This is a genomic window from Pseudomonas sp. TZ252, assembly GCF_056110345.1.
Map to the genome: position 1 here is coordinate 2,019,010 of NZ_CM148566.1, position 205,991 is coordinate 2,225,000.

The 205,991-nt window shown below is 66.4% G+C and carries 192 protein-coding genes, 2 rRNA genes and 1 other RNA gene (2 of these 195 only partly in view); 81 read left to right on the plus strand and 114 right to left on the minus strand.

The window, feature by feature from the left end:
• Both ACYAF3_RS09270 and ACYAF3_RS09275 read left to right on the plus strand, forming a co-directional pair.
• Nucleotides 1-250, plus strand: partial view of a hypothetical protein gene (locus ACYAF3_RS09270; RefSeq protein WP_003100049.1) — the final stretch only. 266 nt of this gene lie to the left of the window's left edge; only the last 250 of its 516 coding nucleotides appear in the window; the start codon falls outside the window, past its left edge; its stop codon occupies nt 248-250.
• A gap of 98 nt (nt 251-348) precedes the next feature.
• On the plus strand, nt 349-756 hold the full coding sequence (locus ACYAF3_RS09275; RefSeq protein WP_003100051.1) for a glycine zipper domain-containing protein: 408 nt from the start codon (nt 349-351) through the stop codon (nt 754-756).
• A 68-nt stretch (nt 757-824) separates the two neighbouring features.
• Here ACYAF3_RS09275 and ACYAF3_RS09280 read toward each other — a convergent pair whose 3' ends face one another.
• Nucleotides 825-1,040: a carbon storage regulator gene (locus ACYAF3_RS09280; protein WP_003096222.1), complete on the minus strand. Its 216-nt coding sequence runs from the start codon at nt 1,038-1,040 to the stop codon at nt 825-827.
• 224 nt (nt 1,041-1,264) lie between these two features.
• On the opposite strand from ACYAF3_RS09280, the gene ACYAF3_RS09285 reads away from it, so the two are divergent.
• Nucleotides 1,265-1,822 (plus strand): chorismate mutase, encoded by a 558-nt coding sequence (locus tag ACYAF3_RS09285; RefSeq protein WP_016254018.1) that lies wholly within the window; start codon nt 1,265-1,267, stop codon nt 1,820-1,822.
• On the opposite strand, the gene ACYAF3_RS09290 is transcribed toward ACYAF3_RS09285, so the two are convergent.
• The 4 genes from ACYAF3_RS09290 to ACYAF3_RS09305 are packed head-to-tail and all read right to left on the minus strand — an operon-like array spanning nt 1,804 to nt 6,487.
• Complete coding sequence (locus ACYAF3_RS09290; protein WP_009877226.1) at nt 1,804-2,247, minus strand: acyl-CoA thioesterase; 444 nt, start codon at nt 2,245-2,247, stop codon at nt 1,804-1,806. The two genes, ACYAF3_RS09285 and ACYAF3_RS09290, sit on opposite strands and share 19 nt — an antisense overlap.
• A 22-nt stretch (nt 2,248-2,269) precedes the next feature.
• On the minus strand, nt 2,270-3,433 hold the full coding sequence (locus ACYAF3_RS09295) for an iron-containing alcohol dehydrogenase (protein ID WP_017148664.1): 1,164 nt from the start codon (nt 3,431-3,433) through the stop codon (nt 2,270-2,272).
• Nucleotides 3,434-3,459: 26 nt separating this feature from the next.
• Complete coding sequence (locus ACYAF3_RS09300) at nt 3,460-5,250, minus strand: acyl-CoA dehydrogenase C-terminal domain-containing protein (protein ID WP_003118026.1); 1,791 nt, start codon at nt 5,248-5,250, stop codon at nt 3,460-3,462.
• A 1-nt stretch (nt 5,251) separates the two neighbouring features.
• Complete coding sequence (locus tag ACYAF3_RS09305; RefSeq protein ID WP_019682062.1) at nt 5,252-6,487, minus strand: 3-hydroxyacyl-CoA dehydrogenase; 1,236 nt, start codon at nt 6,485-6,487, stop codon at nt 5,252-5,254.
• Nucleotides 6,488-6,629: 142 nt separating this feature from the next.
• Between ACYAF3_RS09305 and ACYAF3_RS09310 the strand changes: the two genes are divergently transcribed.
• Nucleotides 6,630-7,538: a LysR family transcriptional regulator gene (locus tag ACYAF3_RS09310; RefSeq protein WP_003096239.1), complete on the plus strand. Its 909-nt coding sequence runs from the start codon at nt 6,630-6,632 to the stop codon at nt 7,536-7,538.
• 14 nt (nt 7,539-7,552) lie between these two features.
• On the opposite strand, the gene ACYAF3_RS09315 is transcribed toward ACYAF3_RS09310, so the two are convergent.
• Nucleotides 7,553-8,155 carry a nitroreductase family protein gene (locus tag ACYAF3_RS09315; protein ID WP_003100063.1) on the minus strand — a complete coding sequence of 201 codons (603 nt, stop codon included), beginning with the start codon at nt 8,153-8,155 and terminating at the stop codon, nt 7,553-7,555.
• Between the two features lie 253 nt (nt 8,156-8,408).
• Here ACYAF3_RS09315 and ACYAF3_RS09320 point away from each other — a divergent pair, with 253 nt between their 5' ends.
• Nucleotides 8,409-8,765 carry a fimbrial protein gene (locus ACYAF3_RS09320; protein ID WP_042929761.1) on the plus strand — a complete coding sequence of 119 codons (357 nt, stop codon included), beginning with the start codon at nt 8,409-8,411 and terminating at the stop codon, nt 8,763-8,765.
• A 57-nt stretch (nt 8,766-8,822) separates the two neighbouring features.
• Here the strand turns inward: ACYAF3_RS09320 and ACYAF3_RS09325 are convergent, their stop codons facing one another.
• Together ACYAF3_RS09325 and hslO are read right to left on the minus strand one after the other, a co-directional pair.
• Nucleotides 8,823-10,364: a phosphoenolpyruvate carboxykinase gene (locus tag ACYAF3_RS09325; RefSeq protein WP_003100068.1), complete on the minus strand. Its 1,542-nt coding sequence runs from the start codon at nt 10,362-10,364 to the stop codon at nt 8,823-8,825.
• A 115-nt stretch (nt 10,365-10,479) separates the two neighbouring features.
• Nucleotides 10,480-11,373: an Hsp33 family molecular chaperone HslO gene (gene hslO / locus ACYAF3_RS09330; protein ID WP_003096245.1), complete on the minus strand. Its 894-nt coding sequence runs from the start codon at nt 11,371-11,373 to the stop codon at nt 10,480-10,482.
• Between the two features lie 112 nt (nt 11,374-11,485).
• On the opposite strand from hslO, the gene ACYAF3_RS09335 reads away from it, so the two are divergent.
• Entirely contained in the window at nt 11,486-12,289 is an 804-nt protein-coding gene (locus tag ACYAF3_RS09335) for a phosphatase PAP2 family protein (protein ID WP_003096247.1), read from the plus strand.
• A 37-nt stretch (nt 12,290-12,326) separates the two neighbouring features.
• On the opposite strand, the gene ACYAF3_RS09340 is transcribed toward ACYAF3_RS09335, so the two are convergent.
• Nucleotides 12,327-12,722: an RNA-binding S4 domain-containing protein gene (locus ACYAF3_RS09340; RefSeq protein ID WP_003120401.1), complete on the minus strand. Its 396-nt coding sequence runs from the start codon at nt 12,720-12,722 to the stop codon at nt 12,327-12,329.
• Nucleotides 12,723-12,865: 143 nt separating this feature from the next.
• Between ACYAF3_RS09340 and rimB the strand changes: the two genes are divergently transcribed.
• The 3 genes from rimB (at nt 12,866) to ACYAF3_RS09355 (ending at nt 15,517) form a co-directional block, all read left to right on the plus strand.
• Nucleotides 12,866-13,366, plus strand: a complete 501-nt coding sequence (gene rimB / locus ACYAF3_RS09345) for a retropepsin-like aspartic endopeptidase RimB (RefSeq protein WP_023119137.1) — start codon at nt 12,866-12,868, stop codon at nt 13,364-13,366.
• 131 nt (nt 13,367-13,497) lie between these two features.
• The gene (gene rimK, locus ACYAF3_RS09350; RefSeq protein ID WP_003096254.1) at nt 13,498-14,403 is read left to right on the plus strand and encodes a 30S ribosomal protein S6--L-glutamate ligase; all 906 of its coding nucleotides are present in this window, start codon (nt 13,498-13,500) and stop codon (nt 14,401-14,403) included.
• Between the two features lie 190 nt (nt 14,404-14,593).
• Nucleotides 14,594-15,517: an LD-carboxypeptidase gene (locus ACYAF3_RS09355; RefSeq protein ID WP_003100070.1), complete on the plus strand. Its 924-nt coding sequence runs from the start codon at nt 14,594-14,596 to the stop codon at nt 15,515-15,517.
• Nucleotides 15,518-15,593: 76 nt separating this feature from the next.
• Here ACYAF3_RS09355 and amgS read toward each other — a convergent pair whose 3' ends face one another.
• Nucleotides 15,594-16,913, minus strand: coding sequence for a two-component system sensor histidine kinase AmgS (gene amgS / locus ACYAF3_RS09360; RefSeq protein ID WP_003096258.1), 1,320 nt, complete (start codon nt 16,911-16,913; stop codon nt 15,594-15,596).
• Between the two features lie 94 nt (nt 16,914-17,007).
• On the minus strand, nt 17,008-17,751 hold the full coding sequence (gene amgR / locus ACYAF3_RS09365; protein WP_003096259.1) for a two-component system response regulator AmgR: 744 nt from the start codon (nt 17,749-17,751) through the stop codon (nt 17,008-17,010).
• A 188-nt stretch (nt 17,752-17,939) separates the two neighbouring features.
• Here amgR and ACYAF3_RS09370 point away from each other — a divergent pair, with 188 nt between their 5' ends.
• The 3 genes from ACYAF3_RS09370 to gshA all read left to right on the plus strand — a co-directional run bounded on the left by ACYAF3_RS09370 (nt 17,940) and on the right by gshA (nt 22,470).
• The gene (locus ACYAF3_RS09370) at nt 17,940-20,279 is read left to right on the plus strand and encodes a Tex family protein (protein ID WP_474727839.1); all 2,340 of its coding nucleotides are present in this window, start codon (nt 17,940-17,942) and stop codon (nt 20,277-20,279) included.
• Nucleotides 20,280-20,317: 38 nt separating this feature from the next.
• On the plus strand, nt 20,318-20,680 hold the full coding sequence (locus ACYAF3_RS09375) for a PaaI family thioesterase (protein ID WP_042115369.1): 363 nt from the start codon (nt 20,318-20,320) through the stop codon (nt 20,678-20,680).
• Nucleotides 20,681-20,886: 206 nt separating this feature from the next.
• Entirely contained in the window at nt 20,887-22,470 is a 1,584-nt protein-coding gene (gene gshA / locus ACYAF3_RS09380) for a glutamate--cysteine ligase (RefSeq protein ID WP_003109990.1), read from the plus strand.
• Nucleotides 22,471-22,512: 42 nt separating this feature from the next.
• Here the strand turns inward: gshA and argA are convergent, their stop codons facing one another.
• Entirely contained in the window at nt 22,513-23,811 is a 1,299-nt protein-coding gene (gene argA / locus ACYAF3_RS09385) for an amino-acid N-acetyltransferase (RefSeq protein ID WP_003096265.1), read from the minus strand.
• A 336-nt stretch (nt 23,812-24,147) separates the two neighbouring features.
• On the opposite strand from argA, the gene ACYAF3_RS09390 reads away from it, so the two are divergent.
• Complete coding sequence (locus tag ACYAF3_RS09390) at nt 24,148-24,849, plus strand: MarC family NAAT transporter (RefSeq protein WP_003114055.1); 702 nt, start codon at nt 24,148-24,150, stop codon at nt 24,847-24,849.
• Here the strand turns inward: ACYAF3_RS09390 and argE are convergent.
• The 3 genes from argE to ACYAF3_RS09405 form a co-directional block, all read right to left on the minus strand.
• Complete coding sequence (argE, locus tag ACYAF3_RS09395) at nt 24,822-25,976, minus strand: acetylornithine deacetylase (protein WP_003100077.1); 1,155 nt, start codon at nt 25,974-25,976, stop codon at nt 24,822-24,824. The genes ACYAF3_RS09390 and argE overlap by 28 nt on opposite strands.
• Nucleotides 25,977-26,075: 99 nt before the next feature.
• Entirely contained in the window at nt 26,076-27,344 is a 1,269-nt protein-coding gene (locus ACYAF3_RS09400; protein WP_003100079.1) for an inorganic phosphate transporter, read from the minus strand.
• 46 nt (nt 27,345-27,390) lie between these two features.
• The gene (locus tag ACYAF3_RS09405) at nt 27,391-28,068 is read right to left on the minus strand and encodes a TIGR00153 family protein (protein ID WP_128669366.1); all 678 of its coding nucleotides are present in this window, start codon (nt 28,066-28,068) and stop codon (nt 27,391-27,393) included.
• Between the two features lie 113 nt (nt 28,069-28,181).
• On the opposite strand from ACYAF3_RS09405, the gene ACYAF3_RS09410 reads away from it, so the two are divergent.
• The 4 genes from ACYAF3_RS09410 to ACYAF3_RS09425 all read left to right on the plus strand — a co-directional run bounded on the left by ACYAF3_RS09410 (nt 28,182) and on the right by ACYAF3_RS09425 (nt 32,503).
• On the plus strand, nt 28,182-29,546 hold the full coding sequence (locus ACYAF3_RS09410) for a CYTH domain-containing protein (RefSeq protein ID WP_003100082.1): 1,365 nt from the start codon (nt 28,182-28,184) through the stop codon (nt 29,544-29,546).
• Between the two features lie 37 nt (nt 29,547-29,583).
• Nucleotides 29,584-31,368, plus strand: a complete 1,785-nt coding sequence (gene tfpB / locus ACYAF3_RS09415) for a type IV pilus assembly ATPase TfpB (RefSeq protein WP_003096276.1) — start codon at nt 29,584-29,586, stop codon at nt 31,366-31,368.
• Nucleotides 31,369-31,589: 221 nt separating this feature from the next.
• Nucleotides 31,590-32,042 (plus strand): NfeD family protein, encoded by a 453-nt coding sequence (locus ACYAF3_RS09420; protein ID WP_009314473.1) that lies wholly within the window; start codon nt 31,590-31,592, stop codon nt 32,040-32,042.
• A gap of 131 nt (nt 32,043-32,173) precedes the next feature.
• Nucleotides 32,174-32,503, plus strand: a complete 330-nt coding sequence (locus tag ACYAF3_RS09425; protein WP_003096280.1) for a DUF2388 domain-containing protein — start codon at nt 32,174-32,176, stop codon at nt 32,501-32,503.
• A 34-nt stretch (nt 32,504-32,537) separates the two neighbouring features.
• Here the strand turns inward: ACYAF3_RS09425 and gcvP are convergent, their stop codons facing one another.
• The 6 genes from gcvP to ACYAF3_RS09455 all read right to left on the minus strand — a co-directional run bounded on the left by gcvP (nt 32,538) and on the right by ACYAF3_RS09455 (nt 40,924).
• Nucleotides 32,538-35,414, minus strand: coding sequence for an aminomethyl-transferring glycine dehydrogenase (gene gcvP / locus ACYAF3_RS09430; protein ID WP_003123683.1), 2,877 nt, complete (start codon nt 35,412-35,414; stop codon nt 32,538-32,540).
• A 173-nt stretch (nt 35,415-35,587) separates the two neighbouring features.
• Nucleotides 35,588-35,977 (minus strand): glycine cleavage system protein GcvH, encoded by a 390-nt coding sequence (gene gcvH / locus ACYAF3_RS09435; RefSeq protein ID WP_003107397.1) that lies wholly within the window; start codon nt 35,975-35,977, stop codon nt 35,588-35,590.
• Nucleotides 35,978-36,023: 46 nt separating this feature from the next.
• Nucleotides 36,024-37,106, minus strand: a complete 1,083-nt coding sequence (gcvT, locus tag ACYAF3_RS09440; protein WP_023089728.1) for a glycine cleavage system aminomethyltransferase GcvT — start codon at nt 37,104-37,106, stop codon at nt 36,024-36,026.
• 150 nt (nt 37,107-37,256) lie between these two features.
• Entirely contained in the window at nt 37,257-38,876 is a 1,620-nt protein-coding gene (locus ACYAF3_RS09445) for an ABC transporter permease (protein WP_003099178.1), read from the minus strand.
• A gap of 67 nt (nt 38,877-38,943) precedes the next feature.
• A complete protein-coding gene (locus tag ACYAF3_RS09450) occupies nt 38,944-39,942 on the minus strand; it encodes an extracellular solute-binding protein (RefSeq protein ID WP_003096289.1) in 999 nt (332 codons plus the stop codon).
• A 67-nt stretch (nt 39,943-40,009) separates the two neighbouring features.
• Nucleotides 40,010-40,924, minus strand: coding sequence for a LysR family transcriptional regulator (locus tag ACYAF3_RS09455; protein WP_003099180.1), 915 nt, complete (start codon nt 40,922-40,924; stop codon nt 40,010-40,012).
• Between the two features lie 96 nt (nt 40,925-41,020).
• On the opposite strand from ACYAF3_RS09455, the gene ACYAF3_RS09460 reads away from it, so the two are divergent.
• Both ACYAF3_RS09460 and ACYAF3_RS09465 read left to right on the plus strand, forming a co-directional pair.
• On the plus strand, nt 41,021-42,214 hold the full coding sequence (locus tag ACYAF3_RS09460) for an MFS transporter (RefSeq protein ID WP_042929759.1): 1,194 nt from the start codon (nt 41,021-41,023) through the stop codon (nt 42,212-42,214).
• 38 nt (nt 42,215-42,252) lie between these two features.
• Nucleotides 42,253-43,074: a hypothetical protein gene (locus ACYAF3_RS09465; RefSeq protein WP_003118038.1), complete on the plus strand. Its 822-nt coding sequence runs from the start codon at nt 42,253-42,255 to the stop codon at nt 43,072-43,074.
• A 36-nt stretch (nt 43,075-43,110) separates the two neighbouring features.
• Here the strand turns inward: ACYAF3_RS09465 and ACYAF3_RS09470 are convergent, their stop codons facing one another.
• Genes ACYAF3_RS09470 through ACYAF3_RS09490 form a run of 5 tightly spaced genes read right to left on the minus strand, consistent with a single transcriptional unit; the run spans nt 43,111 to nt 47,934 of the window.
• Nucleotides 43,111-44,328, minus strand: a complete 1,218-nt coding sequence (locus tag ACYAF3_RS09470) for a 2-octaprenyl-3-methyl-6-methoxy-1,4-benzoquinol hydroxylase (RefSeq protein WP_003120388.1) — start codon at nt 44,326-44,328, stop codon at nt 43,111-43,113.
• A 28-nt stretch (nt 44,329-44,356) separates the two neighbouring features.
• Entirely contained in the window at nt 44,357-44,839 is a 483-nt protein-coding gene (locus ACYAF3_RS09475) for a hotdog fold domain-containing protein (protein ID WP_003099189.1), read from the minus strand.
• 4 nt (nt 44,840-44,843) lie between these two features.
• Nucleotides 44,844-46,028, minus strand: a complete 1,185-nt coding sequence (gene ubiH / locus ACYAF3_RS09480; RefSeq protein WP_003099190.1) for a 2-octaprenyl-6-methoxyphenyl hydroxylase — start codon at nt 46,026-46,028, stop codon at nt 44,844-44,846.
• Nucleotides 46,029-46,035: 7 nt separating this feature from the next.
• Nucleotides 46,036-47,370 carry a Xaa-Pro aminopeptidase gene (pepP, locus tag ACYAF3_RS09485; RefSeq protein WP_023120961.1) on the minus strand — a complete coding sequence of 445 codons (1,335 nt, stop codon included), beginning with the start codon at nt 47,368-47,370 and terminating at the stop codon, nt 46,036-46,038.
• 9 nt (nt 47,371-47,379) lie between these two features.
• Nucleotides 47,380-47,934, minus strand: a complete 555-nt coding sequence (locus tag ACYAF3_RS09490) for a YecA/YgfB family protein (protein WP_003099193.1) — start codon at nt 47,932-47,934, stop codon at nt 47,380-47,382.
• A 188-nt stretch (nt 47,935-48,122) separates the two neighbouring features.
• Between ACYAF3_RS09490 and ACYAF3_RS09495 the strand changes: the two genes are divergently transcribed.
• The 5 genes from ACYAF3_RS09495 to ACYAF3_RS09515 all read left to right on the plus strand — a co-directional run bounded on the left by ACYAF3_RS09495 (nt 48,123) and on the right by ACYAF3_RS09515 (nt 50,301).
• Nucleotides 48,123-48,332, plus strand: a complete 210-nt coding sequence (locus tag ACYAF3_RS09495) for a TIGR02449 family protein (protein ID WP_003096314.1) — start codon at nt 48,123-48,125, stop codon at nt 48,330-48,332.
• On the plus strand, nt 48,329-48,643 hold the full coding sequence (locus ACYAF3_RS09500) for a cell division protein ZapA (protein ID WP_003096316.1): 315 nt from the start codon (nt 48,329-48,331) through the stop codon (nt 48,641-48,643). Before ACYAF3_RS09495 ends, ACYAF3_RS09500 begins: the two co-directional genes overlap by 4 nt.
• A gap of 33 nt (nt 48,644-48,676) precedes the next feature.
• Nucleotides 48,677-48,855: non-coding RNA, 6S RNA (gene ssrS / locus ACYAF3_RS09505), on the plus strand.
• A gap of 9 nt (nt 48,856-48,864) precedes the next feature.
• Complete coding sequence (locus tag ACYAF3_RS09510; protein WP_003096321.1) at nt 48,865-49,476, plus strand: 5-formyltetrahydrofolate cyclo-ligase; 612 nt, start codon at nt 48,865-48,867, stop codon at nt 49,474-49,476.
• Between the two features lie 366 nt (nt 49,477-49,842).
• Nucleotides 49,843-50,301 (plus strand): EVE domain-containing protein, encoded by a 459-nt coding sequence (locus ACYAF3_RS09515; RefSeq protein WP_003099195.1) that lies wholly within the window; start codon nt 49,843-49,845, stop codon nt 50,299-50,301.
• A gap of 9 nt (nt 50,302-50,310) precedes the next feature.
• On the opposite strand, the gene ACYAF3_RS09520 is transcribed toward ACYAF3_RS09515, so the two are convergent.
• The 4 genes from ACYAF3_RS09520 to ACYAF3_RS09535 all read right to left on the minus strand — a co-directional run bounded on the left by ACYAF3_RS09520 (nt 50,311) and on the right by ACYAF3_RS09535 (nt 55,885).
• Nucleotides 50,311-51,435 (minus strand): ABC transporter permease, encoded by a 1,125-nt coding sequence (locus ACYAF3_RS09520; protein ID WP_003099197.1) that lies wholly within the window; start codon nt 51,433-51,435, stop codon nt 50,311-50,313.
• Nucleotides 51,436-51,438: 3 nt separating this feature from the next.
• Nucleotides 51,439-54,189 carry a ribosome-associated ATPase/putative transporter RbbA gene (gene rbbA, locus ACYAF3_RS09525; protein ID WP_016254026.1) on the minus strand — a complete coding sequence of 917 codons (2,751 nt, stop codon included), beginning with the start codon at nt 54,187-54,189 and terminating at the stop codon, nt 51,439-51,441.
• Entirely contained in the window at nt 54,186-55,259 is a 1,074-nt protein-coding gene (locus ACYAF3_RS09530) for an HlyD family secretion protein (protein ID WP_003136086.1), read from the minus strand. Before ACYAF3_RS09530 ends, rbbA begins: the two co-directional genes overlap by 4 nt.
• Before the next feature lie 206 nt (nt 55,260-55,465).
• Nucleotides 55,466-55,885, minus strand: a complete 420-nt coding sequence (locus ACYAF3_RS09535) for a flagellar basal body-associated protein FliL (RefSeq protein ID WP_003096328.1) — start codon at nt 55,883-55,885, stop codon at nt 55,466-55,468.
• 154 nt (nt 55,886-56,039) lie between these two features.
• Here ACYAF3_RS09535 and ACYAF3_RS09540 point away from each other — a divergent pair, with 154 nt between their 5' ends.
• A complete protein-coding gene (locus ACYAF3_RS09540; protein ID WP_003114042.1) occupies nt 56,040-57,017 on the plus strand; it encodes an NADPH:quinone oxidoreductase family protein in 978 nt (325 codons plus the stop codon).
• A gap of 249 nt (nt 57,018-57,266) precedes the next feature.
• Entirely contained in the window at nt 57,267-58,616 is a 1,350-nt protein-coding gene (glpT, locus tag ACYAF3_RS09545; protein WP_034053695.1) for a glycerol-3-phosphate transporter, read from the plus strand.
• Between the two features lie 33 nt (nt 58,617-58,649).
• Here the strand turns inward: glpT and ACYAF3_RS09550 are convergent, their stop codons facing one another.
• The 5 genes from ACYAF3_RS09550 to trxA form a co-directional block, all read right to left on the minus strand.
• Nucleotides 58,650-59,618: a CDP-6-deoxy-delta-3,4-glucoseen reductase gene (locus ACYAF3_RS09550; RefSeq protein WP_003096331.1), complete on the minus strand. Its 969-nt coding sequence runs from the start codon at nt 59,616-59,618 to the stop codon at nt 58,650-58,652.
• Complete coding sequence (gene ubiD, locus ACYAF3_RS09555; protein WP_003096332.1) at nt 59,618-61,084, minus strand: 4-hydroxy-3-polyprenylbenzoate decarboxylase; 1,467 nt, start codon at nt 61,082-61,084, stop codon at nt 59,618-59,620. The genes ACYAF3_RS09550 and ubiD overlap by 1 nt, the downstream gene beginning before the upstream one ends.
• A gap of 78 nt (nt 61,085-61,162) precedes the next feature.
• Nucleotides 61,163-63,151 (minus strand): acyltransferase family protein, encoded by a 1,989-nt coding sequence (locus ACYAF3_RS09560; protein ID WP_105579265.1) that lies wholly within the window; start codon nt 63,149-63,151, stop codon nt 61,163-61,165.
• Nucleotides 63,152-63,221: 70 nt separating this feature from the next.
• Nucleotides 63,222-64,481, minus strand: a complete 1,260-nt coding sequence (gene rho, locus ACYAF3_RS09565) for a transcription termination factor Rho (protein WP_003096334.1) — start codon at nt 64,479-64,481, stop codon at nt 63,222-63,224.
• Between the two features lie 244 nt (nt 64,482-64,725).
• A complete protein-coding gene (trxA, locus tag ACYAF3_RS09570; RefSeq protein WP_003096336.1) occupies nt 64,726-65,052 on the minus strand; it encodes a thioredoxin TrxA in 327 nt (108 codons plus the stop codon).
• Between the two features lie 198 nt (nt 65,053-65,250).
• Here trxA and ppx point away from each other — a divergent pair, with 198 nt between their 5' ends.
• Nucleotides 65,251-66,756, plus strand: a complete 1,506-nt coding sequence (ppx, locus tag ACYAF3_RS09575) for an exopolyphosphatase (RefSeq protein ID WP_003114040.1) — start codon at nt 65,251-65,253, stop codon at nt 66,754-66,756.
• Here ppx and ppk1 read toward each other — a convergent pair.
• Both ppk1 and hemB read right to left on the minus strand, forming a co-directional pair.
• Entirely contained in the window at nt 66,743-68,953 is a 2,211-nt protein-coding gene (ppk1, locus tag ACYAF3_RS09580; protein WP_003099209.1) for a polyphosphate kinase 1, read from the minus strand. The genes ppx and ppk1 overlap by 14 nt on opposite strands.
• 17 nt (nt 68,954-68,970) lie before the next feature.
• The gene (hemB, locus tag ACYAF3_RS09585) at nt 68,971-69,984 is read right to left on the minus strand and encodes a porphobilinogen synthase (protein WP_003096352.1); all 1,014 of its coding nucleotides are present in this window, start codon (nt 69,982-69,984) and stop codon (nt 68,971-68,973) included.
• A gap of 244 nt (nt 69,985-70,228) precedes the next feature.
• Between hemB and ACYAF3_RS09590 the strand changes: the two genes are divergently transcribed.
• The 3 genes from ACYAF3_RS09590 to ACYAF3_RS09600 all read left to right on the plus strand — a co-directional run bounded on the left by ACYAF3_RS09590 (nt 70,229) and on the right by ACYAF3_RS09600 (nt 72,220).
• Nucleotides 70,229-70,819: a DedA family protein gene (locus ACYAF3_RS09590; protein ID WP_003096354.1), complete on the plus strand. Its 591-nt coding sequence runs from the start codon at nt 70,229-70,231 to the stop codon at nt 70,817-70,819.
• Between the two features lie 163 nt (nt 70,820-70,982).
• Nucleotides 70,983-71,651, plus strand: a complete 669-nt coding sequence (gene elbB, locus ACYAF3_RS09595; RefSeq protein ID WP_003099212.1) for an isoprenoid biosynthesis glyoxalase ElbB — start codon at nt 70,983-70,985, stop codon at nt 71,649-71,651.
• A gap of 95 nt (nt 71,652-71,746) precedes the next feature.
• Nucleotides 71,747-72,220, plus strand: a complete 474-nt coding sequence (locus ACYAF3_RS09600; RefSeq protein ID WP_003118044.1) for a thioesterase family protein — start codon at nt 71,747-71,749, stop codon at nt 72,218-72,220.
• On the opposite strand, the gene ACYAF3_RS09605 is transcribed toward ACYAF3_RS09600, so the two are convergent.
• From ACYAF3_RS09605 to ACYAF3_RS09630, 6 genes are all read right to left on the minus strand, one after another.
• Complete coding sequence (locus tag ACYAF3_RS09605; protein ID WP_031640893.1) at nt 72,205-72,687, minus strand: YaiI/YqxD family protein; 483 nt, start codon at nt 72,685-72,687, stop codon at nt 72,205-72,207. The two genes, ACYAF3_RS09600 and ACYAF3_RS09605, sit on opposite strands and share 16 nt — an antisense overlap.
• Before the next feature lie 66 nt (nt 72,688-72,753).
• A complete protein-coding gene (locus ACYAF3_RS09610) occupies nt 72,754-74,655 on the minus strand; it encodes a cytochrome c/FTR1 family iron permease (RefSeq protein ID WP_031640262.1) in 1,902 nt (633 codons plus the stop codon).
• Between the two features lie 104 nt (nt 74,656-74,759).
• On the minus strand, nt 74,760-75,389 hold the full coding sequence (locus ACYAF3_RS09615; protein ID WP_003096365.1) for a LysE family transporter: 630 nt from the start codon (nt 75,387-75,389) through the stop codon (nt 74,760-74,762).
• Nucleotides 75,390-75,618: 229 nt separating this feature from the next.
• A complete protein-coding gene (locus ACYAF3_RS09620; RefSeq protein ID WP_003099222.1) occupies nt 75,619-76,377 on the minus strand; it encodes a TerC family protein in 759 nt (252 codons plus the stop codon).
• 6 nt (nt 76,378-76,383) lie between these two features.
• The gene (locus ACYAF3_RS09625) at nt 76,384-76,962 is read right to left on the minus strand and encodes a mechanosensitive ion channel family protein (protein WP_003111256.1); all 579 of its coding nucleotides are present in this window, start codon (nt 76,960-76,962) and stop codon (nt 76,384-76,386) included.
• Nucleotides 76,962-78,878, minus strand: coding sequence for an ATP-binding cassette domain-containing protein (locus ACYAF3_RS09630; protein ID WP_031640894.1), 1,917 nt, complete (start codon nt 78,876-78,878; stop codon nt 76,962-76,964). Before ACYAF3_RS09630 ends, ACYAF3_RS09625 begins: the two co-directional genes overlap by 1 nt.
• Before the next feature lie 72 nt (nt 78,879-78,950).
• Here ACYAF3_RS09630 and ACYAF3_RS09635 point away from each other — a divergent pair, with 72 nt between their 5' ends.
• A complete protein-coding gene (locus ACYAF3_RS09635; protein ID WP_003114036.1) occupies nt 78,951-79,403 on the plus strand; it encodes a TIGR02444 family protein in 453 nt (150 codons plus the stop codon).
• On the opposite strand, the gene ACYAF3_RS09640 is transcribed toward ACYAF3_RS09635, so the two are convergent.
• Nucleotides 79,400-80,473 (minus strand): AlgP family protein, encoded by a 1,074-nt coding sequence (locus ACYAF3_RS09640; protein ID WP_034022345.1) that lies wholly within the window; start codon nt 80,471-80,473, stop codon nt 79,400-79,402. The genes ACYAF3_RS09635 and ACYAF3_RS09640 overlap by 4 nt on opposite strands.
• 125 nt (nt 80,474-80,598) lie before the next feature.
• Here ACYAF3_RS09640 and ACYAF3_RS09645 point away from each other — a divergent pair, with 125 nt between their 5' ends.
• Nucleotides 80,599-81,228, plus strand: coding sequence for an FKBP-type peptidyl-prolyl cis-trans isomerase (locus ACYAF3_RS09645; RefSeq protein ID WP_004347374.1), 630 nt, complete (start codon nt 80,599-80,601; stop codon nt 81,226-81,228).
• 61 nt (nt 81,229-81,289) lie between these two features.
• Here ACYAF3_RS09645 and rsd read toward each other — a convergent pair whose 3' ends face one another.
• From rsd to algZ, 8 genes are all read right to left on the minus strand, one after another.
• Nucleotides 81,290-81,772, minus strand: coding sequence for a sigma D regulator (rsd, locus tag ACYAF3_RS09650; protein WP_003120370.1), 483 nt, complete (start codon nt 81,770-81,772; stop codon nt 81,290-81,292).
• Between the two features lie 279 nt (nt 81,773-82,051).
• Nucleotides 82,052-82,543, minus strand: coding sequence for a disulfide bond formation protein B (locus ACYAF3_RS09655; RefSeq protein ID WP_023122875.1), 492 nt, complete (start codon nt 82,541-82,543; stop codon nt 82,052-82,054).
• Between the two features lie 178 nt (nt 82,544-82,721).
• Nucleotides 82,722-83,960 (minus strand): heme biosynthesis protein HemY, encoded by a 1,239-nt coding sequence (locus ACYAF3_RS09660; RefSeq protein WP_128669368.1) that lies wholly within the window; start codon nt 83,958-83,960, stop codon nt 82,722-82,724.
• Nucleotides 83,957-85,087: a uroporphyrinogen-III C-methyltransferase gene (locus ACYAF3_RS09665; protein WP_003123705.1), complete on the minus strand. Its 1,131-nt coding sequence runs from the start codon at nt 85,085-85,087 to the stop codon at nt 83,957-83,959. Before ACYAF3_RS09665 ends, ACYAF3_RS09660 begins: the two co-directional genes overlap by 4 nt.
• A gap of 26 nt (nt 85,088-85,113) precedes the next feature.
• Nucleotides 85,114-85,869 carry a uroporphyrinogen-III synthase gene (locus ACYAF3_RS09670; protein WP_031755295.1) on the minus strand — a complete coding sequence of 252 codons (756 nt, stop codon included), beginning with the start codon at nt 85,867-85,869 and terminating at the stop codon, nt 85,114-85,116.
• Nucleotides 85,866-86,807, minus strand: coding sequence for a hydroxymethylbilane synthase (gene hemC, locus ACYAF3_RS09675; RefSeq protein ID WP_003114031.1), 942 nt, complete (start codon nt 86,805-86,807; stop codon nt 85,866-85,868). The genes ACYAF3_RS09670 and hemC overlap by 4 nt, the downstream gene beginning before the upstream one ends.
• Before the next feature lie 108 nt (nt 86,808-86,915).
• Nucleotides 86,916-87,662, minus strand: coding sequence for an alginate biosynthesis regulator AlgR (gene algR, locus ACYAF3_RS09680; RefSeq protein WP_003096397.1), 747 nt, complete (start codon nt 87,660-87,662; stop codon nt 86,916-86,918).
• A gap of 4 nt (nt 87,663-87,666) precedes the next feature.
• On the minus strand, nt 87,667-88,743 hold the full coding sequence (algZ, locus tag ACYAF3_RS09685; RefSeq protein WP_003096404.1) for an alginate biosynthesis two-component system sensor histidine kinase AlgZ: 1,077 nt from the start codon (nt 88,741-88,743) through the stop codon (nt 87,667-87,669).
• Between the two features lie 224 nt (nt 88,744-88,967).
• Here algZ and argH point away from each other — a divergent pair, with 224 nt between their 5' ends.
• Nucleotides 88,968-90,362, plus strand: a complete 1,395-nt coding sequence (gene argH / locus ACYAF3_RS09690; protein ID WP_003099239.1) for an argininosuccinate lyase — start codon at nt 88,968-88,970, stop codon at nt 90,360-90,362.
• Between the two features lie 143 nt (nt 90,363-90,505).
• Here argH and ACYAF3_RS09695 read toward each other — a convergent pair whose 3' ends face one another.
• The 6 genes from ACYAF3_RS09695 to ACYAF3_RS09720 form a co-directional block, all read right to left on the minus strand.
• Nucleotides 90,506-91,129: a hypothetical protein gene (locus ACYAF3_RS09695; RefSeq protein ID WP_003099240.1), complete on the minus strand. Its 624-nt coding sequence runs from the start codon at nt 91,127-91,129 to the stop codon at nt 90,506-90,508.
• Nucleotides 91,130-91,707: 578 nt separating this feature from the next.
• Nucleotides 91,708-94,977: a hypothetical protein gene (locus ACYAF3_RS09700; RefSeq protein WP_003099242.1), complete on the minus strand. Its 3,270-nt coding sequence runs from the start codon at nt 94,975-94,977 to the stop codon at nt 91,708-91,710.
• Nucleotides 94,974-97,049 (minus strand): type VI secretion system Vgr family protein, encoded by a 2,076-nt coding sequence (locus ACYAF3_RS09705; protein ID WP_003104860.1) that lies wholly within the window; start codon nt 97,047-97,049, stop codon nt 94,974-94,976. Before ACYAF3_RS09705 ends, ACYAF3_RS09700 begins: the two co-directional genes overlap by 4 nt.
• Nucleotides 97,050-97,248: 199 nt before the next feature.
• Nucleotides 97,249-97,767 carry an Hcp family type VI secretion system effector gene (locus ACYAF3_RS09710; protein WP_003083317.1) on the minus strand — a complete coding sequence of 173 codons (519 nt, stop codon included), beginning with the start codon at nt 97,765-97,767 and terminating at the stop codon, nt 97,249-97,251.
• Nucleotides 97,768-97,818: 51 nt separating this feature from the next.
• Nucleotides 97,819-98,010 (minus strand): hypothetical protein, encoded by a 192-nt coding sequence (locus ACYAF3_RS09715; protein ID WP_123788632.1) that lies wholly within the window; start codon nt 98,008-98,010, stop codon nt 97,819-97,821.
• A gap of 49 nt (nt 98,011-98,059) precedes the next feature.
• Nucleotides 98,060-99,040, minus strand: coding sequence for a magnesium transporter CorA family protein (locus ACYAF3_RS09720; protein ID WP_003123712.1), 981 nt, complete (start codon nt 99,038-99,040; stop codon nt 98,060-98,062).
• A 101-nt stretch (nt 99,041-99,141) separates the two neighbouring features.
• On the opposite strand from ACYAF3_RS09720, the gene ACYAF3_RS09725 reads away from it, so the two are divergent.
• From ACYAF3_RS09725 to ACYAF3_RS09745, 5 genes are all read left to right on the plus strand, one after another.
• Nucleotides 99,142-99,417 carry a hypothetical protein gene (locus ACYAF3_RS09725; RefSeq protein WP_003114340.1) on the plus strand — a complete coding sequence of 92 codons (276 nt, stop codon included), beginning with the start codon at nt 99,142-99,144 and terminating at the stop codon, nt 99,415-99,417.
• A 132-nt stretch (nt 99,418-99,549) separates the two neighbouring features.
• Entirely contained in the window at nt 99,550-100,317 is a 768-nt protein-coding gene (locus ACYAF3_RS09730; protein ID WP_003096415.1) for a substrate-binding periplasmic protein, read from the plus strand.
• 42 nt (nt 100,318-100,359) lie between these two features.
• A complete protein-coding gene (locus ACYAF3_RS09735; protein ID WP_003096418.1) occupies nt 100,360-100,593 on the plus strand; it encodes a TIGR02647 family protein in 234 nt (77 codons plus the stop codon).
• 148 nt (nt 100,594-100,741) lie between these two features.
• Nucleotides 100,742-103,594, plus strand: coding sequence for a class I adenylate cyclase (locus ACYAF3_RS09740; RefSeq protein WP_003146599.1), 2,853 nt, complete (start codon nt 100,742-100,744; stop codon nt 103,592-103,594).
• Between the two features lie 40 nt (nt 103,595-103,634).
• Nucleotides 103,635-104,348 carry a glycine-rich domain-containing protein gene (locus ACYAF3_RS09745; RefSeq protein WP_014603416.1) on the plus strand — a complete coding sequence of 238 codons (714 nt, stop codon included), beginning with the start codon at nt 103,635-103,637 and terminating at the stop codon, nt 104,346-104,348.
• A gap of 43 nt (nt 104,349-104,391) precedes the next feature.
• On the opposite strand, the gene rnk is transcribed toward ACYAF3_RS09745, so the two are convergent.
• The 3 genes from rnk to cyaY all read right to left on the minus strand — a co-directional run bounded on the left by rnk (nt 104,392) and on the right by cyaY (nt 105,454).
• The gene (gene rnk / locus ACYAF3_RS09750; protein WP_003096424.1) at nt 104,392-104,796 is read right to left on the minus strand and encodes a nucleoside diphosphate kinase regulator; all 405 of its coding nucleotides are present in this window, start codon (nt 104,794-104,796) and stop codon (nt 104,392-104,394) included.
• 135 nt (nt 104,797-104,931) lie between these two features.
• Nucleotides 104,932-105,141, minus strand: coding sequence for a DUF1289 domain-containing protein (locus ACYAF3_RS09755; RefSeq protein WP_003161172.1), 210 nt, complete (start codon nt 105,139-105,141; stop codon nt 104,932-104,934).
• Nucleotides 105,119-105,454, minus strand: coding sequence for an iron donor protein CyaY (gene cyaY, locus ACYAF3_RS09760; RefSeq protein WP_003121284.1), 336 nt, complete (start codon nt 105,452-105,454; stop codon nt 105,119-105,121). The genes ACYAF3_RS09755 and cyaY overlap by 23 nt, the downstream gene beginning before the upstream one ends.
• Nucleotides 105,455-105,707: 253 nt before the next feature.
• On the opposite strand from cyaY, the gene lptM reads away from it, so the two are divergent.
• The 6 genes from lptM to ACYAF3_RS09790 are packed head-to-tail and all read left to right on the plus strand — an operon-like array spanning nt 105,708 to nt 110,305.
• A complete protein-coding gene (gene lptM, locus ACYAF3_RS09765; protein WP_003096430.1) occupies nt 105,708-105,848 on the plus strand; it encodes an LPS translocon maturation chaperone LptM in 141 nt (46 codons plus the stop codon).
• Nucleotides 105,849-105,858: 10 nt separating this feature from the next.
• A complete protein-coding gene (gene lysA / locus ACYAF3_RS09770; protein ID WP_105579334.1) occupies nt 105,859-107,106 on the plus strand; it encodes a diaminopimelate decarboxylase in 1,248 nt (415 codons plus the stop codon).
• Between the two features lie 10 nt (nt 107,107-107,116).
• Nucleotides 107,117-107,947 carry a diaminopimelate epimerase gene (gene dapF, locus ACYAF3_RS09775; protein WP_003114344.1) on the plus strand — a complete coding sequence of 277 codons (831 nt, stop codon included), beginning with the start codon at nt 107,117-107,119 and terminating at the stop codon, nt 107,945-107,947.
• A 30-nt stretch (nt 107,948-107,977) separates the two neighbouring features.
• A complete protein-coding gene (locus tag ACYAF3_RS09780; protein ID WP_003096433.1) occupies nt 107,978-108,679 on the plus strand; it encodes a DUF484 family protein in 702 nt (233 codons plus the stop codon).
• A 19-nt stretch (nt 108,680-108,698) separates the two neighbouring features.
• Nucleotides 108,699-109,610, plus strand: a complete 912-nt coding sequence (gene xerC, locus ACYAF3_RS09785) for a tyrosine recombinase XerC (RefSeq protein ID WP_031685132.1) — start codon at nt 108,699-108,701, stop codon at nt 109,608-109,610.
• Entirely contained in the window at nt 109,607-110,305 is a 699-nt protein-coding gene (locus ACYAF3_RS09790; RefSeq protein WP_003118056.1) for an HAD family hydrolase, read from the plus strand. Before xerC ends, ACYAF3_RS09790 begins: the two co-directional genes overlap by 4 nt.
• A gap of 30 nt (nt 110,306-110,335) precedes the next feature.
• Here the strand turns inward: ACYAF3_RS09790 and ACYAF3_RS09795 are convergent, their stop codons facing one another.
• Entirely contained in the window at nt 110,336-111,505 is a 1,170-nt protein-coding gene (locus ACYAF3_RS09795; RefSeq protein ID WP_003098229.1) for an MFS transporter, read from the minus strand.
• Nucleotides 111,506-111,667: 162 nt separating this feature from the next.
• Here ACYAF3_RS09795 and ACYAF3_RS09800 point away from each other — a divergent pair, with 162 nt between their 5' ends.
• Nucleotides 111,668-113,044, plus strand: coding sequence for an aminotransferase-like domain-containing protein (locus ACYAF3_RS09800; protein WP_003098233.1), 1,377 nt, complete (start codon nt 111,668-111,670; stop codon nt 113,042-113,044).
• A gap of 24 nt (nt 113,045-113,068) precedes the next feature.
• Here the strand turns inward: ACYAF3_RS09800 and ACYAF3_RS09805 are convergent, their stop codons facing one another.
• The 5 genes from ACYAF3_RS09805 to glnK all read right to left on the minus strand — a co-directional run bounded on the left by ACYAF3_RS09805 (nt 113,069) and on the right by glnK (nt 117,194).
• On the minus strand, nt 113,069-113,983 hold the full coding sequence (locus tag ACYAF3_RS09805) for a fimbrial protein (RefSeq protein ID WP_003098236.1): 915 nt from the start codon (nt 113,981-113,983) through the stop codon (nt 113,069-113,071).
• 423 nt (nt 113,984-114,406) lie between these two features.
• The gene (gene sutA / locus ACYAF3_RS09810; RefSeq protein WP_003098240.1) at nt 114,407-114,724 is read right to left on the minus strand and encodes a transcriptional regulator SutA; all 318 of its coding nucleotides are present in this window, start codon (nt 114,722-114,724) and stop codon (nt 114,407-114,409) included.
• 77 nt (nt 114,725-114,801) lie between these two features.
• A complete protein-coding gene (locus ACYAF3_RS09815; RefSeq protein ID WP_003096441.1) occupies nt 114,802-115,227 on the minus strand; it encodes a secondary thiamine-phosphate synthase enzyme YjbQ in 426 nt (141 codons plus the stop codon).
• Nucleotides 115,228-115,487: 260 nt separating this feature from the next.
• Nucleotides 115,488-116,816 (minus strand): ammonium transporter, encoded by a 1,329-nt coding sequence (locus ACYAF3_RS09820; RefSeq protein WP_003098243.1) that lies wholly within the window; start codon nt 116,814-116,816, stop codon nt 115,488-115,490.
• 39 nt (nt 116,817-116,855) lie between these two features.
• Nucleotides 116,856-117,194, minus strand: a complete 339-nt coding sequence (gene glnK / locus ACYAF3_RS09825) for a P-II family nitrogen regulator (RefSeq protein ID WP_003096476.1) — start codon at nt 117,192-117,194, stop codon at nt 116,856-116,858.
• Between the two features lie 439 nt (nt 117,195-117,633).
• Between glnK and ACYAF3_RS09830 the strand changes: the two genes are divergently transcribed.
• The 3 genes from ACYAF3_RS09830 to betT all read left to right on the plus strand — a co-directional run bounded on the left by ACYAF3_RS09830 (nt 117,634) and on the right by betT (nt 121,538).
• On the plus strand, nt 117,634-117,894 hold the full coding sequence (locus ACYAF3_RS09830) for an accessory factor UbiK family protein (RefSeq protein ID WP_003096478.1): 261 nt from the start codon (nt 117,634-117,636) through the stop codon (nt 117,892-117,894).
• Between the two features lie 40 nt (nt 117,895-117,934).
• Complete coding sequence (locus ACYAF3_RS09835; RefSeq protein ID WP_049308005.1) at nt 117,935-119,428, plus strand: YifB family Mg chelatase-like AAA ATPase; 1,494 nt, start codon at nt 117,935-117,937, stop codon at nt 119,426-119,428.
• Between the two features lie 124 nt (nt 119,429-119,552).
• Nucleotides 119,553-121,538, plus strand: a complete 1,986-nt coding sequence (gene betT / locus ACYAF3_RS09840; RefSeq protein WP_003096496.1) for a choline BCCT transporter BetT — start codon at nt 119,553-119,555, stop codon at nt 121,536-121,538.
• A 42-nt stretch (nt 121,539-121,580) separates the two neighbouring features.
• On the opposite strand, the gene pchP is transcribed toward betT, so the two are convergent.
• Together pchP and ACYAF3_RS09850 are read right to left on the minus strand one after the other, a co-directional pair.
• Nucleotides 121,581-122,630 carry a phosphorylcholine phosphatase gene (gene pchP / locus ACYAF3_RS09845; protein WP_003110458.1) on the minus strand — a complete coding sequence of 350 codons (1,050 nt, stop codon included), beginning with the start codon at nt 122,628-122,630 and terminating at the stop codon, nt 121,581-121,583.
• A 150-nt stretch (nt 122,631-122,780) separates the two neighbouring features.
• The gene (locus tag ACYAF3_RS09850) at nt 122,781-123,698 is read right to left on the minus strand and encodes a LysR substrate-binding domain-containing protein (RefSeq protein WP_003098255.1); all 918 of its coding nucleotides are present in this window, start codon (nt 123,696-123,698) and stop codon (nt 122,781-122,783) included.
• 148 nt (nt 123,699-123,846) lie between these two features.
• Here ACYAF3_RS09850 and ACYAF3_RS09855 point away from each other — a divergent pair, with 148 nt between their 5' ends.
• On the plus strand, nt 123,847-125,313 hold the full coding sequence (locus ACYAF3_RS09855) for a NorM family multidrug efflux MATE transporter (RefSeq protein ID WP_043096182.1): 1,467 nt from the start codon (nt 123,847-123,849) through the stop codon (nt 125,311-125,313).
• On the opposite strand, the gene ACYAF3_RS09860 is transcribed toward ACYAF3_RS09855, so the two are convergent.
• Complete coding sequence (locus tag ACYAF3_RS09860; protein WP_043096183.1) at nt 125,225-126,901, minus strand: putative bifunctional diguanylate cyclase/phosphodiesterase; 1,677 nt, start codon at nt 126,899-126,901, stop codon at nt 125,225-125,227. The two genes, ACYAF3_RS09855 and ACYAF3_RS09860, sit on opposite strands and share 89 nt — an antisense overlap.
• 187 nt (nt 126,902-127,088) lie before the next feature.
• On the opposite strand from ACYAF3_RS09860, the gene rep reads away from it, so the two are divergent.
• The 3 genes from rep (at nt 127,089) to ACYAF3_RS09875 (ending at nt 131,686) form a co-directional block, all read left to right on the plus strand.
• Nucleotides 127,089-129,098, plus strand: coding sequence for a DNA helicase Rep (rep, locus tag ACYAF3_RS09865; RefSeq protein ID WP_003110454.1), 2,010 nt, complete (start codon nt 127,089-127,091; stop codon nt 129,096-129,098).
• A gap of 133 nt (nt 129,099-129,231) precedes the next feature.
• Nucleotides 129,232-130,950: a thiamine pyrophosphate-dependent enzyme gene (locus tag ACYAF3_RS09870; protein ID WP_033969841.1), complete on the plus strand. Its 1,719-nt coding sequence runs from the start codon at nt 129,232-129,234 to the stop codon at nt 130,948-130,950.
• 163 nt (nt 130,951-131,113) lie between these two features.
• Nucleotides 131,114-131,686, plus strand: a complete 573-nt coding sequence (locus ACYAF3_RS09875; RefSeq protein WP_003096508.1) for a xanthine phosphoribosyltransferase — start codon at nt 131,114-131,116, stop codon at nt 131,684-131,686.
• Nucleotides 131,687-131,693: 7 nt separating this feature from the next.
• Here the strand turns inward: ACYAF3_RS09875 and ACYAF3_RS09880 are convergent, their stop codons facing one another.
• The 9 genes from ACYAF3_RS09880 to ACYAF3_RS09920 all read right to left on the minus strand — a co-directional run bounded on the left by ACYAF3_RS09880 (nt 131,694) and on the right by ACYAF3_RS09920 (nt 141,377).
• Complete coding sequence (locus ACYAF3_RS09880) at nt 131,694-133,553, minus strand: acetyl-CoA hydrolase/transferase C-terminal domain-containing protein (protein ID WP_003123719.1); 1,860 nt, start codon at nt 133,551-133,553, stop codon at nt 131,694-131,696.
• Between the two features lie 209 nt (nt 133,554-133,762).
• Nucleotides 133,763-134,191 carry a c-type cytochrome gene (locus ACYAF3_RS09885; RefSeq protein WP_003096511.1) on the minus strand — a complete coding sequence of 143 codons (429 nt, stop codon included), beginning with the start codon at nt 134,189-134,191 and terminating at the stop codon, nt 133,763-133,765.
• 203 nt (nt 134,192-134,394) lie between these two features.
• On the minus strand, nt 134,395-134,943 hold the full coding sequence (locus tag ACYAF3_RS09890) for a cupin domain-containing protein (protein WP_003096513.1): 549 nt from the start codon (nt 134,941-134,943) through the stop codon (nt 134,395-134,397).
• Between the two features lie 150 nt (nt 134,944-135,093).
• Nucleotides 135,094-136,167, minus strand: coding sequence for an alanine racemase (gene alr / locus ACYAF3_RS09895; RefSeq protein WP_003114351.1), 1,074 nt, complete (start codon nt 136,165-136,167; stop codon nt 135,094-135,096).
• A gap of 90 nt (nt 136,168-136,257) precedes the next feature.
• Nucleotides 136,258-136,611 carry a RidA family protein gene (locus ACYAF3_RS09900; protein WP_003098273.1) on the minus strand — a complete coding sequence of 118 codons (354 nt, stop codon included), beginning with the start codon at nt 136,609-136,611 and terminating at the stop codon, nt 136,258-136,260.
• The gene (gene dadA / locus ACYAF3_RS09905) at nt 136,586-137,884 is read right to left on the minus strand and encodes a D-amino acid dehydrogenase (protein ID WP_003098274.1); all 1,299 of its coding nucleotides are present in this window, start codon (nt 137,882-137,884) and stop codon (nt 136,586-136,588) included. The genes ACYAF3_RS09900 and dadA overlap by 26 nt, the downstream gene beginning before the upstream one ends.
• A gap of 356 nt (nt 137,885-138,240) precedes the next feature.
• A complete protein-coding gene (locus ACYAF3_RS09910) occupies nt 138,241-138,585 on the minus strand; it encodes a YdbL family probable chaperone protein (RefSeq protein WP_003098276.1) in 345 nt (114 codons plus the stop codon).
• Nucleotides 138,586-138,597: 12 nt separating this feature from the next.
• A complete protein-coding gene (locus ACYAF3_RS09915; RefSeq protein WP_003096523.1) occupies nt 138,598-138,789 on the minus strand; it encodes a YnbE family lipoprotein in 192 nt (63 codons plus the stop codon).
• A 20-nt stretch (nt 138,790-138,809) separates the two neighbouring features.
• Complete coding sequence (locus tag ACYAF3_RS09920) at nt 138,810-141,377, minus strand: intermembrane phospholipid transport YdbH family protein (protein ID WP_023085871.1); 2,568 nt, start codon at nt 141,375-141,377, stop codon at nt 138,810-138,812.
• 153 nt (nt 141,378-141,530) lie between these two features.
• Between ACYAF3_RS09920 and dadR the strand changes: the two genes are divergently transcribed.
• From dadR to ACYAF3_RS09935, 3 genes are all read left to right on the plus strand, one after another.
• The gene (gene dadR, locus ACYAF3_RS09925) at nt 141,531-142,019 is read left to right on the plus strand and encodes a transcriptional regulator DadR (RefSeq protein WP_003096535.1); all 489 of its coding nucleotides are present in this window, start codon (nt 141,531-141,533) and stop codon (nt 142,017-142,019) included.
• Between the two features lie 177 nt (nt 142,020-142,196).
• On the plus strand, nt 142,197-143,516 hold the full coding sequence (locus tag ACYAF3_RS09930) for an NAD(P)/FAD-dependent oxidoreductase (protein WP_004364667.1): 1,320 nt from the start codon (nt 142,197-142,199) through the stop codon (nt 143,514-143,516).
• An 85-nt stretch (nt 143,517-143,601) separates the two neighbouring features.
• Nucleotides 143,602-145,191, plus strand: coding sequence for a phospholipase D family protein (locus ACYAF3_RS09935; protein WP_004347289.1), 1,590 nt, complete (start codon nt 143,602-143,604; stop codon nt 145,189-145,191).
• 3 nt (nt 145,192-145,194) lie between these two features.
• Here the strand turns inward: ACYAF3_RS09935 and ACYAF3_RS09940 are convergent, their stop codons facing one another.
• Nucleotides 145,195-146,358, minus strand: coding sequence for an MFS transporter (locus ACYAF3_RS09940; protein ID WP_016562487.1), 1,164 nt, complete (start codon nt 146,356-146,358; stop codon nt 145,195-145,197).
• 146 nt (nt 146,359-146,504) lie between these two features.
• Nucleotides 146,505-147,998, minus strand: a complete 1,494-nt coding sequence (locus ACYAF3_RS09945; protein ID WP_003098285.1) for an aldehyde dehydrogenase — start codon at nt 147,996-147,998, stop codon at nt 146,505-146,507.
• 229 nt (nt 147,999-148,227) lie between these two features.
• Between ACYAF3_RS09945 and aptA the strand changes: the two genes are divergently transcribed.
• The gene (aptA, locus tag ACYAF3_RS09950; protein ID WP_023090969.1) at nt 148,228-149,562 is read left to right on the plus strand and encodes an omega-aminotransferase AptA; all 1,335 of its coding nucleotides are present in this window, start codon (nt 148,228-148,230) and stop codon (nt 149,560-149,562) included.
• 65 nt (nt 149,563-149,627) lie between these two features.
• Nucleotides 149,628-149,990 carry a cupin domain-containing protein gene (locus ACYAF3_RS09955; protein WP_003096551.1) on the plus strand — a complete coding sequence of 121 codons (363 nt, stop codon included), beginning with the start codon at nt 149,628-149,630 and terminating at the stop codon, nt 149,988-149,990.
• A gap of 133 nt (nt 149,991-150,123) precedes the next feature.
• On the opposite strand, the gene rpmG is transcribed toward ACYAF3_RS09955, so the two are convergent.
• On the minus strand, nt 150,124-150,279 hold the full coding sequence (gene rpmG, locus ACYAF3_RS09960) for a 50S ribosomal protein L33 (RefSeq protein ID WP_003096555.1): 156 nt from the start codon (nt 150,277-150,279) through the stop codon (nt 150,124-150,126).
• Between the two features lie 11 nt (nt 150,280-150,290).
• Nucleotides 150,291-150,527, minus strand: a complete 237-nt coding sequence (gene rpmB, locus ACYAF3_RS09965; RefSeq protein WP_003096556.1) for a 50S ribosomal protein L28 — start codon at nt 150,525-150,527, stop codon at nt 150,291-150,293.
• Between the two features lie 354 nt (nt 150,528-150,881).
• Between rpmB and ACYAF3_RS09970 the strand changes: the two genes are divergently transcribed.
• Nucleotides 150,882-152,462: an ABC transporter substrate-binding protein gene (locus tag ACYAF3_RS09970; RefSeq protein WP_003098288.1), complete on the plus strand. Its 1,581-nt coding sequence runs from the start codon at nt 150,882-150,884 to the stop codon at nt 152,460-152,462.
• Nucleotides 152,463-152,487: 25 nt separating this feature from the next.
• Nucleotides 152,488-153,036: a hypothetical protein gene (locus ACYAF3_RS09975; protein ID WP_003098290.1), complete on the plus strand. Its 549-nt coding sequence runs from the start codon at nt 152,488-152,490 to the stop codon at nt 153,034-153,036.
• A 16-nt stretch (nt 153,037-153,052) separates the two neighbouring features.
• On the opposite strand, the gene radC is transcribed toward ACYAF3_RS09975, so the two are convergent.
• Nucleotides 153,053-153,727: a RadC family protein gene (gene radC, locus ACYAF3_RS09980; protein ID WP_003096559.1), complete on the minus strand. Its 675-nt coding sequence runs from the start codon at nt 153,725-153,727 to the stop codon at nt 153,053-153,055.
• 139 nt (nt 153,728-153,866) lie between these two features.
• On the opposite strand from radC, the gene coaBC reads away from it, so the two are divergent.
• From coaBC to argB, 4 genes are read left to right on the plus strand one after another with little or no spacing between them, the layout of a single operon-like run.
• On the plus strand, nt 153,867-155,075 hold the full coding sequence (coaBC, locus tag ACYAF3_RS09985; RefSeq protein WP_003114358.1) for a bifunctional phosphopantothenoylcysteine decarboxylase/phosphopantothenate--cysteine ligase CoaBC: 1,209 nt from the start codon (nt 153,867-153,869) through the stop codon (nt 155,073-155,075).
• A 7-nt stretch (nt 155,076-155,082) separates the two neighbouring features.
• The gene (gene dut / locus ACYAF3_RS09990; protein ID WP_003098293.1) at nt 155,083-155,538 is read left to right on the plus strand and encodes a dUTP diphosphatase; all 456 of its coding nucleotides are present in this window, start codon (nt 155,083-155,085) and stop codon (nt 155,536-155,538) included.
• Between the two features lie 36 nt (nt 155,539-155,574).
• Nucleotides 155,575-158,166, plus strand: coding sequence for a phosphomannomutase/phosphoglucomutase (locus ACYAF3_RS09995; protein ID WP_003098295.1), 2,592 nt, complete (start codon nt 155,575-155,577; stop codon nt 158,164-158,166).
• Nucleotides 158,167-158,182: 16 nt separating this feature from the next.
• Nucleotides 158,183-159,088 carry an acetylglutamate kinase gene (argB, locus tag ACYAF3_RS10000; protein WP_003096572.1) on the plus strand — a complete coding sequence of 302 codons (906 nt, stop codon included), beginning with the start codon at nt 158,183-158,185 and terminating at the stop codon, nt 159,086-159,088.
• A gap of 45 nt (nt 159,089-159,133) precedes the next feature.
• Here argB and sphR read toward each other — a convergent pair whose 3' ends face one another.
• The gene (gene sphR, locus ACYAF3_RS10005; RefSeq protein ID WP_003098298.1) at nt 159,134-160,204 is read right to left on the minus strand and encodes an AraC family transcriptional regulator SphR; all 1,071 of its coding nucleotides are present in this window, start codon (nt 160,202-160,204) and stop codon (nt 159,134-159,136) included.
• Between the two features lie 225 nt (nt 160,205-160,429).
• Here sphR and ACYAF3_RS10010 point away from each other — a divergent pair, with 225 nt between their 5' ends.
• The gene (locus ACYAF3_RS10010; RefSeq protein ID WP_003098300.1) at nt 160,430-161,380 is read left to right on the plus strand and encodes a SphA family protein; all 951 of its coding nucleotides are present in this window, start codon (nt 160,430-160,432) and stop codon (nt 161,378-161,380) included.
• Nucleotides 161,381-161,449: 69 nt separating this feature from the next.
• Here the strand turns inward: ACYAF3_RS10010 and ACYAF3_RS10015 are convergent, their stop codons facing one another.
• The 3 genes from ACYAF3_RS10015 to ACYAF3_RS10025 form a co-directional block, all read right to left on the minus strand.
• Nucleotides 161,450-162,658 (minus strand): DSD1 family PLP-dependent enzyme, encoded by a 1,209-nt coding sequence (locus ACYAF3_RS10015; protein WP_073658430.1) that lies wholly within the window; start codon nt 162,656-162,658, stop codon nt 161,450-161,452.
• 82 nt (nt 162,659-162,740) lie between these two features.
• The gene (locus ACYAF3_RS10020) at nt 162,741-164,069 is read right to left on the minus strand and encodes a D-arabinono-1,4-lactone oxidase (RefSeq protein WP_003098304.1); all 1,329 of its coding nucleotides are present in this window, start codon (nt 164,067-164,069) and stop codon (nt 162,741-162,743) included.
• 77 nt (nt 164,070-164,146) lie between these two features.
• A complete protein-coding gene (locus ACYAF3_RS10025) occupies nt 164,147-164,536 on the minus strand; it encodes a c-type cytochrome (RefSeq protein ID WP_003098306.1) in 390 nt (129 codons plus the stop codon).
• Between the two features lie 173 nt (nt 164,537-164,709).
• Between ACYAF3_RS10025 and ACYAF3_RS10030 the strand changes: the two genes are divergently transcribed.
• Nucleotides 164,710-165,174, plus strand: coding sequence for an acyl-CoA thioesterase (locus ACYAF3_RS10030; RefSeq protein ID WP_003098308.1), 465 nt, complete (start codon nt 164,710-164,712; stop codon nt 165,172-165,174).
• On the opposite strand, the gene ACYAF3_RS10035 is transcribed toward ACYAF3_RS10030, so the two are convergent.
• The gene (locus ACYAF3_RS10035) at nt 165,154-165,771 is read right to left on the minus strand and encodes a hypothetical protein (RefSeq protein WP_003161150.1); all 618 of its coding nucleotides are present in this window, start codon (nt 165,769-165,771) and stop codon (nt 165,154-165,156) included. The genes ACYAF3_RS10030 and ACYAF3_RS10035 overlap by 21 nt on opposite strands.
• Before the next feature lie 20 nt (nt 165,772-165,791).
• Nucleotides 165,792-166,433 (minus strand): orotate phosphoribosyltransferase, encoded by a 642-nt coding sequence (gene pyrE, locus ACYAF3_RS10040; protein WP_003096586.1) that lies wholly within the window; start codon nt 166,431-166,433, stop codon nt 165,792-165,794.
• A gap of 80 nt (nt 166,434-166,513) precedes the next feature.
• Here pyrE and ACYAF3_RS10045 point away from each other — a divergent pair, with 80 nt between their 5' ends.
• Complete coding sequence (locus ACYAF3_RS10045; protein WP_003098313.1) at nt 166,514-167,293, plus strand: exodeoxyribonuclease III; 780 nt, start codon at nt 166,514-166,516, stop codon at nt 167,291-167,293.
• A gap of 58 nt (nt 167,294-167,351) precedes the next feature.
• On the opposite strand, the gene ACYAF3_RS10050 is transcribed toward ACYAF3_RS10045, so the two are convergent.
• Entirely contained in the window at nt 167,352-167,723 is a 372-nt protein-coding gene (locus ACYAF3_RS10050; RefSeq protein ID WP_003096590.1) for a DUF4870 domain-containing protein, read from the minus strand.
• A gap of 46 nt (nt 167,724-167,769) precedes the next feature.
• On the minus strand, nt 167,770-168,489 hold the full coding sequence (gene rph / locus ACYAF3_RS10055; RefSeq protein ID WP_003096595.1) for a ribonuclease PH: 720 nt from the start codon (nt 168,487-168,489) through the stop codon (nt 167,770-167,772).
• A 180-nt stretch (nt 168,490-168,669) separates the two neighbouring features.
• Between rph and ACYAF3_RS10060 the strand changes: the two genes are divergently transcribed.
• The 6 genes from ACYAF3_RS10060 to ACYAF3_RS10085 all read left to right on the plus strand — a co-directional run bounded on the left by ACYAF3_RS10060 (nt 168,670) and on the right by ACYAF3_RS10085 (nt 173,957).
• Entirely contained in the window at nt 168,670-169,533 is an 864-nt protein-coding gene (locus tag ACYAF3_RS10060; RefSeq protein WP_003096599.1) for a YicC/YloC family endoribonuclease, read from the plus strand.
• A 58-nt stretch (nt 169,534-169,591) separates the two neighbouring features.
• Nucleotides 169,592-170,203 (plus strand): guanylate kinase, encoded by a 612-nt coding sequence (gene gmk, locus ACYAF3_RS10065; protein WP_003098317.1) that lies wholly within the window; start codon nt 169,592-169,594, stop codon nt 170,201-170,203.
• 88 nt (nt 170,204-170,291) lie between these two features.
• Nucleotides 170,292-170,558, plus strand: a complete 267-nt coding sequence (gene rpoZ / locus ACYAF3_RS10070; protein WP_003096602.1) for a DNA-directed RNA polymerase subunit omega — start codon at nt 170,292-170,294, stop codon at nt 170,556-170,558.
• A 65-nt stretch (nt 170,559-170,623) separates the two neighbouring features.
• On the plus strand, nt 170,624-172,729 hold the full coding sequence (gene spoT / locus ACYAF3_RS10075; RefSeq protein ID WP_003096603.1) for a bifunctional GTP diphosphokinase/guanosine-3',5'-bis pyrophosphate 3'-pyrophosphohydrolase: 2,106 nt from the start codon (nt 170,624-170,626) through the stop codon (nt 172,727-172,729).
• A gap of 61 nt (nt 172,730-172,790) precedes the next feature.
• Nucleotides 172,791-173,171 (plus strand): RidA family protein, encoded by a 381-nt coding sequence (locus tag ACYAF3_RS10080; RefSeq protein ID WP_003096609.1) that lies wholly within the window; start codon nt 172,791-172,793, stop codon nt 173,169-173,171.
• 54 nt (nt 173,172-173,225) lie between these two features.
• A complete protein-coding gene (locus ACYAF3_RS10085) occupies nt 173,226-173,957 on the plus strand; it encodes a hypothetical protein (protein ID WP_003096611.1) in 732 nt (243 codons plus the stop codon).
• Nucleotides 173,958-173,963: 6 nt separating this feature from the next.
• Here the strand turns inward: ACYAF3_RS10085 and ACYAF3_RS10090 are convergent, their stop codons facing one another.
• The 3 genes from ACYAF3_RS10090 to ACYAF3_RS10100 form a co-directional block, all read right to left on the minus strand.
• Nucleotides 173,964-174,584, minus strand: coding sequence for a LysE family translocator (locus ACYAF3_RS10090; RefSeq protein WP_003096613.1), 621 nt, complete (start codon nt 174,582-174,584; stop codon nt 173,964-173,966).
• Nucleotides 174,585-174,650: 66 nt separating this feature from the next.
• The gene (locus tag ACYAF3_RS10095; protein ID WP_003114367.1) at nt 174,651-175,451 is read right to left on the minus strand and encodes an AraC family transcriptional regulator; all 801 of its coding nucleotides are present in this window, start codon (nt 175,449-175,451) and stop codon (nt 174,651-174,653) included.
• On the minus strand, nt 175,451-176,302 hold the full coding sequence (locus ACYAF3_RS10100) for an SDR family oxidoreductase (RefSeq protein WP_003096618.1): 852 nt from the start codon (nt 176,300-176,302) through the stop codon (nt 175,451-175,453). Before ACYAF3_RS10100 ends, ACYAF3_RS10095 begins: the two co-directional genes overlap by 1 nt.
• Before the next feature lie 137 nt (nt 176,303-176,439).
• Between ACYAF3_RS10100 and oxyR the strand changes: the two genes are divergently transcribed.
• The 3 genes from oxyR to ACYAF3_RS10115 all read left to right on the plus strand — a co-directional run bounded on the left by oxyR (nt 176,440) and on the right by ACYAF3_RS10115 (nt 180,943).
• The gene (gene oxyR, locus ACYAF3_RS10105; protein ID WP_003096622.1) at nt 176,440-177,372 is read left to right on the plus strand and encodes an oxidative stress transcriptional regulator OxyR; all 933 of its coding nucleotides are present in this window, start codon (nt 176,440-176,442) and stop codon (nt 177,370-177,372) included.
• Nucleotides 177,369-179,444: an ATP-dependent DNA helicase RecG gene (gene recG / locus ACYAF3_RS10110; protein ID WP_003096624.1), complete on the plus strand. Its 2,076-nt coding sequence runs from the start codon at nt 177,369-177,371 to the stop codon at nt 179,442-179,444. Before oxyR ends, recG begins: the two co-directional genes overlap by 4 nt.
• Nucleotides 179,445-179,533: 89 nt before the next feature.
• Nucleotides 179,534-180,943 carry an HDOD domain-containing protein gene (locus tag ACYAF3_RS10115; protein ID WP_003098324.1) on the plus strand — a complete coding sequence of 470 codons (1,410 nt, stop codon included), beginning with the start codon at nt 179,534-179,536 and terminating at the stop codon, nt 180,941-180,943.
• Between the two features lie 71 nt (nt 180,944-181,014).
• On the opposite strand, the gene ACYAF3_RS10120 is transcribed toward ACYAF3_RS10115, so the two are convergent.
• The 9 genes from ACYAF3_RS10120 to glcD form a co-directional block, all read right to left on the minus strand.
• Nucleotides 181,015-181,407, minus strand: a complete 393-nt coding sequence (locus tag ACYAF3_RS10120; protein WP_003096629.1) for a hypothetical protein — start codon at nt 181,405-181,407, stop codon at nt 181,015-181,017.
• 135 nt (nt 181,408-181,542) lie between these two features.
• Nucleotides 181,543-181,815 carry an HU family DNA-binding protein gene (locus tag ACYAF3_RS10125; RefSeq protein WP_003096630.1) on the minus strand — a complete coding sequence of 91 codons (273 nt, stop codon included), beginning with the start codon at nt 181,813-181,815 and terminating at the stop codon, nt 181,543-181,545.
• A gap of 201 nt (nt 181,816-182,016) precedes the next feature.
• On the minus strand, nt 182,017-183,171 hold the full coding sequence (gene alkT, locus ACYAF3_RS10130; RefSeq protein WP_003098326.1) for a rubredoxin-NAD(+) reductase AlkT: 1,155 nt from the start codon (nt 183,169-183,171) through the stop codon (nt 182,017-182,019).
• A gap of 51 nt (nt 183,172-183,222) precedes the next feature.
• On the minus strand, nt 183,223-183,390 hold the full coding sequence (locus ACYAF3_RS10135) for a rubredoxin (protein WP_003098329.1): 168 nt from the start codon (nt 183,388-183,390) through the stop codon (nt 183,223-183,225).
• A gap of 183 nt (nt 183,391-183,573) precedes the next feature.
• A complete protein-coding gene (locus ACYAF3_RS10140) occupies nt 183,574-183,741 on the minus strand; it encodes a rubredoxin (protein ID WP_003098330.1) in 168 nt (55 codons plus the stop codon).
• Between the two features lie 133 nt (nt 183,742-183,874).
• The gene (locus tag ACYAF3_RS10145) at nt 183,875-184,276 is read right to left on the minus strand and encodes a heme-binding protein (RefSeq protein WP_003098332.1); all 402 of its coding nucleotides are present in this window, start codon (nt 184,274-184,276) and stop codon (nt 183,875-183,877) included.
• A gap of 4 nt (nt 184,277-184,280) precedes the next feature.
• The gene (glcF, locus tag ACYAF3_RS10150; protein WP_034082652.1) at nt 184,281-185,507 is read right to left on the minus strand and encodes a glycolate oxidase subunit GlcF; all 1,227 of its coding nucleotides are present in this window, start codon (nt 185,505-185,507) and stop codon (nt 184,281-184,283) included.
• Between the two features lie 9 nt (nt 185,508-185,516).
• Nucleotides 185,517-186,596 carry a glycolate oxidase subunit GlcE gene (gene glcE / locus ACYAF3_RS10155; protein ID WP_023086755.1) on the minus strand — a complete coding sequence of 360 codons (1,080 nt, stop codon included), beginning with the start codon at nt 186,594-186,596 and terminating at the stop codon, nt 185,517-185,519.
• The gene (gene glcD / locus ACYAF3_RS10160; RefSeq protein ID WP_003104603.1) at nt 186,596-188,095 is read right to left on the minus strand and encodes a glycolate oxidase subunit GlcD; all 1,500 of its coding nucleotides are present in this window, start codon (nt 188,093-188,095) and stop codon (nt 186,596-186,598) included. The genes glcE and glcD overlap by 1 nt, the downstream gene beginning before the upstream one ends.
• A 204-nt stretch (nt 188,096-188,299) precedes the next feature.
• Here glcD and glcC point away from each other — a divergent pair, with 204 nt between their 5' ends.
• From glcC to ubiA, 3 genes are all read left to right on the plus strand, one after another.
• Nucleotides 188,300-189,055: a transcriptional regulator GlcC gene (glcC, locus tag ACYAF3_RS10165; RefSeq protein WP_003115387.1), complete on the plus strand. Its 756-nt coding sequence runs from the start codon at nt 188,300-188,302 to the stop codon at nt 189,053-189,055.
• A 79-nt stretch (nt 189,056-189,134) separates the two neighbouring features.
• Nucleotides 189,135-189,671 carry a chorismate lyase gene (locus ACYAF3_RS10170; protein ID WP_003114374.1) on the plus strand — a complete coding sequence of 179 codons (537 nt, stop codon included), beginning with the start codon at nt 189,135-189,137 and terminating at the stop codon, nt 189,669-189,671.
• A gap of 26 nt (nt 189,672-189,697) precedes the next feature.
• Nucleotides 189,698-190,588 (plus strand): 4-hydroxybenzoate octaprenyltransferase, encoded by an 891-nt coding sequence (ubiA, locus tag ACYAF3_RS10175; RefSeq protein WP_034082649.1) that lies wholly within the window; start codon nt 189,698-189,700, stop codon nt 190,586-190,588.
• 23 nt (nt 190,589-190,611) lie between these two features.
• On the opposite strand, the gene ACYAF3_RS10180 is transcribed toward ubiA, so the two are convergent.
• Nucleotides 190,612-190,995: a COG4315 family predicted lipoprotein gene (locus ACYAF3_RS10180; protein WP_003096652.1), complete on the minus strand. Its 384-nt coding sequence runs from the start codon at nt 190,993-190,995 to the stop codon at nt 190,612-190,614.
• Nucleotides 190,996-191,171: 176 nt separating this feature from the next.
• Here ACYAF3_RS10180 and phoB point away from each other — a divergent pair, with 176 nt between their 5' ends.
• From phoB to ACYAF3_RS10195, 3 genes are all read left to right on the plus strand, one after another.
• Nucleotides 191,172-191,861 (plus strand): phosphate regulon transcriptional regulator PhoB, encoded by a 690-nt coding sequence (phoB, locus tag ACYAF3_RS10185; protein WP_003096653.1) that lies wholly within the window; start codon nt 191,172-191,174, stop codon nt 191,859-191,861.
• A gap of 72 nt (nt 191,862-191,933) precedes the next feature.
• On the plus strand, nt 191,934-193,265 hold the full coding sequence (gene phoR, locus ACYAF3_RS10190) for a phosphate regulon sensor histidine kinase PhoR (protein ID WP_017148679.1): 1,332 nt from the start codon (nt 191,934-191,936) through the stop codon (nt 193,263-193,265).
• Between the two features lie 102 nt (nt 193,266-193,367).
• The gene (locus ACYAF3_RS10195; RefSeq protein WP_003096655.1) at nt 193,368-194,708 is read left to right on the plus strand and encodes a hemolysin family protein; all 1,341 of its coding nucleotides are present in this window, start codon (nt 193,368-193,370) and stop codon (nt 194,706-194,708) included.
• Between the two features lie 34 nt (nt 194,709-194,742).
• On the opposite strand, the gene ACYAF3_RS10200 is transcribed toward ACYAF3_RS10195, so the two are convergent.
• The 9 genes from ACYAF3_RS10200 to ACYAF3_RS10240 all read right to left on the minus strand — a co-directional run.
• Nucleotides 194,743-195,642, minus strand: a complete 900-nt coding sequence (locus ACYAF3_RS10200; RefSeq protein ID WP_003121317.1) for a peptidoglycan DD-metalloendopeptidase family protein — start codon at nt 195,640-195,642, stop codon at nt 194,743-194,745.
• A gap of 115 nt (nt 195,643-195,757) precedes the next feature.
• Complete coding sequence (locus ACYAF3_RS10205; RefSeq protein ID WP_003096657.1) at nt 195,758-196,660, minus strand: response regulator; 903 nt, start codon at nt 196,658-196,660, stop codon at nt 195,758-195,760.
• Nucleotides 196,661-196,778: 118 nt separating this feature from the next.
• Complete coding sequence (gene phoU, locus ACYAF3_RS10210) at nt 196,779-197,507, minus strand: phosphate signaling complex protein PhoU (protein ID WP_003096661.1); 729 nt, start codon at nt 197,505-197,507, stop codon at nt 196,779-196,781.
• Between the two features lie 95 nt (nt 197,508-197,602).
• The gene (gene pstB / locus ACYAF3_RS10215; protein ID WP_003096663.1) at nt 197,603-198,436 is read right to left on the minus strand and encodes a phosphate ABC transporter ATP-binding protein PstB; all 834 of its coding nucleotides are present in this window, start codon (nt 198,434-198,436) and stop codon (nt 197,603-197,605) included.
• 15 nt (nt 198,437-198,451) lie between these two features.
• Complete coding sequence (gene pstA / locus ACYAF3_RS10220) at nt 198,452-200,128, minus strand: phosphate ABC transporter permease PstA (protein ID WP_003096667.1); 1,677 nt, start codon at nt 200,126-200,128, stop codon at nt 198,452-198,454.
• Between the two features lie 19 nt (nt 200,129-200,147).
• Nucleotides 200,148-202,181 carry an ABC transporter permease subunit gene (locus ACYAF3_RS10225; RefSeq protein ID WP_003121319.1) on the minus strand — a complete coding sequence of 678 codons (2,034 nt, stop codon included), beginning with the start codon at nt 202,179-202,181 and terminating at the stop codon, nt 200,148-200,150.
• A 422-nt stretch (nt 202,182-202,603) separates the two neighbouring features.
• The gene (pstS, locus tag ACYAF3_RS10230) at nt 202,604-203,575 is read right to left on the minus strand and encodes a phosphate ABC transporter substrate-binding protein PstS (protein ID WP_003096673.1); all 972 of its coding nucleotides are present in this window, start codon (nt 203,573-203,575) and stop codon (nt 202,604-202,606) included.
• A gap of 403 nt (nt 203,576-203,978) precedes the next feature.
• Nucleotides 203,979-204,094, minus strand: a 5S ribosomal RNA gene (gene rrf, locus ACYAF3_RS10235).
• A gap of 144 nt (nt 204,095-204,238) precedes the next feature.
• Nucleotides 204,239-205,991 (minus strand): 23S ribosomal RNA (locus ACYAF3_RS10240); it runs 1,138 nt beyond the window's last position.

Here is a 205,991-nt window from a genome sequence, read left to right on the forward strand (position 1 = left end):
CCGGCAGATCGGTGGCAGCACCGGTGGCCTGATCGGCGCGGCCCTCGGCGGCGCCGGCGGCGGCGCGCTGGGCAACCATTATGGCGACGGCAACCGCCGCTACGACGACGATGACGACTACCGCGACCGTCGCTACTACCGCCGCGCCGGCTATCGCGATGGCTATTACCGGCATGACAACGGCCATCACTATGGCCAGTACAAGAAGTGGAAGCGCCACAAGCATCATCGTCGCTACTACGACGACTGAACCCGCCGCTCCCTACGACGCAAAGGCCGGGCCGGATGGTCCGGCCTTTGTGCGAACGACCGTATTTCCCTCCCGATTGAAACGATGAGGCACGCACGATGCGTAAATCTCTCCTGGTAATCGCGTTCGGCCTGCTGAGCGCACAAGCCGCGCTCGCCGGCGATTCCACCAAGACCGCGGTGGGCGGCGGCGTAGGCGGTGCCCTGGGCAACGTCGTGGGCGGCGCCATCGGCGGTAGTACCGGTGCGGCCATAGGCGCCGGCCTGGGTGGCGCGGCCGGCGGCGCGATGACCGCCAAGGACGGGCGCAAGACCGAAGCCGCCCTGGGTGGCGGGCTCGGCGCGGCCGGCGGTTCGGTGATCGGCAACAAGCTGGGCGGCAGCACCGGCGCGACCATAGGTGCAGGCCTCGGCGGCGCAGCGGGTGGCGCGGTCGGTAACAACCTGGGCAAGGACAACGACAGCGGTCACCGCGGCAAGAAACACCGCAAGCACAAGCATCGTTGATCGGCATGCTTGCCGAAGCTGATGTGTAAAAGCCCCGCGAACGCGGGGCTTTTACTTTCTACCGTTCGTCAGCCTTTCGGTGCCGTTTTCAACTCGTCGCGAACGATCAGGACGCCACGCGGCGCCTCGATTCCGACCCGGGCCTGGTTGCCGATGATATCGGTGACCAGGATCCGGATGCCGCCTTCGCGCAATTGCCGAATCAGTTCCTCCGCCGGGTAGTCGGCCTTGAGGGACAGGGTGATGCCTTCGCCTTCTCGGCGGGAGAGTATCAGGAAACCCATGTTCCGCGTCCTTGCCAGTCATAGCAGGGGCAAACCGGCCCCTTTGGTGAATGAAATGGTGTGGAGGGATGGTCACAGAACATTGCTCCAGCGTCGAGACTGCAAACGTTCAATCAGAAATGTCCCATCCAGCGCTTCCTGTTCGCCTCACGCCATGTCATGGATTGTCGCACCGGGCTCGCTTTGCTAGCGTGCCGGACATCAATTCCATCCGAGATTTCCAGATGCGCCCGTCGTTCGCCAGTTGGGGCCTGCTTGCCCTCCTGCTCCTGCAAGGCCCGTTGCTCCAGGCCCAGCCGCTGTCACCGGCTCTCCAGCAACTGTTGAGCCTGAGCAGCCAGCGTTTGCAACTAGCCGATCAGGTAGCCCAGAGCAAGGCCCAGTCGGGCAAGGCGGTACAGGACAGCCCGCGGGAAGAACAACAGTTGCAGATGCTCGCCGGACAAGCCGGGAGCCACGGGGTCGGCGCCGAGCAGGTGCGCCTGCTGTTCGCCGCGCAGATCGAGGCGAACAAGCTGGTCCAGTACCGCCTGCTCAGCCGGCCGCTACCGGACGCTGGCCAGGCGGTCGACCTGGAGCGCATCCGCAGCCGCCTCAATCAGCTCAACCTGGAGCTGCTGCGCGGCTACGCCCCGGCGCTCGCCGAACTGCGCGTCGACGACTGCCGGCCGAGGCTCAACCAGGCGCTGCAACGGCAGGTACGCGTCGATCGCCTGGACGAGCTGCACGCCATCGCCCTGTCACGGGCGGCGGGCGATCTCTGTCACTGGGCCGCGCTCTGAAGCGCGGCCAGCGCATCGCGTAGTTCCTGCGGAATGGCCACCGGGCGGCTGCTTCGGCGCTCCACGAAGACATGCACGAAACGCCCGGCCGCGCAGGCCTCCCGCTGCCCTTCGAGGAACAAGGCCAGTTCGTACTGCACCGAGCTGTTGCCCAGGCGCGCCACCCGCAGGCCCATCTCGATCCGCTGGGGGAAGGCCACCGGCGCGAAATAGTCGCAGCTGGAGCTGACCACCAGGCCGATCACTTCGCCGCCCTGGATATCCAGGCCGCCGCGCTCGATCAGGTAGGTATTCACCGCCGTGTCGAAGAATGCATAGTAGGTCACGTTGTTCACGTGTCCGTAGATGTCGTTGTCGTGCCAGCGCGTGCTGATCGGCTGGAAATGAAGGTACTGCTCGCGCAGCGGTCGCGGGGCGGTCGCCATGCCCGGTCCTCGTAGAAGGGATTCAGTATGCCGCGCGATAGATCGCCAGGGCATCCGCCTCGCCGACCTCGCGCGGGTTGTTGACCAGCAGACGCTGCTGGAGCATCGCGTCGGCGGCCAGGCGCGGCAGCATCGCCTCGTCCACCCCGGCGTCGCGCAAGCGGCTCGGCAGGCCGTTGCGCGGACTGAGCTGGGCCAGTTCGTCGATCAGCTGCACGGTAAGCGCGTCGCGATCGCCCGGACGCAAGCGGTCGCCCAGCAGCAGCGGCGCCAGCTCGGCATAGAGTCCAGCGGCAGCGGGAGCGTTGAAACGGATCACCTCCGGTAGCACCAGCGCATTGCTCAGGCCGTGGGGAATGTGGAAATGCCCTCCCAGCGGATAGGCCAGGGCATGCACCGCCGCCACCGGCGCATTGGCGAAGGCCTGCCCGGCCAGGCAGGCGCCCAGCAGCATGGCCTGGCGCGCCTCGCGGTCGCCGCCGTCGCCTACCGCGCGTTCCAGGTTGGCCGCCAGCAGGCGCAACGCCTCCCGCGCCAGCAGGTCGGACAGCGGGTTCTTCTTCAGTTTGCTGGTATAGCTCTCGATCGCATGCACCATCGCGTCGATACCGGTCGCCGCGGTGACCGCCGGCGGCAAGCCGAGGGTCAGGTCGGCGTCGAGCAGCGCCAGGTCGGGCAGCAAGTGGGGCGAGACCACGCCCATCTTGGTGGTCTCGCCGGTGGTGACGATGGCGATCGGCGTCACCTCGGAGCCGGTCCCGGCGGTGGTCGGCACCTGGATCAGCGGCAGGCGCGGCCCGCGTGCGTTGCCGACCCCGAAGACCTCGCCGAGCCCCTGCCCTGCTTCTGGGTGGGCGAGCAGCGCGACCAGCTTGGCTACGTCCATGGAGCTGCCGCCGCCGAAACCGACCACCAGCTCGGCAGCCATGCCCCGCGCCCGCCCGAGCGCGGCCTCGACCACCGCCTCGGGCGGATCGGCGAGCACCTGGTCGTACACCTCGACGGCCAGGTCCAGGCGCGGGAAGCCGGGCAGGATCGCATCCAGCAAGCCGAGCCGGGTGATCCCCGGATCGGTCACGATCAACACGCGGCGCGCCCTTCGCTCGCGGCAGAGTTCCGCCAGGCGGATGGCGGAGCCGGCCTCGCAGAGGATCTGCGCGGTAGTGGCGAAACTGAAAGCTTGCATATCGGTCTCCTTGGGCGAGACGCCCGTCAGAACGAGAAATGCTCCTCGGGCAGGGCCATCAGGCAGTCGGCGCCACCGAGCAAGGCTTCGCGGTGCATGCTCGCCCGCGGCAGGATGCGCCGCAGGTAGAAATCGGCGCTGCGCAGCTTGGCCCGATAGAAATCGCCCTCGCCGGAGCCGCCGTCCAGCGCTTCCTGGGCTCGTGCCGCGGCTTGCAACCAGAGGGCCGCGAGCAATACGTAGGCGCTGTACTGGAGGAAGTCCACCGAAGTGGCGCCGATCTCCTGGGGATCGCGGGCGCAGGCCTCGAGTACCTGGCCGGTGAGCTGCCGCCACTCCTCCAGGCGTTGCAGCACCGGCTCAGCCAGTGGCGCCAGCGCAGCACGCCCTTGCAGCGCCTCGCTGGCCACCGCCAGTTCGCCTTGCAGCGCCAGCAGTTCGCCGCCCTGGTCGCCGAGCAGCTTGCGGCGGACCAGATCGAGCGCCTGGATGCCATTGGTGCCTTCGTATATCTGGGTGATGCGACTGTCGCGCATCAATTGCTCCATGCCCCATTCGCGGATGAAACCGTGACCGCCATAGACCTGTACGCCGAGGCTGGCGACTTCCTGGCCGACATCGGTAAGGAAGGCCTTGACGATGGGGATCAGCAGCGCTGCACGGCGCGTCGCCGCGCGCCGGCCGTCGGCATCCGGATGGCCGTGTTCCAGGTCGAGCTGGCGTGCGCAGCAGGCCGCCAGCATGCGGCAGCCTTCGACCAGGGTCTTCTGGGTCAGCAGCATGCGCCGCACGTCGGGGTGCACGATGATCGGGTCGGCGACCTTGTCCGGTGCCTGCGGGCCGACCAGGGCGCGCGACTGCAGGCGTTCGCGGGCGTAGCCGAGGGCGCCCTGGAAGGCCCGTTCGGCGATACCCAGGCCCTGCAGGCCGACCTGGAAGCGCGCGTCGTTCATCATCGTGAACATGCAGGCCAGGCCCTGGTTCGCCTGGCCCAGCAGCCAGCCCCTGGCGCCGTCGAAGTTCATCACGCAGGTGGAGGCGCCCTTGATCCCCATCTTGTGCTCGATGGCGCCGCACCCCAGGCTGTTGCGCTCGCCCAGGGAGCCATCGGGATTGGCGACGAACTTCGGCACCAGGAACAGACTGATGCCCTTCACCCCGGCCGGCGCGTCCGCCAGGCGCGCCAGCACCAGGTGGACGATGTTCTCGGTGAGGTCCTGCTCGCCACCGCTGATGAAGATCTTGCTGCCGCTGATCGCGTAGCTGCCGTCGGCCTGCGCCTCGGCGCGGGTGCGCAGGAGGGCGAGGTCGGTGCCGGCCTGGGGTTCGGTCAGGCACATGGTGCCGGCCCATTCGCCGCTCACCAGCTTGCCCAGGTAGTCGCGCCGCAACGCCTCGTCGCCATGCTTGTACAGGGCCAGCACGGCGCCCTCGGTCAGCCCCGAATAGACGCGGAAGGACAGGCTGGCGGCCATCAGCATCTCGTGGAAGCACGCGGAGACCATCTGCGGGAAGCCCTGGCCGCCGTACTCGGTGGGTCCGGTCATGCTCGCCCAGCCGTTCTCGCTGTACTGCCGGTAGGCTTCGCGAAAGCCGGTGGGGGTGGTCACCACGCCGTCCTTCAGCTTCGCGCCTTCCTCGTCGCTGTTGCGATTGAGCGGCGCCACCACCTGGCCGGTGTAGCGCGCGCCTTCCTCGAGCACGCCGTCGATCAGTTCGCGATCGATGCCGTTGCCCAGCAGTTCGCAATGCGCGCCGACATCGAACAGTTCATGGAGAACGAAGCGCATGTCGCGCAAGGGGGCCTGGTAATCCATCTCAGCGCGCCTCCTGCAGGTCGGCGAAGGCTCCGCCCTCGGCGGCCAGGCGCTCGACCAGGGACGCCGGCTTCCAGCGCGCGCCGTGGCGCTGTTCGAGGAAACGCAAGCGTTGCAGCAGCTCGGCCGCGCCGAGGCGATCGGCCCAGGCCATGGGACCGCCCTCCGCGGCGGGGAAGCCGTAGCCGTTCAGGTAGACAGTGTCGATGTCGGCACTACGGGCGGCGATACCCTCGTCGAGGATCTTCGCGCCCTCGTTGACCAGCGCCAGCAGGCAACGCTCGAGGATTTCCTCGTCGGCGAAATCGCGCCGCGGGTAGCCCAGCGTCTCGGCAACCCGGAGCACCAGGGCATCCACCTCGGTATCGTGCTCCGCCTGGCGGCTGCCCGGCGCGTAGCGGTAGTAGCCGGCACCGCTCTTCTGGCCGAAGCGGCCCATCTCGCAAAGGCGGTTGTCCACCTGCACGGCCGGCTGGTCCTGGCCGACCCCGGCCAACTCGCGGGCGCGCCACTCCAGGTCGATACCGACCACGTCGTACATGCGGAACGGCCCCATGGCGAAACCGAACGCCTGGAGAGCCCGGTCCACCTGGTACGGCAGGGCGCCTTCCAGCAGCATCAGGCGGGCCTCGGTGGCGTAGGGTTCGAGCATGCGGTTGCCGATGAAGCCGTGGCAGTTGCCGGCCACCACGCTGACCTTGCCCATCCGCTCGCCCAGCGCCAGGGCCGCCTCCAGCACCGCCGGCGCGGTCTGCGCGCCGCGCACGATCTCCAGCAGCCGCATGATGTGCGCCGGGCTGAAGAAGTGCAGGCCGAGCACCTGACGCGGACGCGCGGTGACCGCGGCGATGGCGTCGATGTCCAGGTAGGAGGTATTGCTGGCCAGCACCGCGGAGGGCTTCAGCGCCGCGTCCAGCTCGCGGAAGATCGATTGCTTGAGTTCCAGGTTCTCGTAGACCGCCTCGATCACCAGGTCCGCCTCGCGCATCGCGGCGAGGTGCTGGACCGGCGTGATGCGGGCGCGGCGCGCGGCCGCTTCCTCTTCGCCGATGCGCCCCTGGCGCACGTGGTGCGCGTAGGTGTCGGCCACGGCGCCGAGCGCCTGGTTGAGCATCTGCGGGTTGCTGTCCAGCCACTGCACGTCGAGACCGGCGTTGGCCAGGCACATGACGATACCGCGACCCATGGTGCCGGCGCCGATCACCGCAGCCTGGCGGAAGGAAAAGTTCTGGCTCATGGTCTTGTCCTCGTTGTAGCGAGCGCAGGAGGAACGGTGGACGAAACCTGGGGCAGTCCGACCGCACAAAAAGCGACCACTACCTTAGGGGAAGGTCGTACTATTTTTGAAATTTAGTCTTGTGATAGCTGGAATTCAGGCAGTGAATATCCAAACCTTCGACCTCAACCTGCTACGCGTCCTTGACGCGCTGCTGCGCGAACGCAACGTCTCGCGCGCGGCGGAGCGCCTGGCGCTGAGCCAGCCGGCAGTAAGCAATGCGCTGAACCGCCTGCGCGAGCTGCTCGACGACCCGCTGCTGGTCCGCGCCGGTCGTGCGATGCAGCCGACGCCCCGGGCGCTGGCGCTGGAAGCGCCGATCCGCGCGGCGCTGCGGCAGATCGAACAGAGCCTGGGCGACGGCGAGGGCTTCGATCCGGGGCGCAGCCGGCAGCGCTTCACCGTAGCGGTGACCGACTACGTCGAACTGATCTGCATGCCCGCCCTGATGCGCCGCCTGAGTGAGCGGGCGCCGGGAATCTCCATCGCCATCCAGCACCTGACCCCGACCTTGCCGGCCGAGGCGCTGGACAAAGGCGAACTGGACCTGGTGCTAGGCCGCTTCGAAAACGTCCCGGCGCGCTTCCAGCGCCGCCATTGGGCCAGCGAGACCCTGCAACTGGTCGCCCGGCGTCAGCACCCGCTGCTGGCGCAGGCTCCCGACCTGGCCACCTTCCTGGAGCTGCAGCACCTGTGGGTGCACGGCGGGCAGACCAAGGGGATGGTCGACCAGTGGCTGGGCAGCCAGGGGCTCAAGCGGCAAGTGGCCTACACCACGCCGAACTACCTGCAGGCAGCGCACATCGCCGCGTACAGCGACCTGGTCGGCGTCCTGCCGCGACAACTGGCGCACTACTTCGAACGATTGCTGCCCCTGCAATCGTTCGACCTGCCGTTCGACCTCGGCCCGTTCCACCTGGAACTGGTGTTTCTGGCCCAGCGCGAACGCGACATCGCCCTGCAATGGCTGGTCGAACAGATCCGCCAGGTCGGGGCCGCCGGACCGGACTAGGGGAATCCGGGCAGTCAGAAGCGGTCGCGAATGACCAGTTCTTCCCGCGGCAGCTTGCCGCTGCGCGGCCAGGGTTCAACGGCCTTTTTCCCGACCGCGACCATCAGGCCGATCACATGGTTGTCCGGCAGGTTGATCAGCCGGGCCACGGCATCGAAGTCGAAACCATCCATCGGACACGAATCCAGGCCCTGGCCGCGGGCGACCAGCATCAGGGTCTGCGCCAGCAGGCCGCAGCTGCGCATGGCTTCGTCGCGCTGTACCTGGGGCTTGCCGCGGTAGTAGGTGTCGATGGCGCCTGCCATGAACGCCTGTACCGCCTCGGGAGCACCGTCCCAGACCCGCTGCGCGTTGCGCTCCCAGCTGTCGAGCTGGGCGCACACCACCACCAGCATCGCCGCGTCGGTGACCTGCGCCTGGTCCCAGGCCACTTCACGCAACTGCACGCGCAATTGCGGATCGCTGACCTCGACCAGCCGCACGTGTTGCAGGTTGAAGGCGGAAGGCGCATGCAGCGCCAGGTCCAGGAGATGGTCCTTCTCTTCGCGAGTCAGGCTGAAGGATGAGTCGTAGCCCTTGATGGCACGGCGACTACGAACGGCGTCTTCGATATGCATGGGGGAAATCCACTGCGAGGGAACAAAGGGGCGCCCACTCTAGGGCATTGGCGAGAAGATAAACCAGACTTCAATAAATCCGACGCAGCCCCACAGCAGCTACTTACAGAATTAAGACTAGGACTATTCCTAGGAAGGAATTTTCCTAAGGAATTGTCCTATATTCCACTCCAATGCCAGCGCCTGGGAGAGGGCCCCTCCCGGGACGCACGAACGCAGAAAAATAAGGATGAACTCACGTAGGAGTAAGCTCATGAACAGGATGGGCCAACTGGCTTTGTTCGGTCTTCTTGTAGGAACTTCCAGCAACCTGTTCGCCGCCCCCGGCAGCATCAGCGGCGTCATCCGCTTCACCGGCGCCATTGTCGAGCCACCATGCTCGATGAGCGCTCCCCGCCAAGACGAAAGCAAGGGCAGTTTCCACCTCAGTGGCTGTCCCATGCAGGCGCGCACCGCGGATGTCAGCATCCGTTCGATGAAGACCGGCGAGGTGCGCCACTTGCAACCCAGCGATACGGTCATCGGTGAACGGGATTTCTCGGCGCTCTATGAGCTGGCCGGAAGCGGTCGCCGCTCCGGCAACTACCTGATCACCGTCACCTACCCCTGACGTTCGCCCATGAAAAAACCGCCCGAAGGCGGTTTTTTCATGGTGCCGAAACGTGGCTTACAGCTGCGGGCCGGCGGCCTTGATCGCATCGGAAACCTCGAATTTCTTGAAGTTTTCGATGAACTGCTTGGCCAGGCCCTTCGCTGCCTCGTCGTAGGCAGCCTTGTCAGCCCAGGTGTTGCGCGGGTTGAGCAGATTGGTCTCGACGCCCGGAACGGCCTTCGGCACGTCCAGGTTGATGATCTCCAGGTGCTCGGTTTCCGCGCCGATCAGCGCGCCGCTCTGGATCGCCGCGATCACGCCACGGGTGGTCGGGATGTTGAAGCGCTTGCCGACGCCGTAGCCACCGCCGGTCCAGCCAGTGTTGACCAGGTAGACCTTGGAGCCGAAGGCCTTGATGCGCTTGATCAACAGCTCGGCATAAACGCCGGCCGGACGCGGGAAGAAAGGAGCACCGAAGCAGGTGGAGAAGGTCGACTTGATACCGCCGCCGGAACCCATCTCGGTGGAGCCGACCAGCGCGGTGTAGCCGGACAGGAAGTGGTAGGCCGCCTGCTCATTGTTCAGGATCGATACCGGCGGCAGTACGCCGGTCAGGTCGCAGGTCAGGAAGATCACCGCGTTGGGCTCGCCGCCGAGGTTCTTCTCCGAACGCTTCTCGACGTGCTCCAGCGGGTAGGCGGCGCGGCTGTTCTGGGTCAGGCTGTCATCGGCGTAGTTGGGCACGCGCTCTTCGTCGAGAACCACGTTCTCCAGCACGGCGCCGAACTTGATGGCTTTCCAGATGACCGGCTCGTTCTTCTCGGACAGGTCGATGCACTTGGCATAGCAACCGCCTTCGACGTTGAACACCACGCCCTCGCCCCAGCCGTGCTCGTCGTCACCGATCAGGTAACGGCTTTCATCGGCGGACAGGGTGGTCTTGCCGGTGCCGGACAGGCCGAAGAACAGGGTCACATCGCCCGCTTCGCCGATGTTGGCAGCGCAGTGCATCGGCAGCACGTCGCGCTCGGGCAGCAGGAAGTTCTGCACGGAGAACATGGCTTTCTTCATCTCGCCGGCATAGCGCATGCCTGCGATCAGCACTTTCTTCTGGGCGAAATTGAGGATCACGCAACCGTCGGAGTTGGTGCCGTCGCGCTCGGGCACGCATTCGAAGTTGGCGACATTGAGGACCTGCCACTCGTCCTTGCCGGCCGGGTTGTACTGCTCCGGCTCGATGAACAGGCAACGGCCGAACAGATTCTGCCAGGCGGTAGCGGTGGTCATCTTCACCGGCAGGTAGTAAGCCTCGGCGGAACCTACATGAACATGGGAAACGAAATGGTCCTGGGCGTTGTTGAACGCTTCCACGCGGGCCCACAGCGCATCGAACTTGTCGGCCGGGAACGGACGGTTGATGTTGCCCCAGGCGATCGCGTCCTTGGTGCTCGGCTCTTCGACGATGAAACGGTCGACCGGCGAACGGCCGGTGCGATGGCCGGTGCGTACGACCAGCGAGCCGTTGGCGGCCAGTTCGCCCTCACCGCGGCGAATGGCTTCTTCTACCAGTTGGGCGGCGCTGATATCGGTGTACACGGCGTTGTTGGCTTGCGTCATGTGGTTCCCCGTCGGCCAGAGGCCGAGTCCTCCAAACTTCGTAGCGCTTCAAAAAACTCACTACAGGAAAAAAGTGGCGGGATTATGCCAGAAAAGCCCGCTGGATGAAAAATCGTCAGTGGCGGGTCTCGGAAGGCCCCTGGCTGCCAGCGCCAGCGAACAACTGGGCGACGTCGGAGGCGTCGAACAGGTAGCGCTGGTTGCAGAACTGGCAGTCGATGCTGATCGAGCCTTCTTCCTCCTCGAGCAGCCGCTCGCAGTCGGCCTGCCCGAGACTGACCAGGGCGTTGGCCGAACGTTCCCGCGAGCAACTGCAATGGAAGACCAGCGGTTGCGGCTCGAACAGGCGCACGGTTTCCTCGTGGTAGAGGCGGTGCAGGACGGTCTCGTTGTCCAGCGCCAGCAGCTCTTCGGCGGTCAGCGTGTCGGCCAGGGTGGTCAGGTGCTGCCAACTGGCCTCGCGGGCCTCGGGGTCCTTCAGGCGGTCGGCGGGAAGCTGCTGCAGCAGCAGGCCGCGGGCGCGGCGGCCGTTGGCGTTGAGCCAGAAACGGGTCGGCAGCTGTTCCGAGCTGGCGAAGTAGTTGGACAGGCATTCCGCCAGGTTCACCCCCTCCAGGGCGACGATCCCCTGGTAGCGCTGGCCCTTGACCGGGTCCACGGTGAGGGTCAGCACGCCTTCGGGCATCAGTTCCTGCATGCCGGCGTCGGCGCCGATGGACTCCGCCGAATAGCGGGCCAGGCCACGCACCTGGCGGTCGCTGGAACACTCCACCATCAACAGCGGCACCGCGCCGCTGGAGCGCGCCTGCAATACCAGCAGGCCGTCGAACTTGAGCGTGCCGCAGAGCAGCGAGGCCGCCGCGAGCATCTCCCCGAGCAGTTGCGCGACCGGTTCCGGATAGGGATGTTTGGCCAGCACTTCGCTGTAGCTACGCTCGAGATCGACCATCTCGCCGCGCACGTCGGTATCGTCGAAAAGGAAACGCTGGCTCTGATCTGAATGGGACATGCGGGACACAACGCTACGAATGAGGGAATGACAAGTGAGTGACAAAGGCCTATAAAAGCGCGCTTCGTGACAGTCGTACGCCGACCCGGCGCCGATAGGGGGAAACGATTTTATGGATAATGCCTCTCCGTTCCAAGCGGCCTGGCAATGGCGCAAGTTCGCCACCTGTCATCTTCTGGCGCTCCTGCTGCTGATCCTGTGGCTCTGGGGCCCCACCCGCGAGCTGATGAACGGCTTCGACTTCTGGCTCTTCGACAAGCTCAACGGCTCCCTCGCCCTCAACGAAACCTGGCTGAAACTCTGGGGCCTGCTCAGTACCCGACCGTTCGACGCGGTGGTCGGGGTGATCCTGCTCTGCCTGCTGATTCGCGGCGACTGGCTGCTGCCGGCGAACCAGGTACGGCGGCTGACCTTCGGCTTCATCGTGACCCTGCTGATCCTGGTGGTGATCCGCGTGCTCTACGCGAAGATCGCCCACCACCTGCACTGGCAGCACGCCAGCCTGTCGATGCTGATGGACAAGGCCATCCACCTCAGCGACCACTTCCCGGACTGGGAACGCGTGTGGGAAATCAAGGACCGCTCCAAGCGCAGCTTCCCCGGCGACCACGCCTCGGTGCTGCTGGTCTGGGCGCTGTTCATGTCGCTGTTCGCTCGCCGCGCCGGGCAGTTCCTGCTGATCTGGACCCTGGCCGTGCTGTTCATGATGCCGCGCCTGGTAGCCGGCGCGCACTGGGGCCAGGACGACTACATCGGCGGCCTGCAGATGGCCCTGCTGGCCCTCGCCTGGGGCTGCTACACACCGCTGGCGGCGAAGGCCAGCGGCTGGCTGGTGCAGGTGACCGAACCGCTGTTCCGCCTGCTGGCGAAATTGCCGCTGATCGGCCGCCTCGGCGTGGTCCGCGACTCGGCCTGAGGCCATCCCGGTCTCCCCTGCGGGAGACCGGCGCTTCTCAGTCCTGGCCGCCGCGCAACTGGTGGATCTGCCGCCGCTGCTTCTTGCTCGGCCGCCCCTCTGTCTGTACGCCCAGCGCCCCGGCCTTGCGCATGGCCGCCGCGCGCTCGCGGCTTGCCACGCTGTCCGCGGTTTCCTCGTAGAGAGCCTGGGCCTCCGGCGCGCCACGCCGGACTACGGAAAGCGCGCGAATGGTCACGGTTCGCTCGTCGAAGCCCGTACGAATGGTCAACTCCTCCCCTACCCTGGGTTCCTTGCTCGGCTTGCACCGCTCGCCCCGGCAATGCACCTTGCCGCCCTCTATCGCGGCCTTGGCCAGCGCCCGGGTCTTGAAGAAGCGCGCCGCCCAGAGCCACTTGTCCAGGCGCACCTTGTCGTCGTCTTTCTCGCTCACTGGCATTTCCCGTATTCGTTCCGCCGCTGTCTCGCGACTGTCATCGACAGCCGCTAGGTTCGTCTTCGGCATCCTCGGGCAGCCGTCTGGCGGCCGCCCATAGCCCTGCTAGAATGCCGGCAAAACGCCTGGAATGCCTACCCGTGAAGACATTCGACCAGCTTTCCGTCATCGGTCTGCGCGAGTGGATCGCCTTTCCCGAACTGGGCATGGTCGGGCTGCGCGCGAAGATCGACACCGGCGCCAGCACCTCCAGCCTGCATGCCTCGGACATCGTTCCCTTCGAGCGCGACGGCGAGAAGTGGGTGCGCTTCACCGCCCACCTCGGCACGCTGGTGCAGCGCCGGCACCGTTGCGAAGCGCCGATGGTCGCGCGCAAGAGCATTCGCAGCTCCAACGGCCAGGCCCAGACCCGCTACGTGATCCGCACCACCCTGGCGCTGGGCGATCGCATGTGGCCGGTAGAGTTCACCCTGGCCTGCCGCAAGTCCATGCGCTATCGCGTGCTGCTCGGCTCCAAGGCGCTGATCGCCGGGCAACTGGTGGTCAACCCGGCCCTGGCCTACGTCCAGGATCGTCCCGAGTCGCCGGCCGCCCTGCCCGCGGCGACGAACATCGACCTGCTCGACGGGAGCCCGGTTTGAGCCATTCGCCGGCAGCACCTGTCCAACCTCCATCCATTCCCGAAACGGCCGGTCCGATGCCTGCCGCGACGACAACCCACAGCCTCGCCGCCGCTGCCCGCCAGCCGGTCCAACCCATCCACAGGTGCTGAATGAAAATCGCCGTGCTGTCGCGCAATCCCCGGCTCTACTCGACCCGTCGCCTGGTGGAGGCCGGGCGGGAGCGCGGCCATGAAATGGTGGTCATCGATACGCTGCGCGCCTACATGAACATCGCCAGCCACAAGCCGCAGATCCACTACCGGGGACAACCGCTGGAGGGCTTCGACGCGGTGATCCCGCGCATCGGCGCCTCGGTGACCTTCTACGGCTGCGCGGTATTGCGCCAGTTCGAGATGATGGGCGTGTTCCCGCTCAACGAGTCGGTCGCCATCGCTCGCTCGCGGGACAAGCTGCGCTCGCTGCAACTGCTCTCGCGCAAGGGCATCGGCCTGCCGGTGACCGGCTTCGCTCATTCCCCGGACGACGTCCCGGACCTGATCGAGATGGTCGGAGGCGCACCGCTGGTGATCAAGCTGCTGGAGGGCACCCAGGGCATCGGCGTGGTCCTCTGCGAAACCGAGAAGGCCGCCGAATCGGTGCTCGAGGCTTTCATGGGGCTCAAGCACAACATCATGGTCCAGGAGTACATAAAGGAAGCCGGCGGCGCCGACATCCGCTGCTTCGTGGTCGGCGACAAGGTGATCGCCTCGATGAAGCGCCAGGCAGCGCCCGGCGAGTTCCGCTCCAACCTGCACCGAGGCGGCAGCGCCAGCCTGATCAAGATCACCCCGGAAGAACGCATGACCGCCATCCGCGCCGCCCGCGTGATGGGCCTGAACGTCGCCGGGGTGGACATCCTGCGCTCCAACCATGGTCCGCTGGTAATGGAGGTGAACTCCTCGCCGGGCCTGGAAGGTATCGAATCCACCACCGGCAAGGACATCGCCGGGATCATCATCCAGTACCTGGAAAAGAACGGCGGCCCCCACCTGGCCAGGACGAAGGGAAAGGGGTGAGCCGGACCAGACAACGCATGCGTTGTCCCGGCCCATCGGACGCACCGCATTACGCTGGCGATCCCGGCCTCGACAGAAGGTCCATGCCACGCTTGAATGAAGCATCGCCGCAACCGATGCCGGAAACCCCGCCGAACCCTGGGCTATTCCGGCACTCGAATCCTTTCCTGACGCTTCACGGAATCGCCGCATGACCTCTCGTCCCTCCTCCGACCAGACTTGGCAGCCCATCGACGGCCGGGTGGCGCTGATCGCGCCAGCCTCGGCCATCGCCACCGACGTGCTGGAGGCGACCCTGCGGCAACTGGAAGTGCACGGCGTGGACTACCATCTCGGCCGCCACGTCGAAGCCCGCTACCGCTACCTCGCCGGGACGGTCGAGCAGCGCCTGGAAGACCTGCACAACGCCTTCGACATGCCGGACATCACCGCGGTCTGGTGCCTGCGCGGCGGCTACGGCTGCGGCCAGTTGCTGCCGGGCCTGGACTGGGGGCGCCTGCAGGCGGCCTCTCCGCGGCCACTGATCGGTTTCTCCGACATCTCGGTGTTGCTCAGCGCTTTCCACCGCCACGGCCTGCCTGCGATCCACGGCCCGGTGGCCACCGGACTCGGTCTGTCGCCGCTGAGCGCCCCCCGCGAGCAGCAGGAGCGGCTAGCCTCTCTGGCCTCGGTCAGCCGCTTGCTGGCCGGAATCGACCATGAACTCCCGGTGCAGCACCTCGGCGGACACAAGCAACGCGTCGAAGGCGCGCTGATCGGCGGCAACCTCACCGCCCTGGCCTGCATGGCCGGCACACTCGGCGGCCTGCACGCCCCGGCGGGGTCGATCCTGGTCCTGGAGGACGTCGGCGAACCCTACTACCGCCTGGAGCGCAGCCTCTGGCAATTGCTCGAAAGCATCGACGCGCGCCAGCTCGGCGCGATCTGCCTGGGCTCGTTCACCGATTGCCCGCGCAAGGAAGTCGCCCACAGCCTGGAGCGGATCTTCGGCGAATACGCCGCCGCCATCGAGGTGCCGCTCTACCACCACCTGCCCAGCGGGCATGGTGCGCAGAACCGAGCCTGGCCTTACGGGAAGACCGCGGTGCTCGAGGGAAACCGGTTGCGCTGGTAGGGACGGGGCGCGCCCTTCTCCGTAAGCGCGAGAGGGGGCGGGAAGTGCCGCTGGAACGGCACAAACCCGTCGGGTATCAGGCCGCGCCGCGCGGCAGCAGCAACCCCAACGGCAGGCAGACCCGCGCTTCCAGGCCGCCGCCATCGCGGTTGCGCAGTTCGACGCTGCCGCCGTGCTGGGCGGCGATGCGCTTGACGATCGCCAGGCCGAGGCCGGTGCCCTTGCCGCCACGCGCCTTGTCGCCACGGATGAAGGGATTGAAGATGCTGTCCACTTCCGCGGGATCGATGCCCTGGCCGCGATCGAGCACGCTCAGCACCACGTAGGGCGCCGCGCTTTCGCCGGCCACGTAGCTGGCCACCTCCACCGAACCGCCGCCGTGGTTCAGGGCATTGTCGATCAGGTTGCCCAGCAGACGCTTCATCGACACACGCCGCAACGGCATCGCCGGTACCGGTTGCAAGGCCATGCGCACCTGCTCGCGAGTCTGGTTGAACGGCGCCACGACCTCGCGCACCAGGTCGGTCAGGTCGCCCTCCTCCACCGGCTCGTCGCGGCCGTCGCGGATGAAGGCGAGGAACTGGTCGAGGATCGCGTCCATGTCCTCGATGTCGCGGATCATGTCCTCGACCATCTCCCGTTCGCTCTCCGGCAGCAACTCCAGCGACAGGCGCAGGCGCGTCAGCGGGGTGCGCAGGTCGTGGGAGACACCGGCCAACATCAATTCGCGTTCGCGCCCGCCCTGCTCGATGTCCTCGGCCATCTGGTTGAAGGCGCGATACACCTCGGCCATTTCACTCGGCGTCTCCGGTCCCAGCGGCAGGCGCACGCTGCGCCCCTGGCCGAACTGGCGTGCGGCGACCACCAGGCGCTTGAGCGGCTGGCTGAGCTGGCGGACGAAGATCCAGGCGGCGGCGGTGGAGAGCAGGCCGATGCCGAGGAACCAGCCGAGCACGCTCCAGATCCGTTGGCCACGCAAGGGATGCGGATACAGCGGCACCGCCAGCCAGCCTTCGCCGAGGCTCGGTGCGCGCACCCAGAGCTGCGACGGCTGGTGGATACGCAGGCGGGTCTCGGTGTCCGGCCCCAGCTCCATCTGCATCTGCCGCTGGAAGATTTCCGTGTACGGCCAGTGCTGCTCGCCGGGCTGGTCGGCGCTGCTCGGCACCCAGCGCAGGCCGGAAGCCTTGGCGATGGCCGCGCGCGACTCCTCGTCGGCAGCCCAGAACGCGCGGATGGTCAGCGCCGCGCCGTGGCTGTACTGGCGGTCGACGATCACGTCCTCGTTCATCAGCAGGTAGACCAGGGTCAGCGCCTTGGAGAACAGCACGACGATCAGCACCAGCCAGAGGGTGCGGGCGAAGAAGCTTTGCGGGAACCAGAGCGGCGTTTTCATCGATCGGACCGGTTGCGCGCCGGCGGACGGGGCCGACGCCTGTTGCGGGTAAGACGACGCGGCCGGTGCATCGCTGCACCGGCCGCGCGGAGACTCAGGCCTTGCGCGCGTTGCCGTCCGGCACGAACACGTAGCCGACGCCCCAGACCGTCTGGATATAGCGCGGCTTGGACGGATCCGGCTCGATCAGCCGGCGCAGGCGCGAGATCTGCACGTCGATGGAACGCTCCAGGGCATCCCACTCGCGGCCACGGGCGAGGTTCATCAGCTTATCCCGGGTCAGCGGTTCGCGGGCGTGCTGCACCAGGGCCTTGAGCACGGCGAACTCGCCGGTGGTCAGCATGTGTACCTCGTCGCCCTTCTTCAGTTCGCGGGTGGCGAGGAACAGCTGGTAGTCGCCGAAGGTCACCACCTCGTCGGCACCGGCAGGCGCGCCGGGCACCAGCGGCGCCTGGCGGCGCAGCACGGCCTTGATCCGCGCCAGCAGTTCGCGCGGGTTGAACGGCTTGGCCAGGTAGTCGTCGGCGCCCAGTTCCAGGCCCTGGATGCGGCTGCCCTCGTCGCCCTTGGCGGTGAGCATGATGATCGGCACCTGGTTGTTCTGTTCGCGCAGGCGGCGGCAGGCAGTGAGGCCGTCCTCGCCGGGAAGCATCAGGTCGAGCACAACCAGCTGGAACAGTTCGCGGGATAGAAGGCGATCCATCTGCTCGGTGTTCTCCACCGCGCGGACGCGGTAGCCCTGCTCGTCGAGGAAACGTTCGAGCAGGCGGCGCAGGCGGGCGTCGTCGTCGACGACGAGGATCTTTTCACCTTCGGCCAGGGCGGCAGGGTTCGACATAGAAACTCCCAGAATGAGTCAGGCGGGCATTATCGCCCAGGTAGCGGCTGGGCCGGACTGTCCATTGTTAGCAGATTTTTCCCCGACCAGCCGCCCTCCAAGGCGAAACTTGGCAGGTATAATGCGGCGCTTTTGCGGCGGGGCGTTGTCTACACGGCCCGTTTTCGTTCGTTTTACCAGGTGGATCAATGGACAGCATCAACACCCGTATCGCCGAAGAGCTCTCCGCACTGCCCTCCGGCCGCGTTCAACCGCAGCAAGTCGCCGCTGCCGTCGCCCTGCTCGACGAAGGCTCCACCGTTCCCTTCATCGCCCGTTACCGCAAAGAGGTCACCGGCAGCCTCGACGATACCCAGTTGCGCATGCTGGAAGAGCGCCTGCGCTACCTGCGCGAACTGGAAGAACGCCGCGGCGCGATCCTCGCCAGCATCGAGGAACAGGGCAAGCTGACCCCCGAACTGGCCCGCGACATCAAGCTCGCCGACACCAAGACCCGTCTCGAAGACCTCTACCTGCCTTATAAGCAGAAGCGCCGCACCAAGGGCCAGATCGCCCTGGAAGCCGGCCTCGGCGCGCTGGCCGACGCACTGTTCGACGACCCGACCCTGGTCCCGGAAAGCGAGGCCGCGCGTTTCGTCGACGCCGAGAAAGGCTTCGCCGACGTCAAGGCGGTGCTGGAAGGCGCCAAGTACATCCTCATGGAGCGCTTCGCCGAAGACGCCACGCTGCTCGACAAGCTGCGCGTGTTCATGAAGAACGAAGCGACCCTGACCGCCCGCGTGGTCCCCGGCAAGGAACAGGAAGGCGCCAAGTTCAGCGACTACTTCGAACACGATGAGCCGCTGAAAAGCGCCCCGTCGCACCGCGCCCTGGCGATCTTCCGCGGACGCAACGAAGGCATCCTCAGCGCCTCGTTGAAGGTCGGCGAGGAAGCGCCGGGCACCCTGCACCCATGCGAGGTCATGATCGCCGAGCGCTTCGGCCTGTCCAACCAGGGCCGCGCCGCCGACAAGTGGCTGGCCGAGGTGGTGCGCTGGACCTGGAAGGTCAAGCTCTATACCCACCTGGAAACCGACCTGTTCGGCGAGCTCCGCGACGGCGCCGAGGACGAGGCGATCAGCGTGTTCGCGCGCAACCTGCACGACCTGCTGCTGGCCGCCCCGGCCGGCCCGCGCGCCACCCTCGGCCTCGACCCGGGCCTGCGCACCGGGGCCAAGGTCGCGGTGGTCGACGCCACCGGCAAGCTGCTGGACACCGCCACCGTCTACCCACATGCGCCGAAGAACCAGTGGGACCAGACCCTCGCCGTGCTCGCCGCGCTGTGCGCCAAGCACCAGGTCGAGCTGATCGCCATCGGCAACGGCACCGCCAGCCGCGAGACCGACAAGCTGGCCGGCGAACTGATCAAGAAGTATCCGGGCATGAAGCTGACCAAGATCATGGTCAGCGAAGCCGGCGCATCGGTGTATTCCGCCTCCGAACTGGCGGCGAAGGAGTTCCCCGAGCTGGACGTGTCCCTGCGCGGCGCCGTATCCATCGCCCGTCGCCTGCAGGACCCGCTGGCGGAGCTGGTGAAGATCGAGCCCAAGTCGATCGGCGTCGGCCAGTACCAGCACGACGTGTCCCAGCTGAAGCTGGCGCGTAGCCTGGACGCGGTGGTCGAGGATTGCGTGAACGCCGTCGGCGTCGACGTCAACACCGCCTCCGCCGCCCTGCTGGCACGCATCTCCGGCCTCAACTCGACGCTGGCGCAGAACATCGTCGCGCACCGCGACGCCAACGGAGCGTTCCGCACCCGCGACGAGCTGAAGAAAGTCAGCCGCCTGGGCGAAAAGACCTTCGAGCAAGCCGCCGGCTTCCTCCGCGTGATGAACGGCGACAACCCGCTGGACGCCTCGGCGGTGCACCCGGAGACCTATCCGCTGGTGCAGCGCATCGCCGCCGACACCGAGCGCGACATCCGCTCGCTGATCGGCGACTCGGCGTTCCTCAAGCGCCTCGACCCGAAGAAGTTCACCGACGAGACCTTCGGCCTGCCGACCGTCACCGACATCCTCAAGGAACTCGACAAGCCCGGCCGCGACCCGCGTCCGGAGTTCAAGACCGCAGAATTCCAGGAAGGCGTCGAGAGCCTCAAGGACCTCAAGCCGGGCATGGTCCTGGAGGGCGTGGTGACCAACGTCACCAACTTCGGCGCGTTCGTCGACATCGGCGTCCACCAGGACGGCCTGGTGCACATCTCGGCGCTGTCCGAGAAGTTCGTCAAGGATCCGTACGAAGTGGTCAAGGCCGGCGACATCGTCAAGGTCAAGGTCATGGAAGTGGACATCCCGCGCAACCGTGTCGGCCTGTCCATGCGCATGAGCGACACCCCCGGCGAGAAGGTCGAAGGCCAGCGCGGCGGGCGTCCCACCGGCAGCGGCCAGCCGCGCCAGGAGCGTGGCGCCCCGCGCGGACAGAGCGCGCCGCCGGCGAACAACGCCATGGCCGCGCTGTTCGCCAACGCCAAGCAACTGAAGAAGAAGTGACGGAGCCGTCCATGAGCGAGATGCCCGCCCGCGAGCAGATGATCAGCGCCTACAGCGAACTGGTCGGCCTGGACCCGGTCAGCCTCGGCGACGGCGTCGCCGAGGTACGCCTGCCGATGGCCGCGCACCTGCGCAACCGCGGCGGGGTCATGCACGGCGGCGCGCTGTTCTCGCTGATGGACGTGACCATGGGGCTGGCCTGCTCCAGTTCCCATGGTTTCGACCGCCAGAGCGTCACCCTGGAATGCAAGATCAACTACATCCGCGCCGTCGCCGACGGCGAGGTGCGCTGCGTCGCCCGCGTCCTCCATGCCGGGCGCCGCAGCCTGGTGGTGGAAGCCGAGGTGCGGCAAGGCGACAAACTGGTCGCGAAAGGACAAGGTACCTTCGCCCAGTTGTAAACCGGCGCGACCGCCATGCGGCAGAATGGCGCGCAACGGCGATCCCGATCCGTGCCGGGCGCCCGCCTCGACGGCTCCCGCCGAAGTCGCGGCGACCGGCCCCAGGACGAAGCGAAAACGCATTTACGTCCTCCCTCTTGTAGACCGCTCGGTCCACCCTCATATTGGGGCGACCGATCTGGGACGCGATCACAAGGAATCCCGACTTGAGCGATCTTCTCTCCCGCCGCCTGGCTCTGCTCGGCGCCGCAGCCAACCTGCCCCTGCTGACCGAGTGCCTGCATGGCATCGAGCGCGAATGCCTGCGAGTCGATAGCGACGGCAAGCTGGCGCTCACCCCCCACCCCCGGGCCCTGGGTTCGACCCTGACCCATCCGCAGATCACTACCGACTACTCCGAGGCCTTGCTGGAGTTCATCACGCCCACGGAAACCGACGTCGCCGACACTCTGGGCGATCTCGAGCGCATCCACCGCTTCGCCAGTTCGAAACTGGACGGCGAATACCTGTGGAGCCCATCGATGCCCTGCGAGCTGCCGGACGAGGAGAGCATCCCGATCGCCCGCTACGGCAGCTCGATGATCGGCCGCCTGAAGTACGTCTACCGCAAGGGCCTGGCGCTGCGCTACGGCAAGACCATGCAGTGCATCGCCGGCATCCACTACAACTTCTCCCTGCCGGAGAGGCTCTGGCCGCTGCTGCGCCAGGCCGAAGGCAGCGAGCTGTCGGAACGCGACTACCAGTCCGCCGCCTACATCGCCCTGATTCGCAATTTCCGCCGCTACAGCTGGCTGCTGATGTACCTGTTCGGCGCCTCGCCGGCCCTCGACGCCGGCTTCCTGCGTGGCCGCCCGAGCCAGTTGGAGCGCCTCGACGAACACACGCTCTACCTGCCCTACGCCACCAGCCTGCGGATGAGCGACCTGGGCTACCAGAACAACGCCCAGGCCGGCCTGACGCCCTGCTACAACGACCTGCAGAGCTACATCGACAGCCTGCGCCAGGCGGTCAGCACGCCCTACCCGCCCTACGAGAAGGTCGGCACCAAGCAGGATGGCGAATGGGTGCAGCTGAACACCAACATCCTGCAGATCGAGAACGAGTACTACTCGAGCATCCGGCCAAAGCGCGTCACCTACACCGGCGAGCGTCCGGTGCAGGCCCTGGCCGCTCGCGGCGTGCAGTACGTGGAAGTGCGCTGCCTGGACATCAACCCGTTCCTGCCGCTGGGCATCGACCTGGACGAGGCGCGCTTCCTCGACGCCTTCCTGCTGTTCTGCGCGTTCAGCGACAGCCCGCTGCTGAACGGCGAGTGCAGCGACGCCACCGACAACTTCCTCGCCGTGGTCAAGGAAGGCAGGCGGCCGGGCCTGCAATTGCAACGCCGCGGCCAGCCGGTGGAATTGCAGGTCTGGGCGAACGAGCTGCTCGAACGAATCGCCGACACCGCGGCACTGCTCGACCGCGCGCGCGGCGGCGAAGCCCACGCGGCGGCGCTGGCGGCGCAGCGGGCGAAGGTGGCCGATGCGGAACTGACGCCTTCGGCGCAGGTGCTGAAGGTCATGCGCGAGCGCGGCGAGAGCTTCGAAGCGTTCTCCCTGCGCCAGAGCCGCGAACACGCGGAGTATTTCCGCCAGCATCCGCTGGCCGCCGAAGAGCAGGCGCGCTTCGAGAAGATGGCCAGCGACTCCCTGGCCGAACAGACGGAGCTGGAACGCGACCAGGATGGCGACTTCGATACCTTCGTCGCCGCCTACCAGGCGAGCATCCTCGGCCTGATCAGCAACTGAGCCAAGCCGGCGCGCCCCTGCGCCCAGGGACGCGCCGGCGGATCACAGGCTCTTCTCGAATACCTGCGAATTGCGCTGGAAGTTGTACAGCGAGGCCCGCGCCGCCGGTAGCCGTTCGACGCTGCTGGGCTGGAAGCCGCGCTCGCGGAACCAGTGCGCGGTCCGCGTGGTGAGCACGAACAGGGTCTTCAGGCCGAGTCCGCGCGCGCGCTCCTCGATCCGCTCCAGCAGTTCGTCGCCACGCCCGCCGTGGCGGTACTCCGGGTTGACCGCCAGACAGGCCAGCTCGCCCGCCTCGGAATCGGCGATCGGGTAGAGCGCGGCGCAGGCGATGATCAGCCCTTCGCGCTCGACGATGCTGAACTGTTCGATCTCGCGTTCCAGCACCTCGCGGGAACGGCGTACCAGGATACCCTGCTCTTCCAGCGGGCGGATCAGCTCGATCAGCCCGCCAACGTCCTCGATGCCCGCCTCGCGCAACTGCTCGAACTGCTCCTGGGCGACCAGGGTGCCGTTGCCGGTGCGGGTGAATAGCTCGCTGAGCAGCGCGCCGTCCTCGGTGTAGCTGACGATATGGCTGCGCTTGACCCCGGCCCGGCAGGCCTGCGCCGCGGCGTCCAGCAGCTCGGCCTGGTAGCTGTTGCCCAGCCGTTGCAGGTGCGCGGGCACCTGCTGCGGGCGCAGTTCGCGGACCAGTTTGCCGGATGCGTCCAGCAAGCCCTGTTCGGCGCCGTAGAGAATCAGCTTTTCCGCTTCCAGGTCGATGGCGGCGCGCATGGCCACGTCTTCACAGGCCAGGTTGAAGATTTCCCCGGTCGGCGAGTAGCCCAGCGGCGAGAGCAGAACGATGCTGCGCTCGTCGAGAAGGCGGCCAATACCCTTGCGGTCGATGCGACGGACCTCACCGGTATGGTGATAGTCGACACCCTCGACCACGCCGATCGGCCGCGCGGTGACCAGGTTGCCGCCAGCGACCCGCAGGCGCGCGCCCTGCATCGGCGAGGCGGCCATGTCCATCGACAGCCGCGCCTCGATGGCGATGCGCAGGCTACCCACGGCGTCGATGACGCACTCCAGGGTCGGTGCATCGGTCACTCGCAGGTCGCGGTGATAGCGCGGAGCCAGGCCGCGCGCGGCCAGGCGCGCCTCGATCTGCGGACGCGAACCGTGCACCAGCACCAGGCGCGCACCGAGGCTGTGGAGAAGGACCAGGTCGTGGACGATATTGCCGAAATTGGGATGCTCCACCCCTTCGCCGGGGAGCATGACCACGAAGGTGCGGTCCCGGTGCGAGTTGATGTAGGGCGAAGCGTGACGTAACCAGTTGACGTAGTCGGGCATGGTGGGGAAAGCCTGTCGTTTCGTGAGCGAGAGCAAAGCGTGAGCGGCCGGGACGGCCCGAAGGGCGCCGTTATCGTCGTCGCAGCAACATCGACAGGCTTCTCCTCACTTTCTGGTTAACGAGACGGATGGATCACGCGCGAGTTTAAACCCTCGGCGGCCCCCCGGCCGCGGGATTCGACCATGGTACGGGGCCTGGGGCCGGAACCAACCGTTTTACCACTATTTTTGAAAAAAACTATCCGAAAACCCCGGTTAACTCGCACAGCGCTTTTTCGCTAGGCTGCCTCGTTCGCCGTGCCGTCCGGCGCGCAACCACGCGAACGAGGAAAATTCATGAGCGAATACTTCCATCACGTCCTGATCGGACTGCTCGCCGTGCTTCCGGTGGCCAACCCGCTGACCAGCGTCTCGCTACTGCTCGGCCTCGGCGGCAGCCTGCCGCCGGCGGAGCGCAACCGGCAGATATTCAAGGCCAGCCTCTACGTGGCGCTGATCATGCTGGTCAGCTTCTACGGCGGCAGCCTGGTGATGCAGGTGTTCGGCATCTCCATTCCCGGCCTGCGCATCGCCGGCGGGCTGATCGTCGCCTATATCGGTTTCACCATGCTGTTCCCCGCCACCACGCCGGACGAGACCGAAGTCCAGCACGACCTGCTGTCGGACGAGGAAAAGATCACCCCGCACTTCCGCGACCTGTCCTTCGTTCCGCTGGCCCTGCCGGGTACCGCGGGGCCGGGAACCATCGCCCTGGTGGTCAGCTCGGCGTCGACGCTGCAATCCACCTACGGAAGCATTCCGCTGTTCATCCACCTCGCGGCGATCACCGTCACCCTGCTCACCGCGCTGATCTTCTGGATCGCCCTGCAAAGCTCCGGGCGCATCATGAAGTTCCTCGGCGAATCCGGGATCGACGCCATCTCGCGAGTGGTCGGCTTCCTGCTGGTGGCGATGGGCGTGCAGTTCGTCATCAACGGCGGCTTCGAGCTGGTCGCCGGCCACGCCGCGCTTCAGTCGGCGGCGGGCGTCAGGCAGTAATGCTGGATCAGCCGGCGCAGCACGCCGACCATCGGTTCGATACGCGCCAGTTCGAGGTGCTCGTCGGGCTGGTGGGCACAGGCGATGTCGCCGGCACCGAGGACCAGGGTCTCGCTGCCCAGGCGCTGGAAGTACGGCGCCTCGGTACCGAACGCCACGGCCTCGGCGCGATGCCCGGTCAGGCGTTCGGCGACGCGTACCAGTTCGCTGTCCTGCGCCTGTTCGAACGGCGGCACGGCAGGGAACAGCGGCTGGTAGTCGATGCTCACCTGGTGCCGTTCGGCCAGCGGCCGCAGGCGCTGGCGGATCGCCTCGCGCAACTGCTCAGGCTGCATGCCGGGTAGCGGGCGCAGGTCGAATTCCAGCGAACACTGGCCGCAGATGCGGTTGGGATTGTCGCCACCGTGGATGCAACCGAAGTTCAGGGTCGGCTGGGGCACGCTGAACTGCGGGTTGTTCCAGGCCCGCTGCCATTCCCCGCGCAGCGCCATCAGCTCGCCGATGGTCGCGTGCATGGCCTCCAGGGCGCTACGGCCGAGGTTCGGATCGGACGAATGGCCGCTCTGCCCGAGAATCTCGATGCGCTCCATCATCACCCCCTTGTGCAGGCGGATCGGCCGCAGGTTGGTCGGCTCGCCGATCACCGTGGCGCGACCCAGCGGTCGCCCGCTTTCGGCGAGGGCACGGGCGCCGGCCATCGAGCTTTCCTCGTCGCAGGTGGCGAGGATCATCAGCGGCTGGCGGAACGGCTGGTCGAGCAGCGGCAGCAAGGCCTCGATGGCCAGCGGGAAGAAGCCCTTCATGTCGCAACTGCCGAGGCCGTACCAGCGGCCGTCGCGCTCGTCCAGGCGCAGCGGATCGCTGCTCCACAGCGCTTCGTCGTAGGGCACGGTATCGGTGTGGCCGGCCAGCACCAGCCCGCCGGGACCGCTGCCGTAGCTGGCCAGCAGGTTGAACTTGCCCGGCGAGACTTCCCGGATCTCGCAGCGGAAGCCTAGATCGCCCAGCCAGGAGGCCAGCAGGTCGACCACCGGGCGGTTGGTCTGGTCCAGCTCGGGCTGGGTGCAACTGACGGAAGACGCGGCGATCAGCGCGCCGAACTGGTCTTTCAGAGACGGCAACGGCATGGGACTCTCCACACGGATCGAGCCCCATCATGGCCTATCGCGACAGTGGATAAAACCGTCCGTTCCGGTTCCGCCTGCGCCAGCCGACGAAGATCGCGCTCAGGCGCCGAACAGCGCGCGCAGGACCAGGAAGAACAGGATCGCCAGCACCGCGCCGGCCGGCAGGGTCACTACCCAGGACAGGAAGATCGAGCCGATCACCCGCAGGTTGAGCGCGCCTATGCCGCGCGCCATGCCGATGCCGAGCACCGCGCCGACCAGGGTATGGGTGGTGGATACCGGCAGGCCGATGGCCGAGGCGCCAACCACCGTGGAGGCGGTCGCCAGCTCGGCGGCGAAGCCGCGGCTGGGGGTCAGCTCGGTGATCTCCCGGCCGATGGTGGCGATCACCCGGTAGCCATAGGTAGCCAGGCCGATGACGATGCCCACCGCGCCCAGCAGCAGTACCCAGGACGGCACCGGCGAACGGCTCACCAGATCCAGGTCGCCGCCGGCCTGGACCACCGCGACGACCGCCGCCACCGGGCCGATGGCGTTGGCCACGTCGTTGGCACCATGGGCGAAAGCCATGGAGCAGGCGGTGAAGATCATCAGCACCGCGAAGACCCGCTCGACGCTGGCGAAGCCGCCACGCGGATCGGCTCCGCCAGTGGGTCGGATGCGCAACAGCAGGACGATGCCCAGGCCCATCACCAGGCCGCCGGCGAGCAACGCCAGGCCCAGCGTCTGGAGGCCGGAAAGCTCCAGGCCGACATGCTTCAGGCCCTTGCCGACGGTCATCAGCGCGACCATGAAGCCCGCCAGGAACATGTACAGCGGCACGTAGCGGCGCGCGCTGCGGAACGGGTCCTCGGCATGCAGTACCAGCCACTGCACGCTCCTGAACAGGGCGAAGGCGAGCAGCCCGGACAGCACCGGCGTCACCACCCAACTGGCGACGATCGGGCCGATCGCGCCCCAGTGCACCGCGTGCACCGAGACACCGACCGAGGCGAAGCCGATGATCGCGCCGACGATGGAGTGGGTGGTCGACACCGGCCAGCCCTTGATCGTCGCCAGCAACAGCCAGACCCCGGCGGCCAGCAAGGCCGAGAGCATGCCGAAGACCAGCAGGTCGGGGGTCATGTACTGCGGGTCGACGATGCCGCTCCTGATCGTTTCGGTGACCTCGCCGCCGGCGAAGTAGGCACCGCAGAACTCGAAGACCATCGCCACCAGGATCGCCTGGCGGATGGTCAGCGCCCGTGAGCCCACCGAGGTGCCCATGGCGTTGGCGACGTCGTTGGCGCCGACGCCCCAGGCCATGAAGAAACCGAACAGGCAGGCGAGTACGAGGAAGGCGAAGCCGTGGTCGGCGATCAGGGACATGGGCGGGGATCCGTATGCGGGCAGAAGGCGGAAAGAAACCTGGCGCTCAACGCGCCAGCAATTGCTCCAGGCGGTTGCCGACCCGCTGGGCGCGGTCGGCGACATCGCCGATCCATTCGATGATCTGGTAGAGGAACATCACGTCCACCGGCGGCAGCTCGCTTTCCAGGCGGAACAGCTCGCGGCGCACCTCGACCTGGATGCGGTCGGTGTCGTTCTCGATCGCCTCGAGTTCCTCCACCATGCTCTCCACCAGACTGGTCTCGCGCCCGCCGAAGCCGGTCTCGAGCAGTTCGTTGAGTTCGTTGACTACCCGCAACGCCTGGGCGCTGGCGTCCACCGAGCGCTGCACGTAGGCGAGCATCTGGCCCTGCAGCGGCAGCGGGATGCGCATGCGCCGGCCCAGCATCAGCCCGGCGATGTCCTTGGCGCGATTGGCGACTTTGTCCTGTACACTGAGCAGCTCCAACAGATCGGAGCGCGGCACCGGAAGGAACAGGCTCTTGGGCAGGTGCATCCGGACGTTCTTCTTCAGCCGATCGGCTTCCTGCTCCAGTCGCACCATGTCCTGCTGAACCTGTTCGACCTGCGCCCAGTCCTCGGCGATCACCGCGCGGAAGAACGGCAACAGGCCGGCCGCGCATTCGTGGGCCTTGGCGATGTGCTGCTGCATCGACCCGATCGGCGAACGGCCGAACAGGCTGATGAACGGATTGGTCGGCATGGAACGCCTCCCTGGTGGAAATGCCGAAAAGTATAGGCCACCCACCCCGCGCGCCTTTGATCTGGAACACCTTCACCCGCGGACGCCTGGCGTCCCGAGCCGGACATCGCCCCATGCAGAAAGAAACCGAAATCAAACTCCGCGTCAGCCGCGCCACCCTGGAAGCCTTGCAGGAGCACCCGTTGCTGAAGAAGCGCAACAAATCGGGCTGGGAGCGCCGCGAACTGTACAACCAGTACTACGACACCCCCGGCCGCGAGCTGGCCCGGGCCAAGGTCGCGCTGCGCATGCGCCGCGACGGCGAGCAGTACATCCAGACGCTGAAAAGCCGCGGGCAGAGCGTGGCCGGGTTGTCCGAACGCAACGAGTGGGACTGGTACCTGGAAAAGAACAAGCTCGACCTGAAGAAACTCGACGACAAGTGCTGGCCGGCGGCCCTCAAGGATCTCGACAAGAAGCAGCTCAAGCCGATCTTCAGCACCGACTTCGTCCGCCAGCGCGCCGAGATCGCCTGGGGCCGCGGCAAGGCCAGGGTAGTCGTGGAGGCGGCGCTCGACCTGGGCAAGGTGGTCGCCGGCGACAACCAGGAGGAAATCTGCGAACTGGAGCTGGAACTGCGCCAGGGCGATGCCGCCGCGCTGCTGGAGCTGGCCGCGGAACTGGCCGCCGACCTGCCGCTGATGCCCTGCGACATCAGCAAGGCCGAGCGCGGCTACCGCCTGTTCGACCCGAACAGCTACGAGGTCGATCCCCCGGCCCAGAAACTGCTGGCGGAAACCCCGCTGGACGGTGCCTTCGCCGCCATCGCCTGGTACCTGCTCGGCAGCAGCCAGCGACTGGCCGAACAGTATCGCTTCAACGGCCACTGGCGCCTGCTGGAGGACTGGCTGCAACACCTGCAGGACCTGCGTACCCTGCTCGGCAGCCTCGGCCAGGCGGTGCCACGCGCCAGCAGTCGCGAGCTGCGCGAAGCGCTGGACGCTCTCCTCGCCGACTGGGCGCCGCGCATCGAGCGCGGCCGTGACGACGAGACGCTACGCCAGCAGGCGCCGCAACTGTTCCGCGGCGAACTCGACGAGACCCGCTGGGGCCTGTTCTCCCTGAATGCCTCGCGCTGGCTGCTGGCCAAGGCCTGGACCGAGTCGCGCAACGAGCGCGGCAACCGCCAGGGCTCTGCCGCGCTGGGCAAGTGGCTGCTGCGCAGCCTTGCCGAAGAAGCCCAGGCCACGCCGCTGGCGCGCGCCCACCAGCATCCCGAGCTGCTCCCCGACCAAGCGCCGCGCCTGCAGCGCATGCTTACCTGGTTGCGCCTGGCGCGCGGCGTGCTCGACCTGCCGGAAGCCGACCGCCTCTACGGCGAACTGGCCAAGTTGCTGGAGCTGCTGCGGCAACCTGTCGATGCCGAGCGCCTGGCTGCCCGCGCCACGCAGGCCCATACTGTGCTGACGCTCAAACCCTGGAAGGCGCTGATGAAATAAGCTTCGCCGCTACCGCCATCATCCGAAGGGAGTCTGCATGTCCGTGTTCGCCACCGCCGCCCAGGACCGCCTGCTGGACCTCGGCGACCTGCTCCGCGAGCTGGTCGCTCAGGGCCGGGTCGGGCAGGAGCAGGCCGAACAGTGCCTGGCGATCCGCCGCAGCGCGGTGCGCAACCAGCAGCATCCGCTGGAGTTCCTCGCCGCGCAGCAGGTCGAGGATCTCAAGCGCCCCGGACGCAAGCTCGACCTGGAGACCCTCACCCAGTGGCTGGCCGAGTACGCCGGCCAGCCCTACCTGCGCATCGACCCGCTGAAGATCGACGTCGCCGCGGTGACTCCGCTGATGTCCTACGCCTTCGCCCAGCGCCATGGCATCCTCGCCGTCGCGCTGAGTCCGGAGGAAGTCACCATCGCCAGCGCCCAGCCCTTCGTACAGGGCTGGGAAAGCAACCTGGTGCATGTGCTCAAGCGACCGATCAAGCGGGTGGTGGCGAACCCGGCGGACATCCAGCGCTACACCGTCGAGTTCTTCCGCCTGGCCCGCTCGGTCAGCGGCGCCACCTCGCCGGACCAGAAGATCAGCGGCGTCGGCAACTTCGAACAGTTGCTCAACCTCGGCGCCGCCGACCAGGAGCCGGACGCCAACGACGCGCACATCGTCACCATCGTCGACTGGCTGTTCCAGTACGCCTTCCAGCAGCGCGCCAGCGACATCCACATCGAGCCGCGCCGCGAGCAGGGCACCGTGCGCTTCCGTATCGACGGCGTGCTGCACAACGTCTACCAGTTCCCGCCGCAGGTGACCATGGCGGTGGTCAGCCGCCTGAAGTCGCTGGGACGGATGAACGTGGCGGAGAAACGCAAGCCGCAGGACGGCCGGGTCAAGACCAAGACCCCGGACGGCGCCGAGGTGGAGCTGCGCCTGTCGACCCTGCCCACCGCCTTCGGCGAGAAGATGGTGATGCGCATCTTCGACCCCGAGGTGCTGCTCAAGAGCTTCGACCAGCTCGGCTTCTCCGCCGACGACCTGCGCCGCTGGCAGAGCATGACCAGCCAGCCCAACGGCATCATCCTGGTCACCGGCCCCACCGGCTCGGGCAAGACCACCACGCTCTACACCACGCTCAAGCAACTGGCCACCGATGAGGTGAACGTCTGCACCATCGAGGACCCGATCGAGATGATCGAGCCCTCGTTCAACCAGATGCAGGTCCAGCACAACATCGACCTGACCTTCGCCAGCGGCGTACGCGCCCTGCTGCGGCAGGACCCGGACATCATCATGGTCGGCGAGATCCGCGACCTGGAGACCGCCGAGATGGCGATCCAGGCGGCGCTCACCGGGCACCTGGTGCTCTCCACCCTGCACACCAACGACTCCCCCACGGCGATCACCCGCCTGCTCGAACTGGGCGTACCCTACTACCTGATCCGCGCCACGGTGCTAGGGGTCATGGCCCAGCGCCTGGTGCGCACGCTCTGCCCGCACTGCAAGGCGCCGATGCAACTGGCGGACAGCGACTGGCACGAACTGACCCGCCCCTGGAGCGCCCCGCCGCCCAGCGGCGCGCACCAGGCCGTGGGTTGCCTGGAGTGCCGCGACACCGGCTATCGCGGGCGCGCCGGCGTCTATGAAATCATGCTGCTCAGCGATAGCCTGAAAGAACTGATCACCGCCGACACCGACCTGGTCGCCCTGCGCCGCCAGGCGTACAAGGAAGGCACCCGCAGCCTGCGCCTGTCCGGCGCGCAGAAGGTCGCCGCAGGTATCAGTACGCTGGAGGAAGTACTGCGGGTGACCCCGCAGAGCGAACAGAAGTAGCGGCACATCCCGTCGGCGGAGTTCCGACGGTTGCACGGCACAACGCCGGACGGGCCTGCCAGGCCCACAGACAAGGATGTAGACGATGACGAGCGTTCCCCCCGCCGTCCCCGCGCCGACGCTCCCCAGCCGCGGCGCACCGCACCTGCGGCGAGCCGCGAGCGGCGTCCCTGGCTCGATGTGGCTCGGCCGGCCGCCGAGCCGGCGCTGAGGGCCGGCCGATGGAAATCCTGCTGCTACGCCTGGACTTCTGGGACTGGCTGGCCTTCGGTACCGTCCTCCTGCTCCTGGAAATCTTCGGTGCCGGCGGCTATCTGCTGCGGGTCGGCCTCACCGCCGCTTGTGTCGGTGCGCTCGGCGCGCTCCTGCCGGGACTGGCCTGGCCTTGGCAGGTAGGGCTGTTCGTCCTGCTCTCCGGGCTGGTCGCCGCCTTGCATCGACGCCGTCGCCGCAAGGCCGGTAGCGTCGAGGAAACGCCAGGGTTGCAGCGACGCGGCGACGACCTGTTCGGCCGCACCTTTCCCTTGCACCGGGCGATCGTCGGCGGGCTCGGCGAGCTGCGCGTCGAGGACGCGTTGTGGTTGGTCAGCGGTCCCGACCTGCCGCGCGGCGCCCTGGTCCGGGTCACCGGCCAGGACGGCGCCCTGCTGCACGTCGAGCCTGCCGTTCCCTGAATCGCTGTAGCTCCCGGCCGGCGGGGGCTGTACGGCAGCGGAAAAAGCGACCGGACGGTCATCCCCGCTGGAACTCCGGGACGGCAAACGCGATCTGATGTAACACGCAGCCCCCTATCAGGAGTTCCCCCATGCGTTCCGTCAAACTCGCCGCCGCCACCCTGGTCATCGCCGCCCTGCCGCTGGGCTCGGCCATGGCCGATACCTTCTGGCGCAACATCATTTCCTCGGGTGCCACCACGGCCTCCACCTACCTGACCTTCCGCCACGACCACAAGCTGATCGTCGCCGCGCAGGACGACGCCGGCAGCTACATCGCCAGCGACGGCGCGATCCGCGGGCCGTACCTGGAAGCCGCCCTGCAGAAGCTGCGCAACGACAACCCGGACCTGCAGGCCAGCGACATGGAACTGGCCAGCGCGATCCTCGCCGGCGGCGAGCAGTCCGCCGTCCAGCAGTAGGCCCCGGCGACCTCGTCTCCGCCCGGAGGCGAGGTCACTCGCGGTAGTCGTCCAGCGGCACGCAGGCGCAGAACAGGTTGCGGTCGCCATAGACGTTGTCCACCCGGTTAACCGCCGGCCAGTACTTGAACGCCCGCGCATGTTCGCTCGGGGTCACCGCCTCGGCGATCTCGTAGGGTCTCTGCCAGATCCCGGTGACGTCGGCCAGGGTATGCGGCGCCCGTTTCAGCGGGTTGTCCTCCGCCGGCCAGGCGCCGCTCTCCACCTTGCCGATCTCGGCCCTGATGCTCAGCATCGCCTCGACGAAGCGATCCAGCTCCGCCTTCGACTCGCTCTCGGTCGGCTCCACCATCAGCGTGCCCGGCACCGGGAAGGACATGGTCGGGGCGTGGAAGCCGTAGTCCATCAGGCGCTTGGCCACGTCTTCCTCGGTTATCCCGGTCTGCGCCTTGAGCGGTCGCAGGTCGAGGATGCATTCGTGGGCGACGCGCTCGTTGCGCCCGCGGTAGAGCACCGGGAACGCCCCGTCCAGGCGGTTCGCCAGGTAGTTGGCGGAGAGGATCGCCACCTCGCTGGCGTCGGCCAGCTGCGGGCCCATCATGGCGATGTACATCCAACTGATCGGCAGGATGCTGGCGCTGCCCCAGGGCGCCGCGCTGACCGCGTCGTTCAGCGGGTTCGGCCCTTCGACGCGGATCACCGGATGGTTGGCGACGAACGGCGCCAGGTGCCGCTTGACCCCGATCGGCCCCATGCCCGGCCCGCCACCACCATGGGGGATGCAGAAGGTCTTGTGCAGGTTCATGTGCGAGACGTCCGCGCCGATGTCCGCCGGTCGCGCCAGGCCGACCTGGGCGTTGAGGTTGGCGCCGTCCATGTAGACCTGGCCGCCGTGGCGGTGGACCACTTCGCAGATCTCGCCTATCCCCTCTTCGTAGACGCCGTGGGTCGAGGGATAGGTGATCATCAGGCAGGACAGCCGGTCGCCCGCCTCGGCCGCCTTGAGGCGCAGGTCGTCGAGGTCGACGTTGCCGCGGGGATCGCACTCGACGATCACCACCCGCATGCTGGCCATGATCGCCGAGGCCGGGTTGGTGCCATGCGCCGATGCGGGGATCAGGCAGATGTCGCGCTGGCTATCGCCGCGGCTCTGGTGGTAGCGGCGGATCGCCAGCAACCCGGCATATTCGCCCTGTGCTCCCGAGTTCGGCTGCATGCAGATGGCGTCGAAGCCGGTGATCGCCCGCAGCCAGGCTTCCAGTTCGTCGATCATCCGGCGATAGCCCTCGGCCTGCTCGCGCGGCACGAACGGATGCAGTTCGGCGAATTCCGGCCAGGTGATGGGGATCATTTCGCTGCTGGCGTTGAGCTTCATGGTGCAGGAGCCGAGCGGGATCATCGCCTGGTTCAGCGCCAGGTCCTTGCCTTCCAGCTGGCGCAGGTAGCGAAGCATCTCGGTCTCGCTGTGGTGGGCGTTGAACACCGGATGCTGCAGGTAGGCCGAAGTGCGTTGCAGGACCGCCGGGATGCCGTCGGCCACCGCCCCGCCATCCAGGTGCGCGACATCCAGCCCGTGGCCGGCGCCGAGGAAGATCTCGAACAGGGTCGCCAGGGTCGCCGCGTCACAGGTTTCGTCGAGGCTCAGGGCCAGCCGCCGGTCGTCGACCACGCGCAGGTTGACCCGTGCCGCCCGCGCCCGTTCGAGGATCGCCGCCTGACGCTCGCCGACCTCGTAGGTCAGGGTGTCGAAGAAGTGCCGGTTGAGCCGCCGCAGTCCCTTGCTTTCCAGGCCCGCCGCCAGCAGCGCGGTCAGGCGCTGGACGCGTTGGGCGATGCGTTTCAGCTCCTGTGGCCCATGGTAGACGGCATACAGCGAAGCAATGTTGGCCAGCAGCACCTGGGCGGTGCAGATGTTCGAGTTGGCCTTTTCCCGACGGATGTGCTGCTCGCGGGTTTGCAGGGCCATGCGCAACGCCGGGTTGCCGCGGGCGTCGCGGGAAACGCCGATGATCCGCCCCGGCATTGCCCGCTTGTACCCTTCGCGGGTGGCGAAGAACGCCGCGTGCGGCCCGCCGTAGCCCATCGGTACGCCAAAGCGCTGGGCGCTGCCGAGCACCACGTCGGCACCGAGTTCCCCCGGCGGGGTCAGCAACAACAGGGCGAGCAGGTCGCTGGCGACGCAAGCCAGCGCCTGTTGGCCGTGCAACGCCTCGATAAGCGGGCGCAGGTCGCGGATCTCGCCGCGACTGTCCGGGTATTGCAGCAAGGCGCCGAACACCGCGTGGGCGGCAAGATTGTCCGGCTCGTCGACGACCAGCTCGAAACCGAACGCCTCGGCGCGGGTACGCAACACCGAAACGGTCTGCGGATGGCAATGCGCATCGACGAAGAACCGGTTGCTCCTGGCCTTTGCCACCCGCCTGGCCAGGGCCATGGCCTCGGCGGCGGCGGTGGCTTCGTCGAGCAGCGAGGCGCTGGCCAGGTCGAGTCCGGTGAGGTCGATGGTCAGTTGCTGGAAATTCAGCAGCGCTTCCAGGCGGCCCTGGGCGATTTCCGGCTGGTAGGGCGTATAGGCGGTGTACCAGCCGGGATTCTCCAGCACGTTGCGGAGGATCACCGACGGCGTCACGGTGCCGTAGTAGCCCATGCCGATCAGGCTGGTCCAGCGCTGGTTGAGCCCGGCGTAGCCGCGCAGGCGCGCCAGGGCGGCCTGTTCGTCGAGCGCGGCGGGCAGTTCCAGCGGCCGGTTGAGGCGGATCGCCGGCGGCACCGTCTGCACGATCAGTTCGGCGCGAGTGGAAACTCCGAGGAAGTCCAGCATGGCCTGCTGTTCCGCAGGATCGGGGCCGAGGTGGCGGCGCAGGAAGGCATCGGCGGGCTGGAGCTGGGCGAGGGACGGCGTCTGCGACATGGCTTCGGTCTCGTTGGGGGCGGCATCGCCCTGCCAGCGATCGTCGCCGAACGGATATCGAATGAGAAAGCAACGACGGCGAAAACGCATTTCGCCGCTGCAAAAAGAACAAAACCTCGAATGATCGAGGCCTTGTCCAAGGATAGCGGGTTTTGTCGCGACTACGCGGCGGCTCAGCCTTCCGCGTCGACGGCGGCCTGGTAGCCAGCGGCATCGAGCAGCTTGTCCAGCTCGGCCGGATTGCTCGGCTTGAGCTTGAAGAACCAGGACGCGTACGGGTCGTTGTTGACGTCTTCCGGGGTGTCGGCCAGGGCTTCGTTGATGGCGATGACTTCGCCGCCGATCGGCGAATAGATGTCGGAGGCGGCCTTCACCGACTCGACCACGCCCGCTTCCTGCCCGGCGGCGAGGGTCTTGCCCAGCTCCGGCAGCTCGATGAAGACCACATCGCCAAGGGCTTCCTGGGCATGGTCGGAAATGCCCACGGTAACGCTGCCGTCGGCTTCCAGGCGAGCCCATTCGTGGCTCTGGGCGTAACGCAGTTCGGCGGGAATATTGCTCATCTTGTTTTCCTCGAAGTCGGGGGCGACGGCGGTCGCCATTGCCAGGTTAGATCAGGGGCTTGCCGTGACGCACGAAACTGGGCTGGACCACCCGTACCGGGTACCACTTGCCGCGGATTTCCACCTCGGCGCGGTCGCCGGTGGCGGCCGGCACGCGGGCCAGCGCGATGGACTTGTTCAGGGTAGGCGAAAAGCTGCCGCTGGTGATCTCCCCCTCACCAATGCCAGCTACCCGCACCACCTGGTGGGCGCGCAGCACGCCGCGCTCCTCCAGAACCAGGCCGACCAGCTTCGGCTGGTCGCCGGCGGACTTCTGCGCTTCCAGCGCGCGGCGGCCGACGAAGTCCCGCGCAACCGGCTCCCAGGCTACGGTCCAGCCCATGTTGGCGGCAAGCGGGGAAACGCTTTCGTCCATGTCCTGGCCGTAGAGATTGAGCCCGGCCTCCAGGCGCAGCGTATCGCGCGCACCCAGGCCCGCCGGGGAGATCCCGGCGCCAACCAGCTCGTTGAGGAAACCCGGCGCCTCGGCGGCCGGCAGCATGATTTCCAGGCCGTCCTCGCCGGTGTAGCCGGTGCGGGCGATGAACCAGTCGCCCTCGGCACGGCCCTGGAACGGCTTGAGTTCGCGTATCAGCGCGGCGCGTGCCGGGGACACCAGTTCGGAGCTGTGCACGCGGGCGTTGGGGCCCTGGATGGCGAGCATCGCCAGGTCGCCGCGTTCCTGCAGGTCGACCTTGAAGCCGGCGGCCTGCGCCTGCATCCAGGCGATGTCCTTGTCGCGGGTGGAAGCATTGACCACCACCCGGTAGCCGTGCTCGGTCAGGTAGACGATCAGGTCGTCGACCACCCCGCCCTCTTCGTTGAGCATCGCGCTGTAGAGCGCCTTGCCGGTTTCGCCGAGACGCGCCACGTCGTTCGCCAGGAGATGCTGCAGATAGGCCGTGGCCTGCTCGCCGGCGACGTCGACCACGGTCATGTGGGACACGTCGAAGACGCCGCAGTCACGCCGAACCTGATGGTGCTCCTCGACCTGCGAACCGTAGTGCAGCGGCATGTCCCAACCGCCGAAATCGACCATCTTGGCGCCGAGCGCGACGTGCAGCTCGTAAAGCGGGGTGCGCAATCCCATGGGTATTCTCCTTCCGGGCGTAGCGGGTGCCGTCGGCAGGGACCGCCGGCACGAAATCGCGCGCATTGTAGCCGCAAGCCCCGGAGCAGGACACCATGGAAGCGTGCCGCGATCCGTGCATAGACCCTACGACCTGCATGGATACTGGGCTCAGCGATCTGAATGATGGGCAGAACGACGAATCAACCCGACCACCGGTAGCAGGCCGACCAGCACCAGGGTCAGGGCCGGCAGCGAGGCGCGCGCCCATTCGCCCTCGCTGGTCATCTCGAAGATCCGTACGGCCAGGGTGTCCCAACCGAAGGGACGCATCAGCAGGGTCGCCGGCATCTCCTTGAGCACGTCGACGAAGACCAGCAGCGCGGCGCTCAGCGAGGCCGGCAGCAACAGCGGCAGGTAGACCCGCAGGAACAGCAGCGGGCCGCCCACGCCGAGGCTGCGCGAAGCTTCCGGCAGCGACGGGCGGATCCGCGCCAGCCCGCTTTCCAGCGGCCCGTAGGCCACCGCCATGAAACGGATCAGGTAGGCCAGCAGCAGGGCGAACAGACTGCCCAGCAGCAGCGGCTTGCCGGCGCCGCCGAGGGCGCTGGAAAGCGGGATCACCCAGTGATTGTCCAGCCAGCTGAAGGCCAGCATGATCGAAACCGCCAGGACCGAGCCCGGCAGCGCATAACCGAGGTTGCCCAGGCCCACCGCGCCGCGGATAGCGCGGGTCGGCGCCAGGCGCACGGCGAAGGCCAGCAGCAGGGCCACGGCGACCGTCGCCAGCGCGGCGATGCCGCCCAGCGTCAGGGTATGGCCGATCAGGTCCCAGTAGCGCTCGTCGAGGTCGAAACGGCCCTGGCGCCAGAACCAGACAACCAGTTGCGCCACGGGAATCACGAAGGCGCAGAGGAACACCAGCCCGCACCAGGCGCTCGCCGCCAGCGCCCTGGCGCCGCGCAGGCGGTACAGCGGCGCGCCGCGCGGACGCTCGCTGGCGGCCTTGGCTCGGCCTCGCGTGTGGCGCTCGCCGAGCAGCACCAGGCATACCCCGAGCAACAACAGGCTGGCCAGCTGGGCGGCGCTGGAGAGGCTGTAGAAGCCGTACCAGGTCTTGTAGATGGCGGTGGTGAAGGTGTCGAAGTTGAACACCGATACCGCGCCGAAGTCGGCCAGGGTTTCCATCACCGCCAGCGCCAGGCCGGCGCCGATCGCCGGCCGCGCCATCGGCAGGGCGACCCGCAGGAACGCCTGCCAGGGCGACAGGCCGAGAACCCGCGCGGCTTCCATCAGGCCCTTGCCCTGGGCGATGAAGGCGCTGCGCGCGAGCAGGTAGACATAGGGATAGAACACCAGCACCAGGACCAGGATCACCCCGCCGGTGGAGCGTACGCGCGGCAACCGCAGGCCGCTGCCGAACCACTCGCGCAGCAGGCTCTGCACCGGTCCGGCGAAATCCAGCAGGCCGACGAAGACGAACGCCAGGACGTAGGCCGGGATCGCGAACGGCAACATCAGCGCCCAGTCCAGCCAGCGCCGCCCGGGGAATTCGCAGAGGCTGGTGAGCCAGGCCAGGCTGACCCCGAGCAGAGTCACGCCGATGCCGACGCCGAGCACCAGGGTCAGGGTGTTGCCGAGCAGGCGCGGCAACTGGGTATCCCACAGGTGGCTCCAGATTTCCCGGTCGATCTCCAGCCAGCTCAGCAGCAGCACGCTGAGCGGCAGCAGCACCAGCGCGGCAACGGTGAAGGTGATGGGGTACCAGCGGCGGGGAGCGGGATGGGCCACGAAATCCTCGGTGCGGAACGAACGACGCCCCGCTCGGACGAGCCGGGGCGTCGAGTATAACCGGCGGTCAGTTCCAGCCGGCGCGGTCCATCAGGCGAATCGCCTCGGCCTGGCGCTTGCCGGCAACTTCCACCGGGATGCTGTCGGCCTTGAAGCTGCCCCAGCTGGCGACTTCGGCTGACGGCGCGACCTGCGGGTTGGCCGGGAATTCCTGGTTGATCCCGGCGAACAGCGCCTGGGCGTCGGGCCCGGTCATCCATTCCACCAGCGCCTTGGCTGCCTCGGGATGCGGCGCGTGGCGAGTCAGGCCGATGCCCGACAGGTTGACGTGGACGCCGCGGTCGGCCTGGTTCGGCCAGAACAGCTTGACCCGCAGGTTCGGGTTCTGCTTGTGCAGGCGCCCGTAGTAGTAGGTATTGACGATGCCGACGTCGCACTGGCCGGCGTCCACCGCCTGGATCACCGCGTTGTCGTCGGCGAATACGTCGGTGGCCAGGTTGTTCACCCAGCCCTGGAGGATTTCCTCGGTCTTCTGCGCCCCGTGGGTCTCGATCAGGGTCCCGGTCAGCGACTGGTTGTAGACCTTCTTCGCCGTGCGCAGGCACAGGCGGCCTTCCCATTGCTTGTCGGCCAGGGCTTCGTAGGTGCTCAGCTCTTCCGGCTTGACCCGCTCGGTGGAGTAGACGATGGTCCGCGCGCGCAGCGACAGTCCGGTCCAGCTATCGGTGCTGGAACGATACTGCGAGGGAATGTTCCGTTCGATGGTGGCCGACTTGAACGGTTGCAGCAGGCCCATCTGCTCGGCCTGCCAGAGGTTGCCGGCGTCCACGGTGAGCAGCAGGTCGGCCGGGGTGTTAGCGCCTTCGGCCTTGATCCGCGCCATCAGCGGCGCTTCCTTGTCGGTGATGAACTTGACCTTCACGCCGGTCTTGCTGGTGTAGGCATCGAACACCGGCTTGATCAGCTCGTCGATGCGCGAGGAATACACCACCACTTCGTCGGCGGCCTGGGCCAGGCCGGTGATGCCCAGGGCCAGGGCGGCGAGTAGAGCTTTGCTTGCCTGCATGAAGAACAGCCTCGTCAGCGGAACGTAGGCACGAATGATAAGAAATCTCGCTTGCGAACCCGCGCGACTAAATGTGTCGGGGTGTTTCGCCTGCGTCCAGGCCACCTAGGATGGCGAGGAACGCCTCCACCGCGGCGCTGCGGCCATGGCGGCGGGTGAAGACGAGGAAATCGGCCAGCGCCTCGGGCTCGGCCAGCGGGCGATAGACGACTCCGGCCCGGGCCAGCGCGGTGCTGCAACGCGGCACCAGGGCAACGCCCTGGCCGGCCGCGACCAGGGCGATGATCGAGGTGATCTGGCGTCCGGCCGGTCCCCTCGTCAGCGCCAGCCCGGCCTTCCGGTAGAGGCGCTCGATCAGTTCGTTGAGGCCGGAGCCGTAGTCCAGTGGAAACAGGATCAGCGGCCGATCACGCAGATCGTACAGGTCGATCCGCTCTTGCCGCGCCAGCGGATCGCCGTTGGGCACGGCCACCACCAGCGGCTCGCCGCCCAGGGCCAGCACCTCGATGCCGACCTGGCCTTCCGGCGGCGGCAGGCGCCCCAGCCCCACATCGATGCCGCCTTCGGCGATCTGCGCCCATTGCGCCGCCGAAGCGCCTTCGAGCAGCTCCAGTTGCACCTCCGGATGGCGCTCGCGGAACAGTCGGATCGCCTCGGTGAACAGGTCCGACAGGGCGATGGAGCTGGCGTAGCCGAGGGTCAGGTGGCCGGCCAGCCCCTGCGCCAGCTTGCGGGCGAAGCCGGCGGTGCGCTCCAGTTGGTCCAGCAGGGCGCGTGCGTAAGGCAGGAACAGGCTGCCCTCGGCGGTGAGGGTCACCGCCCGGCTGGAGCGGTCGAACAGGCGAAAGCCCAGCTCTTCCTCCAGCGCGGATATCTGCCGGGTCAAGGGCGGCTGCGCCATGTGCAGGCGCTGGGCGGCGCGGCCGAAATGCAGGGTTTCGGCAACGGCTGCGAAGCAGCGCAGGCGGCGTAGGTCGAGCATGCGGTTCCTCGGTATCGATCGGTCCTGAATCGGTATTGGCCAGCCCGTCGGGAGCGCCCCTATAACAGGGGGTTTCTCGTCCAGGCAGAGCGTTCCATGAATTCGTCCCAGGGTTTCCCCCGCCTCGCGCTGTTTCTCTGCGGTTGCGCTGCGTTCCTCAATCTCTATACCACCCAGGGCATCTTCGACGAACTGGCGGCGAGCTTCCACATCAGCGCCCATCAATCGAACTGGAGCATCACCGCCACCACCCTGGCGGTGGCTCTCGCCGCGCCCTTCGTCGGCCGACTCAGCGGCGGCCGCGAGCGCAGCCGGGTGATCGCCTTCGCCGCCAGCCTGCTCTGCGTGCCCATGCTGCTGGCCGCCCATGCCGGCAGCTTCGCCGCCTTCCTGCTCTGGCGCTTCGCCGAAGGGATGCTGATTCCCCTGCTGTTCGCCAGCAGCGTGGCCTACATCGGCGAGCGCTGGAGCGGCGGCGCGGTCATCGAGCTGACCAGCCTCTATGTCGCCGGGACCATCCTCGGCGGCTTCGCCGGACGCTTCCTCACCGGCCTGCTGACCGAGGAGTGGGATTGGCGCGTCGCCTTCCGGATCCTCGCCGGGCTGACCCTGCTCATCGCTGTCGCCATCCGTGCGCTGCTCCCTGCCAATTCTGGCAGGCACGCGCCCGCACCGGGGAAACGCCCCTTAGTATCCCGTGAACTGTTCCGGGCTCCGCTGCTGTCGTCCTACGCGGTGGGGTTCTGTGTCCTCTTTTCCCAGGTCGCCATGTTCACCTATATCGGCATCCATCTCAGCCGTCCGCCGTACAGCCTGGACACCGCTCAGCTCGGCTCGATCTACGCGGTGTTCCTCCTCGCCCTGCTGGTGATTCCCGCCAGCGGCCGCCTGGCCCGCACCCGCCCGCACCGCCAGTTGCTGCTGGGCGCATCGCTGCTGGGCGTGTGCGGCTCGCTGCTGACCCTGGCGCCGGGCCTGCCGACGATTCTCGTCGGCCTGGCCCTCAGCGCCACCGGCGTGTTCCTCGCACAGTCCACGGTCAACGCCTTCACCGCCAGCAATGCCGGGACCGACAAGGCCGGTGCCGTCGGCCTCTACCTGACCTGCTACTACGCCGGTGGCAGCCTCGGCGCGGTGCTGCCGGCGCCATTCTGGGAGCGCTGGGGCTGGCCGGGCTGCCTGGGCCTGATCCTCCTGGCCCAGTTGCTGCCGTTGCTTCTGACCCGCTACGGCTGGTCCGCACCACCGGCCGAACGCGCGGCCCTGCGCGCGTCGCAAGGAAGACCGTAACCATCGCAAGAACAACAAGAACCGACAGGAGGTTAGCCATGAACCATGTCATCACCCCCCACAGCAAGCTGCTCGGCGTCATCGAGCCGGTCCTCAACGACATGCCCGCCGGAACCCTGCGCCACGCACTGTTCCGGGCCTTCTGGGACGAGACGGCGTCGTTGCTGGACATCGAGGACGCCTTCGCCCGGGTCACCGCCCGGCGCCAGGCGGTCGAGCCGCTGCGCAAGTTCTTCGCCAGCTGGTCGAAGACCAACAACTCGGCGGCCAGCGTTTCCGGACTGGCCAATCGCCTTACCCTGCTGGCCCGTTCGGAACAGGGTTCGGCAGCGGCAGACCAGCTCTATCGAGCCTGCGGCAGCCTGCAACGGATCACCGACGAAGACCTCGGCGCCCTCGGCAACACCGTGCATGCCGATCTTTTCTACACCATGGCCACCACCCTTTGCGGCGACGACCGCTGGCTGCTGCGCGAGAACTGCCTGCCTTCGGCGCAGGCGTTCAAGGACTGGACCGACCGCCAGCGCCTGCGCGAGCGCGACCTGATGCAGGGACTGCTGACCACGCTGGTACACGAGGTCTATACCCACGGCGAGGTGGAGTACATCCACCCGCTGTACAAGGAATGGTTCAGCCGCGACATGGGCGTACCCGCCGAACGCGCCCGCGCCACCGTGGCCTGGGTAACGGTGCACACCGGCGGCACCGAGAGCAATCACTTCGCCCACGCCACGGCGGCGGTGAACGCCTTCGTCGAGGCGATGGAAATCGAGGTGAACGAAGAAGCCGCGCGCAACCTGTTCGGGCTCTACCTGCGCAACAAGGCGCAGGTCATGCGTGACTGCGCGGCGCTGTTCTGAGGACTGGCGGCCCTCCCGTCAGGGGGGCCGCCCCGCTCAGACTCGTGCCAGCGACGGCAGGTCGCCGCTGAGGCCAAGCGCCTGGCGGACGAACAGCGCCTTCGCCTCGTGATGGCCGTCGACCAGGCGCAGGCCGGCGTTGCGCAGCCAGCGCAGCGGCAACCGGTCGGCCTGGAACAGGCGCTCGAAGCCTTCCATCGCCGTCATCATGCCCAGGTTGTGCGGCATCCGCCGCCGCTCGAAGCGACTCAGCACGCGTTCGTCGGCAAGCCGTTCGCCGCGCTCCAGGGCGTGCAACAGGACCTCGGACAGCACCGCCGCATCGAGGAAGCCCAGGTTCACGCCCTGTCCGGCCAGCGGGTGGATGGTGTGCGCAGCATCGCCGACCAGCGCCAGGCCCGGCTCGACGTAACGCTTGGCGTGCCGCTGGCGCAGCGGGATGCACAGGCGCCGGTCGGCATGCAGGATGGCGCCCAGGCGCTGTTCGAAGGCTTCGCCGAGGGCGGCGCGGAAGCCATCCTCGTCCAACGCCATCAGGCGTTCTGCCTGTTCCGGGGTGGTCGACCAGACGATCGAGCACCAGTGCTCGTCGCCGCGGTCCGGCAGGGGCAGGAAGGCCAGCGGACCGTCGTCGGTGAAGCGCTGCCAGGCGGTTGCGCGGTGCGCGTTCTCGCAGCGCACGCTGGTGACGATGGCGTGGTGCAGGTAATCCCATTCGCGGGTGGCGCAGCCGGCCAGGCGGCGTACCGCCGAGTTGGCGCCGTCGGCGGCGACCACCAGCGGCGCACGCAGCTGGCGACCGTCGGCCAGGGTCAGCAGCCAGTCGTCGCCGGAGTGGCGCATCTGTTCCAGGCGCGCATTGGCCAGCAGGCCGGTGGTGGAATCGTGCAGGCGTTCCAGCAGGGCGTCCTGCACCACCCGGTTCTCGACGATATGGCCGAGTACCTCGGCGTGCACGCTGGCGGCGCTGAAGCCGATCCGCCCGGTGCCGGAGCCATCCCACACCTGCATCTCGCGATAGGGCTCGGCGCGGCGCGCGACGATGCCGTCCCAGGCATGCAGGCGCTGGAGAATCCGCCGGCTGGCTTCGGACAGCGCGCTGACCCGCGGCTCGTAGGGCGCCTCCGGCTTGAACGGCGCCACGTCGAGCGAGCCGCCGTCCACCAGCAGCACCTCCAGGCCGCTGCCCTCCAGGGCCAGGGCCAGGGCGCTACCGACCATGCCGGCGCCGACGATGACCAGATCCGCGTGCATATCCTCGTTCTCCACTCGTGGGCCCTCTTCAGGCCGCGTTCCGCAGGCGCGGCTTGAGCCGCACGTACAGGGTTTTCTGAACCCGCGCCACCAGGGTGCCGGCGTCGTCGCGCACTTCGGCGTGCAGCCGGGGCAGGTACTTCTCGCCGCCGGCGGTCCGCTCGCGGACCTCGTCGAGCAGCTTCTGGTCGATGCTGAAATGCGCATGCACCGGGCCCTTGCCCGGGCTGACGAACTCGATGTTGGCCGCCTTGTCCCAGACCACGTAGTCGCGGCCCAGGTTCTCCATCAGCATCAGCATGAAGAACGGGTCGGTCATCGCGTAGAGGCTGCCGCCGAACTGGGTGCCTACATAGTTGCGATTGAGCCGGTTCAGGCCCATGCGCACCCGAACCTCGCGGAAATCGCCAGCGATGTGCCGCACACGGATGCCCGCCCCCAGGAAGGGCGGGTAGAGATTCATGGCGAAGCGCAGCAGGCGGGCCTTGCGCGCCCTCGACCAGACCGGCATGGCGCTACAGCGGCCGCGCGCCGAGGCCCATGGCCTGGCGGGCGAACCAGCGCTTGGCCGGCGGCAGCAGGTCGAGCCCGAGCAGGCCGAGGTTGCGCCCGGCGCCGAGCAGCGCGCGGTCGTTGGAGAACAGCCGGGTCACCCGGTCGGAGAAGCCGACGGTCATCTGCTGGTCCAGGCGCTGCCCATCGAGGTAGCGCTGCAGCACGGCGAACTCGCCCAGCGGCGCGTCGTCGTGGAGCAGGGCGTCGACCAGCGCCAGGGTGTCGCGCAACGACAGGTTGAAGCCCTGGCCGGCGATGGGGTGCAGACTGTGCGCAGCGTTGCCCAGCACCACCAGGTGCGGACGCACCTGCTCGCGGGCCTCGACCAGGTGCAAGGGGTAGCAGTGCCGTGCGCCGACCTGGCGGAAGGCGCCGAGGCGGTAGCCGAAGGCAGCCTGCAGCTCGCCGAGGAAGGCCGCGTCATCGAGGCCACGCAGGCGTTCGGCGTCCTTGCCTGGGCGGGTCCAGATCAGCGCGCAACGGTTATCCGGCAACGGCAGGAGGGCCATCGGACCGCTGGGGGTGAAGCGCTCGAAGGCCTGCCCGAGGTGCGCCTCGGAGGGCGATACGTTGGCGATCAGCGCAGTCTGCCGGTACGGCGTCTGCTCCACGGCGATGCCAAGTTGTTCGCGCAGCCCGGAACGACCGCCATCGGCGAGGATCGCCAGCTCGCAATCGAGTTGCGTCTCGTCGTCGAGGGTAAGCCGGTAACCGCCCTCCCGGGCTTCCAGGGTCTTCACTTCGGCCGGGCAGTGCCAGCGCACCACCTCGGGGTCGAGCGCCTTCCACAGGCACTGGCCGAGCCAGGCGTTCTCCACCACGTAGCCCAGCGCCGGCACGCCTTCCTCGATGGCGGTCAGGCGGGTGGCGCCGAAGCGGCCGCGGTCGGAAACATGGATATGCAGGATCGGCTCGGCGCGCTCGGCGATCGCCGGCCACAGGCCGAGTCGCTCGTAGATCTGCCGGCTGCCGTAGGACAGCGCCGAAGAGCGGGCGTCGTAGCTGGGCTGGTAGGCGTTGCCGGGGGCGAAGGGTTCGATCAGCACGATCGACCAGCCGCGCTCCCGAGCGCCGGCCTGCAGGGCCAGCGCCAGCGAGGCGCCGACCAGGCCCCCGCCGATGATCGCCAGGTTGACCTTGCTCATCGTCACCTCAGGCTGCCTCGCTCTTGGCCGCGGCCATCAGCGCCTCGATCTCGGCGACGGTCTTCGGCACGCCGTTGGTCAGCACTTCGCAACCATTGCGGGTGACCACCACGTCGTCCTCGATGCGTACGCCGATACCGCGCCACTTCTTCGCCACCGAGGTATTGTCCGGGGCGATGTAGATGCCCGGCTCGACGGTCATCGCCATGCCCGGTTCGAGCACCCGCCATTCGCCGCCGACGCGGTACTCGCCGACGTCGTGCACGTCCATCCCCAGCCAGTGGCCGGCGCGGTGCATGTAGAAAGCCTTGTAGGCCTCGTGGGCGATCAGCTCGTCGACGTCGCCCTCCAGCAGGCCCAGGCGCACCAGCCCGGCGGTGATGACCCGTACGGTGGCCTCATGGGCCTCGTTCCAGTGGCGACCGGGGGCGATGTAGTCGAACGCCGCCATGTTGGCTTCCAGCACCAGTTCATAGATCGCCTTCTGCTCGGGACTGAAGCGGCCATTGGCGGGGAAGGTACGGGTGATGTCGCTGGCGTAGCAGTCGATCTCGCAGCCGGCATCGATCAGGATCAGGTCGCCGTCCTTGATCGCCGCATCGTTCTCGCGGTAGTGCAGGATGCAGGCGTTGCGTCCGGCGGCGACGATCGAGCCGTAGGCCGGCATCTTCGCCCCGCCCTTGCGGAACTCGTATTCCAGTTCGGCTTCCAGGTGGTACTCGAACAGCCCCGGCCGGCACACCTCCATCGCCCGGATGTGCGCCCGGGCGGAGACCTCGGCGGCGTAGCGCATGACCTTCACTTCGTTGGCGCTCTTGTACAGCCGCTGGTCGTGCAGCAGGTGGTCGAGGGCAACGAACTCGTTCGGCGGCTGCGCGCCCTGGCGGGCCTTGGAGCGGATCACGTTGATCCAGTCCATCAGCCGGCGGTCGAAGTCGGGATTGGCGCCAAGGGCGTAGTAGACCCGGTCGCGGCCTTCGATCAGGCCGGGCAGGATGTCGTCGATATCGCCGATGGGAAAGGCGTCGTCGGCGCCGTAATGGCCGATCGCACCGTCCTGGCCGGCGCGCAGGCCGTCCCACAGTTCACGCTCCGGATCCCGCTCGCGGCAGAACAGCACGTATTCGCCGTGGGCACGGCCGGGAATCAGCGCCATCACCGCCTCCGGCTCTGGGAAGCCGGTGAGGTACTGGAAGTCGCTGTCCTGGCGGTAGACATGCTCGACGTCGCGATTGCGGATGTACATCGGCGCCGCCGGCAGGATGGCGATGCTGTTGGGTTCCATCTGCGCCATCAGCGCCTTGCGCCGACGGGCGTACTCCGACTTGGGGATACGGATCATGCAGAAACCTCAGTGCAGTGAAGGCTTGGGAGCGGGCTCCAGCGGCTTGCCGCACTCGGCGAACAGCAGCAGCGGAGCGACCCGCAGGTATTCCATGACTTCCATATAGTCCGTCTCGCCGTCCTCGCTGTCTTCCAGCTGGCCCTGGACCTGGGCGATGGCGGCCATGTCCTGCAGCACTTCCTCGGCTTCGCCGGTCAGGCTGCCTTCGCGGGCGGTGAGGCCGAAACCGGCGAGGAAACCCTGGCACCATTGGCCGAGCGCCTCGGTGCGCTGGGCGAGCGGGGTTTCGTCGTCGGGCAGGAGCATGACGACAGCGACCTCGCCGGCGGAAAAGTCCTGCCGGACCATGCCGAGCAGGCCGGACAACGCGGCCTTGAGTCGTTCGCCCGGCGCGCCGCCGAGCAGTTCGGCGGCAGCGTGTTGCCAGGCGGCCTCGTCGAAGCCGGCGCCGGCGCAGACCCGACCCAGCAGATGGCCGTGCAGTTCGGCCGGCGAGACCGGCATGGCCGCCTCGGCGAGAAGGGAGGAAAAGGCGCTGTAGGCGGAATTCTGAGTGGACATCTCGGGACCCTGACGGCTGGGCGCCATTGGGGCGCTACACGTGAAATGAAGGTGGTTATCCTAGCACCGCCCGCCCCGGCAAGACCATGCGACCGGTTGCCGGCGCGCCGGCCCGGCCGGGGCATTAGCCCCGACCGGGGACGATCCTATATAGTTGTCCAATCACCCCAATTCCCAAGCGAGAGCCCATGGAAGACGCCGATCTGCAATTGTTGACGGCCAAGTTCGACCAGCTGCTCCAGAAGCTGGAACAGCTCAAGGCGGAGAACCGGCTGCTGCGGGCGAACGAAAAGTCCTGGCGCGAAGAGCGCGCTCATCTGATCGAAAAGAACGAAATGGCGAGACACAAGGTCGAAGCGATGATTTTGCGTCTGAAAGCCTTGGAGCAGGACACATGAGCCAGTCGAATACCCTCACCGTGCAGATTCTCGACAAGGAATACTGCATCAATTGCCCGGACGACGAGCGCGCCAACCTGGAAAGCGCCGCCCGTTACCTGGACGGCAAGATGCGCGAGATCCGCTCCAGCGGCAAAGTCATCGGCGCCGACCGGGTTGCCGTGATGGCCGCCCTCAACATCACCCACGACCTGCTGCACCGCAAGGAGCGCCTGGACCAGGAAAGCAGCTCGACCCGCGAGCGCGTGCGCGAACTGCTCGATCGCGTCGACCGCGCCCTGGCGAATCCGGCCGATGCCGGCGAAGCCTGACCCGGGCGCGGCCAATTCGGGTATACTGGCCTCCGCTCCCTGGTGTGTTGGCCAGTCGGTGATGTCCCTGAGCCGATAACTGCAACAACGGAGGTTGCCAGTTGGACCGGTGTGCATGTCCGCACGACGGAAAGCCTTAAGGTCTACTGCAACCGCCACCTTGAACTTTCGGGTTCAAGGGCTAACCCGACAGCGGCACGACCGGGGAGCTACCTTTCCACATGATCGAATCGCAAGACCTCAGCCGCCCGGCCCTGCGCCGCAAGCTCCGCCAGGCGCGCCGCGCGCTCTCCCCCCTGCAGCAACGCCTCGCCGCCCGCGCCCTCTATCGACAACTGGCGCAGCATCCCCTTTTCCGCCGTGCCCGCCATATCGCCCTGTACCTGCCCAACGACGGCGAGATCGACCCGCGTCCGCTGCTGCGTGCGGCGCAGAAGCGCGGCAAGGCCACCTACCTGCCGGTGCTGGCGCCCTGGCCGCGGACGCGCATGGTATTCCAGCGGGTCGGCAGCGGCGAACGCTGGACCCGCAACCGCTTCCGCATCAGCGAACCGCTGGCCGACGCCGGCCGCCAGCGCAAGGCCTGGGCGCTGGACCTGGTACTGCTGCCGCTGGTGGGGTTCGACGAACAGGGCGGGCGCCTGGGCATGGGCGGCGGCTTCTACGACCGCAGCCTGGCCTACCTGGCGAGGCGCAAAAATGGTCACAAACCGACGCTGATCGGCCTGGCCCATGAATGTCAGAAGGTGGATCGACTGGCGCTGGCCAGCTGGGACATTCCCCTGGCGGGAACGGTGACCGATGCGGGCTGGTACGTGGCAGGGAAACGCTAGGAAGGAGGGAGAACCCTGGGTACCGCGTTCCATGCGATACCCGGCGAGTCTTACGGCTGTTGCGTCACCTGGGCGGGCGTACTGGCCTGTCGTTCCCAGAGGCTCTGGGTATAACCGGTGGTGACGACCCCAAGTCCGAAGATGATGACCAAAACCCACAGCAAGTCTGGCTTGCGCTTCATCGATTGCCTCCCCCTTCCAGGCAATTTTCGAGGCCGGTCCTTGCGATTATCTTATCGCCTGAGCACCCTGCCCCGCTGAAAAACGGCATTTTCCGATAAGCTGAAGTCATACGCAATTACACCGGCGACCGGTGGTCACGCGCAGACGTTTCCTACGTATATCTACGAAAGAGGAGCAAAGTTCATGCCTGCCTACTGGCTGATGAAATCCGAGCCGGACGAACTCTCGATCCGCGACCTGCAACGCCTCGGAACCGCCCGCTGGGATGGCGTGCGCAACTATCAGGCGCGCAACTTCATCCGCAGCATGAACTCCGGCGACCTGTTCTTCTTCTACCACTCCAGTTGCCCGCAGCCCGGCATCGCCGGTATCGCCCGCATCGAAGGCGAAGCCTACCCCGATCCCACGGCCCTGGATCCCGCCAGCCCCTACCACGACCCCAAGGCCAGCGCCGGGAAGAACCCCTGGAGCGCCCGCGACGTCAGCTTCGTCGAAGCCTTCGCCGAGGTCGTTCCACTGGCCCGGCTGAAGGCCCAGGACGCCCTGGCCAACCTCGCCCTGGTGCAGAAGGGCAGCCGCCTCTCGGTAATGCCGGTCAGCGCCGAGGAATGGCAGGCGATCCTGCCGCTGGCGAAACGCTGAAGCCATCGCTCAGGCCATCTGCGAGATGGTCCGGCGGAAACGCCAGAGCGCGCCGAAGAAGAACGCCGAACCGATCACCACGATACCGGCGAACTGCGGCCAGACGATGTCGAAACCGGCGCCGCGGAACAGGATCGCCTGGGCCAGGCTGACGAAATGCGTAGTCGGCGCCGCCAGCATGATGTTCTGCACCAGTTCCGGCATGCTTTCCCGTGGCGTGGTGCCGCCCGAAAGAATGTTCAGCGGCAGCAGCACGAGGATGGTCAACAGTCCGAGCTGCGGCATCGAACGCGCCACCGTGCCGAGGAATATGCCCATGGAGGTGGTGGCGAACAGATGCAATCCGGCGCCGAGCAGGAACAGTCCCACCGAGCCGCTGATCGGCACGTCCAGCCAGCCACGCACCACCCACTGCAACGAGAGCCCCGCCGCCACCAGCACCACCAGCCCCATCGACCAGACCTTGGCCATCATGATCTCGAAGGCCGACAGCGGCATCACCAGCAGGTGCTCGACGGTGCCGTGCTCGCGCTCGCGGATCAGCGCGGCGCCGGTGAGGATGATCGACAGCATGGTGATCTGGTTGATCACTTCCATCACCCCACCGAACCAGGCCTGGGTCAGGTTCGGGTTGAATTCCATGCGCACCTCGATCTGCGCCGGCATGCTCGGCTCCGCGCGGTAGCGGCTGACGAATTCGCGCACCTCGGTGGCGACGATGTTCTGGATGTAGCCCGCGCCAGAGAAGGCCTGCCCGGTCTGGGTCGCGTCGACGTTGACCTGGATCGAGGGCTTGCGCCCGGCGAGCACGTCGCGCTGGAAGTCCGGCGGGATATCGAGGGTGAAGGTATACAGGCCGACGTCCATGCCGCGATCCATCTCGGCATGTCCGATCATTTCCGGCGGCCGGAAGTATGGGGGCTGGAAGGCATTGACGATACGCGACGAGAGCTGCGAGCGATCCTCGTCGACCACCGCGATCGGCGCGTGATGCAAGGTTTCCGGAATACCGGTGGCGGAACTGTAGACGCCCAGGGTGAAGGCCCAGACGATCAGTGCCAGCATCGCGTAGTCGCGGCCGAGACTGCGGAACTCCTTGATGCCCAGGTTGAAGATGTTGGCCAGGCTGCGCATCGCTCAGTCCTCCTGCTTCTTCAGGCAGGCCACGCTGAGCAGGGTCAGCACCACGATGGAAGCGGCAAGCGGCAGGTAGTAGGCCCAGAGATCGGACAGGCCCAGCGATTTGGAAAAGGCGCCGCGGCTGACCACCAGGAAATGCGAGGTCGGATAGAGCTTGCCGATCCAGGCCGCCGCACCTTCCAGCGAGGACACCGGGTGGATCAGCCCGGAGAACTGGATCGCCGGGATCATGGTGGCGATCGCCACGCCGAATACAGCGGCGATCTGGCTGCGCATGAACGTCGAGAGGAACAGCCCGAGGCCAGTGCTGGTGACCACATAGAGGAAAGCGCCGATGGTCAACGCCAGGAAGCTGCCCTTGAGCGGCACGCGAAATACCACGATGGCCAGGACCAGCATCAGCAGGAAGTTGATCATGCCCATGGCGACGTAGGGCAGCTGCTTGCCGACCAGGAACTCCAGGCGCGTCACCGGGGTGACATAGAGGTTGGTGATCGAACCCAGTTCCTTTTCGCGCACCACGCCGAGGGCGGTGAGCATGGCCGGGATCATGATCAGCAGCAGCGGGATCACCGCCGGCACCATCGCCTTCAGGCTTTCCACGTCGGGGTTGTAGCGATAGCGCACCTCGGTGCTGGCCGCCGCGCTGACCTCGGCCCCACCCGCCTGCCGCGAGAGGTCCGCCAGGTAGCTGGTGTGCAGACCCTGCACGTAGCCGAGCACGGTGTTGGCACGGGTCGGCATCGCTCCGTCGATCCACACGCCGATGGCCGGATCGGAGCCACGCTTGAGATCGCGCCCGAAGTTCGGCGGAATCTCCACCGCCAGGCTCAGCTCGCCGCTGCGCAGGCGCCGGTCGAGGTCGTCCGGGTCGGTGATCGGCGCATGTTCGACGAAATAGCGCGAGCCGGCGATGTTCAGCGCGTAGGCCTGGCTGGTGGTGGTCTGGTCACGGTCGAGGACCGCCCAGGAGAGGTCCTCGACGTCCATGTTGATGCCATAGCCGATGATGAACATCAGCAGCGCGGTGCCGAGCAGGGCCAGGGTCAGGCGGATCGGGTCGCGGCGCAGCTCCATGGCTTCGCGGCGCGCATAGCTGAACAGCCGCAGGGGGCTGAAGCGTTCGCGTTGCGCCTGGCGCTCCTGGCCATCGCCGGGCTGCTCCGCGACGGCCGGCGCCTCGGCCGGTTGCGCTGGCGCGGCGGCACCCGCGGCTTCCTCCAGGTAAGCGATGAAGGTCGCTTCCAGGGTCGGCAGACCACGCTGGCGCACCAGCTCATCGGGAGTATCGCTGGCCAGTACCTTGCCGGCATGCATCAGCGAGATGCGATCGCAGCGCTGAGCCTCGTTCATGAAGTGGGTGGAAATGAAGATGGTCACCCCGTCGCGGCGCGACAGCTCGACCATCAGCTCCCAGAAGCCGTCGCGAGCCACCGGGTCGACCCCCGAAGTGGGCTCGTCGAGGATCAGGATTTCCGGCTTGTGGATCACCGCCACCGCCAGCGACAGACGCTGGCGAATGCCCAGCGGCAGGTCGTTGGGCAGCTCGTCGGCCACCTTCTCCAGGTCGAAGCGCCGGAGCATTTCGCCGACCCGTGCCGGGATGCCATCCGCCGGCAGGTGGAACAGCCGGGCGTGCAACACCAGGTTCTGCCGCACGCTCAGCTCGGCATACAGGGAAAAGGCCTGGGACATGTAGCCGACCCGGCGACGGGTCGCCATGTCGCTGGCGTCCACCGGCTGGCCGAACAGCGCGCACGTGCCTTCGCTGGCCGGCAGCAGGCCGGTGAGCATCTTCATGGTGGTGGACTTGCCGCAGCCGTTGGAGCCGAGAAAGCCGAAGATTTCCCCACGCTCGATACGGAAGCTGACGTGATCGACCGCGACGAAGTCGCCGAAACGACAGGTCAGGCCCTCGGCCTCGATGGCGATCCGCGGCGCGCCTTCGCTCTGCGGTCGCGGCGGGATCACCAATCGATGGTGGCCGGCGCGCTTGCTTTCCGGCAGCAGGGCGATGAACGCCGACTCGAGGCTCTGCGTCCCGGTACGCTCGCGCAACTCCTGCGGCGTACCGGTGGCCAGGACCTTTCCGTCGTCCATCGCCACCAGCCAGTCGAAGCGCTCGGCTTCCTCCATGTAGGCGGTGGCGACCAGCACGCTCATGCCTTCGCGGCCCGCGCGGATACGGCCGATCAGCTCCCAGAACTGGTTGCGCGACAGCGGGTCGACGCCGGTGGTCGGCTCGTCGAGGATCAGCAGGTCGGGATCGTGGATCAGCGCGCAGCACAGCCCGAGCTTCTGCTTCATGCCGCCGGACAGCTTGCCCGCAGGACGCTCGGCGAACGGCGCCAGCCCGGTGCTCTGCAGCAGGTCGGCGATGCGCCGCTCGCGCTCGGCCTTGTCGTGGCCGAACAGCCGACCGAAGAAGTCGACGTTCTCGAACACCGAGAGCGTCGGGTAGAGGTTCTTGCCCAGCCCCTGGGGCATGTAGGCGATGCGCGGGCAGACCGCCCGGCGGTGGCGGCGGTCGCGCATGTCGCCATCGAGCACGCGGATCTCGCCATCCTGCATCTTCCGTGCGCCGGCCAGCAGCGCCAGCAGGCTGGACTTGCCGACCCCGTCCGGACCGATCAGGCCGACCATGCGGTTGGCCGGGATCTCCAGGCTGACGTCGTCAACCGCACGCGTCTCGCCGTAGCGCAGCGAAACGCCCCGGAGGCTCGCCACGCCGCTCCCGCCAGCGGTCATTGCGGAACCTTGATCTGCAGGTTGGCCGGCCACTCGACCTCAGGGTCCAGTCGCAGGTAGGCCATTCCGGGCACGCCGGTCTTGACGTAGGTGATGTATTTTTCCAGCAGCGCCGGATCGAGCCGCGCCTTGACCCGGAACATCAGCTTCTCCCGCTCGTTGGCGGTTTCCACCGTTTTCGGGGTGAACTGGGCGACACTGGCGACATAGGAAACCTTGGCCGGGATCACGTAGTCCGGCACCGCGTCGATCACCAAGCGCACTTCCTGGCCCAGTCCGACCCTGCCGGCCTGCATGGATGGCAGGAAGAAAGTCATGTAGACGTCGGCCAGGTCGACCATGTTGAGCAGCTTGCCACCGGCCGGCAGCACTTCCCCCGGCTGTGCCACGCGGTACTGCACGCGGCCGTTGCGCGGCGCCTTGAGCAGGCTGTCGTCGATATCCGCCTGGAGCCGGGCGACGCTGGCCTTGGCCGCCTCGATGGCCGACTGCGCCTCGATTACCTGGGAACGCCCGGCCTCGATCGCCGCCTGCGCCGAAATCACTTGCGAGCGTGCCGCGGACAACGCCGCCTGGGCGCTCTGCAGGGTCGCCCGATCGTCATCGAGTTGCTGTTGCGGCAGGGCATTGCGCTTGACCAGCGCCTCGGTACGGGTGAAGCGCTTCTGCGCCGCTGTCAGTTCGGCCTGGCGCTGCGCCACCACGGCCTGGGCGGTGCTCTTCTCGCTCTCGCGCTGGGCCACCAGCGAGGTCGCGGTGAGCTTGGCGTTCTCCGCCTGGCGCACCTGGGCCTGGGCCTGGGCCAACTGCGCCTCGAGCACCTGGGTATCCATCCGCGCGACGATTTCGCCGGCCTTGACGAAGTCGCCCTCGTCGACCTTGATCTCGGCGACCCGCCCGGGAAGCTTGGCCGCCACGTCCACCTCGGTGGCCTCGATGCGTCCGTTGCCGCTGGCGAATCCCTCGCCCAGGCCAGTCGGTCGCGATACCTGCCAGACCAGCACGCCTACGCCGAGCAGCGCCGCCACGACCAAGGCACGGCTCAGCCACCGTTTGCTTTCCTGTTTCATCCCTTCTCCTCGCACGTCCGGCCAGGCCGCGGCGATGACGCTCACGCTGGAAAGCGCGGCCGCCGCGGACTTCACTGGCTCGATTGTCCCTCCAGGGCGGCGCGCAGGTGTTGATGCACGTCAGACGCGCCCGACCGAACCTCACAGGAAAGCAGAATCCCCGGTGCCTCGCATCCGGGAGCGCGGGACAGAACGGATAGTTGACCTCAGGGCTGGACGATGAGGTTGTTGAACAGCAGGTCGGTCACCAGCGGCTTGCCCTCTTCCTGCTCGAGGGTCTGCTGGACCTGCTTCAGCGCCTCCTGGCGCAGGCTTTCCTTGGCCTCGACCGTACCCAGGCTCTGGTCGGTCTGCTGGGCGAACAGCATGATCAACTGGTTGCGGATCAAGGGCTCGTGATGCTCGACCTTGGTCGCCGCGTCCTTGTCGGCCACCTGCAGGGCGATGTCGGCCTTGTAGTACTGCAGGCGCGGCCCGCTGCCGTAGTTGCCGACCAGCGCCGGGGTCAGGTCGACGTAGACCGGCTTGTTCGCGCCCTCGCCTTCCGGCGCGGCCTCCTCGGCCGAGGCGAACGACGGGAACAGACTCAGGCACAGGGCCAGCGACAGGGCAATGGGGGTCCTCACGGGCGCATCTCCTCGACGAATGCCGGCAAGCATAGCCAGACTCTCGGCCGGGCCCAAGCCCGGGGTTTATGGACAACCATCAGTTGCGGCGATGCTGATTGACCCCCGGCGTCTCCCTCCTACACTGGCCGGACCGCAAACTGGAGCGTCCCCGATGAAAGCCGTCCTCTGCAAAGCCTTCGGCCCGGCCAGCAGCCTGGTCCTGGAAGAAATCGCCAGCCCGAGCCCGGCGAAGAACGAAATCCTCCTCGATGTGCACGCCGCCGGGGTCAACTTCCCCGACACCCTGATCATCGAGGGCAAGTACCAGTTCAAGCCACCCTTCCCCTTCTCCCCGGGCGGCGAGGCGGCCGGGGTGGTCGCCGCGGTCGGTGAAAAGGTCGCCCACGTCAGGCCCGGCGACCGGGTCATGGCCCTGACCGGCTGGGGCAGCTTCGCCGAGCAGGTCAAGGTGCCCGGCTATAACGTGATGCCGATTCCCGAAGGCATGGACTTCGCCAGCGCCGCCGCCTTCGGCATGACCTACGGCACCTCGATGCACGCCCTGAAACAGCGCGCCAACCTGCAACCCGGCGAGACCCTGCTGGTGCTCGGCGCTTCCGGCGGGGTCGGGCTGGCTGCCGTGGAGATCGGCAAGGCCATGGGCGCCCGGGTGATCGCTGCCGCCAGTACCCCCGACAAGCTCGCCGTGGCCAAGGCCGCCGGCGCCGACGAACTGATCAACTACAGCGAAGGTAGCCTGCGCGAGCAGCTCAAGGCCTTGACCGGCGGCCAGGGCGTCGATGTGATCTACGATCCGGTGGGCGGCGAACTGTTCGAGGAGGCCTTCCGCAGCATCGCCTGGAACGGACGGATGCTGGTGGTCGGCTTCGCCAGCGGCAGCATCCCTTCGCTGCCGGCCAACCTGACCCTGCTCAAGGGCGCCTCGCTGGTCGGCGTGTTCTGGGGATCGTTCGCCCAACGCCAGCCGCAGGACAACGCTGACAACTTCCGCCAGCTGTTCGCCTGGCACGCCGAAGGCAAACTGAAGCCGCTGGTGTCGCAGCGCTTCCCGCTGGAACGGGCCGGCGACGCTATCGACGCCCTCGGCCAGCGCAGGGCGGTCGGCAAGGTGGTGGTGGAGGTTCGCTGAGCCACGAAGGCGGCGAGTATTGCCTCCCGCCCGTGCGGAGAAAGGCATGGCGGGCCGGAGCGATACACCGGCCGAGGCCCACGCTGTCAGATGTTTTTCCCCTATGAAGGCCCCGGTTTCCGACCGGGGCTTTCTTATTTCCGACCAATGCACTCAACCTGTAACATTTCCGCTATTTTTTCATTTACGAAAAATGTAGTGTTCGCAACCGCGTAAAAAGGCGCGACACAACAACAAGCGGAGCTCGCGATGTTCGGAATCTTTCGTCCCGCGCCACACCAGGCGCCACTGCCCGATGCCGAGGTGGACAGCACCTACCGGCGCCTGCGCTGGCAGATCTTCGCCGGTATCTTCATCGGCTACGCGGGTTACTACCTGCTGCGCAAGAACTTCTCCCTGGCCATGCCCTACCTCATCGAGGACGGCTACAGCCGCGGTCAACTGGGCGTCGCGATGTCGGCCATCGCCATCGCCTACGGCCTGTCGAAATTCATCATGGGCCTGGTCTCGGACCGTTCCAACCCTCGGGTCTTCCTGCCGTTCGGCCTGTTGGTGTCGGCGGCGGTGATGTTCATTTTCGGATTCGCGCACTGGGCTACCTCCAGCGTCGCCATCATGTTCGTCCTGCTCTTCATCAACGGCTGGGCCCAGGGCATGGGCTGGCCGCCGAGCGGACGGACCATGGTCCACTGGTGGTCGCAGAAGGAGCGCGGCAGCGTGGTCTCGGTGTGGAACGTCGCCCACAACGTCGGCGGCGGCCTGATCGGCCCGCTGTTCCTGCTCGGCCTGGCGCTGTTCGGCGACTGGCGCTCGGCCTTCTACGTGCCGGCCATCGTCGCCGTGGGCGTAGCCGTGTTCGCCTATTTTGCCATGCGCGACACCCCGCAATCCTGCGGCCTGCCGCCGATCGAGAAGCACAAGGACGACTACCCCGAAGGCTACGACGAACACCACGAGCGCGAGCTGTCGACCAAGGAGATCTTCGTCACCTACGTGCTGCGCAACAAGCTGCTCTGGTACATCGCCCTGGCCAACGTGTTCGTCTACCTGCTGCGCTACGGTGTGCTCGACTGGGCGCCGACCTACCTCAAGGAGGCCAAGCACTTCAACGTCGACAAGTCGTCCTGGGCGTACTTCTTCTACGAATGGGCGGGGATTCCCGGCACCCTGCTCTGCGGCTGGCTGTCGGACAAGCTCTTCAAGGGCAATCGCGGCGCCACCGGCGTGGTGTTCATGATCCTGGTGACCGTCGGCACCCTGATCTACTGGCTGAACCCGGCCGGCAACCCGGCGATCGACATGGCTGCGCTGATCATGATCGGCTTCCTGATCTACGGCCCGGTGATGCTGATCGGCTTGCAGGCCCTGGAACTGGCGCCGAAGAAAGCGGCCGGCACCGCCGCCGGCTTCACCGGTCTGTTCGGCTACCTCGGCGGCTCGGTGGCGGCCAACGCCCTGGTCGGCTACACGGTGGACCACTTCGGCTGGGACGGTGGCTTCAAGCTGCTGATCGGCGCCTGCCTGCTGGCCATCCTGTTCCTCTGCCTGACCCTGCGCAAACCCACGGTCCAGGCCGCGCCGCAGCAAGCCGGCGGATGACGCGGCGGCTCCGGCGCCAGGCCGGAGCCGCGTTCAGTCCCGCGGCGCGTAGGCGAACACGTCGGCGCGCATCTGGTGCGCATCCATCCCTGCTTCGACCAGGGCATCCAGGGTCGCGTAGACCATCGCCGGCGAGCCGCTGGCATACACATGCAGGCTCGACAGGTCGGCGAAATCCTCGCGCACCGCCTCGTGCAGCAAGCCGCAACGCCCCTCCCAGCCACAGAGGTCGCTGACCACCCGGTGCAGGAACAGGTTCGGCAGGCCTTCCCACTCCGTCCAGTGCGGCAGACGGTAGAAATCCTCCGGACGCCGAACGCCCCAGTAGAGATGTACAGGATGGGCGAAGCCGGCGGCGCGGCAGTGCTCGATCAGGCTGTGCATCTGCGACATGCCGGTTCCCGCGGCGATCAGCACCAGCGGACCGTCGGGCAGTTCCGCCAGGTGCGCGTCGCCGAACGGCAGCTGGATCCGTGCCAGGCGCTCGCGCTGCAATTGCGCGATCAGCGCGACGGCACTGTCTTCCTTGGCCAGGATGTGCAACTCAAGGTCGCGTCCCGCATGCGGCGCGGAGGCCAGGGAAAACGCCGCGCTGTCGCCGCCGTCACGCTCCAGCAACAGGTACTGCCCGGCGTGATAGCGTGGCGGCTTGCCGGCCGGCGCGCGCAGGCCGACCCGGTAGACGTCGCCGCCGACCTCTTCGCAGAAGCTCAACTGGCAGGTCAGCTTGCGCAGAGGCAGTTCACCCGGCGCCAGCACCCCGTCCCAATGCAGCACGCAGTCTTCCAGCGGCTCAGCGAGGCAGGTGAAGAGTTCGCCATGATCGCGTACCTCGCCGTTCTGGCGTACCCGCCCCTCCACCAGCAGCGCCGCGCAGATATGGCAGTTGCCGTTGCGGCAGCTCTGCGGACAGTCGTAGCCAAGCCGCCGGGCGCCATCGAGGATGCGTTCCCCCGGCAGCAGCTCGAGGCAGGCGCCGGACGGTTGCAGGACGATACGCATCAGTCGATCCCGAGGCTCGACCAGAGCGCGTCGATGCGCCGTGTCACCGCTTCGTCCTTGACGATGGCGCGCCCCCATTCGCGGCTGGTCTCGCCCGGCCACTTGTGGGTGGCATCAAGCCCCATCTTCGAGCCGAGGCCGGAAACCGGCGAGGCGAAGTCGAGGTAGTCGATGGGCGTGTTGTCGATCATCACCGTGTCGCGCTTGGGGTCCATCCGCGTGGTGATGGCCCAGATCACATCGTTCCAGTCGCGCGCATCGATGTCATCGTCGGTGACGATGACGAACTTGGTGTACATGAACTGCCGCAGGAACGACCAGACCCCGAGCATCACGCGCTTGGCGTGCCCTGGGTACTGCTTCTTCATGGTCACCACCGCCATCCGGTAGGAACAACCTTCCGGCGGCAGGTAGAAATCGACGATTTCCGGGAACTGCTTCTGCAGGATCGGCACGAATACTTCGTTCAGCGCCACCCCGAGGATCGCCGGCTCGTCCGGCGGACGCCCGGTGTAGGTGCTGTGGTAGATCGGTTTCTGCCGGCGGGTGACGCGCTCGACGGTGAACACCGGGAAGCGATCGACCTCGTTGTAGTAGCCGGTGTGATCGCCATAGGGACCTTCGTCGGCCATCTCGCCGGGGTGGATCACCCCTTCGAGGACGATCTCGGCGCTGGCCGGCACCTGCAAGTCGCTCCCGCGACACTTGACCAGCTCGGTACGATGCCCGCGCAACAGGCCGGCGAAAGCGTATTCGGAAAGGGTGTCCGGCACCGGCGTCACCGCACCGAGGATGGTCGCCGGATCGGCGCCCAGCGCCACGGCTACCGGATAGGGCTGGCCCGGATGCTTCTGGCACCACTCGCGGTAGTCCAGTGCGCCGCCGCGATGGCTGAGCCAGCGCATGATCACCTTGTTGCGGCCGATCACCTGCTGGCGGTAGATGCCCAGGTTCTGCCGTTCCTTGTTCGGCCCGCGGGTAACGGTCAGGCCCCAGGTGATCAGCGGCCCGACATCGCCCGGCCAGCAGGTCTGGACCGGCAGCCGGCCGAGGTCGACGTCCTCGCCCTCCTCGACCACTTCCTGGCAGGGGGCGTCCTTGAGCACCTTCGGCGCCATGGACAGGACCTTCCTGTACATCGGCAGCTTGGCCCAGGCGTCCTTGAGGCCCTTCGGCGGCTCGGGCTCCTTGAGTTGCGCCAGCAGCTTGCCGATCTCGCGCAGCGCGCCGACGTCCTCGGCGCCCATGCCCAGCGCCACGCGCTCCGGCGTACCGAACAGGTTGCCGAGCACCGGCATGTCGAAGCCGGTCGGCTTTTCGAACAGCAATGCCGGGCCCTTGGCGCGCAACGTGCGGTCGCACACCTCGGTCATCTCGAGCACGGGGGAAATCGGCACCTGGATGCGCTTCAACGCACCGCGCTGCTCCAGCTGGGCGATGAAATCGCGGAGATCCTTGAACGTCATTGGCCTAACCATTCACTGCAAGACCCCACATCCTACCTGCTCCCGGCCCATCCGGCAGCAGGCAAACGCGGCATTCGGTCACTGCTGGCTGGCGATCCTCGAGTCGTCGAGGCTCTGTAGCATCGGCTCGAACAAAGGCCCGAGTTCATGGGCCCCCTGGGTCGAAAGGTGGTTGTTATCCATGTACAGCGACCAGCCATCACGTTCGGCGAAACAATCCAGGCCATCGCAGAGCACGCTGGAGGGGTCGAGCACGCTCACCCGCGGGTTGCCTTCGGCCAACGCATCGAACAGCGCATTCGCGTAGGCGACGCGCGCAGCGTGCTCAGCGAAGGGAAAACGTGCGCGCCCGACATCCTCCCCGCTCAGACTCAGCCGCACCAGCCGCGCCGGTGCCTTGAATGGCAGCAGCGGTACGTCCTTGACCAGCCAGACATGTACGTCGGCCGCGTTCAGCCTTTCGATCATCCCGCTCAGGCGTTGCCGCAGCAGCGCCTCGGCGATCGAGCTGTCCGGCGTGTCGTCCGGCTCGCGGAGAATGTTGCGGGTACCGTCCTGCGAGTCGCCGTATATATACATGTCCCAGCGCCCGGCGAGGATCACCCCGCCCGGCCGCTGCTGTTCGACGAACTCGAGCATCTGCTGGTTGAAACGCAGGCAAGTGTCCTTTTCCAACATCCCCAGCAACGGCGGACAGCCCGCCAGCGAAGCCTGCCAGATCGGCAGTCGGCGACTGGTAGCCAGTTCGCGCAGCAGCGGGCTCAACGCCGCGGAATGGCTGTCGCCCCAACTGACCAGCAGCGGTCGTTCGGCAGCCAGTTCCGCCGGGAAGCGGCAGATGCTTTCCTGACTGAGCGCCTTCTTGTCGAACATGCAGTCGGTCTGCCCATCGCGCCATTTGGACGCCTTGGCATAACGCAAGGCTTCCTCGGAAAGACGCGACGGCACGCCGTCGTAATGCCGCACCAACTGGCCGACGACTCCCAGCAGCAGCAAGCTGCACAGCGCCGCGCCAAGCATCTGCCGGCGCCCGGCGAACAGCTTGCGCTCGCGGAACGGTGCCTCGACGCAGTACAGCGACAGTGCCGCCAGGCCGATGCTCGCCGCCAGCAACCCCAGGCGTGCCGGCAGGCCCAGGGTTTCCAGTGCGTGGTACTGGACGAAGACGTACAGCGGCCAGTGCCAGAGGTACAGCGAATAGGAGATCAGACCGAACCAGACCAGCGGTTGCCAGCCCAGCAGGCGGCGAGCCCAGGTGTCGCCGGCGCCGTTGGCCCAGATCAGCAGGGCGGTGCCAAGCACCGCCGGCAGCGCCGCGAGGCCGGGGAAAGGAGTGTCGCTGTCGTAGAAGAACACCGGCAGGAGAATCGCCGCTATGCCGAGGGTGGCCGCCAGTTGCAGGGACCATTGCGAATGACCGCGGCTAGCGCCCGGCAGCAACGCCAGCGCGGCACCCGCCAGGAGTTCCCAGGCGCGCATCGGCAGGAGGAAGAATGCACTGCCAGGTCGCTGGCTCACCGCCCAGACGCTGGCCGCCAGCGATAGCGCCAGGACCGCGAGGAGGATGGCGAGCCGCCAGCGCAGCAGGCGCCCGGAGATCGCGGCCAGCAGTAGCGGGAAGAGAATGTAGAACTGCTCTTCCACCGACAACGACCAGGTATGCAATAGCGGCTTGAATTCGGACGCGGCGTCGAAATAGCCATCCTGCTTCCAGAACAGGATGTTCGAGGCGAACATCGTCTGGTAACGCACCGCACGACCCAGTTGCTCGTAGTCCCGCGGCTCCATCAGGAACCAGCCGGCCGCCAGGCTGACGGCCATCATAACGAACAAAGCGGGGAGGATGCGTCGCGCCCGGCGAGCCCAGAAATCGACGAAGCTGAAACGCCCGGCCTGCCGATCGCGCCGGATGATCGAAGTGATCAGGTAGCCGGAAATCACCAGAAAGACATCGACGCCGACATACCCGCCGGTGAAACCGCCCAAGCCCAAGTGATAGAACACCACCGGCAAGATGGCCAGTGCGCGCAATCCATCGATATCTCTTCGATAAGGCAGGCTCGACATCTATTTTTCTCCAGGCATGAAAAAAGGCGCTCCGGTCAAACCGGAGCGCCTTCTTCAATTCCCTGGAAGACTACTTCCGTTTCATCGAATCGAAGAACTCATCGTTGGTCTTGGTCTGCTTGAGCTTGTCGATGAGGAATTCGATCGCGGAGATCTCGTCCATCGGGTGCAGGATCTTGCGCAGGATCCACATGCGCTGGAGCTCGTCCTCGCTGGTCAGCAGCTCTTCGCGGCGGGTACCCGAACGGTTGATGTTGATGGCCGGGAACACGCGCTTCTCGGCGATCTTGCGATCCAATGGGAGTTCCATGTTGCCGGTACCCTTGAATTCCTCGTAGATCACCTCGTCCATCTTCGAGCCGGTTTCCACCAACGCCGTGGCGAGAATCGTAAGAGAACCGCCCTCTTCGATGTTCCGCGCGGCGCCGAAGAAGCGCTTCGGCTTCTCCAGGGCATGGGCGTCGACACCGCCGGTGAGCACCTTGCCGGAGCTGGGGATCACGGTGTTGTAGGCCCGCGCCAGACGGGTGATGGAGTCGAGCAGGATGACCACGTCCTTCTTGTGCTCGACCAGGCGCTTGGCCTTCTCGATCACCATCTCGGCGACCTGTACGTGACGGGTCGGCGGTTCGTCAAAGGTCGAGGCGACCACTTCGCCGCGCACGGTGCGCTGCATTTCGGTCACTTCCTCAGGGCGCTCGTCGATCAGCAGGACGATCAGGTGGCATTCGGGGTTGTTGCGGGTGATGTTGCTGGCGATGTTCTGCAGCATGATGGTCTTGCCCGCCTTCGGCGGCGCCACGATCAGGCCGCGCTGGCCCTTGCCGATCGGCGCGCAGAGATCGATGACGCGGCCGGTCAGGTCTTCGGTGGAGCCGTTGCCGGCTTCCATCTTCATCCGCTCGTTGGGGAACAGCGGCGTCAGGTTCTCGAAGAGAATCTTGTTCTTCGCATTCTCCGGACGATCGAAGTTGATCGAGTCGACCTTGAGCAGGGCGAAGTAACGCTCGCCCTCTTTCGGCGGCCGGATCTTGCCGATGATGGTGTCGCCCGTGCGCAGGTTGAAGCGCCGGATCTGGCTCGGCGAGACATAGATGTCGTCGGGGCCGGCCAGGTAGGAAGAGTCGGCGGAGCGCAGGAAGCCGAAGCCGTCCTGAAGAATCTCCAGCACGCCATCGCCGGAGATCTCTTCACCACTTTTCGCGTGCTTCTTCAGCAGGGCGAAGATGATGTCCTGCTTGCGCGAACGGGCCATGTTTTCCAGGCCCATGGCATCGGACATTTCCAGCAGTTCGGCAATCGGCTTTTGCTTGAGTTCGGTCAGATTCATAGGAAAGAGATAGGTACGCAGAAAGAGGAATTGGAGAAAGCGTCGAGCTTGGGAAAGCCGTGTCGCAAGGGGGCGACAGGAGCGCTAGAAAGTTCGAGTAGGAAGTGCGTCCGGGACGGCATGCAGAAGGCGACGGAAAAAACGTCGCGAACCCGAATTTAACACCGTGGCCGCGTGGCGTCTATAGAAACGCAAAAAAAAGCCCCGCGAATCGCGGGGCTTTCCAGCGAGGCCTGGGCCCGGCTCAGATATTGGCGTCGAGGAAGGCCGCCAGCTGCGACTTGGACAGTGCGCCGACCTTGGTCGCCTCGACATTGCCGTCCTTGAACAGCATCAGGGTAGGGATGCCACGCACGCCGTATTTCGGCGGGGTATCCTGGTTCTCGTCGATGTTCAGCTTGCAGACCTTCAGCTTGCCCTGATAGTCCCTGGCGACTTCGTCCAGCACCGGCGCGATCATCTTGCACGGACCGCACCACTCGGCCCAGTAGTCCACCAGCACAGGGCCGTCGGCCTTCAGCACGTCCTGCTCGAAGCTGGCATCAGTAACGTTGACGATATGTTCGCTCATGAAATCTCTCCGTAGTCGGACGCGAATTGAAACGCGAAAGTGCCGACCATCATATCCCGCCTTGACCCTCGCCGGAAGGCGCAGCCGATTGAGAGTCTCTATCGTTGGTCGGCTGATTCCCGATTGATCGGCTGCCGCATTGGCGACCCTCGCCCTATCGTGGCAGGATGGCGCAGTTTTCCAATGGACTTGCAAAGCATGCCGCAAAAACCTGCCGAGGCATTCCCGCTGATTGCCGCCCTGGACCTGGGTTCCAACAGTTTCCACCTCTGTCTGGCCAAGGCCAATATCCACGGCGAAGTCCGCATCCTCGAACGGCTGGGCGAGAAGGTCCAACTGGCCGCCGGCCTCGACGAGGAGCGCAATCTCAGCGAAGAGGCCACCCAGCGCGGCCTCGACTGCCTGCGCCGCTTCGCCCAGTTCATCAGCGGCATGCCCCAGGGTTCCGTACGCGTGGTCGCGACCAACGCCTTGCGCGAGGCGCGCAACCGCAGCGATTTCATCCGTCGTGCGGAAGAGGTTCTCGGCCATCCCGTGGAAGTCATCTCCGGCCGCGAGGAAGCCCGCCTGATCTACCTCGGCGTCGCCAACAGCATGCCCGACAGCGGCGGTCGCCGGCTGGTCAGCGACATCGGCGGCGGCAGCACCGAGTTCATCATCGGCCAGGGTTTCGAGTCCGAGCTGCGGGAAAGCCTGCAGATGGGTTGCGTCAGCTACACCCAACGCTACTTCCGCGACGGCAAGATCACCCCGGCCCGCTACGCCCAGGCGTACACTGCTGCACGCCTGGAACTGATGGGCATCGAGAACAGCCTGCGGCGCCTCGGCTGGCAACAGGCGGTCGGCGCCTCCGGCACCATCCGCGCAGTGGCGCTGGCGATCAAGGCCGGCGGCCACGGCAACGGCGAGATCAGCCCGGACGGACTGGCCTGGCTGAAGCGCAAGGTGCTCAAGCTCGGCGACGTGGAGAAGCTCGATCTGGAAGGGATCAAGCCGGACCGCCGGACCATCTTCCCGGCCGGACTGGCCATTCTCGAAGCGATCTTCGACGCGCTGGAACTGGAACAGATGGTTCACTCCGAGGGCGCCCTGCGCGAAGGCGTTCTCTACGACCTGGTCGGCCGTCACCAGCACGAGGACGTGCGCGAACGCACCATCAGCTCGCTGATGCAGCGCTACCACGTCGATCCGGAGCAGGCTTCGCGGGTGGAGGCCAAGGCCCTCAAGGTGCTTGCCGAAGTCGGCGACGCCTGGGAGCTGAACGGCGAACTGCACCGCGACCTGCTGAGCTGGGGCGCACGGGTCCACGAGATCGGCCTGGACATCGCCCATTACCACTACCACAAGCACGGCGCCTACCTGATCGAGCACTCCGACCTGGCTGGCTTCTCGCGCCAGGACCAGCAGATGCTGTCGCTACTGGTACGCGGCCACCGCCGCAACATTCCGGCGGACAAGCTGGCGGAGTTCGCCGAGGAAGGCGACAAGCTGGTACGCCTGTGCATCGTGCTGCGCTTCGCGATCCTCTTCCACCACATTCGCGGCACCCAGGAAATGCCCTCGGTGCGTCTGAAGGCAGAGCCCAAGAGCCTTTCGGTGACCTTCCCCGAGGGCTGGCTGGAAGCCAACCCGCTGACCCAGGCCGACTTCGCCCAGGAAGCCGAATGGCTCAAGCGGGTCGGCTACAGCCTCAACGTGCGGTAAGCACCGGCGCGGCCAGCTTCTCCAGCAGGGTCGCCTGGGTATTGCGGGGGTTCTGGTTACCGGTGGGACTGAGCCGCTGGTAGCTACCGTCGGCCTGCAACACCCAGGCCTGGGTGTTGTCGGTCAGGTACGTTTCCAGTTCCTTCTTAACCCGCTGCACCAGCTTCTTGCCTTCCACCGGGAAGCAGGTCTCGACGCGCATGTCGAGGTTGCGCTCCATCCAGTCGGCGCTGGAGAGATAGAGCTTCTCGTCGCCGCCGTTGAGGAAGTAGTAGATGCGGCTGTGCTCGAGGAAGCGCCCGATAATCGAGCGCACGTGGATATTGTGCGAGACCCCCGGGATGCCCGGCCGCAGGCAGCACATGCCACGCACCACTAGGTCGATCCTGACCCCGGCCTGGCTGGCCTTGTACAGGGCGCGGATGACCTTCGGATCGGTCAGCGAGTTGACCTTGGCCATGATGTGCGCAGGCTGGCCGAGCGCCGCCTGGGCCGCCTCGCGGTTGATCATTTCCAGCAGGTTCTTCTTCAGGGTGAACGGCGCATGCAACAGCTTCTTCATGCGCAGCGTCTTGCCCATCCCGATCAGTTGGTTGAACAGCTTGTGCAGGTCCTCGCAGAGCGCCACGTCGGCGGTCAGCAGGCTGTAGTCGGTGTACAGGCGAGCGTTGCCGGCATGGTAGTTGCCGGTGCCCAGGTGCGCGTAGCGGCGCAGTTCGCCGTCCTCGCGACGGAGGATCAGCATCATCTTGGCGTGGGTCTTGAAGCCGACCACGCCGTAGATCACCACCGCGCCGGCCTGTTGCAGGCGGCTGGCCAGTTGCAGGTTGGACTCTTCGTCGAAGCGGGCGCGCAGCTCGATCACCGCGGTGACCTCCTTGCCGTTGCGTGCCGCCTCGACCAGGGCGTCGACGATCTCAGAGTTGGCACCGCTGCGGTACAGGGTCTGCTTGATCGCCAGCACGTTCGGATCCTTGGCGGCCTGGCGCAGCAGGTCGATCACCGGGGTGAAGGATTCGAACGGGTGCATCAGCAACACGTCGAGCTTGCTGAGGACGTTGAAGAGGTTTTCCTTCTTCTGCAAAAGACGCGGGATCGCCGGGGTGAAGGGCGGGTACTGCAGCTCCGGATGGCTTTCCAGGCCGGTGACGCTGAACAGGCGGGTCAGGTTGACCGGGCCGCTGACCTTGTACAACTCGCTTTCGGACAGGCCGAACTGCTTGAGCAGGTAGTTGGTCAGGTTCTGCGGGCAGGTATCCACCACCTCCAGGCGTACCGCATCCCCGTAGCGACGCGAGAACAGCTCGCCGCGCAGCGCGCGGGCCAGGTCCTCGACATCCTCGGTGTCCACCGACAGGTCGGCGTTGCGGGTCAGGCGGAACTGGTAGCAGCCCTTCACCTTCATGCCGGGGAACAGGTCGTCGGCGTGGGCGTGGATCATCGACGACAGGAACACGTAGTTGTCACCCTCGCCGCCAACGTCTTCCGGCAGCCTGATGATCCGTGGCAGCAGGCGCGGCGCCGGGATGATCGCCAGGCCGGAGTCGCGGCCGAAGGCATCCATCCCCTCCAGCTCGACGATGAAGTTGAGGCTCTTGTTCACCAGCAGCGGGAACGGATGGGTCGGGTCGAGGCCGATCGGGGTGATGATCGGCGCGATCTCGTCGCGGAAGAAGCGCCGCACCCAGGTCTTGATCTTCAGCGTCCAGTGACGCCGGCGGATGAAGCGGATCTGGTGCTTGGCCAGCTCCGGCAACAGGGTCTCGTTGAGGATCCGGTACTGCCGCGACACCTGCTCGTGGACCAGCTCGCTGATCCGCGCCAGGGCCTGGTGCGGCAGCAGGCCGTCGGCGCCGGCCTGCTCGCGGGCGAAGGTGATCTGCTTCTTCAGGCCGGCGATGCGGATCTCGAAGAATTCGTCGAGGTTGCTCGAGAAGATGAGGAGGAACTTCAGCCGCTCCAGGAGCGGGTAGGACTCGTCCAGCGCCTGCTCCAGCACGCGGATGTTGAACTGCAACTGGGAGAGCTCGCGATGAATGTACAGGCTGCTGTCATCCACGCTGGGAACCACCGCAGGTGGCGTTTCCACCGGGATCGTTTCGGCCATCTTCACTTCTGCTTCGCTTTCCACGTTCGCCACTACGGTTTCGTCGGCGGCGATACGTTCGATCTCATCAAGTCCTTGCTGCGTATTCATTCATCTTCCCGAGGGGGTCAACGCCCCCGTCTTAATTGTTCTGCGGCCTGCTTGGCGAAGTAGGTCAGAATGCCATCGGCGCCGGCACGTTTGAAGGCGGTAAGGGACTCGAGGATCACCGATTCGGCCAGCCAGCCGTTCTGGATGGCGCCCATGTGCATCGCATACTCGCCGCTGACCTGGTAGACAAAGGTCGGGGCGCGGAATTCATCCTTCACCCGACGCACGATGTCGAGGTAGGGCATGCCCGGCTTGACCATCACCATGTCGGCGCCTTCGGCCAGGTCGGCGGCCACTTCGTGAAGTGCCTCGTCGCTGTTCGCCGGATCCATCTGGTAGGTGGCCTTGTTGCCCTTGCCGAGGTTCGAAGCCGAGCCGACCGCATCGCGGAACGGACCGTAGTAGGCGCTGGCGTACTTGGCCGAGTAGGCCATGATCCGCACATTGGTGTGGCCGGCAGACTCCAGGGCCTCGCGGATCGCACCGATGCGACCGTCCATCATGTCCGAGGGCGCTACCACCTGGGCGCCGGCCTCGGCGTGGGACAGCGCCTGCCGTACCAGCACGTCGATGCTGACGTCGTTGAGGACGTAGCCATCGTCATCCAGGATGCCGTCCTGGCCATGGGTGGTGAACGGGTCGAGCGCCACGTCGGTGATGATGCCCAGCTCCGGAAAGCGCTCGCGCAGGGCGCGGGTGGCGCGCTGGGCGATGCCTTCCGGGTTGTATGCCTCGGCGGCGTCCAGGGACTTCTTCTCCACCGGGGTCACCGGGAACAGCGCCAGCGCCGGAATGCCCAGGGCCACCCACTCTTCCGCCTCGATCAGCAACTGGTCGATGGACAGGCGCTCGACGCCGGGCATCGACGGAATGCTTTCACGCTGGTTGACCCCATCGAGGACGAACACCGGCAGGATCAGGTCGTCGACGGTGAGGACATTCTCGCGGACCAGGCGGCGGGAGAAGTCATCGCGGCGATTGCGCCGCAGGCGGGTGTAGGGATAGGCGCGGTTGGCGGGAGTGAAGCTCACGGTTTTACTCCAGGGCCCAGATAACGGGCACAGTGTGACAGTTATAGTCCCTGATTATGACGGATTGGCAACAAGCGACGACAGTGACTCAAGGTCGCGGCATCCTGCCGCACCGCCAATCATCGCAAAAAGCCAGCGGCAAAGGCCATTCATTGCACAATCAATGACCTGAGCCGTGACGATCGCGCTTTCCCCACGCCCTCAACCGAGTTAGGCTGCGCGTTCATTTCGCTTCGCTGCCCCGATGATGCTCCAACAATTCCTGCAGGACTTCGGCTATTTCGCCCTTTTTCTCGGTACTTTCTTCGAGGGCGAAACCATTCTCGTGCTGGCCGGGTTCCTTGCCTTCCGCGGCTACATGCAGCTGGATACCGTGATTCTCACCGCCTTCCTCGGCAGCTACGCCGGTGACCAACTCTGGTACTTCCTCGGACGCCGCCACGGCCGCCGGTTGCTGGCGCGCAAGCCGCGCTGGCAGAAGCTCGGCGACAAGGCGCTGGACCATGTGCGCCGCCATCCTGACCTGTGGGTGCTGAGTTTCCGCTTCGTCTACGGCCTGCGTACGGTGATGCCGGTGGCCATCGGCCTGTCCGGCTATCCACCGGCCCGCTATCTTCTTCTCAATGGCATCGGCGCCATCGTCTGGGCCGCTGCGCTGGGCTCCGCCGCCTACTATTTCGGCAGCGTACTGGAAGGCATGCTCGGCAACATCAAGAAATACGAACTCATGGTCCTCGGCGGCCTGATCGTGCTGGGCCTGCTGCTCTGGCTATGGCGGCGTTTCAAGACACCGCGCGGCAACGGCGCGGGCGGCAACGCCGACAAATCCGAGTGAACCCGCGCCGGCGCGACTGAACAGCCGGCCCCTTCGCACACTCCAACTCCTTGTACCCTCCGCTCCGGCTGGCCGCCGGGGCCGGCGGCTCGCTATGCTTGCGCGATACCGACCCCGGCCAGGCCGTCCGGTCCGGATCCTGCGTTCCCAAGGAGTAAGCCTCATGCACAAGAAAGTTGCCGTCATCCTCTCCGGTTGTGGCGTCTACGATGGCGCGGAAATCCACGAAAGCGTGATCACCCTGCTCCGCCTCAGCCAGCGAGGCGCCGAGGCACAATGCTTCGCGCCGAACATCGCCCAGCACCATGTGGTCAACCACCTGACCGGCGAGGAAATGCCGGAAAGCCGCAATGTCCTGGTCGAGTCCGCGCGTATCGCCCGCGGCGAAGTCAAGGACCTGCGCGAAGCCCGCGCCGAGGACTACGACGCGCTGATCGTGCCCGGTGGCTTCGGCGCTGCGAAGAACCTCAGCGACTTTGCCATCAACGGCGCGCAATGCCAGGTGCAGCCGGACGTGCTGGCGCTGGCCAAGGCTTTCGCCGAAGCCGGCAAGCCAGTCGGGCTGATCTGCATCGCTCCGGCGATGGCGGCGAAGATCTACGGCGCCGGCGTCCAATGCACCATCGGCAACGACGCCGACACCGCCGACGCGCTGAAGCAGATGGGTGCCGAGCACATCGACGCGCCGGTGGACGAGATCGTCGAAGACAGCGCGCGCAAGCTGGTGACCACCCCGGCCTACATGCTCGCCCAGTCGATAGCCGAAGCCGCTTCCGGGATCAACAAGCTGGTCGACCGGGTGCTCGAACTGGTGGACCAGGACAAGGCCTGATCGGCCAAGCACGAGGGCGGTCGCGCCGCCGCCCTTTTCAAATCCGTGCCGCTACGCCAGCGTGCGTCTCGAAACCATCGAATCGAGACGCCGCGATGAGCGAAACGCCCTCCTCCGCCCTGCCTGACGACGTCCACCAACTGGTGGCGGATTTCTTCCAGCGCATCCCCTTCAACCGCATGCTCGGCATCCGCGTGGTGAGCCTCGGCCGCGAGCGGGTAGTCCTCGACCTGCCGATGAAGGACGAACTGATCGGCAACTTCGTTCAGGGCATTCTCCACGGCGGGGTGATCTCCAGCCTGCTCGACGTCACCGGCGGAGCGATGGCCCTGATCGGCGCCCTCGAACGGCATCGCGAACTGCCAGGCCACGAGCGCATGGCGCGGCTGTCGAAGCTCGGCACCATCGACTTGCGCGTCGACTACCTGCGCCCGGGACGCGGCCGGACGTTCACCGCCCATGCGGTGCCGCTTCGCTCGGGCAACAAGGTCGCAGTGGTGCGCTCGGAACTGCATAGCGACGACGGCACGCTGGTCGCCGTCGGTACCGGTACCTATCTGTGCGGCTGACTCGCGCGTAGATCGGCTACCCGCTGCAGGCGGGTAAGCAAGCGGTCCAGGGCGTTGGCGAACGCCTGGCGGTCACGATCACCGTAGGGCGCCTGGCCGCCGCCCATCTGCCCCTGGTCACGCAGGTCGGCCATCAGGTTGCGCATGGCCAGCTTATCGCCCATGTTCCGCGCGTCGAACTCGCGGCCGCGAGGATCGAGGGCGGCAACCTGTTTCTTGATCAGCCGATCGGCCAGCGGTACGTCGCTGCAGATCGCCAGGTCGCCCGGCTCGGCCTGCTCCACCAGGTAATCGTCAGCCGCATCCATCCCGCTTTCCACCACCACCAGACGCACGCAGGCGAACGGCGGCTTGACCTGCGGCTGGCCGGCGACCATCCAGACTTCCAGCTTGCGCTTGAGAGCGAACTTGCAGACCAGTTCCTTGGCCGCCTTGGGGCAGGCGTCGGCATCGATCCAGATACGCATGAACGGACTTCCGTAGAAATGACGACGGCCAGTATCGCACTGGCCGTCGTGGTTGCGCGAACCCGCTCAGTCGGCGGCGTTGGCCGCCGCACGCCGGCGCTCGACGATCCGGCTACGTCCGTAGAGCAGCGCGATGGCCACCATTGCCATGGCCTGGGCCGACAGCGAATAGGCGTCAGCCTTGATCCCCAGCCAGTCGAAGTCGAAGAACGGCACCGGACGGGTGCCGATCACCCCGGCTTCCTGCAAGGCGATGACGCCATGTCCGGCGAACACCACCGAGAGCGCACAGAGCAACGCCGCGTTGATGCTGAAGAACAACCCCAGCGGCAGTTTCGCCGAACCACGCAGGATCACCCAGGCCAGGCCGATCAGCAGGACCACGGCGGTCGCCGCGCCGCCGATCACGGCATTGTGCCCGGCCGGTCCGGCCTGCAACCAGAGGGTTTCGTAGAACAGGATGACCTCGAACAACTCGCGGTAGACCGAGAAGAACGCCAGCACTGCGAAGCCGAAGCGTCCGCCACCGCCCACCAGGCTGCTGCGGATGTAGTCCTGCCAGGCTGCCGCGTGGCGGCGGTCGTGCATCCAGACGCCGAGCCAGAGCACCATCACGCAGGCGAACAGAGAGGTGAAGCCCTCCATCAGCTCGCGCTGGGCACCGCCGATATCGATCACATAGGCGGCCAACGCCCAGGTGGCGAAGCCGGCGACGAAGGCCAGCCCCCAGCCGACGTGCACGCCACGCACGGCACTTTCCTGCCCGGTATTGCGCAGGAAGGCGAGGATGGCGGCAAGCACCAGGATTGCCTCTACCCCTTCGCGCAACAGGATCAACAAGGCGGAAACGAAACTGATGGAGAAACTCAGCGAGTCGCCGCCAAGCTGCTTGGCGGCCTCTGCCAGCTTGCCCTTGGCCAGCTCCAGCTGTTGCGCCACCTGGGTTTCCGGGAGGCCATCGCGCAACGCCTGGCGGTAGGCCATCAGCTGCTTCTCGGTGGAGCGGCGCAAATCGGCGTCGACGTTGTCCAGCGAGCTTTCCACCAGCTCGAAGCCCTCCAGGTAGGCCGCCACCGACAGGTCGTAGGCCTGGTCGCGGTCGCCTTCGCGATAGACCGCGAAGCTCTTGTCCAGGGTGGCGGCGGTATAGTCGATCAACTGCCCAGGACCGCGCTGCTCCAGCGGCGGATGCGCACGCAGGGCGCGGAAGCTCTCCGCAGCGGCCTCGCCGTCGTGCTCGGCGACTTCGGCCGGAGTCTGCGTGGCCAGGGTCGCCAGCGGGTAGGCATGGGCCTTGTCCGGCTGCGCACTGCCGGCGCTCAGGCCGGCCACATAGCTGGCCAGGTCCCAGCGCTGGCGTTCGTCGAGCTGGTCGGCGAACGCCGGCATGTCGGTGCCGGCCACGCCCAGGCCGATGACGTTACGCAGGTCGTAGAGGCTCAGGTGGTCGAGGCGCTGGCGATCGGTGAGGTTCGCCGGCGGCGGTTCCAGGCCGATGCCGGCGGGGCCGTCGCCCTTGCCCGCATCGCCATGGCAGATCGCGCACTGCTGGGCATAGATCGGCGCCGCGCGGCTCGGGTCGGGGGTGATCGCGGGGGTCTGCACCACCTGGTAGATATCCGCCACCCGTGCCTCGAGGTTGCGCGCCTGGAGGGCCACGTCCCTTCCCGGCAAGCGCTGCTCGATGGCCTGGCGCAGGCTGGCGACGCCCCTCTCCAGCTCGGCGCGCTCGGGGCGCATCGGCAGGGTCAGGACCAATGCCTGCAGGTTGCCGACGAACTCCACCTGTTCCTGGTATTCGCTGGGGTCGACGATCTTGCCGTCAGCCACGGTCGGCGGATAGTCGGCCGCCAGGTAACTCAACAGATGCAAGGCTTGGGAGGGGTCGACGGCCGTGTCGGCTAGAGCTCCAAGGCTGAACGCGCAGACCAGCGGCAGCAGCCACAGCAGGATTTTCGGAGGGTGCATGGCGAAGACGAAGTGAGAATGGAAGAGATTAAATTGTCCCTTCGCCTTCCCGCCCATGCAAGAAATACTCTGTAACAATCACGCCCATCAGCGTGTCGGGCGGCTCAGAGCGGCGCTCGGCGTACCGTCGCCAGCAGCCCCGCGGCACCGACGAACAGGCTGGCGAAGGTACGGTTCACCAGCTTCTGCTGGCGCGGCGAACGCAGTACGCGTAGCACGCGCGCAGCCAGCCCGGTGTAGCCGGCCATGACGATCAGGTCGACGACGATCATGGTGCCGCCCATGATCAGGTATTGCGCCAGCAGCGGCTGGTGCGGGTCGATGAACTGCGGCAGCACCGCGAGCATGAAGATCACCGCCTTGGGATTGCTGGCGTTGACCAGGAAACCACGCAGCACCAGGGTCAACGGTCGCCCCAGAGGCCGTTCGCCATCGGTGCTCAAGGCCTGTGGCGGCGCCTGCCACTGGCGCACCGCCAGGTACACCAGGTAGGCCACGCCGAACCACTTGATCAGGCTGAAAGCCAGTGCCGAGGTCGCCAGCAACGCACCGACGCCGGCGGCGACAATGGCGATCTGCAGGGCCAGGCCGATCTGCAGGCCCAGCGCGTTCCAGTAGCCTCGCGCAAAGCCGTACTGCAACCCGCAGGACATCGAGGCGATGGCTCCGGCGCCCGGCGACAGGCTGATGGCCCAGCAGGCGAGGAAGAAGGCGAACCAGGTACTGACGAGCATTGCACACCTCGGAAAGCGAACACGGCTGGCGGCGGGAACGAAAAAGCCAGTGTGCACCAAGGCGGAGCAGCCGCACAGGTTTTCCGACCACGCGCCTCTCCCAACCTTTGCGGGCGCAACCTGGCGGACAGAAAAAACCCGGCAGATGCCGGGCTTTCCCGAGGATACGCGCTCAGCCATGTTGGGCGGACCACCGCGATGCGGCTATTCGCCCTGGCTCCGAACGCTCTCAGTCCGGCGAACCCTTGCGCAGCTTCACCGGCTCCTCGCCGCGCTTGCGCGCCAGGGCCCCGCGCAAGCGGATGTTCAGCGCCTCCACCGCCAGGGAGAAGGCCATGGCGAAGTAGACGTAGCCTTTCGGCACGTGCACTTCGAAGGACTCGGCCACCAGCACAGTGCCGACCACGATGAGGAACGACAGGGCGAGCATTTTCAGCGAGGGGTGTTTCTCGATGAAGTCGCTGATGGTGCCTGCCGCCAGCATCATCACGCCGACCGAGATGACGATCGCCGCGACCATCACCGGCACGTTCTGCACCAGACCGACGGCGGTGATCACCGAGTCCAGGGAGAAGATGATGTCGATGATCGCGATCTGGACGATGATGCCCATGAAGCCATGGACCTTGCCGCCGCTCTTCTGCTCTTCTTCCGCGCCTTCCAGGCTGTGGTAGATCTCCATGGTGCTCTTGAACAGCAGGAACAGGCCGCCGAAGAAGAGGATCAGGTCACGCCCGGAGATGCCCTGGCCGAACAGGTGGAACAGGTCGGTGGTCAGGCGCATGACCCAGGTGATCGAGAGCAACAGCAGGATCCGCGTGCCCATGGCCAGGGCCAGGCCGAAGAAGCGCGCCTTCGGTTGCTGGGCCGGCGGCAGGCGCCCGACCAGGATCGAGATGAAGATGATGTTGTCGATGCCGAGGACGATTTCCAGGGCGGTCAGGGTCAGGAACGCGACCCAGATTTCAGGACTGGCGAGCCATTCCATAGATGGTTATTTCCCGTTTTTTGTTGGAGTTGAAAAACCTGGCCCACGCCAGCGACGCACGGCTTTCTGGAAGAACAGGCTGTTGGGAACCTGCAGCAGCGGGCCCGGCGAGCCATCCTCGAGGGTTTCTTCCAGTGTCGTATACAAGAGATTGATGGCAACCACGCGTCCGGTGACGCCCGGTTTGTCGGCGCTATCGATCAGCTCCACGCGGTCGCCGATGCGGAACGGCCCGACGGTGAAGATCAGCAACGCACAGAACAGGTTGGAGAGCACGCTCCAGATGGCGAAGAAGGCTACCGCCGCCACCGCGGCGAAACCGGTCAGCGCGGTCCACAGCACTTCGGCGGACACGCCCAGGCGCTCCAGCACCATGATCAGTGCGCTGACCATGATCAGCCAGCGCAGGCCCCCACGCAGCGGCAGGAGCAGCTCCGGCGGCACCGGATAACGCTCGCCGATACGGGTCACCGTGCGTCGGACCAGGCGCTGTAGCAGCCAGGCGACCAGCAGGATGAGCAGGATCTGCAGCGCCACCACCAGCGGCCCGCTCCAGGTCTGCGTCAACACCTGCAAGTCTTCCATCACTCACTGGCCTCCAGTTCTTTCTGCAGGGCTTCGAGGGTTTCCAGGGCCTCCAGCCAACGTTCCTCCAGCTCGCCTTCGCGAACCTTCAGGCTCGATTGTTCGGACAGCAACTCGCGCAATTCGTCCTTTCGCGATACGTCGTACAGGGCGCTGTCGCCCAGCCGCGCCTCGATAGCGGCTAGCTTTTCGTGCAGGCCGCCGAGTTCGCGCTCCAGCTTGTCGGCCTCGCGCTTGTGCGGCGCCAGCTGCTGGCGCAGCGCGGCCGCTGCCTGGCGCTGGGCGCGCTTGTCGGTGCGTTCGGTCGGCGCACCCGGCGCGGTCTCGGCCTGCGGCGCCTTGCGCGCGCGATAGTCGACCAGCCAACGGGCGTAATCGTCGAGATCGCCATCGAACGGCACCACGCGCCCATCGGCGACCAGGAGGAATTCATCGGTGGTGCTTTTGAGCAGGTGCCGGTCGTGGGAAACCACCAGGACCGCCCCGGAAAACTCCTGTAGAGCCATGGTCAAGGCCAGGCGCATTTCCAGGTCGAGGTGGTTGGTCGGCTCGTCGAGCAGCAGCAGGTTGGGCTTCTGCCAGGCGATCAGCGCCAGGGCCAGGCGCGCTTTCTCGCCACCGGAGAAGTTCAATACCGGCTCGTCCACCCGAACGCCGCGGAAGTCGAAGCCGCCGAGGAAGTCCTTGAGGGTCTGTTCGCGCTCGCCGGGGGCGATACGCTGCAGATGTAGCAACGGGCTGGCCTGTGGATCCAGCGAATCGAGCTGGTGCTGGGCGAAGTACCCGATGGCCAGGTTCTCGCCGCGCAGCAGGCGGCCGCCCAGCTCGGGCAGGTCCCCGGCCAGGGTCTTGATCAGCGTCGACTTGCCGGCGCCGTTGGGACCGAGCAGGCCGATCCGCGCACCGGGCACCAGTTGCAGCTTGACCTTCTCCAGCACCGCCTTGTCGCCATAGCCGAGACGGCCTTCGCCGAGATCCAGCAACGGCCGGGAGATCTTGTCCGACTCGCGGAAACTGAAATTGAACGGCGAATCGACATGTGCCGGCGCCAGTTCCTCTAGACGCTCCAGCGCCTTGATCCGGCTCTGCGCCTGGCGCGCCTTGGTGGCCTTGGCCTTGAAGCGGGCGATGAAGCTTTCCATGTGCGCACGCTGCGCCTGCTGTTTCTCGTAGGCCTGCTGTTGCTGAGCCAGCCGCTCGGCGCGGGTCCGCTCGAAAGCGGAATAGCCGCCGCGGTAGAGGATCAGCTTGCGGTTTTCCAGATGCACCACGTGGTCCACCACCGCATCGAGGAAGTCGCGGTCGTGGGAGATCAGCACCAGAGTGCCGGGATAACCCTTGAGCCACTCTTCCAGCCAGAGGATGGCGTCCAGGTCGAGGTGGTTGGTCGGTTCGTCGAGCAACAGCAGGTCGGACGGGCACATCAGCGCCTGCGCCAGGTTCAGGCGCATCCTCCAACCACCGGAGAAATCACCGACCCGGCGCTCCATCTGCTCGCTGCTGAAGCCGAGTCCGGCCAGCAGCTTGCGCGCCCGTGCATCGGCGGTGTAACCGTCGGCGTTGTCCAGTTCGGTATGCAGGCGCGCCAGGGCAGAACCGTCGTGCGCCGCTTCGGCGGCGGCCAGTGCCGCCTGGATCTCGCGCAGGCGACTGTCGCCGTCGAGCACGTAATCCACCGCCAGGCGATCCAGGGTATCGACCTCCTGGCGCATGTGCGCGATGCGCCAGTCGGCGGGCAACAGGCAGTCGCCGGCATCCTGGCCGAGCTGGCCGCGCAACAGCGCGAACAAGCTGGACTTGCCAGCGCCATTGGCCCCGATGAGACCGGCTTTCTGGCCGGCGTGCAGGGTCAGTTCAGCAGCTTCCAGGAGGCGCTGCGGCCCGCGCTGTAGCGTAAGATTGAGGAGTCGGATCATGGCGGCGGAGTTTATCAGTTTCGCCCTTGCGGAGCGTGAGGCTGTATGACTGGAAATGTCTGGAAATTCGCGGTGGACGTCTATGCCCGGCCGGGCGTGGAAACGGCTTGCCTCGCGCTTCAGGAGCAAGGTGCGGACGTCTGCCTGTTGCTGGTCGCCGCCTGGCTTGGCAGGCGCGGTGTGAGCTGCTCGAAAGAACGCGCCCAGATCCTGGAGAACGCCGCGCGTCCCTGGCGCGAAACGGTCATCGAACCCCTGCGCAGATTGCGTTGCGCCTGGCGCGAAGCGGCAACCCACGACGCCTGCCTGGCCGAACTCCGCGAGGAAATGAAGGCCCAGGAACTACGAGCGGAACGGGAACACCTGCAACGCCTGGCCGACCTGGCCACAGCCTGGCTGGAGGGCCAGGAAGCGAATCGCAGTGCGGATGCCTGGCTGCAAGCCTGCAGCCGGGACATCTGCACGGAAGCAGAGCGCCGGGCTTTGCTGGTGCTTGGCTCGGCGGCTTTGCAGACAGCGCCTTAGGAGGCGCTGGTCGGGGCGGCGCCGTTGCTGCCCGCGGCAGGCGTTGCCGAAGCAGCGCTGGAGGCGGCTGCCGGGGCGCTGGGAGTCGCCGCAGGCTTCGCAGCAGGAGCGGTGGCGGGCTTGGCTGCGGCAGGTTTCGCGGCTACGGGTTTCGCCGCAGGCTTGGCCGCCGGTTTCGCCGCAGGCTTCGCAGCCGGCTTGGCTGCAGGCTTCGCGGCCGCGGGTTTCGCCACAGGCTTGGCCGCCGGTTTCGCGACAGGCTTCGCCGCCGGCTTGGCGGCGGGCTTCGCGGCTGCGGTTTTCGCCGCGGGCTTGGCCGTCGGTTTCGCGACAGGCTTCGCCGCCGGCTTGGCGGCGGGCTTCGCGGCTGCGGTTTTCGCCGCAGGCTTGGCTGCGGGCTTCGCGGCTGCGGTTTTCGCCGCGGGCTTGGCCGCCGGTTTCGCAGCAGGCTTCGCCACCGGCTTGGCTGCGGGCTTCGCGGCTGCGGTTTTCGCCGCAGGCTTGGCCGCCGGTTTCGCAGCCGGCTTGGCTGCGGGCTTCGCTGCCGCGGTTTTCGCCGCAGGCTTGGCCGCCGGTTTCGCAGCCGGCTTGGCCGCAGGCTTCGCCGCTACGGTTTTCACCGCAGGCTTGGCTGCCGCCTTCGCAGCAGGTTTGGTCGCGGGTTTCGCCTTGCGGCTCTCCAAAGCCTTGCCAGCAGCTTCCTTCACCTTGCCGACACCCTGCGCCAGCTTGAGGCTTTCCTGTACGTCACGCTTGAGGCCGACGATGTAGGTACGGGTGTCCGCCTGCCGGGCCTTCAGGGTATCCAACGCTTCTTCCAGGTCGCTGATGGTCTCGCGCGCCTTGGCCTGTGCCTTGGTCTTGCCGGCCTTGGCAGCATCCTGCAGCTTGGTGCGAGCCTTGTGCAGTTTTTCCTGGGCTTTGCCACGTTGCTTTTCAAGTTTGGCCAGGAGCTTTTCCGAATCGACCAGCGCTTGTTTGCACGCACCTTCCAGGTGCTCGACAAGGCTGTGGGAAAGTTGCTGCAACAGGTGCAAGGGGGTGGTGACGGGCTTCTTGTTGGCCGACATGACGTGCCTCCAGGCGGACGTGGTTGCGCCCATACTAGACCCGCAAACCCCCTCTCGCCAACGGGTTCGATGTGCTACAAGCGACGTGCGCCAGGATTGCCCGCCGATTCGTCTGGAGAAACCGCATGCCGCGCCGCCTTTTCATCGGTCTTTTTCTACTGCCGCTGCCGCTTTTCGCCGCGCCCCCCAAGGACGAACTGGCCTATGCCGTAGGCGCCCGCCTGGGCACGCGCCTACAGCAGGAAATGCCCGACCTAGAGCTATCCGAACTACTTCTCGGACTGCGCCAGGCCTATCGCGGCGAGGCACTTGAAATCCCCCCCGAACGCATCGAAAAACTTCTGCTGCAACACGAGAACGCCACGACGGAAACACCGCGGACCACACCCGCCGAGGCCCGCTTCCTGGCCAACGAAAAAGCCCGCTTCGGCGTCCGCGAATTGACCGGCGGCGTCCTCGTCAGCGAATTACGTCGTGGCCAAGGTAACGGCATCGGCGCGGCAACCCAGGTACACGTCCGTTACCGCGGCCTGCTTGCCGACGGTCAAGTGTTCGACCAGAGCGAAAGCGCCGAGTGGTTCGCCCTGGACAGTGTGATAGAGGGATGGCGCACAGCGTTGCGAGCGATGCCTGTCGGCGCGCGCTGGCGAGTGGTGATTCCTTCGGCGCAAGCCTATGGCCACGAAGGCGCTGGCGACCTGATCCCGCCCGACGCTCCGCTGGTCTTCGAGATCGACCTGCTGGGCTTCCGCTGAAATGCAAAAACGGCGCTCTCCCGCATGGAGACGCGCCGTTTCGTAACGACTCGCCGGTGAATCAGACCGGTACTGCCGAACCCTCTGCGCCGCTCTGGCTGTGGGCGTTGTGCAGGACTTCGATGAGGCAGTCCTCCAGCTCGAAGCGTTCGTGCAATTGTTGCCGCAGGACCTTCAGCTCCGCGATGAGGCAGGCTCCTTCACGGCAATCGCCGTTGTCGCAGCGGTCGTTGAAGTTCAGCGCGGATTCGGTGATGGCTTCCAGCCGGGGGAAGATCTGCTTGGCCAGCTCCAGGCCGCGCTGATCGCCGAAGGCCTTGCCTTCCGCCGTCAGTTGCTCGTAGACCTCGAAGTGTCCGGCAGATACGTAGTCCAGCAGCAATTGGCAGAAATGCTGGAGTTCTTCGGCGTTGGGCGCCGGTGCCTGAATACCGCTCAGGGCATCGAAGGCCTGCACCAGTTGCTGGCGCTCATGCAGCCAGCGATCGATCAGTTGGTGCACACCCCCCCACCGCTCTTGGGCATTACGGCAGCTTTCGAGCATGTTGTCCTCGCTTCCCTCTTCGGACGTCCCGGAGAATCATCGTCCGCTCCGAGACGCATTGCTGACGCACTCTCTGCGCTCTGTGGGAGAACGCCTGTGCAAGGGGCGGACTCCGGCGCTATGGAAAGCCAGATTATGCCCCCGGGATGACCCCATCAAGACGCCCGTACAGAAAAATTCATACGGATGTTTGATCGGTATCCCGCATCCGCTCTGGTTTTCGCCAAATCGATACGGCCGACACTCGAGAGCTGACGAAAGACCACGCGACAGCCCGCATCAGGTACGTCGGAGGAACTGCACGATGGAGAAGCCGAGATAGGCAACGAACGCCAGCAGGCTCCATTCCGGAATGCTCAGGGTGAATAGCGTCCAGCTCACCTGGGCACAATCCGCGGTGCCATGCAGGACCAGGCGGATCACTTCCTGGAAGGGAAGCGCCTGCATCATGTAGTCGAGGCTGGGCAGGCAGGCCGGCAGTTGGTCCAGCGGAACGGTCTGCAACCATACCTGGCGGGCGGCCGTGGCCCCGCCGCCGAGAGCGAGCAGGAACACCAGCACGGAGTAGATACGCCGCCCACGCAGGCCGGGCCCCTGGATCGCGCCAGCAAGGCAGGTCAGGCCGATCAGGATGAAGAAGATCCGCTGCACGACGCACAGCGGGCAGGCCTCCAGGCCAACCACATGTTCCAGGTACAGCGCCCCGCCCATGATGGCGACGCAGGCCAGGAACGCGAGAAGGAAAAGCTGACGGGGGCTGGCCAGGGGCATGGCGGATCCACAGGTACACAGGGGAAAGGCCGCCTACGGTAGTGGAAAGCCTCCGGCCGTTTCAAGCCGCAAGTCCGCTCTGCGGCAAGACATCCCGAATCATGCCGGGCGCCCGCGACAAGCCGCCACAGTCCTGCCGATGGAGCCGAACGGGGAACGCCGGGGGCGTTCCCCATGCTCAAATGCCCGCCACCACCACGGGCAGCCCCGGAGTACGCCGATCGAGCAGGACCAGGCCCTCCTGGAACAACTGGTTGCTGCGCTCGACCTCGCCGAGCTGCGCCAGCAGGCGGCCCAGCTCGGCGCAGGTCTCGGCACTGCGCTGGAAGCTCAGGCTGGCCTCCAGGTATTCCCGGGCCTTGCCCCAGAGCTTGTTGATCAGGCACAGGCGCCCCAGGGTCAGCAGCAGGCCGGGATCGTTCGGATGTTCCTTGAGCCAACCTTCCGCGGCCTGCAATTGCTTGCCCGGATCGCGCCCGCGCACCTGCCCGTAGAGTTGCACCAGGGTCGCGTCGAAGCCTTGCTTGAGCGCATGGCGGAGGACTTCTTCGGCCTCTTCCTCGGCGCCCAGGCGAAGCAGTTGGGCGGCATAGCCCGCGACGATCGCCGGGTCTGCACGCAGCGCCGAAGGCACGTTCTGCCAGTGCTGGGTCAGCGGCTGCAACGCCGTCTCGCCCTCGTTCAGTCCACGCTCGCCGGCTTCCTGCAAGGAAGCCACCCAGGCACGGCGTTCGAGGTCGCGCAGTTCGGAATCCTTCAGCACACGCTCCTTGCGCAGCTCCGGCAGCAGGACGCAAAGGGCCTGCCAGTCGTGCTGGGTGACGTACAGCTGCTGCATCAGCCGCAATACCGTGCGGTGCTGCGGCTGGAGCCCGTGCAGCTCTTCGAGGGTATTGCGTGCCTGCGGGTAGTCGCCGCGATTGATCAGCAGTTGCGCACGGGTCAGGCCGACCAGCAATTGGGCATCCGGCTCGCGCTCGCGAGCCCGGTTCAGCAGGTCGTCGGCCTCGTCGTAGCGCTCGAGTTCGTTGGCGGCCCGCGCCGCGCCGAGGTAATGCATCAGCGGCCGCTCGCCCATCTCCGCAGCCCGCCGCAAATGACGCAGCGCCTGCGGCCAGTTGCCTTCGCCGAGATCGCGCAGGCCGCTGTGCTCGGCCATCTGCACGCGACGCCGGCGGTTGTAGCGCGACCAGGGGTTGACCACCCGCCCCGAGCTGCCGAGCAGGCGCAGGACCAGGCGCACCAGCACCACCAGCAGCCAGACCACCGCCAGCAGGGCGAGGAACGACCACAGGCTGGATTCGTAACGGAAGCTCTTGTAGGCGATCAGCACATAGCCGGCCTGCTCGGAGATCGCCAGCCCAACCAGCGTGGCGACCAGCACCACCGCCAGGACCAGGAGGTAGATGCGTCTCATGGACGGCCCTCCGTGGCCGGAGCCGCCTGCGCCTCGGGCACCAGGTTGCCGGCGGCCTCGCGGCGCGACACGTAGGACTGCAGGGCGCTCAGGGCCGGTGCGAGGTCAGGGACCTGCACGGTGACCGGCTGCTTCGCCAACTCATCGATACGCAACTTCAACGCGCGGCTGTCGGCCAGCTCTACGTTGAAATAGCCGTCCAGCACGTCCTGGGCCTGCTTCAGCGCCTGCTCGTAGACTTCCTGCTTGCCATTCAGCGCCGCCCACTGGGCTTGCTCCAGGGCCAGGCCGATGGTCAGGCGCACCTGCGCCAATTGCTCGCCGGCCAGCAGCGGACGAATGTCCTGGCCGGCATTGAAGTCGATGCGGATGTAGCGCGAGATCTTCTCCCACCACAGCTCCCAGGTGCTGTTGCCGTCGCCCCAGGCGACATTGCTGGCACCGCTTTCGCCTTCCTTGAAGGTCGGCGTGAGCGGTTGCAACTGGTTGACCTGCTCGCGCAACGCCGCCAGTTGCACGAACAGCCCGGTACGGTCCGGCTCCGGCAACGCACGCAGGGCCTCGAGGCTGGCCGCCAGCTTGGCGCGGGCGGCATAGGCGCCGGGATCGTTCTGCGCGCGCAGGATGTCATCGGCGCCCTGCACCAGCTCGGTGGCGCTGCCCACGTCCTGCAAGGCGGACAGGCGCAGGCTGGCCAGGCGCAGCAGGTGTTCGGCCTCGGCCAGTCGCCATTGCTGGCGGCTCTGGCCGAGGACCTTCTTCAGTTGCTCGCTGAGATGCTGCTGGTCGCCCTGCAGCTCCACCACAAGGCGTCGCCGGGCCTCCAGTTCGTCCGCGGTAGGCAAAGCGTCCAGGCGGGCAGCCAGTTGCTGGTTGCGCTGGGCCAGGGATTCGGTCTTGCCACGGGCATCTTCCAGCTGCGCCAGCTGGTCGCGCTCGGTGCCCTGCAACTGCTGGACCTGCCAGAAGCTCCAGCCACCCGCGCCGAGTCCCGCCACGCCAACCAGCAGGGCGAGCAACGCCAGGCCGGTGGCGGTACCGGAACGCCTGGATGCATCGGGTGCAACGGGAGAAGGGGTGGAAGTGGAAGTTCTTGCGTCGTCTTGGGGAGTGACTGCTTCGCTCACAGGTCCATCCTTTGGTCAAGAAAGTTCTAGGCGGCGCTCGTCAGGGCCGCCAGCAAGGCCGGCGCGCTCGCGCCCCGGCAATCAATCACCCGTTGCGCACCCAGTTCGCGCGCCATCTCGGCGACCCGCGGGCTGGGTACGAACAGCGGCAACCGGCCTATCTCGGGCCAATCGGCTGCCGCCAACTGATACAGATTTTGCAAACCCTGTCCACTGCTGACCACCAGGCCGTTCAGGCGTTCCGCCCGCACCCTTGCCAGCAGCTCTCCGGCCGGATAGTCCGGAGCCCGGCGCCGGTAGAGTGGCAGGTAGTCCACCTGCACGCCTTGGCCGCGCAGGCGCTCGGCGAGGAATTCTCGGCCACCTTCGCCGCGCATGATCAGCACTTTCGGATCGTGCACGCGCAGGGAATCCTGGAACGCCGGCAGCGCCAGCAACGCTTCGCTGTCGTCGCCCTGTTCAGGGTAGGTTACGTCGAGGCCGTAGGCCTCGAGGATCGCCGCGGTCGCCGCGCCGACGCTGCACCAGGTCTGCTGCGGCGGCTGCGGCCAGTAGCGGTCGAGCCGCTCCAGCCCCAGGCGCGCCGCCGGCTTGCTGACCACCACCACCGCGCAGTAGCGGTCCAGGTCGAGCATCAGCGTACGCTGCTCCGGGGTTTCTTCCAGCGGATCGATCGCCAACAGCGGCAGGCTGCTGCTATGGACGCCCGCCTCGCCGAGGCGGGCGGCCAGGGCCGCGCACTCCTCGTCGGGGCGCGTCAGCAGGAGCCGCCAGCCGCTCACGGATGTCCGGCCTCGCCGTAGACGGCTTCGAGAATCGCTTCGGCGCCCTGCTCCAGCAGGTCCTCGGCCACCCGCACGCCCAGCGCCTCGGCTTCCGCCAGTGGCGCCCGCCCCTCGGCGCGCAGCAACTGGGTGCCATCAGGCTGGCCGACCAGGCCGCGCAGCCACAGCTGGTCGCCCTCGCGGATGGCGTAGCAGGCGATCGGCACCTGGCAACCGCCGTTGAGCCGCTTGTTCAGCGCGCGCTCGGCAGTGACCCGCAGAGCCGTGTCGGTATGGTGCAAGGGTTCCAGCAAGGCATGCAGGTCGCTGTCGGCCGTACGGCATTCGATGCCGACGGCGCCTTGTCCGCCGGCGGGCAGGCTGTCGTCGACACTGATCGAGGAGCGGATGCGCGACTCGAAGCCGAGGCGGATCAGGCCGGCGGCGGCGAGGATGATCGCGTCGTATTCGCCGGCATCCAGCTTGGCCAGGCGGGTATTGACGTTGCCTCGCAGGAAACGGATCTGCAGGTCCGGCCGGCGCGCCAGCAGCTGCGCCTGGCGGCGCAGGCTGGAGGTGCCGACCACGCTGCCGGCTGGCAGTTGCTCGAGGCTGGCGTAGGTGTTCGAGACGAAAGCGTCACGCGGGTCTTCGCGCTCGCAGATGGTGTAGAGGCCGAGCCCCTCGGGAAAGTCCATCGGCACGTCCTTCATCGAATGCACCGCGATGTCGGCGGCGCCTTCGAGCAGGGCGGTTTCCAGTTCCTTGACGAACAGGCCCTTGCCGCCGATCTTCGCCAGCGGTGCGTCGAGCAGCTTGTCGCCGCGACTGGTCATCGGCAGCAGGGTGACGGTCAGGCCAGGATGAGCCTGCTCCAGGCGCGCCTTGACGTATTCGGCCTGCCACAAGGCGAGGGCGCTCTGGCGAGTGGCGATGCGGATTTCGCGGGACGACATGGGATATTCCGTGCACAGGGATGCGCCCATGATAACAGTTCGAACCCGAGTGCGCGGACGCTGGGCCCGATAGCCGCACCCGGGTCGCTGGCGAACCGCCGACCGCCGTCAGAGCTGATGCATCAGACGCCTGACCCCGGCCACGTGCCGCCGGCTGACGGTCAGTGCATCGCCGTCGAGGCCTTTCAGGTAGAGCTGGAAATGCCCCAGCGGCGTACGCTGCAGGCGTTCGATCCGTTCGCGGGCGACCAGCGCGTTGCGGTGGATGCGCACGAAGCGCTCGCCGAACTCGTCTTCCAGCGCCTTCAACGGCTCGTCCAGCAGCACCTCGCCCTGCGCATGGCGCAAGGTCACGTACTTGTGGTCGGCAATGAAGAAGATCACCTCTTCCAGCGGGATCAGCTCGATCCCCTTGCGGGTCCGCGCACTGATGTGGCTGCGCGGACCGCTGCCGCCGGAGGCCGGGGGCTTGGTCAGCGCGGCCAGTTGCACGCGGTTCGGTCGCGAGGCTTTCTTCAACGCCTCGGCCAGGTCTTCGCTGCGCACCGGCTTGACCAGGTAGCCCACGGCGCTGACCTGGAAGGCTTCCAGGGCGAATTCGTCATGGGCCGTGCAGAAGATCACAGCCGGCGGCGCTTCCCGCTCGCAGAGTCTGGCCGCGACCTGGAGGCCGTCCAGACCGGGCATGCGGATATCCAGCAGGACGATATCGGGCTTGAGGCTGTCGATCAGCGTCAGCGCTTCTTCGCCATTGCTGGCCGAGGGCTCGAGGACGCGATAGCCGTCCAGTTGCCCTACCAATCGGGCCAGGCGCTCTCGCGCCAGAGGTTCGTCATCGACAATCAGGACATTCATAAGCTCAGGCTTCCTGCATGAGTCGCGCACATGGATAGCGTAGACAGGTGTAGTGCCGTCCGTCACGGCGCTCGACGCTGAGACTCGCTTTAGGCCCGAAAAGTGCCCCAAGTCGTGCATCGATATTGTGTAACGCCTGTCGCGTGCCTTTCGACGGGGGCGACTCGAGCGCCTCGTCGTAGGGGTTGCTCACACATAGCTGGAACACTCCTTCACGATAAACCGCCTCGACCTGCACCAGGCCACCTTCGACCCGCGGCTGGATGCCATAGATAAGCGCATTTTCCAGCAGCGGCTGCAAGGTCAGTTGGGGGATCGGCAGGTTGGCCGGCACCCCGTGCACCTGCCAGTCCAGTTGCAGGCGATCGCCAAGACGATACTGCTCAATGGAAAGATAGCGCCTTGCCAGCGCCAGTTCCTCCTCCCAGGAAACTAAAGTGCCGGGCTTCGCCAGGCTGGCCCGGAACAGGTCGGACAGGTCCAGCACCGCATGCTCGGCCTTCAGCGGGTCCAGCTCGATCAGGCTGGCGATGCTGTTCAGGCTGTTGAACAGGAAGTGCGGGCGAATCCGCGCCTGCAGCGATTCCAGGCGCGCCTGCAACTCGGCCTGCTGCTGCCGGCGCCACTGGCTCTGCAGGTAAAAGTAGCGCAGCACCAGGGCGGACATGATCAGCGCGATCAGCGCGTGCCGCAGATACAGATTGACCTCGCCGGCACGCGTCAGTTCTCCGCCCAGCTGATAGTGCTCGGCGACCGCCGTGCAGCCCAGGGTGAGGGCCACCACCAACAGGCAGCAGGCACTCCCCGCCAGCGCCACCGGCAGGCGTGCGAGCAATGGCCGCAGGCGGCAGAACAGCGCCGCCGAGAGCAGTACGATCCACTGCACGAACAGCGACGCCAGGGCCAGGCGCACCCAGTTGAAGCTCGGCGTCATCGGCTCCGCCAGCACCAGCACGAGCACCAGCAGCTCCGCCAGCAGCACCAGGGTGAACAGGGCTTCGGCTTCGCAGAGCTCGGGAATGAAGAAGTCGTCTTGGACGGCCGGCCGGGTCGAGCGGCCGGGCTTGAATCGGATAGGCATCGACAGAGTTTCCGCAAGGCCCGTGGCGCCCGCAAGACAGCCGCGGGCGTACGGGCGAAATAAAGCACCGAAATGCCATCTGCCGCAAAAAACCGCGAAACAGCGCTCGTTCCGGCTTCGTCGACGAGCCGCCGGTTTTTCCTCCCGGCCTGCTATCATCGTCGCACTTTGCCCGTCACGCAGGCCGCGCGGCCTGTCCGTTTCTTGTTGCAGCGAGAGATACCATGAGCGTAGAGAAGACCAACCAGTCCTGGGGCGGCCGCTTCAGCGAGCCCGTCGACGCCTTCGTCGCCCGTTTCACCGCCTCCGTCGACTTCGACAAGCGTCTCTACCGCCACGACATCATGGGTTCCATCGCCCACGCCACGATGCTGGCCAAGGTCGGCGTGCTGAGCGACGCCGAGCGCGATGCGATCGTCGACGGCCTGCAACAGATCCAGGCGGAAATCGAAGCCGGCAGCTTCGACTGGCGCGTCGACCTGGAAGACGTGCACATGAACATCGAGGCGCGCCTGACCGACCGCATCGGCGTCACCGGCAAGAAGCTCCACACCGGCCGCTCGCGCAACGACCAGGTGGCCACCGACATCCGCCTCTGGCTACGCGACGAGATCGACACCATCCTCGCCGAGATCACCCGCCTGCAGGAGGGCCTGCTGGGCCTGGCCGAAGCGGAAGCCGACACCATCATGCCCGGTTTCACCCACCTGCAGACCGCCCAGCCGGTGACCTTCGGCCACCACCTGCTGGCCTGGTTCGAGATGCTCAGCCGCGACTACGAGCGCCTGGTCGACTGCCGCAAGCGGGTCAACCGCATGCCGCTCGGCTCGGCGGCCCTGGCCGGCACCACCTACCCGATCCAGCGCGAGATCACCTGCCAGTTGCTGGGCTTCGACGCGGTTGGCGGTAACTCCCTGGACGGCGTCTCCGACCGCGACTTCGCCATCGAATTCTGCGCCACCGCCAGCCTGGCGATGATGCACCTGTCGCGCTTCTCGGAAGAGCTGGTGCTGTGGACCAGCGCGCAGTTCCAGTTCATCGACCTGCCCGACCGCTTCTGCACCGGCTCCTCGATCATGCCGCAGAAGAAGAACCCCGACGTGCCGGAGCTGGTACGCGGCAAGTCCGGCCGGGTGTTCGGCGCCCTCACCGGCTTGCTGACCCTGATGAAGGGCCAGCCGCTGGCCTACAACAAGGACAACCAGGAAGACAAGGAACCGCTGTTCGACGCCGCCGACACCCTGCGCGATAGCCTGCGCGCCTTCGCCGACATGGTCCCGGCGATCCGGCCCCGGCGCGAGATCATGCGCGAGGCGGCACGCCGCGGTTTCTCCACCGCCACCGACCTGGCGGACTACCTGGTGCGCAAGGGCCTGCCGTTCCGCGACTGCCACGAGATCGTCGGCCACGCAGTGAAGTACGGCGTAGACAGCGGCAAGGACCTCGCCGAGATGAGCCTCGACGAACTGCGCCGCTTCAGCGAGCAGATCGACGCTGACGTCTTCGACGTGCTGACCCTGGAAGGCTCGGTCAACGCCCGCGACCATATCGGCGGCACCGCGCCGAACCAGGTCCGTGCCGCCGTCGCCCGCGGCAGAAAACTGCTGGCACAGCGCTGAAGTCGCGCCCAGTGCCCGGCAGATCTCCCTGTCCTACCCGAGACTTGATCGCACGGCGGGACAGGAACGCCCTTGTAGATCGACAGCCACTCTAGTGAAAGTCCTTCTTCGCTAACCGGTCGCAATGGCGGAATAACTCAGCATCAGTGCTCATCATTGAAATCATCGGCCCTGGGCGTGGCAAAAATGCCCTTGGCTTCCTGGCGCCGGTAATAGGCTTCGATGCTTAGCCCGGGATCGATGCGCGCCCTGACGATGCAGGGCTGCTGTTGCCAGGGATACTCATGCAGGCGTCGGTCCAGCTCCTTGCGCTCCTTGGCTGGCCAGCCCTGGTAGGTGCGCTGGCGCCAGTAATGGGGATCGCGTCCGGTATGCCGATCATGCTCGGCGGTGACCGGATCTAAGGGGCGGCTCGGCTCCAGGACCGGCAGGTCGGGCAACGGCTGGGTCACGTCCATGTAGCGTTGCAGGCAGTCCCAGAAGGCCAGGGCATTGACCTTGTCGAGACCGAGGGAGTGGACGCGGGTGGCCAGACAGACCTTGTTGTCGGTATAGCGGTGATGCAACCAGAGCGCATAGTCGTGGCTGCCGTAGCCACTGGGCAGCAATTGCAGCACCGGATCGAACTCGTCGAAGGGAGCGACGAACAGGCGGCGGAAGCGACGCTTGAAGCGGAGCATGCCGTCCAGGCGATTGAATTCACTGCCATCTTGCTTGAAGACTTTGCTGTAGAGCCAAAGGATGGCGCTGAAGCCGACTGCACCCATAAAATAAGTAGCTACGCCTATCCAAATTGCTATTTGCAAACCATTGGTTCCAAATATTGTTCCATACTGGTACAAAGCCAATGGGATTGAAAATAAAAAACCCGACATCTGAATAACGTGAAGATATTTTTTATTCGAAAGAAAGGCCACCATGGATATTACTGAAACAGCCACCACAAAGAATGAGCAAACCAAGGTGTAGAGTTGCTGTATGTCCCTCCTCCACTCTCCGGTGGCTTCTCCCATTATGCCAATTCCCAAAGCAATCCATACAAAAAAATAGCACAGCATCCTAAGCGTGAATATTATATAAGGAATTCTGCTAGAGTTCTGGAACTGCCAACGCATAGAGTTGCAATATGCCTCAGCACCTCCAACCTCTGACTTATCCTCAGCCCCGATCGAAAGCTGCCCTACAATCTCCATTTCCGGATCTAGATTGGCATAGTTCCCAAAGGCAAGATGGGTGTCAAAAATACCATTACGGTTAGACTCCTCCTTCCACCTTGGCGGCGGTAAAGAGTCGTTGACTTCACTGCGATAAGCACTGGCTGAGTACGTGGCATCCATGTGTACAGTCATACGTTGAACTCACTGTTCTCTATCAACCAATAAGGTGGCGCAGCATGGGGGCCCAAGTCGTCCGGGGGAAGGTACCGATTGGCGGATGTGAATGCACTCCAACTCTTCGGGCTGGGTTGAGGCAGGACAAGCCGCTGCTCAGGCTGGTCGGCATTGAGTTCGAACTGTGCGCTGATCTTCAAACCCTGGGTCATGCGCATGCTATAGCGGGCCCGAGGAGACAACTGCGGAATCGGCAGGCTGGCCGGCAGCACGTAGAGCACGCTGGCAGCATCCAACGGCAAGGCTTCGAGCTTGGCGGGGCCCGCGGGGACCCGATGGTAGCGCTTGACGCCGAACAGGGTGCCCGGATCGATCGGCAAGCTGCTGAGAAACTCCTGGGCCACCAGGCGGAACGCCTTCTGGCCATTCTCGAACATGGCCAGGAGCGGGGAACTCAGCACCACGGCCCAATCGTTTGCCTCCAGCGCCTGCAACTTGGGGTCGATGCAGGATAGCGCAGTGCGGCTGACCGCTTGGCGACCCCGTTCCGCTTCCTGCAAGACAGATCGATGCGCCGCCGGCGCCAATTTGCGCCAGTCTTCCAGGCGATGGACAAAGACCCGCGGATGGCCGAGGACTCCCAGCAATTGGCGATAGGCCGTTTGCGGGTCTTTCAGATGGGCGAAGCGCTGGTCCTGGCCCATCAGCGAATCGAGCAGGCCAGCCTCGGCGAATTGCCGGCCGAAGGGGCCTTTCTTGACGATGGTTTCCGCATCGCTGTCAGTCAGTAGATTAGCGACCACAGTGCCTCCGATCGCCAAAACCGCACCAGCCAGCAAAGCATAAGGGTTTACTATCCATCCTAGGACGTAGGCACCCCAAAGGCCCCCACCCACTGCGGCCACACCGTAGGCCGCAGCCGCATCGCTATCTCCCTGCCTCAAAGCTCGGTAGCCATCCCATACACTGATGCCTGCACCGAATAGTGTGGCTGCGCCACCAAGCCCACGTAGCAACCCTAACTTAGGGCTGCCTGTTTGAACTTCTAGATTCCTGGCCCATCGAGGGGATATTTGGGCTACCGATATACGTGGGGTTTCTAGATACTTTGCAGTAGATGGTCCGAAAAGCAGCTTTGCATGGCTTCCTCCAGCGGCTGTTAAATCGATTACTGCACCGACAGCCCCGATCGTCCCTCTGTGCTTTTCTCCACTGTCTACAAAGCCACTGTATGCCTGCACCTGCACATTCAAGTTATAAATCGCAAACCCCAGCATCATCGTCGGCACGATGCGAGTGTTCTCCATCACCTGGGTCAACGTGCCTAACTGCGTACGGAATTTCGTGTAGGCAAGCAGGTCCGGGTGATCCTTGGGTACCGCCACCACCATGACGTTGCGCAGGTTGGCGCGACTCATGCCGGTGTCGCGGGGACTGGTGCCGGCCAGGGGATTGCCGGCACCGTCCTGAACGATGGCGCGCCGATAGCTCTTGCGCCTCAGCTCCTGGCGCTCGACCTCGGTCAGACCGTTGCGCAGGCCGGCTCCGCGCACGCCGACGACAACCATGTCGAGCGGCACCTGACTGTCGGGCAGCAGGCGGATACCTTTCATCTTCACCGAGAGGGCGCTCAGAGTATTGAAGGTCGGTGCGAACAAGCGGTCGAGCTGGATCTGGGTGGCACCCTGGGACAGCCGGCCGAGTTGCTCGACTACGCTGGCGCCGAACACGTCCAGCAGGTCGCCGAGGAAGTAGGCGAGGCTCTTGCCGGCGCTGGGCTGGTCGACCTCGCCCAGCAGACTGGCTCCCAGCATCAGCGTGCTGAGGCCCATTGCATCGGGGTCCGGCGTCCGCGGGCTATCGCGCAGCGCCTGCAGGCGCCGAACCGGCTCGGGAAGTTGTCCTTCGTCCTTGGCCAGGAGCATGGCGCCAAGCGGGTGGCTTGCCTGCAGAACCGTGCTGACCACCCGCTCGACATGTGCCGCCAGCGCCCGGTAGGCGGTACCGCTGTACAGTGCGTCGCAGCGGTCGGGAAGCTGGTTCAGCGCAGCCAGTGCCTCGCTCATCAGGCTGTAGGGCTCCAGCAGGGCTTCGTCGCACTGGTGGGTCCAGTCCTGCAACACCGGGTGCAAGGGGCCTTCCAGCAGGGCAACCAGATGCTCGACCTGCTGCGTCAGGTGGATTCGGCAAGACTGTCGCTCCTCGGCGAAGATCGCCTCGTCCAGTTCGGCCTGATCGACCTCGCCCCTGAGCTTGGCGAGCGGGCCGTCGAGCATGTTGCTCAGCACCTGTGCATAGCGTCCGTTGGGACGGTGCGGCAGCAGTGCATTGAGGCTGCGCAAGTAGGCGGCGCAGTGGCGCGCCTGCGCCGCAGCGTGGCGCAAGGCGAACAGCGAGTCGTCGAGCATCAGCCCGATGAGGTTGGGATGGCCACGCAGCTTGAGGGTTTCCAGTACGTCCTCTCCGGCTTCCAGAGTAGGTAGCGCAGAGGGCGGAGCCTGCTTCAGCAGGGGCGCCAATTCCTGCTGGCGTCGCTGCAACTGGCACACCAGCGACTCTTCGCGAAAGGCGGCGAACTCAGGTGTGAATTCCGCCGGGTCTTCCAGCGCGCTCTCGACGTTGAAGTCGCGAGGTCGCAAACCCTGGGCGTGATGATCAATGACCAGCGCGGGTTGATGGATGGAGGCTTTCCAGTGCTGGTTGGCCACCGAGGCGTTCCAAGCGGACGCCATCTGCTGGCAGCGCCGGTTGACCCGCTGCGGGTCCTCCTCCAGCCAGTCGATGTACGACCAAGGCCAGGGAGTTTCGCTATAGGCCATGGTGTAGCGTGGGATCACGAACTGCCCCTTGACCAGCACCGGCACCAGGATCAGCGCTTGTGTCTTGCCTACGGCCGGACGCTTGTCCGCACGCTGGCTGCGCCCCTGCAGGAGATCGACTTCGAACAGGTTGCCCTTGCCATCACATTCCAGTTCGCGCCACAACTTGCCGTCCTGGAACAGGTAGATCCGTCCCGCCCGCGGTAGCGCGCCGGCGGGCAGCTGGTCGCCATAACCGGCCTTGCCCAGCGTTGGCAGGCGGACCAGCGGCATCACAGCCAGGAAGGTGTTCTGCTGGATACGCTCGTGCTCCTCATGGCCGAGCATATCGCTGGCCACCGGAATCTGCAGGATACCGCCGTCCTGTCGCTCGACGTTCAATGCCAGTCGTGCACGCCGATCGTTCTGGTAGGCGGTGCGCTTGCGCACGCCTTCGTCGATACTCTGGTCCTGGAATCCGCTCATGCCTCGCTCTCCGGTGGCAACAGTACGACCTGGCTTCCTTGCGCCGGGTCTCCCCAGACATCGACGATCAATTGTTCCGGCCCCCTCCGCTCGGGACGGCTACGCGCCGGGTTGTCCAGTACCTGGCCCGCTGTCGCCGCATCCGCGTCGAGCGGCGGCCCCGGCAACAGCGGCGCCGCGCCGCTGCCGTTGCCCGGGCTGCCGCCGGAGTTGACCCGGACGTTGGCCCCGGAGAGGGTCACGCCGCTGGCGTCGAGCTTGAGGAAGCTGCCACCGCCCTTCAGGGTCAGTTCGGCGCCGGCCTCCAGCACCACCTTCAGGCCGCTGCTCAGGTGGATCTCCTGGCCGGCCTCGACAAACTGGCCGCTGCCGATCTTCAGGTGCTGGTCGTTGGCTACGGTGAGGTGGTCGCTGGCGCGGACCTCCACCTTGCGCTCGGCGTGGGTGGTGCGGTGTTCCTCGGCCTTGAACTCGCTGTAGCTGTTCGCCTCCACGGTGTCGTGGCGTTGGTGACCGACGCGGATCTTCTGGTCGTGCTCGATGTTTTCGTCCCAGTCGCGCTGGGCATGGACGAAGATCTGCTCCTGGCCCTTGCGGTCCTCGATGCGCAGCTCGTTGTAGCCACCGCCGCCAGGGCTGCTGAGGCTCTTGAAGACGCTGCGGGTCTTGTGCCCCGGCAGTTCGTAGGGCACCGGATGTTCCCTGTGAAACAGGCAGCCGGTGACCAGCGGCTGGTCGGGATCGCCTTCGAGGAAGGTCACCAGCACCTCCATGCCGACCCGCGGGATGGCGATGGCACCGTAGTTCCTTCCCGCCCAGCCGGAGGCAACGCGTAACCAGCAACTGCTGCTGTCGTCGGCCTGGCCCTCGCGATCCCAGTGGAATTGCACCTTCACCCGACCGTAGCGATCGCAGTGGATTTCCTCGCCCTTCGGGCCGGTCACCACCGCGCTCTGCGTGCCGAGGATGCGCGGCTTCGGCGGCGTCGGTGGGGGACGGAAGAACGCCTCCCAGGGCGTGGCCTGGAAGTGGTTGCGGTAACCCTGCCGGAAGTCGTCCGGGCTCGCCGAGGCATCGGAGACGATGCTTTCCTCCAGCACCTGAGGCTGCCGCCCCTCGTGAATCACCTCGGTGAGCAGCCAGAGGTCGTTCCAGCCCGCCTGGGGATGGGCGGCCAGCGGCAGGAAGTGGCCGCTGAGCAGCAACGGTTGGTCGCTGCGGCCCTCGGCCAGGCGGTAGTCGCTGCGCTGCCGTTCGAGGGCGCGCCTGGCCAGGTGCTTTCCGCGCTCGCGGTCGACGAAGCGACCGGGATAGTCGTAGTCCTCGAGGTCCGGCCGGGCTTCGCCGCGGGCGGTGCTTTCCAGCGTCAGGCGCGGTTTCTCGAAGTCGTAGTCGCGGCGGGTGACGCGGCTGGTGCGGGTTTCCAGGCGTACGCCGAAGCGCTTGACCGCCGGCCGGTCGGCGACCAGGCCGGAGTCCTGCTGGTAGGCCACCGGCGCGAGCCGCGGGAACACCGTCTGGTCGTCGCCGAACACCAGCAGGTGCGCCGTGGCGCTGTGCTGGAAATGAAAATGGATGCCCTCCTCGCAGCACAGGCGCTGGACGAACTGCAGGTCGCTCTCGTCGTACTGCACGCAGTATTCGCGCTCGGGGTAGCGGGTGCCGAGCTGGAAGCGGTAGGCGTCGGCGAGGATGCCGTGTTCCTCCAGCACCCGACCGACGATCTGCGGCACCGTGAGGTGCTGGAAGATGCGCTGGTTGGTGCGCTGGGCGAGGTAGGCCAGTTGCGGGACGAGGGTGATGCGGTAGCGGGTCAGGCGCTTGCCCGAGTCGCCCTGTCCGGCGCTGCGCACCAGGCCGTGGATACCGTTGCCGGCGGGCCCGAGGGTAAGGAAGGCGGGTTTGTGCAGCAGGCTTTCGAGGTCCGGCACGGGGCGTTCGCCGACCAGCTCCAGGTCGAAGGCGAACGGCTGGCTGATGGCTTCGCGGCCGCTGAAGGAGAGCACCTGCAGGTCGAGGGCGAGGCCGTCGATGGCGAGGCTGAAATGGGTCTGGTTGGCTGCTGCGAACATCCGTTGTCCCTCACTGGCGCAGGCGACCGATTCGATTGTCCTGCCTGGCGCGGGCGAGACAAGGGCGCGCAGGCTCGATCGGAAGCTGCCTACAACAAACAAAGCGGCATCGACCCGGCGCGGGCTTTCCTGGCCACGGCGCTATGGGTCATCGAGGGCACGACGGCCAGCGAGGCTGGCCGCGTGCGGCGGTCGCGGCTCAGCCGGCGACCGGGGAGCGCCAGTCGTCGGAGCCGGAGGTGCCGGAGACTTCGTGGGTCCAGGTGATCTTGCGGTAGGTGAAGTGCACGTCTTCCAGGTGGGTGAAGTGGGCGTTGCCCGGGTCCTGGCAGTTGTGCATGTAGTCCTTGATGTCGACGATGATCGCGTCTTCCAGGACGGTGGTGTAGTAGTGCTCCTGGGTGCCGGCGGCGGAGGTGCGGTACCACTGGATCTCGACCTTGGTCAGGCGCTCGCCGGAGGTCAGGGCGGCCAGCAGCAGGGGCGAGGCCTTGTCGAAGACCTTGGTGATGACCACCGGCTTGTGCACGCGCTGGCCGGTCGGCTGGCCGGACTGCGGGTCGCGCGGGATGATCACTTCGTGGTTGAAGCCCTGGACCATCACCTGGTCCTCGTGGCCTTCCTGGTAGGTGTTGCCGACCGAATCCTCGGTGAAGGCGCCGGCGGTGATCAGGCCCTGCTTGGTGCCGGTGATGGACATATAGGCGGGGGTTGCCATGGATGCATTCCTTGTCAGTGGTAGCCGGGACGACATGTCCTGGTGCGGCAGCTACCCAACAAGCTTCGTGCCAATAAAATATTTACCTTTTAAATCAAATTCTTGAAGAATCTCCCGGCCCGCACGAACACTTTCCCCTGGGTTTACCCCGAAAAAGTGAGCAAGTTGTTGCACAGTGCTATGCAAGAACTTGCTCACTTCATCGAAGACCCCGTCAGGCCTTGGCCCCAGCGTGGTATCCACAGCTTTTCCCGAAGTTATCCAGCAAAAAGTTGCACACCTGCCGAGTGCCTCAGAGCCAGTTCTTGAACTTGAACCAGAGGTACGGAAGGATCGCCGATACCACCATCATCCCCAGCGCCATCGGATAGCCGATGGACCAGTCCAGCTCGGGCATGTCCTTGAAGTTCATGCCGTAGACGGTGCCCACCAGGGTCGGCGGCAGGAACAGTACGGCGGCGATGGAGAACACCTTGATGATGCTGTTCTGCTCGATGTTGATCAGGCCAAGGGTCGCGTCGAGGAGGAAGTTGATCTCGGTGGACATCTTCGCCAGGTACTCGTCCAGCGAGCGCACATCGCGCTCCACGGTCTTCGCCAGCACCTTGGCCGGCTCGGAAAGCCAGCCGTTGCAACCCTGGCGGAAATAGCTGTTCATCCGATTGATGCTGAGCAGGCTGTCGTTGAGCTTGGACAGCAGCGAGCTGCTGCGCCCGAGGTGCTTGATGATCTGCTGCAGGTCGGTCTTCGGCTTGCGGGTCTGGGCGGTGGACTCGGCGAAGATCTCCCGCGACATGCTGCTCAGTTGCCCCTGTACGGCCTCCAACACGTCGGCGATGCGGTCCACCAGGCTGTCCATCATCAGGGCGAACAACTGGGTGCTGCTGCGGTTGGCGTCGAGCTGGCGGATGCAGCGGTTCTCGAACTCGCGGAACGAACGCAGGTCGGCGTAGCGCACGGTAATCAGCCATTTCTCGCTGAGGACGAAGGTCACTTCCTCTGTGCTCGGCCGGTGCTCGGTGATCCCGCCGACCACCGAAGTGGTCATGTAGAGGACGTTGCCGTCCTCGTAGAAGCGCGACGAATCCTCGATCTCGGCCATCTCCTCGCGGGTCGGGATGTTCACCTGCAGGTGGGATTCGAGCAGGCGCTCCTCTTCGGGGGTCGGGTGATGCAGGTCGACCCACAGGGTGCCCGGCGGCAACCCCCGCTGGGCATCGTCGTGCTGGCGTCGCTCCAGGCGGTCGCCGGAAAGGATGTAATAGGTGATCATGTCGGGTATCGCTACCTTCGCGGCCATCCGTTGGCCAAGCAGGGTGGACAACTTCCCGCCGCCGCACAAGCGGTACTTTGCGCCAGAACGAGGAACGCCCGATGAGCGAACAGGACGACAACCAGGAAGACGGCTTCGCCGAGGAAAAACTGATCCAGGCCATCGAGAACCAGATCGAAAGCGAGAATCCGCCGGCGGCGCGCGCCGTGTTCAACAAGCTGACCCTGGTCGGCTACGAGCGCGACGAGGCGCTGGGCATGATGGCCTACGTGCTGGCCCACGAGATCAACGCCATGCTCGCCGCCGACCGCGCTTTCGACAGCGCCGGCTACGAGCATGCGCTGCGTGCCCTGCCGACGTTGCCGGACGACGAATGAGCGGAGCCGGGCCGACTGGTGCCGGCGAATGCCCCTCGTATCCATGCGGTTTTGTTTCGCCAAACGCCTGCCGCTCTGGTAGAAAGGTGGCGCCCACTCTCCGTGCCACCTGCTTTCGCGGAGCGATACCGGATGCGATCCTGGTTCCACTTCCTGCCCATCTGCCTGCTGCTGGCCCTTTCCGGCCCGGCAGCGGCCGTCCCGACAGAACCCCTGGTGCTCGGCGCCGAAGACGACTGGTATCCCTATACCGCCTACAAGGACGGCCGCATCCAGGGCATGAGCGCGGACATCGTGCGGGCCGCCTTCAGGGCTGCGGACACGCCGGTCCAGCTCAATCCCTACCCCTACTCCCGCTGCATGAAGCTGGCCCTGAAAGGCTTGATCGCCGGCTGCTTCAATACCTCGCCGAACCCGCACATCCTCGCCGACTACCGTCTGCCCCGGCATCCGTTGTTCCGCGCGGAGATCCAGCTCTGGGCGCGACGCGACGAAGCGCGGCCGGTGAATGCGGAGCAGGCGCTGAGCGGACGGAAAGTCGCGGTGACCCTCGGCTATGAATACGGCGACGGCTTCGATCGCCGCCACGACCTGGTGCGCATCCCGGTGCGCAAGGACTACTACGGTTTCCTCATGCTCCAGCGCGGCCGCGTCGACTACGCCCTGGCCTACCGCAATACGGCTCGCCAGTTGTTCAGCGAACATCCCGAACTGGAAGGCCAGTTCCAGCCGGTGGCCACGGTCCACCGCCCGGAGCTGTACCTGTCGTTCTCGCGCCGCCACCCGCAGGCCGAGCATCTGCTCGAACGCTTCGACCTCGGCATGCAGCGCATCCTCGCCAGCGGCGAGTACCAGAAGATCCTCGACGGCTGGAGCCAGGCCGCCGACGCTACGCCCTAGTCCAACTACACTCACCGGTGCTCAACACCGCAAGGAGCCGACATGGCCTTCACTCCCGAGCTGATCGACGAACTGGAACTGCTGGCGCTCTTCAACCTGAACAACACCCAGGAAGGACTCAAGGTCCATCACACCGCCGACGGCAAGGCCGTCGCCGCCGCCCGACGCCTGCACGACAAGGGGCTGATCGACCAGCCCGACGGCGGCTACCTGACCAGTCTGGGGCTGGACGCCGCGGAGCAGGCACAGGGCCTGCTGACCATCCTCAAGGGTTGACGGAAGCGGCCATCGCGACCTGCTCCCGACAGGCCGCGACGGTTGCCCCGGTTCGCGGTGCGGCGCTCAAGCCGCCGCGCTTCCGGGCGATACAATGGCATGACCGGAGCCAGGCACGGCGCCTGGCCTTGCCTGTGCCCGGACGCCCATGAACCGACACCCCGCACTCAGCCTCGATCTCGACGATGGCATCGACCGCAAGGTCCTCGGCCAGTTGCGCCAACGCTTCCTGGCGGTCAATGCCGGTCGCCTGCAACGCGCCCGGCAGGCGTTGTCCAGCCGCCAGGAGCGGGTCCTGCGCCTGCTACCGCTGCTGTTCCACATCAACCATCCGCTGCTGCCGGGCTACCTGTCGGCCAGCACGCCAGCGGGCCTGAGCGGTTTCGAGGCGGACGACGAAGTACTCGCCGAAGCCCAGCGCCTGGCCCGCTCGTTTGTCTACAAGCCACGCAGGCAGGAACCCGCACAGCAGCCGATCCACGGCCTGTTCCTGATGGGCAGCCTGGGGAGCCTGGCCCAGGAGGAACAGAGCGATCTCGACCTCTGGGTCTGCCATGCCCCAGAACTGGAGCCCGGCGCGCGCCAGGAGCTGCGCCGCAAGTGCGCGTTGATCGAGGACTGGGCGCGCAGCCAGGGCAGCGAGGTGCACTGTTTCCTGATCGACGTCGCCCGTTTCGGCCAGGACGAACGCAAAGACTGGAAAGAGTCCGGCGGCGACGGCAATACCCAGCACTTCCTGCTGCTCGACGAGTTCTACCGTAGCGCGATCTGGCTCGGCGGACGCACCCCTCTATGGTGGCTGGTGCCGCCGGCCCATGAACGGCGCTACGACGAATACTGCCGGACCCTGCTCGGCAAACGCTTCATCCGCGCCGAAGAGGTACTCGACCTCGGCCACCTGGCGCACATCCCCGCCCGGGAGTTCATCGGCGCCGGCCTCTGGCAGTTGTCCAAGGCCATCGATTCGCCCTACAAGTCGCTGCTCAAGCTGCTGCTCACCGAAGCCTACGCCAGCGAGCACCCGCGGGTCCGCTGCGTCGCCCTGCGCTTCAAGGAGCAGGTATTCGCCGGCCAGCTCGATCTCGACGAACTGGACCCCTACGTCCTGGTCTATCGCCATCTCGAACGCTACCTGCGGGAACAGCAGGCGCCGGAACGCCTGGAACTCGTGCGGCGCTGCCTGTACCTCAAGGTCGGGCGCAAGCTCGGCGGTCGCCAGCGCCAGGCGCAGAAGGGCTGGCAGCACCTGTCGATGGAGCGGCTCGTCGCGGAATGGCAATGGGAGCCTCGCCGCTTGGCCCTGCTCGACAGCCGCAGCCAGTGGAAGATGCGCCAGGTGATGGAAGAGCGTCGCACGGTGGTCAACGAACTGACCTACAGCTACCGCCTGCTGTTCCAGATCGCCCGCCAGCAAGGCGCTGACAGCGGCATCGACAGCCGCGACCTGGGCCTGCTCGGCCGCCGCCTGTATGCCGCCTTCGAGCGCAAGGCAGGCAAGGTGGAGAACATCAACCCGGGGATCGCCCCGGATCTCGGCGAAGACGTCCTGACCCTGGTCCAGCTGCCCGCCGACGACGACCGCGAGCAGGCGCAGTGGGCGATCTTCCCCGGTGCCCTGGGCGCTCACCAGTGGCCTGACTACGCGCCGCTGAAACGCAGCCTCAGGCTGGTCGAGCTGCTCGCCTGGTGCCATCGCAACGGCGTCATCGACAGCGCCACCCGGCTGTCCCTGCATCCCGGCCAGAGCGACCTCGGCGATGCCGAACTGGACAATCTCCTGGGCAGCCTGCGGCAGTTCCTGCCGGTCCCCCTGGCGACCGTGGACGACGCCGACCTGCTGCAACCGCGTCGGCTCAAGAGCGTCCTGCTGCTAGTCAACGTCGGTGTCGACCCGCTGCGCCACCACAGCCAGATGAACCTGCACATGGCTACCGGGCGTACCGACGTGCTCGGTTATGCCGGGGTGCGCGACAACCTGGTGCTGACCCTCGACCAGCTCAGCCTCAACAGCTGGAACGAACTGACGGTGCGCCATTACGCAGGCCCCCAGGCGCTGCCCGAGTGCCTTGCCGAGTTCCTCGACGCCGTCCGCGAAAAGCCCGGAAGCCCGCCGCAGCCGCCTGAACTGATGGTGCGCTGCTTCTGTCGCAACCGGGCCGCCGCCATCGCCGTGCGGGTCGAAGAGCTGTTCCGCGAGACCTACGGGCAACTGCTTGGCGGCCAGCCAAGCCGCTACCTGCTGCAGATCCGCCAGCAGTACCACCTGCTGGAAATGTCGCCGGAAGCGGTCAGCCACGAGAGCCTGCCCGACCTGCCGAGCCTGCTCCAGCACCTGGGCCGCGAGCGAGATGGCTACAGCGCCCTGAAGCTGGATCGTCACGCCCTGGAGGGCGAGGACCTCGGGCTGATCCTGTCCATGGGGCGGCCGGACTGCATCCAGGTGTTCTACCGGCGCGACTTCGACAGCGCCGAGATCAGCCTGCTCGACGAACGCAACGCCCTCTGGCGCCAGCGCCAGGCATTGCGTGACGAACGCAGCCTGCTCGCACCGCTGCAGCGCTTCCTGCAATCGCTGCTGTACCGGCGCAACGCCCTGTCGCTGGCGGAACAGGTGCCGGCCGCGCTGGATATCCGCTACTACGAGTTGCTCTCCAACGACGGCAGAGTGCATGTCGAGCCTCGCGAGGCGCCGGAGGCCCTGGCCGGGCCCGCGCTGTACGAGCTACAGGCGCTACTCGAGCGCGGCGAACGCAAGCGCGTGCAGGTCACCCTGTACTGCGACCACCAGGAGTTTTCCGAACTGGAGTACGGCGCCGGCCTGTTCAAGGCGGTCGCCCGGCATATCCTGGCGCATCGCGCAGAAAGCGAACCCTATCCCTGCTACCTGACCGACCTCGACCTGTCGCGGCTGTTCGCCGACGAACAGCCGCAAACGCTGCACTATCTGCGTTATAAAAGCGTCCTGGAAACGGCGCTGAACCAGGCGCTGCTGGAACAATGACCCAGCGCCGCACCGCGCGGGGCTCGACAAGGACGTACGGATGGCACTCCTCGGTATTACCCTGCTCGCTGGCGCCGCATTCGTGGGCGGCTATCTCTACCGCCGCGGCCTGGATCGCCGGCGCTACCGCTTCATCCAGCAATTCCGCCTGCCGCCGCGGGTCGCCCAGGCGGTCCGCGAGCGCTATCCGCAGCTCAGCGAGGAACAGGTCCAACGGGTGCTCGGCGGCCTACGCGAATACCTGCTGCTATGCCGCGCCGCCGGCAAGCGGATGGTCGCGATGCCGTCCCAGGTGGTGGATGTCGCCTGGCACGAACTGATCCTGCATACCCGGCTCTACCAGCACGTCTGCCGCAAGGGACTCGGGCGCTTCCTCCACCATACGCCGGCCCAGGCGATGAGCAGCCCCCGACAGGCCCAGGAGGGCATCCAGCGCGCCTGGAAGCTGGCCTGCCGCCGCGAGGGCATCGACCCACTGAATCCCACGCGCCTACCGCTGCTGTTCGCCCTCGACACGGAACTGGCGATCGCCGACGGCTTCCGCTACGCCCTGAACTGCGCGCAGCGGCAAGACGGCGGCGCAGCGGTGTATTGCGCCAGCCATATCGGTTGCAGCAGCGGCTGCGCCAGCGATAGCGGCAGTACCTTCGGTTCGGACGGACAGGATTCGCGCCACGGCTGCGGCGGCGATAGCGGTGGAGACGGCGGCAGCGGTTGCGGGGGTGGAGGATGCGGGGGCGGTGGGGGCGACTGAGGGTCGCGAAGCCCGTCGCCGAATGGCGACGGGCGAAAACCGATCAGCGCGCGTAGTCGCCGGCGGCTTCCGGCTGGTATTCGATTTCCAGCAGGGTCAGCTTCAGCGTCTTGCCGCTCGGCGCCGGCCAGTCGATGGTCTGGCCGATGGTCAGGCCCAGCAGCGCGGTGCCCACCGGCGCGAGGATCGAGACCTTGCCTTCGCCGGCGACGTCTTCGGGATAGACCAGGGTCAGGGTGTACTCCTTGCCGCTGCTTTCCTCGCGGCAGCGCACGGTGGAGTTCATGGTCACGACGCCCGGCGGAATCTCGTCATGCCCCACCACCTGGGCGCGCGACAGTTCGGCCTCCAGCGCCTCGGCGGCGGGTCCGAATTCGTCCAGGCCATCCAGCAGGCGCTCCAGGCGCTGCAGGTCCAGACGAGTGATGGTGATCGGCGGCGTGCTCATGATCGCAGGCGTGCTCCTTGGTCCGGTTCGGTTGATCGATGAAAAGCAGGAATCGCAAAAAAGCAAAAACCCCGCCCGAAGGCGGGGTTTTCCCGGACACTAACACAGTCGCAGGAATTAGCAACATCCCCCCTATCAGGAGAGACGGCCCGCCAGCGACTGGCGTCGAGCGGCCTGTGACCTGATCTGCAAGCGGCGGGAATCGTCGGCCTTGCCCCACTCGCGGATTTCCGCCAGGGAACGTCCGCAGCCGACGCAAACGTCCGCATCGTCGAGGCAGCACAGGCGCCGGCAAGGCGAGGCCACCGCCGGCGGCGAAGCCTCAGAGGCCGGGGAACTCGACATCCTCGCCCCCCTGCTCCAGGGTCGCCCGGTTGAGCAGCGCGCCCAGCGGTTCCTGGCTGCCATCGTGGCGCCAGAGGCCGCTGGCCTCGTCGTAATCGAAGTGGAAGCCGCCCGACTTCGCAGCCACCCACAGCTGGCGCAACGGCGCCTGGCGGCTGAGGATCAGCTGCGAGCCGTTCTCGAAGCGTACGGTGAGCACGCCGCCGGCGTTCTCCAGGTCGAGGTCCAGGTCGCTGTCATCGAAGGCGTCTTCCACCTGCTGCTGGAGCGCATCGACCAGGTCGTGGAAACGCGCTTCATTCATCGTACTCATGCATTGCCTCGGCATTCGCTAACGGGAAAAAAGGCGGACGACTACCTTCGTCTTGCCCTATTCCGACAATTCTACGCTGGTATTGCCGTAGTCCGCGCTGTTTTGCCGCGACGCTCGCGGAAAACGCCGGCATCCCCTCTGCCGCAGGCCATTCCCCTGCAAGCCCCGGCACACCTGATCCGGCTCGCATAGGCAAGGCGCCGGGGGGTCGGTATACTCCGGAACAATTCACGTTTTCTACAAGGATTCCGTCATGAAGCGGCTGTTCCTGTCCTTCGTCGCGCTCGCCCTCCTCGCCGGCTCCATCGCCGCCTGCGGCCAGAAAGGCCCGCTGTACCTGCCGGACGACGAAAAAGCCAAGAAAGAACACAGCAAAGACCGCTACGGTTTCTGAGAGAGCGCCCATGGACACATTCAGTTACCGCGACGGTGAGCTGTTCGCGGAAGGGGTGGCGCTTTCCCGCATCGCCGAGCGTTTCGGCACGCCCACCTACGTCTATTCCCGCGCACACATCGAGGCCCAGTACCGCGCCTATGCCGATGCCCTCACCGGCATGCCGCATCTGGTCTGCTTCGCGGTCAAGGCCAACTCCAACCTCGGGGTGCTGAATGTGCTGGCGCGCCTCGGCGCCGGTTTCGACATCGTTTCCCGCGGTGAGCTGGAGCGTGTCCTGGCCGCCGGCGGCGATCCGGCCAAGGTGGTGTTCTCCGGCGTCGGCAAGACCCGCGACGACATGCGCCGCGCCCTGGAAGTCGGCGTGCACTGCTTCAACGTCGAGTCCGGCGAAGAGCTGGAGCGCCTGCAACGGGTAGCTGCGGAACTCGGCGTGAAAGCGCCGGTATCGCTGCGGGTCAACCCGGACGTGGACGCCCAGACCCACCCCTATATCTCCACCGGCCTGAAAGAGAACAAGTTCGGCATCGCCATCGACGAGGCCGAGGCGGTCTACGCCCGCGCCGCCGAGCTTGACCACCTGGAGGTGATCGGCGTCGACTGCCACATCGGCTCGCAGTTGACCCAGCTGGAGCCCTTCCTCGACGCCCTCGAGCGCCTGCTCGGGCTGGTCGACCGCCTGGCCGGCAAAGGCATCGGCATTCGCCACCTGGACCTCGGTGGTGGCCTCGGGGTGCGCTACCGCGACGAACAGCCGCCGCTGGCCGGCGACTACATCCGCGCCATCCGCGAGCGCCTGCACGGCCGCGACCTGACCCTGGTGTTCGAGCCGGGCCGGTCCATCGTCGCCAACGCCGGCGTGCTGCTGACCCGTGTCGAGTACCTCAAGCACACCGAGCACAAGGATTTCGCCATCGTCGACGCGGCGATGAACGACCTGATCCGCCCGGCTCTCTACCAGGCCTGGATGGACGTGCAGGCGGTACGCCCGCGCGACGCCGCGCCGCGCCGCTACGACCTGGTCGGGCCGATCTGCGAGACCGGTGACTTCCTCGCCAAGGATCGCGACCTGGCGCTCGCCGAAGGCGACCTCCTGGCGGTGCGCTCGGCCGGCGCCTACGGCTTCGTCATGAGCTCGAACTACAACACCCGCGGCCGCGCCGCCGAGGTGCTGGTGGATGGCGAGCAGACCCACGAGGTCCGTCGCCGCGAGACCGTCCAAGAGCTCTATGCCGGCGAAAGCCTGCTGCCGCAGTGAGGCCCAGACCATGCTTTTGCGCTTCACCAAGATGCATGGCCTGGGCAACGACTTCATGGTCCTCGACCTGGTCAGCCAGCACGCCCATGTGCAGCCCAAGCACGTCAAGCTCTGGGGCGACCGCAACACCGGAATCGGCTTCGACCAGTTGCTGATCGTCGAAGCCCCGAGCAGCCCCGACGTCGACTTCCGCTACCGGATCTTCAACGCCGACGGCTCCGAGGTCGAGCAGTGCGGCAACGGCGCTCGCTGCTTCGCCCGCTTCGTTCAGGACAAGCGCCTGACGGTGAAGAAGAGCATCCGCGTAGAAACCAAGGGCGGCATCATCGAGCTGAATATCCGCCCGGACGGCCAGGTCACGGTGGACATGGGGCCGCCGCGCCTGGCCCCGGCCGAGATACCGTTCCAGGCCGAGCGCGAAGCCTTGTCCTATGAGATAGAGGTGAATGGCCAGCGCGTCGAACTGGCCGCGGTATCCATGGGCAATCCCCATGGCGTGCTGCGCGTCGAGAACGTCGACAGCGCACCGGTACACAGCCTCGGTCCGCAACTGGAAGTCCATCCGCGCTTCCCGAAGAAGGCCAACATCGGCTTCCTCCAGGTGCTCGATCCGCACCATGCGCGCCTGCGCGTCTGGGAGCGCGGCGTCGGCGAGACCCAAGCCTGCGGCACCGGCGCCTGCGCCGCGGCGGTTGCCGGGATTCGCCAGGGCTGGCTGCAATCGCCGGTGCAGATCGACCTCCCCGGCGGCCGCCTGCACATCGAGTGGGCAGGTCCCGGCCAGCCCGTTATGATGACCGGGCCTGCCGTCCGCGTGTATGAAGGCCAGGTCCGCCTGTAAGGGCCGTCGCCCGCGAGAACCGAGACGCTTATGACCGAGAAAAGCCAGGAACCGACAGCAGCGCTGGACGCCGAGCAGGTGGCCGCCTATCTGAGCCAGCACCCGGAGTTCTTCGTCGAGCATGACGAGCTGATCCCCGAGTTGCGCATCCCACACCAGCCCGGCGACGCAGTGTCGCTGGTGGAGCGCCAGGTACGCCTGCTGCGCGAGCGCAACATCGAGATGCGCCACCGGCTCTCGCAACTGATGGACGTGGCCCGCGAGAACGACCGCCTGTTCGACAAGACCCGCCGCCTGGTCCTCGACCTGCTCGACGCCACCAGCCTGGAAGACGTGGTCAGTACCGTCGAGGACAGCCTGCGCCACGAGTTCCAGGTGCCCTACGTGAGCCTGATCCTGTTCAGCGACAGTAGCGTCTCGGTGGGCCGCTCGGTGAGCAGCGCGGAGGCGCACCAGGCCATCGGCGGCCTGCTCTCCGGCGGCAAGACCGTCTGCGGCGTGCTGCGTCCGCACGAACTGGCGTTCCTCTTCGGCGAGAGCGACCGCGACGAGATCGGCTCCGCAGCGGTGGTCTCCCTGAGTTTCCAGGGCCTGCACGGCGTGCTCGCCATCGGCAGTCCCGATCCGCAGCATTACAAGAGTTCCCTCGGCACCCTGTTCCTCGGCTACGTCGCCGAGGTCCTGGCCCGCGTGCTGCCGCGTTTCTCCTCGCCGCTGCGCTCGGTCCGCTGAGCGCGGCGGGCGGTCCGAGATGCGCGCCGACCTGGATGCCTTCCTTGAACATCTGCGCAGCGAGCGCCAGGTCTCCGCGCACACCCTCGACGGCTACCGCCGCGACCTGCTGAAGATCCTCGCCCTCGCCGAAAAGGCCGGGCTCTCCGACTGGAACGCCCTCGACACCCGCAGCCTGCGCACCTTCGTCGCCCGCCTGCACCAGCAGGGCCAGTCCAGCCGCAGCCTGGCACGGCTGCTCTCGGCGACGCGCGGCCTCTACCAGTACCTGCTACGCGAAGGGCGCTGCCGGCACGACCCTGCCAACGGCCTGAGCGCGCCGAAGAGTCCGCGCAAGCTGCCCAGGACCCTCGACGCCGACCGCGCCCTGCAATTGCTCGACGGTGCCGTGGAGGATGACTTCATCGCCCGCCGCGACCAGGCCCTGCTGGAGCTGTTCTATTCCTCCGGGCTGCGCCTCTCGGAACTGGTCGGCCTCGATCTCGGATGGCTGGACCTCAAGGAAGGCCTGGTGCGAGTGCGCGGCAAGGGCAACAAGGTCCGCGAGCTGCCGGTCGGCAAGGCCGCGCGCCAGGCGCTCGAAGCCTGGCTGCCGCTGCGCACCCAGGCCGCTCCGGAAGACGGTGCGGTGTTCATCGGCCGCAGCGGCAAGCGCCTGACGCCACGGGCGATCCAGCTGCGGGTGCGCCAGGCCGGCGTCCGCGAGCTGGGCCAGCACCTGCACCCGCACATGCTGCGGCACTCCTTCGCCAGCCATCTGCTGGAGTCGTCCGGCGACCTGCGCGCCGTGCAGGAACTGCTCGGCCACGCCGACATCGCCACGACCCAGATCTATACCCACCTGGACTTCCAGCACCTGGCCTCGGTCTACGACCGCGCCCATCCCCGCGCCAAGCGCAAGGGCAACGCCGATGGAGGCAACGACCCATGAGCAGCCTGCGACTGATCACCTTCGACCTCGACGACACCCTGTGGGACGTCGCCCCGGTGATGAACAACGCCGAGGCCCTGCTCCGCGAATGGCTGGCGAGCAACGCGGCGCGCCTGGGTCCGGTACCCATCGAGCACCTGTGGGCGATCCGCACCCGCCTGCTGGATCGTGAGCCGATGCTGCGCCACCGTCTCAGCGAGCTGCGCCGGCGCATCCTGTTCCATGCCCTGCTCGACGCCGGTTATCCACAGGCGGAGGCGGAAAGCCTGGCCGAGGCCGGTTTCCAGGTATTCCTCGAAGCGCGCCACCGGGTCACTCTGTTTCCCGAGGTCCACCCGACCCTGGAGATCCTCGCCGACCGCTTCACCCTCGGCGTGCTCACCAACGGCAACGCCGACGTGCGCCGCCTGGGCCTGGCCGACTACTTCCGGTTCGCCCTCTGCGCCGAGGAACTGGGCGTCGGCAAGCCCGACCCGACGCCATTCCGTGAAGCCCTGAAGCGCGCCGGCGTCGAGGCCTCGGCAGCGATACACATCGGCGACCACCCCAGCGACGACATCGCCGGAGCGCGCCGCGCCGGCATGCGTGCCATCTGGTTCAACCCAAGCGGCAAGCCCTGGGCCGGGGAGGAAGAGCCGAGCGCGGAGATCCGCAGCCTCGCCGAGCTGCCGGCCCTGCTCGCCCGCCTGCAATGACGGACCGGGCCCCCGGTCGCGGGTAGCGCCCTAGGCACGCGAAGCGCTGGCCTTGAAGCGCCCGACCCCGCGCAAGATGGAAAACGCCACCGCAACCGCAGCCAACGTCAGCGACACGCCGAAAAGCAGCAACGCCGTCGACGCACCGAAGCGATCCGCGATCAACCCGGTGAAGATCACCGGCAGGCTGAAGCCGAGGTAGGCCAACAGGAAGTAGCCCGCGCTGGCCCGCGGCTTTTCCGCACCGGCCAGGACATTCACCGCCGACAGCCCGCCCAGGTAGGTGAAGCCGTAGCAGGAACTGCTCGCGCCCAGCGCACCGAACAGCACCGCAGCCAATGAGCCGTGGATCGCGCCCCAGGCCAGCAGGGCATAGCTCGGCGGCAGGATCACCAGCCCCAGGCAGGTCGCCGAGGCCGGCGCCATCCGCCGCGCCAGCGGCTGGAACAGCAGGCCGCAGCTGATCACGGTGAAGGTCGAGAAGCCCGACCAGCGCGCCAGCCCGTGGGCCGCCAGCAGCGAAGGCAGGACCGCGATGACCAGACCCACAGTGGCCCATGCCAGCAGGATCGAGAGACCGTACGGCAGGCTGCCGGCGGGAAAGAACGGCAGCCGCAGCATCGGCGTATCGCGCCCGCGCGGCGCCTCGTCCGGCAGGCCCGCCACCGCCGCCAGGGCCACGCAGGCCAGTCCCAACTGGACCCAGAAGCTGCCGGGCACCAGGCTCTCCCGGAACAGCAGGAACAGACTGGTCAGTGCCGCGCCGAGGCCGAAGCCGAGCGAGGTGCTGGCGGTCACCCAGTTGGCCGAGGTGCGGGAATCCCCGCCCGCGATCAGTTCGCTCATGTAGGCCGTCCCGGTGGCCGATGCCAGAGCCGTGCCGACGCCGAGCAACAGGCGCGCCACGCCGAGCGCCTCCAGGCGCGGCCAGAGCGCCATCACCAGGGTGGCCACCATCGACAGCAGCAGCGCGACGACGATCGGCGGCTTGCGCCCGATCCGATCGGACAACCCGCCGAGTACCAGCAGCACCGGCAGTACGCCGAGCACATAGCCGGAGAAAGCGCTGGCGGTAGCTGCCGCGCCGTAACCGGAAAGCTCCGCGTAGGCGGTGTACAGCGGCGCCTGGAGGTTCACCGCCAAGGTGATCAGGCACAGGCCGAAGGCCAGGCATGCGGCGTGGCGACGGGTATTGCTCATGCGTTTCTCCGTTCAAGGGCCTGCCGCGGCAGAGCGGTGGGCATTGGCTAGCCCGCGAGAAGAGGCGTCGACTATCCGGCGCGGCGGCGCTACGGAACAAGTAACAGCTGTTCGGATTTGTGCTTAACTGTTCGCCTGAAAAAACCGAACAGTGAGTCAGACATGCACCTCCGGATCGACCGCAATGCCAGCGAGCCGCTGGTGCAGCAGATCGTCGCAGGGGTCAGCGGCTGGATCCGCGGCAATCGCGTCCGCGCCGGCACGCGGATTCCGTCGATACGCCAGTTGGCCAGGGAAAACCAGCTCAGCCAGTCCAGCGTGATCGAGGCCTACGACCGCCTGGTCGCCCTGGGGATGCTGGAATCGCGGCACGGCTCGGGGTTCTTCGTCGCCGAGGCGCCCGCCGCCACTACCGACCTCGACAGCGAATGGCACGAAGGCGCGGAAAACGCATGGGGCCAGTTCAGCGGCAGCTCGACGAAACTCAAGCTCGGCTGCGGCTGGATTCCGGACAGTTGGCGGGAAGTCGAGGAACTCAGCTACGCGATCCGCCAGGTCGCCCGCAGCGAACTCGCCGGGCTGTTCGACTACAGCACTCCGCTGGGCCTGCCGGCGCTGCGCCAGCACATCCAGAAACGCCTGCGGCTGATCGATATCCATGTCGACCCGGAGCAGATCCTCACCACCACCGGCGCCAGCCATGCCCTCGACCTGTTGGTACGCACGCTGCTCAAGCCGGGCGACGTGGTGGTGGTGGAGAACCCCGGCTACTACAACCTGTTCAACCTGCTGAAGTTCCACGGGGTGAAGATGCTCGGCGTGCCGCGCACCCGCCACGGCCCGGACACCGCCGCGCTGGAGACGATCCTCCGCGCGCACAAGCCGAAGTTCCTTTTCACCAACAGCATGTACCACAACCCCACCGGCACCAGCCTCAGCCCCTCAGTGGCCCACCGCGTGCTGCAACTGGCCGAGCAGCATGATTTCCACATCGTCGAGGATGACATCTACGCCGACTTCCAGAACGGCCCCAGCACCCGCCTGGCAACCCTCGATTCGCTGCGCCGGGTGATCTACCTGGCGAGCTTTTCGAAGACCCTCAGTTGCTCGCTACGGGTCGGCTACCTGATCGCCGGCCCCGAGCTGATACGGCGCCTGGCGGATGTGAAGATGTACACCAGCATCGGCAGCCAGCGCTTCGCCGAATGCGTGGTCTCGACCATGCTCGCCAACGGCAGTTACCGCAAGCTGGTGCAACGCCTGCGCCAGCGCCTGACCCGGCAGATGGCGGCGACCCTGCGGGTGCTTGGGGACAACGGCTGGGAGGTGTTCGCCGAACCGGTCGGCGGGATGTTCGTCTGGGCCCGTATCGGCGACTACCCGTTCGCCGAATTGCAGGCCGTGGCGACACGCCTGGACGTGCTGCTGTCGCCGGGCAGCGGCTTCAGCCCGGAAGGCGAGGAGAGCGACTGGCTGCGTATCAACATCGCCTATGCCAGCGACCCGCGGGCCCTGGCGTTTTTCGAGGCGTTCGGGTGAGGCGCGCTCTTGCCCTCCCCTGCCTCACTGGTAGTCGAGCAGGATCACCATCGCGGCCAGGACCGAGCCGGGCGTGATTTTCTCGGCGGTCTGCACATAGGACGCTTTCATCGGGATCCAGTAAGCCCCGCCGGTGTTCTTGTCGTACGCGGTCACCGGCAACGAGAGTCCCATCCGTAGCGGAACGCCGGCCTCGTCGGTGACCCGGATCGATACGCCGGTCGCGGTGCTGCCCGCCAGGCGCGGCAATACACCCGAGCCTTCGGCCACCGCGCCCCCCACCGCTTGAAGGCTGTAGCCGACGCGGTTGTACCCGCGAGGACAGCCGGCCACTACGAGATTGAACGGGGTAACGGCCGCGTAGGTGCCGACGCCGTTCAGCCGGGCGGCAGCGATCGACTGCAGCTTCACGGTCTGGTCGGCGACCTGGCAGGTCGCATTGATCGTGGTGACGCTCCCGGTCAACCTGATGGAAGAGGTGCCAGACGCGATAAGCCCGTCCTTGTAGGTAATGAGGAAGTACGAGTTGAACGCTCCGCTCGCGAACTGGCCGTCGGAGAGCGGCGTCGAGTTGCGGAACAACTGGACCTCCGCGATTTGCGAGAAAGTGCCCTTGAAACGGCTGCTCGCCGGTATGCCATCCAGCAGCAGGCGCACCGAAAGGCCCGGCACGTTGGTATTCAGGTCCGGACCATCGACCGGGTCCCAGACACTTCCCTTGTTGTACAGAGCGACGCCGATGAGATCGCAGCTGGGCTTGCCGCACAGTTGCATGGGAGTGAACGTGTAGCGCGACGTGACGTTTCCCTCGGGAAGGATCGAGGGGACGGCGATATCGCGGCCGCCGAAAGCGTACAGATTGGCAGCCATGCTGGTGCCGGCGGGAACGAACAGGACTGCCGCGATCAGCAGGGTTCGACGGAACGTCTTGAACTCCATGGGATGACAACCGATGTGTCCGGCATGTCCGGGAAAATCCACCGGAACCGGAGTGAACTTGATGGGTGGCTAATCTTTTCAGAACACCTGGAAAGGAGCCATAAGACAGGACCTACACGGCTCCGCGAATCCACCTAAGAATCGCTAGGAAAATTCTTAAGCAAGCTCTACAGCTCGCTCTCCGGCAACCCCGGACGCCGCTTGGAGCACCTGGATGGCAAGCAGCTTCGGTTGACGATGTGGAACGGTAGCGCTGCCACCGGAAAGGAAAAGGCCTTGGCCCGTCGCCAGCCGTGCCTGAACAGGCGAAAGATCGGCTCGCCAACCGGGATGCGGCGGGGCGAGATGCCCGTCAAAGTGACCGGCGCCATAGCACAAGGCCCGCCATCCCTTGCGGGAGGCGGGCCTTGGGATGGCGCGAAATCAGATGGGGCGGCTGCCGTACTTGCTGTCCGGCTTCTTCGGCGGATCGGCCACCACGTTGGGTTCGATCTCCTGCACCTTTCCACCGCGGGAAAGGAACTCCTCCATCGCCTTGGCGAGGGCGTCACGCTCTTTCTGCTTGGCTTCGACCGAGGGCAGCTCCTCTTCCACCACGGCGGCTTTCGCCTTCTTCCCGGGGGCGGGGGCCTCGTCGCCGTCGCCGCTGTCCGCTTCGCCGTCGTCGGCCGCGGCCAGCTCTTCGCCGTCGTCCTCGTCAGCGCCGTCCAGCTCGTCCTGTTCCAGTTCTTCTTCGCTCATGGTCAACCTCTCGGTGCTGCAAAAGCAGGTTAGTTATAGCCCAGCCGCGCGTTTTGATGAGCGCCGCCGGAAAAAATTCATACTGACTCGCCCTGCCAGGTGGCGAGCACGCGCCGTGCCCCGCCCCTGTCCCGGTGTTCACCGAGATAGATCCCCTGCCAGGTGCCCAGTGCCAAGCCTCCCGACTGTATCGGCAGGGTCAGTTGGCAGCCCAGCAGGCTGGCCTTGAAATGCGCCGGAAGGTCGTCCGGACCTTCGTCGTTGTGTTCATAGCCGACTTCGCCGCGTGGCGCCAGCCGCTCGAAAAAACGCTCGAAATCCCGGCGTACGGCAGGATCGGCATTTTCATTCAGGGTCAGTGAAGCCGACGTATGTTGCAAAAGCAGGTGCAGCAGGCCGACCCGGCACCGCCGAAGCTCCGGCAAGGCGTCGAGTATCTCCTCGGTGACGAGGTGAAAGCCCCGCGGACGCGGGCGCAAGGTGATCAGGGTCTGCTGCCACATGCTGCTGTTCCAAATCGGCTCCGATCCGTCGCGCCGCGCATTCTAGCGCGGCATTTGAAAAAGCAAAGAGCGTAAGAGGCAGACCTGTGAAAGCTGATGGTGGCGCAGTCCGCTGGCAGTCACTGAAAGACCGGTTGCGGAAAGGTGGTGGCAGTCGCGGGAAGCGCCCAGGACTTTCGACGCACAAGGGCATGGCGTTCGGCGAAGGCGAGCGCGGGAGGCAAACCGACGCCCGGCGGAAAGCCGGGCGCCGGCAGGTATTACAGGTTGTAGCCGCGCTCGTTGTGCAGCGCCAGGTCGAGGCCGACCGCTTCCTCTTCCTCGGTGACCCGCAGGCCCATGACCAGGTCCAGCACCTTGAGGATCACGAAGGTCACCACGGCGGTGTAGACCACGGTGAAGGCCACGCCCTTGAACTGCACGAAGAACTGCGCGCCGATGTCCTCCACGCTGCCGAAGCCGCCCAGCGACGGCGCCGCGAAGATCCCGGTGAGCAGCGCGCCGACGATACCGCCGACCGCATGTACGCCGAAGGCGTCGAGGGAATCGTCGTATTTCAGCGCGCGCTTGAGACTGGTGGCGGCGAAGAAACAGATCACCCCGGAGGCCAGGCCGATCACCAGCGCGCCCATCGGACCGGCGGTGCCGGCGGCCGGGGTGATGGCCACCAGACCGGCGACCACGCCGGACGCGATGCCCAGGGCGCTCGGCTTGCCGTGGGTGATCCACTCGGCGAACATCCAGGCCAGGGCCGCGGCGGCGGTGGCGATCTGGGTCACCAGCATGGCCATCCCGGCGGTGCCGTTGGCGGCGGCGGCGGAACCGGCGTTGAAACCGAACCAGCCGATCCACAGCATGGCCGCCCCGACCAAGGTGTAGCCGAGGTTGTGCGGCGCCATCGGCGTGGTCGGGTAGCCCTTGCGCTTGCCCAGCACCAGGCAGGCGACCAGACCGGCGATACCGGCGTTGATGTGCACCACGGTGCCGCCGGCGAAGTCCAGCACGCCCCAGTCCCACATCAGGGCGCCGTCACCGCTCCAGACCATGTGCGCGATCGGCGCGTAGACCACGGTGAACCAGACCGCCATGAAGATCAGCATCGCCGAGAACTTCATGCGCTCGGCGAAGGCGCCGACGATCAGCGCCGGAGTGATGATCGCGAAGGTCATCTGGAAGGTGATGAACACGCTTTCCGGGAACAGCGCGGTGGCGGAAGTCAGGCCGTCGGCGGTGAGACCGCTGAGGAAGGCCTTGTCCAGTCCGCCGACGAAGGAATTGAAGTTGAGGACGCCCTTCTCCATCCCGGTGGTATCGAACGCCAGGCTGTAGCCATAGACCACCCAGAGAATGGTGATCAGGCCGGTGATGGCGAAGCACTGCATCATGATCGACAGCACGTTCTTCGCTCGCACCATGCCGCCGTAGAACAGCGCCAGGCCGGGGATGGTCATGAGCAGGACGAGCGCAGTGGAGATCAGCATCCAGGCGGTGTCGCCGCTGTTCAGGACGGGCTCCTCGGCGGCCAGGGCGACGCCCGGCAAAGCGAGGGACAATAGGGCTCCTAGCCCTGCGATCTTACGCAGAGTCATGTTGGTATTCTCCTGGGGCTTTTGGGGGTTCGGTTGGGCTTAGATCGCGTCGGTATCGGTTTCGCCGGTACGGATGCGGATGGCCTGTTCCAGGTTCACCACGAAGATCTTGCCGTCACCGATCTTGCCGGTATTGGCCGCCTTGGTGATCGCCTCGATGACGCGGTCCAGCTGGTCGTCGGCGATCGCCACGTCGATCTTCACCTTGGGCAGGAAGTCGACGACGTACTCGGCGCCGCGATACAGCTCGGTGTGGCCCTTTTGCCGGCCGAAACCCTTGACCTCGGTCACCGTGATGCCCTGCACACCGATCTCGGACAACGACTCGCGGACGTCGTCCAACTTGAACGGCTTGATGATGGCAGTGACTAGCTTCATGAAACTCTCTCCCGTGTTTGGTGGACTCGCCCCAGGAAAACGAACCCGAGGACAGTCTAAGCGCAGTGTCTGGCTTTGTAACGCGCCGGTCCCTCTGGGAAGCATGATCGGGACCCTCCGCCCCGACCTGGCCCTGCTGCGGCCGTTCGATGCCGCAACCTGCCGGCCTCCCGCAACCGCCTCATCTGCCGCACCGGTACTGCTTCAGTGCACGCCTCACCCCGGCCAAAGCAGAAAGCTTGCCAGCTCCGGCAAATCCGCCGGATTTCAAGCTCTTAGCCGCCAACCCGGGGATAGTGCGGAACGCCGGGCTCCGGGCGGCGCACCAAATAGGCGCAGACGCGCTCCGACAGTTGCGCAAAAAGTGTGCAATGGCCCTCCCGCGAGCGCCGCCGACATCGTGCTAGACTGCCGCCCACTCGTTACCGGAACCCTCGCCATGCTGCCGCCCAAAGCCGTCTTCGAAGCCCTCAGCCAACAAGCCAGCCGCCTGTTCGCCGGCGAATCGCCGTTGCCCAAGGCCGAGCTGGAGTCGCAGTTCCGCGCCCTGATGCAGAGCGCCTTCAGCAAGCTCGACCTGGTCAGCCGCGAGGAGTTCGACAGCCAGATGCTGGTCCTCGCCCGCACTCGCGCACGGCTGGAAGCCCTGGAGGCCAAGGTGGCGGAACTCGAAAGCAAGCTGACGCCGCCCGCCGACTGATCCTCCCCCCTGCGAGCGGCGTGAGATCAAGGAGCGATCCATGTCCCTGGCGATTGTCCACAGCCGAGCCCAGGTCGGCGTCGAAGCCCCCTGCGTCAGCGTCGAGGCGCACCTGGCCAACGGCCTGCCTTCGCTGACCCTGGTCGGCCTGCCGGAAACCGCGGTGCGCGAGAGCAAGGACCGCGTGCGCAGCGCCCTGCTCAATGCCGGTTTCGACTTCCCCGCGCGGCGCATCACCCTCAACCTCGCCCCCGCCGACCTACCCAAGGACGGCGGTCGCTTCGACCTGGCCATCGCACTCGGCATCCTCGCCGCCAGCGGCCAGTTGCCCGGCACCGCCTTCGACGGCCTGGAGTGCCTCGGCGAACTGGCCCTGTCCGGGGCGATCCGGCCAGTGCGAGGCGTATTGCCGGCCGCGCTGGCGGCGCGCGACGCAAGGCGCGTTCTGGTGGTACCGAAGGAAAATGCCGAAGAGGCCAGCCTGGCCAGCGGGCTGACGGTGTTCGCCGTGGACCACCTGCTGGAGATCGCCGGACACCTCTCCGGCCAGGCCCCGCTGCCGCCCTACCAGGCCCGCGGCCTGCTCCGCGCGCCCTTCCCTTATCCAGACCTGGCCGAGGTCCAGGGCCAGGCCGCCGCCAAGCGCGCCCTGCTGGTGGCCGCCGCCGGCGCGCACAACCTGTTGCTCAGCGGCCCGCCGGGCACCGGCAAGACCCTCCTGGCCAGCCGCCTGCCCGGCCTGCTGCCGGCGCTCGACGAGGACGAAGCCCTGGAGGTCGCGGCGATCCATTCGGTGGCCAGCCACGTCCCCCTCAGGCACTGGCCGCAGCGACCGTTCCGCCAGCCGCACCACTCCGCCTCCGCGCCGGCCCTGGTCGGCGGCGGCAGCCGCCCGCAGCCGGGCGAGATCACCCTGGCGCACCAGGGCGTGCTGTTCCTCGACGAACTGCCGGAGTTCGAGCGCAAGGTCCTGGAGGTCCTGCGCGAGCCGCTGGAAAGCGGCGAGATCGTCATTGCCCGGGCCAACGGCCGGGTACGTTTCCCGGCGCGCTTCCAACTGGTGGCGGCGATGAATCCCTGTCCCTGTGGCTACCTCGGCGATCCCAGTGGCCGCTGCCGCTGCACCCCGGAACAGGTCCAGCGCTACCGGGGCAAGCTGTCCGGACCGCTGCTCGATCGCATCGACCTGCACGTCAGCGTGCTCCGCGAAAGCACCAGCCTGCAGCCAGGACACGGCGAAACCGCTACCGCCGAGGTCAGCGAACGGGTGGGCGCCGCACGGCAACGGCAACTGGCCCGCCAGGGCTGCGCCAATGCCCATCTCGATCTCCAGGCGATGCACCGCAATTGTGCACTCGCCGAAGCGGACCGCCGCTGGCTGGAGGCTGCCGGAGAGCGCCTGGAACTTTCCTTGCGCGCCTTGCATCGCATACTCAAGGTGGCCCGGACGCTGGCCGACCTGGAGCGCATCGATGCCATCGAACGCCGGCACCTGGCGGAAGCCCTGCAGTATCGGGCAATGACCTCCACGTGAAGCGTAATAATTCAGCAAAGCTATCGATTAAGGCTTTTCGAATCAAATTAGCTATCACGATGTGTTAGGCTGTTTCGTCTTCCGCCTTCGGCGGGCAATCCGATCACAAGGAGAGCTAGCTTACATGGAGACACCCACTACCCCCCGGAGCACCCTGAATCCTCCGGTCTTCTATACCTCCGCCGCCCTGATCCTGGCCCTGGTGCTGTTTACCGTGCTCCTCCAGGAAGAAGCGCAATCGCTGTTCAACCACGTCCAGCAATGGATCATCACCAACGCCAGCTGGTTCTACGTACTGGCCGTGGCGCTGATCCTGATCAGCGTGGTGTTCCTCGCCGTCAGCCGCTACGGCGACATCAAGCTCGGCCCCGACCACAGTCGTCCCGACTACCGCAACACCACCTGGTTCGCCATGCTGTTCTCCGCCGGCATGGGCATCGGCCTGATGTTCTTCGGCGTTGCCGAACCGGTGATGCACTTCACCACCCCGCCGGTGGGCGAGCCGAACACCGTGCAGGCGGCGAAGGAAGCGATGAAGCTGACCTTCTTCCACTGGGGCCTGCATGCCTGGGCGATCTACGCCATCGTCGCGCTGATCCTGGCCTTCTTCAGCTATCGCCACGGCCTGCCGCTGACCCTGCGCTCGGCGCTGTATCCGCTGATCGGCGAACGTATCTACGGCCCCATCGGCCACGCGGTGGATATCTTCGCGATCATCGGCACCGTGTTCGGCGTGGCGACTTCGCTCGGCTACGGCGTGCTGCAGATCAACAGCGGCCTGCACCACCTGTTCGGCTGGCCGGTGAACCAGACCGTGCAGATCGCCCTGATCGCCGCCACCTGCGGCCTCGCCACGCTCTCGGTGGCCAGCGGACTGGACCGCGGCATCCGCATCCTGTCCGAACTGAACCTGAGCCTGGCGGTGATCCTGCTGCTCTTCGTGCTGGTCCTCGGGCCGACCGTGTTTCTCCTGCAGACCTACGTGCAGAACACCGGGGCCTACCTGTCCGACATCGTCAACAAGACCTTCAACCTGTACGCCTACGAGCCCACCGACTGGATCGGCGGCTGGACCCTGCTGTACTGGGGCTGGTGGCTGTCCTGGTCGCCCTTCGTCGGCCTGTTCATCGCCCGTATCTCGCGCGGCCGCACCATCCGCGAGTTCGTCTGCGGCGTGCTGTTCGTCCCGGCCGGCTTCACCCTGCTGTGGATGACGGTGTTCGGCGATACCGCCATCCACATGGTCCTGCAGGAGGGCTTCACCCAGTTGGCCGAAGTGGTCAACCAGGACAGTTCGGTGGCGCTGTTCGCCTTCCTCGAGCACTTCCCGCTGGGCAGCGTGATCTCGCTGGTGGCGGTGCTGATGGTGGTGGTGTTCTTCGTCACCTCGGCCGACTCCGGCGCGCTGGTGGTGGACATGCTAGCCTCCAGCGGCAAGGACCACTCGCCGCTCTGGCAGCGGATATTCTGGTCGGTGCTGATGGGCGTGGTGGCCATCGCCCTGCTCCTCGCCGATGGCCTCAAGGCGCTGCAAACCGCAACCATCGCCAGCGCGCTGCCATTCTCCATCGTGCTCCTGGCGTCGATCTGGGGCCTGTTCAAGGCGCTGCACCTGGATGCCACCAAGCGCGGCATCCGCTACCAGGCGCTGACCTTCTCCCGCCCCACCACGCGCAGCGGCGCAAGCGAGGGCGACGGTTGGCAGCGCCGCCTGCGCAACATCGCCATGTTCCCAAGGCGCAGCCACGTCAACCGCTTCATCACCGATGTGGCGCGACCGGCCTGCGAGGACGTCGCCGCCGAACTGCGCAAGCAGGGCTACGAAGTCCAGGTGCAGGACGGCGAGGACGGCCGGGTTCGGCTGGAAGTCAGCCACGGCGGCGAGGTCGATTTCATCTACGAGGTGCGTCCGCGCGCCTTCACCACGCCGAGCTTCGTGATGCGCGACACCGAGGACAGCAGCGAGTCGCGCAAGTATTTCCGCGCCGAGGTCCATCTCCAGGAAGGCGGCCAGGACTACGACATCATGGGCTGGAGCCGCGACGGCGTGATCGGCGACATCCTCGACCAGTACGAGCGGCACATGCACTTCCTGCACGTGGTGCGCTGAGGGATGCGGGGGCCGGCCAATGCCGGCCCCTCGCCGTTTCGCCTACTGGATCTGCTCCGGAGTGACGATCACCCAGTTCCTGTCCGCCGTCACCGGCAGGCCGGCCTTGGCCTGTGCGGCGGAATGCTGCTTGATCATGCCGTTGATCTGCTCCATGTACTTGGCCTTGCGGTTGACCCACAGGTGCACGCCGTTTTCCGCGGTGCCGTTGAACAGCATGTAACCGTCGCTGTCCGGGGTATCGCCGGCGACCAGGATCGGCCGCTTCCAACGGTCGATGTAGGTGAGGATCGCAGCCTGCTTGCCGGCCATCCAGGTCGCCGGGGTCCACAGGTAGGGGGTCACCTCCAGGTCGAGGTTGGCCTTGGGATCGTACTTGCCCTCGGCGATCTGCTTGCGCGCAGTGGTCAGCTCGCCGGTCTTGCGGTTCTTCAGCAGGGTGGTGACGCCGATGACGTTCTCCGGCTTGGCGTTGTAGCCATACCTGGGGTCCGCCGCGACCATCCGCACCAGTTCCTCATGGGCCGCGCTGATCACGTAGACCTCGATGCCGTTTTCCATCAGCTTGTTGTACAGCTCGCGCTGGCCGCTGAACACGCGCGGCGGCTCGACGTCGAGCGTGGCGAGCTTGTCGCCGTCGTAATAGGTGGCGGGGATCGGCTTGCCGTAGGCCATCAGTTCGTCGACATAGCCCTTCAGTTCCCTGAGGGTGAAGCCTGAGAACACCTGGGCGACCCAGGGATAGCAGACCATGTCGTCGATCTCGCAAAGCCGGTAGTAGTAGCTGAACAGGCTCTCCTTGTGCCCGGCCTGGTCCTTGAACGGGATCAGTTTCAGCGAAGGGTCGAGCCTGTCGCGGGTCAGCACGCCCTTCATTTCCAGATAGGGCAGCAGCGATTCTTCCAGGTCGTAGCGATAGCTGGTGTTGTCCATGTCGAACACGGCATAGGCGCCCTTGTTCGCGTTGGCCTCGATCAGTGCATTCAGTTGCCTGGCGGCGGGGGCCGGCCAGTGCTCGAGTTCGGTGGCGCTGGCCTGGCCGACTGCGGCGGCGAGCGCCAGCGCGGCGAGTATTCCTTTGGCGAAGGTCATGGCGGGTTCCTTTGGGCGGTTGGAAGGAAGCTCCGTCCCCTGCCGCTCCCGACAGGCAACGACCAACGACCCTAGCGCAAACCCTGCGCCCGGCCCAGCGACGGCAGCGACCTGTAACGTCGCGTCAGCGCCAGGAGTTGTCCGGCGGCGTCACGCCAGCCGCTCGACGACGGGCAGACGCATCGCCGCCACCTCCGCGAGGAGGAAGTCGCGCAATCGCTGGAAGCGTTCCTGTCCCCTGCGGGCACGAGGCCAGACCAGGTGATAGCTTTCGCCGCTGGCCACCGCCACCGGCCAGGGCAGGCCGATGCGGCCCTGGGCGACATCCTCGGCGACCATCACCAGGTCGCCGATGGACACGCCATAGCCTCGCGCGGCGGCGACGATGCCCAGTTCCAGCGTGTCGAACACCTGGCCGCCCTTGAGCGACACCTCCTCCCCCAGCCCGGTCCGTTGCAGCCAGCGTCGCCAGTCGCGACGATCCGGCGTGGGGTGCAGCAACTCGCTGTCACGCAGGCGTTGGAGGGTCCAGGGCTCCACGGCCTCGTCGGGATCGCAGACCGGCACCAGCCATTCGGCGAACAGCGCTGCCGTTTCCCATTCCGGGCTGAACTGGCCGCTGCCCAGCAACACCGCGCAGTCGAAAGGCTCGCGCTGGAAGTCCACCGAGTCCACATCCATCCAGGCACTGGTGAGCTGCACCTCGATATCCGGGTTCAGGTGGCGGAAGCGGCTCAGGCGCGGTAGCAGCCAGCGCAGGGTAAGGGTGGAAGGCGCCTTCAGGCGCAGGGTGGCGTCGTCCACACGCAGGGCGGTGCAGGCCCGTTCCAGCGCATCGAAGCCGTCGCGCAGCCCGGGCAGCAGCAGGCGTGCCGGCTCGGTCAGCTGCAACTGGCGGCCATGGCGCTCGAACAGACGACAACCGAAGTGCTCCTCCAGGGTACGGATGTGCCGGCTCACCGCGCTCTGGGTTATCGCCAGTTCCTCGCCGGCGCGGGTGAAAGAGGCGTGCCGGGCGGCAGCCTCGAAGGCGCGCAGGGCATACAGCGGGGGCAGGCGACGGGTCATTGGGGAATTACCTCTTTCATGACTTTTACTCATGCCTGGCATCTTGTTTTTCCTTTTGTGGAGCCATGCCAGTCGCACCGAGAATAGCCGCATTCTCAACGCCGACAGGCCATCGCGGCAACCATCTCCTCCTGAGCCTTACTCATCCATGTCCTCGCCATCCCTCGTCGAACTCAAAGCCATCCTGCGCCTGGCGGGCCCGTTGATCGCCGCCCAGCTGGCCTATGTCGCCATGGTCTTCACCGACACCGTGATGATGGGCAAGCTCGGCCCCGACGCGCTGGCCGCCGGCGGCCTGGGCGCGGTCAGCTACGCCTTCGTCTCGACGTTCTGTGTCGGCGTGGTGGCAGCGGTCGGCAACCTGGTGGCGATCCGTCACGGCTGCGACGACGCCGCTGGCGCCGCCGCGGCCGCTCGCTCCGGACTCTGGGTCGGCGCCGCGCTGGCCCTGGCCGCCGGCCTGCTGCTATGGAACCTGCGGCCGCTGCTCCTGGTCGTCGGCCAGGCGCCGCAGACGGTGGACGGCGCCATGCAGTTCCTCCACAGCCTGACATTCGCCCTGCCCGGCTACATGGCCTTCATGGTCCTGCGCGGCTTCACCAGCGCCATCGACCGCGCCGGCCCGGTGATGGCGATCAGCGTGCTCGGCGCGCTGGCCAACCTGGCTCTCAACTATTCCTTCATAGAAGGCCTGTTCGGCCTGCCGCGCCTGGGCCTGGCCGGTATCGGCCTGGTCACCGCCCTCGTCATGAACTGCATGCCGCTGCTGCTGGCCCTGTATATCCGCCTGCAGCCGGCCTATGCCGAGTACTCGCTGCTGCGCGGACTGGGACGGCCGCAGCGGGCGATGGTCGAGGAGATACTGCGCCTGGGGCTGCCCATCGGTGGCACCTACGCGGTGGAGTCGGGGATGTTCACGGTCGCCACCCTGTGCATGGGCATCATCGGCGATCACGCCCTGGCCGCGCACCAGATCGCCATCCAGGCGGTATACGTGGCGTTCATGGTGCCGGTGGGGTTGTCGTACGCCACCACCTACCGCATCGGCCAGCATTTCGGCGCCGGCCGCCTGCTCGAAGCACGCCGCGCCGGGCGTGTCGGCATCGGCTTCGGCGCGCTGTGCATGCTGCTCTTCGCCGGGCTCTTCTGGTGGATGCCGGAGGCCATCATCGGCCTGTTCCTCGACCGCGACGCCCCGGCCAACCGGGAGGTGGCCGCGATGGCCGTCTCGCTGCTGGCGATCGCCGCCTGGTTCGAGCTGTTCGACGGCACCCAGAACGTCGCCATGGGCGCGATCCGCGGTCTCAAGGACGCCCGCACCACCTTCCTGGTCGGCCTGGCCTGCTACTGGCTGGTCGGCGTGCCGCTGGCCTGCCTGCTGGCGTTCGCGGCCGTCTGGGGCGCCGCGGGCGTCTGGTGGGGGCTGGCCGGCGGCCTGGCCTGCGCGGCCATTGGCCTGACCCTGGCCTTCGAGTGGAAGACCGCGCGGTTGCTGCCGAAAGCCACGGCCAGCGAGGCGTCGGCGCTCAATTGCCGAGCGGCTGGCCGCGGTGCGCCGAGCTCTCGCCTATGCCCAGGAAACGCGCCAGTTCCGCCAACGGCAGCGGCGGACTGATCCAGTAGCCCTGCACCTGGTCGCAACCGAAATCGCGCAACTGCTCCTGCTGGCGCAGGGTCTCCACGCCTTCGGCAACCACTTCCAGGTTGAGGTTGTGCGCCAGGTTGATCATCGCCCGCACCAGTTGGAAGTTTTCCGCCCGCTGGTCCATGCCGCCGACGAAGCTGCGGTCGATCTTCAACAGGGTGATCGGCAGGCTATTGAGGTGGACGAAGGACGAGAAACCGGTGCCGAAGTCGTCCAGCGAAAAGCGCACGCCCAGTTGGCCGAGCGCCTGCATGGTCTGCAGCACCTGGTCGCTGCGCCGCATCACGGCGGTCTCGGTCAGTTCGAACTCGAGCCAGCGCGCGTCGACGCCGTGCTCTTCGATCAACCGTTGCAGGGTCGGCAGCAACTGGCTGTCCTGGAACTGGCGGAACGACAGGTTCACCGCCATGTGCAACGGCTCCAGGCCGCGCCCGTTGAGCCACTGCATGTCGCGCAGGGCGCGGGCGATGACCCAGTAGCCGAGCGGCACGATCAGCCCGCTCTCCTCGGCCAGCGGGACGAACTCGCTGGGCGTGAGCAGGCCCCGCTCGCCGTGGCGCCAGCGCACCAGCGCCTCCAGGCCGACGATGCGCCCGCTGTCCAGGCACAGTCGCGGCTGGTAGTGCAGCTCCAGCTCGTCGCGACGCAGCGCCCGGCGCAGTTCGGCTTCGAGGTCGGCGAGGCTGCGCACGCCACGGTTGATGCGTTCGTCGAAGACATGGAAGGTGCAACCCTGGCGGCTCTTGGCCTGCTGCATGGCGATGTGCGCATGCCACATCAGCGGGTCGGCACCTTCGTCGGCACGGGCATGGGCGAGTCCCAGGCTGCAACCCAGCAACAGGCTCTCGCCATCGATCCAGTAGGGCTCGCCGAGGCATTCGACGATGCGTTCGGCGACCCGCTCGGCGCGTTGCGGATCGCGACGGGTGTCCAGCAGCAGGGCGAACTCGTCGCTGCCCAGGCGCGCCAGGCTGTCGCCGTTCTCCATGAAGCCGCGCAGGCGGTTGACCACCTGCAGGATCAGGCGGTCGCCGCCCTGGTGGCCGAGGGAATCGTTGACGTGACGGAAGTTGTCCAGGTCGAGGTGGCCGAGCACCAGGCCACGCCCGTCGAATTCGCTGAGGCGCGCCGCGAGCAGGGTCTGGAAGCCCTGGCGGTTGGCGATGCCGGTCAGCGGATCCTGCTCGGCGAGCAGTTGCAGGGTCGCCTGCAAACCCAGGCGCTCGCGCGCGTAGCGCAGGCAGCGGCGCAGGCTGTCCTCGGAAAGCTGTTCGGCGGCCAGCCAGTCGACCACCCCAACCGGCGCCTGCGCCGGCTCCTGCTGCAACAGCAGGATCACCGGCCAGGGACAGGGAGTCCCCAGCGGCAGGCAGGCCGGCGTGGCCAGGAGCAGCCCCCGGGGCTCGGCGGCGAACAGGGTGGCCGCGCCCTCCCAGGTGGTGACGATGCTCAGCGAAAAGGCAGGCCCCAGCGCTCTCAGGCGTTCACCTAGCAGTGGCGCCCAGTCCGGCGTATCCGCCAGAAGGAGCAGGCGCAAGGGTTCTGCGGGCGCTGACAAGCAACCTCCAAAGTTTTAAGAATCTTCGTAAAGAACGAACGGCATCATCCTAATGCGGTAGGGAATCTACAGCAAAATGGCGTGAACGATCTCGGGATCGGTCACAGCTTGCACGCTAATTCTCGCGGATGCCAGCCAGCCTGTTAGAATACGCCCCCGCTTCAACCCTCTCTTCCGGCCTGTTCCTATGTCCCGACTCAATCCCCGGCAGCAAGAAGCCGTGAACTACGTCGGCGGTCCCCTGCTGGTCCTGGCTGGCGCCGGCTCCGGCAAGACCAGCGTGATCACCCGCAAGATCGCCTATCTCGTCCAGCAGTGCGGTATCCGCGCCCAGTACATCGTCGCCGTGACCTTCACCAACAAGGCCGCGCGGGAGATGAAGGAGCGCGTCGGCACCCTGCTGCGCGGCGGCGAGGGCAAGGGCCTGACCGTCTCGACCTTCCACAACCTCGGCCTGAACATCATCCGCAAGGAACACGAGCGGCTCGGCTACAAGCCCGGCTTCTCGATCTTCGACGAGTCGGACATCAAGGCGCTGCTGACCGACATCATGCAGAAGGAGTATTCCGGGGACGACGGCGTCGACGAGATCAAGAACTACATCGGCGCCTGGAAGAACGACCTGATCCTTCCGGAGGAGGCGCTGGAAAAGGCCCGCAACCCCAAGGAGCAGACCGCCGCGATCGTCTACCTGCATTACCAGCGCACCCTGCGCGCCTACAACGCGGTGGACTTCGACGACCTGATCCTGCAACCGGTGAAGCTGTTCCAGGAACATCCGGACGTCCTCCAGAAGTGGCAGAACAAGGTGCGCTACATGCTGGTGGACGAGTACCAGGACACCAACGCCAGCCAGTACCTGCTGGTCAAGCTGCTGGTGAAGGACCGCGCCCAGTTCACCGTGGTCGGCGACGACGACCAGTCGATCTACGCCTGGCGCGGCGCGCGCCCGGAAAACCTGATGCAGCTGAAGGAAGACTTCCCTTCGCTGAAGGTGGTGATGCTGGAGCAGAACTACCGCTCCACCAGCCGCATCCTCAAGTGCGCGAACGTCCTCATCGCCAACAACCCGCACGTATTCGAGAAGCAGTTGTGGAGCGAGATGGGCCACGGCGATCCGATCCGGGTGATCCGCTGCCGCAACGAGGACGCCGAGGCCGAGCGCATCGCCATGGAAATCCTCACCCTGCACCTGCGCACCGAGCGGCCGTACAGCGAGTTCGCCATCCTCTACCGTGGCAACCACCAGGCCAAGCTGATGGAGCTGAAGCTCCAGCACCACCAGATTCCCTATCGGCTCTCTGGCGGCACCAGCTTCTTCGGGCGCCAGGAAGTGAAGGACCTGATGTCCTACTTCCGCCTGCTGGTGAACCCCGACGACGACAACGCCTTCCTCAGGGTGATCAACGTGCCGCGCCGGGAAATCGGTTCGGCGACCCTGGAGAAGCTCGGCAACTACGCCACCCAGCGCAAGATCTCGATGTACGCCGCCTGCGACGAGATGGGCCTGGCCGAGCACCTCGACAGCCGTTTCCACGAACGCCTGCAACGCTTCAAGCGCTGGATGGACGGTATCCGCCGACAGTGCGCGGAGAACGAGCCGATCGCCGTGCTGCGCAGCATGGTGATGGACATCGACTACGAGAACTGGCTGCGGCAGAACGCCTCCAGCGACAAGGTCGCCGAATTCCGCATGAGCAACGTCTGGTTCCTCATCGAGGCACTGAAGAACACCCTCGAGCGCGACGAGGAAGGCGACATGACCATCGAGCAGGCCATCGCCAAGCTGGTCCTGCGCGACATGCTGGAGCGCCAGCAGGAAGAAGAGGAAGGCGCCGAAGGCGTGCAGATGATGACCCTGCACGCGTCGAAGGGGCTGGAGTTCCCCTACGTGTTCATCATGGGCATGGAGGAAGAGATCCTGCCCCACCGTTCCAGCATCGAGGCCGACACGGTGGAAGAGGAGCGCCGCCTGGCCTACGTCGGCATCACCCGCGCGCGGCAGAACCTGGCGATGACCTTCGCCGCCAAGCGCAAGCAATACGGCGAGATCATCGACTGCTCGCCGAGCCGCTTCCTCGACGAACTGCCCCCCGAAGACCTCGAATGGGAAGGCATGGAAGACGCCCCGCAAGAGGTCAAGGCGGCCAAGGGCAACGCCGCCCTCGCCGACATCCGCGCCATGCTCAAGCGCTGAGCCCGCCGCGCCTCGACTGTCTCGATTTTCACAAAAGTGTCTTGCCCGATGCCTAGCCTCGGGCGAGGAACTTTTGCCGCTCCACGCGCGACCAAAATTAGCTAGCTAACGAATTCCATTCGAGGACAGCTTCATGTCGAGCAAGAAAGTCGCCGAGATCGTCGTGGAAACCCTGGAAGCCGCCGGCGTCCGCCATTGCTATGGCATCGTCGGCGACACCCTCAACCATGTCACCGACGCCATCCATCGCAGCCAGATCCAGTGGGTCCACGTGCGCCACGAAGAGGCGGCGGCCTTCGCCGCGGGCGCCGAGTCCTACATCAGCGGACGCCTGACCGCCTGCGCCGGCTCCTGCGGACCGGGCAGCCTGCACTTCATCAACGGCGTCTACGAGGCCCAGCGCAACCGCGCGCCGATGGTGCTGATCGCCAGCCAGATCGTCACCCCGCAACTGGGCATGGAGTTTCCCCAGGAGGTCGACTTCAAGGCGGTCTACGCCAGTTGCTCGGTGTTCTGCGAGCAGGTGCACAGCCCGGAACAGGCGCGCCGGGTGGTGGCCCTGGCCTGCCAGGCGGCGCTCAACCGGCGCGGCGTGGCGGTGGTGATCCTGCCGGCCGACATCAGCCAGGCCACGGTGAAGGACGACCTGCCGTTCTCGGTGCATTTCCCGCAACCGGTGCTGCGCCCCAGCGACGCCGAACTGCAGGACATCGCCCGCCTGCTGGCCCACGGCAAGAAGATCGGCATCTACGCCGGCTCCGGCTGCCAGGGCGCCCACAACCTGCTGGTGGCCCTCGCCGACCGCCTCAAGGCGCCCATCGCGCACACGTCGCGGGCCAAGGACTTCGTCGAGTACGACAACCCCTTCAACATGGGCATGACCGGTATGCTCGGGATCGAGTCCGGCTTCCACATGATGACCGAGTGCGACACCCTCCTGCTGCTCGGCGCCGACTTCGCCTGGGCGCAGTTCTATCCGCAGAAGGCCACCCTGATCCAGGTCGACCGCGACGGCAGCCACCTGGGTCGCCGCCACCCAGTCGATCTCGGCGTGGTCGGCGACGTGATCCCCACCCTCGAGGCGCTCCTGCCGCTGCTCGAAGCCCGCGAGGAGCGCAGCTTCCTCGACGAATGCCTGGAGCACCGCGAGCGCTCGCTGCGGACGCTGGAAAAAGAGGAGCAAGCCGGCAAGGGCGAGCTGATCCACCCCCAGCACCTGGTCAGCCTGCTCGACCAGCACGCCAGCGAGGACGCCCTGTTCACCGCCGACGGCGGCTCGGCGATGGTCTGGCTGTTGCGTCACATCCACAGCAACGGCAAGCGCCGCACCCTCACCAGCCTGGTCCACGGCACCATGGCCAACGCCATGCCCCAGGCGCTGGGACTGAAGAAGGCCTACCCCGAGCGCCAGGTGATCTCGATCTCCGGCGACGGCGGCCTGGCCATGCTGCTCGGCGACCTGCTGACGGCCATCCAGGAAAAACTGCCGATCAAGGTAGTGGTGCTGAACAATGCCTCGCTGAACTTCGTCGAGCTGGAACAGAAGGTCGAGGGCCTGCTGGACAACTACACCGACCTGCTCAACCCGGACTTCGCCCGGCTCGCCGAGGTGATCGGCTTCCACGGACGCAAGGTGACGCGCTCCGAGGATCTCGAGGCGGCGGTGCAGGAGTTCCTCGCCCAGCCCGGTCCGGCGCTGCTGGACGTGCATACCAACCCTGCGGAGCTGGTGATGCCGCCGAAGATCGAGTTCGGCCAGATCGCCGACACCGCGCTCTACGCCGCCAAGGCCGTGCTCAGCGGGCGCTTCAAGGACGTCGAGACGCTACTGGTGAACAACCTGCTGAAATGAGCCGGCAGCGGCGCGGCCCGCCTGCCACGGGGCCGCGCCGGGCAGGCGCGGATTCCTGACCGCTCGATCATGTTCGCTCGTCCGAGAGAACGTCGCGCGCGGCGCCGGCTGGCGGTACAATGCCGCGCTTCATCAGCGACAGCCGCTTCGCAGGAAGCCACCCGTGGACATTCTCAAAGACAAAATCCGCTCGGAAGGCATCGTCCTTTCCGAGCACGTACTCAAGGTCGACGCCTTTCTCAACCACCAGATCGACCCGCAGCTGATGCAGCAGGTCGGTCACGCGTTCGCCATGCGCTTCCGCGACCAGGGCATCACCAAGATCGTCACCATCGAGGCTTCCGGCATCGCCCCGGCGGTCATGGCCGGCCTGGAGCTGGGCGTCCCGGTGATCTTCGCCCGCAAGTACCAGTCGCTGACCCTGAAGGACAACCTGTACATCTCCAAGGTGTTCTCCTTCACCAAGCAGACCGAGAGCACCATCGCCATCTCGGCCAAGCACCTGAACGCCCACGACCACGTGCTGGTGATCGACGACTTCCTCGCCAACGGCCATGCCGCCAAGGCGCTGATCGACCTGATCGGCCAGGCCGGCGCGAGCATCGCCGGGCTCGGCATCGTCATCGAGAAATCCTTCCAGGATGGCCGCGCCCTGCTGGAAAGCGAAGGCTACCGGGTCGAGTCCCTGGCCCGGGTGAAATCGCTGGCCGGCGGTCAGGTCGAGTTCCTCGACTGAGCGCCACTCAGCCCCGCTCTTCCTGGCTGGCTCGCAGGCCGGCCAGCAGCAAGCGCTGGTAGAGTTCCTCGCGAAGCCCCTGCGGATCGTCCAGGTCCATGCGCCGCAGATGCGCCGGGTAGGCTTCTGGCTCCGGCGCATCCAGGGTCGCCTTGCCCAGTTCGAGGATCTCGCTCAGCTTCAGCTTGCGCTTGAGCCAACCCAGCGCCCGCAGCAGGTCCTGCTCGACCTCGTCGAAATCGCTGCCCAGGGGAAACTCCGGCAGCGCCGCTGCGTGGGCCTGGTGCAAGGCCTGCAGGCGCTCCGGGGTATTGTTGCGATAGCGTTCGGGCAGGACGAAATCCTTCGGCAGCTTGCCGGCCGACTGGGCCTGCTCGGCCAGCGCCTGCTGGAAGCGCGAGTCGGCGATGGCCAGCAGCGCGGCGATCACTTCCGCGTCATTCTTGCCACGCAGGTCGGCGATCCCGTACTCGGTCACCACCATGTCACGCAAGTGCCGGGGAATGGTGGTGTGGGCGTACTGCCAGACGATGTTCGAACTGACCTCCCCGCCGGATTCGCGCCAGCTACGCAGCATCAGGATCGAACGTGCGCCCTCCAGCTCGTGAGCCTGGGCGACGAAGTTGTACTGCCCGCCGACGCCACTGAGCACCCGGCCGTCCTCCAGCTGGTCGGCGACCCCGGCGCCGAGCAGGGTCACGGTGAAGGCGCTGTTGATGAAGCGCGCGTCGCGCCGCTGCAGACGCTTCAGCTCTTCCTGGCGGTACAGGTTGTTGACGAAGCCGATGCCGGTCATGCCGATCCCGGCGCGCTCTTCCAGCGACATCTCGCGCAGGCGCCGGTAGAACGCCAACGGACCGAGGAAAAAGCCGCCGTGCAGCCACACCCCGCCCTCCACCGGCGCCTCGCCGCGCTCGGCGGCACGCTGCCGCGCTTCGTCGGGGTAGACCCGGCGGCTCAGCACGCCGGCCTCGGCCAGCGCCAGCAGACCCGGCACGAACATCTCGCTGCAACCGTAAAGCCCCCGGCGGAACGGCTCCAGGCCACCGTCGCGCTCGATCGTCTCGGCCCAGCGCGCACGCACACCCAGCTCGTCGATCAACGCCCGGTAGGTGGCGTTGTCGCGCTGGCGCAGCAGCAGGGCGGCGGTCAGCGCGTCGCCCATCGAGCCGATGCCGATCTGCAGGGTGCCGCCGTCGCGCACCAGCGCGCTGGCGTGGAGACCGATACAGTGATCCTGCAGGTTGACCGGCATGTTCGGCGTGGAGAACAACCGGCTGCTTTCCGCCGGCGCGTCGATCAGCAGGTCGAATACCGACTCCTCGACCTCGGCGTCGCCCGGCAGGTAGGGCAGGTCATCGTGGACCACGCCGATGGCGACGATGGTCTCGCCAGCGGCGCGACGCTTCTCCAGCATCGGCAGGAGGTCCAGGGTGATATCCGGGTTGCAGGCCAGGCTCAGCTTGCCCGGCCGCTCGGGATGCCGCGCCACCAGCTGGGCCACCGCGTTGACGCCCTTGGCATTGATGTCGCGGGCGACGTGGCTGTAGTTGCAACTGATGTAGTGCTGCTGCGCCGGCGCGCTGTCCAGCAGGCTGCCGGGCTGCAGGTAGAACTCCTCGACGCGGATGTTCGCCGGCAGTTCGTCGCGGCGCAGGGCGTGCAGGTAATCCAGCTCCGGGTAGTCAGCGAAGACCCGTTCGGCGAAAGGCTCGAGGAAACGCCGTTGCAGGTCGCCGCCAGCGGCGGGACGCCCCAGGGAAAGCGCGGTATACAGCGTCAGTTGGCGCTCCGGCAGGGTCCGCAGGCGCTGGTACAACGCATTGACCAGTCGGTTGGGCTTGCCCAGCCCGAGGGGCAGGCCCATGCGAATCGGGCCCTCGATGGTCTGCAGCAAGTGATCGACTGCGGCGTCGATGGAACAGGTTCGGCTCAAGACGATGCCCTCCGGCGAATGGGTAGCCGGAAGTTTGGACCCTGTTTGCCGGCGGGACGATCCGCCAGCGGGAAAAACCCGCACCGCGGATACGAAAAAGCCGCCAGGAGGCGGCTTTTCGCGACACGGTTCCGGCGTTGTTACAGACCGGACATATGCTTGATCGCGGCTTTCAGCTCGTCGTCCGAGCAATCGGCGCAGGTGCCTTTCGGCGGCATGGCGTTGATACCGGAAATCGCCTTGGCCAGCAGGCCATCGAGGCCGCCCTGCTCCTTGGCGCGCTTGCCCCACTCGGCCTTGTCGCCAACCTTCGGCGCGCCCAGCAGGCCGGTGCCGTGGCAGGTGTTGCAGGTCTTGCCGACGATGTCTTCGCCGGAACGCGCACCGCCGCCACCGGCGGCTGCCGCGACGGCGCCGACGCCTTCGCATTCCTTGCCTTGTACGCAGACCTTGCCTACCGGCTCGAGGCGCTTGGCGATCGCATCGTCAGTGGTCGTAGCCTGAGCGCTTACAGCCCACAGGGCCAACACGGCAGCTTGGGCCGCCAGCATTTTTTTAATCAGGTTCACCCTTACACCCTCATCGTGGCTTATCACACCCGGGCACGATACCGATCACTGCGGGCCGCGCGGGCGGGCGCAAGTATAACGGCAAAGAAAGCCCGGCAGAAACAATTGCACACCCTCGCAAAGCCTTGCGGCATTAGGTCGCAGCCCCGCATGCCCCTTGTCGGCCGGCGCCCTTCGGGCCCGGCGGGGTCTTGTGCTTCAGGTCAGAAATTTGCGGGCGTGGTGGCGCTGATCAAGCGTGCCGGCACATCGTAGGGATTGCGAAAACGGTGCGGCTTGTTGCTCTCGAAATAGTAGCTGTCGCCGCGCTCGAGCACATAGGTCTCGCTGCCGACGGTCAGTTCCAGGCGCCCGTCGACCAGCACGCCGGCCTCCTCGCCTTCGTGGTTGAGCATTTCCTCGCCGGTGTCGGAGCCCGGCGGGTAGGTTTCGTCGAGGAAGGCGATCGCCCGGCTCGGGTGCGCCTTGCCCACCAGGCGCATGGACACCGCGCCGCTGGAAATGTCGATCAGTTCGTCTGCCTTGTAGACAACCTGGGTATGGCTGTCCTGCTCCAGGTCCAGGGAGAAGAACTCCACCAGGGACATGGGGATACCGCCCAGCACCTTCTTCAGCGAACTGATGGAAGGGCTCACGCTGTTTTTCTCGATCATCGAGATAGTGCTGTTGGTGACACCCGCCCGTTTGGCGAGTTCGCGCTGGGAAAGACCTTTGAGCTTTCGGATGGTTTGCAGACGAGCACCGACGTCCAAGGGTGGAGTCCTCCTTATTCTTCTGGCAGGCAAGGCAAAACGAGGCCGCACACGGCTGGCGACCCCAAGTCGGCCGTATCATGGCAACACTGTTCAGTATTTACAACAGATCGGTCGACATGCCTGCGCAAAGAATTCGGAAAGTTTTTCTCAAGCCCCGGAATAGACGCGCGGCACCCTTTTCAGGTTGCACAGCAGCTGGTAGGGAATGCTGCCGAACTGCGCCGCCAGGGCGCCGACCGGCACGTTCGGGCCCCATAGTTCGACCCGGCTGCCCAGCCCGGCCTGGGGATGGTCGGTAAGGTCGACGGTGAGCATGTCCATCGATACCCGGCCAACCAGGCGCCCCGGCTTGCCGTCGATGAACACCAGGGTGCCGTCGGCGGCGTGGCGCGGATAGCCATCGGCGTAGCCCATGGCGACCACGCCGATGCGCTGGCTACGCTCGGTGCTGTAGCGCGCGCCGTAGCCGACCGGTTCGCCGGCCGGCAGGTCGCGGACGCTGATCACCTTCGATTCCAGGGTCATCACCGGGCGCAAGCGATCGGCCAGCGGATGTGCGCGCTCGAACGGCGTGGCTCCGTAGAGCAGGATGCCCGGACGTACCCAATCGCTGGGCACCTTCGGCCAGCCGAGCACGGCTGGCGAATTGCGCAGGCTGATCTCGCCTTCCAGGCCCTGGCTAGCGGCCGCGAAGGCGGCGAGCTGTTCCTCGGTGCGCGGGCAATCCAGTTCGTCGGCGCGGGAGAAGTGACTCATCATCACGATCTTCGCCACCTTGCCGCTGGCCCGCAGGCGCTCGTGGGCCGCGCTGAAGTCCTCGGGGAAGAAGCCGACGCGGTGCATGCCCGAATCCATCTTCAGCCAGACGTTCAGCGGGCGGGCCAGGCTGGCGCGTTCGATCGCCTCCAATTGCCAGGCGCAATGCACCACGCACCAGAAGTCGTGGGCGACGATCAGCTCCAGCTCAGACGCCTCGAAGAAGCCCTCCAGCAGCAGGATCGGCTGGCGGATACCGGCCTCGCGCAGCTCCAGGCCCTCCTCGATGCAGGCCACGGCGAAGCCATCGGCCTCGGCCGCCAGCGCTTCGGCACAGCGCACCGCGCCGTGGCCGTATGCGTCCGCCTTGATCACCGCGAGCGCACGGGCGCCGGTGGCCTCGCGGGCCAGCCGATAGTTGTGACGAAGGGCTTGCAGGTCGATCAGGGCACGGGCGGGGCGCATGGCGACGGGTCTCTCTTCAGCGAGGTGCGGCATCGCGCACCTTTCATCAGGCGAAAAAAAGCCCGGCTCTCCGGCCGGGCCAGACAAAACTCAGGGCAGCGCAGCGACCACCGACATCTCTACCAGGATCTCCGGCTCGCAGAGCTTGGCTTCGACGGTGGCGCGCGCCGGCGCGACGCCGCGCGGCAGCCACTGGTCCCAGACGCGGTTCATGCCTTCGAAGTCGGCGTCGATGTCCTTCAGGTAGATGGTCACCGAGAGGATCCGAGTCTTGTCGGTGCCGGCCTCTTCCAGCAGACGCTCGATGGCCGCCAGGGTCTCGCGGGTCTGCTGCTCGACGCCCGCGGACATGTCCTCGCCCACCTGGCCCGCCAGGTAGACGGTGCCGTTGTGGACGACGATCTGGCTCATACGCTCGTTAGTGTGCTGGCGCTGGATGGGCATTCTTGGCGTTCTCCGGGGAATTGCTGTAGCGGGAAATATCCAGGCCTTCGGTACTGATCTGCGGGCGCTTCTTCGCCATCAGGTCGGCCAGGTAGCGACCCGACCCGCAGGCCATGGTCCAACCCAGGGTGCCGTGGCCGGTATTGAGGAACAGGTTGCGGTAGCGGGTGGCGCCGACGATCGGGGTGCCATCCGGGGTCGCCGGGCGCAGGCCGGTCCAGAAGGTCGCCTGGCTGATATCGCCGCCCTCGGGATAGAGGTCGGTGGTGATCATTTCCAGGGTCTCGCGGCGGCGCGGGTTCAGCGACAGGTCGAAGCCGGCGATTTCCGCCATGCCGCCGACGCGGATGCGCTGGTCGAAGCGGGTGATCGCCACCTTGTAGGTCTCGTCGAGGATGGTCGAGGTCGGCGCCATCTCCGGGTTGGTGATCGGCACGGTCAGCGAATAACCCTTCAGCGGATAGACCGGAGCCTTGATACCCAGCGGCTTGAGCAGTTGCGGCGAGTAGCTGCCCAGGGCCAGCACGTAGTGGTCGGCGGTGAGCAATTCGCCGTTGACCAGCACGCCGTTGATGCGGTCGCCGGCGAAGTCCAGGCGCTCGATGTTCTGGCCGAAGCGGAACTCCACGCCCAGGCCCTTGGCCATTTCCGCCAGGCGGGTGGTGAACAGCTGGCAGTCGCCGGTCTGGTCGTTGGGCAGGCGCAAGGCGCCGACCAGCTTGTCGGCGACCTTGGCCAAGGCCGGCTCTACGCGGGCGATGCCATCGCGGTCGAGAACCTCGTAGGGCACGCCGGAGCGCTCGAGCACGGCGATGTCCTTGCCGGCGGCGTCCAGCTGCGCCTGGGTGCGGAACAGTTGGGTGGTGCCGAGGGTGCGGCCCTCGTAGGCGATGCCGGTCTCGGCGCGCAGTTCGTCGAGGCAATCGCGGCTGTACTCGGACAGGCGGACCATGCGCTCCTTGTTCACGGCGTAGCGCTCGGCGGTGCAGTTGCGCAGCATCTGCAGCATCCAGGCGTACTGGCTGGGATCGGAGGTGAGCTTGATGGCCAGCGGCGCGTGCTTTTCCAGCAGCCACTTCATGGCCTTCAGGGGAATGCCCGGGGCTGCCCAGGGCGAAGCGTAGCCGGGAGACACCTGGCCGGCGTTGGCGAAGCTGGTTTCCAGCGCGGGACCGTCCTGACGATCGACCACCACCACCTCGAACCCGGCACGGGCCAGGTAATACGCACTGGCGGTACCGATGACACCGCTGCCAAGGACCAGAACTCGCATTGTCGCCTCCCACGTCGCGGAGGAACCGCGGACGTTTGTTATTTTGAGCGTGTAGATGCGCGCAGTATAGGAAGAGGCAGGCAGAAATAATCACCAATTTTAGGCGGTTACTCAGGTAAAAAACCGGACAATTAGGGGTTTTACCGAGGCGCATCCACCATAAAACTGGAAAAATACCGCATATTTAAATGATCGAACTCAGGCCGGGAGTCGCTTTTTCGGGAAAGCCTGTCGCAGAAGCCATGGAAAACGGCAGGAGTCCCTGAAGGAACCGCTCGCGACAGGAAAAATTCCGCGGACACTGCCCGGCCCTTGCGACCGGAGCAGCGTCCCAGAGCGCTCGCGGAGCCTTCGCGCTATTTCTTCACCCACTTGCCGCCGACCTGGACGTACTGCCCGGCAGGGGTTCTCTCCATCGCCTTCTTGCCGGCCATGGCCTCCACGTCGGCCAGCGAAGCGCCGCTGCTGTTGGCCACCTTCTGGTATTCGGCACGCCGCGCGGCATTGATCTGCGCGGCGATGTCCGCCGCCTGGCCGCTGTTGCTGACCACGCCAAGGTAGCCGTCCGCCTGCTCGCCGACCAGGCCCTGGGCCTTGGCGCCGCCAAGGGCCGACATGGCCTGGCCGAGGTCCATCGCCATGGCGGAAAGGCTGATGCCGAGGGCCAGCAGGGCGATACCGAGTTTGCTACGGGTTGTCATGGATCCGCTCCTTTAGAACAGGCCGCTGTTCTCGTTGATGATGCCGTCCAGAGCCTTGTCGACCTTGATGTAGATCTCGTGCTCGATTTTCACGTTGAGATTGATGTTGATCGGCTCGCTGGGAGCCGCCAGCTGCACGGTGGGCGTGCAGGCCATCGTCAGGCTGCCCAGCAGCAGGACAGCGAATAGAGCGCAGAGGCGCATCGGGGGTTCTCCTGTATGGCTCATGGCGCCGAAGCCTTGCGTTTCTGCATGCGCTCCTGCACACGTTGGCGAATGGTTTCGCTGACCCGGTCGCTCAGTTGCAGGCTGGTCAGCAGTGCCGGGATATCCTCCTCCAGATTGACGTTGAGGTTGACCGGGCGCCCCTTCTCCAGGTCCGGGTTGCTGCCCTGCAAGCGCAGGCCGAGCAACAGCTTGCCGTTCTCATGATAATCGACGCTGCTTTGCAGGACGTCGTAGTGGAAATCGTCGAGGGCATCGGCGACCAGCTTCATCCCCGGGTTGCTGCGCCCCAGCGCCTCGATCTTCGCCGAGCGGAAGCGCAGGTAGCCGGGCTCGCGGGCCTTGACCTGGCCGCCGGAGACGCTGGGCTTCCAGCGGTTCAGCATCAGCGGCAGCTCGCCGTCCAGGGCGCCTTCGCCGGCCAGGCCCTCCGCCGGATAGACCCGGAAAATCTCGCCGAGTTGTATGCCCTGGATACGCAAGGCGAACTTCTGCTCAGCCTGACCCAGGCGGATGCTCCCCGCGGGGACCGAGGCCTGCCCGCCGAACAGGCCGCTCTGCAACGTCTGCCAGCTCAAACGGCCGCTGCCCGGCGCGGAAAGCGGGGCCTCATAGCGCCCGCGGAAACTCACCGGCCCCAGCGGCAGGCCGGGATTGGCCTCGGCCAGGCTCAGGCCGGGGCTGTCCAGGCTCAACTGACCGCCACGCAGGCGCAAGGCCAGGCTGCCGCCCAGCCCCTTCAGCTCGCTGCGGTCGTAGATACCGTCGAGGCCTTTCAGGGTCAGGTCCAGGTCGAGGGACGAGGCGCCCGCCGCATCGAGCTTCCAGCCGGCCGCGGCGGTCGCTCGCCCATTGCCCAGTTCGAGCAGCCCCGGCCAGTCGGCGAGGGTCGCGGCCAGCGGATTGCCGGTACGGAAGAACACCTCGGCCAGCCTGGCGGAGAGCGCCAGGGGCGTCTTCGCGTCGCGCTGCAGCTGGATGTCCGCCGCCAACCCCGCGCCGTTGCTCAGCCGTCCCTTCAGGCTGGTGCGCTCGAGGGTGGTGTCGAGCGGCCCCTCGAAGGTCCAGGCCAACGGTTTGAGGTTGGCCTGGCGGAGTTGTCCGACCTGCGCCTGCAGCGGCCCGGCGAAATGCAGCGCCAGCGGCTGGTAGGCCAGTTCGAGAGCGGCCCCGGCGAGGTCGAGGCGGGGCTGGCCAAGGTGCAGCGTCGACGGCTCGGCCAGGGACGCCGCCTGCAACCGCGCGCCCCTGCCGAAGGAGAGGTTGGCGCGCTGCCCGTCCAGCCGGCCCTCCAGGGGAATCTCCGCGACCAGTCGCTCGGCTTTCCAGCCCAGGTATTGCAGGCGCGGCGCGTCCACCTGCAAGCGACCCTCCACCAGCCTGGCGGCCCACGGCGAGATGCCCAGCAGGTCGAGCCGCGTCTCCAGCTTCAGCGTACTCGCGCCCTCGCTGGTGAACGCCAGGCGCAACGCGGTGACGCTATCGGCATCGCGCTCCAGCGGCTCGCTGCGCAAGCCCAGCGCGCTCGGCCGCAACTCGGCCGGCAGCGCCTGCAACCACTCGCCGTGCAACTGGCTCAGGCGCAAGTCGCTGCGCAGCTGGCGTGGCAACCAGGCGCCCTCGTCTCCATCCAGTTGGACTTGCAGTTCGCCCTGTACATTACCCAGACCGGGCAGCGGCCAGGCTTGCGGAGCCTGCACCAGCAGCGCCGCCGAGCCACCGCCGTCGAGCACCCGGCGCGGCTCCAGCCAGTCGCTGCCAGGCGCCAGGCGGATCGTCCAGTCCGCTTGCAGACGCAGGGCTTGCGGTGCGTCGGGCAGGCGCTGGGCTTCCGGCAACCAGCGATTGAGCCAGACCACCAGGCCACGGGTGTCCGGCAGGCCGGGCGCCTCCAGGCGCCCCTGCCAGAGGCCGTCGCCATCGGACGGCGCGAGCTGGCTGTCCAGCGTCAGCAGCGCCTGCCGGTCGAGTTGCGCGCGCGTCCGCAGGCGCCAACCGGTAGGCTCCTCGAAGAGCTGGGCGTCGAGCTGGGCCTGCTGCGCCTCCTGTTGCAGGCGCAGTTGCGCAGCCAGCGGAAACAGCGCTCCCGACGGGCGGCCGATGTCCAGCCCGCCGTCCTGCTCGCAGCGGCCGGCGGGACAAGGCAGGTCGAGATGGAAGCGTTCGAGGTGGATCTGTTCCGGCAGCCAGGCGAGGGTCTCGCGCAGGGACGTCCAGTCCAGCGCAGCGGAGTCGTCGTCGGAACTCGCGGCAGCCGGTTGCCAGGCGAGCGCCACTTGCTCCACGCGCAGGCCGGGTAGACGCGGACGCCAACCCGACAGCCCGGGCCAGCGCAGCAGCGCGTGTTCCACGTCCAGTCGCAAGCTGGCGCCATCCGCGCCGCGCCGCTCCAGCGCCAGCCGTCGCAGCCCGATGCCTTCGGCGGACAGGCCCAGGCCTTGCCACTCCAGGCGCTCGACACCCTGCTCGCGCAACAGGCTGCGCCAGGCATGCCAGCCGTAGCCGAACGCCAGCAGCAACAGCACTGCAAATACCAGCAGCAACGTCGTCCTTCTGCGCAAACGCATGTCCTACCTCTGTCCGTTGCCGACCCGGCCAAGGGTGGCGGGGCCCTCGTGCAAGATCAAGGCGTTTTCCCTGGCCAGTGTTTTTCCCTGCTTTCGACGTTATATTGGCGGAAAATTTCCGGATTTTCCGAGCCAGACGGGGAGCCTCCATCCATGCGTACCCAGCATCAGAGCAAGCGCGAGCTGGACAAGATCGACCGCAACATCCTCCGCATCCTGCAGGAGGAAGGTCGCATTTCCTTCACCGAGCTGGGCGAACGCGTCGGCCTCTCGACCACACCCTGCACCGAACGCGTGCGCCGCCTGGAGCGCGAAGGCCTGATCATGGGCTATCACGCCCGGCTCAATCCGCAGCATCTGAAGGCCAGCCTGCTGGTGTTCGTCGAGATCAGCCTGGACTACAAGTCCGGCGATACCTTCGAAGAGTTTCGCCGGGCGGTGCTCAAGCTGCCCCATGTGCTGGAATGCCACCTGGTGTCCGGCCACTTCGACTACCTGGTGAAGGCTCGCATCTCGGAAATGGCGTCCTACCGCAAGCTGCTCGGCGACATCCTGCTGAAACTGCCGCACGTACGCGAGTCGAAGAGCTATATCGTCATGGAAGAGGTCAAGGAATCGCTCGACCTACCGGTTCCGGATTGACCCATGACGCGCTCCGGGAGTCCGCCAGGACTCCCGGCATAGACGGGAAACACCGTCTTTTCTGTACACGATCCCCGCAACACCTCGCAGTTTTTTCCTTTTTCGCCCTTGGCGAGCGCCTCGACTGACGTTTATGCTCCGTCAAATTTTCCACACATAATAATCAGGATTTCACACATGAACGCCCGCGTTCACCAGCCGGTGCATACCGCCCAACACGCCCCCTCCTACTACGCCGCCACGCTCAACCGACGCATCGAGTGCCCTCCCCTGGCCGGCGAAGAACAGGCCGACGTGTGCGTCGTCGGCGGCGGCTTCTCGGGAGTGAACACGGCGTTGGAACTGGCCCAGCGCGGCTTCTCCGTGGTCCTGCTGGAAGCGCACCGGATCGGCTGGGGCGCCAGTGGACGCAATGGCGGCCAGTTGATCCGCGGCGTCGGCCATGACGTCGAGCAGTTCCTCCCGGTGATCGGCGCCGACGGCGTGAAGGCACTCAAGCTGATGGGCCTGGAGGCGGTGGAGATCGTCCGTCGCCGGGTCGAGCAGTACGCCATCGACTGCGATCTGCGCTGGGGCTACTGCGACCTGGCGAACAAGCCCGGCGACTACCAGGGCTTCCGCGAGGACATGGAGGAACTCCAGGCCCTCGGCTATCGCCACGAGATGCGCCTGGTGCCGGCCGCGGAGATGCGCAGCGTGGTCGGCTCCGATCGCTACGTCGGCGGCCTGGTGGACATGGGCTCCGGCCACCTGCACCCGCTCAACCTGGTCCTCGGCGAAGCCGCCGCTGCCCAGTCGCTGGGCGTCCGCCTGTTCGAGCGCTCGCCGGTGACGCGGATCGACTACGGCACGGAAGTCCAGGTGCATACCGCCGCCGGCAAGGTGCGGGCGAAGACCCTGGTGCTGGGCTGCAACGCCTACATGAACGACCTCAACCCGCTGCTCGGCGGCAAGGTACTGCCGGCCGGCAGCTACGTGATCGCCACCGAACCGCTGGACGAGAAACTGGCCCGCCAACTGCTGCCGCAGAACATGGCGGTGTGCGACCAGCGCGTGGCCCTCGACTACTACCGGCTCTCCGCCGACAACCGCCTGCTGTTCGGTGGCGCCTGCCATTATTCCGGCCGCGACCCCAGCGACATCGCCGCCTACATGCGGCCGAAGATGCTGGAGGTATTCCCGCAACTGGCGAACGTCCGCATCGACTACCAATGGGGCGGCATGATCGGCATCGGCGCCAATCGCCTGCCACAGATCGGCCGCCTGCCGGGGCAGCCCAACGTGTACTTCGCCCAGGCCTATTCCGGACACGGGGTGAACGCCACGCACCTCGCCGGGCAGTTGCTCGCCGAAGCCATCGGCGGCCAGCAGAGCGACGGCTTCGACCTGTTCGCCAAGGTGCCGCACATCACCTTCCCCGGCGGCAAGCTGCTGCGCTCGCCACTGCTGGCGCTGGGCATGGCCTGGTACCGGCTGAAGGAAAAACTCGGTAGCTGAGCCCATCCGAGGCTCGGTGGATTCTGAAAAAATCAGGCGGGGCATCGCTCTTCCGAGGAAAACTCCTAGAATTCGCACGACCGGGATGAGCCGGTCGTTCGAGTTTCCACGGGAGATATCCTTGCTTCGCCGATTCCTCCTGCTGGCCCTCCTGGCCCTCTCCGGCTGCGCCAGCACTCCTCCGCCGCAACCGTCGTCGGCACTGCCCGCCGAGGGTACCTGGCTGGCCAGGCAGGCCGAAATCCAGGGACGCGACCACCCCGGCCAGTCCGGCTTCCACCTCCTGGGCGCCAGCGAGGATGCCTTCGTCGCCCGCGCGGCGCTGATTCGCGCAGCCCAGCGCAGCCTCGACATCCAGTACTACATCGTCCACGACGGACTGACCACGCGCGCCCTCGCCTACGAGTTGCTCAAGGCAGCCGACCGTGGCGTGCGGGTACGCATCCTCATCGACGACACCGCCAGCGATGGCTGGGACTACGAGATCGGTGTGCTCTCCGCCCATCCGAACATCCAGGTGCGCCTGTTCAACCCGTTGCACCTGGGCCGCGCCACCGGCATCACGCGAGGCGTCGGCCGCCTGTTCAACCTGTCCCAGCAACACCGGCGCATGCACAACAAGCTGTGGCTGGCCGACGGCACGGCGGCCATCGTCGGCGGACGCAACCTCGGCGACGAGTATTTCAACGCCAAGCCGGAGATGAACTTCACCGACCTCGACCTGCTCGGCGTCGGCCCCATCGCCAACCAGCTCTCGCACAGCTTCGACCAGTACTGGAACAGCGCCATCAGCCGGCCGATCGAGGATTTCCTCTGGCGCGCGCCCTATCCCGGCGAACTGGAGTCGGCCCGACGCAAGTTGCAGCGCTACCTGCGCAAGGAGTCGGTGAAGGAGTCCGGCTACATCCGCCACCTGTTCGACCGCGGCGACCAGCCACGCCTGGGCAACTGGCTGGAGAATCTCACCTGGGCCCGCGCCGAGGCGATCTGGGATGCGCCGCTGAAGGTATTGAGCCGCGGCGAGCCCGACCCGCACCTATTGCTCAGTCCGCACCTGGCGGGCCTGTTCAAGGGCGTGCAGAAGGAACTGATCCTGGTCTCGGCGTATTTCGTTCCGGCCAAGGACGGTCTCAACTACCTCACCGGCAAGGCCGACAGCGGCGTCCGCGTGCGCCTGCTGACCAACTCCCTGGAAGCCACCGACGTGCCCGCCGTGCATGCCGGCTACGCGCCCTATCGGATGGCGCTGCTTGAGCATGGCGTTAAGCTCTACGAGCTGCGCGCCAATCCCGACCAGCCGCTGAGCGGCGCGCCCTGGCGCCTGCACGGATCGAGCAGCGCCAGCCTGCACAGCAAGGCGATGGTCTTCGACCGGCGCAAGGTATTCATCGGTTCGTTCAACTTCGATCCGCGCTCGATCCTGTGGAACACCGAAGTCGGGGTCATCGTCGACAGTCCGCTGCTGGCCGAGCAGGTCCGCCAACTGGCGCTGGAGGGCATGGCGCCGAGCGTCAGCTACCAGGTGCGCATCGACCGCAGCGGTAGCCGGCCGAAGCTGGTCTGGATCGATGAGCGCGACGGCCGGCCCCAGGTCCTGCGCCACGAGCCGGGTAGCCTGTGGCGACGCCTGAACGCCTGGGTCGCGGGAATGATCGGACTGGAAAAGATGCTCTGAGGGTCACTCGGAGGCTTCCAGGCCGGTCGCCTCCTCGTCCGCCGGAATCGCCCCGCGCAGCCGCACCAGCACCACGAAGCCCGCCGCGCCGAGCGCCATCATCAACGGCAGGGCGTGACCGCTGATCCACTGGCTGGCGGCGCCGGTGGCCAGCGGGCCGAGCAGGCAGCCGATGCCCCATAGCTGCGCGACATGGGCATTGGCCCGGACCAGGGCATCGTCTCGGTAGCGCTCGCCGATCAGGATCAGCGCCAGGGTGAACAACCCGCCGGCGCTGGCCCCGAACAGCACCAGCAGCGGCCAGATCAACGGCGTCTGCAGCAGCAGGGGAATCGCCAGGCTGCTCAGCAGCAGCACCAGGCCGCAGCCGCCGAACAGGCCGCTGCGCGAGACCCGGTCGGCGAGCCAGCCGATCGGCAGCTGCAACAATGCATCGCCCACCACCACGGTACTGACCATGGCCAGCGCCACCGCTTGCGGAAAGCCCTGGCGCAACCCGTATACCGGCAGCAGGGTGAGGATCATCGCCTCGAAGGCAGCGAACAACACCACCGCCCAGGCGATCGCCGGCAGGCCCCGGCAGAAGGCCCACAAACCGCGCCCGGAGGCACTGTGCGGATCGACCCTGGGCGCACCGCCGCGGCCCAGCAGCAGCAACGAGCCAGCAATCAGCAGGCAGACGCCGAACCAGAAGCCACGGTCGTCGGCGGTACCGATGAAGGTCAGCAGTACCGGCCCGGACAGTTGGCTGAGGGCGTAGCCGGTGCCGTACAGCGCGACCAGCCGGCCACGCCACTTCTCCACCGCCAACTGGTTGATCCAGCTTTCCCCGAGGATGAACACCACGGTGAGCTGCACGCCGATCAGCAGGCGCAGCAACAGCCATACCGGGTAGCTCTGCAGCAGCGCCAGCAGGCCGACGGAGGCTGCCCCGGTGAGCAGGCACAACTGCATCAGCCGCGGCGTGCCGACGCGCGCGGCGAGGCGCCCGGCGATCATCGCGCCGAGCAGCACGCCCACTGCCGGCGTGCTGGCCATCACGCCGATGGCGAAACTGCCGTAGCCCCAGCTCTCCAGGCGCAACGAGACCAGCGGCATGGTCAGGCCAAGGGCGAGGCCGATGCTGATGACTGCGGAACAGACGGCGAAATAGCTTCCCCAACGCATTGCGATTCTCCCGTTGGCACCCCGGAAGCCTTGCCGGGGCGAGCGGATATATCCGGCGCACGAAGCACAGCGGCCGGGCTTCCAGAAGGAAACCCGGCCGCGGGTGTGGCTCGAGAGAGCCGGCCCGGAAGGGCCGACCTAGGCGATCAGAGCTTGATCCAGGTCGCCTTCAGCTCGGTGTACTTGTCGAAGGCGTGCAGCGACTTGTCGCGACCGTTGCCCGACTGCTTGAAGCCGCCGAACGGAGCGGTCATGTCGCCGCCGTCGTACTGGTTGACCCAGACGCTGCCGGCGCGCAGGGCCTTGGCAGTCAGGTGCGCCTTGGACAGGTTGCTGGTCCAGACCGCCGCCGCCAGCCCATAGGGCGTGTCGTTGGCGATGCGCACGGCTTCCTCGGCATCCTCGAACTCGATCACCGAGAGCACCGGGCCGAAGATTTCCTCGCGGGCGATCTTCATCGCATTGGTCACGCCGTCGAAGATGGTCGGCTCGACGTAGGTGCCACCGGTTTCTTCCAGGGTCCGCTTGCCGCCGGCGACCAGCTTGGCGCCGTCGTTGTGACCGGCCTCGATGTAGGACAGCACGGTGTTCATCTGCTGGGTGTCCACCAGCGCGCCGACGTTGGTTTCCGGATCCAGCGGGTTGCCCGGCTTCCAGCCCTTGAGGGCCTCGATCACCAGGGGCAGGAACTTGTCCTTGATGGAGCGCTCCACCAGCAGGCGCGAACCGGCGGTGCAGACTTCGCCCTGGTTGAAGGCGATGGCGCCGGCGGCGGCTTCGGCGGCGGCCTTCAGGTCCGGGGCGTCGGCGAAGACGATGTTCGGGCTCTTGCCGCCGGCCTCCAGCCAGACGCGCTTCATGTTCGACTCGCCGGCATAGACCATCAGTTGCTTGGCGATCTTGGTCGAACCGGTGAACACCAGGGTGTCGACATCCATGTGCAATGCCAGCGCCTTGCCTACCGTGTGGCCATAGCCCGGCAGCACGTTGAACACGCCTTTCGGAATGCCGGCCTCGACGGCCAGCTGGGCGATGCGGATGGCGGTCAGCGGCGACTTCTCGGAGGGCTTGAGGATCACCGAGTTGCCGGTGGCCAGGGCCGGACCGAGTTTCCAGCAGGACATCAGCAGCGGGAAGTTCCACGGCACGATGGCGGCGACCACGCCGACCGGCTCACGGGTCACCAGGCCCAGCTCGGCATGGGGAGTGGCGGCGACTTCGTCATAGATCTTGTCGATCGCCTCGGCGCTCCAGCGCAGGCTGTTGGCGGCGCTGGCGACGTCGATGTGCAGCGAGTCGCTGATCGGCTTGCCCATGTCCAGGGTTTCCAGCAGGGCCAGCTCCTCGGCGTTCTCCAGCAGCAGATCGGCGAAGCGGATCATCGTCTGCTTGCGCTTGGCCGGCGCCAGGCGCGACCAGGCGCCGGAATCGAAGGCATTGCGGGCGACCTTGACCGCCTGCTCGGCATCGGCCAGGTCGCAACTGGCGACCTTGGCCAGGAAGCGGCCATCCACCGGGCTCAGGCAATCGAAGGTCTCGCCGGAGGCGGCGTTGCTGTATTCGCCGTTGACGAAGGCACGGCCTTCGATCTTCAGGTCTTTGGCGCGGGCTTCCCAGTCGGCGCGGGTCAGGGTGGTCATGACAACGTGTCCTCTTATTGGTGTTCTGGGCGCCTGGGAGACAGGCGCGCTGTCAGATTCTGCAAGGCGGGCGCGCGGCCCGTGGTGTCCGCCACCCTAAACCAGAGCAGCGCCTGTTTTCAATATATTTGACAGGAACCCCTCTAACTCCCTTGTCACGTTCATTATTTTAAACATAGACTCGCCCGGACTAGCGTCTTCATCCCTCGCGTGCAACCTGGGTGGCCCTATGACAATGAATAACGAGCCGCAGTCGAGCAGCCTCGACAACTTCTGGATGCCCTTCACCGCCAACCGCCAGTTCAAGGCGCGGCCGCGCCTGCTGGAAAGCGCCGAAGGCATCCACTATATCGCCCAGGGCGGGCGCCGCATCCTCGACGGCACCGCCGGCCTCTGGTGCTGCAATGCCGGCCACGGCCGGCGCGAGATCAGCGAAGCGGTGGCCCGGCAGATCGCCACCCTCGACTACGCCCCGCCGTTCCAGATGGGTCACCCGCTGCCGTTCGAACTCGCCGCGCGGCTGGCGGAAATCGCCCCGCCGGGCCTGAACAAAGTGTTCTTCACCAACTCCGGCTCGGAATCGGCGGACACCGCGCTGAAGATCGCCCTTGCCTACCAGCGCGCCATCGGCCAGGGCACCCGCACCCGCCTGATCGGCCGCGAACTGGGCTACCACGGGGTCGGCTTCGGCGGCCTGTCGGTAGGCGGTATGGTCAACAACCGCAAGGCCTTCTCCGCCAACCTGCTGCCGGGGGTCGACCACCTGCCGCACACCCTGGACGTCGCCCGCAACGCCTTCACCGTCGGCCTGCCCGAGCATGGCGTGGAAAAGGCCGAGGAGCTGGAACGCCTGGTGACCCTGCACGGCGCCGAGAATATCGCCGCGGTGATCGTCGAGCCGATGTCCGGCTCGGCCGGCGTGGTGCTGCCGCCCAAGGGCTACCTTCAGCGGCTGCGCGAGATAACCCGCAAGCATGGCATCCTGCTGATCTTCGACGAAGTGATCACCGGTTTCGGCCGCGTCGGCGAAGCCTTCGCCGCGCAGCGCTGGGGCGTCGTCCCGGACCTGCTGACCTGCGCCAAGGGGCTGACCAACGGCAGCATCCCGATGGGCGCCGTATTCGTCGACGAGAAGATCCATGCTGCCTTCATGCAAGGCCCGCAGGGCGCCATCGAGTTCTTCCACGGCTATACCTATTCCGGCCATCCGGTAGCCTGCGCCGCCGCCCTGGCGACCCTGGACATCTACCGTCGCGACGACCTGTTCCAGCGGGCCGTCGAACTGGAAGGCTACTGGCAGGACGCGCTGTTCAGCCTGCGCGACCTGCCCAACGTGGTCGACATCCGCGCCATCGGCCTGGTCGGCGGCGTGCAACTGGCGCCGCACGCGGACGGCCCCGGCAAGCGCGGCTACGACGTCTTCGAGCGCTGCTTCTGGGAGCACGACCTGATGGTCCGGGTGACCGGCGACATCATCGCCATGTCGCCGCCGCTGATCATCGACAAGCCCCACATCGACCAGATCGTCGAGCGCCTGGCCCAGGCCATCCGCGCCAGCGTCTGATCCAGGCGGGCGGCTGGCGCCGCCCTGCCCCCAACTGGCCAGAACCACAAGAACCGAGAGTCAGCATGAACATCGAACAGATCGTCGACTTCGCCCAGGCCAACAGCGCCCCGGAGCACTACAGCCCGGCGCCGGAGAAAATCCTCAAGGGCGACCCGAAACAGAGCGTGCGCAACCACTACGGCAGCCCCTGCGGGCAGTTCAACGCCGGTATCTGGGAAGGCGCCGTGGGCCAGTGGACGGTGAACTACACCGAACACGAGTACTGCGAGATCATCCAGGGCGTCTCGGTGCTGCGCGACCGGCACGGCAACGCCAAGACCGTGCGCGCCGGCGACCGCTTCGTGATCCCTGCCGGCTTCCAGGGCACCTGGGAAGTGCTCGAAGCCTGTCGCAAGGTGTATGTGATCTTCGAAGCCAAGGCCTGAGCCCCGGCTTCATCCAGAATGCTTGTTACCCTTGCCCGCCACCTGGCGGGCTTTTTTGTGCGCGGCCCGGGGTTCGTACGCCGGAAATGAAAAAGCCCGCCAGGGGCGGGCTTTTCGCAAGGTGCCGGATCAATTACTTGATCTTGGCTTCCTTGTAGATCACGTGCTGACGAACAACCGGATCGTACTTCTTGATCTCGATCTTCTCAGGCTTGGTACGCTTGTTCTTGTCGGTGGTGTAGAAGTGGCCGGTACCGGCGCTGGACACCAGACGAATCAATTCACGCATGATTCAGCTCCTTAGAATTTTTCGCCGCGGGCACGCAGGTCAGCCAGGACGGCCTCGATGCCACGCTTGTCGATGATACGCATGCCCTTGGCGGAAACGCGCAGACGTACGAAGCGCTTCTCGGACTCGACCCAGAAACGGTGGTGCTGCAGGTTCGGCAGGAAACGGCGGCGGGTTTTGTTGTGTGCGTGGGAAATGTTATTCCCGGTAACCGGACCCTTACCGGTTACTTGACAGACTCTAGACATGCCTCAGCCCTCTATAACCTCATGCCCAACCCGGCATGGGTTGGCTGCTTTAACTCAAGTTCGATACTCAGTTTCACCGGGGTCTTACCCGCTGCATCCCGACGAAGGAGAGCGTGGCCCCAGAAAAGAGCGCAGCTTTATATCAGAAAGGCGCCCCGCGCCGCAAGGGTGAAGACCATGGCGCAGCCGCGGCCCGCCTCACTGCGGGCTTCGCACCGCGGCCGTTCGTCGCCTTGCCTCGTTGTCGCTGCCCGCCGCATGGTCTAGGGTAGCGATTCAAGGTCGCCAACGGCCTTGCATGACTGCGCCCAACCGCTGCGGATGGGCATGTTAACCGTTCGAATGGAGCCCGTCATGCGCCTCGCCGCTTTCTCCCTGTTCCTCGCCCCCCTGCTGCTCGCCCAGCCCGCCGCCGCTGCCGCCTTGAGCGTGTGCACCGAAGCCAGCCCCGAGGGCTTCGACGTGGTCCAGTACAACTCGCTGACCACCACCAACGCCTCGGCCGATGTGCTGATGAATCGCCTGGTCGAGTTCGACGCCGGCAAGGGGACGGTGGTGCCCTCGCTGGCCGAGCGCTGGTCGGTGTCCGACGACGGCCTGAGCTATCGCTTCGACCTGCGCCAGGGTGTGCACTTCCACAGCACCGCCTACTTCAAGCCGAGCCGTACGCTCGACGCCGACGACGTGGTGTTCAGCTTCCAGCGCATGCTCGATCCGGCCAATCCCTGGCACAAGGTGGCGCAGAACGGCTTCCCGCACGCCCAGTCGATGCAACTGCCGGAGCTGATCAAGCGGGTGGAGAAAAGCGGCGACCACCAGGTGCTGTTCGTTCTCGACCACCCCGACGCGACCTTCCTGCCGATGCTGAGCATGGGCTTCGCCTCCATCTATTCGGCGGAATACGCCGACCAGTTGATGAAGGCCGGAACCCCGGAAAAGCTCAACGCCGAGCCGATCGGCAGCGGCCCGTTCGTGTTCAAGCGCTTCCAGAAGGACGCGGTGGTGCGCTACGCCGCCAACCCCGAGTACTTCGCCGGCAAGCCGGCGGTCGACGCGCTGATCTTCGCCATCACCCCGGACGCCAACGTGCGCCTGCAGAAGTTGCGCCGCGGCGAATGCCAGATCGCCCTGTCGCCGAAGCCGCTGGACGTGGAGAGCGCGCGCAAGGACGCCAGCCTGAAGGTCGAGCAGACGCCGGCCTTCATGACCGCCTTCGTCGCCCTCAATACCCAGCATCCGCCGCTGGACGATCCCAAGGTGCGCCAGGCGATCAACCTGGCCTTCGACCGCACCAGCTACCTGCAGGCGGTATTCGAAGGCAGCGCCAGTGCCGCCACCGGCATCTATCCGCCGAACACCTGGAGCTATGCCAGGGATATTCCCGCCTACCCGCACGCCCCCGAACAGGCGCGCAAGCTGCTGGCCGGCAAGCAGCTTCCCGAGCTGAACATCTGGACCCGCCCGTCCGGCAGCCTGCTCAACCCCAACCCGAGCCTCGGCGCCCAACTGCTCCAGGCCGACCTGGCGGAGGCCGGGATCAAGGCCAACATCCGCGTCATCGAATGGGGCGAGTTGATCCGTCGCGCCAAGAACGGCGAACACGACCTGCTGTTCATGGGTTGGGCAGGCGACAACGGCGATCCGGACAACTTCCTCACTCCGCAATTCAGCTGCGCCAGCGTCAAGTCGGGGCTCAACTTCGCGCGCTATTGCGACCCCGGCCTGGACAAGCTGATTGCCGACGGCAAGGCCGCCAGCAGCCAGGAACAACGCACCGGCCTGTACCACCAGGCGCAGAAACTGATCCACGAACAGGCGCTCTGGCTGCCCCTGGCCCACCCGACCGCCTTCGCCCTTACCCGCCAGGAGGTGCAGGGCTACCAGGTCAATCCGTTCGGTCGCCAGGATTTCTCTCGGGTCGCCGTGAAACGCTGAAGGCCACGCCCGGGAGAACCCAGCGATGGATCTCGACCGTCTCTACCTGCCGCATTGGCAGTTCAGCGAACACCACCAGCGGCTGATCGACGCGCCGGCCGCAGCGGTACTCGACGCGGTGGAAGACCTGCTGCGCTTCGACGACCCGCTGGTGCGCGCCTTCCTCGTCCTGCGCGAAGCGCCGGGAAGGCTGGCCGGCCTGCTGGGCCGGCGCAACGACCTGGCCGGCCGCCCACGCTTCGGCCTGCATGAGTTCACCCGCCTGGAGCGCCGCGCCGACCAGGCCATCGCCTACGGCCTGGTCGGCCGCTTCTGGCGCGCCGACTTCGCCCTGGAACGCATCGCGGACGGCGAGCATTTCCGCTGCTACGACCAGCCCGGAGTGGCCAAGCTCGTGCTGTGTTTCCGTTGCACGCCCAGCGCCAGCGGTACCCTGCTGCACACGGAAACCCGAGTGTTCTGCCCCGATCGCGCCAGCCGCCTGCGCTTCACCCCCTACTGGTTGGCGATCCGCCCGGTCAGCGGGCTGATCCGCCGGCGCCTGCTGGCGGGCATCGAGCGGCGCCTGGGCTGAGCCCTTCGTCGAACGCTCACAGCCAACCGTATTCGGCCAGCGACAGCGGCTCGCCGTCGCCGATGATGAAGTGGTCGAGCACCCGCACGTCGATGAGCGCCAAGGCTTCCTTGAGGCGCGCAGTGAGCTGGCGGTCGGCGAGACTCGGACGGGCGTCGCCGGAGGGGTGGTTATGGGTCAGGATCAGCGCCGCCGCGTTGTGCGCCAGGGTGCGCTTGACCACCTGGCGCGGGTAGACGCTGGCGCCATCGATGCTGCCCTGGAACAGCACCTCGAACGCCAGGACCCGGTGCCTCGTGTCGAGGAACAGGCAGGCGAACACCTCGTGCTGCTCGTGGCGCAGGCGCGCCTTGAGATAGTCGCGCACCGCCTGCGGGCTCTCCAGTATCGAATCGCGACGCAGGCGCTCGGCCAGGTGGCGCCGGCCCATCTCCAGCACGGCCTGCAATTGCGCATACTTGGCCACGCCGAGCCCGAGATGGCCGCAGAACGAGGCGAGGTCCGCCTCGAGCAGGGCACGCAGCCCGCCGAACTCGCTCAACAGCCGCCGCGACAGCTCGACCGCACTACAACCGGTCACTCCCGTGCGCAGGAAGATCGCCAACAGCTCGGCATCGGAAAGGGCCGCCGCGCCCTGCTCCAGAAGCTTCTCCCGAGGCCGTTCGGCTTCGGGCCAATCGCGGATGCTCATTCGCTTTCCCCATCGAGCCCGCCCGCTGTTCCCGTGCGGACGCTGTGCTATCTTAGCCCATCCTTTTTGCGCGGCAGACGACCTGGGGAGGCGCGTTTGCCGAAGCGCATGTCATCCATTTCCTTATTAAGGCAAGCCTATGCAGCGGCTCTATCGGAAACGCATCGTCCTCGGCGTGGGCGGCGGCATTGCCGCCTACAAGAGCGCCGAACTGGTCCGCCGCCTGCGCGACCAGGGCGCTGAAGTCCGAGTGGTGATGACCCAGGGCGGCCGCGAGTTCATCACGCCCCTGACCCTCCAGGCGTTGTCCGGCCATCCGGTGCATACCGATCTGCTGGACCCGGCGGCGGAAGCCGCGATGGGCCACATCGAACTGGCCCGCTGGGCCGATCTGGTGCTGATCGCACCGGCTACCGCCGACCTCATGGCGCGCCTGGTCCAGGGCGTGGCCAACGACCTGCTGACCACCCTGGTGCTGGCCACCGACGCGCAAATCGCCCTGGCACCGGCGATGAACCAGGCCATGTGGCGCGACACCGCGACCCAGGCCAACGCCGAGCTGCTGCGCCAGCGCGGCTTCCACCTGTTCGGTCCGGCAGCGGGCAGCCAGGCCTGCGGCGACGTCGGCCTCGGACGCATGCTCGAAGCCGAGGAACTGGCGCAGCGCGCCGCCGACTGCTTCCAGCGCCAGGCGCTGACCGGCGTGCATGTGCTGATCACCGCCGGCCCGACCCAGGAAAACATCGACCCGGTGCGCTACATCACCAACCACAGTTCCGGAAAGATGGGCTTCGCCCTCGCCGAGGCGGCGGTGGAAGCCGGCGCACGGGTGACCCTGGTCACCGGCCCGGTGCACCTGCCCACGCCCGACCGGGTGCAGCGCGTCGACGTGGTCAGCGCCCGCGACATGCTGGCCGCCTGCGAGGCGGCGATGCCCTGCGACCTGCTGATCGCCTCCGCGGCGGTCGCCGACTACCGCCCGGAAGTGGTCGCCGCGCACAAACTGAAGAAAGACCCTACCAGCGGCGAGGGCTTGCTCTTGCAGCTGGTGCGCAATCCCGACATTCTCGCCACCCTCGCACAGCGCGAGGATCGCCCCTTCAGCGTGGGCTTCGCCGCAGAAACCGAAAACCTGCTGGACTATGCTGCACGCAAGCTGAAGGACAAGAACCTCGACCTGATCGTCGCCAACGACGTGGCCAACCCCTCGATCGGCTTCAACAGCGACGAGAACGCGATCACGGTGATCGACCGCGACCTGCATCCGAGCACCTTCGCCCAGACCAGCAAGGGCAAGATCGCTCGCCAGCTGGTCGCCTTCATCGCCGACCGCCTCAACCAGCAATGAGTTACTGATGCACTCTCTCCAAGCCAAGATCCTCGACCCCCGCCTGGGCTCCGACTTCCCGCTCCCGCAGTACGCCACGCCGGGCTCGGCCGGCCTGGACCTGCGCGCCATGCTCAAGGAGGACAGCGTCCTCGGCCCGGGCCAGACCCTGCTGATTCCCACCGGCCTGTCCATCTACATCGCCGATCCCGGCCTCGCCGCCCTGGTCCTGCCGCGCTCCGGCCTGGGCCACAAGCACGGCATCGTGCTGGGCAACCTGGTCGGCCTGATCGACTCGGACTACCAGGGCGAGCTGATGGTGTCGTGCTGGAACCGCGGCGAGTCGCCGTTCACCATCGCCGTCGGCGAGCGCATCGCGCAGTTGGTACTGGTGCCGGTGGTGCAGGCGCATTTCGAGCTGGTCGAGGCGTTCGACGAAAGCCAGCGCGGCGCCGGCGGCTTCGGCCATTCCGGCAGCCACTGACCCCGAACACAGGACAAGACGCCGAGGAGACGCGGCATGAAGCTTTTCCAGCGCACCGCCAAGGATGGGAACGAGTTGGGCGACCTGCTCGAACCGGAAAAGAAGCCGCTCAAGGCAGCGTCCGAACGCGCTGACGGCAAGGACCTGCTGCCCGGCATAGGCGCCAGCCTGCTGGGCGTGGCGGCCGCCGGCGCCCTGCTCTGGTTCGGCGTCTTCGGCGGCGCCGGTGAGGCGCAGCAGCGCCAGTTGGACGCGGCCTGGGCCGAAGGCCAGGCCGGCGCCTTGCGCCAGGCCTTGCAGCAACTCGCCGCCGACACCCGCGCCGCCGCGGCCAGCCCCCTCGCCCTCGAAGCCCTGCAAAGCGGCGACGCCACCCGCATCGAGGCCGCCCAGCGCAGCCTGCTGGCCTGGGACGGCGTGGTCGATGCCCACCTGAACGCGCCCGGCCAGGCCGCCCAGGACAACGACAGCCCCGGCCCGGTCAGCTTCGCCGCCCTGGATATCCTGCACCGGGTGGAAAGTGGCCAGAACGTCGCCGCCGAAGCCTACAAGGTCGGCCAGCGCTGGCTGCTGTACAGCGCCGCGCCGGTGCGCGGCGCCGACCAGAGCCTGCAAGGCACGCTGCTGCTGGCGGTCGACCTGCAACGGCTGCTGCGCGCCCTGCCGCCCTTGCCGGGCGATGCCGGCCAGGTACAACTGGTCCAGCAGTTCTCCGGCGCACCGGCCCAGGTGCTGCTGCAACGCGGTACGCCGGCGCCGGGCAAGGGTGCGCAAGCGCTGGACAGCGGCAATCCGAACTGGAAACTGAACTACACGCCCGGCAGCGTCGCTTCGACCCAGGCCTCGCCGCTGCTGCTGGCACTCGCGGCGCTGCTGGCGCTGCTCGGCGGCATCCTCGGCACCTACCTCACCCGTTCGTCGCTGTTGCGCCGCCTGCATCAGGATGTCCTGACCCTCGGTCAGTATCTTCAGGAACTCGGCGGGCAACGCACTGCCAAACCCCCTGTGCCTAGCCTGCCGGGCTTCGCCCCGCTGATCCAGGCATTGGCCCGCCAGCCGCGGCGCAAGCCGGAGCCGACCAGCGTGCCCAGCCCTGCCAAGGCAGCGCCGGTGGCGAAAGCGCCTCCTCGCGAGGAGCCGGCATTGGCAGATCCGTTGTTCCAGAACACCGACATTCTGGATATCGACATTCTCGATGAAGACCAGGACCTCCTGGGATTGGAGCAAACCCCCATCATGAGCACTGCAAAAGCACCGACGCTGCCCGCCAGCATCTTCCGCGCCTACGACATCCGTGGCGTGGTAGGCGATACCCTCACCGCCGAGACCGCCTACTGGATCGGTCGCGCCATCGGCTCGGAAAGCCTCGCCCGCGGCGAACCGTGCGTCGCTGTCGGCCGCGATGGCCGCCTGTCCGGTCCCGAGCTGGTCAAGCAGCTGATCCAGGGCCTGGTGGACTGCGGTTGCCAGGTCAGCGACGTGGGCATGGTGCCTACCCCGGTGCTGTACTACGCGGCCAACGTGCTCGAGGGCAAGTCCGGGGTGATGCTGACCGGCAGCCACAACCCGCCGGACTACAACGGCTTCAAGATCGTGGTCGCCGGCGAGACCCTGGCCAACGAGCAGATCCAGGCCCTGCGCGAGCGCATCGAGAAAAACGACCTGGCATCCGGCGTCGGCAGCGTAGAGCAGGTCGACATCCTGCCGCGCTACTTCAAGCAGATCCGCGACGACATCGCCATGGCCAAGCCGATGAAGGTGGTGGTCGACTGCGGCAACGGCGTGGCCGGGGTGATCGCCCCGCAGTTGATCGAGGCCCTGGGCTGCAGCGTGATCCCGCTGTACTGCGAGGTCGACGGCAACTTCCCGAACCACCATCCGGACCCGGGCAAGCCGGAGAACCTGAAGGACCTGATCGCCAAGGTCAAGGCCGAGAACGCCGACCTGGGCCTGGCCTTCGACGGCGACGGCGATCGCGTCGGCGTGGTCACCAATACCGGTACCATCATCTATCCGGACCGTCTGCTGATGCTGTTCGCCAAGGACGTGGTCTCGCGCAACCCGGGGGCCGACATCATCTTCGACGTCAAGTGCACCCGCCGTCTGATCGCCCTGATCAGCGGCTACGGCGGCCGTCCGGTGATGTGGAAGACCGGCCACTCGCTGATCAAGAAGAAGATGAAGGAAACCGGCGCCCTGCTGGCTGGCGAGATGAGCGGCCACGTGTTCTTCAAGGAGCGCTGGTTCGGCTTCGACGATGGCATCTACAGCGCCGCCCGCCTGCTGGAAATCCTCAGCCAGGATCAGCGTGACAGCGAGCACGTGTTCTCGGCCTTCCCGAGCGACATTTCCACCCCGGAAATCAACATCACCGTCACCGAGGACAGCAAGTTCGCCATCATCGAGGCGCTGCAACGCGACGCCCAATGGGGCGAAGGCAACATCACCACCCTCGACGGCGTGCGGGTCGACTACCCCAAAGGCTGGGGCCTGGTACGCGCCTCCAACACCACTCCCGTGCTGGTCCTGCGCTTCGAAGCGGACACCGAGGAAGAGCTGGAGCGCATCAAGACCGTCTTCCGTAACCAACTGAAGGCAGTGGATTCCTCGCTGCCCGTGCCCTTCTGACATGTCGGAGCTCCCCATGACCCTGAGTCGCGATGACGCCGCCCAGGTTGCCAAGGTCCTTTCCGAGGCCCTGCCCTACATCCGCCGCTTCGTCGGCAAGACGCTGGTGATCAAGTACGGCGGCAACGCCATGGAGAGCGAGGAGCTGAAGGCCGGCTTCGCCCGCGACGTGGTGCTGATGAAAGCGGTCGGCATCAACCCGGTGGTAGTGCATGGCGGCGGCCCGCAGATCGGCGACCTGCTCAAGCGCCTGTCGATCGAGAGCCACTTCATCGACGGCATGCGCGTCACCGACGCGGCGACCATGGACGTGGTGGAGATGGTCCTCGGCGGCCAGGTGAACAAGGACATCGTCAACCTGATCAACCGCCACGGCGGCAGCGCCATCGGCCTGACCGGCAAGGACGCCGAGCTGATCCGCGCGAAGAAGCTCACCGTGACCCGCCAGACCCCGGAGATGACCAAGCCGGAGATCATCGACATCGGCCACGTGGGCGAAGTCACCGGGGTCAACGTCGGGCTGCTGAACATGCTGGTCAAGGGCGACTTCATTCCGGTGATCGCGCCGATCGGCGTGGGCAGCAACGGCGAGTCCTACAACATCAACGCCGACCTGGTGGCCGGCAAGGTGGCGGAAGCGCTGAAGGCCGAGAAACTGATGCTGCTGACCAACATCGCCGGCCTGATGGACAAGCAGGGCCAGGTGCTGACCGGGCTGTCCACCGAACAGGTCAACGAGCTGATCGCCGACGGCACCATCTACGGCGGCATGCTGCCGAAGATCCGCTGCGCCCTGGAAGCGGTGCAGGGCGGCGTGACCAGCGCGCACATCATCGATGGCCGGGTGCCGAATGCCGTGCTGCTGGAAATCTTCACCGACAGCGGCGTCGGCACCCTGATCAGCAACCGCAAGCGTCACTGATCCGCCCGCCACGGCGCGCTCCGGCGCGCCATGGCGGTTCCTCCATTAGCGTCGCGCGGCCAGCGTGAAGACCTGGTCCAACGGGCTCGTGCCCTCGCTACGGAAGGTCGCCGGGCTCACTCCCGTCCAGCGCTTGAACGCGCGCCTGAAACTGCGGATATCACGATATCCCACTTCCTCGGTGATACGTTCGATGGACATCCCGGGGTTGCCCAGCAGGCTCATCGCCCGCCCTCGACGCACCTGCTCCAGCAACGCCTCGAAGGTCAGCCCGTGTTCGGCCAGCCGCCGCCGCAGGGTGCGGCTGCTCATGTTCAGTTCGGCGGAAATCCTTTCGATCTGGCTGCCCAGGCTTAGGTCGCGGGCGATGGCCCGTTCCACCGCCTGGACCAAGTCGAGTTTCCGGTGCACCTGGGTGCTTTCCTGCTCCAGCAGGGCCAGCGCCTGGCGCAACGCCGGCAGGTTGTGGTTGGGCAGGCGCATGTCCAGCCAGTGGCTGGCGATCGCCATGCGGTTGTGCAGGCAGCCGAAGCGTACCTGGGGCCCCAGCAGGCGCAGGTATTCGCCCGCGTAGGGCGGAGCGGCATGGATGAGTTCGATGCCCAGCGGTTCGAACGCCGGGCTGACCAGGGCACGCCCATACACCAGCAGGCTGGCGAAGAACTCCTCGATGGCGAACACCTGCACCTCACTGCTGGGCAGGTGGCATTCGACCTCGACGAAGAAGGTTTCGCCCTGCTGGTAGACGCTGGAAGTGACGATCCCGCCCGAGCTGTGCTGGTAGCGCACACCGATGTCGAACGCGTCGCGCAGGGTACGGCACAGCGACAGCACATGGCCCAGCAGGCCAAGGGTGCCGAGCACGTTCTGGTGTCCGACCCACAGCCCCAGCCCCCGCTCCGGCAGGGCCTGGAGGGCACGCTGGATCATGCTCACGGCCTGGCGGTAGGAGATGCGCTGGGTAGGGTCCTGCAGGTCTTCGACGGTGAAGCCCAGGCCCCGGCACAGCCGCGCGGGATCGACGCCATGGCCTTCGACCACCTCGGCCAGCGTCTGCAGCAGGAAGGTGGATACCTGGGCGAGTTCGTAGCGCGCATCGGCGGCATTGTTGTGCATGGGCGAAATCCTGAGCCGGTCTCGGCTTCGTTCTTGTTCTGGCGGTGGATCGCGACATGGGATGAGCGTCCCATCATATAGCGTTCCGCACAGATGTAACAAAGCATTGCACGGTGTCCGCAAATCCCCCCCTCGCTGACCGTCAATGCCCTGCCTCGGCCTGTCGATAGGGCTTATTCCTATGCCGTACCCCGAGCCACGCCAAACAATAATAAGAGCCCGCCCATGAACCCGACCCACCCCCGCAGGCCCCTGCGCCTGGCCGCCTGCGTCACCCTCGCCGTCAGCTGCTGCACCCATGCCAGCGAAGGCGGCGTGGACAACATAGGTCCAGGAACCGACGGTTTCTTCACCCTGCCATTGGACGTCGACAACCTCCCGGACCACATGTTCGCCTTCAACGTCTACTACAACCACTACGAAGCCAGGAAGCTGAACATCAGCTCCTTCGGCGGCAAGGTATCCGACGTGAAGATCAGCTCGGATGCGATCATCCCTCGCCTGGACTACCTGAGCCCGCTGCGGATCTTCGGCGGGCGCCTGGGCGGCTACATCGCCCAGCCCTATCTCCGCCAACGGGTGGCCGCGTTCGGCCTGAGCGACGAACGGGAAAGCATGGGTGACACCACCTTCGCGCCGATCATCCTCTGGGACATGGGCAAGGACCTGACCCTGGCCGCCGCCGTGGAGGTCACCGTGCCCACCGGCAAGTACGATGCCGAGCGGCTGGCCAACACCAGCAACAACTTCTACACCTACAAGCCGCTGTTCTCCTTCACCTGGCTGCCCACCGAACGCACCGAGCTGTCGCTGAAGGCCACCTACAGCTTCAACATGGAAAACCACGACACCGACTATCGCTCGGGGCAGATCTTCCATTTCGACTATTCCGCCAGCTACCGGGTGACCGACAACCTGCGCCTCGGCCTGAACGGCTACTACCTCAAGCAGACCACCGACGACAAACAGAACGGCGAGACCGTACGGGTGTTCGGTTTCGGCGAGGAAGTCGACGACGGCGTACGCGGCCAGGTCTTCGCCATCGGCCCGGCCGTGCACCTGACCTTCCTCAAGTACGCCAGCGCGGAGATCCGCTGGGCCAAGGAATTCGACGTGGAGAACCGCCCCGAGGGCGACATGCTCTGGGCCAAGCTGACCATTCCGTTCGAACTCTGAGGCATCGGAACGAAGCGGCAGCCCGGTATCCGCGGGCTGCCGCCATCGACGAGGAAAGCGCCAGGCGTCCTAGGCGTAAACCGGCCAGCGCTCGACGATCCGCCCGCCGCGCAGCGCCAGCAGGTCGCCGAATTGCAGCAGCACCGACTCGCTCTGGGTCGGCCGCAGGAAGACCTGGTCGTCCACCTCCAGGCCCACCGAAGGCGAGCCGTTGACCATTTCCTGGTTCGAGCTGCGCCCGTAGATGCCGTTGCTGCGCAGTCCCTCGGGCGAGGCGAAGTCGGCCATCCAGTTGCCGCCGTAGATGAAGAAGGTGCCGCGCTGGTTGGGGTCCCACCAGGAAAACAGCCGCGACTTGCCGTCCAGCGCCGGGATCTGCACCGCGCCGGTGCTCTTGAGTACCGGCGTGGCGATGTAGACGGCCGGCACATGCTCGGCCAGGGACGCCAGGTCGTAGTGGCTCGGCTTGAGCATGGCGGTGCCCACCGAGACCTCGCTGCTCAGCGTTTCCTTCTCGTGCATGCGATAGCTGGGGCTGCCGGCGGTATTCAGGGTCAGCTGTGGTGTCCACAGCGCGGCGAAGCGCTGGCGGGTGAAGTCGACATGTCCCTGGTAGAGCGCCATGACCTTGGCGAACAGCTCCTCGGGCGAACCGAGGATGCCCGGCACCCCCATTCCGACGAAGGGGTCGTAGCCCATGAAACCAGCGAACTCCAGGTGCTGCGGATGCGCCGCGATCAGCGCCAGCAATTCGCCCAGCGCGGCCTGGTCGACCACCCCGCCGCGATGCAGGCCGACGTCCAGTTCGATGTTGACGCGCATCCGGGTACCCAGCCCCTGGGCCAGCGCCAGGTACTGACGCAAGCGCTGCGGCGTATCGATCAGCCATTGCAGCTGCCGCGCCGGGTCGAACGCACCCTTGTGCTCGCGGTAGAACAGTTCCGCCGAACGCACCGGCAACGGCTTGCCGAGGAGGATGTCGGCATCCGCAAAAGCGACCGCGTCGTGGTTGAGGAACGGTTGGTGGAAGGACATCAGCCGCCGGGTGCCGGCGCGCCTGGCGATGTACGCCAGCAGGCCGGGCGAAGGCAGCGATTTCTCCACCAGCCGCAGATGCTTGCCGCCGCGGCGGACCGAACGCATCACCACATCGATGTTGTGGTCCAGGCGATCGAGGTCGATGAGCAGCACCGGGCACATCGGGCCATTGGCCTTGAGTTCGCGGTTCAGCGCGCGGAAATAGTCGTCGTACGGCCCGCCACGGTCGGCGGGACGCATCCAGGCGGCAGTTCCCGCCAGCAGCGCGCCGGCCCCGAGGCCGGCGAACATGAACTTGCGTCGATTCACGGCGTCGCTCCTTTCAGGTCACGCCCAGGATGGAAGAGAGGTGCGCATTGAGGAACCGCCCGCGGGGATCCAGCGCCTGGCGCACCTCGGCGAATGCCTTCCAGCGCGGATAGAGCCCCTGCAACTGGTGCGCGTTGAGGCCATGCAGCTTGCCCCAGTGCGGCCGCCCGGCGTATTTCCAGAAGATCGGTTCCACCGCGGCGAAGAAGTTGTGGTGGTCCATGCTGTAGTGCTGATGCACGGAAATGGAACAACTGTCGCGGCCCTCGAACATGCTCAGGGGAATGTCGTCGGCCTTCACATAGCGGTACTCGATGGGAAACCAGGTGCGCAGGTCCTTGTCGCGGATCAGCGCGAGGATCTCCCGCAGGCAGGCGGGGCCATGCTCGGCGGGGACCGAATACTCCATCTCGTTGAAGCGCACGTTGCGCACGTTGGCGTAGACCGCATAGGAATCGTCGACCCGCTCGTCGAAGCGGGCGAAGTGGCGCAGGCTGTTGAGCAGGGTGCGGCGGGTCTCCGGGAAGTCGCTGAGGTACTTGTCGAGACCTTCGATCAGGCCGACGAACTCGTTGCCGCCTTCCTTCGCCGGGTCCAGGGGCGGGGTCTTCGGCTCGTCGGTCTCGTTGAGGGCGATCGACAGGGCGTAGTCGGAATGGGTCACCACCAGCATCTCCCAGTGCTGGTTCTCGCGCGTATTCTTCTCCACGTCTTCCAGCAATTCTTCGGTCCGGGCGATCCACTGCCGTTCACGCAGGCGGTAGGCCGCGCGGTTCTGCAGGCGCACCCGGGTCACGACGCCCAGCGCCCCCAGCGAGACCCGCGCGGCATCGAACACCTCCACGTTGCGCTTGGCGTCGCACTCGAGCACCTCGCCGCTCGCGGTGACCAGTTGCAGACCGCGAACCTGGGCGGAATAGGAACCGAAGCCGACCCCGGTGCCATGGGTGGAAGTAGCGATGGCGCCGGCCAGGGTCTGGTAATCGATATCGGCCATGTTCACCAGCGCCTGGCCGATCTCCTTGAGCGGAGCGCCCATCTGCGACATCGGCGTACCGCCGCCGAACTCGGCCTGGAGGGTCGCGCTGTCGTGGCTGAGCAAGCCGCTGAAGTAGGCGAGCGAGAGCAGGGTGCCGTCGGTCGGGACCAACGCGCTGAACGAATGCCCGGAGCCCACCGGGCGGATCCTGCCGGACGCCTGGCGGATGATCCGGACCAGTTCGTCGAGGTCTTTCGGTGCCTCCCGCGCCAGGGGCAGGCAGCTTTGCGCGCCGGACCAGTTGCGCCAGGGAATCAGGCGCGGTGCGCGGAGCAACTCCGCCAGCGCGGGGTTTCCCACCATGGCGGCGAACGCACCGAGCGCTCCCGCCCGTTGCAGGAGCTGGCGTCGCGACAGATGACTTGGCATGCCGGTATCCCCTATCGGTCCTGCGCTGCGGACATGAAATCGATCAAAGCCCGGAACTGTTCTTCCGAGCACTGCATGCACATGCCCATGGGTGGCATGCCCTTGTAGCCGTTGATGCTGTGGTCCAGCAGGGTGTCGATGCCCTGCGCCAGGCGTGGCGCCCAGGCAGCGGCATCGCCGGTCAGCGGCGCGCCGGAGGCGGGATTGGCGTGACAGAGCTTGCAACTGGCGGAATACACCTGCGCCAACGCAGGGTCCGCAGGGACACGCTGGGAATCGGCGGCCCGCGCCGGCGGCTCCGTGGATTCTCCGCAGGCCACCAGCATCAGGCCCAGGGCAAGCAGCAACCCCGGGCGGCAAAGGCGCGAGTTGCCCGGTCCGGGGCGGAGCGTGGACGACATGGTGTTCCTCTCTCGTTGCGCACGGCGTGCGTTCTCGTCGAACAACACTAAGGCCGCGACGCCCCGAGGATGAGGGCAATGCGGGCCAGCGACGGGGGGTTCTGCGGCCAGCCCTTTCGCACCGCGCGATGGCGGTCTAGAGTCGATGTCTGCAGCAGCGTCGAGGAGCCGGCATGAGCAGCGCAGCACAGCGCCAGAACTACACCTTCTTCCATTCCCTGCGGGTTCGCTGGGCGGAGGTCGATCCGCAGGGCATCGTCTTCAACGGCAACTACCTGACCTATCTCGACGTCGCCACCACCGAGTACTACCGCCAGCTCGGCATGTCCTACCCGGCCGACCTGCTGCGCGGCGGAGGCGACCTGTTCGCGGTGAAGAGCACCCTGGAATACCGCGCCCCGGCGCATTTCGACGACTGGCTGGACATCGGCACCCGCGTGGCGCGGCTGGGGCGCAGCAGCCTGGTTTTCGAACTGGGCATCTGGCGCGACGAGCAGTTGCTCACCGTCGGCGAGCTGGTCTACGTCTATGCGGATGCGAACGAGCGACAGAGCCAGCCCCTGCCGGACTGGCTGCGCGAGAAGATCAGGGCGTTCGAGCGACAGTCGCCAGTGGAATCAGGGACTCACGCCGAGTAGCTGGGAGAGCCGCGCGCGGTCGGCGGCATAGGTTCTTTCCGCGTCTTCGCGGGCCTTCTGGAAACGCCCGATCTCGCCCTGCAGGCGCTTTTCCTCCTGCTTGAGATCGTCCAACTGGTCCACCAGCGCCTGCGCCACCGGACGTCCGGCACGCTCCTGGTTGGCCGCCTGGCCTTGCAGGTTGGCCTGTTGCAGCTTGAGCGACTGCAGGTTGCCGCGCGCCACGCTGCTCAGCCCGTCCAGTTCCGCCAGGCGCCGTTCGCGAGCGCGGTCGACGTCCTCGAGGCTGGAATACAGGCGCAGCAGCTGCGCATCGGAGCTGGCCTGGGCTTGGGCCGCCTTGCGCTGCCGCAGTTCCTCGGCGGTCGGCGCCGGCGGTACGGTGCGGATAACCCGGCCCTGGTCGTTGAGGACCTGGTAGCCCTTGCCGATGTACTGCGGCGGCACACCCTGGCGGTCGAGCACCACCACGCCCTTGTCGTTGACGTAGCGGTACAGCTCCACCGCTCCGCCCGGCGCCGCCTGGGCGCCGAAGGAAAGCCCCTGGAGCACCAGCCCCAGGGCCATCAGGCAACGCATTACATCCTGTCCGACCATGCCAGTCCCTTGTGAAAGGTTCAGATACCGTATTGGGCGCGATAGGCCTCTACCGCCGGCAGATGCTTCTTCAGTTCAGCATCTTCGGCAAGATATTCCAGCACCTGCTCCAGGGAAACGATGCTCACCACCGGCATGCCGAAGTCGCGCTCGACCTCCTGGATCGCCGACAGCTCGCCCTTGCCGCGCTCCTGGCGGTTCAGCGCGATCAGCACGCCCGCGGCCCTGGCGCCCTGGGCGTCGATGATCTGCATCACTTCGCGGATCGCGGTGCCGGCGGTGATCACGTCGTCGATGATAAGCACCCGGCCGCTCAGCGGCGCGCCAACCAGCGTGCCGCCTTCGCCGTGGTCCTTGGCTTCCTTGCGGTTGAAGCACCAGGGCAGGTCGCGTTGGTGCTGCTCGGCGAGGGCCACCGCGGTGGTGGCGGCCAGGGGAATGCCCTTGTAGGCCGGGCCGAACAGGACGTCGAAGTCGATTCCGCTGTCGATCACCGCCTCGGCGTAGAAGCGTCCCAGGCGGGCCAGCGCCAGGCCGCTGTCGAACAGGCCGGCATTGAAGAAATAGGGGCTGGTGCGCCCGGACTTGAGGGTGAACTCACCGAAGCGCAGAACCCCGCGCTCGATGGCGAAACGAATGAAATCGCGCTGATACGCCTGCATGAATGACACCAAGCCGCATGAATTTAGCTAAACCGTTTGAGCTCGGGTATCATACACGCACGTGATTTTGGGGGCCATTTATGCGGATCATCAGTGTGAACGTGAATGGTATTCAGGCTGCGGCCGAGCGCGGTTTGCTCAGTTGGCTGCAAGCACAGAATGCCGACGTGATCTGCTTGCAGGACACCCGAGCCTCCGCCTTCGATCTGGATGACCCGTCCTTCCAACTGGACGGCTACTTCCTTTATGCCTGCGATGCCGAGCTACCCGAACAGGGCGGTGTCGCACTCTACAGCCGTTTGCAGCCCAAAGCTGTGATCAGCGGCTTAGGTTTCGAAACGGCCGATCGTTACGGGCGCTACCTGCAAGCCGACTTCGACAAGGTGAGTATCGCCACCCTGCTGCTGCCTTCCGGGCAGAGCGGAGACGAGAGCTTGAACCAGAAATTCAAGTTCATGGACGACTTCACCCATTACTTGAGCAAGCAGCGTCGCAAGCGCCGCGAATACATCTACTGCGGCTCGCTGTACGTCGCCCATCAGAAGATGGATGTGAAGAACTGGCGCGAATGTCAGCAGATGCCGGGCTTCCTCGCGCCCGAACGGGCCTGGCTGGACGAAGTGTTCGGCAACCTCGGCTATGCCGACGCCCTGCGCGAAGTCAGCCGCGAAGGCGACCAGTTCAGTTGGTGGCCGGACAGCGAACAGGCCGAGATGCTCAACCTCGGCTGGCGCTTCGACTACCAGGTGCTGACCCCCGGCCTGCGCCGCTTCGTGCGCAACGCCAAGCTGCCGCGCCAGCCGCGCTTCTCCCAGCATGCGCCGCTGATAGTCGACTACGACTGGCAGTTGAGCATCTGAGCCCTGTCAGACACGAAAAAGCCGGCGCATGCGCCGGCTTTTCTATTTCCCGTGCGGCCTACTTGATCAGCCGCAGGCAGAACGGATAGCGATAGGCCTTGCCTTCGTTGGCCTTGATGCCGGCGATGATGGTCAACACCAGCGCCGCCAGGCAGACCAGGCCGAGCAGGAAGAAGCCGATCACCACCAGCATCAGCAGGAAGCTGACGAACATCGCCAGCGCCACGGTGATCTGGAAGTTCAGCGCTTCCTTGCCCTGGGCGTCGACGAACGGATCGCTCTCGCGCTTGAGTTGCCAGACGATCAGCGGCCCGAGCAGGCTGCCGAAGGGAAACACCAGGCCGATGAACGCCGCGAAATGGCAGAACATCGCCCATTGCCGGGCTTCCTGGCCGGGGGTCGCGGCGACCTCTTCGGATACATCGTTCATGTAGCGCTCCTTCTCCGGGGCCCGGCAGGCAGTGCCGGGCGTCTGCTCATTCGGCCAGCGCGGCGCGCTGAAGTTCGAACAGCTCCTGCATGCCCTGCTGGGCCAGTTCGAGCATGGCATTCAGCTCGGCGGGACGGAACGGCGCGCCTTCGGCGGTTCCCTGCACCTCGATGAAGCCGCCGGCATCGGTCATCACTACGTTCAGGTCGGTTTCCGCGGCGGAATCCTCCAGGTAGTCCAGGTCGAGGACCGGCACGCCCTGGTAGATGCCCACGGAAACGGCGGCGACCATTTGCTTCAGCGGATTGCCCTTGAGCGCGCCACGCTTCTTCAGCACCGCCAGGGCGTCGATCAGCGCCACGGTGGCGCCGGTGATTGAGGCGGTGCGGGTGCCGCCGTCGGCCTGGATCACGTCGCAGTCGATGTACAGGGTGTTCTCGCCGAGCTTGCTGAGGTCCAGCGCCGCTCGCAGGGAGCGGCCGATCAGGCGCTGGATCTCCAGGGTACGACCGCCCTGCTTGCCGCGGCTGGCCTCGCGCTGGTTACGCTCGCCGGTGGAGCGCGGCAGCATGCCGTACTCGGCGGTCAACCAACCCTGGCCCTGGCCCTTGAGGAAGCGCGGCACCCCGGACTCGGCGCTGACGGTGCAGATCACCTTGGTATCGCCGAACTCGACCAGCACCGAACCTTCTGCGTGCTTGGTGTAATGGCGGGTGATGCGGATCGGGCGCAGCTGGTCGGCGGCACGGCCACTGGGACGATTCATCGTGGATATCCTGTACTGAGAAAGCGGAATTGGCCGCCATTATAGAGGCCAGCCTGGGCTCTCAACCACCGTCGGCGTGCGGGCCCCGCCGGACGTGGGTTACAATGCCCGGCTCGAATCACGGCAGCCGCGCGCGTCCGGCGCCGAACGCACTCCCCACACGACTATCGAGGTAGACCCATGGTGCACAGCATGACCGCCTTCGCCCGCGTCGAGCAGGCCGGTACCCACGGCACCCTGAGCTGGGAGCTGCGCTCGGTCAACCACCGTTACCTGGAGCCCCACCTGCGCCTGCCCGACGCCTTCCGCGACCTCGAAGGCGCGGTGCGCGAGGCGCTGCGCCAGGGCCTGTCGCGTGGCAAGGTGGAATGCACCCTGCGCTTCGCCGAGGAAACCGCCGGCAAGAGCCTGCAGGTCGACCAGGAGCGCGCCCGCCAACTGGTCGCCGCCGCCGAAGGCGTAGCCGCCCTGATCCGCCAGCCGGCGCCTCTCGATCCGCTCGCCGTGCTGGCCTGGCCCGGCGTACTGGTGGCCGACTCGGCCGATCCGCAGGCGCTCAACGCCGCCGCCCTGGAAGCCTTCGGCCAGGCCCTGGAGCAACTCAAGGCCGGCCGCTCGCGCGAAGGCCAGGAGCTGGCGAAGCTGCTCAACGATCGGCTCGACGCGATGCTGGTGGAAGTCGGCAACCTGCGAGAACTGGTGCCGACCATGCTGGCCAACCAGCGGCAGAAGATCCTCGACCGCTTCGCCGAACTCAAGGCCGAACTCGATCCGCAGCGCCTGGAGCAGGAACTGGTCCTGCTGGCGCAGAAGAGCGATGTCGCCGAGGAGCTGGACCGCCTCGCCACCCACGTCGGCGAGGTCCGCCGGGTCCTCAAGGCCGGCGGCGCCGCCGGTCGGCGCCTGGACTTCCTGATGCAGGAACTCAACCGGGAAGCCAACACTCTAGGCTCCAAGGCGTTCGACCCGCGCTCGACCCAGGCGGCGGTCAACCTCAAGGTCCTGATCGAGCAGATGCGCGAGCAGGTCCAGAACATCGAATGACCGGCGGGCGCCTCCGCCCGATCTCTTTCCAACCCGTACGAAGCACCAGGAACACCTCATGTCCGGCACCCTGTACATCGTTTCCGCTCCCTCCGGCGCCGGCAAGACCAGCCTGGTGAAGGCCCTGCTCGACGCCGCCCCCGAGGTCCGCGTGTCCGTCTCCCATACCACCCGCGGCATGCGTCCGGGCGAGGTGGACGGGGTCAACTACCACTTCACCAGCCGCGAGGAATTCCTCGCCATGCTCGAGCGCAACGAGTTCCTCGAGCATGCCGAAGTCTTCGGCAACCTCTACGGCACCTCGCAGCGCTGGGTCGAGAAAACCCTCGCCGAAGGCCTCGACCTGATCCTCGAGATCGACTGGCAGGGCGCCCAGCAGGTGCGCCGGCTGATGCCCGAGGCCCAATCGATCTTCATCCTCCCGCCGAGCCAGGAAGCCCTGCGCCAGCGCCTGACCAACCGCGGCCAGGACAGCGACGAGGTGATCGAGCGGCGCATGCGCGAAGCCGTCAGCGAAATGAGCCACTACGTGGAGTACGATCACTTGGTGATCAACGACGATTTCGCCCACGCCCTGGACGACCTCAAGGCGATCTTCCGCGCCCGCCAGTTGCGCCAGGACGCCCAGCAGCAACGCCACGCCGAACTGCTCGGTCGTCTGCTCGCCTAAATCGGCTCTTCCATAAAGATTGGCGATTTTTTAGACTATTCAGTCCGCCCGGCAAACGTCGGGCTCACTTTTCGTTACGAGGAACACCATGGCCCGCGTCACCGTTGAAGACTGCCTGGACAACGTCGATAACCGTTTCGAGCTGGTCATGCTCGCCACCAAGCGCGCCCGTCAGCTGGCTACCGGCGGCAAGGAGCCGAAAGTGGCCTGGGAAAACGACAAGCCGACCGTCGTCGCCCTGCGCGAGATCGCTTCCGGCCTGGTCGATGAGAACGTCGTCCAGCAGGAAGACATCGTCGAGGACGAACCGCTGTTCGCAGCGTTCGACGACGAGGCCAACACCGAGGCCCTGTAAGCCATGGCCTCGGCTCGACGTCGCCTGCGAGCGCCGCAACCCGCCTACGGGCAGGGGGTGAACCCTTGCCGGGCATAGACGCCTTCGCCGACAGACTGTCGAGCTACCTCGGGCCGGACCAGGTCAACCTGGTCCGCCGCGCCTACTACTACGCCGAGCAGGCCCACGACGGGCAACGCCGCCGCAGCGGCGAACCGTACGTGACCCACCCGCTGGCGGTCTCCAACATCCTCGCCGACATGCACATGGACCATCAGAGCCTGATGGCCGCGATGCTGCACGACGTGATCGAGGACACCGGCATCGCCAAGGAAGCGCTCACCGCGCAGTTCGGCGAGACGGTTTCGGAACTGGTCGACGGGGTCAGCAAGCTGACCCAGATGAACTTCGAGACCAAGGCCGAGGCCCAGGCCGAGAACTTCCAGAAGATGGCCATGGCCATGGCCCGCGACATCCGCGTGATCCTGGTCAAGCTGGCCGACCGCCTGCACAACATGCGCACCCTCGAGGTGCTGTCCGGCGAAAAGCGCCGGCGCATCGCCAAGGAAACCCTGGAAATCTACGCGCCCATCGCCAACCGCCTGGGCATGCACACCATGCGCGTGGAGTTCGAGGACCTAGGTTTCAAGGCCATGCACCCGATGCGCGCCGAGCGCATCCGCCAGGCGGTGAAGAAGGCCCGCGGCAACCGCCGCGAGATCGTCGGCAAGATCCAGGAGTCGCTGGTCAACTGCCTCGCCCGCGAAGGCATGGAAGGCCAGGTGATCGGCCGCGAGAAGCACCTCTACAGCATCTACCAGAAGATGCGCGGCAAGCGTAAGGCGTTCAACGAGATCATGGACGTCTACGCCTTCCGCATCATCGTCGACAAGGTCGATACCTGCTATCGCGTGCTGGGCGCCGTGCACAGCCTGTACAAGCCGTTCCCCGGACGCTTCAAGGACTACATCGCGATTCCCAAGGCCAACGGCTACCAGTCGCTGCATACCACCCTGTTCGGCATGCACGGGGTGCCCATCGAGATCCAGATCCGTACCCGCGAGATGGAAGAGATGGCCAACCACGGGATCGCCGCGCACTGGCTGTACAAGTCCAACGACGAGACGCCCAAGGGCACCCATGCCCGCGCCCGGCAATGGGTGAAGGGCGTGCTGGAACTGCAGCAGCGCGCCGGCAACTCGCTGGAATTCATCGAGAACGTGAAGATCGACCTGTTCCCGGACGAGGTCTACGTGTTCACGCCCAAGGGCCGCATCATGGAACTGCCCAAGGGTTCCACCGCGGTCGACTTCGCCTACGCGGTGCACACCGACGTCGGCAACAGTTGCATCGCCTGCCGCATCAACCGTCGCCTGGCGCCGCTCTCCGAGCCGTTGCAGAGCGGCCAGACGGTGGAAATCGTCACCGCCCCGGGCGCCCGGCCGAACCCGGCCTGGCTGAGCTTCGTGGTCACCGGCAAGGCGCGCACCCATATCCGCCATGCGCTCAAGCTGCAACGCCGCTCCGAGTCGATCAACCTCGGCGAGCGCCTGCTGAACAAGACCCTTACCGGCTTCGACAGCCACCTCGAGAAGATTCCCCAGGAACGCATCCAGGCCGTGCTCGCCGAGTACCGCATGGAAGTCTTCGAGGACCTGCTGGAAGAGATCGGCCTGGGCAACCGCATGGCCTACGTGGTCGCCCGCCGCCTACTGTCCAGCGAGGGCGAGGAAGCGCCAAGCGCCGAGGGTCCGCTGGCGATCCGCGGCACCGAAGGCCTGGTCCTGAGCTACGCCAAGTGCTGCACGCCGATTCCCGGCGACCCGATCGTTGGCCACCTGTCCGCCGGCAAGGGCATGGTGGTGCACCTGGAAAGCTGCAAGAACATCAGCGAAGTACGCCACAACCCGGAAAAATGCATCCAGCTCAGCTGGGCCAAGGATGTCACCGGCGAATTCAATGTCGAACTGCGCGTCGAGCTGGAGCACCAGCGTGGCCTGATCGCCCTGCTCGCCACCAGCGTCAACGCGGCCGACGGCAACATCGAGAAGATCAGCATGGACGAGCGCGACGGTCGCATCAGCGTGGTCCAGCTGGTCGTCAGCGTGCACGATCGCGTCCACCTGGCCCGCGTCATCAAGAAGCTGCGCGCCCTCAAGGGAGTGATCCGGATCACCCGCCTGCGTAGCTGACCCGCTTTTTCCTGTGTCATCCGGCGCCCCCGCGCCCACTCGATTTCAGCAAGGAGTTCCCATGACCAAGACCGTTATCCACACCGACAACGCCCCGGCCGCCATCGGCACCTACTCCCAGGCCATCAAGGCCGGCAATACCGTCTACGTGTCCGGGCAGATCCCGCTGGACCCGAAGACCATGGAACTGGTGGAAGGCTTCGAGGAGCAGACCGTCCAGGTGTTCGAGAACCTCAAGGCGGTGATCGAGGCTTCCGGCGGCTACCTGCACGACGTCGCCAAGCTGAACATCTTCCTCACCGACCTGTCGCACTTCGCCAAGGTCAACGAGATCATGGGCCGCTACTTCACCCAGCCCTACCCGGCGCGCGCCGCTATCGGCGTAGCCGCCCTGCCGAAGGGCGCACAGGTGGAAATGGACGCCATCGTCGTCCTCGAATAAGCCGGATGTTCGCGACGGGGCCCAAGGCCCCGTCGCTCTGCATGGAGTAGCACGATGCGCCGCGTGATTTTCCTCGCCGCAGCCGCCACCCTGCTGGCCGGCTGCGCCGGCACGGCCGATCCGTCCGGCACCTGGATCAACCAGGCCGCGATCGACGCCGCGAGCAAGGACGGCAAGCTGCGCGAGGCCCTGCTCGCCTATGGCCCGAACCTGGAATGGAAGCTCGACAGCAAGGCAGGCGAAGCCACCTTCAGCAACGGCTTCGAACTGGGCGAAGGGACCCTGAGCAAGAGCGATGACGAGCACTGGAAGGTTGCCTTCTATGGCGACGACAACCAGGAGAGTCTCGAACTGGACGGCAAGGAGCTGATCCAGCAGGCCAGCGCCAACGGCCCGGAACAGCGTTTCCGCCGTCTCGACCCGCAACCCGCGGCCAACAGCCCTGCCGGCAGCGGTTTCGAGCGGGCCTTGTATGGCAGCTATCTGAAGGGCAGCTGGAAGATCCGCGAAGGCCAGGGCCAGGGCGGCAAGGTCGAGTTCCAGGCCAATGGCCTGGTCAGCGGTCTGCCCGGCGCCGAACGCTACGCGCTGTGCCTGGCCGGCGATTGCGCAGCGATGAGCGGCGACAACGACAGCATCTGGCTGCAACAAGGCAACCGCGGCCGCGAATTGCTGTTCAGCCTCGACGACGACGAGCTGCAACTGTTCGAAGCGGTCAATACCGCCGGCGCCAACGAGATGCCCAGCTACGTGCCCGGCAAGCGCGTCTGGCTGCTGGAGCGCTGAGGCCTCTCAGAGGGCGGCCAGCACCAGCCAGCCGCCCAGCGCCAGCAGCAGGACGCCGCACAGCCGGTCCAGCGCACCTACCCGCCGTTGCAACCAGCCGCGCCAGCGCGGCCTGTCCAGCAGGCGCACCAGCGCCATGTCCCAGCACAGCACCGCCAGGCTCATCCACGCCAGGCACAGGGCCAGCGCCCAGCCCGGCAGGCTGAAGCGCGCCAGCACGCCGAACAGCCCCGCATAGAAGATCGGCAGCTTGGGATTCAGGCTGCTCGCCAGCAGGCCGTCGCGCAGCCCGCGCAGATAGCCGCCGCGGGACGGGACGTCGCGCTGCGCCGGCATTTCCAGTCGCCTCTGCGCAAGCAGCGCCTGGCCCGCCAGCCAGAGGAAGTACAGTCCGCCGAGCGCCTGCAGCCAGCGCAAGGCGCTGTGCGCCGAGTCCGGCACGCTGGCCAGCAGGCCGAGCACCAGCAGCATGCTCAGGAGGTTGGCCAGGGCGATGCCGGCGGCCACCCCGTCGGCCTGGCGCCGGCCGCGCAGCAGGGCGGCGCGCACCAACAGGAAGAAGTCCGGTCCCGGCGACAGCAGGGCAGCGAAATGGGTACTGGCGACAAGGACGAACGCGGCGAACATGAAGGCCCCTCGAAACGCGAAGGCCTCCAGTCTGTGCAGCGCGGCGGGCGCCGTATTGGAAAAAACTCAGGTCTTGGCGCTGCGCCGGAACTGCCCCGGAGTGACCCCGGTGAAACGCCGGAAGGTCGTGGAGAAGTGCGCCTGGTCGTAGAAGCCGAGGTGCTGGGCGAGTTCCGCCAGCGGCCGTTCTTCCAGCAACAGGCGCTTGGCCTGGCGCACCCGGCATTGCAGTTGGTAGGTATGCGGCGGTACGCCGTAGGCACGCCGGAAAGCCTCGATCAGATGGCGCGGGTGGCGCTGCAGCAACTGCGCCAGTTGGTCCAGACCGAGCGCCTCGGTGGCATGCGCTTCCAGGTAATCGCGCAGGCGTGCGGTGGTTCCGCCGTCGCGGGGCGCCGCAGCCGCCGGGCGCAAGCCGCCGTGGCGCACGAAGACCTGTTCGAGCAAGGCCAGCAGGCGGCTTTCCAACCCCAATGCGTCGCTGCGCTGGAAATCCTCGGCCAGCCACGCCAGGCCAGCCGCCACGCTGCCGTCGTCGGCCGGGTTCAGTTCGCCGAAGCCGCGCGGCAACTGTTTGCGGCCGAGCAGGCCGAGCAGGCGCGTTTCCTCGACATAGAGCATCCGGTAGACCAGCCGCTCGGATTCGGCGTGCCCGGTATGTGGCTCTTCCGGGTTCATCAGCGACAGGGTGCCGGCCGGCAGCGCATGGCGCCGCCCGCGGCACTGGTAGCCGCCGACGCCGTGGAGGATCGAGCCGATGGCGAAGGCCGAATGGCTGTGGCGGCCGAACGCCTGGCCGGAGAAGTCCGCATGGAACAGTTCCACGCCAGGCAGCCAGGGACGCGCCAACAACCGGTTGGCAGCCATCAGGCGTCCCCGAGCACCGCCGCGTAGCCCTCGCGGTAGCTGGGATAGCGCGGCACCCAGCCGAGCGCCCGGGCGCGGCGGTTGCTGCAACGCTTGCTGCCGGCGCGGCGTACCGAATGTTCGTCGGCCCATTGGCTGACGCCCAGGCGCTGGCGCAGGTAGTCGACCACCTCGTGCATCGCCACGGGCGCGTCGTCGACACCGATGTAGCAGTCCTCCAGCGCCTGGCCGCCGGCATCGGCGCGCAACAGGAAGGCCAGCAGCCCGGCCGCATCGTCGGCGTGGATCCGGTTGGCATACAGGGGCGGCTCGCTGACCACCCGGTACCCCTGGCGCACCTGGTTGAGCAGCCACTCCCGCCCCGGACCGTAGATGCCGGCCAGGCGCACGCGGGTAGCCGGTATCCCGCTGTCCAGCGCGACCTGCTCGGCGTCGAGCATGATCCGTCCGGAATAGGCCTGGGAAAGCGCCGGCGACTCCTCGTCGATCCAGCCGCCATCGGTCTGCGCGTAGACCCCGGTGCTGGAGACGAACAGCAGGCGCCTGGGCCGCTGGCCGTGGGCCTGCAACCAGCCCAGCACATGGCGCAGGCCGTCGACGTAGGCGGCACGGTAGCCAGCCTCGTCGTGCTGACTGGCGGCGGCGCTGTACACCAGGTAGTCGAGCGGCTCGCTCGGCCACTGCGCGGGACACTCCGGAGCCTGCAGATCGCCAGCCACCGGCAGGATCCCCTGCGGCAAGGCGTCCACCGAGCGACGCAGGCCATGGACCCGCCAGCCATCGGCCAGCAGCGCCTCGCCGAGGCGCCCGCCGACATCGCCGCAGCCGGCGATCATCACTGTTTGCGACATGAAGCCGTCTCCTTCCTACGACAAGGCGGGCAGTGTAGGCGTCGAATCGTCTGCAATGCACGCCCGATCATGCCCCCGGAGGTTGGTTCGCGGCGGTGCAGCCGCTATGCTTGGCCGATCTTAACGGATGAGCAGCCATGACCCTCACCGAACTGCGCTACATCGTCACCCTCGCCCAGGAACAACACTTCGGCCGCGCCGCCGAGCGTTGCCACGTCAGCCAACCGACCCTCTCGGTCGGCGTGAAGAAGCTCGAGGACGAGCTGGGGGTGCTGATCTTCGAGCGCAGCAAGAGCGCCGTGCGCCTGACGCCAGTGGGCGAAGGCATCGTCGCCCAGGCGCAGAAGGTCCTCGAACAGGCCCAGGGCATCCGCGAGCTGGCCCAGGCCGGCAAGAACCAGTTGGCCGCGCCGCTGAAGGTCGGCGCCATCTACACCATCGGTCCCTACCTGTTCCCGCACCTGATTCCCCAGCTGCACCGGGTCGCGCCGCAGATGCCGCTGTACATCGAGGAGAACTTCACCCATATCCTCCGCGACAAGCTGCGTACCGGCGAACTCGACGCGATCATCATCGCCCTGCCGTTCCAGGAAGCCGACGTCCTGACCAAGCCGCTGTTCGACGAGCCCTTCTATGTGCTAATGCCGGCCGACCATCCCTGGACCGCCAAGGCCAGCATCGATTCCGAGCTGCTCAACGACAAGAGCCTGCTCCTGCTCGGCGAAGGCCACTGCTTCCGCGACCAGGTGCTGGAAGCCTGCCCGACCGTGCGCAAGGGCGACGAGAACAAGCACACCACGGTGGAGTCCTCGTCGCTGGAGACCATCCGCCACATGGTCGCCTCCGGACTGGGCGTCTCGGTGCTGCCGTTCTCCGCGGTGGACAGCCACCACTACGCGCCGGGCGTCATCGAAGTGCGCCCGTTCAGCGCGCCGGTGCCGTTCCGTACCGTTGCCATCGCCTGGCGCGCCAGCTTCCCGCGTCCACGCGCCATCGAAGTGCTGGCCGACTCGATCCGCCTGTGCTCGGTGGCCCGTCCGCAAACCCAGGAACAACCGCAAATAGCATGACCGAGCTGTCCAGGGTCCCGGTCACCGCGCTAAAGGGCGTAGGCGCCGCGCTGGCGGAGAAGCTCGCTCGGGTAGGCCTGGAAACCCTGCAGGACATCCTGTTCCACCTGCCCCTGCGCTACCAGGACCGTACCCGCGTCACCGCCATCGGCGCCCTGCGGCCAGGGGCCGACGCGGTGGTCGAGGGCGTGGTGGCCGGCGCCGACGTGGTGATGGGGCGCCGCCGCAGCCTGCTGGTGCGCCTGCAGGACGGCAGCGGCACCCTGAGCCTGCGCTTCTACCATTTCAGCCAGGCGCAGAAGGACGGTCTCAAGCGCGGCACCCACCTGCGCTGCTACGGCGAAGTCCGGCCGGGTGCCTCGGGCCTGGAGATCTACCATCCGGAATACCGCGCGCTGAACGGCGACGAGCCGATTCCGGTGGAGCAGACCCTGACGCCGATCTACCCGACTACCGAGGGCCTCACCCAGCAGCGCCTGCGCCAGTTGAGCCAACAGGCCCTGGCCATGCTCGGCCCCAGCAGCCTGCCCGACTGGCTGCCGGCGGAACTGGCCCGCGACTACCAACTTGGCCCGCTCGACCAGGCGATCCGCTACCTGCACCGGCCGCCGCCGGATGCCGACATCGAGGAACTGGCCGAAGGCCGGCACTGGGCGCAGTTGCGCCTGGCCTTCGAAGAACTGCTGACCCACCAGTTATCCCTGCAGCGCCTGCGCGAAGCCGTGCGCTCGCAGGCAGCGCCGCGCTTGCCGGCGGCCAGCCGCTTGCCGAAACGCTTCCTTGCCAACCTCGGCTTCCAGCCGACCGGCGCGCAACGCCGGGTCGGCGCGGAGATCGCCTACGACCTGGCCCAGGACGAGCCGATGCTGCGCCTGGTGCAAGGCGACGTCGGTGCCGGCAAGACCGTGGTCGCCGCCCTCGCCGCCCTGCAAGCCATAGAGGCCGGCTACCAGGTGGCGCTGATGGCGCCGACCGAGATCCTCGCCGAGCAGCATTTCCTCAACTTCAGCAAGTGGCTCCAGCCGCTGGACATCGAAGTCGCCTGGCTGGCCGGCAAGCTCAAGGGCAAGGCCCGCGCGGCGGCACTGGAACGCATCGGCGACGGCGCGCCGATGGTGGTCGGCACCCACGCGCTGTTCCAGGATGAAGTGAAATTCAAGCGCCTTGCACTGGCGATCATCGACGAACAGCACCGCTTCGGCGTGCAGCAGCGCCTGGCCCTGCGCCAGAAGGGCGTGGACGGCAGGCTCTGCCCACACCAGTTGATCATGACCGCCACGCCGATCCCGCGGACCCTGGCGATGAGCGCCTATGCCGACCTCGACACCTCGATCCTAGACGAGCTGCCGCCCGGGCGTACCCCGGTGAATACCGTGCTGGTGGCCGACAGCCGCCGTATCGAGGTGATCGAGCGAGTCCGCGCGGCTTGCCGCGAAGGGCGCCAGGCCTACTGGGTGTGCACCCTGATCGAAGAGTCCGAGGAGCTTACCTGCCAGGCCGCCGAGACCACCTACGAAGAGCTTTCCTCGGCGCTGGGCGAACTGCGCGTCGGCCTGATCCACGGGCGCATGAAGCCGGCGGACAAGGCCGTGGTGATGGAAGCCTTCAAGGAAGGCATGTTGCAACTGCTGGTGGCGACCACGGTGATCGAGGTCGGCGTCGACGTGCCCAACGCCAGCCTGATGATCATCGAGAACCCCGAGCGCCTTGGCCTGGCCCAACTGCACCAGTTGCGCGGCCGGGTTGGCCGGGGCAGCGCCGCCAGCCACTGCGTGCTGCTCTACCACCCACCGCTGTCGCAGATCGGCCGCGAGCGGCTGGGCATCATGCGCGAAACCAGCGACGGCTTCGTCATCGCCGAGAAGGACCTGGAATTGCGCGGCCCCGGCGAAATGCTCGGCACCCGCCAAACCGGCCTGCTGCAATTCAAGGTCGCCGACCTGATGCGCGACGCAGACCTGCTGCCGGCGGTCCGCGATGCCGCCCAATCCCTCCTGGCGCACTGGCCGCAGCATGTCAGCCCGCTGCTCGAACGGTGGTTGCGCCACGGCCAGCAATACGGTCAAGTGTGATCTATTTCGCTCTCGCTGACCGGCGTAGGTCTCAGTCTTGAAGCAGCTCTGGTTATACTGAGGGAAAATCCAGCTCGCATGGTCTCGTCATGACAGAAGCCGCCCTGGCCTCCGCCGATGCTCCGCACGCCCCCCAGGTCATCCTCCAGCTGCTCGCCAAGCTAGGCATCGCCTGCCGCGAGGTCAGCGACAGCGCGGAGCTGCCTGCCGCCCGCCGAGTCCAGGCGGTGCTGCTGGACGACGCCGTCGGCACCCTGCTGGTGCTGTTCCCGCAGAGCCAGTTGCTGGACCTCGCCCGGCTCACCGAACTGACCGGCCGCAAGCTGCTGGCGATCAAGCCCGAGCGCCTGGAACGAATGCTCGGCAAGCACGAGTTGCACCGCCTGCCGGCGTTGCCGCCCCTGACCAGTTCGCCCTGCCTGTACGACGAGCGCCTGTTGCAGGAACCGCGCCTGCTGATCGAGTCCGGCCAGCCCGGCATCCTCCTGGAGATCGCCAGCAACGACTTCCGCGGCCTGCTGGGCAAGGCCAGCGCCGCGCGCTTCGGCGAACCGCTGGAAAACATCAACCTGAACCTTGACCGCCCGGACGACGACCGCGCGGAAATCAGCCAGGCCGTGCAGGCCTTCACCGCCCGGCGCATCCAGCAGCGCCTGGAGCAGACCATCGAGATTCCACCGCTGCCGCAGACGGCGCAGAAGATCATCAAGCTGCGGGTCGACCCCAACGCCAGCGTCGACGACATCACCGGTCTGGTGGAAACCGATCCGGCGCTCGCCGCCCAGGTGGTCAGTTGGGCGGCCTCGCCCTACTACGCCGCTCCGGGCAAGATCCGCTCGGTGGAAGACGCGATCGTCCGCGTCCTCGGTTTCGACCTGGTGATCAACCTGGCCCTCGGCCTCGCCCTGGGCAAGAGCCTGAGCCTGCCCAAGGACCAGCCACAGCAGGCCACGCCCTACTGGCAGCAAGCGATCTACACCGCAGCGGTGATCGAGGGCCTGACCCGCGCCATGCCGCGCGAGCTGCGCCCGGAGTCCGGCCTGAGCTACCTGGGCGGCCTGCTGCACAATTTCGGCTACCTGGTCCTGGCGCATGTCTTCCCGCCGCATTTCTCGCTGATCTGCCGGCACCTGGAGGTCAACCCGCACCTCGGCCATGCCTATATCGAACAGCACCTGCTGGGGATCACCCGCGAGCAGATCGGCGCCTGGCTGATGCGCGTCTGGGACATGCCTGACGACCTCTATTGCGCCCTGCGCTTCCAGCAGGACCCCAGCTACACCGGGCCGAACGCGGTCTACGCCAACCTGATCTGCCTGACCAACCGGTTGCTGCGCAACAGCGGCATCGGCGATGGCCCGCAGCAAGCGATTCCGGCGGCATTGTACGAGCGCCTGGGGATCACCCCGGAGAAGGCCGGGGACGCCGTGAAAAAGGTGCTGGAAGCGGAAGCGGCCCTGCGCGAACTGGCGGCCCAGTTCAATCGCTTGCCGGGGTGACCGGGTAGTCCGCTGCGAAACGCACTACCGAAAGGCTGCGGCCGCAGCCCGGATGAGATCGAAAGCCGCCCTCAGGCGGCTTTCTTCTCCGGAGCCTTCTTCTTCGGCTTGAGGTACTTCACCAGACCCTGGAACCAGATCACCAGCGCCGGATTGCCCTGTATCTGGATGTCCTTGTTCTGGATGCCCTGCATGAAGGCCAACTGCGGGTTCTTCGAAGTCATCGCGGCGAAACCGTAGGCTCCGTCCTTGAACCCCAGGGAAAAAGCCGGTTGCGGATGGGTACCGCGCTTGCTGCTGACGCGCAGGTCCCTGACCAGGTAGTGGCGCGCCACCTTGCCGTCGAGGGTATGCAACTGGAACACCAGGTCCTTGCCCTCGAGCTGCTTCTGGAAAGCGGGATTGTCGCGGCTGGCCTTGGCCATCAGGCGACCAAGCATCCACAGGAGAAGACGAAATTTCATGCACGCGCCTCGATATCCGGGGAGATGAGCGGCGCATTGTAGCTGTTCGCGAGGAGGACTACAGCTGTCCTTTCGATGAGCGCGGAAGCGTCTTCGACGAAGCCCGGAGCCGCTCTGACTCCGGGCTCTCGGCGGTCAGTTGACCGCGTCGCGCAGGGCCTTGCCCGGCTTGAAGGCGACGGTGTTGCTGGCCTTGATCTTCACCGGCTGGCCGGTCTGCGGGTTCTTCCCCGTGCGGGCTCCGCGATGGCGTTGCAGGAAGGTGCCGAAACCGACCAGGGTCACGCTGTCCTTGCGGTTCAGCGCGCCGGTGATTTCATCCAACAGGGCGTTGAGAACGCGATTGGCCTGTTCCTTGGTGAGATCGGCCTTTTCGGCGATAGCGGCGGCTAGTTCTGGTTTACGCATAGTTGCCTCTTTGACGGTTTGTTGTTTTTGTGTCCGTGCTGTCTTCCCAGCAGCGCTCAAAGGCACCGCAGTCCACCGGAACCATAGGCTCTAGACTGCGGTAGACGCGATGGAGGATGGCATGCTCCCGAGGACTGCGCCAGTATCGTCCGACAATTTTGCCGCAAGTCTCGACGGCATAACGGCCGGAACCAATGGCATTCAAGCCATGAGGCCGGGTAACTCTTTGTTCAGGGCCAATTTTTCGTTCACCGCCGCTCCGGTCAGGGCATAACCGATCACTCGACCAGCGGTATCCCGGCACAGGACCTTGAGGTCCGTTCCAGAGCCTTCCACTAGCCATTGGCCATCCATTCCGCGGGGCGGCGGCGACACCACCAGCGGGCAGGCCGGGGTCTTCACCGTCACCGGCATGGGACCGTAGGCCACCTGGCTGGGGTTGCCGGCGAGGGTCTGCGCCAGCGCGCGTGCGCAGGCCATCAGCGGCATCACATAGAGCAGGTTGAGGCCGTCCACTTCGGCGCAGTCGCCCAGCGCGTAGATGTTGGCGTGGGAGGTGCGCAGCGAGCGGTCGACGACGATCCCGCGGTTGACCGCCAGCCCGGCGGCGAAGGCCAGTTCGGTGCGCGGACGCAGGCCGACGGCGGAGACCACCAGGTCGCAGGGAATCACCTCGCCATCCGAAAGATGCGCTTCCAGCCCCTCGCCGGCCTTCTTCAGGCTGGCCAGCACCGGCCCCAGGTGGAAGCGCACGCCGAGGCCTTCCAGGCCTGCCTGCACGGCCTTCGCCGCGGCCGGGTGGAGCAGGCCCGGCATGACCTGCTCGCAAGGCGCCACCACGTCGAGCTGGTAGCCGCCGCTGGAGAGGTCGTTGGCGAATTCGCAACCGATCAGCCCCGCACCGAGCAGCAGTACCCGGCGCTTGCCGGCAGCCGCCTGGCGGAAGCGCGCGTAGTCTTCCAGGTCGTTGATCGGGTAGAGCGCGTCCTGGGCATCGCCCTCGACCGGCACCCGGATCGGCTCCGCGCCCCAGGCCAGGACCAGGTCGCGATAACGCACCTCTTCCTCGCCGATCCAGATCCGCTGATGGCCGGGATCGATACCGGTGACCCGGGTATGGGTCAGGATGCGTGCGTTCAGTTGCTCGGCCATGGCGCCCGGTTCGGCCATGGCCAGGCCGTCGGCGTCCTTGTTCTTCGAGAAGCCGGTGGAGAGCATCGGCTTGGAATAGGAACGGCCGTCGTCGGCGGTGATCATCAGCAGCGGCGTCTCGCTGTCCAGCTTGCGCCACTCGCGGGCCAGGTTGTAGCCCGCCAGGCCGGTTCCTATGATTACCAGGGGCGCACGCTCGCTCATTTCCGTTCCTCTGTGATTGCCGGCGCCGGGCGCCGCTTCTGTGGATTTCGCTCAGGCGATCTCGATCATCTCGAAATCGATCTTGCCGACACCGCAATCCGGGCAGACCCAGTCCGCCGGGATGTCTTCCCAACGGGTTCCCGCCGGAATGCCTTCTTCGGGCAGGCCCAGGGCTTCGTCGTAGATGAAGCCGCAGACCACGCATTGCCACTTGCGCATAGCCACCCTCCTCGTTCGTCGAACCTAGCTCAGCGTCGGTGGCCGGCCAACGGCAAGGCTGCCGGGCGTTCCCGGCAGGACAGTCAATGACCGGACCCAAGTCCCAAGGATAACTCCTGGACGGCCGCTGGCCAGGCATGAAAAAAGGCGGCCAGGGCCGCCTTCTTCGCCGGCGAGCGGGGCTCAGCCGATTTCGATCATCTCGAAGTCCAGCTTGCCGACGCCGCAGTCGGGGCACAGCCAGTCTTCAGGCACGTCTTCCCAGCGCGTTCCCGCCTCGATGCCTTCTTCCGGCCAGCCTTTGGCCTCGTCATAGATCAGTCCACACACCACGCATTGCCACTTCTTCATTGTTTACCTCGGGCGGGTTACCACGGTTCAGCGCCGGCAACCTATAACAAATCCACCCTGTCCGCCAACCTGCCCGAAAGGCAAGGTGGTGCCGAACGGGCCAACCAAAGATGGGTGGTGCCCACCGGTCGCCTCACAACCCCTCGGCTCCGATCCGCGCCACCCGGGCGTCCTCTTCGGCGCGTACGCCGGAAACCCCGACCGCGCCGACCACCTGTCCGTCCACCAGGATCGGCACACCGCCCTCCAGGGTGGCCTGCAGCAGCGGCACCGAGAGGAAGGCGCTGCGTCCGCCGTTGATCATGTCCTCGTAGCGCTTCGTTTCCCGGCGTCCCAGGGCGGCGCTGCGGGCCTTTTCCGTCGCGATGTAGGCACCGATCGGCGCGCAGCCGTCGAGGCGCTCCAGCGCCAGCGGGTGGCCGCCGTCGTCGACCACCGCGATGCTCACCGCCCAGCCTTGGCGCTGTGCCTCCTCGCGGGCCGCGCCAAGGACGCGGGCGACCTCCTCGCGGCCGAGTACCGGCTTGCTGTGCATGGTTTCACTCTCCTCCGGGCAAGGCCTGGTCGAGCAGCTCGATCCAGTGGCGTACCGGGGTCCGTCCGGCCCCGTCGAGATGGGCCTGGCAACCGACGTTGGCCGTGGCGATGACATCCGGCGCGCCGCTTTCCAGGGCGTCCAGGCGGTTGTCGCGCAGACGCCGGGACAGCGCCGGCTGGGTCAGCGAGTAGGTGCCGGCGGACCCGCAGCAGAGATGACCGTCGGCCACCTCGGTGAGATGGAAGCCCAGTCGCCGCAGCACCGCCTCCACGGCCCCGCCCAGTCGTTGCGCGTGCTGCAGTGTGCATGGGCAGTGGAACGCCAGGCGCTGGTCGCAGCGCAGGCCGAGGGACTCCAGCGGCTCGTCGCGAAGCACTTCCACCAGGTCGCGGGCAGCGGCGGCGACCTCGTGCGCCTTGTCCGCGTACCGTGGGTCGTCGCGCAGCAGGTAGGCGTAGTCCTTGACGAAGGCGCCGCAGCCGCTGGCGGTCTGCACGATGGCCTCGGCACCCTCGCGCAGCAACGGCCACCAGGCGTCGATATTGCGCCGCGCGCGCTGGCGGCCGCGCTCCTGCGCATCCAGGTGGAAATCCAGCGCGCCGCAGCAGCCGGCCGCGGCCGCCGGCGTCACGCTGATTCCCAGACGGTCCAGAACCCGCGCGGCGGCGGCGTTGGTGTTCGGCGACAGCGCCGGCTGCACGCAACCTTCGAGCAGCAGCACGCGCCGCGCATGCCGGGGCTGCGGCCGCCTGCCCGGCGCCGCGACCCGACGTGGCAGCTTGCCCTGCATCGCCTCAGGCAGCAGAGGCCTCAGCCGCCCGGCAGCGCCGGCCAGCGCGCCGAACAACCTCGGGCGCGGGGCCAGCAGGCGCAGCCCGTCGCGCAGCAGGCGTTGCCGGAAGCCGCGCGGCAGGCGTTCGGCGAGTAGGTCGCGGCCGATATCCAGCAGCTTGTGGTACTCGACTCCGGACGGGCAGGTGGTTTCGCAGTTGCGGCAGCTCAGGCAGCGATCGAGGTGCAGGCGGGTGCGCTCGCTGGCCTCGTCGCGCTCGAGGAACTGCTTGATCAGGTAGATCCGTCCGCGCGGGCCGTCGAGTTCGTCGCCCAGCTCCTGGTAGGTCGGGCAGGTGGCGTTGCAGAAACCGCAGTGCACGCAGCTGCGCAGGATGCGCTCGGCTTCGGCGGCCTCGGCGCGTTGCCGGGCGGAATCGCAGAGGTTGGTTTGCATCGCGCCTCCTCAGAGTTCGGCGTACATCCGCCCGGGATTGAAGATGCCCTGCGGGTCGAGCTGGCGTTTGAGTGCCCGGTGCAGGCCGAGCAGTCCAGGCGGTAGCGGCTGGAACGGCGCATCGAGATGGCCGGCGCGGTAGCAGGTGGCGTGACCGCCATGGGCGGTGGCCCACGCACGGATGTCCGCGGCCGGCGCGTCGCTTTTCAGCCAGCGCAGCGCCCCGCCCCAGTCCAGCAACTGACGACCGGGCAACGGCGTCTCCGGCGCCAGCGCCGGCAGCGACAGGCGCCAGAGCGGTCGCGGGTCGTCGAAGAACGGCAGGCGCTGCTCGCGCAGGTCGGCCCAGAAGCCGTCCTCGAGCGCTTCGCCACCGAGGCGGTCGCGCGCCGAGCGTACCGAGCCCTCGCCGCCCTCCAGGCGCAGGCGCAGGGCTTCGCCGTCGTGGCAGGCCGCACTGATCGGCAATGGCTGGCCTCCCCACTCGGCCAGCTTGCGCAACGCCGTCGCCACCGGCAGGTCCAGGCTCAGGCCGGCCTGGCAGCGCGGCATGGGTAGCACCTTGAAGGACACTTCGGTGACCACCCCGAGGCAACCGAAGCTGCCCGCCAGCAACCGCGACAGGTCGTAGCCGGCGACGTTCTTCATCACCTCGCCGCCGAAGCGCAGGTGGGTGCCCAGGCCACTGATCAGCCGCGTCCCGAGGACGAAATCGCGTACCGCTCCCGCCCAGGGCCGGCGCGGTCCGGACAGGCCGCTGGCGAGCACCCCGCCGACCGTCGCCCGGCCGCCGAAACCCGGCGCCTCGCAGGCAAGCATCTGCCCGCCGCGCGCCAGCACGGCCTGTAGCTCGTCCAGCGGCGTACCGGCACGGGCGGTGATCACCAGTTCGCAGGGATCGTAGGCGACGATCCCACGGTGTTCGGCGAGCGCCAGCGGTTCGCCCGCAACCGGCCTGCCGAGGAACGCCTTGCTATCGCCGCCGACGATGCGCAGCGGCGCGCGCCGCGCCAGGGCGTCGCGGACCCGCTCGAGCAGCGCGCCGGCATGGTCGGCGCCAGCGTCCGGATCGAAATACGGCTGGCTCATCAGAAACGCTCCAGTTCGGGGAACGGCAGTCGACCGTGGCGGACGTGCATGGCGCCGAACTCGGCGCAGCGATGCAGGGTGGGCACGTTCTTGCCGGGATTGAGCAGCCCGGCCGGGTCGAACGCCGCCTTCACGGCGTGGAACAGGGTCAGCTCGTCGGCATTGAACTGAGCGCACATCTGGTTGATCTTCTCGCGGCCGACGCCATGTTCGCCGGTGATGCTGCCGCCTACCGCCACGCACAACTCGAGGATCCTGCCGCCCAGCGCTTCAGCGCGCTCCAGCTCGCCCGCCAGGTTGGCGTCGAAGAGGATCAGCGGGTGCATGTTGCCGTCGCCGGCGTGGAATACGTTGGCCACCCGCAGGCCGTATTCGCGCGAAAGCTCGGCGATGCCATGCAGCACCCGCGGCAGCTCGCGGCGCGGGATGCTGCCGTCCATGCAGTAGTAATCGGGGGAAATCCGCCCGACCGCCGGAAACGCATTCTTGCGCCCGGCCCAGAAGCGCTGGCGCTCGGCCTCGTCTTGGGCCTGTCGCACCGAGGTGGCGCCAGCCGCCTCGAACAGCTCGCGGACCCGCTCGCAATCCTCGTGCACGTCGGCTTCCACGCCATCCAGTTCGCAGAGCAGGATCGCCGCCGCGTCGACCGGGTAACCGGCGTGGATGAAATCCTCAGCGGCGCGGATCGACAGGTTGTCCATCATTTCCAGCCCGGCCGGGACGATGCCGGCACCGATCAGGTCGGCCACCGCCCGCCCGGCGCTTTCCACATCGTCGAAGCTGGCCAGCAGGACCTTCGCCACCGGCGGGCGCGGCAACAGCCTGACGGTGACCTCCACCACCACGCCGAGCAGCCCTTCGGAGCCGGTGAACAGCGCCAGCAGGTCGAAGCCGGCGCTGTCCAGGGCGCTGGACCCCAGGCTCAGGCGCTCGCCTTCCAGGGTCACGATGTCCACCTGCAACAGGTTGTGCACGGTCAGGCCGTACTTCAGGCAATGCACGCCGCCGGCGTTCTCCGCGACGTTGCCGCCGATGGAGCAGGCGATCTGCGAGGACGGGTCCGGTGCGTAGTACAGACCATGAGGGGCAGCGGCCTGGGAGATCGCCAGGTTGCGCACGCCAGGCTGGACCCGGGCGAAACGACCCAGCGGATCGATCTCGAGGATCCGCCGGAAACGCGCCATCACCAGCAGCACGCCGTTCTCCAGCGGCAGCGCGCCGCCGGACAGGCCGGTGCCGGCACCGCGCGCCACGACCGGCACCTTCAGCCGATGGCAGAGGGCGAGCAGGCCCTGAACCTGTTCGATGCGTTCCGGCAATGCCACCAGCAACGGCGTGCAGCGATACGCCGAGAGTCCGTCGCACTCGTAGGGACGCAGGTCTTCCGCGGCGTGCAGCAGTTCGAGGTCGGGCAGGCGGAGGCGCAACTCGGCCAGCAGGCCATCCTTATCCACCTGCGGCAGCGGACCGTCCAGACGCTCGTCGTAGAGGATGTTCATGGCGGCAGTCCTTGTTGTGGTTGTCGGCGGGATCAGCAAGCGTCCACAGCCTGTACCGCGCGGACGCCGGGGTCCAGCAGGCGTCTAACTGGTCCTACCAGTATCACCAGGAGCCATGGGCATGAGGCGCATGCTAGAAAGTCCCTGAGCTTCTATAGTGAGTAACGACAGCCAACTGGTCCTACCAGTGCAACGGGAGCTTCCATGCAGAAACAGCGGGTGGCCGACCAGGTCGCAGAGCGTATCGAGCGGCTGATCGTCGACGGCGTGCTCAAGGTCGGCCAGGCTCTGCCGTCCGAGCGGCGCCTGGTGGCCAAGCTCGGCTGCTCGCGCTCGGCCCTGCGCGAGGGCCTGCGGGCGCTGCGCGGGCGCGGCATCATCGACACCGAGCATGGCCGTGGGTCGTTCGTCGCCGACCTCGACCGCAACGCCGACGTCAGCCCGCTGATGCACCTGTTCGGCTCCCAGCCGCGCACCCTCTACGACCTGCTCGAAGTCCGCGCCCTGCTGGAGGGCGAGGCGGCCCGCCTGGCAGCGCTACGCGGCACCGAGGCAGACTTCGTCCTGCTCGCCCGGCGCTACGAAGAGATGCTCGCCAGCCACGAGGAAACCCAGCCGATCGATCCCCGCGAGCACGCCCGCCGCGACCACGCGTTCCACCGGGCGATCAGCGAGGCATCACACAATCCGGTGCTGGTGCATACCCTGCAATCGCTCAACGAACTGCTGCTGAGCACGGTGTTCGCCTCAGTGAACAACCTCTATCACCGGCCGCCGCAGAAACGCCAGATCGACCGCCAGCACGCGCGCCTCTACGCGGCCCTCCGCGAGCGCCAGCCGGACCAGGCGCAACGGGCGGCGCGCGAACATATCCACAGCATCCGCGACAACCTGCGGGAGATCGAGCAGGAAGAACAGCGCCTGGTCCGCGCCACCCTGCGCCTGAACGGCTGGGGGTGACGCGCCACCGCGTCGCAGACCGGCCGCCGGCCGAACGTGCTACCCTCGCCGCCTTCTGCCGCCGTCTCGTAGTCCCGTCATGCCCAGCAATGCGCTCTGGCTTCGCGCCGACCAACTGTCAAGCGTCTCCCCCGCCGTCCTCGACTGGCTGTTCGACGAGGGGTCGCTGACCCGGCGCCTGACCGCCCTGGCCGACGGCGCGTTCCGCGTCGAACCCCTGCTGGAAGGCTGGCAGACCCTGCGCGACGACGAATGCCAGGGGCTCGACGTCCCTACCGGCAGTAGCGGCTGGGTCCGCGAGGTCTACCTGCATGGCCACGACCGTCCCTGGGTGTTCGCCCGCAGCGTGGCGGCGCGCAGCGCCCTGGAAGGCTCGGGCTTCGACCTGGCGCTGCTCGGCACCCGCTCGCTGGGCGAGTTGCTGTTCAGCGACAGCGCCTTCGAGCGCGGGCCCATCGAAGTCTGCCGCTATCCGGCGGCCGGTCTGCCCGCCGAGGTCCGCGCCGAGGGTCTCTGGGGCCGTCGCTCACGGTTTTCCCGCGGCGCGCTCGGGGTGCTGGTGGCGGAGGTGTACCTACCGCGCCTGTGGGACCAGGCGGGAATCGCCGACGTATAATCCCCCGGTCGACTCCGGAGGTCCCCATGTTCGTCACCCTGATCAAGCCGCTGGCCCGCCTGCACCCCCGCGCCTGGGACTTCGTCCAACTGGTGCGGCTGGACCGGCCGATCGGCATCTACCTGCTGCTCTGGCCGACCCTCTGGTCGCTGTGGATCGCCGCGGACAGCGTGCCGGAACTGAAGAACCTGCTGATCTTCGTCCTCGGCGTCATCCTGATGCGCGCCGCCGGCTGCGTGATCAACGATTTCGCCGACCGCAATTTCGACGGCCATGTCGCACGCACCAAGGCGCGCCCGCTGGCCACCGGCAAGATCAGCGTGCGCGAGGCCTGGATCACCTTCGCCGTCCTGGTCGCGCTGAGCTTCGGCCTGGTCCTGCTGACCAATGCAACGACCGTCTGGCTGTCGTTCGGCGCGGTAGCCGTGGCCTCGCTCTACCCCTTCATGAAGCGCTACACCTACTATCCGCAGGTGGTGCTGGGCGCCGCCTATTCCTGGGGCATCCTGATGGCCTTCACCGCCGAGCGCGGCGAATTGCCGGCCAGCGCCTGGCTGCTGTTCCTGGCCAACGTGCTGTGGACGGTCGCCTATGACTCCTACTACGCGATGACCGACCGCGAGGACGACCTGAAGATCGGCATCAAGTCCACCGCAATCCTCTTCGGCGATGCCGACCGCCTGATCATCGGCAGCCTGCAGGGCCTGACCCTGCTCCTGCTAGTGCTGGCCGGCAACCGCTTCGAACTGGGCCTGTGCTTCTACCTCGGCCTGGCGGTGGCGGCGGCCTGCTTCGTCTGGGAAGCCTGGTCGACCCGCGACCGCGACCCGCAGGCCTGCTTCCGCGCCTTCCTGCACAACCACTGGGCTGGCCTGGCGATCTTCCTCGGCACGGTCGCCGACTACGCGCTGCGTTGAGCGGCGCGCAGGCCGGCAACCATCTAGTCCATGTCCGGCTGGGCGACGTGCCAGGCGCCCATCTTGCCGTCACCGTTCTTGTCGCCAGGCTTCTTGTCCTGGATGAAGGTATAAAGGGGCTTGCCGTAGTAGGCCCACTGCTGGGTGCCGTCCTCGCGAGCGACCAGGCTCCAGTCGCCGCTGGCCTGCGCTCCCTGGGCCGCTGCCAGCGGCGGCCAGTTCTTCGCGCACTGCCCGGAACAGGCGGATTGCCCTTCGCTGTCCTTGTCGTAGGTATAGAGCGTCATGCCCTTGCCATCGACCAGCACGCCGTCCTTCTCGGTGGCCGGCGCCACCGTTTCCTGGGCCAGCGCGGCGAACGCCGGCAGGGCCAGCGCCAGACCCAGCGCCAGGTGGATTCTGTTCATCGCGTCTCTCTCCTGTGTCTTCAGGTGGAGCGTTCGCCGCCCGCAGGGACGGCACCGGAACCTGTTGAGCATAGCCCCGCCGCGGGCAGTCGGCGGAAACTACGCCGTTGTGTCACATACCTGACACAATTTCGTTATCTAATGCGGCGCAAGACAGATCGACCCGAGGCAAGACCATGGTTGGCAAGACAATCCTCATCGTTGATGACGAAGCACCGATTCGCGAGATGATCGCCGTGGCCCTGGAGATGGCCGGCTACGAGTGCCTGGAGGCGGAAAATACCCAGCAGGCGCACGCGGTGATCGTCGACCGCAAGCCGGACCTGATCCTGCTCGACTGGATGCTCCCCGGCACTTCCGGCATCGAACTGGCGCGACGCCTGAAGCGTGACGAACTGACCGTCGACATCCCGATCATCATGCTCACCGCCAAGGGCGAGGAGGACAACAAGATCCAGGGCCTGGAGGTCGGCGCCGACGACTACATCACCAAGCCGTTCTCGCCCCGCGAGCTGGTCGCCCGCCTGAAGGCCGTGCTGCGCCGCACCGGGCCTGGCGACAGCGAGGCGCCGATCGAGGTCGGCGGCCTGCTGCTGGACCCGATCAGCCACCGCGTGACCATCGACGGCAAGCCGGCCGAGATGGGCCCCACCGAGTACCGCCTGCTGCAGTTCTTCATGACTCACCAGGAACGCGCCTATACCCGCGGCCAACTGCTGGACCAGGTCTGGGGCGGCAACGTCTATGTCGAGGAGCGCACCGTCGACGTGCATATCCGCCGCCTGCGCAAGGCGCTCGGCGAGGTCTACGAAAATCTGGTTCAGACTGTCCGCGGGACCGGCTATCGTTTCTCCACCAAGAGCTGACCCCGCTCCCGGCCGCCCAGCGGCCGGAGTCGTTTCCCCTGGACGGTCCGTGACGGACCGCCACTGGACAGGATGCAATCCGTCGTGAACCAAGACTGGCGTGGAGCGCTGATCCGCCACCTGCTTCTCGTGCTGGCCGCCAGCCTCGTGCTCGGCGTGGTCAGCGGCCATTACGGCTGGGCCCTGGCCCTCGGCCTGGCTCTCTACCTCGGCTGGACCCTCTGGCAGCTACTGCGCCTGCACCAGTGGCTGCGCAACCACCAGCCAGACGAGCCACCGCCGGACAGCTACGGCCTCTGGGGCGAAGTCTTCGACAATATCTACCACCTGCAACGCCGCAACCAGCGCGCCCGTGGCCGCCTGCAGGCGGTGATCGACCGGATCCAGGAGTCCACCGCGGCCCTGCGTGACGCGGTGATCATGCTCGACAGCGACGGCAACCTGGAATGGTGGAACCTCGCCGCGGAAAACCTGCTCGGCCTGAAGACCCCGCAGGACGGTGGCCAGCCGGTGAGCAACCTGATCCGCCATCCGCGCTTCAAGGAATACTTCGACCAGGAGGATTACCGCGAGCCGCTGGAAATCCCCTCGCCGATCAACGAGCGCCTGCGCCTGCAATTCCACATCACCCTCTACGGCAACCGCGAGCACCTGATGCTGGTCCGCGACGTCACCCGCGTCCACCAGCTGGAGCAGATGCGCAAGGACTTCGTGGCCAACGTCTCCCACGAGCTGCGCACGCCGCTGACGGTGATCGCCGGCTACCTGGAGACCCTCCTCGACAACGTCGAGGATGTGAACCCGCGCTGGCTGCGCGCCCTGCAGCAGATGCAGCAGCAGGCCGGACGCATGCAGAACCTGCTCAACGACCTGCTCCTGCTGGCCAAGCTGGAGGCCACCGACTACCCCGGCGACAACAAGCCGGTGGCGGTGGACGCTCTCCTCGTCAGCATCCGTAACGACGCCCAGGCCCTGTCCGCCGGGCGCAACCACCGCATCAGCCTGGACGCCGCACCCGCTGTGCAGCTCAAGGGCAGCGAGGCGGAACTGCGCAGCGCCTTCTCCAACCTGGTATTCAACGCGGTGAAGTACACCCCCGACGAAGGCGAGATCCGCATCCGCTGGTGGGCCGACGAACAGGGCGCGCACCTGTCGGTGCAGGACACCGGTATCGGCGTCGATCCCAAGCACCTGCCGCGCCTGACCGAGCGCTTCTACCGGGTGGACTCCAGCCGCGCCTCCAACACCGGCGGCACCGGCCTCGGCCTGGCCATCGTCAAGCACGTGCTGATCCGCCACCGCGCGCGCCTGGAAATCAGCAGCGTGCCCGGCAAGGGCAGCACCTTCACCTGCCATTTCGCCCCGGCGCAGGTCGCCGAGGCCGAGCGCAAGGCGCCGAAGTGAGCCTCGTCGCGGTGCCGCGCCGCCGGCGTCGGCACGGCCAAGGCTTGCAAGCGACGACACAGCCCCTCATTCTTAAGGGCCTTTTGGCTACCGCACACCCCCATGGACCCTTCTCCTAGTACCAGCATCGCCACCTATTTCGCCGATGCCGGCCTGATCCTCTTCGCGCTTTTCCTCGTCCTGCTCAATGGCTTCTTCGTCGCCGCCGAGTTCGCCATGGTCAAGCTCCGCGCCACCCGCGTGGAAACCATCGCCAAGCAGCACGGCTGGCGCGGCGCCATCCTGCGCAAGGTTCACAACCAGCTGGACGCCTACCTGTCCGCCTGCCAGCTGGGCATCACCCTGGCCTCCCTGGGCCTGGGCTGGGTCGGCGAGCCGGCCTTCGCCGAACTCCTGGAACCGCTGCTGGCGATGATCGGCGTGCATTCCGACGAACTGATCCGCGGTATCTCCTTCTTCACCGCGTTCTTCATCATTTCCTACCTGCACATCGTGGTCGGCGAGCTGGCGCCCAAGTCCTGGGCGATCCGCAAGCCGGAACTGCTGTCGCTGTGGACGGCGGTGCCGCTGTACCTCTTCTACTGGCTGATGTACCCGGCGATCTGGCTGCTCAACGCCAGCGCCAACGCCATCCTCAAGATCGCCGGCCAGGGCGAGCCCGGCCCGCACCACGAGCATCACTACAGCCGCGACGAACTGAAGCTGATCCTCCACTCCAGCCGCGCCCAGGACCCCAGCGACCAGGGCATGCGCGTGCTGGCCTCGGCGGTGGAGCTGGGCGAACTGGAGGTGGTCGACTGGGCCAACTCCCGCGAAGACCTGGTCTACCTCGAGCACGACGCGCCGCTGGCGGACATCCTCGCGGTGATCCGCCGCCATAAGTACAGCCGCTACCCGGTCTGGGACAGCCACAAGGGCGAGTTCATCGGCCTGCTGCACATCAAGGACCTGCTGCTGGCGCTGTCCGCCCTGGACAGCCTGCCGGAGACCTTCGACCTCGACGAACTGGTGCGCCCGCTGGAGATCGTCACCAAGCACACCCCGCTGTCGCGCCTGCTGGAGCAGTTCCGCAAGGGCGGCGCGCACTTCGCCGTGGTGGAAGAGGCCGATCACAAGGTGGTCGGCTTCCTGACCATGGAGGACGTGCTGGAAGTGCTGGTCGGCGACATCCAGGACGAACACCGCAAGACCGAGCGCGGCATCCTCGCCTACCAGCCGGGCAAGCTGCTGGTGCGCGGCGACACACCGCTGTTCAAGCTCGAGCGCCTGCTCGGCATCGACCTCGATCATGTCGAGGCGGACACTCTCGCCGGGCTGGTCTACGACACCCTGAAGCGGGTGCCGGAGGAAGAGGAAGTCCTCGACACCGAGGGCCTGCGGATCATCGTGAAGAAGATGCGCGGTCCGAAGATCGTCCTGGCCAAGGTGGTCAAGCTCGACTGAGACGAGCCGGCGCCGCCACGGCGCCGGCGACTTTTCAAGGCTCGCGGACGATGGCGAAGTTCGGCAGGCTGTCGACCGGCTGGGCGAAGTCGTAGGGAATCGACTCCAGCGCCAGGCCGACGTTGCGCTGGATCACGAAGTGCAGGTGCGGCCCGCTGCTGTTGCCGGTGTTGCCGGAGCGCGCCAGCGGCGTGCCGACCTGGACCCGCTGGCCCTCGGCGACCAGTACCGAATGGCGCATCAGGTGCAGGTAGACGCCCATGGTGCCGTCGTCGTGCAGGATGCGGACGAAGTTGCCCGAGGGATTGTTGCCGCGCCCGCTCTGGTTGTTCTCGATCTTCACCACGGTGCCGCCGCGGGCAGCGATGATCGGCGTGCCCTCGGGCATGGCGATGTCCATCGCGTAGCGGCCCTTGGGGGTGAAGTGGCTGTACTTGCCATTGGCGCCCTGGGACAGGCGGAACGGCCCGCCGCGCCAGGGCAGCGGATAGCGATAGAGCAGCGGCTGCTGGCGCGGGTCGCCGAGCGCGTAACGCAGCTTCGGGGCGTAGCTCATCGGCTTGCCGGCCTTGCGCGGCGCCAGGGTCGCCAGGCGCACCTGGCTGCGCGCCGGGACCACCCAGCGAATCGGCCCGTCGGGCACCCCAACGGCATTGCGCGGGTTGCGGATCCGCAACTCGACCTCGACCGGCGCGTAGAGGTCGTTGCGCACCTGCAGGGTCTCGCCACCCGCGTGCTTCTTCGTCTCCAGCTTCACTTCCCGTTCCAGGTGCTCGACCATCCGGTCGCGGAAGACGAACACCTGCGCCCCGGCCACGGCGCGGTCGGAGTAGGTCACCACGCCATTGGCGTCGGTGTACTTGTAGATGGTCAGGGCCGCAGCCGGAGCTGCCGCGGCGAACAGGCCACAGAGAAGGAGAAGGCGCCCTAGCATGACTGCACGGATCGTGTCGTTCTGGTTATCCCGAATCGGCAAGACTAGCAGCGCTTTATTGCCAGGGCGAGACGACAGCGAGCGGGCTGTGAACGGATCGTCGGGAAAAAACCGCTCAGGCGCCGGGAACGTAGTGCTTCTGGGTACTTCCGCGGGCGATCAGGCGCGACAGGTAGTCGAGCTTCTGCGGGTCGCGGTCGACGAAACGCAGGGTCAACAGCAGCCAATCGCTATCCGGCTTCGGCTCCAGCGCGGCGATGGCGTGCAGGTAGCCGTTCAGGCGCGCCACGTCGCTGTTTTCCTCGAGGTCCAGCACCGCGCTTTCCAGCACCTGCGGCAACGGGTCGGCGCGCTTCACCACCAGTTGCGCTTCCTTCAGACTGACCGCCTTGATCACGCAGGGCATGCTGCTCTGCGGCAGGCGCAATTGCGCCTGCCCCAGCGGGTTGCCGCTGCCGGCGGGACGCGCGCTGGCCTGGGGAGCCGAAGCCGGCTTCGGCGCGGGGGCCGGTTTTGCCGGACTGGCGGCGGGCTTGATCACCTCGGCGCGACCACCGGTCAGGGCGGCCAGCGAATCGTTGGCCATGCCGCTGGCGATCTCCCGGCGCGGCGCGTGGGCCGCCAGGGCTTCCAGCTTGCCGCTGCGGCTCAGGGCCTTCTTGATCTTGGCCACCAGTTGGTCATTGGAGAATGGCTTGCCGATGTAGTCCGACACCCCGGCCTGGATCGCCTGGACCACGTTCTCCTTGTCGCCGCGACTGGTGACCATGATGAACGGGGTAGTCTTGAGGTTTTCCTGGGCACGGCACCAGGTCAGCAGTTCGAGGCCGGACATCTCCGGCATCTCCCAATCGCAGAGGATCAGGTCGACGTTCTGCCGACTGAGCAGTTGCTGGGCCTTGCGGCCGTTCACGGCCTCCTCGATATGAAGGCCGGGGAAGTTGTCGCGCAACCCTTTCTTCATCAGATCTCGGATGAAGGGGGCGTCATCCACCACTAGCGCGCTGACTTTGCTCATCGACTTCTCCTGGACAGGTCCGCCTAGGATAGCCTCCCCTGCTGGCAGGATGCCAAGCCTTGCTGCAGTCGCGCGAAGAAACAAGGCTCCAGGTCAAGGGAGCCTTGCCTGCGGAAGATCACTCGCCGCGGTTGTTCTCGACCTCTTCCTTCATGCGGGTCAGGCCGATGTGGCGAACGTCGGTGCCGCGAACCAGGTAGATCACCAGCTCGGCGATGTTGCGCGCATGGTCGCCGATGCGCTCCAGCGAGCGCAGGGCCCAGATGATGTTGAGCACGCGGGATATCGCCCGCGGGTCTTCCATCATGTAGGTGACCAGCTCGCGCAGGGCGGTCTTGTACTCGCGATCGACGGTCTTGTCGTACTGCGCCACGGACAGCGCCAGGTCGGCATCGAAGCGGGCGAAGGCGTCCAGTGCCTCCTGCACCATCTTCTGTACCTGGCTGCCGATGTGCCGAACCTCGACGTAGCCGCGCGGCGACTCGCCTTCCTCGCACAGCTGGATGGCGCGGCGGGCGACCTTGGAGGCCTCGTCGCCGATCCGCTCGAGGTCGATCACCGACTTCGAGATGCTGATGATCAGGCGCAGGTCGGAGGCCGCCGGCTGACGCCGGGCGAGGATACGCACGCACTCCTCGTCGATGTTGCGCTCCATCTGGTTGATCTGGTCGTCGATCTCGCGGACCTGCTGGGCGAGGCCGGAGTCGGCGTCGATCAGCGCGTTGACCGCGTCGTTGACCTGCTTTTCCACCAGCCCGCCCATGGCCAGGAGGTGGCTGCGCACATCCTCCAGCTCGGCGTTGAACTGCTGGGAGATGTGATGGGTGAGACTGTCTTTGTTGATCATGTGGGGAATCCTTCTGGAGCCGCTGCGACCGGTGACATCAACGAGCTACGGAGAGCGCCGGAGGCAGCGGTATCGCCGCGCCTCCGGACGCGCCGCTAGCCGTAGCGGCCGGTGATGTAGTCTTCGGTCTGCTTCTTCGCCGGGTTGGTGAACAGCGTATCGGTGTCGCCGAACTCGATCAGCTTGCCCATGTACATGAACGCCGTATAGTCGGAAACCCGCGCGGCCTGCTGCATGTTGTGGGTAACGATGACGATGGTGAACTTCGACTTCAACTCGTAGATCAGCTCTTCGATCTTCAGCGTGGAGATCGGGTCCAGCGCCGAGCACGGCTCGTCGAGCAGCAGCACTTCCGGTTCCACCGCGATGGTCCGGGCGATCACCAGGCGCTGCTGCTGGCCGCCGGACAGGCCGAGGGCGGACTCGTGCAGGCGATCCTTCACCTCCTCCCACAGCGCAGCCCCCTTCAGCGCCCACTCGACGGCCTCGTCAAGTACGCGCTTCTTGTTGATGCCCTGGATACGCAGGCCGTAGACCACGTTCTCGTAGATGCTCTTGGGGAACGGGTTGGGCTTCTGGAACACCATGCCGACGCGCCGGCGCAGCTCGGCGACGTCGACGCCCTTGGCGAAGATGTTGTGGCCATCGAGGCGAATCTCGCCTTCGACGCGGCAGCCATCCACCAGGTCGTTCATCCGGTTGAAGCAGCGCAGCAGGGTCGACTTGCCGCAGCCGGACGGGCCGATGAAGGCGGTCACGCGCTGCTTCGGAATGTTCATCCGGACGTCGAACAGGGCCTGCTTGGCGCCGTAGAACAGGTTCAGCCCGGGCACTTCCAGTTCGACACTTTCGGAAGCCAGGTCGAGGCTCTGGCGGTCGCGGCCGAGCGCATCGAAGTTGATGCCGTGGCTGGCGGTCTCGTTTTGCATGGGAAGCTCCCTCAATCAGTTTTCCAGGGCCTTGTACTTCTCGCGCAGGCGATTGCGGATCGCGATGGCGGAGAAGTTCAGCAGGGCGATCACCACGACCAGCAGCAACGCCGTAGCGTATACCAGCGGCCGTGCGGCCTCGACGTTGGGGCTCTGGAAACCGACGTCGTAGATATGGAAACCGAGGTGCATGATCTTCTGGTCGAGATGCACGTACGGATAGTTACCGTCGACCGGCAGCGACGGTGCCAGTTTCACCACGCCGACCAGCATCAGCGGCGCCACTTCGCCGGCGGCACGGGCCACGGCGAGGATCAGGCCGGTCATCATCGCCGGGCTGGCCATCGGCAGGACGATCTTCCACAGCGTTTCCGCCTTGGTCGCGCCGAGCGCCAGGGAGCCTTCGCGGACCGCGCGCGGAATCCGCGCCAGGCCTTCCTCGGTGGCGACGATCACCACCGGCACGGCGAGGATCGCCAGGGTCAGCGAGGCCCAGAACAGCCCGGGGGTACCGAAGGTCGGCGCCGGCAGGGCCTCGGGGAAGAACAGCCGGTCGATGGAACCGCCCAGCACGTAGACGAAGAAACCCAGGCCGAACACGCCGTAGACGATCGCCGGTACGCCGGCGAGGTTGTTCACGGCGATGCGGATCACCCGGGTCAGCGGCCCCTGCTTGGCGTACTCGCGCAGGTAGACCGCAGCGATCACGCCGAACGGGGTGACGATCAGCGCCATCACCAGGGTCATCATCACGGTGCCGAAGATCGCCGGGAAGATACCGCCCTCGGTATTGGCCTCGCGCGGATCGTCGCTGAGGAACTCCCAGAGCTTCTTGAAGTACACCGTCATCTTGGTGCCCAGGCCCATGGCGTTGGGCTGGTAGGCATGCACCAGCTTGCCAAGGGTGATTTCGCTCTCGCGGCCGCTGGCGTCGCGCATTACCACGCTGTCGCGGTTGAACTCCTGGTGCAGGCCGTTGAGCTGCTCTTCCAGGACCTTGTAGCGCGCCTGCAACTCGCTGCGCTCGGCGGCCAGGTCGGCCTGGGCGGCGGCGTCCAGCTTGCCGTCCAACTGCAACTTGCGCTCTTTCAGGCGCAGGCGCTCGAGACCGTGGTTGATCCCGCCGATGTCGCCCTTCTCCAGCTTGTAGAGCTTGGCGTAGAGGTCATCCACCCGCTGCATGCGCTTCTGCAGTTCGCCTACCGCGGCGTCGCCTTCGGCGACCACCTGGCCGTTCTCCTTGACGCTCAGCAGGTAGCCGTAGAAGTTGCCCCACTCGCGGCGTTCGAGAACCATCAGCGCTTCGGGACGCTTGATGTCCTGCAGCCACTCGCCGACGACCCAGGAGAAATCGCTGCCGTAAAGCTCGCGGTTGCCCAGCTTGAGCAGCTCGCGGGTCATGAATTCGGGGCCGGCCTCCGGGACCGGCATGCCGGCGCTGCGCAGGCGCGCGCGCGGTACTTCCTCGGCCTGGACCACCTCGCCGATCACGGTCTTGGCGGCTTCGCCAGGGATCTGGTAAGTCGCCTCGATGACGTTCGCCGGCCAGAAGTGGCCGAGGCCGCGTACCGCGATCACCGCCAGCAGGCCGATGGTCATGATCACCGCGATCGACACCGCGCCGGCGTTCATCCACACCCAGGGCGAGCCGCTGCCGAACCAGGCTTTGACGGTTTCCTGTTTCTGTTTCACAGAGCTATACCTCCGCCGCTTACAACGACGCGTATTTCTTGCGCAGACGCTGACGGATCAGCTCTGCCAGGGTGTTCATCACGAAGGTGAACGTCAGCAGTACCAGCGCCGAGAGGAACAGCACGCGGTAGTGGCTGCCGCCGACCTCCGACTCGGGCATCTCCACCGCGACGTTGGCCGCCAGGGTGCGCATCCCCTCGAAGATATTCACTTCCATCACCGGGGTATTGCCGGTCGCCATCAGCACGATCATGGTCTCGCCGACGGCGCGGCCCATGCCGATCATCAGCGCCGAGAAGATGCCTGGACTGGCGGTCAGGATCACCACGCGGGTCAGCGTCTGCCAGGGCGTGGCGCCCAGTGCCAGGGAGCCGTAGGTGAGGCTGCGCGGCACGCTGAAGATGGCGTCCTCGGCGATCGAGAAGATATTCGGGATCACCGCGAAGCCCATTGCCAGCCCGACGATCAGGGCATTGCGCTGGTCGTAGGTGATGCCCAGGTCGTGGCTCAGCCAGAGGCGCATGTCGCCTCCGAAGAAGGTGGTCTCCAGGTGCGGGCTCAGCCACAGGGCGAAGGCGCCGACGGCAAGCACCACCGGGATCAGCAGCGCGGCTTCCCAGCCGGCCGGCAGGCTCAGACGGATACGCTCGGGCAGGCGGCTCCAGAGCAGGCCGGCAAGAAGGATGCCCAGCGGCGTCAGCAACAGCAGGCTGAACACACCCGGCAGGTGGCCTTCGACGTAGGGCGCCAGGAACAGGCCGGCGAAGAAGCCGAGGATCACCGTCGGCAGCGCCTCCATCAGCTCGATCACCGGCTTGACCTTGCGGCGCATCGCCGGAGCCATGAAATAGGCGGTGTAGACGGCGGCCGCGATGGCCAGCGGAGCTGCCAGGATCATCGCGTAGAAGGCGGCCTTGAGCGTGCCGAAGGTCAGCGGCGAGAGGCTCAGCTTCGGTTCGAAGTCGGTGGTCGCGGCGGTGGACTGCCAGACGTAGGCCGGCTTGTCGTAGCTCTCGTACCAGACCTTGCCCCAGAGCGCGCTCCAGGAGATTTCCGGGTGCGGGTTGCTCAGGGCGAAGCGGTGGATCTTGCCACCCTGCTCCAGCAGCAGGCGGTTGGCCCGCGGCGACAGGGTGATGACCCCGGAAGAGTCGGCGACCGGCTGGACCAGCAGGGTACGGTGCGCGGTGCTGTGGAAGACGCCGAGGTTGCCCTTCTCGTCCAAGGCGATGAAGCCCTTGCGCCGTTGTTCCGGAGCGATGGCGCTGATCGGCGCGCCATCCAGGTTGAAGTCGCGAACGTGCGACAGGCGCGGTTCGCCGTCGGTATCGCGAGCCATGAACCACTGGGCGATGCCACCCTTGGAGTCGCCCACCAGCAGCGAGATGCCGCCCAGCAGCTGGGTGCTCGCGGTGACCTCGGCGTTGGGGTCTTCCAGCAGCTTGTAGCGACCGTTCAACTGGCGGCTGTGCAGGTCGAACACATCGGCGGTGGCACGTCCGTTGATCACGTACAGCCACTGCTTGCGCGGGTCGAGGTAGATGGCTTTCACCGGTTCGGCGATCTGCGGGAGTTCGATGCGCTCCTCGTCCAGCGTGCTTTCGCCGGTCAGCATGTTCTCTTCCCGAGTCATGCTCAACAGCAGCAGTTGCTTGTCGACGGAGCCAGCCAGCAGCAGGCTGTCGTCGCCGGCATTGATGCTCACATGCTCCAGCGGGCGGCCCTGCGGATCGAGACCGATCGGGGTCTCGCCGTAGGGGAAGGCGATCTCCGGGGTGATGGTCTTCTTGTTGTCCGGGTAGGTGACCTTGTAGGTGTGCTGGAACACCAGCACCTGTCCGTTGGACAGGCCCAGGGCGACCGTCGGGCTGCCCGGCTGGTCCTGGGCGATCGAGCGGATCTCGCTGCCCGCCGGAAGCGGCAGAGCGACACGCTTCAGTTCGACACCGGTCTTGGCGTTGAAGAAGAGAATCTCGCCCTGGCCGCCGACGCGCATGGCCACCTGGTTCTGCTCCTCGATGCTGAGCAGCAGGGGCACCTGCGCCTGCTGCATCCAGGCCGGAGTCAGCGCTTCGCGGGTCTCCAGGTCGGCGCCGCGGAACAGGGGGAGCACGACGTAGGCCAGGTAGAAGAAGATCAGGGTGATTGCCGCCAGCACGGCCAGGCCGCCGACCAGCACGTACCAGCGGGTCAGGCGGTCCTTGAGGGCACGGATGCGGCGCTTGCGTTGCAGGGCTGGCGTATTGAAGTCAATCCGCTCGGGAGCAAGGGAGGAGTTCATCGGGGAGTTGGCCATGTCGTTCATGGGGTGACACCCTAAAGGCTCTGTATGACAGACAGATGACAGCAACATGACGCAACAAAGCCCGCCAGCAGAGCCTCGCTGGCGGGAAAGGCCGGCGGATCCTAGCGCCCGCCGGCAGAGCCTTCATGCCTGGACGGCCCATCGCTGGGCCATCCGCTCAAGTCACTGGATTACAGGCCCAGTTCCTTGATCGCCTTCTCGGCCACCTTGGCCGGCAGCGGGATGTAGCCGTCCTTGACCACGACCTGCTGGCCGGTCTTGGACAGGACCAGCTTGAGGAACTGAGCCTCCAGCGGGTCCAGCGGCTTGTTCGGCGCCTTGTTCACGTAGACGTAGAGGAAGCGCGACAGCGGGTAGGTGCCGTTCAGGGCGTTCTGCTCGTTGTCCTCGACGAAGGCAGCGCCTTCCTTCTTGGCCAGGGCCACGGTCTTCACGCTGGCGGTCTTGTAGCCGATACCGGAGTAGCCGATGCCGTTCAGCGACTGGCTGACCGACTGCACCACGGAAGCCGAACCCGGCTGCTCGTTGACGTTCGGACGGAAGTCGCCTTTGCACAGGGCTTCTTCCTTGAAGTAGCCGTAGGTGCCGGAAACCGAGTTGCGGCCGAACAGTTGCACCGGCTTCTTCGCCCAGTCACCGGTCAGGCCCAGGTCGCCCCAGGTCTTCACGTCCTGCTTGCTGCCGCACAGGCGGGTAGCGGAGAAGATCGCATCGACCTGCTGCATGGTCAGGCCTTTGATCGGGTTGTCCTTGTGCACGAAGATCGCCAGGGCGTCGACAGCGACCGGGACGGCGGTCGGCTTATAGCCGTACTTCTGCTCGAAAGCCTGCAGCTCGACGTCCTTCATCTTGCGGCTCATCGGGCCCAGGTTGGCGGTGCCTTCGGTCAGGGCCGGCGGCGCGGTGGAAGAACCGGCAGCCTGGATCTGGATGTTCACGTTCGGATAGAGGCGCTTGTACTCCTCGGCCCACATGGTCATCAGGTTGGCCAGAGTGTCGGAGCCGACGCTCGACAGGTTGCCCGACACACCGCTGGCTTTCTGATATTCCGGCAGCGCCGGGTCGATCGCGGCTACCGCGGAAGCGGCGCCTACGCCTGCGGCGACGAACGTCAGGGCCGCCATCAAACGCTTGAGTTTCATGCCTTGCTCCTTGGACAGGATGGGGTTGGATGGAACGGGGGCCAGTATCGTCAGGCCGCATGAAGACTCTATGAAAGGAATGTGACAGTTGGATGAAATGCCATCAGCCTTCCGACATTTTTCCGCAAGCCTGGGGAGAAGCCCTGCCACACCCCTAAAAGCCTGGAAACACAAGGGCTCCAGCCTTTCACGGAGGGGCCGGGGAGGCCCTCTGGAGCGCGTTTTCGATCCGCCTGGGGGAGGTAGCCGTCCATCCGTTTCATGCAGGATGGGTAGTTTCCAGGGCAATTGTGACAGTCGCCGCCGGCATTCGCAGTCGAGAAAAGAAGCGAGGAAGCACGCCTTTTTCCGCGCGCAAAAGCAAAACCCCCGGTCATCGCTGACCAGGGGTTTTGGGATAGGAGCTTGACGATGACCTACTCTCACATGGGGAGACCCCACACTACCATCGGCGATGCGTCGTTTCACTTCTGAGTTCGGGAAGGGATCAGGTGGTTCCAACGCTCTATGATCGTCAAGCAATTCGGTTGGATATCCGTTCGCTTGGGCTTACGTCTATCCGGATTCAGGTATGTGATTTCAAGGTGTTTTGCGGTTCATGCGAACTTTCGGTTCGTCGACTTCACCTTACAACACACAATCATCAGATTGTTTGGGTGTTATATGGTCAAGCCTCACGGGCAATTAGTACTGGTTAGCTCAACGCCTCACAACGCTTACACACCCAGCCTATCAACGTCGTAGTCTTCGACGGCCCTTCAGGGGAATCAAGTTCCCAGTGAGATCTCATCTTGAGGCAAGTTTCCCGCTTAGATGCTTTCAGCGGTTATCTTTTCCGAACATAGCTACCCGGCAATGCCACTGGCGTGACAACCGGAACACCAGAGGTTCGTCCACTCCGGTCCTCTCGTACTAGGAGCAGCCCCTCTCAAATCTCAAACGTCCACGGCAGATAGGGACCGAACTGTCTCACGACGTTCTAAACCCAGCTCGCGTACCACTTTAAATGGCGAACAGCCATACCCTTGGGACCGGCTTCAGCCCCAGGATGTGATGAGCCGACATCGAGGTGCCAAACACCGCCGTCGATATGAACTCTTGGGCGGTATCAGCCTGTTATCCCCGGAGTACCTTTTATCCGTTGAGCGATGGCCCTTCCATACAGAACCACCGGATCACTAAGACCTACTTTCGTACCTGCTCGACGTGTCTGTCTCGCAGTCAAGCGCGCTTTTGCCTTTATACTCTGCGACCGATTTCCGACCGGTCTGAGCGCACCTTCGTACTCCTCCGTTACTCTTTAGGAGGAGACCGCCCCAGTCAAACTGCCCACCATACACTGTCCTCGATCCGGATCACGGACCAGAGTTAGAACCTCAAGCATGCCAGGGTGGTATTTCAAGGATGGCTCCACGCGAACTGGCGTCCACGCTTCAAAGCCTCCCACCTATCCTACACAAGCAGGCTCAAAGTCCAGTGCAAAGCTACAGTAAAGGTTCACGGGGTCTTTCCGTCTAGCCGCGGATACACTGCATCTTCACAGCGATTTCAATTTCACTGAGTCTCGGGTGGAGACAGCGCCGCCATCGTTACGCCATTCGTGCAGGTCGGAACTTACCCGACAAGGAATTTCGCTACCTTAGGACCGTTATAGTTACGGCCGCCGTTTACCGGGGCTTCGATCAAGAGCTTCGCTTGCGCTAACCCCATCAATTAACCTTCCGGCACCGGGCAGGCGTCACACCCTATACGTCCACTTTCGTGTTTGCAGAGTGCTGTGTTTTTAATAAACAGTCGCAGCGGCCTGGTATCTTCGACCAGCCAGGGCTTACGGAGTAAATCCTTCACCCTAGCCGGCGCACCTTCTCCCGAAGTTACGGTGCCATTTTGCCTAGTTCCTTCACCCGAGTTCTCTCAAGCGCCTTGGTATTCTCTACCCGACCACCTGTGTCGGTTTGGGGTACGGTTCCTGGTTACCTGAAGCTTAGAAGCTTTTCTTGGAAGCATGGCATCAACCACTTCGTCATCTAAAAGACGACTCGTCATCAGCTCTCGGCCTTGAAACCCCGGATTTACCTAAGATTTCAGCCTACCACCTTAAACTTGGACAACCAACGCCAAGCTGGCCTAGCCTTCTCCGTCCCTCCATCGCAGTAACCAGAAGTACAGGAATATTAACCTGTTTCCCATCGACTACGCTTTTCAGCCTCGCCTTAGGAACCGACTAACCCTGCGTCGATTAACGTTGCGCAGGAACCCTTGGTCTTTCGGCGTGGGTGTTTTTCACACCCATTGTCGTTACTCATGTCAGCATTCGCACTTCTGATACCTCCAGCAAGCTTCTCAACTCACCTTCACAGGCTTACAGAACGCTCCTCTACCGCGTCACTTACGTGACACCCGCAGCTTCGGTGTG

Excerpts from the sequence above, each read along its gene's own strand:
- ACYAF3_RS09275 (WP_003100051.1), top strand. The coding sequence starts at position 349 with ATGCGTAAATCTCTCCTGGTAATCGCGTTCGGCCTGCTGAGCGCACAA.
- ACYAF3_RS09280 (WP_003096222.1), bottom strand. The coding sequence starts at position 1,040 with ATGGGTTTCCTGATACTCTCCCGCCGAGAAGGCGAAGGCATCACCCTG.
- ACYAF3_RS09285 (WP_016254018.1), top strand. The coding sequence starts at position 1,265 with ATGCGCCCGTCGTTCGCCAGTTGGGGCCTGCTTGCCCTCCTGCTCCTG.
- ACYAF3_RS09290 (WP_009877226.1), bottom strand. The coding sequence starts at position 2,247 with ATGGCGACCGCCCCGCGACCGCTGCGCGAGCAGTACCTTCATTTCCAG.
- ACYAF3_RS09295 (WP_017148664.1), bottom strand. The coding sequence starts at position 3,433 with ATGCAAGCTTTCAGTTTCGCCACTACCGCGCAGATCCTCTGCGAGGCC.
- ACYAF3_RS09300 (WP_003118026.1), bottom strand. The coding sequence starts at position 5,250 with ATGGATTACCAGGCCCCCTTGCGCGACATGCGCTTCGTTCTCCATGAA.
- ACYAF3_RS09305 (WP_019682062.1), bottom strand. The coding sequence starts at position 6,487 with ATGAGCCAGAACTTTTCCTTCCGCCAGGCTGCGGTGATCGGCGCCGGC.
- ACYAF3_RS09315 (WP_003100063.1), bottom strand. The coding sequence starts at position 8,155 with ATGCATATCGAAGACGCCGTTCGTAGTCGCCGTGCCATCAAGGGCTAC.
- ACYAF3_RS09320 (WP_042929761.1), top strand. The coding sequence starts at position 8,409 with ATGAACAGGATGGGCCAACTGGCTTTGTTCGGTCTTCTTGTAGGAACT.
- ACYAF3_RS09325 (WP_003100068.1), bottom strand. The coding sequence starts at position 10,364 with ATGACGCAAGCCAACAACGCCGTGTACACCGATATCAGCGCCGCCCAA.
- hslO (WP_003096245.1), bottom strand. The coding sequence starts at position 11,373 with ATGTCCCATTCAGATCAGAGCCAGCGTTTCCTTTTCGACGATACCGAC.
- ACYAF3_RS09335 (WP_003096247.1), top strand. The coding sequence starts at position 11,486 with ATGGATAATGCCTCTCCGTTCCAAGCGGCCTGGCAATGGCGCAAGTTC.
- rimK (WP_003096254.1), top strand. The coding sequence starts at position 13,498 with ATGAAAATCGCCGTGCTGTCGCGCAATCCCCGGCTCTACTCGACCCGT.
- ACYAF3_RS09355 (WP_003100070.1), top strand. The coding sequence starts at position 14,594 with ATGACCTCTCGTCCCTCCTCCGACCAGACTTGGCAGCCCATCGACGGC.
- amgS (WP_003096258.1), bottom strand. The coding sequence starts at position 16,913 with ATGAAAACGCCGCTCTGGTTCCCGCAAAGCTTCTTCGCCCGCACCCTC.
- amgR (WP_003096259.1), bottom strand. The coding sequence starts at position 17,751 with ATGTCGAACCCTGCCGCCCTGGCCGAAGGTGAAAAGATCCTCGTCGTC.
- ACYAF3_RS09370 (WP_474727839.1), top strand. The coding sequence starts at position 17,940 with ATGGACAGCATCAACACCCGTATCGCCGAAGAGCTCTCCGCACTGCCC.
- ACYAF3_RS09375 (WP_042115369.1), top strand. The coding sequence starts at position 20,318 with ATGATCAGCGCCTACAGCGAACTGGTCGGCCTGGACCCGGTCAGCCTC.
- argA (WP_003096265.1), bottom strand. The coding sequence starts at position 23,811 with ATGCCCGACTACGTCAACTGGTTACGTCACGCTTCGCCCTACATCAAC.
- ACYAF3_RS09390 (WP_003114055.1), top strand. The coding sequence starts at position 24,148 with ATGAGCGAATACTTCCATCACGTCCTGATCGGACTGCTCGCCGTGCTT.
- argE (WP_003100077.1), bottom strand. The coding sequence starts at position 25,976 with ATGCCGTTGCCGTCTCTGAAAGACCAGTTCGGCGCGCTGATCGCCGCG.
- ACYAF3_RS09400 (WP_003100079.1), bottom strand. The coding sequence starts at position 27,344 with ATGTCCCTGATCGCCGACCACGGCTTCGCCTTCCTCGTACTCGCCTGC.
- ACYAF3_RS09405 (WP_128669366.1), bottom strand. The coding sequence starts at position 28,068 with ATGCCGACCAATCCGTTCATCAGCCTGTTCGGCCGTTCGCCGATCGGG.
- ACYAF3_RS09410 (WP_003100082.1), top strand. The coding sequence starts at position 28,182 with ATGCAGAAAGAAACCGAAATCAAACTCCGCGTCAGCCGCGCCACCCTG.
- tfpB (WP_003096276.1), top strand. The coding sequence starts at position 29,584 with ATGTCCGTGTTCGCCACCGCCGCCCAGGACCGCCTGCTGGACCTCGGC.
- ACYAF3_RS09420 (WP_009314473.1), top strand. The coding sequence starts at position 31,590 with ATGGAAATCCTGCTGCTACGCCTGGACTTCTGGGACTGGCTGGCCTTC.
- ACYAF3_RS09425 (WP_003096280.1), top strand. The coding sequence starts at position 32,174 with ATGCGTTCCGTCAAACTCGCCGCCGCCACCCTGGTCATCGCCGCCCTG.
- gcvP (WP_003123683.1), bottom strand. The coding sequence starts at position 35,414 with ATGTCGCAGACGCCGTCCCTCGCCCAGCTCCAGCCCGCCGATGCCTTC.
- gcvH (WP_003107397.1), bottom strand. The coding sequence starts at position 35,977 with ATGAGCAATATTCCCGCCGAACTGCGTTACGCCCAGAGCCACGAATGG.
- gcvT (WP_023089728.1), bottom strand. The coding sequence starts at position 37,106 with ATGGGATTGCGCACCCCGCTTTACGAGCTGCACGTCGCGCTCGGCGCC.
- ACYAF3_RS09450 (WP_003096289.1), bottom strand. The coding sequence starts at position 39,942 with ATGCAGGCAAGCAAAGCTCTACTCGCCGCCCTGGCCCTGGGCATCACC.
- ACYAF3_RS09455 (WP_003099180.1), bottom strand. The coding sequence starts at position 40,924 with ATGCTCGACCTACGCCGCCTGCGCTGCTTCGCAGCCGTTGCCGAAACC.
- ACYAF3_RS09460 (WP_042929759.1), top strand. The coding sequence starts at position 41,021 with ATGAATTCGTCCCAGGGTTTCCCCCGCCTCGCGCTGTTTCTCTGCGGT.
- ACYAF3_RS09465 (WP_003118038.1), top strand. The coding sequence starts at position 42,253 with ATGAACCATGTCATCACCCCCCACAGCAAGCTGCTCGGCGTCATCGAG.
- ACYAF3_RS09470 (WP_003120388.1), bottom strand. The coding sequence starts at position 44,328 with ATGCACGCGGATCTGGTCATCGTCGGCGCCGGCATGGTCGGTAGCGCC.
- ACYAF3_RS09475 (WP_003099189.1), bottom strand. The coding sequence starts at position 44,839 with ATGCCGGTCTGGTCGAGGGCGCGCAAGGCCCGCCTGCTGCGCTTCGCC.
- ubiH (WP_003099190.1), bottom strand. The coding sequence starts at position 46,028 with ATGAGCAAGGTCAACCTGGCGATCATCGGCGGGGGCCTGGTCGGCGCC.
- pepP (WP_023120961.1), bottom strand. The coding sequence starts at position 47,370 with ATGATCCGTATCCCCAAGTCGGAGTACGCCCGTCGGCGCAAGGCGCTG.
- ACYAF3_RS09490 (WP_003099193.1), bottom strand. The coding sequence starts at position 47,934 with ATGTCCACTCAGAATTCCGCCTACAGCGCCTTTTCCTCCCTTCTCGCC.
- ACYAF3_RS09495 (WP_003096314.1), top strand. The coding sequence starts at position 48,123 with ATGGAAGACGCCGATCTGCAATTGTTGACGGCCAAGTTCGACCAGCTG.
- ACYAF3_RS09500 (WP_003096316.1), top strand. The coding sequence starts at position 48,329 with ATGAGCCAGTCGAATACCCTCACCGTGCAGATTCTCGACAAGGAATAC.
- ACYAF3_RS09510 (WP_003096321.1), top strand. The coding sequence starts at position 48,865 with ATGATCGAATCGCAAGACCTCAGCCGCCCGGCCCTGCGCCGCAAGCTC.
- ACYAF3_RS09515 (WP_003099195.1), top strand. The coding sequence starts at position 49,843 with ATGCCTGCCTACTGGCTGATGAAATCCGAGCCGGACGAACTCTCGATC.
- ACYAF3_RS09520 (WP_003099197.1), bottom strand. The coding sequence starts at position 51,435 with ATGCGCAGCCTGGCCAACATCTTCAACCTGGGCATCAAGGAGTTCCGC.
- rbbA (WP_016254026.1), bottom strand. The coding sequence starts at position 54,189 with ATGACCGCTGGCGGGAGCGGCGTGGCGAGCCTCCGGGGCGTTTCGCTG.
- ACYAF3_RS09530 (WP_003136086.1), bottom strand. The coding sequence starts at position 55,259 with ATGAAACAGGAAAGCAAACGGTGGCTGAGCCGTGCCTTGGTCGTGGCG.
- ACYAF3_RS09540 (WP_003114042.1), top strand. The coding sequence starts at position 56,040 with ATGAAAGCCGTCCTCTGCAAAGCCTTCGGCCCGGCCAGCAGCCTGGTC.
- glpT (WP_034053695.1), top strand. The coding sequence starts at position 57,267 with ATGTTCGGAATCTTTCGTCCCGCGCCACACCAGGCGCCACTGCCCGAT.
- ACYAF3_RS09550 (WP_003096331.1), bottom strand. The coding sequence starts at position 59,618 with ATGCGTATCGTCCTGCAACCGTCCGGCGCCTGCCTCGAGCTGCTGCCG.
- ubiD (WP_003096332.1), bottom strand. The coding sequence starts at position 61,084 with ATGACGTTCAAGGATCTCCGCGATTTCATCGCCCAGCTGGAGCAGCGC.
- ACYAF3_RS09560 (WP_105579265.1), bottom strand. The coding sequence starts at position 63,151 with ATGTCGAGCCTGCCTTATCGAAGAGATATCGATGGATTGCGCGCACTG.
- rho (WP_003096334.1), bottom strand. The coding sequence starts at position 64,481 with ATGAATCTGACCGAACTCAAGCAAAAGCCGATTGCCGAACTGCTGGAA.
- trxA (WP_003096336.1), bottom strand. The coding sequence starts at position 65,052 with ATGAGCGAACATATCGTCAACGTTACTGATGCCAGCTTCGAGCAGGAC.
- ppx (WP_003114040.1), top strand. The coding sequence starts at position 65,251 with ATGCCGCAAAAACCTGCCGAGGCATTCCCGCTGATTGCCGCCCTGGAC.
- ppk1 (WP_003099209.1), bottom strand. The coding sequence starts at position 68,953 with ATGAATACGCAGCAAGGACTTGATGAGATCGAACGTATCGCCGCCGAC.
- ACYAF3_RS09590 (WP_003096354.1), top strand. The coding sequence starts at position 70,229 with ATGATGCTCCAACAATTCCTGCAGGACTTCGGCTATTTCGCCCTTTTT.
- elbB (WP_003099212.1), top strand. The coding sequence starts at position 70,983 with ATGCACAAGAAAGTTGCCGTCATCCTCTCCGGTTGTGGCGTCTACGAT.
- ACYAF3_RS09600 (WP_003118044.1), top strand. The coding sequence starts at position 71,747 with ATGAGCGAAACGCCCTCCTCCGCCCTGCCTGACGACGTCCACCAACTG.
- ACYAF3_RS09605 (WP_031640893.1), bottom strand. The coding sequence starts at position 72,687 with ATGCGTATCTGGATCGATGCCGACGCCTGCCCCAAGGCGGCCAAGGAA.
- ACYAF3_RS09610 (WP_031640262.1), bottom strand. The coding sequence starts at position 74,655 with ATGCACCCTCCGAAAATCCTGCTGTGGCTGCTGCCGCTGGTCTGCGCG.
- ACYAF3_RS09615 (WP_003096365.1), bottom strand. The coding sequence starts at position 75,389 with ATGCTCGTCAGTACCTGGTTCGCCTTCTTCCTCGCCTGCTGGGCCATC.
- ACYAF3_RS09620 (WP_003099222.1), bottom strand. The coding sequence starts at position 76,377 with ATGGAATGGCTCGCCAGTCCTGAAATCTGGGTCGCGTTCCTGACCCTG.
- ACYAF3_RS09625 (WP_003111256.1), bottom strand. The coding sequence starts at position 76,962 with ATGGAAGACTTGCAGGTGTTGACGCAGACCTGGAGCGGGCCGCTGGTG.
- ACYAF3_RS09630 (WP_031640894.1), bottom strand. The coding sequence starts at position 78,878 with ATGATCCGACTCCTCAATCTTACGCTACAGCGCGGGCCGCAGCGCCTC.
- ACYAF3_RS09640 (WP_034022345.1), bottom strand. The coding sequence starts at position 80,473 with ATGTCGGCCAACAAGAAGCCCGTCACCACCCCCTTGCACCTGTTGCAG.
- ACYAF3_RS09645 (WP_004347374.1), top strand. The coding sequence starts at position 80,599 with ATGCCGCGCCGCCTTTTCATCGGTCTTTTTCTACTGCCGCTGCCGCTT.
- rsd (WP_003120370.1), bottom strand. The coding sequence starts at position 81,772 with ATGCTCGAAAGCTGCCGTAATGCCCAAGAGCGGTGGGGGGGTGTGCAC.
- ACYAF3_RS09655 (WP_023122875.1), bottom strand. The coding sequence starts at position 82,543 with ATGCCCCTGGCCAGCCCCCGTCAGCTTTTCCTTCTCGCGTTCCTGGCC.
- ACYAF3_RS09660 (WP_128669368.1), bottom strand. The coding sequence starts at position 83,960 with ATGAGACGCATCTACCTCCTGGTCCTGGCGGTGGTGCTGGTCGCCACG.
- hemC (WP_003114031.1), bottom strand. The coding sequence starts at position 86,807 with ATGTCGTCCCGCGAAATCCGCATCGCCACTCGCCAGAGCGCCCTCGCC.
- algR (WP_003096397.1), bottom strand. The coding sequence starts at position 87,662 with ATGAATGTCCTGATTGTCGATGACGAACCTCTGGCGCGAGAGCGCCTG.
- algZ (WP_003096404.1), bottom strand. The coding sequence starts at position 88,743 with ATGCCTATCCGATTCAAGCCCGGCCGCTCGACCCGGCCGGCCGTCCAA.
- argH (WP_003099239.1), top strand. The coding sequence starts at position 88,968 with ATGAGCGTAGAGAAGACCAACCAGTCCTGGGGCGGCCGCTTCAGCGAG.
- ACYAF3_RS09695 (WP_003099240.1), bottom strand. The coding sequence starts at position 91,129 with ATGGGTGCAGTCGGCTTCAGCGCCATCCTTTGGCTCTACAGCAAAGTC.
- ACYAF3_RS09700 (WP_003099242.1), bottom strand. The coding sequence starts at position 94,977 with ATGAGCGGATTCCAGGACCAGAGTATCGACGAAGGCGTGCGCAAGCGC.
- ACYAF3_RS09705 (WP_003104860.1), bottom strand. The coding sequence starts at position 97,049 with ATGTTCGCAGCAGCCAACCAGACCCATTTCAGCCTCGCCATCGACGGC.
- ACYAF3_RS09710 (WP_003083317.1), bottom strand. The coding sequence starts at position 97,767 with ATGGCAACCCCCGCCTATATGTCCATCACCGGCACCAAGCAGGGCCTG.
- ACYAF3_RS09720 (WP_003123712.1), bottom strand. The coding sequence starts at position 99,040 with ATGATCACCTATTACATCCTTTCCGGCGACCGCCTGGAGCGACGCCAG.
- ACYAF3_RS09725 (WP_003114340.1), top strand. The coding sequence starts at position 99,142 with ATGAGCGAACAGGACGACAACCAGGAAGACGGCTTCGCCGAGGAAAAA.
- ACYAF3_RS09730 (WP_003096415.1), top strand. The coding sequence starts at position 99,550 with ATGCGATCCTGGTTCCACTTCCTGCCCATCTGCCTGCTGCTGGCCCTT.
- ACYAF3_RS09735 (WP_003096418.1), top strand. The coding sequence starts at position 100,360 with ATGGCCTTCACTCCCGAGCTGATCGACGAACTGGAACTGCTGGCGCTC.
- ACYAF3_RS09740 (WP_003146599.1), top strand. The coding sequence starts at position 100,742 with ATGAACCGACACCCCGCACTCAGCCTCGATCTCGACGATGGCATCGAC.
- ACYAF3_RS09745 (WP_014603416.1), top strand. The coding sequence starts at position 103,635 with ATGGCACTCCTCGGTATTACCCTGCTCGCTGGCGCCGCATTCGTGGGC.
- rnk (WP_003096424.1), bottom strand. The coding sequence starts at position 104,796 with ATGAGCACGCCGCCGATCACCATCACTCGTCTGGACCTGCAGCGCCTG.
- ACYAF3_RS09755 (WP_003161172.1), bottom strand. The coding sequence starts at position 105,141 with ATGTCGAGTTCCCCGGCCTCTGAGGCTTCGCCGCCGGCGGTGGCCTCG.
- cyaY (WP_003121284.1), bottom strand. The coding sequence starts at position 105,454 with ATGAGTACGATGAATGAAGCGCGTTTCCACGACCTGGTCGATGCGCTC.
- lptM (WP_003096430.1), top strand. The coding sequence starts at position 105,708 with ATGAAGCGGCTGTTCCTGTCCTTCGTCGCGCTCGCCCTCCTCGCCGGC.
- lysA (WP_105579334.1), top strand. The coding sequence starts at position 105,859 with ATGGACACATTCAGTTACCGCGACGGTGAGCTGTTCGCGGAAGGGGTG.
- dapF (WP_003114344.1), top strand. The coding sequence starts at position 107,117 with ATGCTTTTGCGCTTCACCAAGATGCATGGCCTGGGCAACGACTTCATG.
- ACYAF3_RS09780 (WP_003096433.1), top strand. The coding sequence starts at position 107,978 with ATGACCGAGAAAAGCCAGGAACCGACAGCAGCGCTGGACGCCGAGCAG.
- xerC (WP_031685132.1), top strand. The coding sequence starts at position 108,699 with ATGCGCGCCGACCTGGATGCCTTCCTTGAACATCTGCGCAGCGAGCGC.
- ACYAF3_RS09790 (WP_003118056.1), top strand. The coding sequence starts at position 109,607 with ATGAGCAGCCTGCGACTGATCACCTTCGACCTCGACGACACCCTGTGG.
- ACYAF3_RS09795 (WP_003098229.1), bottom strand. The coding sequence starts at position 111,505 with ATGAGCAATACCCGTCGCCACGCCGCATGCCTGGCCTTCGGCCTGTGC.
- ACYAF3_RS09800 (WP_003098233.1), top strand. The coding sequence starts at position 111,668 with ATGCACCTCCGGATCGACCGCAATGCCAGCGAGCCGCTGGTGCAGCAG.
- ACYAF3_RS09805 (WP_003098236.1), bottom strand. The coding sequence starts at position 113,983 with ATGGAGTTCAAGACGTTCCGTCGAACCCTGCTGATCGCGGCAGTCCTG.
- sutA (WP_003098240.1), bottom strand. The coding sequence starts at position 114,724 with ATGAGCGAAGAAGAACTGGAACAGGACGAGCTGGACGGCGCTGACGAG.
- ACYAF3_RS09815 (WP_003096441.1), bottom strand. The coding sequence starts at position 115,227 with ATGTGGCAGCAGACCCTGATCACCTTGCGCCCGCGTCCGCGGGGCTTT.
- ACYAF3_RS09820 (WP_003098243.1), bottom strand. The coding sequence starts at position 116,816 with ATGACTCTGCGTAAGATCGCAGGGCTAGGAGCCCTATTGTCCCTCGCT.
- glnK (WP_003096476.1), bottom strand. The coding sequence starts at position 117,194 with ATGAAGCTAGTCACTGCCATCATCAAGCCGTTCAAGTTGGACGACGTC.
- ACYAF3_RS09830 (WP_003096478.1), top strand. The coding sequence starts at position 117,634 with ATGCTGCCGCCCAAAGCCGTCTTCGAAGCCCTCAGCCAACAAGCCAGC.
- ACYAF3_RS09835 (WP_049308005.1), top strand. The coding sequence starts at position 117,935 with ATGTCCCTGGCGATTGTCCACAGCCGAGCCCAGGTCGGCGTCGAAGCC.
- betT (WP_003096496.1), top strand. The coding sequence starts at position 119,553 with ATGGAGACACCCACTACCCCCCGGAGCACCCTGAATCCTCCGGTCTTC.
- pchP (WP_003110458.1), bottom strand. The coding sequence starts at position 122,630 with ATGACCTTCGCCAAAGGAATACTCGCCGCGCTGGCGCTCGCCGCCGCA.
- ACYAF3_RS09850 (WP_003098255.1), bottom strand. The coding sequence starts at position 123,698 with ATGACCCGTCGCCTGCCCCCGCTGTATGCCCTGCGCGCCTTCGAGGCT.
- ACYAF3_RS09855 (WP_043096182.1), top strand. The coding sequence starts at position 123,847 with ATGTCCTCGCCATCCCTCGTCGAACTCAAAGCCATCCTGCGCCTGGCG.
- rep (WP_003110454.1), top strand. The coding sequence starts at position 127,089 with ATGTCCCGACTCAATCCCCGGCAGCAAGAAGCCGTGAACTACGTCGGC.
- ACYAF3_RS09870 (WP_033969841.1), top strand. The coding sequence starts at position 129,232 with ATGTCGAGCAAGAAAGTCGCCGAGATCGTCGTGGAAACCCTGGAAGCC.
- ACYAF3_RS09880 (WP_003123719.1), bottom strand. The coding sequence starts at position 133,553 with ATGGGCCTGCCCCTCGGGCTGGGCAAGCCCAACCGACTGGTCAATGCG.
- alr (WP_003114351.1), bottom strand. The coding sequence starts at position 136,167 with ATGCGCCCCGCCCGTGCCCTGATCGACCTGCAAGCCCTTCGTCACAAC.
- ACYAF3_RS09900 (WP_003098273.1), bottom strand. The coding sequence starts at position 136,611 with ATGCCCATCCAGCGCCAGCACACTAACGAGCGTATGAGCCAGATCGTC.
- dadA (WP_003098274.1), bottom strand. The coding sequence starts at position 137,884 with ATGCGAGTTCTGGTCCTTGGCAGCGGTGTCATCGGTACCGCCAGTGCG.
- ACYAF3_RS09910 (WP_003098276.1), bottom strand. The coding sequence starts at position 138,585 with ATGACAACCCGTAGCAAACTCGGTATCGCCCTGCTGGCCCTCGGCATC.
- ACYAF3_RS09915 (WP_003096523.1), bottom strand. The coding sequence starts at position 138,789 with ATGCGCCTCTGCGCTCTATTCGCTGTCCTGCTGCTGGGCAGCCTGACG.
- ACYAF3_RS09920 (WP_023085871.1), bottom strand. The coding sequence starts at position 141,377 with ATGCGTTTGCGCAGAAGGACGACGTTGCTGCTGGTATTTGCAGTGCTG.
- dadR (WP_003096535.1), top strand. The coding sequence starts at position 141,531 with ATGCGTACCCAGCATCAGAGCAAGCGCGAGCTGGACAAGATCGACCGC.
- ACYAF3_RS09930 (WP_004364667.1), top strand. The coding sequence starts at position 142,197 with ATGAACGCCCGCGTTCACCAGCCGGTGCATACCGCCCAACACGCCCCC.
- ACYAF3_RS09935 (WP_004347289.1), top strand. The coding sequence starts at position 143,602 with ATGAGCCGGTCGTTCGAGTTTCCACGGGAGATATCCTTGCTTCGCCGA.
- ACYAF3_RS09940 (WP_016562487.1), bottom strand. The coding sequence starts at position 146,358 with ATGCGTTGGGGAAGCTATTTCGCCGTCTGTTCCGCAGTCATCAGCATC.
- ACYAF3_RS09945 (WP_003098285.1), bottom strand. The coding sequence starts at position 147,998 with ATGACCACCCTGACCCGCGCCGACTGGGAAGCCCGCGCCAAAGACCTG.
- aptA (WP_023090969.1), top strand. The coding sequence starts at position 148,228 with ATGACAATGAATAACGAGCCGCAGTCGAGCAGCCTCGACAACTTCTGG.
- ACYAF3_RS09955 (WP_003096551.1), top strand. The coding sequence starts at position 149,628 with ATGAACATCGAACAGATCGTCGACTTCGCCCAGGCCAACAGCGCCCCG.
- rpmG (WP_003096555.1), bottom strand. The coding sequence starts at position 150,279 with ATGCGTGAATTGATTCGTCTGGTGTCCAGCGCCGGTACCGGCCACTTC.
- rpmB (WP_003096556.1), bottom strand. The coding sequence starts at position 150,527 with ATGTCTAGAGTCTGTCAAGTAACCGGTAAGGGTCCGGTTACCGGGAAT.
- ACYAF3_RS09970 (WP_003098288.1), top strand. The coding sequence starts at position 150,882 with ATGCGCCTCGCCGCTTTCTCCCTGTTCCTCGCCCCCCTGCTGCTCGCC.
- ACYAF3_RS09975 (WP_003098290.1), top strand. The coding sequence starts at position 152,488 with ATGGATCTCGACCGTCTCTACCTGCCGCATTGGCAGTTCAGCGAACAC.
- radC (WP_003096559.1), bottom strand. The coding sequence starts at position 153,727 with ATGAGCATCCGCGATTGGCCCGAAGCCGAACGGCCTCGGGAGAAGCTT.
- coaBC (WP_003114358.1), top strand. The coding sequence starts at position 153,867 with ATGCAGCGGCTCTATCGGAAACGCATCGTCCTCGGCGTGGGCGGCGGC.
- dut (WP_003098293.1), top strand. The coding sequence starts at position 155,083 with ATGCACTCTCTCCAAGCCAAGATCCTCGACCCCCGCCTGGGCTCCGAC.
- ACYAF3_RS09995 (WP_003098295.1), top strand. The coding sequence starts at position 155,575 with ATGAAGCTTTTCCAGCGCACCGCCAAGGATGGGAACGAGTTGGGCGAC.
- argB (WP_003096572.1), top strand. The coding sequence starts at position 158,183 with ATGACCCTGAGTCGCGATGACGCCGCCCAGGTTGCCAAGGTCCTTTCC.
- sphR (WP_003098298.1), bottom strand. The coding sequence starts at position 160,204 with ATGCACAACAATGCCGCCGATGCGCGCTACGAACTCGCCCAGGTATCC.
- ACYAF3_RS10010 (WP_003098300.1), top strand. The coding sequence starts at position 160,430 with ATGAACCCGACCCACCCCCGCAGGCCCCTGCGCCTGGCCGCCTGCGTC.
- ACYAF3_RS10015 (WP_073658430.1), bottom strand. The coding sequence starts at position 162,658 with ATGCGTCCCGCCGACCGTGGCGGGCCGTACGACGACTATTTCCGCGCG.
- ACYAF3_RS10020 (WP_003098304.1), bottom strand. The coding sequence starts at position 164,069 with ATGGTGGGAAACCCCGCGCTGGCGGAGTTGCTCCGCGCACCGCGCCTG.
- ACYAF3_RS10025 (WP_003098306.1), bottom strand. The coding sequence starts at position 164,536 with ATGTCGTCCACGCTCCGCCCCGGACCGGGCAACTCGCGCCTTTGCCGC.
- ACYAF3_RS10030 (WP_003098308.1), top strand. The coding sequence starts at position 164,710 with ATGAGCAGCGCAGCACAGCGCCAGAACTACACCTTCTTCCATTCCCTG.
- ACYAF3_RS10035 (WP_003161150.1), bottom strand. The coding sequence starts at position 165,771 with ATGGTCGGACAGGATGTAATGCGTTGCCTGATGGCCCTGGGGCTGGTG.
- pyrE (WP_003096586.1), bottom strand. The coding sequence starts at position 166,433 with ATGCAGGCGTATCAGCGCGATTTCATTCGTTTCGCCATCGAGCGCGGG.
- ACYAF3_RS10045 (WP_003098313.1), top strand. The coding sequence starts at position 166,514 with ATGCGGATCATCAGTGTGAACGTGAATGGTATTCAGGCTGCGGCCGAG.
- ACYAF3_RS10050 (WP_003096590.1), bottom strand. The coding sequence starts at position 167,723 with ATGAACGATGTATCCGAAGAGGTCGCCGCGACCCCCGGCCAGGAAGCC.
- rph (WP_003096595.1), bottom strand. The coding sequence starts at position 168,489 with ATGAATCGTCCCAGTGGCCGTGCCGCCGACCAGCTGCGCCCGATCCGC.
- ACYAF3_RS10060 (WP_003096599.1), top strand. The coding sequence starts at position 168,670 with ATGGTGCACAGCATGACCGCCTTCGCCCGCGTCGAGCAGGCCGGTACC.
- gmk (WP_003098317.1), top strand. The coding sequence starts at position 169,592 with ATGTCCGGCACCCTGTACATCGTTTCCGCTCCCTCCGGCGCCGGCAAG.
- rpoZ (WP_003096602.1), top strand. The coding sequence starts at position 170,292 with ATGGCCCGCGTCACCGTTGAAGACTGCCTGGACAACGTCGATAACCGT.
- ACYAF3_RS10080 (WP_003096609.1), top strand. The coding sequence starts at position 172,791 with ATGACCAAGACCGTTATCCACACCGACAACGCCCCGGCCGCCATCGGC.
- ACYAF3_RS10085 (WP_003096611.1), top strand. The coding sequence starts at position 173,226 with ATGCGCCGCGTGATTTTCCTCGCCGCAGCCGCCACCCTGCTGGCCGGC.
- ACYAF3_RS10090 (WP_003096613.1), bottom strand. The coding sequence starts at position 174,584 with ATGTTCGCCGCGTTCGTCCTTGTCGCCAGTACCCATTTCGCTGCCCTG.
- ACYAF3_RS10095 (WP_003114367.1), bottom strand. The coding sequence starts at position 175,451 with ATGGCTGCCAACCGGTTGTTGGCGCGTCCCTGGCTGCCTGGCGTGGAA.
- ACYAF3_RS10100 (WP_003096618.1), bottom strand. The coding sequence starts at position 176,302 with ATGTCGCAAACAGTGATGATCGCCGGCTGCGGCGATGTCGGCGGGCGC.
- oxyR (WP_003096622.1), top strand. The coding sequence starts at position 176,440 with ATGACCCTCACCGAACTGCGCTACATCGTCACCCTCGCCCAGGAACAA.
- recG (WP_003096624.1), top strand. The coding sequence starts at position 177,369 with ATGACCGAGCTGTCCAGGGTCCCGGTCACCGCGCTAAAGGGCGTAGGC.
- ACYAF3_RS10115 (WP_003098324.1), top strand. The coding sequence starts at position 179,534 with ATGACAGAAGCCGCCCTGGCCTCCGCCGATGCTCCGCACGCCCCCCAG.
- ACYAF3_RS10120 (WP_003096629.1), bottom strand. The coding sequence starts at position 181,407 with ATGAAATTTCGTCTTCTCCTGTGGATGCTTGGTCGCCTGATGGCCAAG.
- ACYAF3_RS10125 (WP_003096630.1), bottom strand. The coding sequence starts at position 181,815 with ATGCGTAAACCAGAACTAGCCGCCGCTATCGCCGAAAAGGCCGATCTC.
- alkT (WP_003098326.1), bottom strand. The coding sequence starts at position 183,171 with ATGAGCGAGCGTGCGCCCCTGGTAATCATAGGAACCGGCCTGGCGGGC.
- ACYAF3_RS10135 (WP_003098329.1), bottom strand. The coding sequence starts at position 183,390 with ATGCGCAAGTGGCAATGCGTGGTCTGCGGCTTCATCTACGACGAAGCC.
- ACYAF3_RS10140 (WP_003098330.1), bottom strand. The coding sequence starts at position 183,741 with ATGAAGAAGTGGCAATGCGTGGTGTGTGGACTGATCTATGACGAGGCC.
- ACYAF3_RS10145 (WP_003098332.1), bottom strand. The coding sequence starts at position 184,276 with ATGCACAGCAAGCCGGTACTCGGCCGCGAGGAGGTCGCCCGCGTCCTT.
- glcF (WP_034082652.1), bottom strand. The coding sequence starts at position 185,507 with ATGCAAACCAACCTCTGCGATTCCGCCCGGCAACGCGCCGAGGCCGCC.
- glcE (WP_023086755.1), bottom strand. The coding sequence starts at position 186,596 with ATGAGCCAGCCGTATTTCGATCCGGACGCTGGCGCCGACCATGCCGGC.
- glcD (WP_003104603.1), bottom strand. The coding sequence starts at position 188,095 with ATGAACATCCTCTACGACGAGCGTCTGGACGGTCCGCTGCCGCAGGTG.
- glcC (WP_003115387.1), top strand. The coding sequence starts at position 188,300 with ATGCAGAAACAGCGGGTGGCCGACCAGGTCGCAGAGCGTATCGAGCGG.
- ACYAF3_RS10170 (WP_003114374.1), top strand. The coding sequence starts at position 189,135 with ATGCCCAGCAATGCGCTCTGGCTTCGCGCCGACCAACTGTCAAGCGTC.
- ubiA (WP_034082649.1), top strand. The coding sequence starts at position 189,698 with ATGTTCGTCACCCTGATCAAGCCGCTGGCCCGCCTGCACCCCCGCGCC.
- ACYAF3_RS10180 (WP_003096652.1), bottom strand. The coding sequence starts at position 190,995 with ATGAACAGAATCCACCTGGCGCTGGGTCTGGCGCTGGCCCTGCCGGCG.
- phoB (WP_003096653.1), top strand. The coding sequence starts at position 191,172 with ATGGTTGGCAAGACAATCCTCATCGTTGATGACGAAGCACCGATTCGC.
- phoR (WP_017148679.1), top strand. The coding sequence starts at position 191,934 with ATGCAATCCGTCGTGAACCAAGACTGGCGTGGAGCGCTGATCCGCCAC.
- ACYAF3_RS10195 (WP_003096655.1), top strand. The coding sequence starts at position 193,368 with ATGGACCCTTCTCCTAGTACCAGCATCGCCACCTATTTCGCCGATGCC.
- ACYAF3_RS10200 (WP_003121317.1), bottom strand. The coding sequence starts at position 195,642 with ATGCTAGGGCGCCTTCTCCTTCTCTGTGGCCTGTTCGCCGCGGCAGCT.
- ACYAF3_RS10205 (WP_003096657.1), bottom strand. The coding sequence starts at position 196,660 with ATGAGCAAAGTCAGCGCGCTAGTGGTGGATGACGCCCCCTTCATCCGA.
- phoU (WP_003096661.1), bottom strand. The coding sequence starts at position 197,507 with ATGATCAACAAAGACAGTCTCACCCATCACATCTCCCAGCAGTTCAAC.
- pstB (WP_003096663.1), bottom strand. The coding sequence starts at position 198,436 with ATGCAAAACGAGACCGCCAGCCACGGCATCAACTTCGATGCGCTCGGC.
- ACYAF3_RS10225 (WP_003121319.1), bottom strand. The coding sequence starts at position 202,181 with ATGCAGCAGGCGCAGGTGCCCCTGCTGCTCAGCATCGAGGAGCAGAAC.
- pstS (WP_003096673.1), bottom strand. The coding sequence starts at position 203,575 with ATGAAACTCAAGCGTTTGATGGCGGCCCTGACGTTCGTCGCCGCAGGC.